This window comes from Blastopirellula sediminis (genome assembly GCF_020966755.1).
Classification (GTDB): Bacteria; Planctomycetota; Planctomycetia; order Pirellulales; family Pirellulaceae; genus Blastopirellula; species Blastopirellula sediminis.
Map to the genome: position 1 here is coordinate 2,304,219 of NZ_JAJKFT010000010.1, position 230,686 is coordinate 2,534,904.

At 59.1% G+C, this 230,686-nt stretch carries 181 protein-coding genes, 1 tRNA gene and 2 pseudogenes (2 of these 184 only partly in view); 95 read left to right on the top strand and 89 right to left on the bottom strand.

Annotated features, from left to right (window positions below; all coding sequences use genetic code 11):
* Nucleotides 1-671: the start of an RNA polymerase sigma factor RpoD/SigA gene (locus LOC68_RS20990; RefSeq protein WP_230222374.1), read on the bottom strand. 862 nt of this gene lie to the left of the window's left edge; 671 of the gene's 1,533 nt are visible here — the first part of the coding sequence; the start codon lies at nt 669-671; its stop codon lies off the left edge, out of view.
* Between the two features lie 542 nt (nt 672-1,213).
* Between LOC68_RS20990 and LOC68_RS20995 the strand changes: the two genes are divergently transcribed.
* Nucleotides 1,214-2,002 carry an enoyl-CoA hydratase/isomerase family protein gene (locus LOC68_RS20995; RefSeq protein WP_230222376.1) on the top strand — a complete coding sequence of 263 codons (789 nt, stop codon included), beginning with the start codon at nt 1,214-1,216 and terminating at the stop codon, nt 2,000-2,002.
* A 118-nt stretch (nt 2,003-2,120) separates the two neighbouring features.
* Here the strand turns inward: LOC68_RS20995 and LOC68_RS21000 are convergent, their stop codons facing one another.
* Nucleotides 2,121-2,390, bottom strand: coding sequence for a ribosomal protein L7/L12 (locus LOC68_RS21000; RefSeq protein WP_230222378.1), 270 nt, complete (start codon nt 2,388-2,390; stop codon nt 2,121-2,123).
* A 248-nt stretch (nt 2,391-2,638) separates the two neighbouring features.
* Between LOC68_RS21000 and LOC68_RS21005 the strand changes: the two genes are divergently transcribed.
* The 3 genes from LOC68_RS21005 (at nt 2,639) to glnD (ending at nt 8,508) form a co-directional block, all read left to right on the top strand.
* On the top strand, nt 2,639-3,988 hold the full coding sequence (locus tag LOC68_RS21005; protein ID WP_230222380.1) for an MFS transporter: 1,350 nt from the start codon (nt 2,639-2,641) through the stop codon (nt 3,986-3,988).
* Nucleotides 3,989-4,071: 83 nt separating this feature from the next.
* Entirely contained in the window at nt 4,072-5,751 is a 1,680-nt protein-coding gene (locus LOC68_RS21010) for an FAD-dependent oxidoreductase (RefSeq protein ID WP_230222381.1), read from the top strand.
* Nucleotides 5,752-5,859: 108 nt separating this feature from the next.
* On the top strand, nt 5,860-8,508 hold the full coding sequence (gene glnD, locus LOC68_RS21015; protein ID WP_230222383.1) for a [protein-PII] uridylyltransferase: 2,649 nt from the start codon (nt 5,860-5,862) through the stop codon (nt 8,506-8,508).
* A gap of 12 nt (nt 8,509-8,520) precedes the next feature.
* Here the strand turns inward: glnD and LOC68_RS21020 are convergent, their stop codons facing one another.
* The 3 genes from LOC68_RS21020 to LOC68_RS21030 form a co-directional block, all read right to left on the bottom strand.
* Entirely contained in the window at nt 8,521-9,879 is a 1,359-nt protein-coding gene (locus LOC68_RS21020) for a DUF1570 domain-containing protein (RefSeq protein WP_230222385.1), read from the bottom strand.
* 86 nt (nt 9,880-9,965) lie between these two features.
* Nucleotides 9,966-10,409: a hypothetical protein gene (locus LOC68_RS21025; RefSeq protein ID WP_230222387.1), complete on the bottom strand. Its 444-nt coding sequence runs from the start codon at nt 10,407-10,409 to the stop codon at nt 9,966-9,968.
* A gap of 167 nt (nt 10,410-10,576) precedes the next feature.
* Entirely contained in the window at nt 10,577-11,599 is a 1,023-nt protein-coding gene (locus LOC68_RS21030; RefSeq protein ID WP_230222389.1) for a DUF3500 domain-containing protein, read from the bottom strand.
* Between the two features lie 335 nt (nt 11,600-11,934).
* On the opposite strand from LOC68_RS21030, the gene LOC68_RS21035 reads away from it, so the two are divergent.
* From LOC68_RS21035 to LOC68_RS21045, 3 genes are all read left to right on the top strand, one after another.
* Nucleotides 11,935-12,336, top strand: a complete 402-nt coding sequence (locus tag LOC68_RS21035; protein ID WP_230222390.1) for a PTS sugar transporter subunit IIA — start codon at nt 11,935-11,937, stop codon at nt 12,334-12,336.
* A 47-nt stretch (nt 12,337-12,383) separates the two neighbouring features.
* Nucleotides 12,384-13,091 (top strand): class I SAM-dependent methyltransferase, encoded by a 708-nt coding sequence (locus LOC68_RS21040; protein WP_230222392.1) that lies wholly within the window; start codon nt 12,384-12,386, stop codon nt 13,089-13,091.
* Nucleotides 13,092-13,207: 116 nt separating this feature from the next.
* Complete coding sequence (locus LOC68_RS21045; RefSeq protein ID WP_230222394.1) at nt 13,208-15,391, top strand: sialate O-acetylesterase; 2,184 nt, start codon at nt 13,208-13,210, stop codon at nt 15,389-15,391.
* 21 nt (nt 15,392-15,412) lie between these two features.
* On the opposite strand, the gene LOC68_RS21050 is transcribed toward LOC68_RS21045, so the two are convergent.
* A complete protein-coding gene (locus LOC68_RS21050) occupies nt 15,413-16,030 on the bottom strand; it encodes a hypothetical protein (protein WP_230222396.1) in 618 nt (205 codons plus the stop codon).
* A gap of 215 nt (nt 16,031-16,245) precedes the next feature.
* On the opposite strand from LOC68_RS21050, the gene LOC68_RS21055 reads away from it, so the two are divergent.
* Entirely contained in the window at nt 16,246-16,971 is a 726-nt protein-coding gene (locus LOC68_RS21055; RefSeq protein WP_230222398.1) for an SGNH/GDSL hydrolase family protein, read from the top strand.
* 3 nt (nt 16,972-16,974) lie between these two features.
* Here LOC68_RS21055 and LOC68_RS21060 read toward each other — a convergent pair whose 3' ends face one another.
* Together LOC68_RS21060 and LOC68_RS21065 are read right to left on the bottom strand one after the other, a co-directional pair.
* Complete coding sequence (locus LOC68_RS21060) at nt 16,975-17,214, bottom strand: hypothetical protein (protein ID WP_230222400.1); 240 nt, start codon at nt 17,212-17,214, stop codon at nt 16,975-16,977.
* Between the two features lie 40 nt (nt 17,215-17,254).
* On the bottom strand, nt 17,255-17,482 hold the full coding sequence (locus LOC68_RS21065) for a hypothetical protein (RefSeq protein WP_230222402.1): 228 nt from the start codon (nt 17,480-17,482) through the stop codon (nt 17,255-17,257).
* A gap of 192 nt (nt 17,483-17,674) precedes the next feature.
* Between LOC68_RS21065 and LOC68_RS21070 the strand changes: the two genes are divergently transcribed.
* Nucleotides 17,675-18,862 (top strand): DUF6268 family outer membrane beta-barrel protein, encoded by a 1,188-nt coding sequence (locus tag LOC68_RS21070; protein WP_230222404.1) that lies wholly within the window; start codon nt 17,675-17,677, stop codon nt 18,860-18,862.
* A gap of 93 nt (nt 18,863-18,955) precedes the next feature.
* Here the strand turns inward: LOC68_RS21070 and LOC68_RS21075 are convergent, their stop codons facing one another.
* The 4 genes from LOC68_RS21075 to LOC68_RS21090 all read right to left on the bottom strand — a co-directional run bounded on the left by LOC68_RS21075 (nt 18,956) and on the right by LOC68_RS21090 (nt 21,774).
* Nucleotides 18,956-19,261: a type II toxin-antitoxin system RelE/ParE family toxin gene (locus tag LOC68_RS21075; RefSeq protein WP_230222406.1), complete on the bottom strand. Its 306-nt coding sequence runs from the start codon at nt 19,259-19,261 to the stop codon at nt 18,956-18,958.
* Nucleotides 19,254-19,481 carry an addiction module protein gene (locus LOC68_RS21080; protein WP_230222407.1) on the bottom strand — a complete coding sequence of 76 codons (228 nt, stop codon included), beginning with the start codon at nt 19,479-19,481 and terminating at the stop codon, nt 19,254-19,256. Before LOC68_RS21080 ends, LOC68_RS21075 begins: the two co-directional genes overlap by 8 nt.
* 97 nt (nt 19,482-19,578) lie before the next feature.
* On the bottom strand, nt 19,579-20,310 hold the full coding sequence (locus LOC68_RS21085) for an SUKH-4 family immunity protein (protein ID WP_230222409.1): 732 nt from the start codon (nt 20,308-20,310) through the stop codon (nt 19,579-19,581).
* Nucleotides 20,311-20,670: 360 nt separating this feature from the next.
* Nucleotides 20,671-21,774, bottom strand: coding sequence for a serine hydrolase domain-containing protein (locus LOC68_RS21090; RefSeq protein ID WP_230222411.1), 1,104 nt, complete (start codon nt 21,772-21,774; stop codon nt 20,671-20,673).
* Between the two features lie 712 nt (nt 21,775-22,486).
* Between LOC68_RS21090 and LOC68_RS21095 the strand changes: the two genes are divergently transcribed.
* The 3 genes from LOC68_RS21095 to LOC68_RS21105 all read left to right on the top strand — a co-directional run bounded on the left by LOC68_RS21095 (nt 22,487) and on the right by LOC68_RS21105 (nt 27,775).
* Complete coding sequence (locus tag LOC68_RS21095) at nt 22,487-23,617, top strand: SGNH/GDSL hydrolase family protein (protein WP_230222413.1); 1,131 nt, start codon at nt 22,487-22,489, stop codon at nt 23,615-23,617.
* A 638-nt stretch (nt 23,618-24,255) separates the two neighbouring features.
* Nucleotides 24,256-25,359 (top strand): Lpg1974 family pore-forming outer membrane protein, encoded by a 1,104-nt coding sequence (locus LOC68_RS21100; protein ID WP_230222415.1) that lies wholly within the window; start codon nt 24,256-24,258, stop codon nt 25,357-25,359.
* Between the two features lie 238 nt (nt 25,360-25,597).
* Nucleotides 25,598-27,775, top strand: a complete 2,178-nt coding sequence (locus tag LOC68_RS21105) for an HTTM domain-containing protein (RefSeq protein ID WP_230222416.1) — start codon at nt 25,598-25,600, stop codon at nt 27,773-27,775.
* A 109-nt stretch (nt 27,776-27,884) separates the two neighbouring features.
* Here the strand turns inward: LOC68_RS21105 and LOC68_RS21110 are convergent, their stop codons facing one another.
* Both LOC68_RS21110 and LOC68_RS21115 read right to left on the bottom strand, forming a co-directional pair.
* Nucleotides 27,885-29,099: an argininosuccinate synthase gene (locus LOC68_RS21110; RefSeq protein ID WP_230222418.1), complete on the bottom strand. Its 1,215-nt coding sequence runs from the start codon at nt 29,097-29,099 to the stop codon at nt 27,885-27,887.
* Between the two features lie 361 nt (nt 29,100-29,460).
* Nucleotides 29,461-30,342: an SDR family oxidoreductase gene (locus LOC68_RS21115; protein WP_230222420.1), complete on the bottom strand. Its 882-nt coding sequence runs from the start codon at nt 30,340-30,342 to the stop codon at nt 29,461-29,463.
* 241 nt (nt 30,343-30,583) lie between these two features.
* Between LOC68_RS21115 and LOC68_RS21120 the strand changes: the two genes are divergently transcribed.
* From LOC68_RS21120 to LOC68_RS21130, 3 genes are all read left to right on the top strand, one after another.
* On the top strand, nt 30,584-31,621 hold the full coding sequence (locus LOC68_RS21120; RefSeq protein ID WP_230222422.1) for a S1C family serine protease: 1,038 nt from the start codon (nt 30,584-30,586) through the stop codon (nt 31,619-31,621).
* 51 nt (nt 31,622-31,672) lie between these two features.
* The gene (locus LOC68_RS21125) at nt 31,673-32,773 is read left to right on the top strand and encodes a S1C family serine protease (RefSeq protein WP_230222424.1); all 1,101 of its coding nucleotides are present in this window, start codon (nt 31,673-31,675) and stop codon (nt 32,771-32,773) included.
* 207 nt (nt 32,774-32,980) lie between these two features.
* Complete coding sequence (locus LOC68_RS21130) at nt 32,981-33,253, top strand: DUF4404 family protein (RefSeq protein WP_230222426.1); 273 nt, start codon at nt 32,981-32,983, stop codon at nt 33,251-33,253.
* Between the two features lie 231 nt (nt 33,254-33,484).
* On the opposite strand, the gene LOC68_RS21135 is transcribed toward LOC68_RS21130, so the two are convergent.
* The 14 genes from LOC68_RS21135 to LOC68_RS21200 all read right to left on the bottom strand — a co-directional run bounded on the left by LOC68_RS21135 (nt 33,485) and on the right by LOC68_RS21200 (nt 51,961).
* Complete coding sequence (locus LOC68_RS21135; RefSeq protein WP_230222428.1) at nt 33,485-34,747, bottom strand: outer membrane protein assembly factor BamB family protein; 1,263 nt, start codon at nt 34,745-34,747, stop codon at nt 33,485-33,487.
* 129 nt (nt 34,748-34,876) lie between these two features.
* Entirely contained in the window at nt 34,877-35,641 is a 765-nt protein-coding gene (locus LOC68_RS21140) for a hypothetical protein (protein ID WP_230222430.1), read from the bottom strand.
* On the bottom strand, nt 35,622-36,188 hold the full coding sequence (locus tag LOC68_RS21145) for an RNA polymerase sigma factor (protein ID WP_255670779.1): 567 nt from the start codon (nt 36,186-36,188) through the stop codon (nt 35,622-35,624). The genes LOC68_RS21140 and LOC68_RS21145 overlap by 20 nt, the downstream gene beginning before the upstream one ends.
* Before the next feature lie 214 nt (nt 36,189-36,402).
* Nucleotides 36,403-37,080: an FHA domain-containing protein gene (locus LOC68_RS21150; protein WP_315859001.1), complete on the bottom strand. Its 678-nt coding sequence runs from the start codon at nt 37,078-37,080 to the stop codon at nt 36,403-36,405.
* Between the two features lie 399 nt (nt 37,081-37,479).
* Entirely contained in the window at nt 37,480-38,217 is a 738-nt protein-coding gene (locus LOC68_RS21155) for a lipoate--protein ligase family protein (RefSeq protein WP_230222432.1), read from the bottom strand.
* A gap of 9 nt (nt 38,218-38,226) precedes the next feature.
* The gene (gene gcvPB / locus LOC68_RS21160; protein WP_230222434.1) at nt 38,227-39,681 is read right to left on the bottom strand and encodes an aminomethyl-transferring glycine dehydrogenase subunit GcvPB; all 1,455 of its coding nucleotides are present in this window, start codon (nt 39,679-39,681) and stop codon (nt 38,227-38,229) included.
* Entirely contained in the window at nt 39,674-41,041 is a 1,368-nt protein-coding gene (gcvPA, locus tag LOC68_RS21165; protein ID WP_230222436.1) for an aminomethyl-transferring glycine dehydrogenase subunit GcvPA, read from the bottom strand. Before gcvPA ends, gcvPB begins: the two co-directional genes overlap by 8 nt.
* A 120-nt stretch (nt 41,042-41,161) precedes the next feature.
* Nucleotides 41,162-41,557 (bottom strand): glycine cleavage system protein GcvH, encoded by a 396-nt coding sequence (gcvH, locus tag LOC68_RS21170; protein ID WP_230222437.1) that lies wholly within the window; start codon nt 41,555-41,557, stop codon nt 41,162-41,164.
* Between the two features lie 27 nt (nt 41,558-41,584).
* Nucleotides 41,585-42,688, bottom strand: a complete 1,104-nt coding sequence (gene gcvT, locus LOC68_RS21175; protein ID WP_230222439.1) for a glycine cleavage system aminomethyltransferase GcvT — start codon at nt 42,686-42,688, stop codon at nt 41,585-41,587.
* Between the two features lie 358 nt (nt 42,689-43,046).
* Nucleotides 43,047-44,006: a bestrophin family protein gene (locus LOC68_RS21180; RefSeq protein ID WP_255670778.1), complete on the bottom strand. Its 960-nt coding sequence runs from the start codon at nt 44,004-44,006 to the stop codon at nt 43,047-43,049.
* A 173-nt stretch (nt 44,007-44,179) separates the two neighbouring features.
* Nucleotides 44,180-46,642 (bottom strand): protein kinase domain-containing protein, encoded by a 2,463-nt coding sequence (locus tag LOC68_RS21185; protein ID WP_230222442.1) that lies wholly within the window; start codon nt 46,640-46,642, stop codon nt 44,180-44,182.
* Between the two features lie 215 nt (nt 46,643-46,857).
* A complete protein-coding gene (locus LOC68_RS21190) occupies nt 46,858-48,672 on the bottom strand; it encodes a DUF1559 family PulG-like putative transporter (RefSeq protein WP_230222445.1) in 1,815 nt (604 codons plus the stop codon).
* Between the two features lie 118 nt (nt 48,673-48,790).
* A complete protein-coding gene (locus LOC68_RS21195) occupies nt 48,791-50,353 on the bottom strand; it encodes a DUF1559 family PulG-like putative transporter (RefSeq protein WP_230222446.1) in 1,563 nt (520 codons plus the stop codon).
* A gap of 147 nt (nt 50,354-50,500) precedes the next feature.
* Complete coding sequence (locus LOC68_RS21200) at nt 50,501-51,961, bottom strand: hypothetical protein (protein WP_230222448.1); 1,461 nt, start codon at nt 51,959-51,961, stop codon at nt 50,501-50,503.
* Between the two features lie 295 nt (nt 51,962-52,256).
* Between LOC68_RS21200 and LOC68_RS21205 the strand changes: the two genes are divergently transcribed.
* From LOC68_RS21205 to LOC68_RS21215, 3 genes are all read left to right on the top strand, one after another.
* The gene (locus tag LOC68_RS21205; protein ID WP_230222450.1) at nt 52,257-52,865 is read left to right on the top strand and encodes a superoxide dismutase; all 609 of its coding nucleotides are present in this window, start codon (nt 52,257-52,259) and stop codon (nt 52,863-52,865) included.
* Between the two features lie 342 nt (nt 52,866-53,207).
* Nucleotides 53,208-54,266 carry a hypothetical protein gene (locus LOC68_RS21210; protein ID WP_230222452.1) on the top strand — a complete coding sequence of 353 codons (1,059 nt, stop codon included), beginning with the start codon at nt 53,208-53,210 and terminating at the stop codon, nt 54,264-54,266.
* Nucleotides 54,267-54,594: 328 nt separating this feature from the next.
* Nucleotides 54,595-55,272, top strand: a complete 678-nt coding sequence (locus tag LOC68_RS21215) for a carbonic anhydrase (protein ID WP_230222454.1) — start codon at nt 54,595-54,597, stop codon at nt 55,270-55,272.
* Between the two features lie 113 nt (nt 55,273-55,385).
* Here the strand turns inward: LOC68_RS21215 and LOC68_RS21220 are convergent, their stop codons facing one another.
* Nucleotides 55,386-55,604 (bottom strand): hypothetical protein, encoded by a 219-nt coding sequence (locus LOC68_RS21220; protein ID WP_230222455.1) that lies wholly within the window; start codon nt 55,602-55,604, stop codon nt 55,386-55,388.
* Between the two features lie 135 nt (nt 55,605-55,739).
* Complete coding sequence (locus LOC68_RS21225; protein ID WP_230222457.1) at nt 55,740-56,066, bottom strand: DUF6793 family protein; 327 nt, start codon at nt 56,064-56,066, stop codon at nt 55,740-55,742.
* A 347-nt stretch (nt 56,067-56,413) separates the two neighbouring features.
* On the opposite strand from LOC68_RS21225, the gene LOC68_RS21230 reads away from it, so the two are divergent.
* The gene (locus tag LOC68_RS21230; RefSeq protein ID WP_230222459.1) at nt 56,414-57,250 is read left to right on the top strand and encodes a tetratricopeptide repeat protein; all 837 of its coding nucleotides are present in this window, start codon (nt 56,414-56,416) and stop codon (nt 57,248-57,250) included.
* Between the two features lie 33 nt (nt 57,251-57,283).
* Here LOC68_RS21230 and LOC68_RS21235 read toward each other — a convergent pair whose 3' ends face one another.
* From LOC68_RS21235 to LOC68_RS21245, 3 genes are all read right to left on the bottom strand, one after another.
* Complete coding sequence (locus LOC68_RS21235) at nt 57,284-58,294, bottom strand: GGDEF domain-containing protein (RefSeq protein WP_230222461.1); 1,011 nt, start codon at nt 58,292-58,294, stop codon at nt 57,284-57,286.
* A 442-nt stretch (nt 58,295-58,736) separates the two neighbouring features.
* Nucleotides 58,737-60,578 (bottom strand): methyl-accepting chemotaxis protein, encoded by a 1,842-nt coding sequence (locus LOC68_RS21240; RefSeq protein WP_230222463.1) that lies wholly within the window; start codon nt 60,576-60,578, stop codon nt 58,737-58,739.
* 392 nt (nt 60,579-60,970) lie between these two features.
* Complete coding sequence (locus LOC68_RS21245; protein ID WP_230222465.1) at nt 60,971-61,408, bottom strand: EamA family transporter; 438 nt, start codon at nt 61,406-61,408, stop codon at nt 60,971-60,973.
* Nucleotides 61,409-61,510: 102 nt separating this feature from the next.
* Here LOC68_RS21245 and LOC68_RS21250 point away from each other — a divergent pair, with 102 nt between their 5' ends.
* The 5 genes from LOC68_RS21250 (at nt 61,511) to LOC68_RS21270 (ending at nt 66,285) form a co-directional block, all read left to right on the top strand.
* The gene (locus tag LOC68_RS21250) at nt 61,511-62,872 is read left to right on the top strand and encodes an alkaline phosphatase D family protein (RefSeq protein WP_230222467.1); all 1,362 of its coding nucleotides are present in this window, start codon (nt 61,511-61,513) and stop codon (nt 62,870-62,872) included.
* Between the two features lie 125 nt (nt 62,873-62,997).
* Complete coding sequence (locus LOC68_RS21255; RefSeq protein ID WP_315858783.1) at nt 62,998-64,266, top strand: MFS transporter; 1,269 nt, start codon at nt 62,998-63,000, stop codon at nt 64,264-64,266.
* A gap of 119 nt (nt 64,267-64,385) precedes the next feature.
* Nucleotides 64,386-64,889 (top strand): MarR family winged helix-turn-helix transcriptional regulator, encoded by a 504-nt coding sequence (locus LOC68_RS21260; RefSeq protein WP_230222468.1) that lies wholly within the window; start codon nt 64,386-64,388, stop codon nt 64,887-64,889.
* Between the two features lie 109 nt (nt 64,890-64,998).
* Complete coding sequence (locus LOC68_RS21265) at nt 64,999-65,628, top strand: FMN-dependent NADH-azoreductase (protein WP_230222470.1); 630 nt, start codon at nt 64,999-65,001, stop codon at nt 65,626-65,628.
* Nucleotides 65,629-65,793: 165 nt separating this feature from the next.
* Nucleotides 65,794-66,285 carry an LURP-one-related/scramblase family protein gene (locus LOC68_RS21270; RefSeq protein ID WP_230222472.1) on the top strand — a complete coding sequence of 164 codons (492 nt, stop codon included), beginning with the start codon at nt 65,794-65,796 and terminating at the stop codon, nt 66,283-66,285.
* On the opposite strand, the gene LOC68_RS21275 is transcribed toward LOC68_RS21270, so the two are convergent.
* Both LOC68_RS21275 and LOC68_RS21280 read right to left on the bottom strand, forming a co-directional pair.
* Complete coding sequence (locus LOC68_RS21275) at nt 66,282-66,707, bottom strand: VOC family protein (protein WP_230222474.1); 426 nt, start codon at nt 66,705-66,707, stop codon at nt 66,282-66,284. The two genes, LOC68_RS21270 and LOC68_RS21275, sit on opposite strands and share 4 nt — an antisense overlap.
* Nucleotides 66,708-66,816: 109 nt before the next feature.
* Nucleotides 66,817-70,224: a CHASE domain-containing protein gene (locus tag LOC68_RS21280; RefSeq protein WP_230222476.1), complete on the bottom strand. Its 3,408-nt coding sequence runs from the start codon at nt 70,222-70,224 to the stop codon at nt 66,817-66,819.
* 409 nt (nt 70,225-70,633) lie between these two features.
* Here LOC68_RS21280 and LOC68_RS21285 point away from each other — a divergent pair, with 409 nt between their 5' ends.
* Nucleotides 70,634-72,205, top strand: coding sequence for a tetratricopeptide repeat protein (locus LOC68_RS21285; RefSeq protein ID WP_230222478.1), 1,572 nt, complete (start codon nt 70,634-70,636; stop codon nt 72,203-72,205).
* An 81-nt stretch (nt 72,206-72,286) separates the two neighbouring features.
* On the opposite strand, the gene LOC68_RS21290 is transcribed toward LOC68_RS21285, so the two are convergent.
* From LOC68_RS21290 to LOC68_RS21300, 3 genes are all read right to left on the bottom strand, one after another.
* Nucleotides 72,287-73,150 (bottom strand): transporter, encoded by an 864-nt coding sequence (locus tag LOC68_RS21290; protein WP_230222480.1) that lies wholly within the window; start codon nt 73,148-73,150, stop codon nt 72,287-72,289.
* A gap of 1,432 nt (nt 73,151-74,582) precedes the next feature.
* Entirely contained in the window at nt 74,583-74,858 is a 276-nt protein-coding gene (locus LOC68_RS21295; RefSeq protein WP_230222482.1) for a hypothetical protein, read from the bottom strand.
* A 112-nt stretch (nt 74,859-74,970) separates the two neighbouring features.
* Entirely contained in the window at nt 74,971-75,570 is a 600-nt protein-coding gene (locus LOC68_RS21300; protein WP_230222484.1) for a hypothetical protein, read from the bottom strand.
* A 490-nt stretch (nt 75,571-76,060) separates the two neighbouring features.
* On the opposite strand from LOC68_RS21300, the gene LOC68_RS21305 reads away from it, so the two are divergent.
* The 3 genes from LOC68_RS21305 to LOC68_RS21315 all read left to right on the top strand — a co-directional run bounded on the left by LOC68_RS21305 (nt 76,061) and on the right by LOC68_RS21315 (nt 79,906).
* Nucleotides 76,061-76,489, top strand: coding sequence for a hypothetical protein (locus LOC68_RS21305; protein WP_230222486.1), 429 nt, complete (start codon nt 76,061-76,063; stop codon nt 76,487-76,489).
* Nucleotides 76,490-76,526: 37 nt separating this feature from the next.
* Complete coding sequence (locus LOC68_RS21310; RefSeq protein WP_230222488.1) at nt 76,527-77,183, top strand: hypothetical protein; 657 nt, start codon at nt 76,527-76,529, stop codon at nt 77,181-77,183.
* 218 nt (nt 77,184-77,401) lie between these two features.
* Nucleotides 77,402-79,906, top strand: a complete 2,505-nt coding sequence (locus LOC68_RS21315; RefSeq protein WP_230222490.1) for a hypothetical protein — start codon at nt 77,402-77,404, stop codon at nt 79,904-79,906.
* 3 nt (nt 79,907-79,909) lie between these two features.
* On the opposite strand, the gene LOC68_RS21320 is transcribed toward LOC68_RS21315, so the two are convergent.
* Nucleotides 79,910-80,212, bottom strand: a complete 303-nt coding sequence (locus LOC68_RS21320; protein WP_230222492.1) for a hypothetical protein — start codon at nt 80,210-80,212, stop codon at nt 79,910-79,912.
* Between the two features lie 339 nt (nt 80,213-80,551).
* Here LOC68_RS21320 and LOC68_RS21325 point away from each other — a divergent pair, with 339 nt between their 5' ends.
* From LOC68_RS21325 to LOC68_RS28815, 6 genes and pseudogenes are all read left to right on the top strand, one after another.
* Nucleotides 80,552-80,914: a hypothetical protein gene (locus LOC68_RS21325; RefSeq protein ID WP_230222494.1), complete on the top strand. Its 363-nt coding sequence runs from the start codon at nt 80,552-80,554 to the stop codon at nt 80,912-80,914.
* Nucleotides 80,915-81,010: 96 nt separating this feature from the next.
* Complete coding sequence (locus tag LOC68_RS21330) at nt 81,011-81,568, top strand: tetratricopeptide repeat protein (RefSeq protein ID WP_230222496.1); 558 nt, start codon at nt 81,011-81,013, stop codon at nt 81,566-81,568.
* Complete coding sequence (locus LOC68_RS21335) at nt 81,565-82,566, top strand: TerC family protein (RefSeq protein ID WP_230222497.1); 1,002 nt, start codon at nt 81,565-81,567, stop codon at nt 82,564-82,566. Before LOC68_RS21330 ends, LOC68_RS21335 begins: the two co-directional genes overlap by 4 nt.
* A 3-nt stretch (nt 82,567-82,569) precedes the next feature.
* Nucleotides 82,570-82,812, top strand: coding sequence for a hypothetical protein (locus LOC68_RS21340; protein WP_230222499.1), 243 nt, complete (start codon nt 82,570-82,572; stop codon nt 82,810-82,812).
* Nucleotides 82,813-83,381: 569 nt separating this feature from the next.
* Nucleotides 83,382-84,020: pseudogene (locus LOC68_RS28810) on the top strand (MMPL family transporter); the annotation flags it as partial.
* Between the two features lie 591 nt (nt 84,021-84,611).
* Nucleotides 84,612-85,208: pseudogene (locus LOC68_RS28815) on the top strand (MMPL family transporter); the annotation flags it as partial.
* A gap of 163 nt (nt 85,209-85,371) precedes the next feature.
* Here LOC68_RS28815 and LOC68_RS21350 read toward each other — a convergent pair.
* The 4 genes from LOC68_RS21350 to LOC68_RS21365 form a co-directional block, all read right to left on the bottom strand.
* A tRNA-Asp gene (locus LOC68_RS21350) sits at nt 85,372-85,445 on the bottom strand.
* Nucleotides 85,446-85,712: 267 nt separating this feature from the next.
* On the bottom strand, nt 85,713-86,555 hold the full coding sequence (gene pth2, locus LOC68_RS21355) for an aminoacyl-tRNA hydrolase (protein WP_230222503.1): 843 nt from the start codon (nt 86,553-86,555) through the stop codon (nt 85,713-85,715).
* 42 nt (nt 86,556-86,597) lie between these two features.
* Complete coding sequence (locus tag LOC68_RS21360) at nt 86,598-87,002, bottom strand: TM2 domain-containing protein (RefSeq protein WP_230222505.1); 405 nt, start codon at nt 87,000-87,002, stop codon at nt 86,598-86,600.
* Nucleotides 87,003-87,098: 96 nt separating this feature from the next.
* On the bottom strand, nt 87,099-87,311 hold the full coding sequence (locus LOC68_RS21365) for a putative signal transducing protein (RefSeq protein ID WP_230222507.1): 213 nt from the start codon (nt 87,309-87,311) through the stop codon (nt 87,099-87,101).
* 152 nt (nt 87,312-87,463) lie between these two features.
* Here LOC68_RS21365 and LOC68_RS21370 point away from each other — a divergent pair, with 152 nt between their 5' ends.
* Complete coding sequence (locus tag LOC68_RS21370; RefSeq protein ID WP_230222508.1) at nt 87,464-87,745, top strand: hypothetical protein; 282 nt, start codon at nt 87,464-87,466, stop codon at nt 87,743-87,745.
* A gap of 9 nt (nt 87,746-87,754) precedes the next feature.
* On the opposite strand, the gene LOC68_RS21375 is transcribed toward LOC68_RS21370, so the two are convergent.
* The 4 genes from LOC68_RS21375 to LOC68_RS21390 all read right to left on the bottom strand — a co-directional run bounded on the left by LOC68_RS21375 (nt 87,755) and on the right by LOC68_RS21390 (nt 90,366).
* Complete coding sequence (locus LOC68_RS21375) at nt 87,755-88,204, bottom strand: hypothetical protein (RefSeq protein WP_230222510.1); 450 nt, start codon at nt 88,202-88,204, stop codon at nt 87,755-87,757.
* A gap of 195 nt (nt 88,205-88,399) precedes the next feature.
* Entirely contained in the window at nt 88,400-89,002 is a 603-nt protein-coding gene (locus LOC68_RS21380; protein WP_230222512.1) for a DUF2500 domain-containing protein, read from the bottom strand.
* Between the two features lie 24 nt (nt 89,003-89,026).
* The gene (locus tag LOC68_RS21385) at nt 89,027-89,653 is read right to left on the bottom strand and encodes a hypothetical protein (protein ID WP_230222514.1); all 627 of its coding nucleotides are present in this window, start codon (nt 89,651-89,653) and stop codon (nt 89,027-89,029) included.
* A 20-nt stretch (nt 89,654-89,673) separates the two neighbouring features.
* Nucleotides 89,674-90,366, bottom strand: coding sequence for a DUF2500 family protein (locus tag LOC68_RS21390; RefSeq protein WP_230222516.1), 693 nt, complete (start codon nt 90,364-90,366; stop codon nt 89,674-89,676).
* Between the two features lie 179 nt (nt 90,367-90,545).
* Here LOC68_RS21390 and LOC68_RS21395 point away from each other — a divergent pair, with 179 nt between their 5' ends.
* The gene (locus LOC68_RS21395) at nt 90,546-91,787 is read left to right on the top strand and encodes a hypothetical protein (protein ID WP_230222518.1); all 1,242 of its coding nucleotides are present in this window, start codon (nt 90,546-90,548) and stop codon (nt 91,785-91,787) included.
* A gap of 200 nt (nt 91,788-91,987) precedes the next feature.
* On the opposite strand, the gene LOC68_RS21400 is transcribed toward LOC68_RS21395, so the two are convergent.
* From LOC68_RS21400 to LOC68_RS21410, 3 genes are all read right to left on the bottom strand, one after another.
* The gene (locus LOC68_RS21400) at nt 91,988-93,199 is read right to left on the bottom strand and encodes a class I SAM-dependent rRNA methyltransferase (RefSeq protein WP_230222520.1); all 1,212 of its coding nucleotides are present in this window, start codon (nt 93,197-93,199) and stop codon (nt 91,988-91,990) included.
* Between the two features lie 18 nt (nt 93,200-93,217).
* Nucleotides 93,218-94,795: a glutamate--tRNA ligase gene (gltX, locus tag LOC68_RS21405; protein WP_230222522.1), complete on the bottom strand. Its 1,578-nt coding sequence runs from the start codon at nt 94,793-94,795 to the stop codon at nt 93,218-93,220.
* Nucleotides 94,796-95,054: 259 nt separating this feature from the next.
* Nucleotides 95,055-96,653: an amidophosphoribosyltransferase gene (locus LOC68_RS21410; RefSeq protein ID WP_230222524.1), complete on the bottom strand. Its 1,599-nt coding sequence runs from the start codon at nt 96,651-96,653 to the stop codon at nt 95,055-95,057.
* A 344-nt stretch (nt 96,654-96,997) separates the two neighbouring features.
* Here LOC68_RS21410 and LOC68_RS21415 point away from each other — a divergent pair, with 344 nt between their 5' ends.
* Both LOC68_RS21415 and LOC68_RS21420 read left to right on the top strand, forming a co-directional pair.
* Nucleotides 96,998-98,071, top strand: a complete 1,074-nt coding sequence (locus LOC68_RS21415) for a DUF1559 domain-containing protein (protein WP_230222525.1) — start codon at nt 96,998-97,000, stop codon at nt 98,069-98,071.
* Between the two features lie 111 nt (nt 98,072-98,182).
* Complete coding sequence (locus tag LOC68_RS21420; protein WP_230222527.1) at nt 98,183-98,638, top strand: carboxypeptidase-like regulatory domain-containing protein; 456 nt, start codon at nt 98,183-98,185, stop codon at nt 98,636-98,638.
* A gap of 102 nt (nt 98,639-98,740) precedes the next feature.
* Here the strand turns inward: LOC68_RS21420 and LOC68_RS21425 are convergent, their stop codons facing one another.
* The gene (locus tag LOC68_RS21425) at nt 98,741-99,517 is read right to left on the bottom strand and encodes a response regulator (protein WP_230222529.1); all 777 of its coding nucleotides are present in this window, start codon (nt 99,515-99,517) and stop codon (nt 98,741-98,743) included.
* Between the two features lie 327 nt (nt 99,518-99,844).
* Between LOC68_RS21425 and LOC68_RS21430 the strand changes: the two genes are divergently transcribed.
* Nucleotides 99,845-101,350, top strand: a complete 1,506-nt coding sequence (locus LOC68_RS21430; protein WP_230222531.1) for an ATP-binding response regulator — start codon at nt 99,845-99,847, stop codon at nt 101,348-101,350.
* A gap of 92 nt (nt 101,351-101,442) precedes the next feature.
* On the top strand, nt 101,443-102,591 hold the full coding sequence (gene proB / locus LOC68_RS21435) for a glutamate 5-kinase (protein ID WP_230222532.1): 1,149 nt from the start codon (nt 101,443-101,445) through the stop codon (nt 102,589-102,591).
* Nucleotides 102,592-102,596: 5 nt separating this feature from the next.
* On the opposite strand, the gene LOC68_RS21440 is transcribed toward proB, so the two are convergent.
* From LOC68_RS21440 to LOC68_RS21460, 5 genes are all read right to left on the bottom strand, one after another.
* The gene (locus LOC68_RS21440; protein WP_230222533.1) at nt 102,597-103,007 is read right to left on the bottom strand and encodes a hypothetical protein; all 411 of its coding nucleotides are present in this window, start codon (nt 103,005-103,007) and stop codon (nt 102,597-102,599) included.
* A 360-nt stretch (nt 103,008-103,367) separates the two neighbouring features.
* The gene (gene hpnH, locus LOC68_RS21445) at nt 103,368-104,507 is read right to left on the bottom strand and encodes an adenosyl-hopene transferase HpnH (RefSeq protein ID WP_230222534.1); all 1,140 of its coding nucleotides are present in this window, start codon (nt 104,505-104,507) and stop codon (nt 103,368-103,370) included.
* Nucleotides 104,508-104,515: 8 nt separating this feature from the next.
* Complete coding sequence (locus LOC68_RS21450; RefSeq protein WP_230222535.1) at nt 104,516-106,591, bottom strand: terpene cyclase/mutase family protein; 2,076 nt, start codon at nt 106,589-106,591, stop codon at nt 104,516-104,518.
* A 114-nt stretch (nt 106,592-106,705) separates the two neighbouring features.
* Nucleotides 106,706-108,928, bottom strand: a complete 2,223-nt coding sequence (locus LOC68_RS21455; RefSeq protein WP_230222536.1) for an ArnT family glycosyltransferase — start codon at nt 108,926-108,928, stop codon at nt 106,706-106,708.
* Nucleotides 108,929-108,932: 4 nt separating this feature from the next.
* Complete coding sequence (locus tag LOC68_RS21460) at nt 108,933-109,529, bottom strand: hypothetical protein (protein WP_230222537.1); 597 nt, start codon at nt 109,527-109,529, stop codon at nt 108,933-108,935.
* A 122-nt stretch (nt 109,530-109,651) separates the two neighbouring features.
* Here LOC68_RS21460 and LOC68_RS21465 point away from each other — a divergent pair, with 122 nt between their 5' ends.
* Entirely contained in the window at nt 109,652-110,671 is a 1,020-nt protein-coding gene (locus LOC68_RS21465; protein ID WP_230222538.1) for a dihydrodipicolinate synthase family protein, read from the top strand.
* 75 nt (nt 110,672-110,746) lie between these two features.
* On the opposite strand, the gene LOC68_RS21470 is transcribed toward LOC68_RS21465, so the two are convergent.
* The 4 genes from LOC68_RS21470 to LOC68_RS21485 form a co-directional block, all read right to left on the bottom strand.
* Nucleotides 110,747-111,139, bottom strand: a complete 393-nt coding sequence (locus LOC68_RS21470; RefSeq protein WP_230222539.1) for a hypothetical protein — start codon at nt 111,137-111,139, stop codon at nt 110,747-110,749.
* The gene (locus LOC68_RS21475; protein ID WP_230222540.1) at nt 111,136-112,476 is read right to left on the bottom strand and encodes a PepSY-associated TM helix domain-containing protein; all 1,341 of its coding nucleotides are present in this window, start codon (nt 112,474-112,476) and stop codon (nt 111,136-111,138) included. Before LOC68_RS21475 ends, LOC68_RS21470 begins: the two co-directional genes overlap by 4 nt.
* Before the next feature lie 110 nt (nt 112,477-112,586).
* Nucleotides 112,587-113,663, bottom strand: a complete 1,077-nt coding sequence (locus LOC68_RS21480; protein WP_230222541.1) for a DUF1559 family PulG-like putative transporter — start codon at nt 113,661-113,663, stop codon at nt 112,587-112,589.
* 120 nt (nt 113,664-113,783) lie between these two features.
* On the bottom strand, nt 113,784-114,461 hold the full coding sequence (locus LOC68_RS21485) for a hypothetical protein (RefSeq protein WP_230222542.1): 678 nt from the start codon (nt 114,459-114,461) through the stop codon (nt 113,784-113,786).
* 376 nt (nt 114,462-114,837) lie between these two features.
* Between LOC68_RS21485 and LOC68_RS21490 the strand changes: the two genes are divergently transcribed.
* Nucleotides 114,838-117,255, top strand: coding sequence for a TolC family protein (locus LOC68_RS21490; RefSeq protein ID WP_230222543.1), 2,418 nt, complete (start codon nt 114,838-114,840; stop codon nt 117,253-117,255).
* A gap of 10 nt (nt 117,256-117,265) precedes the next feature.
* On the opposite strand, the gene LOC68_RS21495 is transcribed toward LOC68_RS21490, so the two are convergent.
* Both LOC68_RS21495 and tssH read right to left on the bottom strand, forming a co-directional pair.
* A complete protein-coding gene (locus LOC68_RS21495; RefSeq protein ID WP_230222544.1) occupies nt 117,266-117,664 on the bottom strand; it encodes a GNAT family N-acetyltransferase in 399 nt (132 codons plus the stop codon).
* Nucleotides 117,665-117,924: 260 nt separating this feature from the next.
* Nucleotides 117,925-120,606, bottom strand: coding sequence for a type VI secretion system ATPase TssH (gene tssH, locus LOC68_RS21500; protein WP_230222545.1), 2,682 nt, complete (start codon nt 120,604-120,606; stop codon nt 117,925-117,927).
* A gap of 384 nt (nt 120,607-120,990) precedes the next feature.
* Between tssH and LOC68_RS21505 the strand changes: the two genes are divergently transcribed.
* The 3 genes from LOC68_RS21505 to LOC68_RS28640 are packed head-to-tail and all read left to right on the top strand — an operon-like array spanning nt 120,991 to nt 126,131.
* Entirely contained in the window at nt 120,991-123,012 is a 2,022-nt protein-coding gene (locus tag LOC68_RS21505) for an efflux RND transporter periplasmic adaptor subunit (protein ID WP_230222547.1), read from the top strand.
* 8 nt (nt 123,013-123,020) lie between these two features.
* Nucleotides 123,021-123,941: an efflux RND transporter periplasmic adaptor subunit gene (locus LOC68_RS21510; RefSeq protein ID WP_230222549.1), complete on the top strand. Its 921-nt coding sequence runs from the start codon at nt 123,021-123,023 to the stop codon at nt 123,939-123,941.
* 3 nt (nt 123,942-123,944) lie between these two features.
* The gene (locus LOC68_RS28640; RefSeq protein ID WP_230222551.1) at nt 123,945-126,131 is read left to right on the top strand and encodes an HlyD family efflux transporter periplasmic adaptor subunit; all 2,187 of its coding nucleotides are present in this window, start codon (nt 123,945-123,947) and stop codon (nt 126,129-126,131) included.
* A 10-nt stretch (nt 126,132-126,141) separates the two neighbouring features.
* Here LOC68_RS28640 and LOC68_RS21520 read toward each other — a convergent pair whose 3' ends face one another.
* Nucleotides 126,142-126,927 (bottom strand): hypothetical protein, encoded by a 786-nt coding sequence (locus LOC68_RS21520; RefSeq protein WP_230222553.1) that lies wholly within the window; start codon nt 126,925-126,927, stop codon nt 126,142-126,144.
* A gap of 380 nt (nt 126,928-127,307) precedes the next feature.
* On the opposite strand from LOC68_RS21520, the gene LOC68_RS21525 reads away from it, so the two are divergent.
* The 6 genes from LOC68_RS21525 to LOC68_RS21550 all read left to right on the top strand — a co-directional run bounded on the left by LOC68_RS21525 (nt 127,308) and on the right by LOC68_RS21550 (nt 149,706).
* Nucleotides 127,308-140,774 carry a beta strand repeat-containing protein gene (locus LOC68_RS21525; RefSeq protein ID WP_230222555.1) on the top strand — a complete coding sequence of 4,489 codons (13,467 nt, stop codon included), beginning with the start codon at nt 127,308-127,310 and terminating at the stop codon, nt 140,772-140,774.
* A gap of 204 nt (nt 140,775-140,978) precedes the next feature.
* Complete coding sequence (locus tag LOC68_RS21530) at nt 140,979-146,264, top strand: WD40 repeat domain-containing serine/threonine protein kinase (protein ID WP_230222557.1); 5,286 nt, start codon at nt 140,979-140,981, stop codon at nt 146,262-146,264.
* Between the two features lie 176 nt (nt 146,265-146,440).
* Nucleotides 146,441-147,640 carry an FHA domain-containing protein gene (locus LOC68_RS21535; protein WP_230222559.1) on the top strand — a complete coding sequence of 400 codons (1,200 nt, stop codon included), beginning with the start codon at nt 146,441-146,443 and terminating at the stop codon, nt 147,638-147,640.
* Nucleotides 147,641-147,939: 299 nt separating this feature from the next.
* Nucleotides 147,940-148,434 carry a MarR family winged helix-turn-helix transcriptional regulator gene (locus LOC68_RS21540; protein WP_230222561.1) on the top strand — a complete coding sequence of 165 codons (495 nt, stop codon included), beginning with the start codon at nt 147,940-147,942 and terminating at the stop codon, nt 148,432-148,434.
* Nucleotides 148,435-148,508: 74 nt separating this feature from the next.
* Nucleotides 148,509-149,207 carry a pirin family protein gene (locus LOC68_RS21545; RefSeq protein WP_230222563.1) on the top strand — a complete coding sequence of 233 codons (699 nt, stop codon included), beginning with the start codon at nt 148,509-148,511 and terminating at the stop codon, nt 149,205-149,207.
* 55 nt (nt 149,208-149,262) lie between these two features.
* On the top strand, nt 149,263-149,706 hold the full coding sequence (locus LOC68_RS21550) for a DoxX family protein (RefSeq protein WP_230222565.1): 444 nt from the start codon (nt 149,263-149,265) through the stop codon (nt 149,704-149,706).
* A gap of 93 nt (nt 149,707-149,799) precedes the next feature.
* Here LOC68_RS21550 and LOC68_RS21555 read toward each other — a convergent pair whose 3' ends face one another.
* The 3 genes from LOC68_RS21555 to LOC68_RS21565 all read right to left on the bottom strand — a co-directional run bounded on the left by LOC68_RS21555 (nt 149,800) and on the right by LOC68_RS21565 (nt 151,976).
* Nucleotides 149,800-150,024 carry a BON domain-containing protein gene (locus LOC68_RS21555; protein ID WP_230222567.1) on the bottom strand — a complete coding sequence of 75 codons (225 nt, stop codon included), beginning with the start codon at nt 150,022-150,024 and terminating at the stop codon, nt 149,800-149,802.
* 210 nt (nt 150,025-150,234) lie between these two features.
* Nucleotides 150,235-150,897 carry an adenylyl-sulfate kinase gene (gene cysC, locus LOC68_RS21560; protein ID WP_230222569.1) on the bottom strand — a complete coding sequence of 221 codons (663 nt, stop codon included), beginning with the start codon at nt 150,895-150,897 and terminating at the stop codon, nt 150,235-150,237.
* A 23-nt stretch (nt 150,898-150,920) separates the two neighbouring features.
* Entirely contained in the window at nt 150,921-151,976 is a 1,056-nt protein-coding gene (locus tag LOC68_RS21565; RefSeq protein WP_230222571.1) for an acyl-CoA dehydrogenase family protein, read from the bottom strand.
* A gap of 369 nt (nt 151,977-152,345) precedes the next feature.
* Between LOC68_RS21565 and glgP the strand changes: the two genes are divergently transcribed.
* The 3 genes from glgP to LOC68_RS21580 all read left to right on the top strand — a co-directional run bounded on the left by glgP (nt 152,346) and on the right by LOC68_RS21580 (nt 157,257).
* Nucleotides 152,346-154,547 (top strand): alpha-glucan family phosphorylase, encoded by a 2,202-nt coding sequence (gene glgP / locus LOC68_RS21570; protein WP_230222573.1) that lies wholly within the window; start codon nt 152,346-152,348, stop codon nt 154,545-154,547.
* A gap of 276 nt (nt 154,548-154,823) precedes the next feature.
* On the top strand, nt 154,824-156,737 hold the full coding sequence (locus LOC68_RS21575; RefSeq protein WP_230222575.1) for a pyruvate kinase: 1,914 nt from the start codon (nt 154,824-154,826) through the stop codon (nt 156,735-156,737).
* A 121-nt stretch (nt 156,738-156,858) separates the two neighbouring features.
* Nucleotides 156,859-157,257: a zinc-ribbon domain-containing protein gene (locus tag LOC68_RS21580; RefSeq protein WP_230222577.1), complete on the top strand. Its 399-nt coding sequence runs from the start codon at nt 156,859-156,861 to the stop codon at nt 157,255-157,257.
* Here LOC68_RS21580 and LOC68_RS21585 read toward each other — a convergent pair.
* Nucleotides 157,235-159,760, bottom strand: coding sequence for an ATP-binding protein (locus tag LOC68_RS21585; RefSeq protein WP_230222579.1), 2,526 nt, complete (start codon nt 159,758-159,760; stop codon nt 157,235-157,237). The two genes, LOC68_RS21580 and LOC68_RS21585, sit on opposite strands and share 23 nt — an antisense overlap.
* Before the next feature lie 356 nt (nt 159,761-160,116).
* On the opposite strand from LOC68_RS21585, the gene LOC68_RS21590 reads away from it, so the two are divergent.
* The gene (locus tag LOC68_RS21590; RefSeq protein ID WP_230222581.1) at nt 160,117-161,079 is read left to right on the top strand and encodes a deoxyhypusine synthase family protein; all 963 of its coding nucleotides are present in this window, start codon (nt 160,117-160,119) and stop codon (nt 161,077-161,079) included.
* Nucleotides 161,080-161,115: 36 nt separating this feature from the next.
* Here LOC68_RS21590 and LOC68_RS21595 read toward each other — a convergent pair whose 3' ends face one another.
* The 9 genes from LOC68_RS21595 to LOC68_RS21635 all read right to left on the bottom strand — a co-directional run bounded on the left by LOC68_RS21595 (nt 161,116) and on the right by LOC68_RS21635 (nt 175,275).
* Nucleotides 161,116-162,729, bottom strand: a complete 1,614-nt coding sequence (locus tag LOC68_RS21595) for a methyltransferase regulatory domain-containing protein (RefSeq protein ID WP_230222583.1) — start codon at nt 162,727-162,729, stop codon at nt 161,116-161,118.
* 176 nt (nt 162,730-162,905) lie between these two features.
* Nucleotides 162,906-163,412 carry a TspO/MBR family protein gene (locus tag LOC68_RS21600; protein WP_230222585.1) on the bottom strand — a complete coding sequence of 169 codons (507 nt, stop codon included), beginning with the start codon at nt 163,410-163,412 and terminating at the stop codon, nt 162,906-162,908.
* 40 nt (nt 163,413-163,452) lie between these two features.
* Nucleotides 163,453-164,919 carry an AsmA-like C-terminal region-containing protein gene (locus LOC68_RS21605; protein ID WP_230222587.1) on the bottom strand — a complete coding sequence of 489 codons (1,467 nt, stop codon included), beginning with the start codon at nt 164,917-164,919 and terminating at the stop codon, nt 163,453-163,455.
* A 162-nt stretch (nt 164,920-165,081) separates the two neighbouring features.
* The gene (tpx, locus tag LOC68_RS21610; RefSeq protein ID WP_230222589.1) at nt 165,082-165,606 is read right to left on the bottom strand and encodes a thiol peroxidase; all 525 of its coding nucleotides are present in this window, start codon (nt 165,604-165,606) and stop codon (nt 165,082-165,084) included.
* A 189-nt stretch (nt 165,607-165,795) separates the two neighbouring features.
* Nucleotides 165,796-166,008 carry a BON domain-containing protein gene (locus tag LOC68_RS21615; RefSeq protein WP_230222591.1) on the bottom strand — a complete coding sequence of 71 codons (213 nt, stop codon included), beginning with the start codon at nt 166,006-166,008 and terminating at the stop codon, nt 165,796-165,798.
* 198 nt (nt 166,009-166,206) lie between these two features.
* Nucleotides 166,207-169,020 (bottom strand): alanine--tRNA ligase, encoded by a 2,814-nt coding sequence (alaS, locus tag LOC68_RS21620; RefSeq protein ID WP_230222593.1) that lies wholly within the window; start codon nt 169,018-169,020, stop codon nt 166,207-166,209.
* Nucleotides 169,021-169,338: 318 nt separating this feature from the next.
* Nucleotides 169,339-170,481, bottom strand: a complete 1,143-nt coding sequence (gene recA / locus LOC68_RS21625) for a recombinase RecA (RefSeq protein WP_390623431.1) — start codon at nt 170,479-170,481, stop codon at nt 169,339-169,341.
* A 696-nt stretch (nt 170,482-171,177) separates the two neighbouring features.
* On the bottom strand, nt 171,178-172,065 hold the full coding sequence (locus LOC68_RS21630) for a MotA/TolQ/ExbB proton channel family protein (RefSeq protein WP_230222594.1): 888 nt from the start codon (nt 172,063-172,065) through the stop codon (nt 171,178-171,180).
* Between the two features lie 12 nt (nt 172,066-172,077).
* Nucleotides 172,078-175,275, bottom strand: a complete 3,198-nt coding sequence (locus LOC68_RS21635) for a tetratricopeptide repeat protein (RefSeq protein ID WP_230222596.1) — start codon at nt 175,273-175,275, stop codon at nt 172,078-172,080.
* A gap of 226 nt (nt 175,276-175,501) precedes the next feature.
* On the opposite strand from LOC68_RS21635, the gene LOC68_RS21640 reads away from it, so the two are divergent.
* The 4 genes from LOC68_RS21640 (at nt 175,502) to LOC68_RS21655 (ending at nt 177,360) form a co-directional block, all read left to right on the top strand.
* Nucleotides 175,502-176,500 (top strand): NAD-dependent epimerase/dehydratase family protein, encoded by a 999-nt coding sequence (locus LOC68_RS21640; protein WP_230222598.1) that lies wholly within the window; start codon nt 175,502-175,504, stop codon nt 176,498-176,500.
* Between the two features lie 18 nt (nt 176,501-176,518).
* The gene (locus tag LOC68_RS21645) at nt 176,519-176,764 is read left to right on the top strand and encodes a hypothetical protein (protein WP_230222600.1); all 246 of its coding nucleotides are present in this window, start codon (nt 176,519-176,521) and stop codon (nt 176,762-176,764) included.
* Between the two features lie 214 nt (nt 176,765-176,978).
* Nucleotides 176,979-177,164, top strand: coding sequence for a YqaE/Pmp3 family membrane protein (locus tag LOC68_RS21650; protein WP_230222602.1), 186 nt, complete (start codon nt 176,979-176,981; stop codon nt 177,162-177,164).
* 10 nt (nt 177,165-177,174) lie between these two features.
* Nucleotides 177,175-177,360, top strand: coding sequence for a CsbD family protein (locus tag LOC68_RS21655; protein ID WP_230222604.1), 186 nt, complete (start codon nt 177,175-177,177; stop codon nt 177,358-177,360).
* 289 nt (nt 177,361-177,649) lie between these two features.
* On the opposite strand, the gene waaF is transcribed toward LOC68_RS21655, so the two are convergent.
* The 4 genes from waaF to mdh all read right to left on the bottom strand — a co-directional run bounded on the left by waaF (nt 177,650) and on the right by mdh (nt 182,520).
* On the bottom strand, nt 177,650-178,702 hold the full coding sequence (gene waaF, locus LOC68_RS21660) for a lipopolysaccharide heptosyltransferase II (RefSeq protein WP_230222606.1): 1,053 nt from the start codon (nt 178,700-178,702) through the stop codon (nt 177,650-177,652).
* A gap of 182 nt (nt 178,703-178,884) precedes the next feature.
* Nucleotides 178,885-180,387 (bottom strand): D-glycero-beta-D-manno-heptose 1-phosphate adenylyltransferase, encoded by a 1,503-nt coding sequence (gene rfaE2 / locus LOC68_RS21665; protein WP_230222608.1) that lies wholly within the window; start codon nt 180,385-180,387, stop codon nt 178,885-178,887.
* Nucleotides 180,388-180,611: 224 nt separating this feature from the next.
* Nucleotides 180,612-181,343, bottom strand: coding sequence for an alpha/beta hydrolase (locus tag LOC68_RS21670; protein ID WP_230222610.1), 732 nt, complete (start codon nt 181,341-181,343; stop codon nt 180,612-180,614).
* Between the two features lie 229 nt (nt 181,344-181,572).
* Entirely contained in the window at nt 181,573-182,520 is a 948-nt protein-coding gene (mdh, locus tag LOC68_RS21675) for a malate dehydrogenase (RefSeq protein ID WP_230222612.1), read from the bottom strand.
* Between the two features lie 212 nt (nt 182,521-182,732).
* Here mdh and LOC68_RS21680 point away from each other — a divergent pair, with 212 nt between their 5' ends.
* The 3 genes from LOC68_RS21680 to lpxK all read left to right on the top strand — a co-directional run bounded on the left by LOC68_RS21680 (nt 182,733) and on the right by lpxK (nt 186,401).
* Nucleotides 182,733-184,007 (top strand): outer membrane protein assembly factor BamB family protein, encoded by a 1,275-nt coding sequence (locus LOC68_RS21680; protein ID WP_230222614.1) that lies wholly within the window; start codon nt 182,733-182,735, stop codon nt 184,005-184,007.
* A gap of 106 nt (nt 184,008-184,113) precedes the next feature.
* Complete coding sequence (locus tag LOC68_RS21685; protein ID WP_230222616.1) at nt 184,114-185,214, top strand: isocitrate/isopropylmalate dehydrogenase family protein; 1,101 nt, start codon at nt 184,114-184,116, stop codon at nt 185,212-185,214.
* A gap of 116 nt (nt 185,215-185,330) precedes the next feature.
* On the top strand, nt 185,331-186,401 hold the full coding sequence (gene lpxK / locus LOC68_RS21690) for a tetraacyldisaccharide 4'-kinase (RefSeq protein WP_230222618.1): 1,071 nt from the start codon (nt 185,331-185,333) through the stop codon (nt 186,399-186,401).
* On the opposite strand, the gene LOC68_RS21695 is transcribed toward lpxK, so the two are convergent.
* The gene (locus tag LOC68_RS21695; protein WP_230222620.1) at nt 186,402-187,076 is read right to left on the bottom strand and encodes a histidine phosphatase family protein; all 675 of its coding nucleotides are present in this window, start codon (nt 187,074-187,076) and stop codon (nt 186,402-186,404) included. It lies immediately after the preceding gene.
* A gap of 294 nt (nt 187,077-187,370) precedes the next feature.
* Here LOC68_RS21695 and LOC68_RS21700 point away from each other — a divergent pair, with 294 nt between their 5' ends.
* The 29 genes from LOC68_RS21700 to LOC68_RS21840 all read left to right on the top strand — a co-directional run bounded on the left by LOC68_RS21700 (nt 187,371) and on the right by LOC68_RS21840 (nt 216,887).
* A complete protein-coding gene (locus LOC68_RS21700; RefSeq protein WP_230222622.1) occupies nt 187,371-189,866 on the top strand; it encodes a tetratricopeptide repeat protein in 2,496 nt (831 codons plus the stop codon).
* A 16-nt stretch (nt 189,867-189,882) separates the two neighbouring features.
* The gene (locus LOC68_RS21705) at nt 189,883-190,338 is read left to right on the top strand and encodes a flagellar protein FlgN (RefSeq protein ID WP_230222624.1); all 456 of its coding nucleotides are present in this window, start codon (nt 189,883-189,885) and stop codon (nt 190,336-190,338) included.
* An 8-nt stretch (nt 190,339-190,346) separates the two neighbouring features.
* Nucleotides 190,347-191,234, top strand: coding sequence for a sensor histidine kinase (locus tag LOC68_RS21710; protein WP_230222626.1), 888 nt, complete (start codon nt 190,347-190,349; stop codon nt 191,232-191,234).
* Entirely contained in the window at nt 191,231-192,631 is a 1,401-nt protein-coding gene (locus LOC68_RS21715) for a sigma-54-dependent transcriptional regulator (RefSeq protein WP_230222627.1), read from the top strand. Before LOC68_RS21710 ends, LOC68_RS21715 begins: the two co-directional genes overlap by 4 nt.
* A 184-nt stretch (nt 192,632-192,815) precedes the next feature.
* Entirely contained in the window at nt 192,816-193,229 is a 414-nt protein-coding gene (flgB, locus tag LOC68_RS21720; protein ID WP_230222630.1) for a flagellar basal body rod protein FlgB, read from the top strand.
* A 14-nt stretch (nt 193,230-193,243) separates the two neighbouring features.
* The gene (flgC, locus tag LOC68_RS21725; RefSeq protein WP_230222632.1) at nt 193,244-193,666 is read left to right on the top strand and encodes a flagellar basal body rod protein FlgC; all 423 of its coding nucleotides are present in this window, start codon (nt 193,244-193,246) and stop codon (nt 193,664-193,666) included.
* A 20-nt stretch (nt 193,667-193,686) separates the two neighbouring features.
* Nucleotides 193,687-193,986, top strand: a complete 300-nt coding sequence (gene fliE / locus LOC68_RS21730; RefSeq protein ID WP_230222634.1) for a flagellar hook-basal body complex protein FliE — start codon at nt 193,687-193,689, stop codon at nt 193,984-193,986.
* Between the two features lie 92 nt (nt 193,987-194,078).
* Nucleotides 194,079-195,668 carry a hypothetical protein gene (locus LOC68_RS21735; protein WP_230222636.1) on the top strand — a complete coding sequence of 530 codons (1,590 nt, stop codon included), beginning with the start codon at nt 194,079-194,081 and terminating at the stop codon, nt 195,666-195,668.
* Between the two features lie 14 nt (nt 195,669-195,682).
* Nucleotides 195,683-196,852, top strand: a complete 1,170-nt coding sequence (locus LOC68_RS21740; protein ID WP_230222638.1) for a FliG C-terminal domain-containing protein — start codon at nt 195,683-195,685, stop codon at nt 196,850-196,852.
* Between the two features lie 12 nt (nt 196,853-196,864).
* Nucleotides 196,865-197,524 carry a FliH/SctL family protein gene (locus tag LOC68_RS21745; RefSeq protein ID WP_230222640.1) on the top strand — a complete coding sequence of 220 codons (660 nt, stop codon included), beginning with the start codon at nt 196,865-196,867 and terminating at the stop codon, nt 197,522-197,524.
* Nucleotides 197,525-197,526: 2 nt separating this feature from the next.
* On the top strand, nt 197,527-198,897 hold the full coding sequence (locus LOC68_RS21750; protein ID WP_255670767.1) for a FliI/YscN family ATPase: 1,371 nt from the start codon (nt 197,527-197,529) through the stop codon (nt 198,895-198,897).
* A gap of 19 nt (nt 198,898-198,916) precedes the next feature.
* On the top strand, nt 198,917-199,366 hold the full coding sequence (fliJ, locus tag LOC68_RS21755; protein ID WP_230222642.1) for a flagellar export protein FliJ: 450 nt from the start codon (nt 198,917-198,919) through the stop codon (nt 199,364-199,366).
* 3 nt (nt 199,367-199,369) lie between these two features.
* Nucleotides 199,370-200,068: a hypothetical protein gene (locus LOC68_RS21760; protein ID WP_230222644.1), complete on the top strand. Its 699-nt coding sequence runs from the start codon at nt 199,370-199,372 to the stop codon at nt 200,066-200,068.
* Between the two features lie 17 nt (nt 200,069-200,085).
* Nucleotides 200,086-201,747, top strand: a complete 1,662-nt coding sequence (locus tag LOC68_RS21765; RefSeq protein WP_230222646.1) for a flagellar hook-length control protein FliK — start codon at nt 200,086-200,088, stop codon at nt 201,745-201,747.
* A gap of 105 nt (nt 201,748-201,852) precedes the next feature.
* Nucleotides 201,853-202,431 carry a flagellar hook assembly protein FlgD gene (locus tag LOC68_RS21770; RefSeq protein ID WP_255670766.1) on the top strand — a complete coding sequence of 193 codons (579 nt, stop codon included), beginning with the start codon at nt 201,853-201,855 and terminating at the stop codon, nt 202,429-202,431.
* A gap of 94 nt (nt 202,432-202,525) precedes the next feature.
* A complete protein-coding gene (locus LOC68_RS21775) occupies nt 202,526-205,354 on the top strand; it encodes a flagellar hook-basal body complex protein (protein ID WP_390623396.1) in 2,829 nt (942 codons plus the stop codon).
* A 98-nt stretch (nt 205,355-205,452) separates the two neighbouring features.
* Complete coding sequence (locus LOC68_RS21780) at nt 205,453-205,671, top strand: flagellar FlbD family protein (RefSeq protein WP_230222652.1); 219 nt, start codon at nt 205,453-205,455, stop codon at nt 205,669-205,671.
* Nucleotides 205,672-205,689: 18 nt separating this feature from the next.
* On the top strand, nt 205,690-206,466 hold the full coding sequence (locus tag LOC68_RS21785) for a motility protein A (RefSeq protein ID WP_230222654.1): 777 nt from the start codon (nt 205,690-205,692) through the stop codon (nt 206,464-206,466).
* Nucleotides 206,466-207,239 (top strand): OmpA/MotB family protein, encoded by a 774-nt coding sequence (locus LOC68_RS21790; RefSeq protein WP_230222656.1) that lies wholly within the window; start codon nt 206,466-206,468, stop codon nt 207,237-207,239. The genes LOC68_RS21785 and LOC68_RS21790 overlap by 1 nt, the downstream gene beginning before the upstream one ends.
* 71 nt (nt 207,240-207,310) lie before the next feature.
* On the top strand, nt 207,311-207,847 hold the full coding sequence (locus tag LOC68_RS21795) for a flagellar basal body-associated FliL family protein (RefSeq protein ID WP_230222658.1): 537 nt from the start codon (nt 207,311-207,313) through the stop codon (nt 207,845-207,847).
* Between the two features lie 30 nt (nt 207,848-207,877).
* Nucleotides 207,878-208,516, top strand: coding sequence for a flagellar motor switch protein FliN (gene fliN, locus LOC68_RS21800; RefSeq protein WP_230222660.1), 639 nt, complete (start codon nt 207,878-207,880; stop codon nt 208,514-208,516).
* Between the two features lie 267 nt (nt 208,517-208,783).
* On the top strand, nt 208,784-209,419 hold the full coding sequence (locus LOC68_RS21805) for a flagellar biosynthetic protein FliO (RefSeq protein ID WP_230222662.1): 636 nt from the start codon (nt 208,784-208,786) through the stop codon (nt 209,417-209,419).
* Between the two features lie 2 nt (nt 209,420-209,421).
* Nucleotides 209,422-210,375 carry a flagellar type III secretion system pore protein FliP gene (locus LOC68_RS21810; RefSeq protein ID WP_230222664.1) on the top strand — a complete coding sequence of 318 codons (954 nt, stop codon included), beginning with the start codon at nt 209,422-209,424 and terminating at the stop codon, nt 210,373-210,375.
* Nucleotides 210,376-210,397: 22 nt separating this feature from the next.
* Entirely contained in the window at nt 210,398-210,673 is a 276-nt protein-coding gene (locus LOC68_RS21815) for a flagellar biosynthetic protein FliQ (protein ID WP_230222665.1), read from the top strand.
* A 126-nt stretch (nt 210,674-210,799) separates the two neighbouring features.
* Entirely contained in the window at nt 210,800-211,603 is an 804-nt protein-coding gene (locus LOC68_RS21820; RefSeq protein WP_230222667.1) for a flagellar biosynthetic protein FliR, read from the top strand.
* 9 nt (nt 211,604-211,612) lie between these two features.
* Entirely contained in the window at nt 211,613-212,722 is a 1,110-nt protein-coding gene (flhB, locus tag LOC68_RS21825) for a flagellar biosynthesis protein FlhB (RefSeq protein WP_230222669.1), read from the top strand.
* 95 nt (nt 212,723-212,817) lie between these two features.
* Nucleotides 212,818-213,462, top strand: a complete 645-nt coding sequence (locus LOC68_RS21830; RefSeq protein WP_230222671.1) for an RNA ligase family protein — start codon at nt 212,818-212,820, stop codon at nt 213,460-213,462.
* A gap of 319 nt (nt 213,463-213,781) precedes the next feature.
* Entirely contained in the window at nt 213,782-216,526 is a 2,745-nt protein-coding gene (locus LOC68_RS21835; RefSeq protein ID WP_230222673.1) for an MGH1-like glycoside hydrolase domain-containing protein, read from the top strand.
* A gap of 1 nt (nt 216,527) precedes the next feature.
* Nucleotides 216,528-216,887: a hypothetical protein gene (locus LOC68_RS21840; RefSeq protein ID WP_230222675.1), complete on the top strand. Its 360-nt coding sequence runs from the start codon at nt 216,528-216,530 to the stop codon at nt 216,885-216,887.
* Between the two features lie 3 nt (nt 216,888-216,890).
* Here LOC68_RS21840 and LOC68_RS21845 read toward each other — a convergent pair whose 3' ends face one another.
* From LOC68_RS21845 to LOC68_RS21860, 4 genes are all read right to left on the bottom strand, one after another.
* The gene (locus LOC68_RS21845; RefSeq protein ID WP_230222676.1) at nt 216,891-217,346 is read right to left on the bottom strand and encodes an SRPBCC family protein; all 456 of its coding nucleotides are present in this window, start codon (nt 217,344-217,346) and stop codon (nt 216,891-216,893) included.
* 72 nt (nt 217,347-217,418) lie between these two features.
* Nucleotides 217,419-217,826 (bottom strand): YciI family protein, encoded by a 408-nt coding sequence (locus LOC68_RS21850; protein ID WP_230222678.1) that lies wholly within the window; start codon nt 217,824-217,826, stop codon nt 217,419-217,421.
* 124 nt (nt 217,827-217,950) lie between these two features.
* Complete coding sequence (locus LOC68_RS21855) at nt 217,951-219,204, bottom strand: RNA polymerase sigma factor (protein ID WP_230222680.1); 1,254 nt, start codon at nt 219,202-219,204, stop codon at nt 217,951-217,953.
* Nucleotides 219,205-219,483: 279 nt separating this feature from the next.
* On the bottom strand, nt 219,484-221,013 hold the full coding sequence (locus tag LOC68_RS21860) for an arylsulfatase (RefSeq protein ID WP_230222682.1): 1,530 nt from the start codon (nt 221,011-221,013) through the stop codon (nt 219,484-219,486).
* A 142-nt stretch (nt 221,014-221,155) separates the two neighbouring features.
* On the opposite strand from LOC68_RS21860, the gene LOC68_RS21865 reads away from it, so the two are divergent.
* The gene (locus tag LOC68_RS21865; RefSeq protein WP_230222684.1) at nt 221,156-221,374 is read left to right on the top strand and encodes a hypothetical protein; all 219 of its coding nucleotides are present in this window, start codon (nt 221,156-221,158) and stop codon (nt 221,372-221,374) included.
* A gap of 455 nt (nt 221,375-221,829) precedes the next feature.
* Nucleotides 221,830-223,263 (top strand): sulfatase family protein, encoded by a 1,434-nt coding sequence (locus LOC68_RS21870; protein WP_230222685.1) that lies wholly within the window; start codon nt 221,830-221,832, stop codon nt 223,261-223,263.
* Nucleotides 223,264-223,456: 193 nt separating this feature from the next.
* On the opposite strand, the gene LOC68_RS21875 is transcribed toward LOC68_RS21870, so the two are convergent.
* The 3 genes from LOC68_RS21875 to LOC68_RS21885 form a co-directional block, all read right to left on the bottom strand.
* Nucleotides 223,457-225,799, bottom strand: coding sequence for a carboxylesterase family protein (locus LOC68_RS21875; protein WP_230222687.1), 2,343 nt, complete (start codon nt 225,797-225,799; stop codon nt 223,457-223,459).
* Nucleotides 225,800-226,028: 229 nt separating this feature from the next.
* Nucleotides 226,029-226,343: a hypothetical protein gene (locus LOC68_RS21880; RefSeq protein ID WP_230222689.1), complete on the bottom strand. Its 315-nt coding sequence runs from the start codon at nt 226,341-226,343 to the stop codon at nt 226,029-226,031.
* Between the two features lie 214 nt (nt 226,344-226,557).
* Nucleotides 226,558-226,836, bottom strand: a complete 279-nt coding sequence (locus tag LOC68_RS21885) for a ferredoxin family protein (RefSeq protein WP_105360202.1) — start codon at nt 226,834-226,836, stop codon at nt 226,558-226,560.
* 292 nt (nt 226,837-227,128) lie between these two features.
* Here LOC68_RS21885 and LOC68_RS21890 point away from each other — a divergent pair, with 292 nt between their 5' ends.
* Nucleotides 227,129-227,710 carry an RNA polymerase sigma factor gene (locus LOC68_RS21890; RefSeq protein WP_230222691.1) on the top strand — a complete coding sequence of 194 codons (582 nt, stop codon included), beginning with the start codon at nt 227,129-227,131 and terminating at the stop codon, nt 227,708-227,710.
* An 86-nt stretch (nt 227,711-227,796) separates the two neighbouring features.
* On the opposite strand, the gene LOC68_RS21895 is transcribed toward LOC68_RS21890, so the two are convergent.
* A complete protein-coding gene (locus tag LOC68_RS21895) occupies nt 227,797-229,245 on the bottom strand; it encodes a DUF1254 domain-containing protein (protein WP_230222693.1) in 1,449 nt (482 codons plus the stop codon).
* Between the two features lie 246 nt (nt 229,246-229,491).
* Here LOC68_RS21895 and ilvD point away from each other — a divergent pair, with 246 nt between their 5' ends.
* On the top strand, nt 229,492-230,686 hold the 5' portion of the coding sequence (gene ilvD, locus LOC68_RS21900) for a dihydroxy-acid dehydratase (protein WP_230222695.1). Its footprint extends 488 nt past the window's final position; 1,195 of the gene's 1,683 nt are visible here — the first part of the coding sequence; its start codon is at nt 229,492-229,494; the stop codon falls past the right edge of the window.

The following is a 230,686-nucleotide window of genomic DNA, read 5'->3' on the forward strand; positions in this document are numbered from 1 at the left end:
TCGCCGACGGTCTGGCCGCCGCGAGAAACGCCGGCTTTGGTCGCTTCGTCGATCTGCACCAACAGGGCGTCCATCCGGTGCGAGATTTCCCGCAGCTTCGAGAGGAGCTGAGCGATCTTGTTGGTACGCAGGTTCAACTCTTCGATCAGGCGAACCGCTTTGGCGCGGCGGCGGATCATGTTTTTGACGGCGGCACAACGCTTGGCGAGCGGGGCCGACTTGCTGATCACCACTTTGAAGTCGGCGACGTTGCCGCTGAGCAGCTTACGGAGCGTGACCAGGTTCGGTCCGATCCGCCGCATGATGTTCTTCTTTTCTTTGGCGTTGGTGACCGAGACTTCGACGGTCCGATCGAGACGGAGCTTGCCGTCGCGAACTTGTTCGAGCAGTTGAACCGATTGCTCGAGGATGAAGTCGTTCGAGATGAACGCATGGCGAAAACGAGTTCGCCAGAATTCGATTTGACGAGCCGCGTTCACTTCTTCCTGACGCGAGAGCATCGGGATTTCGCCCATCTGCATCAGGTACATGCGGACCGGGTCGTCAATCTGGCTGTCGTCACTGGGATCTTCAAACAGCTCATCTTGTTCGTCAGCGGCTTCTGCCGAATAGCGACGGGCTTCGTCTTGGTCGAAGTCATCGTTATCGAAAGCGTCATGCGCGTGAACCATTAGGTGCGTTCTCCACAAGAGTTCTGACTGGGCGACCGCGAGTCAGCGATCAGGCGACGATCCACATAGAAGCAGCGTCCGTGCCGAACCCATACCGAACGGTCGCAAATCGACCTAAACGCAGTCCCTCACACGCTTTAAAATTTTGTAGCGACGCCTCCTGGGCGATTTTCATGTTGCCGGAGAGCATCATCCGGCATGGTTTGGTGATAACGAACAACGACAGCAAGCCTCGGATTAGCTGTTTGGAAGGTGGGGACCCTGGCCGGAAGATTGATAGAACTCCTTTAAGCGTTACTAATTAGGTCTGTTTCAACCGCGCCAAAGTTCCACAAAACTGCGGGAATAAGCGACGTTGATCAGACGCAACATGTTCGATTCTTCACTTATGCCCCCGACGGGGATAATCCCTGTAATGGCGATATTTATCGTAAGTCTTTACTGCTAGATGACTTGTCGCGATTCTGCGGTTTTCGCTATTATGAAAACAGCGGAATTATTCCAACTGTCCGTCGCAACCGGTCGAGGCTGGCGTGATCAAAATGAGCGAACCGATCGTTGTCGTAAAAAAGCATGTCCCGCTCGGGACGATCATTTTGAACCGTCCAGAGAAGCGCAACGCACTCTCACGGGCGATGGTCGAGGACCTGGAGCAGGCGTTTCGCGACCTGCATGCCGAGAAGAGCGTGCGAGCGGTTTTGCTGACCGGAGCCGGCAGTGCGTTCTGCTCTGGCTTGGACTTGGCCGAAATGCATGCCGCGGCCGGCGAAGAAGACTCGTTCGATCGCTGGCGCGACGACGTGGTGCGGCTCCGCGACTTGTACGAAGTGATGCTCCGCTTCCCCAAGCCGATCATCGCCGCGGTCAATGGACCAGCCGTCGCGGGAGGAGCGGGACTCGTGCTCGCGGCCGACTTTGCGATCGCTTGTTCCGCAGCGACGTTCGGCTTTCCGGAGCCGCGACGCGGCGTGATCTCCGGGATCTGCGCTCCGCTGCTGACCTTCCGCGTTGGCGGATCGCATGCGGCCCGGCTGCTGCTGATGGCCGAGACGATCACCGCCCAGCGAGCCGAAGCGATCGGCGTCTTTCAAGAGTTGGTTCCCCACGAAAAGCTGTGGGCCCGGGGGATGGAAATCGCCAATGAGATCGCCCTCTCAGCGGACGAAGCGATTCAGTTGACTAAGCGAATGCTGAACGAAACGATCGGCGAAACGCTGGAAACTTTCCTCTCCGCCGGCGCCGCCGCCAGCGCGACCAGCCGCACTACCGAAGCGGCCGCCGAAGGAATGAAGGCGTTCCTGGAGAAACGCGAGCCGAAATGGCCGACGTAGGAACTCGTGGTGCCATGCTCTTGCCGCGTCTTCGCGGGATGAGCATGTCTTCATTGCGTAATACCAGGGCAAAGACATGCTCACTCGGCTATCGCCGTGAGAGCATGGCACCATGAATCTACGCGAACAGCCAGGCGGCTGTTCCGGCGCCAAGCACCGCGGCGCCTAGCAGGATCATCCCGCTGCAACCGACCGAACTGGCTTTGTCGAGTTCGCCGTCGGCGACCATTTTCGCTTCGATTTGCTCGACCAGATCTTTCGCTTCTTTGAGCCCGCGTCCGGTCTGTTCGCGAAGGAGCTTGATCGCGGCGATCTTCTGGCGTTCTTTGATCAGCCGTTTGATTTCGTCGAGTTGACCATCGGTCGAATCTTCGTTTTCTACGTCCATGAAACAACTTTCTTTTGGCGACCTAAAAGTGGGGCGGCGGTTCCGAAGTGTAGCCCATATCACGCTGTTGCCAACGGTAGGGGCGAAACCGACGTCGATTGGGGTCCCGGATGGAACAATCTTGGCGATTTTACGGCGAAGTCGTCTTGTGCGGCGGGCGATGGCTCTTGAAAATTCGACGTGACAGGTCGCATGCGGTCTAAGCCGCGTCCTTGCCTTCCGTTTCCCACCTAGGACATCGCCACTCCATGTCTGACTCTCCTCGACTAACTTTCGTCCAGTGGACGGTCTGCGTGATCGCCGCGATCGGGTTCGCCTTTGATATCTACGAACTGCTGATGCTGCCGCTGATCGTGCGGCCGGCGCTGCAAGAGTTGATCGGAGCGGCGCCGGGATCGCCGCAGTTCAATCTCTGGGTGGGGCTCCTCTTCTTCGTGCCGGCGATGGTCGGCGGCGTCTTCGGTTTGGTCGGGGGGTACCTGACCGACTTGCTCGGTCGACGACGCGTGTTGGTCGCGAGCATTTTGCTCTACGCGATTTCCGCCTTTGCGTCGGGGTTCAGCCCGAATGTATACGTGCTGCTTGTGCTCCGCTGTTTCACCTTCATCGGCGTCTGCGTCGAATTCGTCGCGGCGGTCGCGTGGTTGGCCGAATTGTTCCCCGATCCCAAACGTCGCGAAGCGGTCCTCGGTTTCACCCAGGCCTTTTCGTCGATCGGCGGGATGCTGGTGACCGGCGCCAACATGCTGGCGATCCACTACGGCTCGCACTTGCCGGAGATCATGGGGGGACATGAAGCGTGGCGCTACACGCTCATCTCCGGCGTGATCCCGGCGATTCCGCTTCTCGTGATTCGACCGTTCCTGCCGGAGTCGCCCGCTTGGGCCGAAAAGAAAGCGGCCGGTACGCTCAAACGGCCGAGCATCGCACAGCTCTTCTCGCCCGAACTGCGGCGAACGACGATCGTCACCACGATCATGTTCGCCTGCTCGTACGGCATCGCATTCGGCGCTTTGCAGCAAACGCCGCGTATCGTGCCGGGCTTGCCGCAGGTGAAGGAAATGACCGCTGACAAGCCGGTGCCTGAGCAAAAGAAGATCGAACAAGCGGTCGCCGCCGAAGTAAACGGCGTGCAGGAAATCGGCGGTTTAGTGGGACGTTTCATCTTGGCGGTCCTGGCGCTGGTCGTCGTCAGCCGCGTGGCGCTGATTCGGCTCTTCTTGGTGCCGGCCCTCTTCTTCGTTCCGTTTCTCTATTACTACCCGGCTCGCTACAACTTAGACATGCTCCATTACGGGATCTTTCTCGCGGGCGTGCTGACCGTCGGGCAGTTCAGCTTTTGGGGGAATTACCTACCACGGGTTTACCCGCTCCACTTGCGAGGGACCGGCGAAAGCTTCGCGGCCAACATTGGCGGCCGGATGTTCGGCACTTCGTTCGCCATGGTGACGTCGCTGTTGGCGAGCGTGATGCCGGATAAGTCGACCGCATTGGCGGCCGCCGCGGTCGCGTTCTTCGTCTGCGCCGTGGGGGTGATCGCTTCGTTCTTCTTGCCGGAACCGCCGGCCGAGGACATTGACGAGCAATTTGGGGAGTGAAATCGCCGGCACTCGGCTAGAGCCGCTGCGGTGAATTGGCATAGAATCTAGGCGTTACGTCACGCGCTTAGGAATCGCTAGCTATGCCCCAGAAAATCACGATCGTCATTGTCGGCGGAGTCGCCGGCGGCGCTTCGGCCGCCACTCGCGCTCGTCGGATGAACGAGTCGGCCGAGATCATCCTGCTGGAAAAGGACGAGCATGTCTCGTTCGCCAATTGCGGACTCCCTTACTACATTGGGGGCGAAATCGCGGAGCGGCAGAAGCTGTTGGTCGCAACGGCCGAACTGCTCCGCACGCGGTTTCGCATCGACGTCCGCGCCAATCAAGAGTGCACCAAGATCGATCGCGGCGCCAAGCAGCTGGCGGTTTGGGATCGCTTGAAGCAGGAAGACTACGAGCTGGCGTACGACAAGCTGATTCTTTCGCCGGGCGCCTCGCCGCTGGTTCCGCCGATGGAAAACGCCGACGCTCCCGGCGTGTTCACCTTGCGCAATCTGGCTGACGCCGACAAGATTCGCGAACATGCGGTCAAGACTTCGGCCCGCAAAGCGGTGGTCGTCGGCGCCGGATTCATCGGCTTGGAGATGGTCGAGCAGTTCCACCGCTTGGAGCTGAAAGTCGCGTTGGCCGAACTGCAAACGCAAGTCTTGCCGCCGCTTGATCCGGAGATGTCGTACCCGCTGGAGAAGGCGCTCCGCGATCGAGACATTCAGCTTTACCTGGGGGACGGCATCGCCGGCATCATGACCGACGAGCGAGGAAACGCGTCTGGCGTCAAACTGCAAAGCGGCGAAGCGGCTACCGGCGACCTGGTGGTGCTGGGACTGGGCGTTCGCGCCAATGTGCAACTCGCGAAAGATGCGGGCCTGGAGATTGGCGCCACCGGCGGCATTGCGGTCAATCGCTTCTCGCAAACGTCCGATCCCGATATCTACGCCGTCGGGGATGCGGCCGAATATCCGTATGGCCCGACCGGCAAGCAGCAGCGGGTTCCGCTCGCGGGACCGGCGAATCGCGCTGGTCGCTTGGCTGGCGAACATGCGGCGACCGGCAGCTCGGCCGAGATGCCCGACGTGCAAGGAACCGCGATCGTCCGCGCGTTTGATCAAGCGGCAGGGATCACCGGGCTGAGCATGAAGATGGCTCGACGACTCGGCTTTGATCCGCTGAGCGTCACGATCGCCGCCAACCATCACGCCGGCTACTATCCTGGCGCCAAGCAGCTGGCGCTGAAATTGATCTTCGCCAAAGAGAGTGGGAAGATCCTGGGGGCGCAGTGCGCCGGCATCGAAGGGGTCGACAAACGGATTGACGTGATCGCCACCGCAATGCAAATGGGGGCGACTGTTCGTCAGCTGGCCGGCGTCGATCTTTGCTACGCTCCGCCGTTTGGCTCGGCGAAGGATCCGGTTCATATGGCGGCGTTTTCGGCCTGCAACTATCTGGACGGTGTCGACACCTTCCTGGAAAGCGACGCTGATCTGGAAGGTCGCCAGGTGATTGACGTTCGAACCCCGAAGGAAGTGAGCGCCAAACCGCTGGCGGGGGCCGACCATGCCGTCCCGATTCCGGTCGACGAACTGCGGCAACGACTAGGGGAACTCGATCCGGCGAAACCGACCGTCGTATCGTGCGGCGTTGGCATTCGTGCCCATGCGGCGGCCCGTATCTTGCGGCAAAACGGATTTTCCGACGTGCAGAACTTGTCCGGCGGCGCCTTGGTGCGGGAGTGGGCCGTCGCGAAACGAACTACCGAGTAAGTTTTTATCCCGCAACCCGGCGGCGCCGATTAACCTAGTAGGGGTCGGCAAATCCGGACGACTCGGCTCCCCTTACGTTACTCGCCTCCGCCAAGCCCCAGACAATCGATGAATTCAGCGATCCGCCTGCGACCCAGCGTTCTGAAAGCCAAAGAAACGCTGGCCAAAGGCCGCGAGAAACTTCGCCTGCAACATGATCAAGGTTCGCCCGGCGTGCAGGTCTGCACCCGGCTGACCGATCTGTTCGACCAGGTCGTTCTCGATTTGTTCGAAGCGGCGCTGGTCGATTTGGGGGAAGATGGTCCGGACGGTTTGGCGTCGAAGATCACGCTCGTCCCGCACGGCGGATATGGGCGGCGCGATGTGGCGCCTTATTCCGACGTCGACCTGATGATCCTGCATCATCCGAAAGCCTTTCCGCGTGCGGCCGAGCTGGCGAAGCGGATGGTGCAAGACATGTCGGACGTCGGGCTCGTACTGGGGCATAGTTTGCGAACGCCGAGCCAGGCGATCGGTCTTGGCTTGTCAGACGCGACGATTTTTACCTCGCTGGCCGAGAACCGTTATCTGACCGGGAGCGTATCGCTCTTCCGCACGTTCGCCGATCAGCTGCGCAATCGCGCTTGTCGCCGCTTCCGTTCGTTGTTCTATGGAATCCTGCAGGCTCGGCATGCCGAACGAGTGCAGTACGGCGACGCCGTTTACTTGCTGGAACCGAACCTGAAACGCTCTCGCGGCGGCCTGCGTGGAATTCAGCTGGTGCGTTGGCTGGGGTTCGCACGCTGCGGCGAAGTCGAAATCGATTCGCTCAGTTTGCTCGGCTTGCTCTCGGATCGCGATCGCCAGATTCTGCGCAACGCGCGAAACTTCTTTCTGCAGATTCGCAACGAGATGCACTTTCACGCCGGCAAATCGAACGATCAGCTCGACCGAGGCGAACAGCTTCGTCTGGCCGATCGATACGGCTACGTCGGGACGAAGGGGATGTTGCCGGTCGAACAGTTCATGCAACAGTACTTCCTGCATTCGAGCGGCGTCCGGAGCGTCGTCAGCAACTTTATCGAAACGATTCGTCCCCGTTCGATCTTCTACCACACGCTCGCGCCGCTGATGACGCACCGCGTCGATCGCGACATTTATGTCGGTCCGTCGGTGATCAGCACCTCGAAGCGTTGGAAAACGGAGAAGAGCGGTCAGATCTCTGAGATCTTGCGGTTGATGGACTTGGCCAACTTGTACGATCGTTGGATTGATCATCCGACGTGGGAATCGGTCCGGTTACGGATGCAGACGATCGGCGAGATTCAGCTCGACGACGAGGGACGCAAGCGGTTTCTCTCGATCATGTCGCAGCCGCCTCGTTTGGGCGAGTTGCTCAGCCGCTTGAATGAGCTCGGCGTACTTGAGAAGATTATCCCCGGCATGTCGCACGCGAAAGGGCTGCTCCAGTTCAATCAATATCACAAGTACACCGTCGACGTTCACTGCATCGAGACGGTTCGCTGTGCGACGAAGTTCCAGGATCGTGATGACGCGCTCGGCGAAGCGTATCGCTCGCTCCGCTCCAAGCGGATCCTGCATTTGGCGCTCCTGATTCATGACCTGGGAAAAGGTTTTGAAGAAGACCACAGCGACGTCGGCGCTCGTTACGCGCTGGAGACCGCCGCCAAACTGCAACTGACGCCGCGCGAAGCGGAGTCGCTCCGTTACCTGGTGCAAAACCATCTTGTCATGTCTCACTTGGCGTTTCGTCGTGATACGACTGACAAGGAATTGGTCGTCCGGTTTGCGGTCGACGTCGGTTCGCCGGAACTGCTGAAGATGCTCTTCGTGATGACCTGCGCCGACTTCGACGGCGTTGGGCCGGGCGTCTTGAACGACTGGAAGGTCCGCGTATTGGCGGAACTCTATCGCGCGGCGATGGGGCACTTGGGAGTGGAGCTGGCAGGGGAGTCGTCGACCCGTTCACGCAACAAGCGCCAACGGCTCGAACAACTCGCGCAGAAGCAGGAGAATCAGGCTTGGTTTCAGCGACAGCTTGAGGCGCTGCCGGCAAGTTACTTGAAAGAGACCCCAGCCGAGCAGATCATCGCGGAGTTGTCGCAACTGCAAAAGCTGCCGGCCGACGACGCCTTCGTCAGCACGACGTATCTCGCGGATCGCGATGTGGTGGAGATCACCGTCGGCACCCATGAACAAACCGTTCCCGGCGTCTTTCATCGGATCGCCGGCGCCGTTAGCAGTTTGCGGATGAGCATTCTTTCGGCCGAGATTAACACGCTCGACGGCGGCCTGGTGCTTGATCGCTTCTTCGTCGTGGATCAAGAGTCGAGCGGCGCTCCGGCCGCCGAGCGGATGGGCGACCTGGCGACGAAGATCAAAAACATGGTGCTCGATAAAAACGACGCGCCTCCCAACTTCCGCGCTCGCTGGACCAGCAAAGCGACCCGAACCGCCGCTCACGTGCAAGTCTTGCCGACCCAGGTCAAAATCGACAACGATACGTCCGAGATCTATACGATTATCGAAATCTTTGCTCACAACCGGGTCGGTCTCCTCTACGCAATTGCGAGGGAGATTTTCCAGCTAGGGCTCAGTGTGGCGATCGCCAAAATCGCCACCCACTTGGATCAAGTGGTCGACGTCTTCTACGTCGCTGACGAGAAGGGACGCAAGATCGAGGACGAAGGGCGATTGCAAGAGATCAGTCGCCGCCTGGGAGAAGCGGTCGACGAGTTCCGCGCTCAGAACGACTAGGCGAGCCGCTGGCTACCGATCAGGCAAATTCTCAACGTACTCGCGCCACTGGGGCTCAAACTGATCGAGCGACTTACCCAGCAGATTCTCTAGCCGCTGTCGTCGGCTAGTGCCGCCGGTGACCATCTGCTCCAATCGGTTGCCTTCGAACAGCCGCTCTTCGAACACCAGCCGCCAAGCCAGCCCCCAGGCCAATGCGTAGTCGAGCTGCTCGCGGTGCGGCGACATCGTCAGCACGAAGGCTGCGCTATCTCGTTCCAGCAGTTCGGCCAACAGCGGACGATCGGTCGACGCCAAGCGTTGCTTTAGTTCAGCGACCAGATCGGACGGAGGAGCGTCGATGCGAAACGAGTCTTCTTCCAACTGGCCATGTTCAAACAGCTGCGCGAGTCCTTCGTTCAGCCAGATCGGCACGTCGTAGTCGGCCACCGGAAAGACGAAGCACTCGAGGTAGGCGTGAAACGCTTCGTGATAAATCTGCCGCGTCGTATCTTCAATCGCTTTTTCCAACGCATCGGCGTTCGTCCGTTCGACGGCGCGAATGCGGGTCAGCGCTTCCTGGCGTTGGCGCTGGAACGCTTCGCGGCGGACCGAGACTTCCTGTTCGATCTCTTCCGGCTTGATCTTCGCGGCAGCCAATTCTTTGCGATAGGCGTCAAGCCGCGCCGGCAATTCGCGTCGGAGCGTTTCCCACCAGGCCGTCTGTCGCTGATGCTCTTGCGCGGCTTGCTTCGCCTGGCTTTGGAGCCTGCGAAAGTCGGTTCCAACCAGGATGAGTCGTTCCTGCGGAAGGAAGATCGCCGGATTGCGGACCGTCGCGCCAAAGGTGGCCGTGTAGTCGGCGTACTCGCGCATGTCGTCGAAGACGATGATCCGCAGTCGCACATCGCTGTCCCGGCGGGGAGGAATCATGTGCTGAAACGCCTGCGACGCTTGATCCATGCGAACCGCCAGGCGGCGCGTCAGCGATTCGTCGAGTCGGCTGTAAAAGTCGTAGCCTTCCGCCGAAACGATTCGATAGTCGACGCCATCCTGCTTGACCGGCTTTATCTGAATCGTCTCGCGATTCTCCGCTTCGATTTGCAGACGATTGCGGAGCCGTTCGACGCGTTGGATCAATTGAGGGCGAGCCGCTTCGTCCGCTTTGGCGATCGCGCGAATCTCGTTCTTCGGATAGTTGCGGACGACGCCGAACGTCGGTTTGCCGGCCGGTTGCACGATCTCCAGAAAGTCGACGCCGTCATCCTGTTGCGCCAGGATGATTCCTTGCAGCGTTCGGCCGTCGCTCAGCGTTAGCGTATCGCTCTCGGCCGCGGCGAGGATGGTCCCCCAGCCGAGGAGCAGCAAGAGCGATAGAGTTCGGATCAGCACGCCGGGCCTGCGGGGAAGGAGGAAGCGGAACGAAGGGGGCGTCCTTCATTCTTTGCGTAAATCGCCCGCGTGGCAACCGCGTCCGACTAGGCCGGTTTGTTGGGAGTGATCCGCCGCACCAATCGGCAACCCAATTGGTAGCAGACGGTTCCATCGCACTGCATCTCGCGGACATGGACCAGTTCGGCTTCAAAAAAGCGGAACGGGGCGATGCCGATCGCCAAAATGAAGCGGGCATGCGTCGGTTTGCTTGGCAGCATGAACGAGATGCCGGTCGATGAGATGTCATAGAACTTCGCATGCCGGAACCGAGCGGTCGGCGGCAAGTTCTCGCCGTCATATTCGGCGTACATCTGCGTCGTTTGGAAGGGGTGTCGCGGACTCCGTCGGCGTTCACGCATCACTTCGACGTCGTCGAAGTCGTCCCCCAGTAAAGCGTCCAGCGACGCTTCTACATCGAGAGTTTGCGACGCCTCATCGGCAAACTCCTCGAGTAGTTGGAAGCATTCAAGCTGGTTCGGCTTATTCATAGGTTTTGCGCAAACAGATTCGGGTCTGGCGGAAACACCACATCCGAAACCTACGCCTGAAACGTCCCGTTGCCAAATCATCTAGTCCTATCAGGTTGCGGCGAATCGCATTCAGCGGGACATGTGAGCTGGTCGTGACGATTGTAGGGGCGTCAAAGCCCTACAAGCTAACCCGTATTTGTCGCAACTTCGGGGGTATCGGCCACATTCACCCAGACGTGGACGTGCGGGCTACCTCGATAGTGCCAAACGAACGACGGTCCCTCGAGCCGCCAGATGTCCCAGACCTGGTCGTTTCCAAGGTCGTCTTCCTTGAAGAAGGCGAGACGGCACTCGTCCAGGCCGCCGTTCTTATCCAAGCAAGCGACGACCTCGTCTCGATCCGATTGGCGATAGGGGGCGAGCAGCGTCTGCAGAACCTTCTGCACCCCTTCCTTTTGATCGCTCGAAAGGTCGGCGACCTTGATCCCTTTGAAGTTTCCTTCCGGCCCCTGGAACTTGACGTCTTCCTCAAACGGCGCGGTCTTCAAGAGCGCTTGCTCTTGCTGCTTGCCGTCGAGCATCTTGTAAACGTTGTTTGCGGCGACCGCTTGATGCCAGAAGACGTTGCCGGGGTGATCGGGCTTTTCGTTGAAGCCTTTCGCGGCGTGACCGTAGAAGATCGGCCCGCCGAAGGCGACGTGCGGCGTCGAGTTGCCGTCGCATCGCATCGTCATGTGACGGCCGGTCATCACCATCTCGAACTTGTCTTCCCCCGGAGCGCCGAAGATCGCGATGTTTTGATCGTTGCCGAAACCGCCAGCGTCATCTTTCAATTGGCGATCGAACTTTTCAACCCAGTCCTCGGCCACAATCCCCTCAAAGATCTGGCGGATCAAATGCTTTTGATCGCTGGTGAAGTAATTGCTGTTGATGACCGGCTTGGTGATGTGCCAGTTGTTCTGGACGCGGGTTCGCAGCAGACCGCGCGAGTCGGTATGGTCCCACGGCAAGCAGAGTTCTTTCTTCTGCTTTTCGTTCATCGAGTCGTACAGGACCTTGACCAACGTTTCCGGCGTTTTCGCGTCGGCCGCCGGCTTCGTTTCTTCCCCCAAAAGCAGACCTGGCGCAGTCGCAGCCAATGCGGCGCCGGCTCCGGCCGTTTTCAAGAACTGACGACGATCGACGGAAGAAGAGCGATCCAAGGTCATATCGGGACTCCGAAAAAGAAGGCAGAGTAGGGGGGAGTGATTTATTAGAATGTGGTTAAGGAACCTTAGCAAACGTTTTTGCGTAGATTCTTCGCTCGCTAGCGGGACGTCAGGCTGACGCGACCGCCCGAGTGTGATAAGACTCACAAAAGTCGAACTCCAAATTCGCAGCAGCGGCACTTTCAAAGGCGGAACACATGGCGCCGGCGTCGCGTACTCCTGAGGGGGAGCCAAATCGTTGTCCTCTATGTGGGAACTCGATTGTGATTTTTCCGTCTCATCCGCCCGGAGACGCACCCTGTCCGAATTGTGGGAGTTTACTTTGGTGGCCGGCCTTGGATCCCGACGGGGGCTTTCAGTTTCTCGTTGGCGACGGGGCGATTTACGAGTTGACCGCCACGACGAAGATCGAGGCGCTGGCGACGCTTGTCGAATTGCTTGTAGAAAATGGGGGACTCGCGTCGAGCATCGCGCCAGTCGCATTGGAGGCCTTATATCGTCGCGAAGAATTAGGATCGACGGCGATCGGCGGGGGAATCGCAATTCCACACGCTCGGATCGATGAGATGGAGCGCGTGGTCGGCGTCATTGGTCATGCGCCTCAGGGGATCGACTTCGAGAGTCCAGACGGAGCCCCGGTGACAAAGCTGTTTCTCCTGCTGACGTCCAAAGGTGAAGTGGGACGTTATCTAGAAGCGTTGGAAAAAATCGCCCGCGCGCTTCGTGCGACGAATTGAAAATCGAACTGACATCGGGGATGGACCATAGCGAGAGGAAGAAGATCATGGACAAAGATGCGATCGATTCGGTCAAAGCCCTCTTCGAGCAGTGGGAACTGTACGACGCCGTCATCCAGCATGACTACATGCAGCATCAGACGTTGGCGGCGGCGATCCAGCAGTACGCCGCCGCGAAACAGCTGGCGGGGCGAGCGCTTGATCTCGGTTGCGGCGACAGTTACCTGGCGGCCCGTGCGCTCGGCGAACTGCCGCTGACCGAATATGCCGGCGTGGATCTGTCGGAGTCGGCGCTGCAGCGCGCGAAGGAGCGCTGGGCCGAAAGTCCGATTCCCGCCACCTTCTCCCAAAGCGACTTCGCCACCTACTTGCCTGATCAGGCGGCCGCTTCCTTTGACCTGGTGCTAGGGAGCTATTCGATCCATCACTTCTCGCCCGAGCGGAAAGAGTGGTTGCTTGGCGAGATTCGTCGCGTCTTGAAACCGACCGGCTCTTTCATCTGGTCCGACATCGTCTGCTGCGAAGGTCAGACGTATACCGCGTGCATTGATCAATTGGCGATCGCCATGCGCAGCGAGTGGAATCAACTGACGTCGCGACAACTCGACATCGCCATCGAGCACATCCGCGCCTCCGACTTCCCCGAGACCGAAGCCTGGATGATCGAGAAATCAGCGGCGGCCGGGCTCCGCTTCGACGCCAAGTTGATGGAAAAGCCCCATTTTTCGGCGTATGCTTTTGTGCCCAGCACTTAGACTGCTGGGGACGGCGGCACGGTTTCTTCCCCTTGCGCCGGCGATTATCTTAGTACGAAGCGGCTGACAGGCCGCTTTTCCCATCCCTGCATCCCTATCACCCCCCGCACAACATCATGACTCGACTTCGATTCGTCCCTGCGCTGTTGTTGTTGGCGCTGGTCGCATTTTCCGCGACGCCTGCCGCCGCCGAAATTCGCCTGCCTGGCTTCTTTGGCGATCATATGGTCTTGCAACAAGAGATGCCGCTGCCGGTTTGGGGCTGGGCCGATCCGGGCCAACAGGTCACGGTGACTCTCGGCGGTAACAAAGCGACCGCCACGGCCGACGCCAAGGGAAACTGGAAAGTCGAACTTCCGGCGATGAAGGCCGGTGGCGGCCCGCAGAAGTTGACCGCGACCTCCGGCGATCAGACCGTGACGCTTAGCGATATTCTGCTCGGTGAAGTCTGGCTCTGCTCTGGTCAGTCGAATATGGAATGGACGGTTCAGTCGTCAACCAACGCCGGGGCAGAAATCGCCGCGGCCAACTATCCCGAAATCCGCCAGATCAAATTCAATCATCTCACTTCGGCTGCTCCGCAGAATGACGTGAGCGGAACCTGGCAGATCTGCTCGCCGCAAACGGCCGGCGGCTTCACCGCGTGCGGCTACTTCATGGCTCGCACCTTGTACAAAGAACTGAATGTGCCGGTCGGCCTGATCAACTCGTCGTGGGGCGGTACTCGCATCGAACCGTGGACCCCGCCGGTTGGTTTCGCCGGCGTTGACGAACTGAAGGACTTGTCGAGCATGGTCCAGCGCCGCACGCCGGGCACGCCCGAAAACACCGCGCTGACCAAAGGACACATGGCGGCGGTCGAAAAGTGGCTTGCCGACGCGAAAGCGAAAGAAGCGGCTGGCCAACCGATCCCGGCTAGCCCTGCTGCTCCGGACGATCTGCAGCCGCATGTCGGCGCCGGCGATCCGACGGCGATCTACAACTCGATGATTCATCCGCTGATCGGTTTGCCCTTCCGTGGCGCCATCTGGTACCAGGGAGAATCGAATCACGGCGAAGGGATGCTCTACAAGCACAAGATGGACGCGCTGATCACCGGCTGGCGCAAGATTTGGAACATGGGAGATTTCCCGTTCTTCTACGTCCAGATCGCGCCATACATGTATGGGGACGAAAAGCCGGAAGTGTTGCCGATCTTCTGGGAAGCGCAAGCGGCCGCTCTCGACATTCCGAACACCGGCATGGTCGTGATCAATGACGTCGCCACGCTGAACGACATTCACCCGCCGAAGAAGCAGGAAGTTGGCCTGCGTCTGGCGAACCTCGCCTTGCGTGACGTCTACGACAAGCAGGATGTCGTCGCCGATGGGCCGACCTTCAAAGAGCTGAAGCAAGAGAAGGGCGCCTTGCGAGTCGTCTTCGACAACGTCGCCGGCGGCCTCAAGTCGCGCGACGATCAGCCGCTGACCGATTTCGAGGTGATCGGCGTCGACAGCGGTTGGGTGAAGGCCGACGCCAGGATTGACGGAGACTCGGTCATCCTCACCTCGAAGGAAATCGACCAGCCTGTCGCGATGCGATTCGCCTGGAATAAGGCGGCCGAACCGAACCTGGTCAACAGCGCCGGTCTGCCGACCTCGGCGTTCCGCGCCGGCGAAGTGCCGAAGCCTGACGCGTTGCCGAAAGTGGGCGCCGCGAAAGGGTTCAAGCTGATCTATGACCTTGACCTGGCGACCCTGCCGCAAGGGATCAAGTACGACGTCGACAACAGCAAGCAGCCGATTCAATTCGATCGAATCGGCTATCTGCTGGAACTGCAAACCTCGGGCGGCGAACGGAAAGCGGCGTTCGTCTCGATGGATGCGTTCACCGACGACCTGACGAAGATCGGCGTGCCGACCTTCGCCAGCGGCGCGTCGTTTCAACAGCCGGTAAAGTCGCTGACCATTTGGGTCAGCGGCGCCGACCTGGCGACCGGAACCGATCTGGACGGGGGCAACATTGAGTTCTGGCCGAACAACTACGCCACGCAGAATTCCGCGAAGGTCCCTGGCGCTTCGGATCAGCTCTATGACTTCGGCGACGCGAAGTTTGACCCGGTCGACGGCTACGGCAGCATGCAAGTGCACAACGGCGCCGGCCAGCAGACGGTCTTCGCAATCAATCACTGGCGCGCCGGCAACGGCGCCGACATCGGCATCGGCAACAGCACCGGCGAAACCCGCGATTGGACCTTCAACGGCAACGCTTCGCAGTACACGCACAAGCGACTGCGGGTGCTGGTTCGCCCCGTGAACTAACAAAGTTCACCTTCTCGGCGACTAATCGTCGAAAGGACTCTCCATCGCATCCGCTTCCGGATTGGCTTCTCTTTCCGGAAGCTCTTCTGTGCCGCGCCGGCTCCGTATTGCGGAATAGACCACCAAGCCCAGCCCGACAATCGTCAGCCCGACGAGTCCCAGGGCGATCGTCATCAGCAGCGCGCGGCCATGCCCGCTTTGGAGAAAGAGTCTGGCGATCGCGGAGCAAACCGCGAATGCGGTGACGGAGATCATGAGCGTGCGCAGCGTGATTTGGCGGCTCGCTTGCGGATTGAGTTCCAGCATCAGACGCAACTGCACCAGCATCGTTGGCAGCGCGATAGCTTGATTGATCAGAAAGATGATCGTGAAGGGGAGAGCGGCTCTTTGGGGGCCGAGGTGGAAGGAGGAGTTCTCCAGGATCACCAGGGAGGCCGCGATCGCCGGCGCCATGAAGCCGACGGCGGCGAGCGTCCAGCGACCGCAGACGAGCGCACTGATCCCAGAGATGATTCCGGTAGCCGTACAAATCACGCCGGTCACGAGGATCGACTCGATTTCGTACGCGGCGATCAGCGTCGAAATCCCCATCGCCAACAGATGGACCGAGCAGAGCACGATGCAGATGATCTTCGTCATAGGGCTTAGGAAGGGGAGAAAAGGGGCTTGGACGTGGCAATCCGACGCTTCGGCTTTGCGGACGCGTCGCGGTAAGTCCTATTGGTAAAACGACGTAAGCCGGCATGCAAGCCAGGAGCGTTCGATTCGGCGATTCCAGGGTCGCATCTCCCCTGGCGGTCGATCACAATAGAAGCTTTGATTCCCGCCTGAAACTTCTCACCGAGGAGCGCCCCATGCCGAAGCTCGCTTTCCGTTTGTTCGCCCTGTTGTTGTCCGTCGCTCTTGTCGCTCCTGCGTTTGCGCAGAAGAAAGAAGCGGCGAAGAAGCGAACCGCCTTCGACAAGGTCGAAGATGTCGCTGGTCTGCCGCGCGTGCTGCTGATCGGCGATTCGATTTCGATCGGCTACACGATGCAGGTGCAAGACAACCTGAAAGGGATCGCCAACGTTCATCGCCCAGGGACCAACTGTGCCTCGACCAGGCAAGGAGTGCAGAGCATCGACAAGTGGCTCGGCGACGGCAAGTGGGATGTCATCCATTTCAACTGGGGCCTGCATGACCTGAAGTATGTCTTGGGGGATAGCCAGACGATCACCGCCGTCGACACGCCTGACGCGCATCCGCAAGTTTCGGTTGACGAGTACAAGGCGAACCTGGAGAAGCTCGTCTCGCGAATGGAAAAGACTGGCGCGAAGTTGGTCTGGCGCAATACGACGCCGGTGCCGGTCGAAGGTTCCAATGGCCGCATCCCCGGCGACGCAGCCAAGTACAACGAAGCGGCGCTCGAGGTATTGAAGAGCCATCCCGACGTCGTCGTCGAAGATATGTGGAGCTTCGTGAAGCCGAACCAGGACAAGTGGAAGACAAGCAAAGGCAACGTCCACTTTAACGGCACGGCCAACAAGGAACTGGGCAAGCATGTCTCGGATACGATCCAGGCGGCGCTGCCGAAGAAGTAATGGCTAGTCCGACTTCGGCCGCGGCAACGGCCGTTTGAGAAAGGTGAGCACCAGTCCGCAGCCGCAACATGCGCGGTGCGTTACTTCGTGGACCCGTGCGTAGCCGCCAAGGATCTTCCAAAACGAGGCGTCTTTCGGAACGAACGTATTGCTGCGGTACGGCTGAATCGTTCCTGATACGAATTCGCTGCCGCCGCAACATGGGCAGGCGGCAGCGACGTTTGATTCTCGAGCGTCAGGCATCTTGTCGATCTCCAGCTACATGGTTGGAACGATCCTGGGTTTAGACCAGAAAAGTTTGAATGGCGCCGCAGTCTCGACAGGCGCGATGCGCGGTATCAACTCCTCGCAGTTGTTTCCAGATCGAGTCCTGTTCGGAGACGAACACAAGCTTGACGCTTGGCACGTTGATTGGGGGACGCCCAATGAGCGTTCCCCAGGCGAAGTCGCTCCCTCCGCAAATGCCGCAGGGAGCATGCCGATTGATCCGGGGGTTCGTCTTGTTGGTCATCGCATTTTCTCCTAACCGCCTGCTTGCCGTTTACTAGCAAGCAATTCGTACGCAGATCGTCGCGCTTAGCGAAAATCGCCCCGGATTCGGTCCGATTTTGGACGTCTAATGGTCTGAAACCCTTTGACGCCAACTGTAGTATTTTGTACTGTTCGCGCTGCGCGTCGTATCGAGAAGGGATGCTCGACCAGAATGAATCGCCGGGTCTTCGTTTTGCTGCTGCTAGCGGTCTGCGCCTTGGGGCGCCAGCAGTTCGCCGCTGCGCAGTCGTTTGACCCCTTCGCCGAGCCCGCACCGGCTGAGCAAGCTGGCTATTTCGACCAGAACCCGCAGGTGATGCCGCCGGCCGAGTATGTCCCTTGGTCACAGTCGTATCAAACTCCTTCGCCTTATCAGGAAGTGGTCTATCCCCATCCGGAAGATCCGCAGACCGAGCTCTTTCAGGAAGAGATGTACTTCCTGGAAGACGAAGTGAAGAAGCCGGTGAAGAAGGGGTTGGACATCAAGAAGCGAGACCCGCTCAAGACGTACGTCTTTTGGGCGCCGGAGCAAAACCTGCGCGGCCAGAACGGCGACTTTGCGATGAGCGGGTTCAACATCGCGCTGACGCTGCCGATCTCGATGGAAGAAGGGCGGATCTGGGCGGCCAACATTTCGTACGATCAGCTCGACATCGTCTCCGACGCCTTCTTGCCCGATACCGGAATTGAAATACCGGATCACTTCTACCAGGTCAACTTCGGCGTCACGCACATGCGTTTATTGGCTAATGGTTGGCAAGCCGGCGGCAACTTGACCGTCGGCACGGCAACCAACAAGCCGTTCGACGCCATCGACGATATGACGTTGTCGGCGCTCGCCTTTGTGAACGTTCCCGTGGGGGACGGACGTGACTCGTGGAACTTCAGCCTCTTCTATTCGCCGACCAGCCAGTTGCCATATCCGCTCCCCGGCATCGCTTATCTCTGGCGTCCCAGCGAACAGTTCGAGATGAACATCGGTCTGCCGTTCGCGCTGAAGTATCGCCCGACCGAGCAACGCACCTTCTCGCTCACCTACACGCCGCTGACCAACATCAACATCCTCTTGGAGCAAGAGCTAGGCGCCAAAGTCGTCGTCTACGGGGGCTACTCGGTCAACAACAAGATCTACCTTTTGTCGGAGCGACTCGACAACAACGATCGCTTCTACTTCTTCGATCAACGTTTGACGATCGGGCTGAAGCGCGATCTCTTCTGGGGATTCTCCGCCGATCTCTCGGCCGCTTACCTGTTTGACCGAAAAGTCTTCCAGGCCCAAGGTTTCTCCAGCGACCGCATCGATCAATTCGGGATCGATCCCGGGGGACTCATCTCGCTGTCGGTCAGTTGGAGCCGCTAGGCGAGATACTGCGCCCTGTTTAACCGGGCGAAGTCTTGCCCATCGTCGCCGATTGCTTCGCCAAAACGGAGCGGATTGCTCGCTTTTGGCTCCTTATTGTCGGGCGACGATTTCCTCGGGGGGAATATCGCGCGACGTGTGGAGAATCGCCAGGACGACGGCAATTTGGTTCTCGTCTCGTAGTTGATAGTAGATCGCGTACGGAAATCGTCTCACAAGCGCTTGGCGAATCTCATTCAGAACGAGTTCGCACGAAAGCGGATATTGCTCAATTCGTTGGATGACCTGACCAATCGCCAATTCGAATTGGTATCCGACGCCAAGTCGTTTACTTTCGTACCAAGCGACGATCTCCTCCAGGTCACGATAGGCGAGCGGCGTGAACCGCACCTTAGCCATTGCGACGAGCTTCTAACGCCTGTTGGACTTCCTGCCAGCTCAGCGTGTTCTCCGGATCGGCGAGATACGCATCCTGGCGGCGTCGCAATTCTTCTTTTTGAGCCGTCGAAAGTGGAACGGTGGCGTGCTGACTGGGGATCGAATCCCAGATAGCCTGCGCCATCCGAATACGCTCATCGACGGGGATCGCGGAGAGATTGGTTAGGTCAATGTCGGCCATCGATGGTTCCGATTACGGTCAGGCTGGGACGGTAAGTACCGGCTACCTTCTAGTTTAACCGAACCTTGCTTTGCCGCCAGCAAGTTCGCGGAAGCGACTACTCTCCGCCCCCCAACACGCGCCACATCCCTTGGCGGTGATCGATCGTCCGGATCACGCTCGGCCAGTAGTTGTCGGCGCTGGCGAATGCGTTGCGGTCGATCGATCGCAGGCGGTCTTCCAACTGTGCGATGAAGTCGGCCGGGATCGTGCGGTATTCTTCCCGCTGCCGTGACCACTCGACCGCGGTTTGCAGCGATTGCGCGAATTGGAGGATGCTGGAGTTGGCCAGCGTTTGCGGCGGAATCGCGGCGATGTTGACCAGGTTGACGGCGCCGGTGGTCTTTTCGACGCAGAACGACGCGACGCCGGCCTCCGAATTGACATGGCCGATCACCAACTGCTGACTCATCCGCGCGTCGAGCTCGGAATCGAAGAAGATCCCCCAGCCGATCAGCGAGTTGTAGCCGACGATCGGATCGGCCAGCGGCGCGAACGAAATCGACTGCTCGTGGTTCCCTTCAAACAGCATTGATTTGGGGAGCCCGCACGTTTGCAGGAAGCGATGCGCTTCGTACGGCAGTTGATCGTCGACGTGATGCAGATAGAGGAGCGCCTCTTTGCCAAAGAAGGCGGCCCAGCTTGCAGCGTCGATTTCCCCCGCGTTCCACGACCGCGCAGCAGTCCGCTCCGCCGCAGGTTCAGGAATGGTATTCCAGATCGCTTGGGCCAACTTGATTCGTTCTTCTACGGGGAGAGCTGAAATGCTCGAGAGATCGATTTCCGCCATGTTGGACTCCGATTTCACGAATGAATAGTGTTGCGATCGAGAATGTCGTCATCGTACCTCACATGAGGCGAATATTCACCCCAGAAAAGTAGTGGGGCGAATTTGAGACGTTTTGCGAACCTCTCGGAGCGAATAGCCAAACTCGCTCCGAGGTAACGGAAATTCTGGGAAGCGTTTTTCAATGCGGGCGCGGGCGCCATGGCCACGGCTTTGCGTGGCCATGTATGCGTTTGAGCTATGCCGAGGAACCCTGAAGGACAAAATAGCTGCCGATTAATACAACGCCTTTGGGCTGACTTCAACTTGATTGCCAGCCCGATTCATGGCCACGCAAGGCCGTGGCCATGGCACCCGTAATAATTAACGCTTCGCCTTCAGATTCGCGATCGTCGCTTTCAATTCGGCGAGCGACTTCTCATCGGCCGGCAGCGCTTCTTCATGCAGCGCCGGTAGCAGATGGTCCCAGACGACATTTAACTCGGCTTGCATGTTGCCGGTGTGGGCGGTAATCGCAACGACCGCATCTTGATCGGGCATCACAATGCAGAACTGACCATCCTTGCCGTCACCGCGGAATGCATTGTGGCGGCAACGCCAGAACTGGAAGCCGTAACCTTGGTTCCAGTCGCTTTCCGGATTGTCGCCGTTAGAGACTTGCTTGGAAGTCGCTTTGGCGATCCACTCGGCCGGCAGGATCTGCTTGCCGTTCCAATTTCCTTTTTGCAGATAAAGCTGACCGAACTTGGCGATATCTTCGGTCTTCAGATAGAGACCGTAACCGCCGATCGATTCTCCCTGCGGGCTCTTCTCCCAAACCGGCGTCGCAATCCCGAGCGGCTGGAAGAGTCGCGGCGTCAGATATTCCAGCACCGTTTCGCCAGTCACTTTTTGCACGATCACCGACAGCATGTAGGTCGCCGGGGTGTTGTAGCGGAAGTGGGAGCCTGGCTGGTGCGGAACCGGATGCTTCAAAAAGGCGGCGGCCCAGTGGGGCTGTTCGCGCCAGTTGAGTTCGTCGTGATGGCCGGCGCTCATCGTCAGCAGATCGCGAATGGTCATCGCCTGCAAATTTTCCGATGCGTCTTCCGGCGTCAGGTCCGGGAAGAACTTCACCACTTTATCGTCCAGGCTCAACTTCCCATCAGCGATCGCCAGTCCGACGGCGGTCGACGTGAAGCTCTTGCTCAGCGACCACAGCACATGCGGCTTCTCCGCCGCTTCGGGCACCCACCACGCTTCGGCGACTACTTTGCCATGTCGCACCAGCATAAAGCTGTGCATTGAGTTAACGTCTTTGTCGGCCGCTTCGATGAACGCTTGAATCCCCTTGGACGAAACCCCTTCCGCCTCCGGAGTGCTCCGCGGCAACGCGGACGTCGAGAGGTTCTTCTCCTGGGCCAACGCGAAGCCGGCCGAGACAAACGCAACCAGGGCAAAGGCGACTAACGGTGAAATTCTTTTCATAAGGGGCTCAACTAAGTTCAGGGAAGAATTGAGGTTGGGGTGACGACCATTATCACCTCACAAAACCCCCGGTGCCATGCTCTTATCGCGTCTTCGCGAGCTAGAAGCATGTCTTCCGCCCCGGAGTGGACTGGACCGCGAGAAAAAATGACAAATGTCGAAGTTCGAATGACGAAGGAAGCACGAATGCTCCAAGGAAAAACGGTCGGTCCCATCGGCAACAGCCGATTGATAGGAGTGGACCGCAGCGCGTATTTTTTCGTTCCCGGGGTGGAGTGGACCGCGGTGCGTTTTTTTCGCCCTCGGGGTGGACTGGACCGCGGCGCGTTTTTTCTGGAACGGATCGTTCCATTTCCCATCTCCTAACCACCAATCGAATAGCGCGCAGCAGTCCCCATCACGGATCAGACGCCGCAATTTTCCTCGCCACAAAATGCCTGGCCCAAAGAAGGCTCGTCCGAGAGCCAAAGACGCGAACGCAAGATCGCCCGCAGTCACCCCGAAATCGACCACAACTCCGTGCGCTTTGTCAACAGACAAAGTTTGCCTGTCTGGGGCTTGGTGCGTCTGGACGCACCAAGCCCGGACGATAGTTTGACAACCGCGCATTCTCTGGCGATGCTTTAGTTCCCGCCAGAACCTTACGCTCCGCTCACGTTATCCATTCCTGTTTCGCTGATCCCACCTTTCGTACCTAGATAAAGGTCTCTTCGTGACTAGATTGCCCAAAACATGGTTCGTTGCGGCATTGCTGCTGTCCGCTTCCGTTTGCGCCGCGGCCGAACCAAACGCTGAGTCGCTGCAGTTGACGTTGCCCCCAGTCGGATACGCAACCGTCGGGGCGGAAATGAACGTCTACTTTGACAATCTTGTCTTGGCCGACGACTCGCAGGAGCTGAAGTTCGTCGTGACCAGCGATTTGGGAACGACCGAGTCACGTCGCTGGACGGCGACTCCGACTGAGGACCAAATTGGCGACCACAACTGGCAAGTCGAAGTTCTGAAGGGAGACCAGTCGCTGGCGAAGGGAACGATGCGTTGGCATGTTAGCCCCGCTCAGGTTAAGACTCCGCGGGAAGTTTCGCTGCTGCTGATCGGCGATAGCCTGACGCATGCGACGCTCTATCCCAACGAGATTGCCCAGCGGCTCGACTATTCGGGGCTGTCGAAGTGGACAATGTTCGGGACGCACCGACCTACGAACGCCGGCCCAGGCGTAGCGCATGAGGGATACGGCGGCTGGACCTGGGAAAGTTTTCTCAAACGCTATGTCGCCAAACCGGACCTGGCGAAACGTCAGCACAGCAGCCCTTTCGTCTTTCTGGACGAGAAGGAGCCGAAGTTAAACATTTCGAAGTATCTCGAGGAGGCCTGCCAAGGGAAGACGCCCGACTATGTCGTCATCTTCCTGGGCATTAACGATTGCTTCCGTGCCGATTCGCAGGACCCTGTCAAGTTGGACCAGCATATTGATCGTGTGCTGCAGAATGCAGACGCGTTTTTGCAGGCTTTTCACCAAGCTGCTCCCGAAACCGAGTTCGGGCTCTGTCTCTGTACGCCTGGCAACTCGCGGGACGAAGCGTTCACGGCGAATTACCAGGACAAATATACCCGCGACGGTTGGAAACGAATCCAGCACCGCTTGGTTCAGCGGCAACTAAAACATTTCGGTGGGGACCATCCGCTGCATGATCAGCTGGAGATCATCCCGCTGGAGCTCAATCTCGACACGATCGACGGCTATCCCAGCAACAATGCCGTCCATCCGAACGCGGCTGGTTACAAGCAGATCGGCGCATCGATTCACGCGTGGCTAATGGCGCAGTTGACGAAGGCCGATTAGCTCGGCGCCACAATCACTGCAAAAATCGCCGTAGGCTGGGTCGAGACCCAGCTCTTTAAAATCGGGATGTCGAAAATGCTGGGTCTCGACCCAGCCTACGGTACTACAACAATCGCGTGGGTGCCATGGCCACGGCCTTGCGTGGCCATGATTGTGCATGGATTCCGTAAGTGCGTCGGCGAATCGCAAGTGGACTGATCAATTGCGTTAAAGTCAATCAAGCTGCAATCGATTGGCAGTCGAATTCATGGCCACGCAAAGCCGTGGCCATGGCACCCGGGCTCGGCCATTGCAAACAGGTATTCCAAATCGCAGAATCTTGACGAATCTAAATGGAGACAAACGAGCACCCGCTTTGGCCGGTGGAGCCCGCGGCGAAGATGCTAGCATCCTCGAGTTTGATCTGATTTTCCCCAGCCATCACAAATTAGCACACTTCGCGCCTAAGCAACGAAATTAGTTGAAAACTGCATTTCGGGAGTGGAAATTCAATTGGCGGTAAACCGATAGACCTAACTATGTGATGGTGCTTCTTGCGAGGGATGCTGCAGTGCAAGCAGGCGCAAGGACCCAACGCGGCGATATAAGAGAGGGACGTGAAGCATTCCTCTATCCCCAAACAATTGAAGTGACCGCGAATGAAACATGCCTTTTTCGTTGGATTGACGCTGGCTTTGGTCGTCTCGATGGCTGTTGCCGCCTCGGCGGAAGAAGACGTAAAGCTTATGTCTTACGACGATCTGCTTGTACGTATGGAGAATCTCGAACGTCAGGTTCAGTCGCAGTCGCAGTCTCAGCCGGTCTCGCTTTACTCGGAACAGACTTCAGATTTTGCAGCGCAAGGATATTCACCCTGTGCTTGTGCCCAGCAGCCTAAATGCGGCAAGTGGTACGTAGGTTATGAATCGGTCTTCGTCACACCTTTTCAATCGAACAACACTGGCATTATCGCTCAAAACGATCCAGTTATCGAACACATTGGTTTCGATTGGGATATGGAGCAGAGCAACCGAATTGAACTCGGCTATTTGGCTCCAACCTGCGGCATGGGCTGGCGTGCCCGGTACTGGCAGTTTAGCCACAGCAGCACGTTTGACGTCGATAGCAACAATGGTTTAACTCAGGACGAAGGAGCGATCATCTGGGCTTCTACCGACGATGGCGGTACCGTCTTGGGTTTGGTTGACGTCGACACGGCCGTCATTACCCAGTCCATGGATGTGTACGTACTGGACCTGGAATTGCAGAAACAAGCTACCAAGAGCTTCCTTGTAAGTGGTGGTTTTCGCTATGCGGAACTCGACCAGCGTTATCGGGCGGTTACTGATGAAGGCATTGCCGCTAGCGAAATGCAATTTCAAGGCTATGGGCCCACCATTGCGGTAGAGTACCAGAAGCCTGTATACGGACGCTTGGGATGGTACGGCAACGGGCGAACTTCGCTGCTGTTTGGCAAGCAGTCATTTGCCCTCGCCACTGATGGTAGCGACAAGCAGCTTCTGATTGATAATTCGGCCGCTTTAGCCGGAGCGGTGGAGATGCAGCTTGGTTTGAAGTGGACTTCGCGCAACGGCCACTTCTTCCTCAAGTCGGGTCTGGAGACGCAATACTGGGCCAATGTAGGAAGTCCGAATCCCTCGGCCATCTACACCGATGACTCCGACGAAGCGAATGTCGACGACGTGATGAACGAAAGCCTTGGGTTTGTCGGTTTCACGTTCGGGGGCGGTTTCCAGTACTAACGCACTCTTCCGCGCAGCTCTGATCGATCAACCATAAAACGCCCTGGCGGTGACAATCGCCAGGGCGTTTTTTTGCGTCTTCTCTTGACGTCGCCTAAGCGATTTGTCTACAAACTTCGGCCCTCCCTCTGGGCAGAGATTGTCCGTTCTGTCCTTTATCTCCCATAGGATCCCCATGAAAGCCGCTTCCCACCGGAGCAATTCATCGGCGAGCCTCATCGATTCCTTTCGAGCGCGAATGGCCAACCAGATCGATGGATCTTCTTTGGCGATGTTTCGGATTGGCTTTGGGCTGGTAATCGTTTGGCATATTCTTAAGTACTTTAAGAGCCCAACCGGAGTAACGGAAATTGAGCGAGTATTCGCGAGTCCCTTGCTCCATTTCACTTATCCGGGATTTAGTTGGGTTCAGCCATGGAGTGAACCTTGGCTGACGGTTCATTTCGCCGTGGTTGGAGTCGCAGCAGCTTTGGTGGCGTTAGGGCTGTTTTACCGCGTCGCCATAGTGACGCTGTTTTTTGGCTATACCTACATCTTTTTGCTGGAAGCGACGCTTTATAACAATCACTACTATTTGATCTGTCTGCTAGCCTTTCTACTCTGCTTTATGCCGGCCAATCGCTGCTGGTCGCTAGATAATCTAATCGCCAAGCGGTTTCGAAAAATCGCCTTCGAACCTGCCGAGCAAACGGTTGCCGGCAAGGAGATTCCATTTTGGCCTGTCTTTACGCTTCGCTTTCAAATGTTCATCGTCTACTTTTTTGGGGGCGTCGCGAAGTTCAACAACGACTGGTTAACCGGAGAGCCGCTGTTTGGACCAGGGAATATTCTGCATGACTTTATCAATAGCACGATTGGACTTCCTGACGCCATACGGCCGATTCATTTGTGCTTGTTTCTGGCTTGGGGCGGTCTCGTTTTCGATTTGAGCGTCAGCTTTCTGTTGCTTTGGCGAAAGACGCGTTTGCTGGGCTTATTCGCGACAATTATTTTTCATGTACATAATCATTTTATCTTTCCGATCGGTATCTTTCCGGCGATGGCGCTGTCGTCCACGATGATCTTCTTTGATCCCGGTTGGCTACGTCAGTTGGCGGACTGGGTGCGAAGACCGCGCTGGAATCTTCGCCAAAAGACAAGCGAACAACATGTTTCGCCCAGCCAAAATCGTCCCCAAATCGCCTGGGGGCTAGCGATCGCCCTGGCGGGATTCATCGCCTGGCAAACGTCTTGGCCGCTACGACACCTGTTTGTGGAAGGAGACGCCAACTGGACCGAAGAAGGTCAGGATTTCAGCTGGCGGATGATGTTGCGAGCGAAAGCGGCAGGCCATTTAACATGCCATGTGCTTGATCCCGAACTTCATACTGTGAACGAACAAGGACGACCTGCGATTAAATGGGAAGCTTGTCCTGAGGGAACGCCGCGCGCGATTCATATCGCGATCGACTCTCACTTATTCAATTGGAATCATCATCCGGGGCTAACGATCACGCACGAGCCAATCTACGGACGCAGGCTGATCTACAACCCAGGAGCTTTTCATAAAGACCAAGCGGAAGCGGTTCAAGTTGGCCGTGAAAAGATCGAACAGCAATGGCGAAAAACTTTCGGCAGAGTTCCTTCGATTGAGCAAGCGATCACGCTGGAGCAAGCGACCAAATTGATTCGCGAGCGTTTTCAAGCGGAAGTCGCTCGAATGAACTTGGACCAGAAAACAGAAGCCGAGTTTCTAAATCATCTCGTTGAACTGGAGAAAATGGCCAAGTCGGAAGCAGAGCCTGTTGCCGGACAAGAGTCTCGGCGGGTTCAGCTTGTGAATGCGTTGGAGCATCTGGATCAATCTCCTTTGGTCAAGATCGTTCGACCTGTTTTAGGACGTTTGGAGCCCTTTTTACTTCAGGGGGCTCCGTCTTCAGGCGAACCGCTGCTGGTGATTAGCGATCCAGAGCTGACCCAGTCATCCGCCGCCGACGCCGAATTGGATCTGTTGAAACTCTCAAGCGGCGATCCCTATATTGTTTGGACCGACTTCTCTCGGCTTCGACCTTACGATTGGCGTCGCTTGCCGCAAAGTTTCGTCACTTTCGAGGATCGAAATCTAAAAGTGGTTTGGAATCATTTCCGCGAGATCGAACCTTATCAGCTAGAAAAAGTAGCCGTACGCCCTTGGATGATTCATCAGTATGCACAGCGAGTAGGCGGTCTCTGGCGAGCAAAAACAGGTCGCCAGGCCGGCGTATCTGTCGAAAGCTACGTAATGATGAATTATACGGTTCCGCAAATGCTGCTTGATCCAACCGTAGACCTGACCTCGGTCAAATTGAATCACTTCAGCCACAACAGCTGGATTCTTCCGCGAAATCACTCTCGAATCGGCGTTGCCGACCAGCCAGTGGAATCGTTGCGGCGTTAAGCGGAGAAGTTTCTTTGCGAATCACAACGTTCCGTCGGGTGGCGCCCCAAGAAACGCAACAAGGCGCCCACTTGGGCGCCTTGTTGGTTTATCGTGTTGGCTTCGCAGCTTAGTACGATCGCGGCGTCACCCGGCCTTGGACTCGGCTGGGCAAACCTTGGATTCGGAGGAAGCCTTCGGCGTCGGTTTGGTCGTAGCTGCCGCCACCTTCCATCGTGGCGATTCCTTCGTCGTACAAGCTGTTCGGGCTCGTGCGACCGTCGACCATGATGTTCCCCTTGTAGAGGTTCAGGCTCACTTCGCCGGTGACGTGCTTCATCGTTTCGCGGCCGAACGCGAGGAGCGCGTCCATCTTCGGGGCGTACCAGAAGCCGTAGTAAACCATTTCGGCGACGACCGGGGCGAGTTGATCGCGGAGGTGGATCAGGTCGCGGTCGACCGTCAGTTGTTCCAGCACCAGCAGCGCGTCGTACAGGATCGTCATGCCGGGCGATTCGTACACGCCGCGGCTCTTCATGCCGACGAAGCGGTTTTCGACCATGTCGATCCGACCGATGCCGTTGCGGCCGCCGATTTCGTTCAGCTTCAAGACGACCTGCAGCGGCGAGCACTTCTCGCCGTTGATCGCGACCGGCACCCCTTTCTCAAACGTGATCTTCACGTTTTCGATCTTGTCGGGAGCTTGCTGCGGCGAGACGGTCATGCCGAACTCAACCGTGTCGACGCCGTTGACCATCAGGTCTTCCAGGTCGCCGGCTTCGTAGCTGATGTGCAGGCAGTTTTCGTCCGAGCTGTACGGCTTGGCGATCGACGCTTTGACCGGGATGTTCTTTTCTTCGCAGTACTTGATCATCGCGCTGCGGCCCGGGAAGAGCTTGCGGAACTTTTCCATCCGCCAAGGGGCGATGATCTTGACGCTGGGGTCGAGCGCTTCGGCGGCCAACTGGAAACGGCACTGGTCGTTCCCTTTGCCGGTCGCGCCATGGACGTAGGCGTCGGCGCCAACTTCGCGAGCGACCTGCAGACAGATCTTGGAGATCAGCGGACGGGCGATCGACGTGCCGAGCAGGTAGATCGATTCGTACTTCGCTTGCCACTGGGCGATCGGGAAGGCGAAGTCGCGGCACATTTCTTCCTGGCCGTCGACGATACGAGCGCTCTTGGCGCCGCAGGTCTTCGCCTTTTCCAGAATGGCCTGGCGGTCTTCGCAGGGTTGCCCCAGATCGACGTACACCGCGTGCACTTCATAACCTTCGTCTTGCAGCCAACCGAGGATGACCGACGTGTCCAAACCGCCCGAGTAGGCGAGTACGCAGCTAGGCATTGGCGAAAACCGTAAGCAGTAAAAAGGATAGTGGCGTCCCCAGCCGGGTAGACATGCCCGCAGGGAAGGGGTTCATTGTGGTCCGATTTTCCCCGTGCGGCAAGGTAGCGAAGGGGGGAGGGGAGAAAAGCGGAGAGCGGAAAGCCGAAAGGGGAGGGGAGATTACTAGCCCGAGGCGCGAGCCGAGGGAATGTGGCCGAATTGCAGAATGACGAATGTCTAATAACTAATGTCTAAGGAAGGACGAAATCAGAGGCGTTAGAGGCTCGTTGTTGCTACCCGTGGGTGGCCCGACTAGTTCTAGGGAACTGCCGGATCAGCTCGGAACTTGCGACCGCATTTCCCTCGCTCGCGCTTCGGGCTACGAGGCCGATCCCAGAATCGCGGCCAGTCCGGCTCGGTAGTCGGGGTAGTGCGGACGGAGGCCAAGGTGCTCTACCGCCAGGCGGTTTGACATGCGGCGGTTGGATGCGGCCCTCAGTGCGGCGGGCGATGCGGGATCGGCAGCTTCGTAGACCGGGGGCGGCGCGTTCAAGCTACGGGCGATCTGCGCGTAGTACTCGGTCCGCTCGACTGGGTGACCGTCGCTGATCACGTACAGAGATTTGGGGGAGGGATGGGACGCGGTGAGCATAACTGTCTCGACTGCGTCGTCTACATGAATGAGATTTAATGCGCCTTCGCCGGGCGTCGGAATGGGAATTTGAGCCGCAATTTCTTTGGCGCGTGGGATGCGACCCGGCCCGTAGATCCCCGCGAGCCGCAGCGAGACATGCTTCTGTTGCCAGCGTGGATCGGCTCGTAACAATTCTTCCGCAGCCCAACATGCTTTCCCACCGGAACGTTGCGGATCGCATGGGGTTTGTTCATCGACGACTTGTCCGCCGGCGTCGCCGTAAACGCCGGTCGAGCTGACGTAAATCAGCCGGCCGCAGCTAGTGGGCAAATGGTCGAGAACTTTGGCGAGACCCGCGACGTAAACATCTTCGATCGGCTTGCCGGCTGAGCGATCGTATCCGACCGCAAACAGCACGGTATCGACCGAGGGGAGATCGACGAGCGAGTTTTCGTCGGTCACGTCGGCAATGATCGGCCGCAAGCCCCCCTCGGCTAACAGCGCCGCTCGATCAGCGCTTCGCGTTACGGCAAAGACTTCGTCTCCTTGCGCATGCCAACGATTGGCGGCCCGCAATCCGACGTAGCCGCAACCGAAAATCAGCCGACGAGATTGTCCCGTGCTCATGGAAGATCTTTCTGGGACCTGTGGGTAGTTTGCTGCAACCTGAACGATCTTAACGGTTCGGCTGGATGTAACAAGCGTCTACAAAAACACTTACGTTCCGGCTATTCTGACGGTACGGCCTACTTGAGCGATTTTCCGCAAGGTTGGGTCGTACGAATTGTTTCGAAATTGCCGGATTTGTCGCCTATAATAAAAGTCCCCAACTAGAGCCCTAATCTCTCGATCGCGGAAACTTAGGATTATGACGCATCAGACGAGACTCCCTCTCCCCATTCTCCTCCTCCTGTTTGCTGCTATTGGGGTTTCGCTCGTTAAGGCCGAAGAACTGCCGAAGTCGACGGAACCGACCGTCGTTCAAACGGCTCACTTCGCCGAAGTCTTAGCCGGCGACGCTCCCAACAGTTTGGGCGAACTGCGAGCGCTCGAAAAACGGGTCCAGGAAGTCGCCAAGAAAGTGATTCCTTGCACGGTCGGCGTTTCGGTCGGCGGAGCGCAAGGATCGGGCGTGATCGTGACCGAAGACGGTTATGTGATGACCGCTGGCCATGTGATCGGCGAACCGAATCGGGAAGCGGTGATCACGCTCCCCAGCGGCAAGAAGGTGAAAGCGATCACGCTGGGAACCGATCGGAGCATCGACTCCGGCTTGCTGAAAATCACCACGCCGGGCAAGTACGAACATCTGAAGATCGACCACTCGGACGAACTGCGCGACGGACAATGGGTGTTGGTCACCGGGCATCCCGGCGGCTACGTCCAAGACCGTCTGCCGGTGCTGCGGTTGGGACGCGTGTTGGCTTCTTACGAAGACGTGGTTGCGACCGACTGCGTGTTGGTGGGCGGAGACAGCGGCGGTCCGCTGTTGGACATGGACGGGGACGTGGTCGGCATCAACAGCCGCATCGGCAACCGAATTACCGCCAACATGCATGTGCCGTCAGACGCTTACTCCGAAAATTGGAATCGGCTGACGAGCGGCGAAGTCTGGGGGAAACTGCCGGGGACGCGTCCGGTGCTCGGCGTTCGCTGCGACAAGGAAAAGAAAGCGCCGATCGTAATCGAAGTGACGCCGAATTCGCCTGCGGAACGATCCGGGGTGCAGGTCGGCGATCGGATCGTTCGCTTTAACGGACGCGAAACGAAATCCTTTGATGAATTGAAACTGCTAGTCGATCAGACAAGCCCCGGCGACCAGGTTGAAATGGTCGTCGAGCGCGGGGAGCGAACTCTGACGCTGAACGACGTCGTGATCAAAGACGCTCGCGAAATCGACGGTTAGAAGCCAGCGGCTTTTCCCTGCTATTCTCTTGTCCAAGTTGAGGGATAAACGATGATTGCCAAACTCGTGCGCCAGCGAACGCTCTGGAGCGTCACCGCACTCTTTGCGACGGTCTCGATCATGGCGGTCGCCTACGGCCAGGATCGTCACGAAGGGATGATGGCTCGTTTCCTGCAAAAGGTAAACGAACGGAGCAACGTCCGCGTGATGGCGGCGTTTCGCGAAGTGGTCGCCGAGCCGCATGATTCGACGGTCGAACTGCTGATTAAAGACGAACGGGTCGCCCTCGGCGGCATCGTCGACTCGCAAGGTTGGGTCATCACCAAGGCGAGCCAGATCATGGCCCAGCCGAACGTCGACAAGCTGGTCTGCCGGCTTTCCAGCGGCGACACCTTCGCCGCGACGATCGCCGCCCATGATCGCAAGTTTGACGTCGCCCTGCTGAAGATCGACGCGTCCGGCTTGCACGTGATCGAGATGGCCGACGGCGAACCGGAAGTCGGCAGCTTGCTGGCGACGACCTGCCCGAAATCGGAACCGCTGGCGATCGGCGTGATGAGCTCCGCTGCGCGCGCGATTCAAGGCGAGTTTGGCGTGCTGGGGATTCGTCTTCCCGGCGTCGGCGAAGACGTGACCGAAGCCCGCGTGATGCAGGTCTTTGATAAGAGCGCGGCCGACAAGTCGGGACTGCTCGCTGGCGACCTGATCCGTTCGGTCAACGACATCGCGATTCAGACGGCCAGCCAACTGCAAAAGGCGATCCGCGGCTACCAGCCGGGGGACGTCGTGCGACTGACGATCTCGCGCGGCGACAGCGACGTCGACCTGTTGTGCACGCTGGGGGATCGCTTTACCGGGCTCGAAGGGCCGGAAGGGATGGCTCGGCACGAATTCCAGAATCATCTGGGCGGGCCGCTCAGCTCGCGACGCAGCGGCTTTCCGACCGCCTTCCAGCACGACACCTTCCTCCGTCCGGAAGATTGCGGCGGCCCAGTCGTCAATCTCGACGGCAAGGTGGTTGGGCTGAATATCGCCCGAGCGGGACGGGTCGCCAGCTATGCGATTCCGGCCAGCATTTTGTCGGAAGTGGTTCAGAGGTTAAAATCAGAGGCAGCCCCGCAAACGGTTTCGACCGGTCCGGCGGCGCTTTAGCAGCCTGTTGATTTCCTCGGATCGGCTACGTTGCTGAGACTGGGGCGATTGCCGCGTTGTGAATTCCTCGACATATCTAGTGGATATGCCTGCGGACTCACGCCTTGCACTCGCCCCAGTCTCAACAACTCGCTATCGAAGCAGAAAATCAACAGACTGCTCGATTTTGCTCTGACACCTCATTATGCCCTAGGAAAATTGAACGTCATGACGGATGCGGAACAACTGCGCCTGAAGCTACAGGAGTTACAGGCCGAGTTGCGTGAGATCGACGAGCTGGATGGAGAGACCCGTCGACTGTTGGAAGGCGCCATGGAAGAGATTCATGACGCGCTCAGTCACAACAATCCAGACGCGCTGCAGCACCCGTCCCTGGTCGACAATCTGAACCGGGCGACGCAAGACTTTGAATCGTCTCACCCCGGCCTGACCCGCATCATCGGCAGCATGGTCGATATTCTGGGCAACACCGGGATCTAATCTGAGCCACGCGGATACAAGAACAAAAAAGCGACGCCAAACGGCGTCGCTTTTTTTGTGATCACTTCAAACACTAACCCGAGGCGCAAGCCGAGGGAAAGTGCCTGGATTGTATCGAGCGGATATTGAGCAAATCGGACAGTGCACTTCATGGCCGATTCGCATTCGTTGAATGCATTCCCTCGGCTTGCGCCTCGGGTTAGTGTTCGTAAGCGACGTCGCCGACGTTTGCTACTTCTCACCCAAGCAATATAAATGCGACGCGGTGCGGACGAAGAGCTTTCCGCCGGCGGCTGCGGCGGTGGCGTTGCTTCCTTCGCCGAGCGAGAAGCGAGCGAGTTCGCGGAACTCCTCGCCGGTCGCCAGGATGAGGACTTCTCCGTCTTCGCTGACGTTGATCAGTTTGTCGCCGGCGATGATCGGCGAACCGGAATAGTTGCCGCCGATCCGCTGTTGCCAGACCTTTTCGCCGTCGGCGGTGCGAATCGCGGTGACGATCCCTTTGTCGTACCAGAGATAGGTGAGGCCATCTTTGCCGACCGCGCCAGGAACATAGGGCGCCGAGCGATCGAAGCGATAGATCGTTTCGCCGCTTTCCGGATCAACGGCGACCACGTAATTGCCGCCGCCGCCGGAACCGCACGAACCGTAGACGACGCCGTCGATCACGACCGGCGACGAAACGCTCCGCTTGTTGAAGACGGGGTTCGCCCAGATCTGATCGCCGTTCATCGGGTTGTGAGCGGCGACCCCATGGGCCGAGCTGCAGCAGATCAACAGGTCGCGACCATCCTTCGCGTGGTAGATGCAAGGAACCGAGTAGGCGGCGACGTCGCTGTCGCGAGCCGCTTCCCAAACGATGCGACCGGTGGCACGGTTCATCGCCACCAGGCGACTTTGCCCCGCCTTACGGCCGTTCAACGTTTTTTCGTCCCCGAGCTGCATCAGCGACAGGATGACGTACTCGTCGTACACGATCGGCGAGACGCCGAATCCATGTTGGCTGACCCACGGGCCAAGTTCGGTCGTCCATTCGACATTTCCGTCATGGGTTAGGGAGGCCAACGTCGTCTGTTCGCCGTCGCTCCAACCGATGTAAACCGAGTGGGCGTCGACCGCCGGAGTGCTCGACGCGAAGGTGTTCTTCGTGTGGAGGTGATAGCCGGCCGAGGCGAGCCGCTTCTTCCAGATCACTTCGCCGTTGTTGGCGTCCAAGCAGAGGGCGTAAACGAACGAACCATCTTTTTCGCCGCTGAGCAGAAAAATGCGATCCCCCCAGATCACCGGCGACGAGTTGCCGACGCCCGGCAAGTCGGCCTTCCAGCAAACGTCATCCGCTGTGTCGAACGGCAGCTTTAAGTCGATCGGACCGGCCAGGCCGCTCCCGTTGGGACCGCGAAAACGAGCCCAGCCTTCTTCGGCCAAAGTGGGAGTCGAACAGACGACCAGCAGCGTCGCGGAAAGCGCAAGCCAGCGGAGGTAATGCGAGTTCATCGAAAGAGCTCAGGAGGGATAGGAGAATCAGGCGGGAAACCAAGGTGGTCGCTTGGCAATGTAACCCGCAGAGTCCCTTCTGGCTAGCAAATCGACCCCAGAATCTGACCGGAACAAGTAGTTCGCTTGTTAAGTAATTCGGCGTCCGATCGACAGCGGCAGCTTCCAGCCGCGAGCCTGGGGCTTCGCTTCCGGATCGGCGTTGCGATCGGCGGCGGACGGGATCGTCACCTCTTTGATCACCATCAAAGCGGTTCCCATCGACTGCGTGAGGGGGCGAAGCGGGTTTTGGACGGTGTCGATCCACGGGCTGGCGTCGAGCGACGAGACGGCCAAAGCGGACGAATCGAGCGGCAAGCGAGGAGCGGTCGTGACGCCGACCAGGTCGTTGGTCAGGTCCCACGGCAGATCGAACGGCGAGCGGACGGTCGAGACGTACTGCGCGTCTTCCCAGTCGAGTTGTTCCAGCGGCTGGTCGTCCAGGTCGAGATTGTCGGGATCGTTGGTCGCGACGTAAGCGCCGACGCGATCGTCTCCCCGTTGGCTGAGGGAGAAGGGAATGAAGGCCAGGATCAACAGCGACGCGGCCATCGCCATGGCGGCGATTGGCAGCCACGGAGTCGCGGCCGCGTAGTCGTCGGGACGTTCCGCGGCGATGGGCAGGGCAGGGGAAGCGGTTTGCAACTCGGCCAGAATTCGATCGGTCAGGGCGCCGCTGGAGGTCGGCTGGTTCCACGATTCGAGACCGTCGAACAGCATGCCGTAATCAGCCGCGAGTCGCTCGCAGCGCGGACGGTCTTCCGCGTCGACCTGCGCCAGCAGGCGATCGACTTCATGGAAACGCCGCTCGTCGAGAAGCTCTTGCAGCTCGATTTCAAACTCGACGTATTTCATCTTCACGCCCTTCCAATACCCCTCGTTGGGTTAAGCGAGCGATCATCTCCCTCCGCGCTCGGTGAACCCAGGTTTTGATCGTCCCTAGCGGTTTTCCTAACTGCTCGCTGATCTCGATATAGCTCAGCTCATGTTCATGAAACAATAAAAAAGCTTGTCGGTATTCCGACCGGACTTGCTGCAGGGCCAAATGGACTTCTTCGGTCAAAATCTGGGCCGGCTGCAAGTCAGGTCGGTGATCGGCGACATGCTCTTCGATCGGGTGGGCCTGAGGTCGCCTTTTTCGCTTGGCCAACAAAGTTCGGCAGCGGTTGCCGGCGATCGTCAGAATCCACGGCTCAATCGGGCGGTCGGGATCCCAATGATCCAAGCTGCGGATCACGCGCACGAAAGTCTCTTGGGCCATGTCCTCCGCCTCGTGGTGCTCACCGACCATGCGGAAACAGAGCGCATACACTTTGTTTCGAAACAGGTCGATGAACTGCCGTATGGCGGAACTATCCCCCTCACGGCATTGATCGACTAACAGGCGAATGTCAGAGGTCAACGGCCAAACCTTTCCGCGGCGCTTTCCGTTCAGAAGTACTTACTTGGGGAGGTCGACCAGGGTTTCATCAAAGCGGATTGATTTTTGCCGATCGACGGGCTTTCCGCAGTTCGCCGTCAGAAGGCGAATCTTGGGGCTATTATGACAGAAGAGACGCAAAAAAAGCCGGCGTAAGGCCGGCTTTCTTTGAATCTTGTTGTGTTGAAGCAGTCGATTAACGCCGATCGAACATCTTCTTCAGCGTCTCTTGAGCCGCGTCGCGGCTGTTTTGGGCTTCTTCCTTCGCCATTTGCGGAAGTTTGCCGTATTCCTTCTTCTTGCGGCCCCCAAAGAGACCCATGAAGCCAGACTTGGTACCGTTGGTCGTTTCGTCTTCGGTGGTCGGCTTTTCTTCGTCTTCGGCGAAATCTTCGACCGAGACGGTTTCGCCGATCCGGAATTGGCGACCTTCCGGATTGTGGAGTCGGTCCATCCGGTCTTCTTCGTCCGCTTCGGCCAGCCAGCTGGCGACGTCGGAGTCATTCAGACCGGCTTCCGCAACTCGCGTAGCCGCTTCTTTCACGCTGTTCACGCGGGGCCGTTTGGCGGCGCCGAGCGAATGATCAATCAGCACGAGGAATTCGAGAGGACCAACGCGAAGCTCGTCCCCCATCTTCAGTTCAACCGTGCCGCTTATTGGTTCGTTGTTGACGAAGGTGCCATTCTTGCTGCCGAAATCTTCAATCACTAGCTTCGAGTCGGCGACGCGCAGCTCGCAATGTCGGCGACTAATCATGTCGCTTTTCGGTTTCAGGTGACATCCATCGCCGCGTCCAATGACAAAGCTATCGACAGGAATCTTGAATTCCTTGCCGGCGCTTGGCCCTCGAACAACCCTTAACATTACTTGCATCGACAATCCTTCCTTCGCTTTAGTCCCGCCCCCGAGATTCTCTGAACGAAATAATTACGGTTCGCAATATTTGGGAACAAAACCGCGAATAGGATTAAGGAGACGTATCGACTGCAGTCGCTTCGTACGCGGTCGAACATCAAGTGGAAAAGGAATCTTCGCTTGCCGGATGATAAGTACGTATTGGCAAGCAATTAGCTACTTAGCGTAATATTGGCGAATGCCAGAAAAAATGACCTATCTGAGGGGGTACGTTCCAAATTTGGAAACTTCACATTCCCTTAAATCGTCTTCTTTCATTTCTGTTATCGGCAAAACCGTGGCAGTCACACCAGGACCATAATACTCCGCCGTTAAGTGGCGGTCAAAGGATTGGTTTCTTCCTGTCGCCCCGATTTTCTACTTTTTCTCTGTCCAATCCGGGGAAGCGAATCGCGACTTTTCCGTCTCTGCAGCCAGGAGGGTCTCCGACTCGGTCAGACCCCCAATCTCGAAATTCACACCCAGTACGCTGCTAAGATTCGGCAGCCAAACATTTTGCAGCTCATTGGGATCGATTACCGTGCTAGCAAGGTCGGCGATTCCCGGCAGTTGCGGGGCCTTTGCTGAGCGGGCGAGCAGAATACTGCCATGCTGCAGTACCGCCCCCTTGCCACGCCGCTGTGCGCTGCCGCAAATCTTATAGCCGTCGACTATTACGTCGACGCTGCTCCGGCGCTGGAAGCAGAGAAACGGGTCGCCGCTTGCGTGCTTCTGTGGGTTGCCGCAAATGGAAGCGGTCACGCCGAGATCGGCCAGCGTATCGATCAGCGACTGGTGGAAGAGGTCAAACAGGCTGGTCACCGATGTGCTGCGCGGGTCAGCAGTCGGAACGCAGTAGCTGTAGGTCAGCTCAAGATCATGCATGATGGCGCCGCCGCCGGAAGCGCGACGGACGCAGGCCGACTCGCGGCTCTCCTCGTGGGTCCAGCGGTCAGCGTACTTCTGAAAGTAGCCGAGCGACAGCGTCGGCTCGCTCCACTGATAGAAGCGGAGCGTCGCCGTCTGGCTGTCGGCGGTCGACTCCAGCAAGGATTCGTCGACCGCCATGTTCCAGCTTCCCGTGTGGGAAGCGTTTTCAATCAGGCGAACCGCCATGGCACTCGCCTAGTTGCAGACGGCCCGCAGGCAGGGCTGACGCGCCGCGAGAACTTCGTTCGGGCGGCTGATCGGCGTCGTGTGCGGCGCTTCGTGCAGCAGGTCGGCCGGCTCTTCGGTGATGCGGAAGAGGGTCTCGACGAAGGCGTCGAGCATCTCTTTGCTTTCCGTTTCGGTCGGCTCGATCATCATCGCTTCCGGCACCGTCAGCGGGAAGTAAACGGTCGGAGCATGATAGCCGTAGTCGAGGAGCCGCTTGGCGATGTCCATCGCGGTGACTCCCTTTTCCTGCTTCAGCTTCGACGCCGACGCGACGAACTCGTGCATGCAGCGTTGTCCGTGCGGAACCGGCAGGAAGTGCTTCACCTTGCTGAGCAGGTAGTTGGCGTTGAGCACGGCGTTTTCCGACACCGCCTTCAGGCCGTCCGGGCCGTACGACAGGATGTAGCAGTAAGCGCGAACCAGCACGCCGACGTTGCCGAAGAAGGTGCGGACGCGACCGATCGAATCGGGACGGTCATAGTCGAGACGGTACTTGTCCCCTTCCTTCACCACGATCGGCGAGGGGAGGAACGGGCCCAGTTTCTCATGCACGCAAATCGGACCAGCGCCAGGACCGCCGCCGCCGTGAGGGCCGCTGAAGGTCTTATGCGGGTTGTAGTGCATCATGTCGGCGCCGATGTCGCCGGGACGCGAAATGCCGAGCACGGCGTTCATGTTGGCGCCGTCCAGGTAGATCAAACCGCCGACGGCATGGACCGCTTCGGCGATCTCGGCCATCTGCGTTTCAAACAAGCCGAGCGTGCTCGGGTTGGTGATCATGAAGACGGCGACCTGATCGTTCAGCTTGCTGCGGAGGTCTTCCATGCAAACCGCGCCGTCGACCGTTTTGACGGTGACTGCGGTGAAGCCTGCCATCTGAGCGCTGGCCGGGTTCGTACCGTGCGAGCTATCGGGCGACAGGACCAGCTTGCGGTGGCCTTGGCCGATCGAGCGGAAGTAGGCGGCGGCCGCCATCAGTGCGGTCCATTCGCCGTGAGCGCCAGCGGCCGGTTGCAGCGAAATCGCCGGCAGGCCGGAGATTTCGGTCAGGAACTGCTGCAGTTCGTACAGCAGCTGCAGCATCCCTTGGATCGAATCTTCCGGCTGGTAGGGGTGCAAGTCGACGATGCCCGGCAGCGAAGCGAGACGTTCGTTTCGCTTCGGGTTGTACTTCATCGTGCACGAGCCGAGCGGATAGTAGTGCGTATCGACCGACATGTTGAGGGTCGACAAGTTGGTGTAGTGGCGCACGACTTCCGGTTCGGCCAGTTCCGGCAGAGCCGGCGGATTGTCGGCCAGCACGTCAGCCGGCAGCAATTCGCTGAGCGGAGTTTCGGGGACGTCGCACTTCGGCAGAACCACGGCGCGACGACCAGGTTGCGAGAGCTCGGTCAAAAGCTGAGTGGAACGGGTATTACGCATGGATCGTCGTCCGATTGGTAGTCAGGGCCAAAGTTTTCACAAGACCGTCGATCTCGACGCGAGTTCGCTTTTCGGTCACGGTAACCAGGAAGCAGTCGGCCAGTTCCGGGAACCAGGTTCCCAGGGCGACGCCGGCGAAGAAGCCTGCTTCGGACGCTTCGGCCAAAACGGTCGCGACGTCATTTTGCAAATCGCGGACGACGAACTCCTTGAAGAACGGAGTCGCGAAAGCGAGTTCAAATCTCTCGCCGGCGGCGATCTGCTGGGCGGCGTAGTGCGACTTACGAGCACACAACTCGCCCACTTCCTGCATCCCGTGCGGACCCATCAGCGACAGGTAGATCGAGGCGCGAAGTGCGAACAATCCTTGGTTGGTGCAGATGTTGCTGGTCGCTTTTTCGCGACGGATGTGCTGTTCGCGCGTTTGCAGCGTCAGCACCCAGCAGCGTTTGCCGCGACGATCGGTCGTTTCGCCGCAGATACGTCCCGGCATGCGGCGGACGAACTGCTCGCGGCAGGTCATGATCCCCAGGTAAGGACCGCCGTACTGCATCGGCGAACCGAGAGCTTGCCCTTCGGCGACGGCGATGTCGGCGCCCAGGTCGCCCGGTCGCTTCAGCACGCCCAGGCTGAGCGGATCGAACGATTGGACCAGCAAAGCTCCCTTGGCGTGAGCGATGTCGGATAGCGTTTGGACCTGCTCCGGCGAACCGAAGAAGTTGGGCGATTGCACGACGACGCACGCAGTTTGATCATCGACCAAAGCTTCAACTTCAGCCGGGTCTGCCGTTCCGGACGTGACCGGAGCGACGACGATCTGCAGACCGAGCGGACCGAAGTAGGTCTCCAGGATCTGGCGATACTCGGGATGAACGCTGCCGAGCACGACGACCTTCGCATGGCGATTGGTGGTGTTCATGCTCATGATCACCGCTTCGGCCAGAGCGCTGCCGCCGTCGTAGAGGCTCGCGTTCGAGACGTCCATGCCGGTCAGTTCGCAGATCAACGTCTGGTACTCGAACATCGCCTGCAAGTTCCCCTGCGACACTTCCGGCTGATAGGGAGTGTAGGAGGTGTAGAACTCGCCGCGCGACGCGATCGCGTCGACCGCCGCGGGAATGAAGTGATCGTAGCTTCCGCCCCCTAAGAAGCAGACCTTGTCATTGGGACCCTGGTTTTTGCCTGCGAGCGCCGAAAGGTGCTGCGTCAGTTCCAGTTCGCCCATCGCTGGCGGCAGGTCGAGAGGACGACCGAGACGCAGTGACGCCGGGATTTGCTCGAACAACTCTTCGATCGAAGACGCGCCGATCGAGGCGAGCATTTCTTGCTGTTCTTGGGGAGTGTTAAATAGGTAAGCCATAATTTTTCGCGTTGGTCCATATTTGACGTTGCGTGATCGCTGACAGGAAAAAAGACGCCGGGTGGCGCTGGCCGCTTCGTCATCCAACTAGGCGGCGCTGGCGATCGCGACAGGGAAGGACTAGCCTTCTTCCTGGCACTGCTTTTCGTAGGCGGACTGATCCAGCAAGTTGGCCAGGCCGCTTTCATCCGTGATCTTGATTTTGGCGATCCATCCGCCGATGTAGGGATCGTCGTTGAGCGATTCCAGCTTGTTCGGCAATTCTTCGTTCACGGCGATCACTTCGCCGCTGACCGGAGCGTAAACGTCGCTCACCGCTTTGACCGATTCGATTTCGCCGAACGGCTGGCCGGCGGTGACCTGAGCGCCCACTTTCGGCAGTTCCAGGTAAACCAGGTCGGTCAGCGCTTCGATCGCGAAGGCGCTAATGCCGACGGTCGCCACTTTGCCGCCGTCTTGTTCTTCGACGAAGGCCCATTCGTGCGTTTTCGCATAGAGCAATTGAGAGGGGTCCACGTTGAGCGTCTCCTGAAAATTCTTTTTTTAGGTGCGAGGACGTGAGTAAAAGGGAAGCGGCGCGACTTCGGCCGTAATTCTTTTACCGCGAATATCGATTTCTACCGATGTGCCGGTGACCGCAATGCTCGGATCAACGTAACCCATTGCGATCGGCTGATTGAGGGTGGGCGAGAAAGTGCCGCTGGTCACATCGCCGACTTGTTTGTCGCCGATGTGAATCGTGCAGTGTTCGCGCGGAACGCGGCGATCGCAGCAGGTCAGTCCGACCCGGACCATCTTCGGCGCCATATCGCGGGCCGCTTCGATCCGGTCTTTGCCGATGAAGTCATGGTCGAACGAAACGCCGAAGGCCAAGCCGGCCGTGATCGGGTCGATCGATTCCAACAGTTCATGTCCGTACAAGGGCATCGCCGCTTCCAGGCGGAGCGTGTCGCGTGCGCCCAAGCCGCAAGGCAAGCCGCCAACCGGCTTGGCCGCTTCCAGGATTTTGTCCCAGATCGCGGTCGCCGCGGCGGCCGGCACGGTCACTTCGACGCCGTCTTCGCCGGTGTAGCCGGTGCGGCTGATCAAAGCGGGCTCGCCGCAGAGGGTTCCCAGGGCGCCCGAGTAGTATTTCAGTTCGCCGATCGCGACGTCGCACAGCGGCTGGACCGCGGCGATCGCCTTTGGGCCTTGCACCGCGATCATCGCCGTTTCAAGCGTATGGTCGGTGAAGACGACCCCTTCGGCGGGGAGATGCTTTTCGATCCAAGCGGCGATTTTCTCGCGATTTCCGGCGTTTACGACCAACCAGAAGTATTGCTGGTCCCCTGCGCCAAGGTTGTAAATCAAGACGTCGTCAAGGATTCCGCCTTCTTCGTTACAGACCAGGCTGTAGCGGATCTTCCCCATCGGGACGACCGAAGCTTTACGCGTGAGCAGCTTGTCGAGAAACTCGCCGGCGCCGGGCCCATCAAAGCGAAAGCGGGCCATGTGGGAGACGTCAAACAGGCCAACCGCGTTACGGGTAGCGTTGTGTTCGTCAATGATCGAAGAATATTGGACCGGCATTTCCCAGCCGCCGAAGTCGACCAGTCGGCCGCCTGCGGCGTGGTGCCAATCATTTAGAGGCGTTTTGGCGAGCGTCATCTTGCTCCAGGGTGGTTTGAGACCAATGGTTTTCCGCAGGAAACAAGGCAGCTGGGCCCCGGCGAAGAGCGCAAGTTCCGATTGCGCACGGCCAGATCGCTCGCCGATCGCAGGTTTTGCGACCGAAGAGGGAAGGCGCCAGGCGTCGTGCTCTGGGATGAGAGCGACGCTCGACAATGCTCAGATGCCAATTAGCGAAAGATCAACAGTACTGGCAAATTGTAACCCACTGCGCGGCCAGTGCTAGGGGCGAAGTGGTGTGTGGTTTGCCGTTCTTTTTTGGGAGCGAAACGCCCAATAGGCGAAAAACCGCACGCTCTGCGCAAGGAAACGCCCAGGGCGCGACGCGATTATTGATTTATATCAACAAATGATCCACCGGTTGAATCGGTGCGGGGATTTCTTCTTGGGGATCGGCCGAAAGTTGGCGGATGTTGATTTCGATCATCGTCGTCAGTTGCAATAGCGGCAGGTCGTTGTCGTCCGTGCTGAACGGCTGTTCGATTTCGTCGCCCACGGCGTCGAGGCCAAGAAACGCATAGGCGGTCAGCGCGACTACGAGCGGAGTGAACCATTGAGCGGTGTCATGCAGTCCGCAAGGCAAGGCCAAGCAGTAGAGCAAAACGGTCCGGTGAGTCAGGACGCTATAGGTGAACGGAATCGGCGTGCTCTTGATTCGCTCGCACCCCCCTTGGATCGCAAGCATCTCGGTCAGGTTCTGATGGATCAGCGGGACATGAAAGACGTTGAGACGTCCGCTGCGCCATGCGTGATTGATGCACCTGGCGATGCGATCGGCGATGGCGGCTGGGACGTTGTCCTGCGCCAGGTAAGCGTCCGCTTCGGCGTCGTTCTGTAAACGTTTGCGCAATTCGTCGCTTGGATCGGTTTCGCGGAGTCGATGACGGAACGCGTGGATGTAGGCGATGATCAGCGACTCAAGCCGGCGCTGATCCGGCGCGGGCTTCCAGGGGCCGTCTGGATCGCTAGGCGCATTCTCATCGCCGATCAATGTATTGATCTGCATCGTGAAACTGCGGCAGACATTGACCATTCGCCCCCACAGCTTGCGACCTTCCCAATAGCGATCGTAGGCGGCGTTGTTGCGGAAGCCGAGAAAAATCGCGAGCGCCAAACCGACCACCGTAAATGGCGCCATCCCCAGCGTGAGCTTGTGCTCTGGGAACATCATCGCGATCGTGGTTGTGAAAACTGAAAATCCGACCACGACGAACAACCGAGGCCACGTTCGATTCATGGTCGTTCCATGAATCGCAAAGATCATACGGATCCAGCTATCTTTTTCGGTGATGATCATCGGCGGTAGAAACCTTTAGGGAAGCGGACTCAGGCGTCGGCGCGACTTTGGACATTAAGGTAACCGACGACCTTGTCCGGCAACAAGCAAGCTGGGCCGTTTCGAACGCCGGAGCTTGCTCGAGATCGCCGATTTTCGACGAGAATCGGCGGGAAGGCGCCCGGAATCGGGACTTACTGCGTCGGTTTCGGCTCACGCACGAAGACGTTGCGAACCGCCAGGTTCGAGAGAATCGGACAGCCCAATCCGAAACCGCCGGTTTGGGCCGGGGGATCGTCGGCCACGTAGTCGACCGTTACCGCGCCGTTCACGCGAATCTGAATTCGGTTGTCGACGGCGATAATTTCGAGCGTGTACCATTGCCCAGGATCGATTCGCGGCCCCGGCACGGCGGCCTTGGCTACACGTTGATCGCCGACCTGAAACACGTCTTCGTAGAGACTGCCGATTCCCCAGCCGTCTGGATTGTCGAGCGCATCAGGATCGGGATTGGGGACGCCGTATCCACGGCGAGCGCCATGCTCCCAAGTCTTGTTGTGACGGAAATAGACCCAAGTTCTGCCGCGCTGTCCGGCCAGGACCTCGCAGCGAAAATGAAAATCGCCGTAGTCGGTCCGCTCGGTGAAGATCGCGCCTCCTTGGCTCGGGCGATAGCCGCTGTTCGCGCCTCGCATCGAAAGCTTATCAATCGTCCACTTGATCGAATTGGGGTTGCGCTTTTCCCACCCGCTGAAGTCCTTGTCATTGAACATCGGCGTCCACGGACCAAGGTTGAGTCCGGCGAGCAGATCAACCGGCTGCTCAACTTGTGCGGCGGTTGCTGGCGCTGGTTCCGGAATCGTCGGAGTAGGCGCACTCTCCCAAGAGACGCGGACGCGCGACTCGGTTCCGCTGGTAATCGTTAACTCGCTGACGCTGGTCTTAATGCCGCTGCTCGTCTCCAAGGCGAAATTGTATTGGCCCGGCGCGATCGGCCGCTTCGCCTCTTCGCTATCGAGCGTGATCGTCGTTTTCTCTAGCGTATTTTCGTTGACGAGGACGAGCTGTTTATCGCGCAGGTGGGCGACGAAATCCTCCCCTTCCATTTCGACGATCAACGTGCCGTTGGGAGTCGAAATGCGAAACAAGAGGCCGGACCCGTAGGCGATCAGACCGCAGAGCAATAGTCCGACCAAGATCGCGCCGCCGTAAAAGAAACTGCCGCGGCCGACGCGGGCTCGCCGGGAAGGTTTCTTCAGCGGATCGATCGAGATGATCTTGACTCCTTCAATCAGCCCCGGCGAGTTGAGCGTTTCCAGGAAGTTGCTCGGCGACGTGTCGGAGTCCGCTTCTTCGCCGACCGGTAACGGGGGAGGCGCGGCGTCGCTGACTTGCGGCGAGAGGGCTTGCAAGTCGGCGGCCAACTCGGCGGCGCTGGCGTAACGCTGTTCGGGAAGTTTCGCCAGGCACTTCTGGTAGATCGCTTCGAGCTGGGGCGGCACGTCGTCGCGGAGATCGGTTAGCTTTGGGGGCGACTTCTCGCGATGTCCGAGCAGTTTCTGCATCAGCGTCTCGCCGGCGAAGGGAGGTTTGCCGGTCAAGAGAAAGTAGAGCGTACAGCCCAAGCTATAGAGGTCGGCTTGCGAGGTGACCGACTTGGTGTCGACCGCTTGTTCCGGCGCCATAAAGTCGACCGTTCCCATGATCGAGCCGTGACGCGTCAGTCCGTCCTCCTCTTTTTCGTCTTCGGCATTTCCTCCTTCGAGCGCCGCAACCGAATCAAGCCGCGCGATTCCCATGTCGAGGATTTTGACGACCCCTTGATCGTCGAGCAGTAAGTTCGCCGGTTTGATGTCGCGATGAACCAGGCCGACGCCGTGTGCGTATTGCAGACCTTGCGCCGCTTGCATTATATAGTCGACCGCTTTGGCGACGGAGAGAGGGCCAGACTTCCGCACGACCGAGTTGAGATCGCGACCGGCGACATACTCCATCACAAAGAAGTAGAGCCCTTCGGCTTCGTCGGCGTCGTAAGCGGTGACGATGTTCGGGTGTCGCAGTTGGGCGGCGACTTGCATCTCTTGCAGGAAGCGATCGAGCGCGTTTCCTTTTTCGGTCGATGCGCGAGGAAGAATCTTGAGGGCGACGTCGCGTCCCATCATGCTGTGCCGCGCTTTGTAAACTTGCCCCATCCCGCCTTCACCGATCTTGTCAAGGATCACGTAGCGATCGAGCTTCAAGCCGCGCGTTTTGCCATGCGAGATCGAGCGAACTTGAAACCGGGTCAGCAGATCCTTTTCCAGCAAGATCGCTGCAAGTTGATGGGCAGATTTGATTCCATGCGCGCGGAGCAACTCTTCGATCTTATCGGCCGGGACGATGTCGGCGGTCGTCAGCCGGGTCTGAAACTTCTGCAGGCTCAGGTCGGCTGGCGTGAGGAGCGCAGAGCGTAAGACCGGCAGCGGCGGCAGATGCAGTTCTTCGGCCGGCGTCGTTCCGCTATCAAGCCGAGCGATCTTCTGCAGCGAAGCGATATGTTTTCGCAGTTGCATCGCGAGCGACGCGTCTCCCCCAGCGAGCGCAGTCAGGTCGGTCGGCTTCCCCGCAGAGGTCGCCTCTTCCCATTGAGCCAGCAAATCGAGGAGTTGGTCATCCATTTAGGACAGATCTCGCCTGGGGCGATCGGGGGCCGGGTAACTGGCCAGCGGTCATTGTAGTCGAGCGATGTCAGCGTCGCATGTTAGGGATAGCGAGCGGCGGGGCGAGAACTGGACACCGATTTTATCCGTTGCCGTCCACCCTTCGGCATTCCGTAAAAAAAGCCGCAGTCCAACAGGAGTGCGGCTTGGAGTGGTTCTAGAAAGAGGGGCGTCTATTCGACGTCATCCCAATTAATCGGATTTCCATCGTTCCGTTCAATCAGATGTCGCATCGTTTCCGGCTTCATCTTTTTGGCGGAAAACTGATGAACGCTGCCATCGACCAGGGCCGCTTCAAACGTTCCTTCCGGATTGAGGTTGTCGAGCCCGCGGAACGGGTTCTGGGGATCGTAGTCCCATTCGTCCGGCTTGGTCCAAATGACGGCGTTCTCTGGCGACACGTTCAAGATCATGATCGTGTTGGAGGTGCCGTCGGTGAAGTCTTGGAAACCAAACGCCTCACCACGATGAAAGAACGCCTTTTCGCCGGACGGCACGACGTAGGTCGTTTTGGTCGGATCGTCCGAGCGATTGTTTGGATCAACAAAGATCTCCGGCATCATCTCGACCAGTTTGATGTTGTGCTCGCTATCCCACGGTTCGTCCAAGTGGAACTGTTCGTAGAGGTTGTTGTATTCGAGATAGGGAAGCAGGTGAACGCGCCATGACAGACCCGTCTCTTTGGTGAACGTCCCGTCCGGAAGTTTCCGCGTCGGGGGAGGGAACTTCAGATACGTATCCGCGAAGTTGTGAAATCCCAGAGCGAACTGCTTCAGGTTGTTACGGGATCGCGCCTTCTCTGCGGCGGCCCGAGCGGACGCCGCGGCGGCGGCAATCGCCGGTTCGAGCGTCGTGCGGAGCTGGGTGATCTGCTCATTGTTCAGCGAAACGCTCAGTTGATTCTCGTTCATCTTAGGCATGATGGCGCTACGGACCATTTCGAGAATCGGCGCAGGAAGTTTGATCGGCAGGGTCTCGGGCCTGGTCATCAGATCGACCCAGTCATGCAATTCCTTCGCGTCTTCCGCGGTCTTCGTATCGACGATGAGATTGAACTTGGCGCTGTCGGCGTAGGCGAAGCCGAGGCCGCCGAAGTTCACTTTGTCGAGATAATATTTGGCGATTTGACCGCCGGGGACGGCTCCTTCTTCGAGCAACGCCTCGCGGTTTTTGTCATTAAGTAGAGCGATAAACTGCACCGGCGCCGGGCCGATCGCCGCGACCGCCGCTTCCAACTTCGACGTATCGGCAGGCTCTTGAGTGGCGATGCGAATTGCGTTTTCTTCCTGCATCGCCATCGCAACCCATTCGCCGCGCCGCGGCAGGGCCTGCTTCAAAACTTCCGGCGGCAGCTGGGCGGCGAAATCGCCCATGATCACCTTGACCAGCTCGACGTCGGAGATGGCGTCGGTCGTATGGAAGACCGGGGTGGTCGCCTTTTCGGTATAGACGTCGCCGTCTTCGGTTTTGACTTCGAGCAGATGGAAGATAAACGCCATCTCCGAAACCCCTTTGGCGAACTCGGGGCTATTGAGCACGTTGACGACCGTTTCCTCTTCCATAAAGCCTTCGTCGACGCCGGCCTTTTTCACCTCTTCGACGATCGCCAGAAGGTCGGGATTCGGCCAATTGATCCGAATGACGGCGACCGTCGTGTCGTCCAGAAACGGGGCGAGGTCCTTCGCCCAAGTCGGCGAAGTGGCGGCGGCCGGCACGTTCGGTTGAGCGGCCGGGACGCTGGGCTGCGGCGCCGGCTTCTTGGGATCTTCCGTCGGAATCGCCGGCACGTTCGCCATTTCATTCCCGTCGGTGGTCGGCGGGGTGGTGAACGGAGAATCAAGCGGCGCTGTCGTGTCGGGCGCCGGCTTGGCGAGCGGCGTCAGTTTCGTTTCGACCGGCTCGGGGGGAGCTTGAGCGACCGGTTTGGATTCGGAGCAGCCGACAACTAGGAGCAGCGCCCCGAGTAGCGGCAGAAAGGTGCGTGGCATCTTTCAGATCCTTGAAGGAATGATGATAGGGGTGGTAGAGGAGCCCCCATCCTACCGGATCGAAATTGCACCGACAAATTGAAAGGGAGCGAATCGTTAACGACGAAGCGGGCCGCGTTTAGAAGGGAGGTTCCATCTCTTCGATGTAATTGCCATCATTCCGCTCGATGTAATTTTTCATGTCCTCCGCTCCAATCGCCGTGGTGAGCCACCGGACGCTGCCATCGGCGAACAAGGCCATGAACGCCCCTTTGTCGTCGACGGCGAGGCCTTGGAACGGCTTCTGCGGATCGAACTGCCAATCGTCCGGCTTGGTCCAGACGACGGCCGCTTCAGGCGTAGTGCGAACAGCCATAATGGTGTTGGAGGTTCCGTCCGTGAAATCTTGAAAGCCGAGACTCTTGCCGTCGCCGGTAGAAAATGCGTTCTTCCCTTGCGGAACGACGTAGGTGGTCAACGTCGGATCCTTCAAGTTCACTCCGGGCGCCTGATAAACCTCGGGCATGAACTTGGCCAGCTTCAGGTTGTGCTCGCTATCCCACGGTTCGTCGAGATGGAACTGATCGAAGAGCGCGTTTTGTTCGAGATAGGGGAGCAGGTAGACGCGCCACGATAGGAGCGGCTTGCCATCTTGGTCTTTCGGGAACTGAGCTGGCGGAAATCGCTTGTAGGTATCGGCGAAGTTGTGAAACGCCAGACCGATCTGCTTCATGTTGACGATCGAATGGGCCTGCTGCGCGGCCTGCTGCGTTTGCGCGATCGCGGGGGCGAGCAACTGCCCGATCTGTTGCAGATCGTTTTGCTCCAGCATCAGGGCCAAGCGGTCGCCTGACTGTTTCGGCACGTACGACTTGAACGCCGCCGCAATCAGGCTGGCGAGCGGATTGCTCAAATTGCCCGGCGTCGTCAACGCTTCCAGCCAATCGTGCGCTTCGGCGGCGTCTTCCTCGTTGCGGAACTGCAGCGCCAAGCGAAGTTGCGGCTCAGGCGCCCATTGAACGCCGGCGATGGCGAATTGCATTTTCGACGAGTAATAGAGCAAGACCGAATTGCTCGGCAACTCCTCGCTCATCGAATAGATGGTGTCGCCGGTCATCATCCCGATCAGTTGAATCGGATCGTCGGCCAACAGATCGGCCGCCTTGGCGAGCTTGGCCGGAGCGAACGGAAGTTGTTCGTTCAGCCGTTCGGTCAGTTCCTCGGAAGCAGTCACCGCGAGCCAATTTCCCTTTTGAATGGAGAAGAGTTCCATGAGCTCTTCATCCGCTTCATCTTCTCCCAGAACGCTGGCGACAAGCTTGTCGGCGGAAATTTTTCCGTTCATCCGGAGCAATGCGAACGTCTCCGGCGCTGCGTCATATTCGTTGGAGGCTTGGATAAGGAACGTCATTTCCGAGACGCCGTCGACGATGGGGCGTTCGGCCAATAGATCCCCGAGCGGAAAGTCGCCAAAGTTCAGTTTCTCGGCGCCCCACTGCTGAACTTCGCTAAGTCGATTTTCGGCCGTCAGCTTGTCGATCTGGACGCGTGCGACCAGCATTACTTCCGGGGAGAGAAACGGCGCGATCTCTTTAACGAACGTCTTGCCGGCCGATTCTGCCGGAGAAGTTTGTTGGGCCACAAGAGCGGACGAGATCAACAAGAGCGATAGAAGGCCAAGTGCGGCGCTGCGGCGAAGCATGCGATTTTCCTCGACGAGATGCGAACAGAGAGAGGGAGAGGAACTATCCCCTCTATCGTAGAGCATACGGCGCGCGAGTCTCAAGAAACCGCCGAAAGATTGGGACGAAAATTAAAAGGTTCGCCCCTTTTTCTTATCGAAATTCGCTTATGCGGCGGCGCGGCGCTGCACGGTCGTCGCTTCGGCCGGCGTGTCGCGAAGAATGCGGTCGAGCAGTTCGGCGCCACTCCAGTCGCCGGTCATTTCGCGGAAGTAGCGAGTCCACTCGAGCAATTGACGATGATAGGCGGCCGCTTGCATCAAGTAACGCCGATCTCCACGCTCGAGCGCCATGTGGATCGTCAGCAGATTGAGTACGTCGGGATCGTTGAAGTAGCTGGTATGGACGAGCTCTTCGCCGGATAGTTCTGAGTTGAAAGCGGCGAGGCCGGCCATCAATGTCTTTTGACCCAGCAGCGCTCGCAGCTTCGGCGCGATGTCTTTCGACTTAGCGTTGGCCCGCTCAGTGATGCGCTGCGCGATGAAGTAGGGGAGGGCAGGGATGCTGTTGACTTCGGAGTCGCCGATTGGCGCGGTCGAGACGTTGCAGAGTTCGGCCGAAGGGCGATTGTTCCCTTGGACCGCTTTGCTGACGTACTGCCGGACGAAGTGATTGAGGATCGGCCGGACGATGTAATTGAAGGTCGGCGCCACGGTCCAGTAATACGGGATCCAGAGGAAGCCGAGATAGTCGGAGACGAAGATTCGGTCGGCGGCGCTTACCTTGCCGACGAAGGTGATGTCCAAGTGAAGCGTTGTGCGGAGGCCATTGATCGCTTCGTCGTCGGGAGACCAGACGCCGAGCCAGCAGCGACCATATTCCTGGATCACGCGTTGCTCGGCATGCAACTCTTGGCGGATGCGTCGCGATTCGATGACAGGGCCGATGAAAAAGCTTGCGAGCTGCGCGAAGACGAAGAACATCACGATGACGCCGGCGATCGCCAACCAGCCAAGATGGTCGTACATCAAGTAGTCCAACAAGTTGACGTCGCGGCCGAGGATCTCGACTTGGGTCTTGGCGTAATGATCTGGATGGAAGATGGCGCAGTGAAGGACGCTGAAGATCTGATGGAGCGATTGTCGCGCGTGGCTGAGGAAAAAGAGCCCGGCGATAATGTTGATCGCATTGGCGATGCTGATTGGATTGACGGTCCGGTGACGCAAAAAAGGGGTACCAACCGTTGACCATGTGCGCAAATTGTCGAGCGGGATGTCGTCGACGGTCGCTTGCCGCAGCGCCATCCAGATGATCGAGCCGCCATGGCTGTGCCCGACCAGGTGGTAGCCTTGCCCCGCGTTTTCAAACTGCTGCAAGTAGTCGAGCAGCGCTTTGGCGCCTTTCAGCCGTTCGCGTTCATTATTTTCGCCGGACCAGTGAAATAAACGCCCTTCTTCCTGGAGCGTAACTCCGTCAGGAAGACGGTTTTCCAGCTCGTCCCAGACTTCGCTGCCCCGTTGCCAGAATGCGTCCCCCTCTTCATGCTCGCGCCCAGCGAAGGTGCCGTGCACCAGGATGACGACATCCTGGGGAGTCGTAGGAGGGGTATGGACCTTAAGCTCGGACATGCAAGTACGCCTGGATGAACGCGACAGTCGGCACGCGAAAAAACGCCGCGAGAGGGTAGGGAAAGCTTCCCGGAGAATCAAGACGAATCCCTGCCTCTGAGCCAAAAGCTAATCGGCCCGGCGGCGCTGCATTTGATTTGGCGTCGTGGGCTTCTAGGATTCCTGCGGGCGATTGTGCCGACCCACGGTATGGGGTAGGCTACGCGTTGAAACGCTGGCGCCGGCAACGCAAGCAGGCGCCTTATCCATGAAGACTTAACGTATCCCGTTCAAAAGAAATAACGGAGAAGCAACCATGGCTTACACTCTGCCGGAATTGCCGTACGCGTACGACGCGCTTGAACCGTCGATCGACGCCAAGACGATGGAAATCCATCACACCAAGCATCATCAGGCCTACATCACCAAGGTCAATGACGCGATCAAAGGTACCGAGCTGGAAAGCAAGACGATCGAAGACCTGGTCTCGGATCTGTCGGCTGTGCCGGAAAACATCCGCGGCGCCGTCCGCAACAATGGCGGCGGTCACGCCAACCACTCGTTGTTCTGGACGATCATGAAGCCGGGCGGCGGCGGTACTCCGACCGGCGCGCTGGCTGCGGCGATCGACGCCGAACTAGGCGGTTTCGAGAAGTTCAAGGAAGCGTTCTCGAACGCCGCAGCGACTCGCTTTGGTTCGGGGTGGGCTTGGCTCGCCGTCGATGGCGGCAAGTTGGTGGTCGAAAGCACCGCGAACCAGGACACGCCGCTGATGGAAGGTCGTACGCCGATCCTCGGTCTCGACGTCTGGGAACACGCCTACTACCTGAACTATCAGAACCGTCGTCCCGACTACATTACGGCGTTCTTTAACGTCATCAACTGGGACGAAGTGGCCAAGCGTTACGCCGCCGCGACCGCCTAAGCTGCGGAAAGCTTCCAGAGACAAATCGAAGAGCCGTTCGCTATGCGAGCGGCTCTTTTTTGCTAGCAGCTTGCCGGTGATTTTTCTGACCTTGACCTTGTCCCGGCGTCTCCCTACTCTCCGTCCCCAGTCGGCGCAAAATGCGCGGTAAACTTTTCCGATAAAACGGGTCGAAATGGTTAATGAACCGCTCACAAGTAGGTCGACTCTAAAGTTTACACGGAGGTCGCCGTACATTTTCGGCTGACATATACCAAATCACTCAGGGACGAGGCCGCAGACGAGCACAGGGAAGTGCTTTCTGGTGCGATGCCGCCTCACAGAGCCAAAGGCGCGTGAGCAATGCGAGTGCGAATCGAAAAATGGACGCTTGGAGCGGCGCTGCTGGCCGCTGCTGTTCTTCCCTCTGTTGGCTGCAAGAGCGGCATGGGCTGGTGGGCGAGCAAGAAGGCTCCCGACGTTTCCAACGTCGCTACGTCGCAAGCTCCTCCCTATAACGCGACCGCCGCGGCCCCGTCGAGCACTTCGACGCCGGTTCCGAGCTCTGCGACGCTGGCCCGTAATTCCAACGGCAGCGTGACCCCGAACTACGCCGCCACGGCGGGCGCTTCGAGCGCTCCGAGCTACAGCGGCGTCTATCCCGGCATGACTTCGCCGACCGCTCCGCAGCAAGGGTTCTACGCTGCGTCGCAAGGCAGTCAGCCTGGTTCGACCTATCCGGCCGGCATGACGCAGCCGGTCAGCAATCCGTACGCTTCGCAAGGCGCCGCGGCCTACACCGCTTCGGCGGCCGGCACGTCGGGTTACCCGTCCAGCAGCTATCCGTCGAGCGGCTATTCGCAGCCGAGCACGACTTCGCCGAGCGGCTACGCTCAGCCGTCGACCGGTTATCCGACCAGCGGCGCCGTTCCGGCCAGCTACGCTCCGGCGACCGGTTCGCAATATCCGGCGACCGGCGGTTACCCGAGCACCGGCGGTTCGACCTACCCGTCGACCGGCGGCAGCAGCTATCCGAGCACCGGCGGTTCGACCTATCCGTCGACCGGCGGCAGCAGCTACCCGAGCACCGGCGGTTCGACTTACCCGTCGACCGGCAGCACCTATCAAGGCGCCAGCAGCGGCAGCTACAACAGCCCGGCCAGCTACTCGACTCCGACTCCGTCGACTGGTTCGACCCCGCACTATCGTCCGGGCGGCACCAGCGATTACGCTACGGCCGGTACGACCTCGACCGGATCGTATCCGTCGACCGGCAGCACCTACTCATCGGCGAGCAACTATCCGTCGACCAGCACCTCAAACTACCCGAGCACCAGCGGCTCGACCTACCCGTCGACGACCTATCCTTCGACCGGTACGACGGACGCCTCGAGCGGCTCGCGCTACTCGAGCGGCTACTAAGCCTCGCGTCGCTACGCAGATCAAAAGAAAGACCTCGCCAAGTGCGAGGTCTTTTTTTGCGCGCATGGGTAAGTTTCTCAGGGGGCGACATTGGATTGGTAACGCAAGAGATGATCCAATGACGCTTGCGGCCAGGCGATCGTCGATTCGTGAGCCGGCGAAGGGCCGATTGCAACGATTATACGTACGGGAAACCTCGCTCCCCCCGTCAAGCGTGAGCTAGGTTTGCTATGGTCTTACGCCCCTCGCGAACGAGACATCCATACACGACCTTATTGGAAAGCGATAATCCATGTGCGACCATCAATCGACGTCCCGTAGATCCTTTGTGAAATCGGTAGGCATGGCGGTCGGCGCCGCCAGCTTGAGCTCGTTCCGCTCCGCCTACGCCGCTGAAGAAGCGGCTCCGCAGACCCCGGACCAGATCTTGGCGGAGCTGAAGGCCGGGAACAAACGGTTCTCCAGCGGCAAAACGAATCTGTCGCCCCGTACGCCGGAGGACTTCGCGCGGGACGCCAAAGGCCAGGCTCCGCCGGCGATCGTCCTGGGATGCGCCGACTCGCGCGTTCCGCCCGAGATTGTGTTCGATCAACCGGTCGGCGATCTGTTTGTGCTCCGCGTCGCGGGTAACATCGTTGGTTCCGGTCCGATCCTGCTCGGCAGCATTGAGTTCGCGGTGGCCGAGTTGGGCGCTCGTTTGATCGTCGTTATGGGACACAGCTCGTGCGGAGCTTGCGCCGCGGCGATCGAACATATCGAGAACAATGACGCGTTGCCGGGAGCGATCGAAGGCATGGTCGATTACATTCGCCCGGTCGTTCGCCAGGTTCAAGGAAAGCCGGGTGACAAGCTGGTGAACGTCACCAAGGCGAACGCGATTTACAACGCCCAGAAGCTGGCGAAGCTGGGACCGATCTTGCCGGAACGCGTGAAGAACGGCTCGGTGAAAATGGTCGGCGCCTATTACGAATTGTCGACCGGTCAGGTCGAGTTCCTCGACGCGTAAATCGAGCTCATGTGGGGTCAACGAGTCCCCAAGAAACAACCGTGGCGCCAGGGGACAAAGCTGGCGCCTGTTGAAGCTCTAGATGTCGCTTTACGGTTTGCCGTCGTCGCCCCTTAGCGGGCGGCGGCGCATGAACCGAATTCGAGAATACGACACTTCAGGCCTTTGCTAGCAAGCTGCTGCAAAGCTTCTTCCGCGTCGTTGCGGGTGTTGTAGACGTCATGGCGATGCCAGAACATCTCTTTCGTATCGAAATACTGCACGCGAAAATGTCGAGGATCTCCGCCAGGGACGCTGACGGCGATTGTCGATTCTTGCCAATCGAGGCTCATAATAATCTCGCTCCGAAGTCCCCAAACTTACTCCGATGATATTTTCATCGAGTCCGGATGTAGTATCCGTTAAGTCAAAATGGGACAAGAGCGGTATTTCGTAGGTTCGCCCATTTACCAGCTGAGGCTTTGGGTTTACCAGCCGAGGACCATATTCGACTCGATCGCCTTGCGCGCCTTGTCGAGATCGGCCCCGGTTTCGTTCATGTACAAACGAATCGCGTGGACTTTGTCCCCTTCCGCTTTCGACAAGCAATCGCGCGCGACGAGACAAGGATCAACTCGCTGATCGGTCAGGCCGAGGGCCGCTTTAGAGATCACCCAGCTGTTGCGGGGACGTTTGGTGAGTCGAATTACGTCGTCGTTCGGATAGTTGTCATGCACGACGACCTTGGCCTGCGCTTCATCTTCGGCCCAGGTAATCAGAATGTGAGCGTTCGTCTCGATCTCGAACAGCGGCATGGCTGTCTCCTTTCCTCGAAAGAGCAAGTGGCCCAGACGGAACTACTGGAAAAAGATGGCGCGCCGCGAGAAGAAGGGCAAGCCGAGCACTCGCAAGCGTGCACCTGAACCGTAGAGCTGATCTTAAGCTCTGGCCGTCTTTGCAGCAACGGATTTCGGACCTGCGGCGACGTCGGAGCCCCAATTTCGCCGCAAAAAGAGAGAATGCGACCCTGGGAAGCGGCCGAAAGGGAGAGGTCCCATGGCCAGCGACCAGGGGGAATGTTACGGTTGATCAAGCGGCGGAATTGGCAAAGATTGTCGATCGACTCCTCGCGCGCCGCTTTCGCCGGCAGGATAAACACGTTGTGAAATCTCGACTTCCTCTCGTCCGCCTGTTGATCGTCAGCGCCATCGTCTTGGCGATCGTCTCGCAGTTTCTTCGCCCATCGCTGGTCGTCGGGTGGTATTGGGCTTCGGCGCTGGAAAAGCTGGAGGCCGGAGAGAATGATCAGGCGATCGAGCTCGGGCAGAAGGCGCTCGAATGGAGCGGCGATTCTCCGGAGATGCATCTCCGCATGGCGGAGCTTCTGTATCGCGCCGGACGCAACGAAGAAGCCCGCGAACTGCTAGAAAAATCAGACCAGGGCGCGTCCGAAGATTTATCTTATCTCGAAATGAAGAGCTTTCTCTTGTCGCGACTTGGCGATCATCAAGGATCGATCGCCGTGGCCGACAAGCTGATCGAGCAGGCGCAGGAAGGCAAGTTCCATCTTCATCGGGCGCTCAACATTCGCGCCTATTCGACGGCGCTTGCCTGGTCGGATGGCGCCGACTTGCCGAAAGAGTCGCTCGATCAAGCGCTGGAGGATATCGATCAAGCGATCAAGATCTACGGCGCCGAAGCTTCGTACCTCGACACGCGTGGATATGTGAAGCATTTCGCCGGCGACAATGAAGGAGGGCTGAATGATCTCAACATCGCAATTGAGATGTACGAAGCGTCGCTCGCCAAGGTCGAAGAGGAAGAAGAGGTTTGGGGAACGATGAAGGAAATGCGGATCAGGCAAATTCGGAGCGTGATCGGCGTCCTCTATCATCACCGGGGCGAAACGCTGCAGGCTCTTGGTCGTAATGACGAAGCCGAAAGCGATCTTAAGAAAGCCGACCAGATGGGATATAGCCGCCTGAAGGGACATTGGTAGTCCCTATCGGCGGCCTGGTTGTCGCCGCTTCGCTTAGGCTCGGCTCGGCGAACCGCTCGGTTCCGAGATCGGAGCGCCGGCGCCATGCAGTTGTTCGAGTTCGCGAACTTCCAACAGCAGCGACTCGGCTTCGTCAATCGACTCCGCTTCGGCGTCCGGATCAATATCCAGGCAGGGAAGAATGCGGGTGCCGTCGTGATAGAAGTTGCAATTGCGACCGTTCGCTTTCGCTCGGTAGAGCGCGGCGTCGGCGCGAGCCAACAGCGTACGGGCTTCGTCTTCGCTGCGAACTTGCGAAAGTCCGCCGCTGATCGTGACTCCCAGTTGCGCCTCGGCGCTGGTCCGCAGCCGCTCGGCGAAGATGCAGGCGCCGTAGATGTCGGTCGACGGCATCAAAACGACGAACTCTTCGCCGCCGTAGCGAGTGACGATATCGGTTTCGCGGACGCAGTTGTCGATCAGGTTCGAGACCTCCACCAGCACGCGGTCGCCATGGAGGTGACCATGCTGATCGTTGACCCGTTTGAAGTGGTCGACGTCGAAGATGCAGAGCGAGAAGGTGAAGTCGTAACGCCCCTTCATCGCAATCAGGTTTTCGAGCGAGTCGTCCAGCGCCCGGCGATTGCTCAAACCGGTCAGCGGATCGGTGCGCGATTCGGTAAAGGTCATCAGCAGGTTGGCCTGCTGGCGAATTTCGTCATAGGCGTTGGCGATCTGCGACGAGAGACGCATGGTGGGGCTCAGCATTTGCTCCGCTTCTTCGCAGAGGTTTTGCCAGGCTTGCGTGTCTTGCGAGTCGCCCAGTTCGTTAATGCGTTCTTTAAAGTGCAGAATGCTGCTTTGGTGCGTCGCCAGATTGCGGCGGATGTCGCGGGAAATGTCTTCCAGCTGACGGATGACGGCTTGAGCTCGTTTCACCTCACGGCGCGCGCGGCTTTGTTCGGCGACAGCGGCGCTGGCGTTGCGTTTCCCTAGGAAATAGCCGATCAAAGCGACAAGCGCCAAGGCTACCGGGACCGGGATTCCGAGCATCCAGTTTTCCATTTCTCGAATTTCCTATCGAGCTGCACTTCAGGCGGTGGGGAGTTTGCCGTGAGGAAACGTCTAAGCGTTCGTGCGATTGCCGACTCCGCGCATGCACAACACGCCGAAAATCACTGCGAAGATAAAAACGTACGTCCAGTCGTTCGAGTCCATACGCTCGATGAACTGCTCAAGGTTTCGGAACGATGTGTGGAGGTATTCGCGCATTTTCGGAATTGCCGGCAGGAATTGCGGAGCCGTCGTCTCTTACAGGGAACTTTACGTCACAAATTCGCCAACGGGTAAAATGCAGCCTCTTGTTGGGGAATTCTCACCGGGAGAATCCGATCGCAGCGATCGCGCCGGTTATACGGCCCCTCCCTGGTCGCGAGGGGTGCGTAAAAAAAGACCGCTTCCCAAAGAAAGCGGTCTTCACAGGTTTTCCGTCATCGGTCGCCGCAGACTAGCAGCGGAACTGGCCGACCATCTTCTGGATCTTGTCGGCCACCCGGGTCAGTTCCAGGCTGACGTCGCGGGTCTTCGCCGAGTCTTCGGCGGCGTCGTCCGCCGACTTCTTGACTCCGACGATGTTGCGGCTGACTTCGGTGCTGGCCTGAGTCGACTGTTCCAGGCTGACCGTCACGCCGCGAACGTTGGTCGAAGCGGACGACAGGTTCCGCGAGATCTCCTTGGTCGCGATGCTCTGTTGCTCGACCGCGGCGGCGATCGAACGGGAGACCGAGTCGACGTTGTGGATCACGGTCAGAACCTTGCCGATCGATTCGACGGCGTTTTGCGACGACTCTTGAATTCGCGAGATCCGTTGGCGAATGTCTTCGGTCGCCGTCGCGGTCTGGCGGGCCAGGTCTTTGACTTCGGTCGCGACCACGGCGAACCCTTTACCGGCGTCGCCGGCGCGGGCCGCTTCAATCGTCGCGTTAAGAGCCAGCAAGTTGGTTTGCTCGGCGATTTCCTGAATCACTTCGGTCACCTTGCCGATTTCGATCGCGGCCTGGCCGAGAGCCGAAACGGTGGTGTTGCTCGCTTCGACCAACTGCGACGCTTCTCGCGACGTATTGGTGGCGTTTTCGGCGTTGCGAGCGATTTCGACCACGCTGGAGGTCATCTCTTCGACCGCCGCGGCGACCGATTCGATGGTGCGATTCATCTCGCGAGTGCTGGTCGAGATCGATTCCATATTGACCGACATTTCTTCGGCGGCGGCGGCGACGCTGGTCGATTGATCCTGCGTGCTGCGGGCGCCTTCGGTCATGCGGCCCGAGGTCGCATTCAACTGATTCGACGAGTTCGACAGCGTCTGGGTGTCCCCCATCAGTTCGCGGACGATTTCGTGAATCTTGCTGACGAACAGGTTGAACGAACCGGCCAGGCGGCCCAATTCGTCGTGCTTGTTTTCCGGCAAACGCTGGGTCAAGTCGCCGTCGCCCTGGGCGATTTCGTCCAGCAGTTTGGTGGTCGCATCGAGCGGAAGGAGGATCGAGCGAGCGATCAGCCAGCCGCAGACCAGCATCGCAACGATCGCCAGGCCGCCGATTGAGCAGAGGATCCAGATGTTTTGGGCCGCTTCGGCGCGGATTTGCACGGCGGTGGCCAGCACTTCGTCGCGAGCTGCGTTGGCTTCGGCCCGCTTCTGGGCGATTCGTTCTTGTTTCGCTTCCAGCTTGGTGCGGGTGCGAGCCAGCGAGGCTTCTTGGGCTTCGGTTACGGCGTCCAATCGGCCGCGGAAGTCGCTGAAGGATTCAAGTCCGTAGCCGTAGTCGCTGGCGTCGCGAACTTCGTCCTTTTTGCTCGGGTCCTGCGCGTCGGCGAAGATCTTACGCGACGCTTCGGCCCAGGCGTTGAACTTCTCCATCAGGCCGTCGTAGACGACTTGGACTTCAGGATCGTTCATTCCTTCGGCCGCCAGGCGAAGCCGTTTGTCGGCTTGTCCGATGTTTTCTTCCTGGGTCGCTTTGGCGACTTCAAATTTTTCTTTGTCGGTCGCAGCGAGAGCCAGCTTCTCGGCGATGATCGCCTGGTGAACGTCGCGATCGGCTTGCAGCATCAGTTCGATGCTTTCCTGCATCTGACGCAGTTCCGGCAGGTCTTTGTTAATGACCGGCAACATTTCGTCTTCGATCAACGGCGCGATTTCGTGGTCGATCAAGTGAACGAATTTTTCGTCGATGACTTGATCGAGCTGCCCCAGCAGAAAGCTGGAAGTTCGCCAGCCAAGACCAGCGATGAAGGCGAGTGCCAAGCAACTGAGCGTTACCTGAACGATGATCTTTCGTTTGATGCTCATGAAACTAATCCCGGACCTTTCGTTTGCTTTCCGTACACGCATCCTCGAATGCGATGTGGAAACATAGGTTTGCATAAACGAAGGCTGGGGTAGTCTCTTTGATAATGCGGAAGCCCGTTATACGAGGGGCAGCAGCTGTATCGGTTGTTCAGTCGCAATCCCCCGATAGCTCTAGCTTCCCGGGCATGCGGAAGAGCGCAGTTTGTGCTTATTCGGCGGCCGAACTTGCCCATTCGTATGCAAATCGTCTTTCCCGGTTCCGGACAACCGCAAGTGCAAAACGAGGAGCCCCCCCAAGAATCAAGCGGATTCTTGCGCTATTCGAGCATGCGAGCGGCGAGAAGGTGGTCTCTTGCGAAACCAGTACGTGCGTTGCCTGAGCCGAAGTCGGCTTAGCGCTTCCAGGCCAACAGCACGACGCCGGCGCCAACGAGCGCGATCGCCAACCATTCGCGCGCTGCAGGGCGTTCTCCTAAGAAAGCAAACGCGAAAATTGCGACTAGCACCACGCTGAACTTATCGACCGGCGCCACTTGCGAAGCTTCGCCCACTTTCAGCGCGCGAAAGTAGCAGACCCAGGAAGCTCCGGTCGCGAGTCCCGAAGCAACCAAGAAGCCAATCGTCTTCGTCGAGAGTTGCCGGGGATCGCTCAGCGCGCCGGTCGCCCAGACGAACCCCGCCAAGACGACCAGGATGACTACCGTGCGGATCAGCGTAGCGTAGTCGGAGTTCACCCCTTCCAGCCCGATCTTGGCGAAGATCGCGGTCAACGCCGCGAACCCGGCCGAGAGAATCGCCCACAGGAACCAGTTGTGCGAGACGTCCATCATTTCCCTCTTGCGGCAAGTCGAAAGAATTTCGTGGTTCGGTCGTTCCACTTATACTAGCGATGTCGACTTCAAACTCCTATCGAAGGCAAACCGGAGAGTCTGATGCACCGTCGTTCCTCGCTCAAGCTCTTGGCGGCTGGGATCCCTCTTTCGCTGGCGGCCAAAACTTTCGGCGCTGATGCGGCTGGTCCCTTTTTCGGCAGCGGCGTCAAAGTGGGGGAAGCGACGTCCGACTCGGCCATCATCTGGACTCGGACCTCCGCTATCGACGAGTGCGACAAAAAGTTCGCCCTGCCTGGCGTCGCGGCGAAGGTGCGAGTTCGCTATCGCATCGACGGAATGCCCGACTCGGAGCGGACGACCGATTGGCAAGCGACCCAGCCGGAACATGACTTCGCAGTGCAGTTTGCGCTCCAGGATCTTACGCCGGGCGTTCGCTATCGTTATGTGGTTGAAGCGGAAAGTGATGCGGGGAAGAATCAAACGGACGGGACGTTCGAGACTGCGCCGACCGAAACGACCGTCGTGCCAATTCGGTTCATCGTCACCTCCTGTCACAAGTATGCGACGATGGACGCTCCAGGCTTGGGGCAAAAGATCTATCGGCCGATGCTCGATCTAGCGCCGCAGTTCTTTGTTCACACCGGCGACATCGTTTACTACGACAACGATACCAAGCCGCTGGCGACCAACGTCGAACTGGCCCGACTTCATTGGCATCGGATGGACAACTTGCCGTATCACCGGCAGTTCTATCCGAACGTCGCCAGCTATTTCATGAAGGACGATCACGACATTTTGAAGGATGACGCGTGGCCAGGGCAGAAGTATGGAGATCTCACCTTCGCCGAAGGATTGGAGATCTTCGACGAGCAGAACCCGCTGGGAGAATCTCCCTATCGGACGATTCGCTGGGGAAAGGATCTGCAAGTCTGGATCGTCGAAGGACGCGACTTCCGTAGTCCCAATCGGATGGCGGATGGACCTGACAAATCGATCTGGGGCGAAGCGCAATGGAAGTGGCTGCAAGAGACGGTCGCCGCTTCCGACGCCACCTTCAAGATCTTGATCAGCCCCACGCCAATCGTTGGTCCCGATCGCCCGAAAGGAAAGAACGACAATCATTCCAACGCGGTCTGGAAATCAGAAGGAGATCGCGCGCGGCGGTTTCTCGTGGAGAACAAAATGATCTCCATCTGCGGCGATCGTCACTGGCAGTACTACTCGGTCGACGAAGAGACCGGACTTAACGAGTTCTGCAGCGGACCAAGCACCAACCAACATGCCGGCGGCTGGAGCCAGGACAACGTTCTGCCGGAGCATCGCTTTTTGCGAGTTGCTGGCGGTTTCCTAAGCGTCGACGTCGAGCGGTCCAACGATCAGTCAGAGTTGATCTTTCGGCATCGGGACGTCGCCGGCGACGTCGTTCATGAGCAGCGATTCGCCGCTGACGGTGAGTCGTAGTACCAAACGCGTCCACCTTTGTTGGGGATCTGAACCAAATTCGTTAGCGAACTGTCTCTTTGACCGACGCCCGGCATCGAACCGGCATAGGCCCTCTCTCCAGTACGCTAGCCCCAACAGAATTCATGGCGACCGATAGCAGCGGCACGACGCTCGCGAGCGACGAAGTCTCACCCGAAATAGCTTCACCCGTCGAAGTCATCGATGCGAAACCGCATCGCACGGAGTTGGTCATCGCGATTCTCGGGGCGCTCAGCATTTCGCACTTGCTGAACGACGTGATGCAATCGCTGCTGCCGGCCGTTTATCCGCTGCTGAAAGAAAACTACTCCCTTTCGTTCTTTCAGGTGGGGCTGATTACCTTCACCTTTCAAGTGACCGCGTCGTTGCTGCAGCCGCTGGTCGGCATGACCACCGATCGCCGTCCATGGCCCTATTCGTTGGTCGTCGGGATGGGCTTTACGCTGCTTGGTTTGAACTTGCTGGCGATGGCCGGCAGTTTTGGCTCGATCTTGATCGCCGCTGCGATGGTGGGGATCGGTTCGTCTGTTTTTCATCCCGAAGCTTCTCGCGTTGCGCGAATCGCCTCCGGCGGACGTTACGGCTTCGCTCAGTCGTTGTTTCAGGTCGGCGGCAACGCTGGCTCCGCGATCGGGCCGTTGTTGGCGGCGTTCGTCGTGGCGCCATGGGGGCAGTTGAGCATCGCGTGGTTTTCGATCGGTGCGATCGCGGCGCTGCTGATCTTGGGATACGTCGGCCGCTGGTATGAGCGGCATCTGAACGACTTGAAAACGAACCCCCGCCGTACGGCCGTCGAGCAGACGTCGACGTTGACTCCGGCCCGCGTTTACGCCGCAGTCGGCGTGCTGCTGTTGTTGGTTTTCTCGAAGTACATCTACCTGGTCAGTCTGAGCAGCTACTACACGTTCTACTTGATGGACAAGTTCGACGTGCCGGTGCAGTCGGCGCAGTTGTACCTGTTCATCTTCTTGGGAGCGGTCGCCGTCGGAACATTGGGTGGGGGACCAGTCGGCGATCGAGTCGGCTTTAAGACCGTCATTTGGTTTTCGATTCTCGGCGTGTTGCCCTTCACGCTGATCCTGCCGTACGCCAATCTCTTTTGGACCGCCGTGTTGACGGTGCCGATCGGTTTGATTTTGGCGTCAGCCTTTTCGGCGATCATCGTTTACGCCCAAGAGTTGATGCCGAGCAAGGTTGGCATGATCGCCGGGATGTTTTTCGGTTTCGCCTTCGGCATCGCCGGGATCGGCGCCGCCGCCCTTGGTTGGTTGGCCGATCAAACCAGCATCGAGTACGTCTATCACGTCTGCTCGTACTTGCCGCTGGTCGGGCTGCTGACCGCCTTTTTGCCGAATCTGGAAGCCCGCGGCTAAGGCCGAAGAAGCTCTTTTTTCATGGAAATCCCCTGGAAATCAGGGATTGGGACCCAATTTCAAGAATCCGGTCAAAAAAAGGTGTTGCAACAGATAGTGGGATGACGTATAAATAGGGCATGGCAAAAACATCGCACAATCAGGGGAACGGACTCGCCGCGGATATCGGCAAACGAACGCCGTTTACGAGCTTGAGACAAGAAGCCTACTTGAATCTCGTTCGCACGCATGAGCACCTCTCCTGTGAGTTCACTCGCTTGCTCAAGAAGCATGGCCTCTCCGATTCGCAGTACAACGCACTCCGTATCTTGCGAGGGGAAGGGAAGCCGATGCAGACGTATCAGATCGCCGAGCGAATGATCACATCGCAGACTGACATCTCGCGTCTGGTCGATCGACTGGAAGCGAGCGAGCTGGTCGAACGCGAGCGAAGTGCTGAAGATCGCCGCGTCGTCTGGGTTTCGCTCACCGACAAAGGGCGGGCCATTTTGAAAAAACTCGACAAGCCGGTCAGCGACCTGCATGAGAAGCAGTTTGAGGGCTTTAGCGACGAGCAATTGAAGTCGCTCGTGAAGCTGCTCTATAGTGCTCGTTCCGACGGGAGCGGAAAGCAAGAGGCGTAACCTCGCCCCTTTTTTTAGTCAATTGTGCGTTGCAACATAGATTGCGGTGTAAGGGAAGTTCAAGGCTTGCACGCAAACTTGAAAACGACAACCAACGGGAAATAGAACCATGGCCAAATTGCTCCATATCGAATCGTCTCCCCGCAAAGCTCGTTCGGCTTCGATCGCCGTGGCGAAGGAGTTTTTGACGAAGTACCAAGAGGCGAATCCGGCGGACGAAGTCGACAACTGGGACTTGTGGTCGACTTCGTTGCCGGAGTTCGATGGGGCGACGATCGACGCCAAGTATCAGATCCTGCATGGACAGGATCATACGCCCGAACAAGCGGCGGCGTGGAAGGGAGTGACCGACGTCTTCGATCGATTCAACTCGGCCGACAAGTACGTGCTGAGCTTGCCGATGTGGAACTTTGCGATTCCTTACAAACTGAAGCATCTGATTGACGTGATCACTCAGCCGGGACTCGCCTTCAGCTTTTCGCCGGAGACCGGCTATACGGGGCTAGTGACCGGCAAGCCGATCACGGTGATTTACGCTCGCGGCGGCGAATACACGTCGAGCGAGCAGATGAAGGCGCTCGACTTTCAAAAGTCGTACGTCGAGTTCCTGCTCGGCTTCATCGGCTTTACCGACATTCAAACCATCCTGGTCGAGCCGATGCTGGCGCCGCCGGAAGTCGCCGGAGCGGCCAAAGATTCCGCCAAACAAAAGGCCGCCGAAATCGCCGCCAGCTTCTAACGAAGTCAACGAAGAGGACGGATCGCTGCACGATTCGGAGAAGAAACCGTCAGACGCTTTGGCGTCTGGCGGTTTTTTGCGTTCAGTCGCCAAGATTTGTGGACGCCAGACGAATCGCCATGTACCTTGAGCGAGCGGTTAGAACATCTTGGCAAAGGAACGTCGGTGAGATACGCGATTCGTGAAAAGTTTTGGACGTGGGGAGACGAATTCTTCGTCTTTGACGAGCATCAGCAGCCGGTCTTCCAAGTCAAAGGAGAAGTGTGGTCGTGGGGACATCGGCTCTCGTTTCAGGATATGCGCGGAAAGGAGCTCGCCTTCATCAATCAAAAGCTGATGACCTGGATGCCGCAGTATGAGATCTTCCGCGACGGCCATCTATTCGCCAATTTGGTGAAAGAGCTGACCTGGTTCAATCCCGAATATCTGTTAGACGTCCCAGGTCCCAACGACTATCAGATCAAGGGGGACTTCTGGCACTACAATTACCAGTTCCAGCGTCACGGCCGCGTCGTCGCGATGGTCGATAAAGCGTATTGGACGTGGACCGACACCTACGGAATCGACGTGGAGGATGGGGAAGATGACGTCGCCATCCTCTGTTCTGCGATCGTGATCGACAAGGTGCTCGACGACGAGGAGCGTCGACGGAATTAGTCGCTACCTTCCATTACCGGCTTGCCGCAGTTGATCATCCAGGGGGCGCCGAAGCGATCGGTCACCATGCCGAATCGATACGCCCAAAACGTTTCTTGCAGCGGCATTTGAACGTCGCCCCGTACCGATAGCCCGGCGAAGACGCGTTCCGCTTCCTCCGGGTCGGCGATCGCCAGCGAAACCTTCATCCCCTGCGGCTTCTCAAATTGTTCCGGCGGACAGTCGGACGCCATCAATTGCGTGTCGCCGATCGTCATGCACGCATGCATGATTTTGTCTTGAAAGTCGGCCGAGACTTGGTCTGCCGAGGGTGAGCCGGCGTGCGGAAAGATCGCTTCGATCTTGGCGCCAAACAGCTCGGCGTAAAACTCAAAAGCTTCTCGACAATCGCCGTTGAAAAAGAGATAGGGGCTAACGTGCATCCGGGGGACTCCTGCGAAGTTATACGGAGAGGGGGAGTCCCGCTATTGGATAACAAGATTGGGGCCGAGAAAAGCGGCGCCGGACAATTATCTTCGGCGTCAGGCCGGATTATGACTTCACCGCTTGCGTTTGCATGGCGGTCATTTGAATGCGTGAGGCGATTTCGATCAGGAACGATTTTCGTTCGATCGGCTTCGTCAAATAGGCGTCGCAGCCCGCGTCCAAGCACTTATTGATGTCGCCGCGCATCGCGTGAGCGGTCAAGGCGATGATTTGTCCAACATAGCCGGCGTTTCGCAGACGCCCCGCCGCCGTATAGCCGTCCATGACCGGCATTTGCATGTCCATCAAGATGACGTCGTACGGAGAGCCTGCCTGCCACGCTTCGAGGGCCGCGTCGAGGCCAAGCTTGCCGTTCTCGGCGATCGTCACGTCGGCGCCAGCCTTGTTGAGGATGAAGCTGATCAGTTTACGATTGTCGGGCCCGTCTTCCACCAACAGGATGCGTCCGCTGAGTTTGATCGAAGCGGCGGCCGTTACCTGCGGTTTCGACGCGTCTTGCGTTTCGAGGGGCGCGCTTACCGAAACCTGGGAGATGTCGCCGGTCGCAACGCCAAGGGTAAACGTGCTGCCGCGTCCCAGTTCGCTCTCGACCGTGATGTCCCCGCCGAGCAACTCGGCGATTCGCTTGGTAATCGTCAAGCCAAGACCGGTTCCGCCAAACTTGCGGGTCGTTGAAGTATCGGCCTGGCGAAACGGCTGGAAGACATGTTGCAGCTGCTCCGGCGACATGCCGATGCCGCTGTCGATCACTTTGAAGATCAACTGTTCGCGTTCAAAGTCGCATTGGGCGGTGACTTTGACGACTCCCTTCTTGGTGAATTTGATGGCGTTTCCGACCAGGTTGAGCAGCGCTTGTTTCAAACGGGTGGAATCGCAGCGGATCGTTTGTGGAAGCTTGCCCAGGCGTTCGAACACCAACTCATTCTCTTGCGAGCGAGCGCGATCGCTCATCAGCTCTTGGATGTCGCGGAGCGTTTCGGCCGGATCCATCGCACGCAGTTCGATATCGAACTTGCCGGCCTCTACCTTGGAGAGATCGAGAATGTCGTTGATCAACTCCAGCAGATGATTGCCGTTTCGCTGGATCGTGCTGACCGCTTTCCGTTTTTCCGCGTCCGGAACGTCCTCTTCCAACAGCATGTCGCTAAAGCCGATAATCGCCGTCATCGGCGTGCGGATTTCGTGGCTCATGTTGGCCAGGAACTCGCTCTTGATCTTGCTGGCGCGTTCCGCTTCCTGATGGGCCATGGTCAGTTCGGAGTTGAGCGATTTCAGACGCGTTTCCGCAGCGCATTTTTCGGTGATGTCGCTCTCGATCAGCATGAAGCCGGTTAGCGTGCCGCTGCTGTCGGTAAGCGGTGCGATTTCAGTGGCGACCACGTACTCTCGACCGTCTTTGGCGTAGTTGACGATTTCGGCGTTGGTGGAGGCTCGCAGGCGAAGTGCGTCGCTAAGACGTTCGATCGCTTCGGGGTTGCTATTCGGGCCGTACAGCAGTTCGCTCGGCCGCTTGCCGAACGACTCTTGCAGGCTATAGCCGCTGAGCCGCGTGAAGCCGTCGTTGACCCATTCAATCTTGCCGGAGACGTCGGTAATGATCACCGCATTGTTGGTGCGACGTACGATTTTCGCCAGGCGTTCCGCTTCTTCGGCGGCGTGCGTCGCCATTTGCTCGCTGACGCGCAATTCGTGCGTCATATCTTCGGCCAACGTTAACGCTCGCGATTGACTCAAACCCATCGCCCAGACGATGCCGGCCAGCAGCAAGCTGAGCGCCGCGCCGCCGATGCCGAAGAACGCCGGCGTTACGCGATCGATTTCCGCTTCGAACGGCGGTAACGTGCTAGTCGTAATGGTCCACTTGCGGCCACCGACCATAATCGACGTGCTGTGGGAGAACAATCGGCCGGCGTAAGCCTCTTCGTCGAAATCCAACTCCGTAGAATTGGTCAGGTGGTCATCATGATCGTAAAGGTGGGTCCGCTGACTTTGCTCATCGCCGTCGAAGATTTCGAAGTCGAGTCCAGCGTCGACCAGATCTCCCATATGATCCAGACTTCGTTCCAGAATGATCGGTGCGTACAACACGCCGGCCAGATCCGTTTCTCGCTGCTCGGGCGTTTGGGGGTTCGTCCCGTTCTTGTAGACCGGAACGTAATAGAGGAAGCCCGCGCGAATCACGTCGTCCTGCAGCAGATGAATCATGCCGGTAATGGTCGGCTCTCCGGAGCGAATCGCCTTTTCGATCGCCGTGCGGCGAACGTTTTCGGAACCGACGTCGAAGCCCCACGCGCGGCGATTGGCGTCGAGCGGGTAGATGTGTTGGATAATGTACGCAACCGGTTCATCTCCCAGCGAATGAACGGCGAAGTCAGGCGCGTTGTCGGCTCGTTCCAACGCGACGAACTGGTCGATCTCGATACGAGGAACTCGCTTGATCATCCCGAAGCCGATGGCGCCGGGAAACTCGGCCGGCAAATCGCGAGACTGGACGTAGGCCTTGAATTCGTTCCGCTCGACGCGTTCGCTTCCGGTGTACATGCCGCGGGCTCCTTTGAGCCCATAGATGCAAAGGTTGGAGCGGCGTTGGATTTCGTCGCTCAGCAACTCGCTGCGGCGCAGAAACGAGGTGTAATTGGCATAGTGAATATGTCGTTGCGAATCGCGAACCAGGAAGATTGTCACCAGCAGACCAACGGCCAGCGTGATGCAGACAAGTCCCGCCAGGGGGCGTGCGCGGCGAAGCTCCTTCTTTAAGAGCATGGGATCCTCGACGGTCAACGCGAGGTTCAAGCCGCGCCGAGTCAACAAGACGCCTACCGAGATCGCTGCGAGCAGCATCGCGGTATGGATCGCCGTTGTCGAATAGAGATGGAGATCTCGCAGCACCGTCGCTCGGCTGAGGAAGAGGGCGATTCCAACGACGCCAATGACGCCGCCGCCGATCGTACCGGCCATTCCCAAACGTTTGACGGGACCACGCCAGAAAACGAGGCCGAATCCCAGCAGGATGATGCCGAGCGCCGATCCCGGCGACATCAGCCCCGGCGTTTTCCCCGCAGCGACCGACGCCGGATCGTCGCACAGTAGCGTAGCGATTCCAAGATCGATCGCTGTGACGTCTTGCACCAGGCTGGCGATTCCCAGAACGATCGCCAGCAATGCGACGAACTTCGGGAAATAGTGGAGCTTGCTTTGGGAGCTGATCGCCTGCGTCCGCAGCAATCCGGCGAAGGCGAGCAGCGCTAAGCCGATGGCGGTGTTGACCTTCATCGTCGGCAGCCCGTCGATGATCGAGCGGAGCGACTCCCAGCCGGCCGGCCAGGCGGCCAGCACCATCAGAGAAACGCCAAGAGAGAGGCAGAGCAAAACCCGCGCGGCGATGATCAACCACGCCGCGTCGATCGTCGACGATGCGCGGCGCTCGCTCGGTTGGCTTGGTTCGTTTGGCATCTCTACAACTGCCCCTGATCGTCGACGCTATGCCCGACGACTGGAAACGGGGGGCCCGCCGTGATCTCGCGATCAAGGAAAAACGGAGTGCGCCCCGGAAAATTTAGGTTGTCGGTCTGCGATTGCGGGCTCTCGCAGATGCGAACTACCGCAAGATTCGTCGCCAAACGGGGCGATGGTGCGGTAGAAGATGCAAAATCGCCACACATCCACCCACAGGATTTAAGGGGTTTCGCCCCAAAGGTTTGGTGCGGTTTTCAGGGAAACAAAGCTAGTTGCAATCAGCGCAAGTGCCTTCGAGTAATAAGGTTGCGCGATTACTGATTCGCCTGTAAATTTTAGTTTGGTTATGGCATTTCACGTGATATCGTAGAGGGGCCCCATCTCCCTCTGAATCGTGGAGCCAATCATGAAACTCTCTGTTCACGACCACGCGCGTCGGCTGTTGGTCCTGTCTCTGGTGGGGCTTACTCTCCTTCCCACACCGCTATTCGCTTGTCTTGATGAGGCGCCGGTGCAGCAGGAACCGCTTGAACTGGCGTTTCTGCCCGATCGCCGGATGCCGGCGGAATTGCCAAAGCTCGATCGAGCGGAACTCCGCCGCGCTCGCCTGCGCGGCGACGTTATCGACCTCACCAACCTGATGGAGAAGGAAGGGAAGACTGCTCCCCGCTTTGCGAAACGGGCCGAGATGTACGCCGAGCTGGGGCAAACGGCCGACGCGGTCAATGACTACGACGCGGCGATTGAGTTGGAGCCGAAGAGCCTGGCGTATCTCGATCGGCGAGTCGAGCTGAATTACGACTTGGGGAAGTACGAAGAGGTCGAAGCCGACCTGACGAAACTGATCGAGTTGGATGCGACCGCCAAGCGTTATCTTGATCGCGGCAACTTCTACCATGATCGTTGGAAGTTCGACCCGGCGATTGAAGACTACTCCGCCGCGATTAAGTTGGATCCCAATCTTGGCGAAGCGTACGCGAAACGCGCCCACATGCGGATTCAAAGGGTCGGCGGCAAGTATCGAAACGCTCCAGGCTCTGTCGAGGATCTGGAAAAAGGGCTTGAGCTCGATCCCGATCAGATTCAGCCGCGCCGTGATCTTGTCTTGATCTACATTTCGCAATTCAAATTGGAGGACGCCGTCAAGCAAGCGACGGCGATTCTCGACAAGCTCCCCGATGATCCTTGCGCTCGCCACTATCGATCGAAGGCGTACCGACTGCAAAAGAAGTTTGACTTGGCGCTGGAGGACGCCAACAAGTTGTTGCAGAAGAAGCCTGACGCTTCGAAGTTCCTGGTGGAGCGGGCCAAGATCTACGAAGAGATGGGAGAGAAGGAAAAGGCGCTCGCCGACTATGAAAAGTCGATTGGCGCCGATTCCAAGAACTTCGCAACCTACGCTCAATACGCTCGGCACCTGCTGAACAACAAAAAGTATGAATCAGCCGTAGCGGCTTACAAAAAGGCGATCTCGCTGAACGCATTCAGTCAAGGCGTTCAATCGGAACTCTACGCCGAGATGGCCAACGCGAATTATTGGCTCGGCGAACTCGATGAATCGGAAAGGAACTTCGCCAAAGCGAGCGAACTCGATCCGACCAACCTCTTCGTCCGCTACCAGTTGGCCGACGTCATGTTCCAGCGGAAGAAGTATGACGAGATGATCGAAGTCTTTACTGATGCGCTCGAGTCGCATCCGCAAATGCCCGATACCTATCTCCGCCGAGCTCAGATCTACGCGCTCCAAGGGAATTTCGAAGCCGGCTTGGCCGACGCCGACACGTTCATTTCCAAGTTCAAGTCTTCCTCAAAAGGCTATGCGATTCGAGCGAAGATCCTCCGGAAAAAAGGGGATGCGGAAGCTGCCAAAGCGGACGAAGAAAAGGTGGCCCAGCTGAAGGTGAAAGAGGATGCGAAACGACTAGAGCAGAAAAAAATCGAAGCCGAGCTCCGCAAGAAGTACAACATTCCCGAATAACGCTCAGCTCCTGCAAATTGATCGTCAAGCAGGTCGGTCGTCGCAGTCGCGGCGGCCGACTTTTTTCTTGGGTACGCGGTCTTAGAACCGCACGCCGCCGCCGAAGTTGCTGAAGAAGTTCGGCGACTGGTCGTTCAGGCCCCAGCCGACGCGGACGCCCAGCTCAAAGTTGGGCGTGATCAGGCAATGGATTCCCGGGCTGAAGTAGTGCTGCGTGCTTTCCATTTCGCGTCCTTCAGTGAAGACGCCGAAGTATTCGGCATGCGCCTTCCAACGCTCGCCGACCGGAACCTTTAACACCGTGGAAGGCGCCCACGTGTTGAAGTGATCTTCTTCCAGGCTGCTGGTCCCGTACCGCAAAGCGGAATCCCATTCCCATCCTTCGCAAAACTGCCAGCCGGCGACGTAGGCGGCGGAAAAGTTACTGTCGTTCGCTTCGCCGCTGGTCGGCGTGAAGCCTTGCAGGATCATCGCACTCCGCGGACGCCAGCCGCACTGCTGCGTCAATTGGAACTTGCCGCCGTACAGCAAGCGGCTTTCCCGTTCCAGCTCCGAAGCTCCCTCGTCTTCAAAATCATCCGGCACATTGCCCGATACCGGGTTGCCCGCGCCTCCAACTTCATAGTTCCAACCGATCCGCAGCTCGATGTTGTCGGTCAGGCCGATACGGCCAACCAGTTCCGGAAAGCTATGCGTTTCTTTGACCCCGCGGTTATCAATGAACGTGTAGGCCGATTCGATCACCGTGTGGCCATAACCAACCACGCTGGTCGCCGGCGTGAACGAGTCGCGGTCGGTCTCGATCTCGTCCTCTCCCTCGCCTTCCCCTTCTTCCGTGCGCGCAAAGGCCCGCTCCGCGATGCTCTGCAGCGGATACTGAGCGTAGACGTTAACGGTCGTTCCCAGGATGCTGAGAACCAATAAGCCGATGTAGGTTCGTTTCATCACAAGGCCAGGCGAAAGAGATGGGGCGAAACAATAGGGCCGCATCTCCTTCGTTCGACGCCCCCGGCCAACCAACTTCACCACCGACAGCGGGGACGACAAACTTCCCACGATCGGGGTAACTGGTCTGCTAGCATGTGCCCCTGGACTGGACCGGGCCGCCACAAAAACTAGCCCGCAGCGCAAGCAAGGGAATGCGTTCGCCCAGGAAATGACGAATGTCGAAGCTCGAATGACGAATCAAGCACGAAGCGTCGTATTAAGAACGTCCAGGGTGGACTCGACCGCGCACTTTTTTCACACGAACCGCAAACCTGACTCGCACAATTCGTTCGTACTCGAAGGAACAGTGGACTGGATCGCGCACTTTTTTTCCAAGCACCAAAACCCATCAACCAAATCCGATGGAGTGGACCGGACCACACGTTTTTTTTTTCGGGCGCCACGGCTCTGTGAGCCGTGTCTTCTCCCCGGGAGTGGACTGGACCGCGTACATTTTTTTTCGCCTCAGACGCCAATCGGACAACAGCGCGCCGAGCGCCAATGCTCACGCAACCGCGCAGCGCATTCCAACACCCGACCGAGCGAATCAAAAACCAGCAGGCGCGAAGAAGCGTCCCCGCCGCCCAAAACCCTCGTCCCTAACCGAGGCCGCAAGGAAAATCCGATGCCCCAGCGATTGATCAGACGCCGAGCATCTCCAGTCGCCAATTTTCCCAAAAGTCGAGCAATCGAGCAAGCGACAAAGTAGCGGCGGAGATTGTGCCGCAGGCGTCGCGAATCGCAAATTGTTTTTTAGGATGTAGGATCACCGATTATTCCGTACCAACTCATCCACCAACCCCAACCGCCCATGCCCATCCCAACCTTCGACGACCTCCGCAGTCCCTGTTTAAACGGTGGGGCGATTCCGCTTGATTTGCTGCAGGACTACATCGAGGCCGGCGAGGATTTGAACTATCGGGATGAGCGGCCGGAGAGTCGGCGTTTGCGGTGGGCGGTTGGGCGCATAAAAAAAGCGCTCTGAGTAGTGACTCAGAGCGTTCTAACTGCGTTGCATGCGACTTGTCGCAGCAAGCGAGGCCGACGGGGCTCGAACCCGCAACCACCGGATCGACAGTCGGACGAGCCGGGTTCACAAATGCCGGAAAACATGGAGGTTATGAACCCCGATTCCGCCGCTTGCACCACAGCTTGCACCAGCGAGGCCGAAAACCAGCAAAATGTCTCCCTCGAAGCTCTCGCCAAGATGTTACTAACGGGCCGGCTGACGGACTCATAGGAGCAAGCCTCTGCTGGCCGCAGGCCGGCAGAGGCCATTCCCTGTTCCCCCTCTATCCGCCAGACCTGCCAAGGACTTCAGGCCGCTTGTAGTAGTCATGTTGGCATGTTTTGGAGTGGCCGGCCTGATCCGTGTTTGTGGCGGAAGCCATCAATCGAAAATCTCCGTCAGCTTCGTCGTCACTGACGAAATCTCCACGTCGGGAGTCCTCATCAGAAGGTTCATCAGTTTTCGATGTAGTTTTTTGGCGGCTTCCGAATCTGGAAACTCGACCTGAATGTGGCAGTTGCAGCCACCATTCGACGCTCGGCCATCCACCTTCAATACGCCTTTGACACCCAAGATCGTCTCTTTCAGCTTCTCCAATTGCCCTTCCCGGTCTGCTTCACCAAGACGAAGATCGAATTGGAAGTCGGTGGTTTTCATCGGCTGTTGCAAAATTGAAAACTCAGAAACTAATTCCAAAAGCTGCCGGAAGACTGCTTGGCTTGGCTCGACTCGTCATCAGCCTTGGCCGCACCTTTTTTCATTCGTTTTTCTAGTCTTCACCCTCGTAGAAGATGCGAAAGTCATCTTGCTGCGAGATGTAATTTCCGAACGTGTAGTCTCCGCCATCGTCCTTGGCGTACGGAATGAAGACTTCAATGGAGTGCCCCTCGGCGTGCTCGACGCAGACCTGAATGGCGTCAACCTTTTCCGTTTTACCGGGAAGGACAACTCGAACGTCCATACAATAGCCGCCTGACCGGATCTCTCCGGCCATAGCCTGCTTGCGCAGTCCACGAAATACGAAATCGAGAATCACGTTAGGGTCGCCGCCGTCTTCATCGACGTAGCCAGCCCCAAGAGCGAGCGAGCCATTCGACTTGATGGAAGCGCCAAAGGGAAGGAAGCCATCGTGCTTTTCAAGTTGTTGTTGGGCGAAATCGGCCAGCGTCCTGAGGATCACAGTCACCTCCTTCTGCGCTTCCGTTTGTTCATTCTTTTCGGGCATTGGGCCTGACTCTCTTATTTCCTTCGTCGACCCAGCCGAATTGATGACGGCTGACTGTTGCATCGAATCATCGGCAGTCTTACCGCAGCCGGCGAGACCGCCGATTGCCAATAGAAGCCCGATTAACAGTTTCAATTTTGTCATGGTTTTGTTCTCGAACGAGGACGCTCCGATTATCGGCGCCTCCTGCGTGAACCGCTAGATAACCCCCGGAAGCCGAGAATATTTGCATAATATATGCAATGGCGAGAAAGACTCTAGATGCGGGAATTGAAATGAAGGGACGAAATGCGATAACTGGTCCCAACAAGTCCTGACGTTTTATCTGCGAAAGGCAAAGTCGCCGCACGCGGAAAGAAACAAAGTCCCATTTTGTATGGATGCGACCCTGATTAGGCGATAGTCGAGGGCCTGCGAGAAGAATACGCCGACTCGCAAGAGTCGCGTGAGAGGCAAGAGGTGTCGCAACATGGCAAGTGCCCGAAGATGTCGCAGGGGCAAGTCCGCTGGCGGATGTTCTTGCGCTTTATTACCGGCTTAGAACTTCGGCGTGAGCGGAGGCTGGGCGAGCGTCGCGGCGGTTGTTGCGACATCGAGTCTCCCCACTAAATCTCAGCAGCAGAAGGAATTTTTCATGACGAACCACGATGACGAGATTGCCAAAGCGGCTGCGCGTTGCGTCGAAATGAGCGAACAGCGTGGCGGGGGCGTGCTCGACTATTCCGAAGCGAGTCTGGCGATCGTTGAGGAAATTCTACAGGAGGTCGTTCCGTTTTGGGGAGGGATGTCTTTCCAGGAACGGGAAATGGTTGGGCGGGACTTGGGTTGCTATTTGCTGGAAGTCGCGCGACGGGAGTTTGGCGGCGAATATCAATGGTCCGAGGAGAACGATCAGCCGGTCTTGGTCGTGGAGCGGACCGATTGTCGAGTCGCTTTGATGACCTTGAACAAAGTCTGCGACCGGGCCGCTGGAGACGAGGCCGACAACATTCCATTCTTTTTCGATGGCTTTGCGTCGCGCGTCCGGGAGGCGAAGCCCGGAACCAACGCACTCTATGTGTGAAACTGCGGACAATCGCTCTTCGCCGAAGGAATCCTCAATGCCCACCATCCAAGAAATCCACGACATCCTCCAGGCGATCCACGGCGATGCGCTCCGTATGACGCCAGAGCCGCAAGAATCGCTGCAAGCGGCGGAGGCTCGGCTGGGGATCGCTTTGCCGGCGGTGTTGCTTGATTACTATCAGCTGACCGCGCACTCGGACCATTGGAATCAGGTTCACAATCGTTTGCTGCGGCCTGATCGGCTGGAGATGCGGGATGGGGCGTTTGTGTTTTATGTCGAGAACCAAGGGGTGACGGTTTGGGGCGTGTTGGAAGAGCATCTCGATTCGCCCGATCCGCCGGTGCATGCGGCGTTCCAGGAAGACGAGCTGGAGTGGGAAGCGGATGACGAAAGTTTGAGCCGCTTTCTGATCAAGATGGCCTACTGGCAAACGGTCAACGGCGGGCTGCCGAACATCGGGCTCGGCACGGCGAGCGAAGGGACCTACCAGCTGGTCGAAGCGCGGTGGCCGCAGTTGTTTCGCGACGAAGGTTATCGGCTCAGCTTCTTTGGGGGCGATGGAGTCGTCGTTTGCCTGTTTGATCAAGAGGATGGGAGCGGCGAAATCCAGGTCGCGACGCGGACGCCGGAGCAACTGCGGGATTTAGAGCATACGCTTGGCGTCGAGTGGGATCTGTTGGAAACGGTCTAGTCGGTCCCGCTTGGCAAGCTGCGCAACTTGGAAGCGGATTGATCTCCTCTGTGCGCAAAGCAGGCACTGGGTGCGCTGGCGGCGAATCGCATTTGTTCTCGCCGATCATTTCTTACCGCGGTCGTCCAAATCGGGGGGAGAATTGGTTGCCCCGTGGCGAATATGTGCCGACAATGCGGCCATAAACTCGATTCGCTGATGGAGAAGGATATTCGCTCATGTCTCATCGCGCTGTTTGGCTGTTCGCCTTGTTAATGTTCGTCGGCTGTTTCGGAAAAAGCGAAACCCAAACGATTCAGATCGAAGACGGAGGAGACGCGCAAACGACGGCGGCGCCGATCGACATCCCGGCGGACAATCCGGCGATTAAGTGGTCGCAGATGGAGTTCGACCAGTTGCCGAAGGTCGTCATTTCCGACGCGCCGGAAACGCTCAAGCCGTTTGCCGGCCAAGAGGATCCAGAGGGGACGCCGGTACCGGAAGAGGTGCAGCAGCTGCTCGCCGCTTATAAGGTGAAAGACTTGGACAAGCTGACCGAGTTGGCGCTCACTTTTCCGCAGAAGAAGATCCGCGAGAGGGCGCTCGAAAAGGTCTACTATCTCCTCTCGGAACGGCCGACCGAAGTCGCCAACGTGCTGCAGGCCGGATTGTTGGATTCCGACCCGGACGTCAGTTTCGAGGTTTTGGCTCGGTATAGTAACAACGCCGAATATTGGGACAAAGAGGCGTTCAAGTCGTCAGTCCCAACGTTGGCGGCGATGTTGGGACCTGGTCAGAAGCATCCCGACGTTGCCGGCAGAATTCTGGGGGAATTTGGCCCCGTCGCGGCGCCGGCGCTGCCGCAACTCTGCTGGGCTGCGGCGCATGACAACTCGGACGCGCTCAAAGCGATCGGCGCGATTGGTCCCGGCGCGAAAGAGACGATTCCGCTGCTGCAGAAACTGACCTGGGAAGAGGATAGCTTCGCCGGCGCCGAAGCGCTCGGGCAATTGCAGGCGAGCGACCTGGTGCTCAAGTTGCTCCAGAGCCAAGACGAGCGGAAGTTGTGGATGGGGATCATCGGGGCGAACCATCTCGAAAAGTTGTCGCCGGAGATGATTACGATTTTGCTGGGGACGGTGGTCCGTGATCATACGTCGATCAGCGCGGAATCGGCCAAGGCGCTTGGCAAGGTGCGTCCGAGTACGCCGGAAATCGCCGCCGCTATTTTGCAGGCTCCGCGGCATGACGTCGCTTGGGCGGACGCTGCGATTTGCCGGACGGTCGCCCAGCTTGATCCTCCGGCTCCGGGGGCGCTGGACTTTTTGAATCGGCGACTCGGCATGGCGACCAGCGACAGCGAACGCGAGTCGGTCCAAGAGGCGATTACCGAATGGAAGTCGATCAACAAGCAGCCGATCGAATCGCTGCTGCAAGACGTCATCGTCGCCCAAGGAGACGTGAGCGATTCGATCAGCGATCAATATGAAGAGTTGTATGAGCCGCTGATCAAAGTGGCGGCTGACAAGGAGCAGCCAAACGAGATCCGGGCGGCGGCGCTGTTGGCGCTGGACTCCGTACAGGAGCGGTTTGACGAAGGACGTTCGGCGAAGATTCAAGAAATCGTCAAGCTCTGCCGCGATTGCCTGGCCGAAAAGCCAGGGCAGCCGCTGTTGGGCGCCGCGGCACATGTGTCTTACAGCCATGGCGCGACCGAAGAAGCCGAACGAGCGATGATTGAAGGGGTGGCGACGCCTGGCTTTTTGAAGCCGCGGCAGGACAACATCCGGGCGATCGGCTACCTGAAGATCGAAGCGGGGCTGCCGACGCTGATCGACCTGATTAACAAGCAGGAGATGGCGGTGATGGAGGACCTGTTGGAAGAGATCGGCGACTTTGGCGAGACGGCGGCCGACGCCGTGCCGGGGATTGTGAAATTGCCGATCGATCCGAGCGATGAAAAGCAGACCGAGTTGTTCAAGAATCAACTCAAGGCGCTGGGCGAAATCGGCGCTCATCCGGAGATTAGCATTCCGTTCTTCAAACAGCGGATGGAAAAGACCGACGAGCGGCTGTGGGAACGGGGCGAAGTATTGGAAGCGTGGGCGGAGGTCGTGGGGAAAAACGACGAGGACCCTACCGAAGTTCTGCAGATGGCCGACGCGATGTTGAAGCAGATGCTGGTCAATCATATGCGGGTGCTACTGGCGCTGAAGGAACTGGGGCCGAAAGCGGCGCCGATGGTCGACACGATCATTTCGTACCTCGATGATAAGACAGTTAATTGGTATGCGTGCGAAGCGATCGAAGCGATCGGTCCCGCCGCCAAAGCGGCCGAGCCAAAGCTGATCCAAGCGGCGAACGAATGGGAATACAAAGGACGCCCGATCCTCGCCTTGGCGGCGATCGGCGCATCGAGTCCGGAATTCGGCCAGTTGGTCGAAGAGAGATTGGCCGACGTCAACAGCCGCACGGCGATGCTGGAAGGGTTATCGAAAATGGGGCCTGCCGCGGCGCCGTATGTTGCGGCAATCGCCAAGACGCTCGACAGCAAGAACGAATACGAGCGAGAAAAAGCGATCAAAACGCTGGGCGCCATCGGCCCCGCCGCAAAATCGGAAGTCGACCGCTTGAAGAAAATGGCCGAGGAAGACGAGAGCTACTCGGTCAAATACGCGGCGAAGGGTGCGGTTGCGGATATTGAAGGAAGAGCGGAGCCGAAGGAAGCGGAAGATGAAGAGTGAACGCTAAGGTTCGACCCGCACGCACTTCCCAAAGATCGACCCGGCCGAGATCCAGCCGTTGATTCGGCCCTTGTTGTTGCCGATCTGGAAACGGGCGCCGTCGATCGCTTTGATCAGGTGGATGTATTGCGTGCCGTTGACTTTGCAGAGGACGATGTCGCCGACCTTCAGCGTGCTCGGATCGACGGGGGCGACGGTGCAGAGTTGGCCGTTTTCGATCTTGCCCGACATTGAATTGCCGCGGGGGCGGAAGGAGACCGTTTCGCCCTGTTTTAGTTTTTCGATGTAGGGGGTCGCCCAGGCCATGGCGGTTCCTCGTGGGATGGGGATGGGGAGCGTATTCCCTTGCTTGCGCTGCGGGCTAGTGAAGAGGGAGCGGGATGGCGCGTGCGAGGTTCGCTGGTTGCCGGTGAGGGCGTCGGTCGCGGAGTGGCGTTTCCTGTCGACTTCGTCGACCCCGAAAGCTGGAGCTTTCGCGGCTAACCTTCTTTCTGACCGCGCTGTTCGAGTTCAGTGCTATCTTCAATTTGCCAAATACCGCTGATTTTTGGGGCGACTTGACGTCGATAAAGAGCGAACGTATTCTTCAAGGAATCAGGGAAACGGTTCGTTTCCTACCATTTTCCGCGTCCGGATCACCCCCCGATGAATCGTCGTCGGCGATTTGTCTTGTTGGCCTTGGTTTTCTCCGCCGTTCTAACGGCGCTGGGGGCTTTTTCGACGCTACGTGCGGAAAAGGTTCCCACGGCAGCTCCGGTTTCAGGCGACGTTTCCTCCTCCTCGGATCAAGCGACCGTCTTACCAGCGGAACTTCCCGGTCAAGGCGCCGCCACCCGGGCGGAGTTTGAGTTTCGACTTGTTTCGCTCATCGAGTTGTCGGTCGCTTTCGCTTCTTCCCTGGAAGTGCCGATCATCGACGGTTGGAGCGTTGCTTCTCCTGCTGCGATCGTCCCAACTGGCGACGCCGCTTCTAGTTTGCAGGTCCTGAAGGTTCGCTGGCAGCTCTAAACCACGCTGCTGCCTGGCGTTCCTTTCATTTCTTTCCTGACCTGTACCCTAATTGCGTCCGGAGCGTTTTCGTGCGCCGGCGCTGGAGATGTTCTTATGAATCGCAAAACCGTTGTGCGCCCGCCCGCTTTCGTGGAAAAGCAAACCGAAGATACGCTGCTTGGAAGAGCCAAGCGATACGTCCGCCAGAAAGACTATGTCGCCGCTCTTCAAATGCTGGGCAACGGCGGGCATGACCCGGAGGTAAAAAACGCCCGCGGCGTTTGCTTGCTGCGTATGGGGCGGTATACCGAAGCGCTGCAGTTCTATCGAGGCATGTTGCTGCGCTCGGGATGCATCGTGATGCGGCCTGAACTGCCGACGTATCTGAAGGCGAATTACGCGACGGCGTTGCTGCTGATCGGCCAGACCGAAGGTTGCGTCCAGACGTTGACCGAGGCGAACGACGACAAGTCCCCGATCGTCATGCGATTGAATCAAAACTTGAAGAGGTGGGAAAAGGGGCTGACGCTGGGACAATGGCTGCTTTTTAAGTTTGGCGCACTCCATTCGCCGCATGCGCTCGTTCCGATCGACTTTCTCCCCGGCGTCTTTGAAGACGGCCTGATCGAAGAGCTTCCGGCCGGCGCCGCGTCGCCAGGAGGCGTCCAATGAGTCCGCTGATCTGGTCCGGGTTTATCTTGCTGGTCGTCGTGCTGGTCTTCTTGGATCTGGGAGTATTCCACCGCGAAGCGCATCGGCCGAGCGTCGGCGAAGCGCTCCTCTGGAGCGGCTTTTGGATTGCGCTGGCGATCGCGTTCGACGGCTTCATCTTTGCGCTGTATGGGGGCCGGCTGGAACCGCTGCTGGCCGATCCCGCTACGGCGATCTCGGGAGGGGACGCCGCGGTGCAGTTTTTGACGGCGTACGTGCTGGAGAAGTCGCTGTCGATCGACAATATCTTTGTGATCGCGCTGATCTTCGCCTACTTTGCGATTCCGCATGAGCGGCAACACCGTTTGCTGTTCTGGGGGATCTTGGGCGCCGTCGTCTTGCGGGGCGTGATGATTGGCCTGGGCGCCGTGCTGTTGGCGCAGTTCGCTTGGATCATCTACGTCTTTGGAGTCCTGTTGCTCGCTTCGGCCGTCAAGTTGCTGGTCGCTCGAGAAGACAAAGTCGCAATCGACGAAAATATTTTCATTTGCTTGCTGCGGCGGTTTTTCCCGATTAGCGAATCGACGTCGAGCGGCGACTTCTGGGTGAAAACTTCGGCCGGGTGGGCGGCGACGCCGATGCTGCTCGCGTTGGTCCTGATTGAGACGAGCGACGTGATGTTTGCGGTCGACTCGATTCCGGCGGTGTTCGCGGTGACGAAGGATCCGTTTCTCGTCTTCACGTCGAACATCTTCGCGATCCTCGGCTTGCGGTCGTTGTATTTCGTGCTGGCAGGGTGCCTGGTCGAGTTTCGTTACCTGAAGTCGAGCCTGGTCTTCGTGCTGGCGTACGTTGGGGTCAAGATGCTGCTGGCGCATCATTTTCCGATTCCGAATCTCGTTTCATTGGCGGTGATCGGCGGAATTCTGGCGGTCGGGATCGTCGCTTCGTTGGTCGATGCGCGGCGCGAAGCGCAATTGGCCGCCGCCGAAGATCGTCGCCGACCGGAGGAGGCGTAGCGGATGTCAAATTCAAGTTCGCTGCGACGACGACTGTCGCACATCCGCCATCTCGTTGCGTTCATGTCGCTTTACTACGCCGACGCATCGCCGGAGTACCGCCGCTTACTGACGCTGTTGCGGCGCGTTAGTCGCATGCGATCGCGAATGCGCATGCGGTCGTTAGCGGCGTCGACCAAGGTCTTCCTGTTCGCCTCGGCCCGCTGCTCGGCGGTTCATCACGTTGCGCTATGGAGAGTCGAATGAAACGGACCATCGCCCAGGCCTTCGCTCGCAGCGCGAAATGGATTGTGCTGCTGTTCGCCGTGGCGGCGCCGCTGGTTTTCTGGGGCGCCGCTCGGACGATTCGGAGCAACTCGAACAAGGTGGCCGACTGGCTGCCTCCGACCTACGCCGAGACCGGCGATCTGCGCTGGTTTCGCGAGCACTTCGTCGCCGACCAGTTTGTGATCATCAGTTGGGAAGGGTGCCGGTTGGGAGACGATCCGGCGCTGCCGGACTCGCAAGGCGACGATCCGCGGATTGAACGGCTTGCCGTTCGTCTCGAGGCGAATGCGGCCGGCGAGGCTAGTTACGTCAAATCCGTAACCACGGGGCGGCGATTGTTGAATCGTCTGACCTCGCCGCCGATGAGCGTGTCGTACGAGACCGCTGTCGCTCGCCTGCAGGGAGGAGTAATTGGCGAAGACGGTCGGCAAACTTGCGTCATCGTTACGCTGGCCGACGACGCGATTCAGAACCTGCGCGAAGTGCTGGGACGAAAAGCGGAGGGAAGGCTGCGACTGCAACGGACGGAAGGGACGCTGTTGGTCGCGATGCGCGAATGCGGCATTGATCCTGGCGCGGCTCATTTCGGCGGCCCGCCGATCGATAACATCGCGATCGACGAAGAAGGGGAACGGACGATGATCCGGTTGGCCGGGCTGGCGGCGTTGTTCGGCCTTGGCCTGGCTTGGTTTTCGCTGCGGAGCGTGCGGCTGACGGCCATTGTCTTCGCCTGCGGCATCTTGAGCGCCGCCGGCAGTTTGGCCGCGGTCAGTTGGACCGGCTCAACCAGCGATGCGATTTTGCTTTCGATGCCGTCGCTCGTCTATGTGCTGGCAATTTCTGGCGCGGTGCATCTGATCAACTACTATCATGCGGCGATCGACGAAGAAGGAATCGCGACTGCGGCGCTGGGAGCGATCGCCCGCGGTTGGAAGCCGGCGCTCCTTTGTTCAGTGACGACGGCGCTTGGTTTGTTATCGCTATATGCGAGCGATCTGACGCCGATTCGCAAGTTTGGGGTCTATTCGGCAGTCGGCGTAATGCAAATGCTGATTGTGCTGTTCCTGTTTTTGCCGGCGGCGCTGCATGTTTGGCCGAGCCGCAATCGGCGGAAGCGGGACGCCGCGTCGCTCGATCATCACGAACCGGTCGGGCTGAATCGCTTCTGGCACGCTTTCGGCAGCTTCATGATTCGCCGGCATGGTTGGGTGACGGCCGGCAGCGTGGCGCTGATTTTGTTTCTTTGCCTGGGACTGTCTCGAACGCAAACGAACGTCGATTTGATGAAATTGTTCGGCAGTCGGGCCCGTATTCTGCAAGATTATCGCTGGCTGGAAACGCATATCGGGCGCCTGGTGCCGATGGAAATCGTCGTCCGCTTCGATCATAGCGCACTGGCGGAAGAAGGTGTGCAGTTCTTCGGTTGCCCCCAGATTTCGCTCTTGGATCGCATGCGGATCATCCAGCAGGTGCAGCAAACGATTGAGCGTAGGTTTGGCGAGTCTGGCGCCGATATCGTCGGTCCCTCGATCGCCGCCACCACTTTTGTGCCGCCGCTGCCAAGCGAGCGGAAAGGAACTTTTGCGCTCGTGCGTCGTACTGCGACCAATTCGCAATTCGAGCAAAGCTATCCGCAATTGTTGGAAAGCGGCTATCTGGCGACGGATCGCAGCACCGGAGACGAATTGTGGCGGATCAGCGTGCGCGTCGCAGCGTTTGAAGACGTCGACTATGGACGGTTCGCCGGCGAGCTGCGCGACGTGGTTGATCCGGTGATCATGGAGCACAGCAATAAGATCGCCTACAGTGCGCAGGTCGAGCCGCAGATCGATTCGGTCTATACCGGCGTGATTCCGATCGTCTACAAGACGCAGCGAGCGTTGCTCCAGAGTTTGGTCGAGAGCACCTGCTGGTCGTTTCTCACAATCACGCCGCTCTTGATGTTCGTGTCGCGCGGCGTGCGGGCCGGCATCGTTACGATGCTGCCAAACGTTCTGCCGATCTTGATCGTCTTTGGCGGAATGGGCTGGCTGAGTCTGCCGATCGATATCGGCTCGATGATGTCGGCTAGCATCGCACTGGGAGTCGCAGTCGACGATACGATTCACTACCTTACCTGGTTCCGTGAGAGTCTCGACCGGACCGGCGATCGTAATGTAGCGATCCTCGCCGCCTATGAGCACTGCGCCACGCCGACGCTGCAAGCGGCGCTGATCAACGGCCTGGGACTTTCAGTCTTCGCCTTCAGCACGTTCACGCCGACGCGGCAATTCGGGACGTTGATGCTGACGATCTTGCTCGCCGGCGTCGTCGCCGAGCTGATTTTGTTACCGGCGCTGCTGGCGGGACCGCTGGGAAGCGTGTTTCAACCGCGGCCGAAAGTGGAATCGCCTCGCAGGTCGAAACCGCACCGCAAACCGACCCGTCGCCGGCAGAATTCGGCGCGGTAGGGATCGGGGAGATCGGCGCATAAAAAAAACGCTCTGAGTGGAAACTCAGAGCGTTTCTATCTGCGTGCATGCGACTTGTCGCAGCAAGCGAGGCCGACGGGGCTCGAACCCGCAACCACCGGATCGACAGTCCGGTACTCTAACCAATTGAGCTACGGCCCCATTTCTGGGATTCCCGGGGAGGCTGGCGATTCGTCAGTTCTCCTGACGGCATCTGGCCCTCGCTGGGAAGTTTTCAAATATAGCTCCAATCCGCTGAGGGACAAGGGGGTCCGATCAGCTTTTCTGAAGCTCTCCAGGCAGGGCGATTGCCCCTACTGGAGTCCCCTATTTTCTCATTTTGCGGCGGAGAATCAAGGGGATGCAGAGGAAGACGCTCCGATAGCCCCAATGGTTCGCCTGTCGGGCCAGAACGCGGTGGATCAGCCGCTACAACAGTTGCAGATGCCCAGTAATCGGGTCGATTTTCTCGGCCGAGTCGGGGCCGATCGCCAGGCAGGTGTGGGTCGGCTGGCCATGAAATTCGGTCCGGCCGCTGTCGGTAATCAGGTGAACTTCAAGCCCCGCCGCTTTGGCGGCGGCGTAAATGTCGAGCAATTCCTGCTCGCTGTTGACCCGGCAGCAGACTTTCGCGAAATGTCCCGAGAGCCATGACTGCTGGGCGGGGCCGAAATCCCGGATCGAGACCGGGCCCTCAAACAGGCGATAGCACAAGAATGCCATCGCAGCGTGGGCGCCTTGGGCGATCTGCTTGCCGCGACGCATCCCCAGGTCGTGCCGCATGACGATCACCTGTTTGACGCGGGTCGTCTCGCCGGTGGCGCTGACCGACGAGTCGAGCGGATGGACGTCGGCCGCAACGAACTCGCGGCGAGCCTCGCGCGATTTCAGCAGCTCGGCCGAATAGTGGTGGAGCAGGGCGCCTTTTTTCAGCAGGTCGGGATTGCGCTGGCAGAAATCTTCGCTACTGACGAAGCTGTCGACGGCCAGCCGCTGGCGGATCAGCTGGGTGTAGGCGACGGTGATCGTCTCGTGATAGCCGGCGTCCGGCGTATCGTCGACGCCGTTCGCTCGGTTGAGGGCCTGGATGCCGCGGCGGATCTTTTCGAGCGCTTCGTCGTAGGGACGTTGCGTCAGATAAAGGTAGGCGATTTGAAAATGGCGGCGGTGAGTCCACTCTTCGCGGGAGATCGCCTGGGCTTCGAAGCGCGCCAGCAAAGCGGCGTCATCTTCGTGACTTCCGCTGGGGGCTGTTTCGTCGCGATCGGTCATGATTCCAAGGCTCCAGGCGTTCCGTTTACGCCTGAAGAGGGATCAAACAGGCGTGCGGTTCACTTCGTCGATTTGGCTGTTCAGCGTCCAGAGGTCATACAACCAGCCGACCAAGAACAATCCGCCGGTCAGAAACCAGATGATCGCGGTAACCCATTTGCCCATGTACAAGCGATGAGCGCCGAGGGTTCCGACCACCGGAATCGCCAACAGGATCCAAGCTACATTGTAGTTCACGCGGCCTGGGGTATAGCGCAGATCGCACGCCCGGTCCATCGACGGTATTAGAAACAAGTCGACGATCCAGCCGATGAAGAAGAGCCCCAGGGTGAAAAACCAGATCGTGCCGGTTATGGGGCGTCCATAGTAAAACCGATGTGCGCCGAAGAATCCGAACAGCCAGCAGATGTAGCCGATCGTCATCGAGTGCGTATTGCCTTGATTCATCCAAAGTCCTTGTTCGAAAACGGGAAAGGCCCTTGGCGAGTCATTCGCTCTGGCGAGAGAAATCTTGTAGGCGAAGAGACGTAAAGTCTTTTCGGACTAGATTTGTTTGTGCGCTTCCAGCAGCTTTTCGGCGGCGTGAGCGAAGCTTTCCGGGACCAGGACGCGGGCCTGGAAGACGCCGGTAAAACCCCCTTGATGGGCGTTTTCGATCGTGCAGGGGATTCCTTCCTCGGCCAGCGCGATTCGGATCACTTCGGCCTGACTTTCGTCGTACGAAGTCATGACTTCGGTCCAGTTGAGGTCGTTCATCGCATCTCTCGCATTTGGGGTGAAGTCCATTCAAGTCCTAATTAAATTATTGTATCCGATTGGCCCCCCTGAGAAGTCGGAACCGGCCGAGAGGCCAAAATCTGGTAAGAAATATCGGTGAGCCCCGATCTTAACAATCGCTGGAGGACCAAATGACGTTAATCGTGACGCTCATTGTGCTGAACATTCCGGTCTATTGGGTCTTTGGTTGGGCGTTGTTCCTAAAGAGCGAAGACGAGCCCGCTTCGTTTTGGGAAATAACCTGGAAGATCTTGTGCGGCATGTCGGGACCGGTTCGAAAGGAGATCATGACCGAGATTGCGCCGGAGTCTGGGGGCGAATTCATGACGCGAGTTTTGTTTTACGCGGCAAGCATCGCGGCGGTCGGCGGCGAGTACTATCTGCTGACGAAGTACGTCTGGCCGGTGGAGTAGCGAAGCGGGCTAAATCGTCACACGGAGAAAGCCGACGACGACTGGGCCGCGGAAAACCAACACGCCCATGTCGTTGACGTTCATCTGTCGGAATAGTTCGTATTCCCAGACGTCCACTTCTTCCTGCTTGCCATCTTCGTGTTCGAAGGTGACGTGATAGTACTGGGATCGCCTACCGGAGGTGCGCTTCGAGAGGATGATCGCGGGCATCTTGATCGCAGAGGAGTTGCGGTACGTCCGAATCGTTTGGACGCTCTTCGCCAACGCATAGGCGAACAGAATTAGGAAACCGCCGAAGAGCGGAAGGCCGATCGCCCAAAACGGCCAGGCCTGAGCCTCCTTCAGCCCAAAATAAATCATTACGCCGATGAAGGCGACGCAGAGCGCGGCCTGGGCGACGGCAAGCAGGTAAAGCCCGAACGGCGAGTAGAGAGCCACCTTCTCCTTGCCGCTCATCACGTTCCGATATCCGCGTGTATTTTTAATGCGGTTAAAGATCTTCGTCCGTGGCTGACCTGGCGCCGGGGTCGTGGCGGACGCCGGCAAGTTCGCGCCGCAACTTTGGCAACGGTCAGCATCGGCCGAGACGTCAGCGCTGCACTTGTCGCACTTCATCGCCATGTTGCCGTAGAGGACGTTGTGATTGAGGAATCGTTACATCGCGACGCGACGAAAGCCGACGGCGACTGGACCGCGGCGAATCAAAACGCCGGCGTCCTCTTCGGCCAGCTTACCGAACAGGCTTTGTTCCCAGATCGGGAATTCGTCCCGCTCCCCACTTTCGTACTCGAACGTCGCGAAGTAGTGAGCAAGGGTTCCCCGTTTGCCGCGCATTTCGACCCGCTTGGAAGTGATGATCGCCGGGACCGGAGTCGCTTCGGCGGAAGCGTACGAGTAGGTCGTCGTACCTGATTTCATCAGCCCAAAGATGCCGATCGCCAGCATGAACAGAGGAAAGACGCACATCGGCCCTGCGACTAGGGCGAAGATGAACGTCATGAAGCCTGCAGCGCAGCAAAAGAAAGCCAAGAAGCCTGTTTGGAAGAAGAGGGCCGTCGGCACGGCAGGCGTATCAAGCCCTTGACCAATCGCCGCCGCTTGGTACTCGGCTGAAGATTTGATCCGCTGGAAGATTTCGCTGCGAGAGGGAACTGGCGCAGACGCCGGAACCAGCGGCGCACGGGGAACGTGCGAACCGCAGAACTCGCAACGTTCTGATTCGGGAGGAATGTCGGCGCTACAGCTTTCGCATTTCATGACGGCTTAGGATAATTGAATTTGTCAGGAGAGAGAACGATAAAGCGTGACGCAACGGAAGTCTGTGGCGACCCGACCGTGGCGAAATAGCACGCCTGCCTCTTGGTTGGCGAGTTGTCGGAATAAACCGGGATCCCAGACCGATAGCTCTTGGCGGCGGCCATCTTCAAATTCAAAGGTCACGAACTGGCAGGTCACCTGCTTTTGTCTCCCTCGTACTTCTTGTCGTTTGTTCACGACGATCGCCGGCGACATCTGTGCTAACGACTTTGGAGCGGTTGGAATTGGCGGAAGCTTGGCGGTCATCGCCAGGCCCAGGATCACCACAATCGCCAGGATCGCAATCGGGATCACGAAGTAAGGTCCGATCGCGAACGCCAAATAGATGAGGAAGGCGACGAAATAATAGCAGTACGTCACTGGAGACAACACGCGGCGCCATTCTTCCTGCCGATTCGGCGGACGTTTGCGGCGACGATTCTGCGCGAGATCGCTGAACTGGGGTGAGTTTTTGATGCAGGCGAAAATCTGCTCGCGAAGACCAACATTCCGCTGTCCGATCGATGGCGACTCCTGTTCGACGTACGAACCGCAGTACTCGCATTGAAGCGAGTGGGGAGCGACGTCGGCGCTGCAACTTGCACATTTCATGAGAATCGACCTCCGCCGATTCAAACAGTTACCAGGTCAAAGTCGGCCGCGTAGTCGGCGCGGGAAAAGAGGACCCCGGCGTCTTGCTCGGCGATGCGTCCGTACATGGTGTCGTACCAGAGAGCGTACTCTTTCCGCTGGCCATCTTCCAATTCAAACGTGACGAAGTATTGCGTTCGCGCCGATTCGCCCCAGACATGCGTCCGCTTGGCGATCGCGATCGCCGGTTGGACTTCGACCGGGGCTTTTTCGAGCTCTTCCTGTTTCTTGAAGATGGCGGAGAAAACGTGGTTGCCAAAACTTCGGACGACGATTCCCAGCGTCATGCTGACGAACAGCATGAACAAGATCAGCCCGCCGACGAGGAGCAAGCCGATTGGCAGTGCTGACGACGGACTGAGCGACGATCCGGCGAACATGATAAAGCCGAACAAGAGAACGAAGCCAATCGGCACGACGATCGCCATCGCGATTTTGCCGACCAAGAGGTAGGAGAAAACGTTGAACAGCGTTTTCGAGGCGGTGCTTGGCTTCGGCACCTTGGCGATTCGCTCGGGAGTTTGTCCCTCCAAGAACTGCGGCGAAGCTTTGATGCGCGCAAAGATCTCGGCGCGGCTTTGCCGTTGCGGCATGGGGAGTTCAAACTGGCCCCCGCAGTAATGGCAAAACCGGGCTTCGGCCGGCGAATCGGCGCCACAGCTCGTGCACTTCAAGGAAACTCTTCTCCGTCGTCCCCAGGTGATATTCTTCGTGAATTCGTCATCGTATTCGCTGGCGGCGGAGAAATCTTGGCCCCTGGGGCGGAATTTGCCAGCTCCAAAGCGGACATTTCGCCCTCTCGATTTCGCTATAATGGCGGATCAAAACCTACGGAAAGCGGTCAGGAATCCCTTTGAACAAGCCCACCACCTTCGCCGACGTCGTCTGTTGCGGTTGCAGCTGTCTGTGCGACGACCTGCAAGTTGTCGTTGACGCCAATCGCGTCACGCAGCTGACGCCTGTTTGTCCGCATGCGAGCAGCTACTTTGCCGTGACCGGCGCTGCGGCCGATTGCCGAATCGACGGGAAGGAAGTGTCGCTGGAGCAGGGGATCTCCGCCGCGGGCAAGATGTTGGACGCCGCCAAGGCGCCGCTGTTGTTGGGGTTGGGAGAGATGACGATCGATGGGCAACGAGCGGCGCTCGACTGGGCCGATCGATTGGGCGCCTATGTCGATGCCGGCAATCCGGCCGAGCCCGACCCGAGCGGTGTGGTCCTGCAGTCGACCGGGATGATCACCGCGACGCTGGGGGAAATCCGCGATCGGGCCGACGTGATCTTGTTCTGGAACGCCGATCCCCAGACGACGCAGCCGCGCTATATGGAGCGATTCGCTCTGGATGCGGCCGGACGATTTATAGGCGGTTCACGCACGGCCATGGCGATTGATGAGGCGGCGACGGCGACTTCTGCGCGAGCGGAACTCTTTTGCGAGTCGCCAGTCTCGGCGAACCTGGAATTCGCCCACGCGCTGCTGGCGCTCGCCCGTGGCAAAACCATCGACCGTGAGCGTCTCGCTGCGTTTCCGCAGATCGAACAGATTCATGCGCAGCTGGCGGCCGCCAACTACGCCGCGATTATCTGCGGGCCGAAGTTTTACGGCGGCGCCGATGGGGCGGCGATTCTGGAAACGTTGGCCGATTACGTGCGGGAACTGAACCGGGCCAACCGGGCGATCATCTCGCTGCTGAAGAGCGGGCCCAACTGGATCGGCGCGGCGGAGTCGATCGCCTGGCGAACCGGCTATCCGAGCCCTGTCCGTTTCGCTGCCGATGGCCCGGCGTTTGATCCGACCGGATTTCGCGCCGCGAAGCTTTTGGCGCGCGGTGAAGTCGACACGATCGTTCGCTTTGACGGAGATTGGTTGAAGGCCACGCCGCCGGAGATGTTGGCGGCGCTGGAGAAGTTGCCGACTATATCGTTTGGCTGGAGCGATTTTGACGTGCCGGCGAAGGTGGCGTTCCGCGTCGCCAAGCCAGGCGTCGAGTGCGGGGGAAGCATGCACCGGATGGACGACGTCCCGCTGCCGCTGACGCCGGTGTTGTCGACGAAAAGAAAGACGACGGAAGCGATCATTCGGCAGTTGATCGGTTAGCCGCGATAGCTGACGCTATCGGGGCGGCGCAGCCGCTGGAAGCATTAGGTCTCGGTTGGCGCCGAAGGGAGAATGGCTACTTCTTGCGGATTTGAAGTGGCGAACGCCGGAGTGGGCCAATCTCGGATTGATGCTTCCTGCCGACTTTGTCGGCCCAGATAGCGGGAGCTATCTGGGCTAACCTAATTGCGCGAGAGCTCTTACTCCACGCGGCAGATAAAGCACTTCAGGTACTGCGTTTCGGGGCAGGTGATCAGCGTCGGGTGATCGATCGCGGCGCTGCGCTGTTCCAGGATTTGGATGTCGCGGCCGCTCTTTTGCGCGACGCCGAGCAGCGTCATCTGGAAATCATCGCGCGAGACGTTGCCGGAGCAGCTGCACGTGACCAGGATGCCGCCGGGGTTGAGCAGGGCGACCCCTTGGCGATTGACGTGGTAGTACGCCTTCAGCGCTTCGTTGATGTTGCGGCGGGTCTTGGTGAACTTCGGCGGGTCGAGGATCACCGCGTCGAACTTTTCGCCGGCGTCGACGAGCGTCTTCAGATGGTCAAACGCATCGACCGATTCGAAGCGGGCGTTGGTGATGCCGTTTCGTTCGGCATTGCGGCGGGCCAGTTCGATCGCGCGGTCGCTGCCGTCGATCCCGATCACTTCGCTCGCTCCACCCAGCTTTGCCGCGGCGAGGCTAAAGCCGCCGCTGTAGCAGAACATGTCGAGAACGCGACGTCCCGAAAAGTAGCGAGCCGCAGCGACGCGGTTTTCGCGCTGATCGAGATAGAAGCCAGTCTTCTGTCCGCCGGAGAGATCGAGTTCGAACTCAATCCCGTTTTCCGAGATGAAGATCGGTTCGCTCGGAACTTCTCCTTGCAGAACCTGCGGTTCGATGGTGATCCCTTCCGCCTTTTGCACGCCTGCTTCGCCGCGCATCGAGATGCTCTTTGGTGCGATCAACTCGTTCAGTGCGGCAACGATCACGTCGAGACGCTTCTCCATCGCCAGCGCGTTGACTTGCAGCACGACATGTCCGGCGAAGTAATCGACGATCAGCCCACTCAGGCCGTCCGCTTCGCTATAGACCAAGCGGCAGCCGGCGTTTTCGTGGAACAAACCGAGTTGGCGACGCCCGTCGATCGCAGCGGCGAGCTTCCGTTTCCAGAAGTCGTCGGTCAGCGGCTCGTCGACGTTCCAGCTGTAAAGTCGCGCATTGATACGGCTCTTGCGATTGACCACGCCATAGGCGACGAAGCGACCATGATCGCCGACCAACTGCACGACGTCGCCGTCGGCGGCCGACGAATCGATCTTGTCGAACGCCGAGTGGAGAGCCCACGGATGGCGCCCGTACAGGGGCTGCGCCTTGCGCGGGAGCAGGACAGCCTTCGGAATGCCTTCGACGGGAAGTTGTTGCGCCATTGCGGTTGCGTTGCGACGTTACGTCGCGTTCCTTTCTGCGGCCAGGGCCAGCGTGCGATCAATGCGGGCCAGGCACGAATCTTTCCCCAGAATGTCGAGACAGTCGAACAAACCGGGACCGACCCCTTGGCCGGTCGTAGCGATGCGGACAGCGTGAATGATATCTCCGATCTTGATTCCCTCGGCCGCGACGAAGTCTTGCATCGTCTTGTCGAGCGTCGGCACGTCCCAAGTTTCGACCGCGGCGAGCGTGTCGCGGAACTTGGTCAATACGTCGAGCGATTGTGCGTCGCCGAGTCGTTTGGCGAACGCCTTTTCGTCGTACTTCATGTCGGCGTCAGCGACGAAGAAGTAGTCGGCGTAGGCGATGATGTCGCCAAGCACCTTCAAGCGATCGCCGCACGCTTCGATGATGCGGGTCAGCTTCGGCCCAACTTCGCACGGCGCCGGATCAGCGACCAGGCCCGCCTTTTGCAGGAAGGGCAAACAAGCGGCGGTCTTCTGCTTCAGCGGCAGCTTCTGCATGTAGCGATCTTGGAACGCCCACAGCTTCTTGCAGTCGAAGCTGGCCGGCGCCTTGGTGACCCGTTCGAGCGAGAAGTTGGCGATCATCTCGTCGATCGACAGGTCTTCGGTCTTGTCGTCGAGCGACCAGCCGAGCAGAACCAGGTAATTCAAAATCGCTTCCGGCAGGTAACCGGTCAGCTCATAGAAGTCGACGATCACCGGATTGAACGTTTCGGCCGACGTGGTCAGGCCGATCTGCTGGGCGATCATTTCGCCATGCTCGTTCAATCGCTTGAAGTCGGCGTTCTTCAGATACTTGTCGAGCTTACGCTTGCTCAGCTTGTTCTTGCTCCCCGGTTCGGCGACGTAGGGCAAGTGAGCGTACTGCGGCAGTTCGTAGCCGAGCGATTGCCCGATGAAGATCTGACGCGGCGTGTTCGAGAGGTGCTCCTCCGCGCGAATCACGTGCGTGATCTTCAGATCGTGGTCGTCGACGACGCTCGCCAGGTGATACAAGCAGGTGCCGTCGGCCCGCTGGATGACGTGGTCGTTTTCTTTGTTCCATTGGAACTCGACCGGTCCGCGGACGCTGTCGGTGAAGGCGCAGACCCCTTCGCGCGGCATCTTCAGGCGGACGACGAAGCTGCGACCTTCCGCTTCCCATTTGGCGCGGTCCGCTTCGGTCTCGGCCATGAAGGCGCGGCTGTATTGGAACGGACGCTTTTCGGCTTCGGCCGCTTTGCGTTCGGCGTCCAGCTCTTCCGGCGTCGCGTAGTCATAGTAGGCGTGACCGCTGTCGAGTAGCTGCTGGGCGGCCGCCTGATAGCGTTCGAGGCGTTGCGATTGGTAGTACGGCTCGTAGGGGCCGCCGACTTCGGGGCCTTCGTCCCAATCCATGCCGAGCCAGCGGAAGCCGTGCAGAATCGGAGCGAGCGCTTCCTCGACGTTCCGCTGTTGGTCGGTATCGTCGATGCGCAAGATGAACTGTCCGCCGTGACGTTTGGCGAACAACCAGTTGAACAGCGCGGTGCGAACCCCGCCGATGTGGAGATATCCGGTCGGACTGGGAGCGAAGCGTGTGCGTACCATGGCGATCTGCTATTGCGAACGGGAAGTCAAATCGAACCAACCAGCTTAAAGCGCCGGGCGGTCGCTCGCAAAGGGGCTAGCAGTTTGTGGCGGTGATCCACCGGGTGGCACTGCTGGCTTGTCCAGCAGTGTCTAAAGCGGCCGGAATCTAGATGAAAACTTGGCTCAACTTGACTTGGACCGGACGCCTGCCACAAGGTTCGGCCTCAATCGACTCAGATGCTGAACACTGCTGGGCAAGCCAGCAGTGCCACCCGCACTAAGTCGTCGAAATCGCTGGGCCGCGTCGTTCGTAGGTGCGGCCTTCGCTTCCGGCCAGGCTGTTTTCGACCGCCAGTTGGTACAAGCGTTCGCCAGCAGCGGTCGGATAGGCGCCGCTGATGCAGGCCTGGCAAAGTTCGCCGCCGGGGAGATTGACCGCACGGGCGATCGCTTCTCGCGGCAGGAAGCGAACCGAATCGGCGCCCAGCGCGATCGCCATTTCGGCTTGGGCTTCTTCGGTCAGTTGGCCGTCCGGTAGGAATTTCGGAGCGAACAGCTCGCCGATCGTCGACATGTCGATCCCGTAGAAGCAGGGAGCGATGATCGGCGGGCAGGCGACTCGGACGTGAATTTCCTTCACGCCGCCGCGATCACGCAAGCGATCTAGCAGCACTCGCATCGTGGTGGAGCGAACGATCGAGTCTTCGACCAGGAAGACCCGCTTTCCTTCGAGCACTTCACGCAGCGGGGTGTATTTGACTTCGGCGGCGCGACGGCGCTGATTGCCGGTTTCGATGAAGGTACGGCCGGAGTAGCGATTGCGGATCAAACCTTCGCGTGAAGGAATGCCGAGCTCGAACGCCATCGCGTCGGCGGCCGCTTTGCTGGTATCGGGAACCGGCACGACCAGCGTGTTTTCGTCGATCGTCACGCGACCGTCGGCTCGTTCCATCTTCGCCAGTTCGACCCCCAGGTTGGTGCGGGTCACATAGACGCTTCGCTCATCCAGGGTGCTCGCGACGTTGGCGAAATAGATCCACTCGAAGAAGCAGTGAGCCTTGCGCGGCGACTCGGCAAACTTCTGAATCGCGAATTTGCCGCCAGAAATGGTGATCGCGTGGCCAGGCTCGAGCGATTTGATGCTTTCGGGCTCAAAGCCAAGGTTCAGCAGCGCGACGCTTTCGCTGGCGGCGGCGAACATCGGCCCTTCGATCGCGTAGCAGAGCGGCTTAATGCCGAGCGGATCGCGAGCGACCAGCATTTCCCCTTCGGCGTTGAGCATGACCAGGCTATAGGCCCCGTCAAATCGTTTGCTCGCATTGCGGAGCGCTTCGAAGAGGGACACCTTGCGTTCGCCGTTCATCTCACGGCTCAGCTCGTGCATGATGATTTCGGTGTCGGTCTCGCGGGCCAGGTGATGGTCGTTATCGGCCAGCAGGCGATCGCGGAGTTCATCGTAGTTGGCCAGCTGTCCATTGAAGGCGAAGCTGAACCATTTGTGTTTGATCAGGTGGTGCCGCTCGAACGGCTGAGCGTAGCTCCGATCGTCCTGGCCGCAGGTCGCGTAACGGACGTGGCCGATCGCGGCGCACCCGGCGTATTCACGCATCAGGGCTTCGCTCTTGCCGCGATGGGACAAGCGGAAGACTTCGCGGACGGTGCCGATGTCGCGGTGGGTGTCGATCAGCTGGTTGCGACCCGGCTGGAACGAGGTCATACCGGCGGCAAGTTGGCCGCGGTTCTGGATATCGAGCAGCATCCGCGGCAAGAGCCGGGAGACATGGTCCGGTCCTTGGTCCGGGCAGAGCGGGCTGACTTCGTCGCTCGGGAGGTGATAAACGGCGGCGATCCCGCACTCGTGATAAAGCTCGCTCATGAACGACTCGCGGTGAAAAACCCTTGCCGGACTTAGACTTGCGCCTGCGCATGCAACGCTGTCTACACAGAAAATCCTACTGAAAGAGGCGGGCTCTTTATTCTAGGATTCGCGCTCCAAAGACTCAACCGTCCTAAGAAGCGGATTTCCGCTTGTTAGCGAAGGAATTTCTCCCCCCAAATTGTGGCGGCGGCGAGTATGGAATCTCTATTTCACGGAATTAAAATGAATGCCATTGATTTTGCGCACTAACTCGCAATAATCGTGGCCTCCCTGCCTTAGCGAAGTGCTGCCCAGCACAAAATATTTATCCCTCCTATTTTATTGCCTCGAAAGCCCCACCTATGAAACGTTCCGCATTTACTCTCGTTGAGTTGCTGGTCGTGATCGCCATCATCGGCGTCTTGATCGCACTATTGCTGCCGGCGGTGCAGCAAGCTCGCGAAGCGGCTCGCCGGATGCAATGCACCAACAAGCTGAAGCAAGTTGGTCTGGCGCTCCACAACTACCATGACACCTTCGGCGCGATGCCGGCTCGCCAAGGGGGAACCAATGGTGCGTCGGGCGCTTATCTCGAACACAACGCCGAACGTCTGAGCGGCTGGGTCGGCATGTTGCCGTTCCTCGAATATGGGAACTTGTACGACCAGATCAAATCTTCGCAGACCTTCAACGGCATCAGCTTCAACCCGTATGGCGCGTCGCCGTGGAAGACCGAATACACCCTGTGGAAGACGAAGATCGAAGCGTTTCGTTGTCCTTCGGACGGCGCGGATAGCAACGAGAACACGGAGAATGGTTTTTCGAACTACGCCTTCTCGATCGGCGACACTCCGCGTCGCTCGCATCACACCGTTTCGAGCGGCATGTTCGGCGCCAAGAGCTGGTACAAGTTCAGCGCCGTGACCGACGGGCTCAGCAATACGCTGGCGATCGCCGAGCATACGGTCGGCATCGACAAAAACAAAATCCTGGGGGGCGGCATCGTCTTGGCGGCCGACGCTTGGCCCGGTTCGGTCTCGGACTCGAACGACAATCAAGTGACCCCGGCGGTTTGTGCGGCGAAGGCTGGCTCGAATAAGACCTACCTGTCGGGGTTGTCGACCTACAACTGGCCGGGTCGTCGCTGGTCTGACGGCGCCAGCCCGTATGGCGCGATCACCACGATTCTGGCGCCGAACTCCCCGTCGTGCACCTCGGACGGATCGTGGGACGGTTCGGCCGCGATCATGACCGCCAACAGTTTCCATCCCGGCGGCGCGAACGGCCTGCTTGGCGACGGTTCGGTTCACTTCTACACCGAAACGATCGACACCGGAAATCTCTCGAGCATCCCGTCTGGCAATGGTCCCTCCCCGTACGGCGTGTGGGGCGCGATCGGCACCAAGAGCGGCGGCGAAGCGAGCACCTCGCTGTAGTTCGTTGCGAGCAAGTTTCCTGCCTGTTCAAACTGCGGCGACCGCTACGTCGCCGCAGTCCTGCCTGCGGTCGGCCAAGCGACTGCAATACGTTTCCAAGGAACATTCTTCATGCGATACGCGATTTACGCTGCGGCGATGGCCGCGCTGGTGATATCTGGGTGCGGTAGTAAGATGATGCCCGGCGGCGTCGAAGCCAAAGGGGTCGTTCTGCTGGATGGAACTCCGCTGGAAGGAGCGACCGTCATTTTCTCGCCGATCGGCGATGGACGTTCGGCGAATGGGATGACCGACGCCGAAGGAGCTTTTTCGCTCGGAACCATCGAACCGTCCGACGGCATTCTGCCGGGCGAGTATCAAGTCGCCATCATCAAGTCGATCGTCGATGAGTCGCGGTCGACAGTCGATCCGATGGCGGTCCAAGAAAAGACCGGCCAGTTTCCTCCCTCGCCGCCGAACATCAACATCGTTCCCCGCAAGTTCGCCAATCCGCAGAAGTCGGGCTTGAAGGCGAACGTCTCGGAAGAAGGGGCGACCGATTTGAAGTTTGAGATTGCGACGAAGTAGCGCCGCGACGCAACGTTTGCGTAGGAAAACAAAAAAAAGCCCCGGCAATCGCCGCGGGCTTTTTTCATGGTCGATGAAATAGGTGGGGAGGGAGTCGCTGTTCTAGCGGGCGGCGATCGCCGGGCGAGCCTTTTGGCTGACCGCTTCGACGATTTCGGCCGGATCGAGCGGCTTGCGGAACCAGGCGTCAAAGCGATCTTCGGTATCGTCGCCGTCGTCGGCGAACTGTTTCGGGTCGCTGCCGGTTACGGCGAAGACCTTCAGCTTGCTCATGCGCGGATCGTTGCGGAGCACGCGGAGGGTGGCGGGGCCATCGAACCTGGGCATGCTGAGGTCGAGCAGCACGTAGTCGGGCAAGTCGTTGAGGGCCAGGTGCTCGAGGGCGGCCTGGCCATCTTTGGCGACCGAAACGTTGAAGCCGTACATCCGCAGCAAACCGGCCAGCAACTCACGTTCGTTGTCGTCGTCTTCCACCACCAACAGGCTACGCCCGTTTTCGCCTGATTTTTCGCGGCGGAGCGTTTCGCGGTCTTGGCCGACGGCGACGTCCAGTTCTTTTAGTTCGGCGAGCAAACGCTTGAGCGTGGTGACCGCTTCTTCGGTCATGCCGGCGTCGACCTGTTTGCTGCAAAGGTGCAGGCCAAGGTTGAGCGTATTGAGGCGATTGCGGAATTGGTGGCTACCGATCAGGGGCGGCGCCTTCCGTTTCATTTCTTCGAGTTCCCCTTCGCTGCAGGCGTCTGGGCGAATGATCGACACTTCTTTGGGAGCGTCGATGCCGATCTTCACCATCTTGCCCCGCACTTGGAGGAGCTCGACGGTGATGGCGAGATTGGGGAAGACAATCTTTTCTTTAGCGCGACGAGAAAGCACTAACATAACAGGTCTCCATACCAGGGTCGCAACTGCGACAACCACTATCCTTGAAGGGCCCGCTCAACCTAGAGAGCGATCGCCCCGCGACAATCCGGCTCATTCCTTAAGCCTGACTGCGGATCAATCCTGGCGTGGATATCCATTTCGCACGCTTCATTTGAGAATGTTCAATGTAGGACTTGCTGCGGTTTTCCGGCAATAGGAAAAAGTCCTCATTTCTTTCCATGTTGACGCTTGGCGAAACGACCGCCGCGGGTTTATAACTTGCGATGCCGTTTATGCGTTCGCATCGGCGGCCTTCTCCGCAGAAAAGCCAAAGGGAGTGCTAGCATGCGAAACGGCTGGATGGAGCAATTTCGCGGTTACATCTTCGCTATTGCCGCTACGGCGGTCGCCTTGTGGGTGAGGACGATGCTTCACCCCATTTTGCAGGAACGACTGCCGTTCGGCGTCTTCTATCTCTCGGTCATCATGAGCGCCTGGCTCGGCGGTACTCCTTCCGCGGTCTTGGCGATGGCGCTGGGAATGTTGGCGGCGGCTCACTTCGTCATTCCGCCGGAATCGAGCCTGCTGATCACCGAGCCGGCCGACTGGGTCTCGCTGTTGATCTATGCGATCGTCGGCGCGGTGACGATCGTGACGTTCGAGAAGACGCGGTGCGATCAGCGCAAAGCGGAGCAGCGGTCGCTCGAAAATCAGAAACTGACCGAAACGCTAAAGCGTTCCGATTTGCAGAAGGACGAATACCTGGCGCTGCTCGCGCACGAGCTGCGTAATCCGCTCGCGCCGATTGCGACCAGCGTCGACCTGATGGCGCGCTGCCGCGACGACGCTCGGCGGTTCGATACGCTGCGCCGCGCGGTGCTGCGTCAGCTGTCGCAATTGGTTCGGATCGTCGACGACTTGCTCGACGTCTCGCGCTATCTGCAAGGGAAGATGCGCCTGCTGCGCGATCCGTTTGATTTCCGCGAAGCGGTCGGCGCCGCGGTCGAGATGGTGCAGCCGCAAATTGACGAACAGGGGCATGACGTCCGATTGCTGATCCCCGACGTGCCGTTCGGCGTGAACGGAGATCGAGTTCGTTTGGTGCAGGTCGTCTCGAACCTGTTGAGCAATTCCGCCAAGTACACGCCGCGCGGCGGACGCATTTGCATCGACTTGCGTGCCGAGAACGGCGTCGCCGTGCTGGCCGTTTCCGACAACGGCATCGGCATTGCCGAAGATGATCGGAAGCGGATTTTTGAAGCGTTCGCTCAGGTCGACTCTTCTCATACCCGCGATCATGGCGGGCTCGGTCTGGGGCTGGCGCTGGTCAAACAGTTGTGCGAACTGCATGACGGGACGGTCGACGTCGTCAGCCGTGGCCCAGGGAAGGGGAGCCGTTTTGAGGTTCGTCTACCGATGGTCGAACTGCCGACGCCGACAGTGCGCGTGGTCGAAAGGCAGGAGCCGATCGATCTCGAGTCGATGTCGGTGATGATCGTCGACGACAATCGGGACGCCGCCGAGACCCTTTCGATGCTGCTGACCTTTGAAGGGATGAGCACTACCGTCGCCTATGACGGGCCGATGGCGATCGATTTGCTGCGCAAGCAAAAGCCGGCGTTTATCTTGCTCGATATCGGGCTGCCGGGGATGGATGGGTACGAAGTGGCGCGGCGGATTCGGGCCGATCATGGTCAAGATGGCGTGAAAATTATTGCGCTAACCGGTTGGGGCGGTCCCGAGGATCGCCGCCGCACAAAAGAGGCTGGCTTCGACGATCACGTCGTCAAGCCGGTCGATCCAGCCAATCTGGTAGCGCTCTTGCGCGGCGCCCAGCCGCAATCGGCGTAATTCGTATATCAGCGTCCCCTTGTGGCAAATGCGGCGGGAATCGATAACTACGGTTTGTCGTTTCCCGCTACTTTGAGCCTCTCTTTCTTCCTATGACCGATCTTCTGCGCCAGGAAATCGCCGCGACTGCCGATCTGATCGTCGTGAAAGTGGGAACGCGCGTTCTCACTTCGCCGGACGGCACGCTTAATCGCGAGCGAATCGCCCAATTCGCCGAAGAAATGAGCCGGCTTCTCGACTCCGGCCGGAAGATGGTGATGGTCTCCAGCGGAGCGGTCGGCGCCGGGATGGACCGGTTGAAGCTGAAGCAGCGGCCGACCGATTTGGCGCAATTGCAAGCGGTCGCCGCCGTTGGTCAGGCTCGCCTGATCGAAGCGTACGATCAAACGTTGGCGGTTCACGGACGGCATGGCGCCCAGGTTTTGCTGACGGCCGAAGATCTCGATCATCGCGTCCGGTACCTGAACATCCGCAACACGCTGGTGTCGCTGCTTGGGTTCGGCGTGCTGCCGATCATCAACGAAAACGACACCGTCGCCGTCGACGAATTGATGACCACCTTTGGCGATAACGATCGCCTGGCCGCTCGGGTCACCAATTTGCTGCGAGCGCCGCTGTTGGTGATCTTGTCGGACGTCGCCGGTTTGTACGATCGTTCGCCCGACGATCCGGACGCGAAAGTGATTCCGGTCGTGCAGAAGTTCGACGATCAACTGATGTCGTTCGTCCGCGACAAGAAGACGGGGCTCTCGAAAGGGGGCATGGCCAGCAAGCTGGAAGCGGCCCGGCTGGTGACGACCGCCGGTGAGAACGTGATCATCGCCTCGGGACGCGATCCGCAGGCGATTACCAAGATCGTCAACGGCGAAACGATCGGTACGCTGTTCTTGCCGCAAGGGAAGACGGTCTCGCCGCGGAAGCGGTGGATCGGATTCTCGGTCGAACCGCGAGGACGGATCACCGTCGATGATGGCGCCAAGCGAGCGCTGGAAGAGTCAGGGCGAAGTCTGCTGGCGATCGGCGTGATCGGCGTCGAGGGAGACTTTGAAAAAGGGGACGTCGTCCGAATCTGCGGTTCGGACGGGGGCGAAATTGCCCGCGGTCTGACCAACTATTCGGCGTCCGAAGTGGCCCGCATTCGCGGCACGCAAAGCGACAAGATCAGCGAAGTCTTGGGACATCGCCCCTACGTCGAATTGATCCACCGCGACAATCTCACGCTGAGCCGAGCCGCGAAGTAGTTCGCTTACGGCTTCATCTCGAGATCGAACGAGTTGACCCCTTCGCGCACGTCGATGGTCAAGCCGCTCTTGTTCGGATCGCGGTACTTGGCCGGGATCGCTTTGGCGACGACGCGCACAACCAACTGCGAAGGATCTTCCGGCGGCAGAATCGTGACGACGTAGGCGCCGGTACGCAGCGGCGTTTGCGTGACGAACTTTCCTTCCGCATCGAGCGATTCGGAAATACCGCCTTCCAGTTCGCCGCTGTAGAAAGTGATGTCGCCGCCGGTGACCGGCTGGCCGCCATAGGTGACTTGCCCGTGGATCGTACCGGTCGACGGTTTGAAGTCGGTCCAGCCGACTGCCGATGCGCAGAGGATGAACCCACCAGGGCGAGAGTATTTCGGGGAAGTGATGGTGCAGTCGATTGTCATCGTTGCAGGCTGGATCTAACGGTTGGAATCGGGAGGGCTCTTTTCCGTGGGGTTGGATTCGGCCAGGCGAATCGTCTGCCAGAAGGAGTAGCAACCTCCGTACCAGGAGGGGGAGAATGAGCCGCCGGCTTCGGGTTTCCGCAGTGAGATGGTGCGCGGGACAGGGGAAGGAGAGAAATTGCCACCTAAATGGTGGAAATAGTGCGCCATGCCGTCCAAATGCGGGCGCATGGGAATTTCCGGTCAGACGCGACTGCGTCGAAATAGGGAGCAGATGTTTAAAATTGCTGCACGATAGTTATGCAGAGGGGGATTGTGGGGCGGCGGGCGACGTCGACTTCACCGTGAGCTGCGCGCCCCTTACTGATCCTGGATCAGCGGCAGCGGAATGTCGTTGGGACGCAAGGTCGGCGACGGTTTGGCGCTGCGAGCGTCATGCCGTGAGTTAGAATCAGCGGCCGGCGAAGCGAGCGGCAGCGTGCTTTTCTTCGGCGGACCCATCAGCGTCAATTTGACGGTGTTCCAGAAGCCGCTCATCGAGCCAAAGGTGGCGTCGACGGCGCTTGGTTCGTAGCCGCTATGGACCATGCAGTCGGCGCACTTGGGATTGCCGCTGGCGCAGCCGTAGTTTTCCCACTTGGTTGACGACATCAACTCGGCGAACGATTCGCAGTACCCTTCATCCATCAGATAGCAAGGTTTCTGCCAGCCGAACAAGTTGTAGGTCGGATTCCCCCACGGCGTGCACTCGAGCTGGTAGTTCCCTTTCAGGAACTCGAGGAAGAGCGGGCTTTGATTGAATCGCCAATTGCGAGCGTTGTCGAGCAGCTTGCGGAAGAGGGACTTCGTTTCGTTCCGCGCCAGGAAGTGATCCTGGTCCGGCGCTTTCTCATAACGATAGCCCGGCGAGATCATCATCCCTTCGACGCCGAGCTCCATCATGTCGTCGAAGAAGTCCCGAATCCGCTCGGGATGAACGCCATCGTAGATGGTGGTGTTGGTCGTGACGCGAAAGCCGCGCGCGACCGCCGCTTGAATCGCTTTGGCGGCGATGTCGTACGTTCCTTCGCGGCAGACGGCGGCGTCATGTTCTTCGCGGGGACCGTCCATGTGAACCGAGAAGGAGAGATACTTGCTCGGCGTAAAGCTGGGGAGAGCCGCTTCCAGCTTCAGCGCGTTGGTGCAGAGGTAGATGTACTTTTTCCGCGCGACCAGGCCGTCGACGATCTCATTGATCTGCGGATGGAGCAGCGGTTCGCCGCCGGGGATCGAAACGATCGGCGCGCCGCATTCGTCGACCGCACGGAAGCATTGTTCCGGAGTCAGATGCCGACGGAGCGTTTCGACCGGATGTTGGATCTTGCCGCAGCCGGCGCAAGCCAGATTGCAGCGAAACAGCGGTTCCAACATCAAGACCAGCGGATAGCGCTTCTGCCCCGAAAGGCGTTTCTTCAGCACATAGCTGGCGACAGTCCACATTTGCGAGACAGGTACGCCCATGTCAGTTCCTAACTTCGCGCCGTCGCGCGGTTCCACTCGGCCAAAGCCAAGAGGGGAAAGTAAATCGGGTAATAGTGATACTTCAGATAGAAGACGCGGGGGAAACCGGTTCCGGTGAACTCGACTTCATCCCAGGCTCCATCCTCGCGCTGCGTGTCCATCAGGTAACGGACGCCGTTGGCGACTTCCGGCAGATGCGCTCCGCCGGCGGCGATCAAACCAAGCAGCGCCCAAGCCGTTTGCGAAGCGGTCGGGCTTCCCTTGCCGCGGAGCGTCGGATCTTCGTACGTTTCACACGATTCTCCCCAACCGCCGCACGCTTGTTGATGAGCGAGCAGCCAGAGTTTGCCTTGTTCGATCATCGGATCGTTGGCCGGCACGCCGACCGCCCGCAGTCCGACCAGGCATTGCCAGGTTCCATAGATATAGTTGACGCCCCAGCGGCCGAACCACGAGCCGTCGGAGAGTTGGTTCGCCCGGATATAGGCGACCGCTTTGCGGACGACGTCGCCGACTTTGCCCGGCGAGTCGATCGTGACTCCCAAGCGGCCGAACGATTCGATCACGCGGGCCGAAAGGTCGGGCGTGCTCGGATCGATCATCGCGTTGTGATCGGCGAACGGCACATGGCAGAGGAATTCGGCGTCGTTGTTCTTGTCGAAGGCGCCCCAGCCGCCGTCATGGTTTTGCATGGCGGTCATCCACGCGACGGCGCGACGCGTCGCCGCAGCCGCTCGTTCCATCATCGCGGCGGACGAGCCTGCAAGTTGTTCGGTGATGCCGCGTCCGCCGACAACGACGGTGGTGTTGGCCATCGTATCGCCGGGGTGGAGTTCGAGCGTGATGTTGGCGGCCGCCAATTGATCGACCAGCGCCATGATCCCCATCGACGTGTCGTCGTTGTCAGGATAGAAGGCGTTCTCGTATTCGAAGAACCAGCCGCCCGGTTCGCATGCGACGTTGTTGCTCCAGTCGCCGGGGACGCGAACTTCTTTCGAGAGGAGCCACTCGACGCCGCGGCAAGTCGGCTCTTGGGAGATGCCCATGCCGGCGGCAGCCATCGCGCGGAGCGAAATCGACGTATCCCAGACCGGCGACTTGCAAGGTTGCAGGCGAGTCTCGGCGCCTTCATCAATCGCCAGACGCTCGAGGTGATCGAGGAAGTACTGGACCTCTTTGCTCTCTTTCGAGTAGCCGAGCGTGAGGAGCGCGATCACGCCCCAAAGAATCGGCGGGAAGATCGCGCCGGGACCGTCGCTTTGCTCGCAGCGATCGAGCAGCCACTTTTCGGCCAGGCGAAGAGCACGCTTGCGCAGGGGACGAACTTTGTACTTTTCGAGCAGCTTCAACCCGCTGTCGGCGGTGCGGAAGAAGCGGTCCCAGCTGAAGAGGCCGCGCGGCTTGTCGAGTCCGGGGCAGCGGAGCTCGGGCCAATCTTCCGGTTTGTCGACGAACAGCTCGTGGATCGAAACGTCTTGGGCGATGTCGCGAGTCGGGCGATGGGCCCAGACGATCGCCAGCGGAATGAAAATCGTGCGCGACCAGGAACTCATCCGATAGATGTTGATCGGCGACCAGTTGGGGAGCAGGACCATCTCAGGCGGAACGGCCGGGCAAAGCTCGAACGGGATCTGGCCGAGCAGCGCCAGATAGAAGCGGGTGAAGCTGTTGACCTTGTCGGCGCCGCCGGCTTCGAGGATCGCGTTGCGAGCGCGGATCATGTACTCGGCGGCCGGATCATGACCGGTCAGCTTGAGGGCGAAGTAAGCTTTGACGCTCGAGCCGACGTCGATCGGCGCGCCGGGGAACTGCGTCCAGGCGCCGTTGGGCTCTTGTTGTTTCAGTAGCTGAGCGGCGCATCGCTTGGCGATGTCGGTTCGTTCCTGGCCGAGCCACGCGAGAAGGAGAATGTATTCGCTTTGAAGGATCGAGTCACCTTCCAACTCGGCGCACCAATGACCGTCGGCATGTTGGTGAGCGAGGAGCCAGTCGCGCGTCGCGGCCGCAGCAGAGCGGGCCTGAGCGCGCAGGTCGACAACGTGTTGCGAGATGCGATTACTCGCAGTGGGGGAGGCGCCTTCCATGCAGTCCTTCCTTACGTCGACGGAAACCGGTCAGAAGCGATCCTACGCGTTCTAACGAATCATCAAGGTAGGCGAGCCAGACCGATCTGGCAAGAGCGACGGATTAGGAGAACGTTAAGGAATGACCTCATAGAACTCGCCCCACGGGGCGATCGGCGGACTTCCGTCCTGGCTGGCCGGTAACTTGGCGGGGCGAAGGACTCCTTGAGCGACCAGTTCGGCGAAGAAGTCGGGCGTGACGAACTCGGCGAAACCATAGTTGCCAGGGCTGCGAAAACGGGCGATTTCGTTCCAATTTACGTAGACATGGCTGACTTTGCGGGCCTTCAGGATCTCCTTGCGCTCGGCCGCGGACTTATCGAGCAGCCCAACCAGGGGAGAGGCGTCGAAGCAGGTGTGATAATGAATCGGAGTCTGCATATAGAAGACGTCCGCTTTCCCTTCGACGATCGCGCTTTTGCCGGCTGGAACCAGTTGAGCGAGGATCCCCGGATCAGGCCCGGCGTTCGCTTCTTTCAACAGCTGATAGTCGGTGAAGTAGAAGGTGGGCGCCAGGAACGACGTCTGCCAGTTGATCCAGAAGAAGCAAAGGAAGAGTCCAGCGCCGGCCAGCGAGTTGCAGACGATACGCCAACCAGCGGCCGAGGTCCGTGCGGCGGCGTAACCGGCCAGCAGCGCGACGACCGGCGCGAGCGGGATCAAAAAGCGATCATACCGATGCGTGAAGAGCCACCAGACGACGAAGTAGTAGACCGCGTAGAGAGCCAGTCGCCAGGCGACGGCGTCAGCAGGATTGCAATCGTCTTCGCTCGAAAGGAACTGCGGTTTCCAAACCGCGAGGCCGAATAGCACGATCCCCGCGATCGTCAGCGGCGTGAGAGCCACGTTGGTCCAGTCGCTGGCGTAGGCGACCTTCTTCATCGCGCTGATCAACATAGCCGGCGTCACGCTATTGCCACTGGCGTCGGTCGGAACGCGATGGGCCGCTTTCCACTGAGCGACTTGCTCCGGCGTCCGGATCGAATCGGGGAAGACTGAACCAGCCAGCGGATAAACCGGGTTGCCGGTGTAGACGACGTTCTTGATTAGCCAGGGTGCGAAGAGGAGCGTCACGCCGATGGTGAACGTGATCGCCGATTTGAAGTTCGGCCGCCAACCTTCGAGCAGAATCCAAGCTGCCAGCGGAAAGACGAGCAGCGGCAGCGCCGGATATTTACAAGCCGTCGCCATCCCGGCCATCAGTCCGGATAGCAGAGCCAGTCGCGGCAGCAGTTCCGGCTGATCGCTGTACTTCGTCTGAAACCACAAGATCGCTGCGAAGATCGCCGCCACCGTGTAAAAGGCCCAGACGCCGTCGACCAGTCCGTAAACGGCGACGAAGACGATCCAGGGAGTTCCGACCACCACGATCGCCGCGATCTGCCCGGCGTAGGAGCCGGTGAAACGTCGCGCCGCGCAGTAAGCGGCGAGTGCGGTTAGCGGAGCGTAGAAGCAGATCAGCGTCTTGCCGACCAGCGCGCCATAGAACCAGGCCTGATCGCTGGGCCACAAGGTCATCGGCAATAGGGCCAACATCTCGGCCCCCATCGGCAGACCGCTGTAGGCGTTGTACGACTCGACGGCGATGCGCCCGGTGGCGAGCCATTCGGTCGGCAGCCGCAGATGGTACTCCAGTACGTCATATTCATAGGGAGGCATCATCCCACCGAGCAGCGTGCAAATCACAATCGGCGCCGTAGCGGCGATCCAGATCCAAGGGAAAGGCTCACTCGCTGAAGGGGCTTTATCACGTGAGGCGCACTCACGATACCAATCGAAGCCGCCCCAACCGGCAAGTCCCGACAGCGGGAGAACGATCACCACCGGATAATGAAGCAGTCCGGCGAAGCCGATCGCAAACGTCCAGAGCGAAACGGCGGCCAGGCCGAGCGCGCTGGCGAAGACGAAGTTCTCTAGCCGCGACAACATTGAAGTCAGGCCGATCCGGCTCAAGAGACAACGACCGACGAGCGTAGCGATCAGCAGAATCAACCCCGCCAGCAGGAAGACCGGGGTCCGCTGCGTGAGGAAGGGAAGGGGATCGATTAGCAGATCGGCCCACGTTCCGAGCACCGCGGTGAAGTTGCCGAAGATCGTGAAGAGGACGGTCAGTCGATCGGCCGGCTCGCCCCGATAGACCGGCAGCGGCGACTGAAAGTAAATCAGCAGATAGCCGAAGCTGAGCAGGGCTAACAGCGCCGCAGGGGCGTACTTTTTCAGATCGCTTCCCTCAGAGGGCGAATCGTTGGTTGCTGCGGCTGGCGCCCCGGTTCGCTCGCGGCGAGATTTCTTCGACATGCGATTACGCTTCCTGCTCTTGTCGCTTCAGGTGGTCGAGCAGCGCGGCGCCGCGGGGAGAAATCTGATAGCCGGGGGAAAGGCTTTCGGTTAGCCCGAGCTGCTTCAGCTTGCGAATGTTCGTCTTGAGCCATTCCTTTTCGACGCGGAGCTGCTCGGCCAGGTCGCCGGCTTTCGTATTGGGATTTTGGTCGATCATCTCCAGAACGCGCTCGGTCCAGGCGCCATGCTTCGATGCGGCGTCGTACCGCTCCAGCTTTTTCAGGAGGAGAGTGAGATCGTCGGCTGAGAGGTCGTCTTCGCGGCGGAGTGCGATGCGGGGATCCTCGCCGGCCAAGCGGAAGCGGATCCGGTAGAGCGGGGCGTCTCGCTGCGTCGCCAGATTCGCTTTCAGCTGGGCGAGCGAATCGAACCCGGCCGCGACGGCGTGTCGACCGCTGATTTGCTCCGGCTCAACCGGCTTAACCTCTTCAATCGCCAGCACGCCGATCGAGGTCGTGAGCGTGCCCCCTGCTTTGACGGTAGGGCGTTTCCAGCGGCGAAAAGCGTAGGTGACCCGGCCGTCAGCGATCATTTCGAGGATGGATTGTTTAAAAAGCACGAAAAATCCGGGGAAAAGCCGCCGCTGACTTCGAGCGGATCATGAACTAAGATATCCAAATCGTATAAAGTTTTGATTCTAGCTCCGCTGGCCCGCCGCCGTTAGACCAAGCCTCTCCAAACATGTCAAATCAAGCACGTCTCGCTGGTATCTTTACGCCCAACATCGTTCCCCTCGACTCGCGGGGGGATATTAACGAGCCGGAACTGCGACGTTACGTCGATTGGCTGATCGAACGGGGCGTCCATGGACTTTACCCGAACGGCTCGACCGGCGAGTTTCTCCGCTTCACCGCGGAAGAGCGTCGCCGCATCATCGAGATTATGGCCGATCAGACCGCTGGCCGCGTCCCGATCTTGGCCGGCGCCGCCGAAGCGAACGTCCGTGAGACGATCAAGGCCTGCGAGAACTACTACGAATACGGTTGCCGCGCCGTGGCGATCGTCTCGCCGTTTTACTACAAGCTGACCCCGGCCGGCGTGTACGCCTACTTCAAAGAGATCGCCGACAACACGCCGATCGACGTCACGCTCTACAACATTCCGATGTTCGCCTCGCCGATCGACGTGCCGACGGTGCAGCGTCTGGCGGAAGAGTGCCCGAAGATCGTGGCGATTAAAGACTCGTCCGGCGACTTGCCTCACATGATGCGGATGATCGCGGCGGTCCGTCCGCTTCGTCCCGACTTCTCCTTCATGACCGGTTGGGACGCGGCGCTGATGCCGATGATGCTGATCGGTTGCGACGGCGGTACGAACGCGACCAGCGGGGTGGTTCCGGAGATTACCCGCAAGCTGTACGACCTGACCAAAGCGGGGCGGATCGACGAAGCTCGCGATCTGCAATACCGTCTGCTCACGCTGTTTGACGCGATGCTCTACAACAGCGAATTTCCGGAAGGGTTCCGCGCGGCGCTGGCGCTGCGCGGCTTCCAGCCGGGCAAAGGACGTCAGCCGCAATCGGAAAGCCAATTGCACGCGATCGATCAGCTCAAACGCGAACTGCAATGTTTGCTGGCGGCCGAAGGATTCGTCAACGAGCCGATCGGCGGTTGTGCGATCAAAGAAGAGATCGACTCGGACGAAGTCGCCCGGATCGTGCAGAACGTCGTCGGCGAGTTGAAGCGTCGCGGCCTGGCGTAAACGACTTGCTCGTCAAGAAACAAAAAGAAGCGTGCGGGAGCGTTCTCTCCGGCACGCTTTTTCCATTTCGAAACGTTACTTCGGCAGCTTGAGCCCCGGGATATCGAGCGCGAGCGGCTGATCCGATCGCCACTCAACTTCCAACGGCGAAGTGGTTGCGCTTCCATACTTCTTCGGCAGCAGGACCGGCGAACCGATCGACTCGACCGAAAAGCGGTACTTGCCTGGCGTCAGTACGAGCGGTCCAGCCGCGGCGGGCTGAACCAGCTCAAACGAACCATCCGCGGCGGTCGTGCCGAAGCCGATCGGCATATCCAGCCCATCGGCGCGAAAGACGTTGACCTGCATTTCGCCAAGCGGATTTCCGCTGGTGGTCAAAACGCCGGTCGTACCGCCGGTCACCGGGGTCGGGCCGCAGCCGACGAGCGTAACAAGCGCGAAGCTGGCCAGAATCAGCGAACGAATCATACGGCGGCGACCTCCGGCGATTGGGGATTGGAGAGGCCAAGCCAACTGCGAACGCCCGGCGAGCGACGCAGGACGAATCGTTCCGCCAGATAAACGGCGAGCAGGGAGGCCCCGAACAACGGAAGATAAACGGCTAGGCCGGCCACGATGACGATCAAGCCGAGCGAGAATCGGGGCGCGGCGCCAACAGCCGGCGCGCCAAGAACGCCTCGGTCGCGGCGGCGCCACCAGAGGATGACGCCGCTGGCGCTCAGCAGAATTAGACCGCTGGTCGTTACGACGCCGAGCAATTGATTCGGCCAGCCGAACAATTGCCCTTCGTGCAGTGCGATCCCGACCCCAACGACTTGATCGATCACGTGGCGATCGACGAAGTCTTGGCGGCTGGTCAATTCGCCGCTGGCGCCGTCGATCGTCAGGTCGGCCCGATAGGGACGGTTTTGCGTCATCGATTGCACTTTCCACTCGGTGGAGTTTCCACGCGGCGGCGAGATGATCACCGGCGGCGGCAAGTCAAGCGGCGTCGCCGCAGCGAAGACGCAATCCGCCGCGGTCAGATCGAGCTGCGCCGATTTGCCCGGCTCCTTTTCGGTGCGCGAGCGGCTGATCTGCCAATCCTGTCGCGCGACCGCCGTGCCGGTCCAATGGCGAACGTTACGGAAGTAGTTCCCCCAGAAGGTCGACCAGGGGAGACCGGAAAGGATCAGCACGATCGCAAAACCGGAGATCCAGATTCCGGACACGCTATGAATGTCGCGCCAGAAGATCTTCTGGCCGCCGGTCAGGCGAGGAAACAGCACGCCGCCAAGCCCGGTCCATTTGCGGGGCCACCACAAATAGAGCCCGGTAAAAATCAGGACCAGCGTCCAGCAGGCGGTCAGCTCGACCAGGTACGAACCTCGATTGCCGAGAAACAACTCGCCATGCAGGCGGCGGATGATCGCGATGAAGCGGTCCTCTTCCACCTTCTGGTCGAGCAGCTTGCCATCGGCGGGATCGACGTAGCAACGGATTCGTTCTCCTTGCCGGATGACGATGACCCTCGTCGCGGCGGTCGACGAAGCCGGCAACTCGAACGAGTGGAATCTGGCGCCCGGAATGGCGGCGAGGGTCGCTTCGATCTGCTTTGAAATCGGGAGAGACGCTGCGCCACTTGGCAATTGGTCGTAGGGCTTGTCGAGCCAAGACTCGATCTGCGGTTTGAACAAGTAGATCGTGCCGCTGATCGACAGCACGACCAAGATTGGTATTGAAAACAGGCCGGCGTAAAAATGCCACCGCCATACCGCGCGGTAGTCGGGCCAGGGCCGCTTGCGCGGCGCGTCTGGATTGTTCATGGGAGGTATATCAGGGAAGGGGAATGTTCGAGGGATGCGCAAGAGCGGAGCGGCGCGCTTCGTTTCCGAAACGCGCCGACCGCTGATAGCGAGACGATCGTCAGATCGGTCTAGAATTCACCCAGCACTTCGCCGCCGTTGACGCTATGCAAGGCGCGATGCGTCGTCAGGTCGATTGTGTTGGGGAGCAAACGAACCGAGCCGTCGCCGAAGGTGACGTTGGCGCCGCCGGGATGGTAACTACGCGGTGCGAAGTAACCGGTCCAATGCGTGACCACATCCGGAATGCGACTGTTGGGGGTGTGATAACCGTTGGTCATCGAATTGATGGCCCCGGTAAACGCCCACGACATTCCTCGTCCGCGGATCGCCGAGCTCTCGCCGCCGCGCCACGAGGTGAAGTCGGTCCAGAAGGTGGAGATGTCGGGATTGAAGATCAATCCGTCGCCGTTGGTGTAGCCGCTCCAACCTCCGCCGCTTCCCGGCAATCCCTGTTTGTTCGGATCCGGATTGCTGGAACTGACGCCGGACGATCCGTTCAGCGTGAACTGATACGGAAACGAGGGGGTCTGTCCGGCCGGCAAGGTCATGTCAGCGCCGACGCTGCGAACTGTTTCGCTCATCACGACGCTGTTGCTGGTCCCGTCGGTCATGTCGCGGAAGCCGGCCTTCGAGTACTGGTAGAAGATCCCGTCGGTCTTCTGCTTGAAATCGTAATTGAGTCCGGTCCCGCTGCCGAAGCTGACCATGTAGTTGATCGACCCATAGGTGTAGCCGGCCGACGTCGTTTGCGACGGCGCGGGATCACTGGGGCAGAGGAACAGTTCGAGCGGCGTGGCGAACGCGGTGGCGAAGGCCGGGTTCGGCGCCTTGCCGCTCCAGCCGCCGGTGAACGCCGCTTGAGCATAGTCGAGTTGGTCGTTCAAGTTTCCTTGCTCGACGAAGGGAAGCAGACGGGCCTGAACCGAAAAGTCGGTGTCGACCGTTCCGGCCATCGGGAAGACCTTGAAGGTCGACTCGTAGTTATGCAGGGCGAGTCCCATCTGCTTCAGGTTGTTGGTGCACGACATTCGCCGTGCCGCTTCGCGGGCCTGTTGAACGGCCGGCAACAGCAATGCGATCAAAACGCCGATGATGGCGATCACCACCAGCAGTTCGACCAAAGTAAAAGCGTGACGTTGTTTCATGTGTATGAAAATCGTGTGCGTGGATTGCGAATGGTAAGAACGCGCACGCGCAACAGTTAGCGCAAGCGCATACGGCGATAGCTTGAGAGCGCAGCTTCGTTGTGGGTAACGAAACGCGTGCTAGACCGTGATCGCATCCGGAGGGGGGCTGGCCGGCGGCAAAGCGAGCGTTGCCGACGTCGTATCGCAAAGGGTGAGATAGCCGCAGAACTCGAGTCGGGGGCTCCAGATGGGAGCGACCGGTTCGACGACTGAGCTAGAGAAGATCGCAAACAGTTCCGGCAAGCCGCCGCACTTGGCGATCGTGAAAAACGGGCCTTTATAAGGCGCCGACTCGGCCGGCGTCGTTTTCTCTTCTTTTGCGTCGCAGCAACTGCTCGACTTGGCCGCACAGCAGCTTTTTGTTTTACCCGCACAGCACGACGCGACTTGTTTGGTCGCGCAGCAGCTCGATTTTTTCGACGCTTTCACGATCGCCGCTTCCTGCATCAGCCGGGCGACGATGTTCTGGGGAGGGGTGACGTCGTTCGCTTCGGCCCAGGCCAGCCGCTCTGCGGGCGTGTTGCAGCAGCAGTTGTTCCAGCAGGTATAGGCGTCGCGGCAACCGCAACTTCCTCCCTGGCAGGGGAACGGAATCGAAACGTCTTGCGGGACGAATCCGTGGAAGCGGACCCCGAACGAGAGAAAGACGATGTTGGCGATCAAGAGGGCCGAAATCAGGCTTCGCCGGCGCAGCACGAAACGACTGCCGGCCAATTGCCGCAGACCGCTTCCCCAGCTGGCGAGACGCCCTAACACCTCTAACCCCTCCGATCGGATTAATTGACTGAGCGTAACTGCTGCCTGCGGTGCTGGCAACTGCGGCGAATTGTCGCAGGGGGGGCGCCAAAAGCGGAGGCGTTAAAGTCCCCGCAGCTTCTCGCATCATCAAATCAGCGTCCGGATATGCCAATGGCGCCGGTCGCTAGCAAAGGGAGGATTCGTCTAAAGATGCCGAAATTGCGGGATTGATGGAGCAGGTATGCCACGTTTGCCGAAAAGACTTCGAGGACAACCGGTTCTGCGGGATGGGTTGTGATTGACAACGACGGGTTCACCCGTGGTCTCGTCATCACGACGCTCCCTGGGGATCGTTGACGACCAATAAGTTTGACGACCCGAGGAAAGGACGGCGATGCTGCATCGCTGGACGAAACAGATCGTAGTGACGCTAAGCTGCGTCGCGCTTGCGCTCAACGGCTGTTCGTTGCGGTGCTGGCGGCTCTATGACTGTCCTGATCCTCCTGCGTACGACGAAGATCTGATCGCGAAGTACGCCGGTCGCGGGTTGACGATCGAAGACCCGGTTCCGAACGCTTGCGAAGACGACTTTCTGCCGAGCGTTCCGGTCTCGCCCGATGCGGCGGTCAGCGGCGAAGTGAAATACGCCAACATCTCTTTGCAAGAAGCGGTGGAGACGGCGCTGGCCAACTCGCAGGTCATGAAAGACCTTGGCGGCGTCCTTCGCAGTCCTGAAGCGCTGGAAACGATCTACGATCCGGGCCGCGTTTACACCGACGGTCGCTTCGGCGAAGAGGCGGCTCTGAGCGCGTTTGACGCCAGCTTCGGCGCTTCGGCCTACTTTGAACAAAACGACTACGGCGTGAACAACGTCACGGTCGGTCAGAACGGTCTGTTCAAACAAGACTACAACAACTACGAGATCTCGCTGCAGAAGAAGAGCGTCACCGGCGCCACCTTTACGTTGCGCAACGTCACGCAGTACGACAATAACAACCAGGAAGCGTCGTTCATCACCAACCCGTTCGTCTTCGGGCAATCATGGACGAACTACGCCGAAGCTCAGTGGCGCCAACCGTTGATGCAAGGCGCCGGCGTCATGTACAACCGCATCGCCGGTCCGAACGGCGAGCCGGGCTTCGCCAACGGCGTGTTGGTCGCTCGCACGCGAACCGACATCAGCCTGGCCGAGTTTGAAATCGCGGTGCGTAACCTGGTCAGCGACGTCGAAAACGCCTACTGGGACCTCTACTACGCCTATCGCGACCTTGACGCCAAGGTCGAGGCTCGCGACAACGCCCTCCGCGTCTGGCAGAACGTTCAGGCCAACGCCGGTCAAGGACGCCGCACCGCCGACCAGGAAGGTCAGGCCCGCGAACAGTACTATCGCTTTGAGTCGGAAGTGATCAACTCGCTGCATGGCCGTTTGACGCCGCGCACGCAAACCAACTACGGCAGCTCGGGCGGTACGTTCGTGCAGACCGGCGGCGTTCGCGTGTCGGAACGTCGCTTGCGCGTGATCATGGCGGTCGACATTAACGGTCCGCAACTGCTGCGTCCGTCGGAGGATCCGCCGGTGGCGAAGGTGAAGTTCGACTGGGATGCGATCGCGCTGGAAGCGGTGGCTCGTCGCCCGGAACTGCGTCGTCAGAAATGGGTCATCAAGCAGAAAGAGCTGGAACTGCTGGCGAACAAGAACTTCCTGAAGCCGAATTTGGACCTGGTCGCTCGCTATCGTCTCCGCGGCTTCGGCAAAGACCTGTGGGGCTACGATCAGCCGCAGTACGACAATGCGATTCAAAGCATGATGGACGGCGACTTCCAAGAGTATCAAATGGGGGTCGAGTTCGACATGCCGATCGGCTTCCGCCGCGGTCATGCCGCCGTCCGAAGTTCGGAACTCGCCTTGGCTCGCGAAAAAGCGATCCTCCGCGAGCAAGAAAACTTCATCATGTACGGCTTGAGCAACACGTACGGCGAAATCGAACGTGCTCACCAGGTGATGGAAGCGCAGTTCAATCGTCGCGAAGCGGCCTACGCCCAGCAGCGTGCGGTCGAAGCTTCGCACGAAGCCGGTTTCGCACCGCTCGACCTGCTGCTCGAAGCGCAACGCCGCGTGATCGACGCCAACATCCTGTTCTATCAGGCTCGCGTCGACTACGCCCAAGCGATCAAGAACGTCCACTACGAAAAAGGGTCGTTGCTTGAGCACAACAACATCTTCATGACCGAAGGGCCGTGGCCGCAAAAGGCGTACTACGACGCGCTGCAGCGTGATATGAACAAGCGGCACGCGTTGACCAACTTCGTGATCAACGACGCTTTGATCGGCACGAAGGACCGCCCGTCGTTCCCGCTGGAACCGGCCAAAGAGCCGTACAAAGGAACGCCGATCTTTGAAGGTCCGGCTTTCCCCGAAACGTCAGACGCGGAACCGGCGATGCCCGAGAACCCGCTCCGCAAAGAGCAGAGCGAAGCGTCTGCGGTCCAGCCGGCGTCGATGAACGCTCCGATTGGGCAGGACGTCTCGGCCCGCGTGATTGAAGCGTTTGGCGACGAGAATATTGACTTTGGCGGCGACGAAGAGGTCCACTCTCCCGTTTGGATCCATCGCGAACCAGCTTCCGGTCGTGCGGCGGTTGATCGTCCCGCCGTCGGCCCTGCTATCGCCGCTCAACCGAAAGCGAATCAGGCGATGATCGCTCCCCCTTCCGTCAAACGCCCGGCGCCGGCGCAGGAAACTGCTCCCGAACAGGAAGTGAACTTCAGCGGCGAATCGGCGACCGATTCGGCCTTCTGGATCAATCGCTAACCGCGGCTTTCTATGCTCCGCGCTGTATCCAGCACGAGGGATGCTGCGTCATCCCGATGTGCGGATAGTACTCCACCGCCTTTGGCGCCGAAAGCAGGATCAGGGTCGTCTTTAGGCCGCCGGCTTCGTGAGTTCTCCGAATCAACTGCTTACCAATTCCTTGCCGCTGGTAGGCGACGTCGACCGCCAGGTCCGACAGGTAAGTGCAGTAGTTGTAGTCGGTCACCGCCCGGGAGATGCCGACCAGCAGTTCGCCATCGCGGGCCGTGACAATCAAATCGGCGTGGCGGAGCATCCCTTCGATCCGGTCCGGATCATCGACGGGGCGGCGTTCGGCCAAGGTCGAACGATGGAGCAGGTCCAAGAATTCGGCGGCGGTGAGATCGGGTTCGAGTTGGTAGGAAAGCATGATGCGAGACGTCCGGGGAAGGTGGTGAAGCCTCATAGTAGCCCGAAGCGCCAGCGAGGGAAATGCGGTCGCAAGAAGATGTCCAGCGGGGAACTGATCGAAACCCAAGCTTCTCAATTCAACGCGAATGGCCGGCCGCATTTCCCTCGCTGGCGCTTCGGGCTACTATGAGAAATACGGCGTGCGGTCGCAAGAAACGAAAAGAGGGCGGCCCTGCTGATGACCGCCCTCGACGTGCGCTAGTTGGAATGATCGGCGACTTACAAGATCTCGTAAGCGAAGTCTCCCGTTTCGCCGACCGTGACGTTGACGCCGCCGATCTCGCCCCCTTCGGCCATCCGGGCGAGGAACTCCGACGAGAGTTCCGGCAGCAGCGTGCGGGTCAGGATCTTGTCGACGTTGCGAGCGCCGGTGTCGACTTCGGTGCAGCGAGCGGCGATCGCGTCGACCAGTAGATCGGTGTAGTCGAACGAAGCGTTGTAGTTTTCTTTCACCCGCTTGCCGACCTTCTTCAGCTTCAAGCGAACGATCTGCTTCATCACGTCGTCGGCCAGCGGGAAGTAAGGGATCACGCTGACGCGGCCGAGGAACGCCGGTTTGAACGTCTTCAGCAGCTCGTCATGCAGCGCTTCGCCCAACTGTTCGGGGCTCGGCTGACGCTGAGGATCGCGGCAGAGCTGCATGATCAGGTCGGTGCCTGCGTTCGACGTCATGATGATGACGGTGTTCTTGAAGTCGATGTCACGTCCTTCGCCATCCTTCATGTGACCTTTGTCGAAGACCTGATAGAAGATGTCCTGGACGCCGGGGTGAGCCTTTTCCATTTCGTCGAGCAAGATCACGCTGTACGGCTTGCGACGGACCGCTTCGGTCAGGACGCCACCTTCGCCGTAACCGACGTAGCCGGGAGGGGAGCCCATCAGCAGCGAAACTTTGTGCTCTTCCTTGAACTCCGACATGTTGATCGTGGTCAGGTTTTGCTCGCCGCCGTAAAGCAAGTTGGCCAGCGTCAGGGCCGTTTCGGTCTTACCGACGCCGCTTGTTCCGGCCAGCAAAAAGATGCCGATCGGACGGCTCGGATCGTCGAGGTGAGCCCGAGAGGTGCGGATGCTTTCGGCGATCTGGTTCATCGCGTGCGACTGACCGACGACCGCTTCTTCCATCAGGTTTTGCAAGTTCATCACCGTCTTGATCTCGTTGGAGACCATGCGGCCGACCGGGATGCCGGTCCAAGCGGCGACCGTTTCGGCCACCGCGGCGGCGTCGCAGCAAACGTGGACCAGCGGGTCTTCCCCTTGGGCTTCTTCCAGTTCGCTGTGGGTCGCTTGGATTTGCGAGCGGATGTCGGCCCGCTCTTCATCGGTCAACAAGACCGGCGGCTCTTCTCCTTCTTTGACCGGAACGCCGCGGAGAGCGTCGTCGTCGATCAGCTGTTTTTGCAGGTCGCGAATCTTGAAGACCAACTCTTTTTCGTTCGCCCAGCGTTCGTTCAGTTTTTCAAGCCGTTCGGTTTCGGTCGCGCGAGTCGCTTCCAGGTCGGCGATCGCGGCGGTGTGATCTTCGGCGCCGGCCGCCATTTCTCGTTCCAGAATCGCAATCTCGGTCGTCAGCTGTTCGATGTGACGATGGGCGTCTTCGATTTCGGGCGGAGTCGAGTTCTGGCTCAGACCAATGCGGGCACACGTGGTATCGAGCAGGCTGACCGCCTTGTCCGGCAGCTGGCGGCCGCTGATGTAGCGGTTCGAAAGTTTGACCGCCGCTTCGACCCCTTCATTCAGAATGCGAACGGCATGATGCTTTTCGAGGGTCGCGACCAGACCGCGCATCATGTCCATGCACTTCGGCTCGCTCGGCTCTTCGACTTTGACCACTTGGAAGCGGCGAGCCAGAGCGGCGTCACGTTCAAAGTACTTCTTGTATTCAGCCCAGGTCGTCGCGGCGATGGTGCGGAGTTCGCCGCGAGCGAGCGCCGGCTTCAGCAAGTTGGCGGCGTCCCCTTGTCCGGCTTGTCCGCCGGCGCCGATCATGGTGTGAGCTTCGTCAATGAACAGGATGATCGGTTTCGGCGAGCTTTTGACTTCTTCGATGACCGACTTCAACCGGTTTTCAAATTCCCCTTTGACCCCGGCGCCCGCTTGCAACAGCGCTAGGTCCAGCGAGCGGATCGAAACGTTGGCCAGCACTTCCGGCACGTCGCCGGCGGCGATGCGGAGAGCGAAGCCTTCGACGACGGCGGTTTTGCCGACGCCCGCTTCACCGGTGAGGATCGGGTTGTTCTGGCGACGGCGGCAGAGGATGTCGACGATCTGGCGGATTTCGTCATCGCGGCCGAGGACCGGATCGATGGCGCCACTCTTGGCGCGTTCGGTCAGGTCGACCGTAAATTGGTCGAGCGACGGTGTCTTCGACGGCTTCTTCGGTTTGCCGTCGGTCGCGGCGTCGGCCTTTTCGGACTTGGTGGTCGATTCGTCGGTATCGGCGGTGATGCTGAGAAGTTCTCGTTTTAGCGATTCGACCGAGATCTTGCCGAGAGCCGACGAGCTGCCGACGATCGCACGATTGGAGTTTTCGTCGCTGAGCAGGGCCAGCATGATGTGCCCGGTGCGGACCGCCGGTTCCCCATATTCGATCGAAGCCAACAGCCAGGCGTCGCGAGCCAGGTCGACGACGGCCGGAGCGATGCTCGGCGGACGGCCGTTGCCGGTCTTGAAGCGGTCGATGGCGCGGGTCAGCTCGGTGGTGAACTGAGTCCGGTCAATTTCGTAATGCTTCAGGATCGCTTCCAGGTCGGTAAACGGGGCTTCCAGCATCTTGGTAAGCCAGTGTTCGACCTCAATGTTGTAGTTGGTCCGCGACAGGCAAAGCCCGGCAGCTGATTCAAGAGCGCCACGGCAGACCGGGTTCAGTTTGCCGACGAGTGATTTCAGATTGAGTCCGGACATCAGGCGGCTTTCGCGTCTGGGAGGGAGGTTGGCGTGTCGTCGCGGGGGGCGCAAGATGCGCCTTCGGGAGTGTAGGATCACATCGACGTACGGGGCGAAATTGCATCCCCGGGCGATTCGCTTCCTACCAGAATGGGCGCCGACTAGGCGGGTTGGGAGGGTTGTGCCGACCAAATGTCGACTGCAGGCAACAGGTTTTCAGAAAGCGGCGTTTGGCCGAGCGACATGTGAATATATTGGAACCTGTCAGGCGACGTGATTTCCCCTCGTCAGGACTGACCATTATCATGCATGCTCACGGATGCGCGGCGAGGAACGCCGCCGCACAAAGAGGCTCCGGTCTGGGTAGGACGTCCAGCCGCTACGCCACTTTTTAGTCCGCTTATGTCTTCCGAGTCCCCAATTTCGGTCCGCACGGCTGAGGACGCTCGCCGGCAACTTGATTCGCTGTTGGACGAACTGGCTGATCTGGCCGAAGGTGCGTCCTCACCGGAAGAGTTTTGGCCAGAGCTGCTATCGCGGCTGATCTTCGCCGCTTCGGCCCAGGGCGCCGCCATCTGGCAACTGGGCGCTTCACGTCGTCTCCAACCCTTATATGAACAAGGGTTCGACAAGGTCTATTCCGCCCCCCAGCGCGACGTCGCGATTGATATCGACGCCTGTTCGCTGGAAGCGGCGCTTCGCAAGCCGAAAGCCTCGGCGATCGTCAGCGGCGGAGAGTCAGGGGGCCAGACTCGTTTGATGCTGGCCGTGCCACTTGAGACGGTCGCTCGTACGAGCGCCCTCTTGGTGCTGTATCAACCGGCCGATTTGCCGGCAGTGACTCAAAACGGACAGCTGCGGCTACTCGACGCGTTTGGCGAGATTGCCGTTCATTTTCAAGAGCGGCGGCTATTGGCCGATTTCGCCGGCGCCGAACAGAACTGGAAGAATCAACTTTACTTTGCTCGCGACGTCCATCGTGAACTCGACGTCCAGCGGACTTGCTACCGCATCGCCAACGACGGCCGCTTGGCGCTCGACGCCGATCGGGTCAGCGTCGCCGAGTGGGATGGCCCCGCCGCCTACATCCAAGCGATCAGCGGCATCGACGTGATCAATCGTCGCGCCGCCGTGGTACGCAAACTAGAACGACTGGCGACCGCCGTCGCCAAGCAGAAACAACCGATCATCTTCCGCGGCGATCGCGAAAACCTGCCGCCGCAAATCGAAGACGCGCTGGTCGACTATCTGGAAGAGTCGCCGGCTCGACTGCTGATCGCGGTACCGTTGGTCCGTGAGGAAGAGCACGAGGAAGAAGAGGAAGCGACGGCGGAAGGGACGCTGGTCGGCGTGATGATCGTCGAACAGCTGGAAGCGACCGAGGTCGAACGACTGTTGTCGCGAACCCGTAGTCTGGCCGAAACGGCGAGTATTGCGCTCGATAACGCCCAACGTTACGAAAAGCTGCCGCTGCGAGGCGTGATGCAGTTCGTCGGGATGGTGCTTGCCCAATTTGGTTGGCGGAAGCTATCGCGCACGATGCGTTACGTACTGCCGGTCTTGCTCGTCTTGTTGGCGACCTGGCTGATTCCGGCGCGATTTGAAATCGATGTTCGTGGGCAATTGCAGCCAGAAGTCGAACGCCAGTTGTTCGCGCCGCTCGACGGTTATGTCGATGAGATCTTGGTGAAGCATGGGCAAATGGTTGACGCCGGCGAGGTGGTCGCCAAGCTTCGTTCGCCCGACTTGGAACTGAAACAAACCGAAACGGCAGGTCTACTCGCCGCCGCACAGTCGGAGCTCGACGCGGTCCGTGTCGAACGGACGCAGAACACCCGCCGTGACGATGATCGCCGCGACAATCGGAGCGCCGATCGCGATCAGCTGTCAGCCGACGAGATTCGCCTGACGCGGCGGATCGCCAACTTGCAGGAGCAACTGCTGCTGCTCGACAAGCAACAGCAAAGTCTGACGCTGACCGCGCCGGTCGCCGGGCAGATTCTGAGCTGGGACATTGATGAAACGCTTCAGGCCCGCCCGGTATCGCGGGGCGATTCGCTGCTGAAAGTCGCGGAAGTGGATGGCCCGTGGGTTCTGAAGCTGGAAGCGGCCGACCGCCGAACCAAGCATATTCTCGACGCCCAAGCGGCGACGAAACAAGAACTGCCGATCACCTTTCACCTGGTCAGCGAACCAGGCGTCAAACATCAAGCGAAGCTGACCGAGGTTTCGCAGGTGATTGACGTTGGGAGCGAGACCGACGAACCGGCGGCGCTGCTGACCGCCAGCTTTGACAAGACGGAGATCGATTTCCTGCGACCCGGCGTTTCGGTTTCGGGCCGCGTCGATTGCGGAACGCGCAGCTTGGCATACGTCTGGACGCACGAACTTTGGGAAGCGGTACGCCGCCGCCTTTTCTGGTAACTGACGACATGAAACGAATCCTGACTTGGACCTTGGCGATCGCCGCTCAGATCTCTTCGCCGGTTGCGGCCGCGGATATTTCGGTCAACTCGACGCTGCTCAAAATCATTGAGACGGTCGAAGTGCCGGCGCAACAGGCCGGAGCCCTCGATAAGGTCAACGTCCGCGAAGGAACGATCGTCGATCGGGGCGAGTTGCTCGCGCATATCGCCGACAAAGAGATGGAGTTGGAACTGGTCGCGAAGAAGGCGGAGCACGCGATCGCCCAGCGGGAAGCGGAGAACGACGTCAATATCCGCTTCTCGAAGAAGTCGCTCGAAGTCTCGCAGGCCGAATTGCAACGAGCCTTGGACGCGATCGCCAACTTTCCGAACGCCGTGACGCAGACCGAGCTCGATCGTCTCCGTCTATTGGCGGAGAAGAACCGGCTGGAAATTGAACAATCGAGCGAACAGCAAGAGATCGCCAAGCTGACCGCCAATCTGAAAGAAGCGGAAGCGGCGATCACCGGCGAACGTCTCGCCAAGCACAAGATCGTCGCGCCGATCGAAGGGATGGTCGTCCATGTCTTTCGTCGCGAGGGGGAATGGGTCGACATCGCCGATCCGGTGGTGAAGATCGTCCGGATTGATCGCCTGCGAGCGGAAGGGTTCGTGCGGAGCGACGAAGCGGCGATCGGATTGCAAGATCGCGCGGCGACGGTGCGCGTTTCGCTGCCTGGAAGCGATCCGTTGGTAGTGCCGGGAAAGGTGATCTTCGTCGATCCGGAAGTCGACCCGGTTAACGGCGACGTTCGCGTCTGGGTTGAAATTGATAACGCGGATTTGAAACTCCGCCCTGGTTTGCGGGTCGAAATGTCGATCTCGACCGATGAGATGGCTGACGACGCCAAAACCCCGGCGGCCGCAGAAGTCTCGGTGGAAAAGTAAACGGTGGGCGCTTCGCTGAACGTACGCATTCGTCCCGATCTGAAGATCGTTCGCCAGCAGGGAACGCTTGAGCCCCGCTTTGTGGTGAAGGATCCGGTGACGCTGCGCTACTTCTATTTCGGCGAGCATGAGATGTTCATCTTGCGGCGGCTCGACGGGCAAATGTCGGTCGCCGAAATTCAAGACGCGTACCAAGAAGAATACGCTCCGCTGAAGATTCGCCCGGTCGAGATTACGTCGTTCTGTCATTCGCTGCATGCCCGCGGTCTGGCGATCGCCGGAGTGACGGGACAATCCAAGCAACTGCTGGAACGAGCCGAGCAACAGCGACTGTGGCGATGGTCGACGGCGCCGTTGTCGGTCCTTTCGATCCGCTTGCCCGGCGTCGATCCTGATCGAGCGCTCGACGCGATCGCTCCCTACTTCGCGTGGCTCTTTCACCGGACGACGGTCATGACCGTGCTGGTGATCGCCAGCGCCCTGATGCTGATGGGGCTGCTGCATGTCGAAGAGATCTTGCAGCGGATGCCGACGGTGCAGTCGCTATTTCAAGGCGAGAATCTCCTTTGGATGGCGCTCGCGCTGGCGATGGTCAAGATTCTGCATGAGCTGGGACACGCGCTGGCCTGTAAACATTTCGGGGGCGAGTGTCATCAGATCGGCGTGATGCTGTTGGCGTTTGTTCCCTGTATGTACTGCGACGTGTCGGACGCGTGGCTGTTGCCTGACCGGAAGCGGCGGATGTTCGTCTCGGCGGCCGGGATGTACGTCGAACTGATCGTCGCGTCGTTCTGTGCGGTGCTGTGGTATTTCAGCGAACCGGGGATCGTGCAGTCGATTTGCTTTAGCGTGATGCTGGTTGCGAGCGTCAGTACGCTGTTGGTAAACGGCAACCCTTTGATGCGGTACGACGGGTATTACATCTTCGCCGACTGGGTCGACGTGCCGAACTTGTCGCAGCAAGCGAGCGAAGCGATTCAGCGTCCGCTGGTTCGATTCTTCACACGTCAGGAGCTGAATGAGGCGCCGCTCGACGCGAATCCTCGCTTCTTACGCACGTATGGGATCGCCGCCCTGGTGTACCGGACGATGGTGATCGGGTTTCTCGTCTGGTTCGTCTATAAAATGTTGAAGGCCAACGATCTGGCGCCGCTGGGCGATACGGTCGTGGTCTTGGTGGTCGCCGGCTTGCTGTTTCAGCCGGCGATCGGACTTTTCCGCTGGTGGAACCGACCAATGGCGATGCGTGAGATTCGAGGAAAACGCCTGGCGATTGCGGCGGTCGTGATCAGCGCTTTGCTTCTAGGTGCATCGCAGATCCGTTGGGCCGCACGCGTACAATCGCCGGTCCTGGCGCAGTTGGCCGACTCGCAGCGGATCTATGTGCCGGTCGAAGGTCGGATCGAATCGACCGTGGCCGCCGGCGATCATGTCATTGCCGGCGAAACGCTCGCTCAACTGGTCAACGACGATATCCAACTGCGTCGGGTCGAACTGACCGGCGATTTGAACGAACAGCGACAGCATGTCGAAAACCTTCATCGCCAGGTGAATAACGATCGCACCGTCGCCGCCCAGATCCCGGCCGCCGAAGCGGTGCTCGCCGACTTGCAGCGGCAACTCGACGTAGTGAGCCGCGACGCGGAGCGACTGACGATTAAGGCGCCGAGCGACGGCGTCGTCCTCCCACCGCCGCTTCGCGTAGAAGCGGGGCAATCGCAGCGTCAACTGCCGACCTGGAAAGGGACGCCGCTGGAGGAGAAGAATCGCGGCGCGTTGATGCAGCGGGGAGACTTGCTCGCGATCGTCGCCGAGTCGGACCGGATCGAAGCGCAGCTGCTGATTCATCAGCGCGACGTCGACCTGGTGAACGTGGGAGACAACGTCGAGCTCCTCTTCGACGGTTTGACCGGTGCGGCGGTTCGAGGACGGATCGTCGAGATCTCACGCGACGAGATTGTCGACGCTCCCCGTAACTTGGCGCAAGGAGCGGAACTGCCGGTCGAAGAGGGGGAAGCGGGAGAAATGTCGCTGGTCGAACGATCGTATCAAGCGACGGTCGAACTCGAGTCGGTACCGACGAAGCTGCTGCCCGGCACACGCGGCAAAGCGGTTGTGCTCGGCCGGTCTCTTTCTTTAGGCCAGCGAATCTCGCGCTGGATCAGCGGCAACTTCCGTTTCGAGTTGTAGCCAGCGTTCGCTACGGCAGGACGAAAGCGGCGCCAGTATAGAACGTTCCCATGTAAACGGCGCCGCGCCAGCTCCAGGGGAGCCCGTGACGATCATGCGGGTTGTTGTCGCCGGGGCGATAGTGACCCAAGGTGTAGATCCGTTCGCAGGGCGGATTCACGCCAACCTTGTACGGCAGCATGATCGTGTTGGCGAAGAAGTGAGCCGCCGAGACCGCCGGCTGAATCACGCGATGACGGTTTCCGTAGCGCTCGAGATTGACTTCTTCAAAGTAGAGCGGCTGGTGATAGAAGGCCGGAGCTTCCCACATCGCGACCGACGGCGCCCACGGACGCTGGACGCCGTAGATGGTGTCGACTTCGGGGTATTCGGCGAACAGTTCCGCGGCGACGTTGGCCGGCAGTTTCACCTGATGGTTGGGACCGGTTTGGATTTCGGGATCGCGGTAGCCGGTGTTGATCGTGTAGGAGTCGGCCGGGCGACGTTCGAGCAACGTCTGGAGCTGTTCCGGGGTCATATGTTTGAATGGATCTTTGCCGTCAGCGACCGAGCGGTAGAGTTCGCCGTAACGTTCGCCAGGGGGAAGAATATCATCTTCGGTGATCATGGCCCCTTTCGGGATGATCTCATCCGGCGGCGGATCGACCGGTCCCAGCTCTGGCGGAGCGGTCTGAGTAAACGCAGCGGGACGAATGCGAAACGGAGAGGCCGGAGACTCAGCACGGACTTCCCAAGCGGCGAAGATGGCTCCGCAGAGGGGGAGGAAGATCAGGCAGATAGTGTTGAAATGACGCATCCTTCGTCTTCACCATGCTAGTGCGATAGGGGGTCCATGCGACTCCGTCTTCTCTCGATCGGCGTTTCGCTCCTTCCTAGTTCAGAGAAGTGGCTCCAGCCGGTCCAGCTTCCGCATATTTGGCAAATTCGGCCTGATCGGCGTCAAAAGGAGGGGGGATCGCGTCAACTTGCGCGATTGTGACGACCTGATGCGGTCCGAATGAGGGAAATGGAGACGGCTTTCGTTGACATTGCCAAAAATCGTAATTTGAATGGGAAAATACGTATCTTTTGACGGCTAGGGGGGTTAAGTGCGTTTTTCGCATACCTCGCTAGCGATTTTTTCTGCCACGCGCCGCTCACTCCCCTGAAGAGCGATCGACCGAGGGACGCTACCGAATGAACCGCAAGCGAATCTTCTCGCGCAAGCAGAAACGAAAATCGCGCGGTAGCGATAGCGGCGCAGCCAATCGCTTTCTTGATCAGTTCGACACCAAGCTTCGCTTTCGCGAACTCGAACCTCGCGTCGTGCTGACTGCGACGGCCATCGTAGATGGCGACGGCGTTTTGCAGATCACGACCGATGCGCCGACGGACGATGTTGAGGTCCGCTTCTACGACAAGGGAGGCGTGGCGACTTACGAGGTGACGAACGACGGAAAGTTCGTCGATGAGTTCGCCGCTGCGACGGTCAAAGGGATCGAAGCGAATGACGTCTCAGGATCGCAGGTCGATTCGCAACAGTTGACTCTTCTCGACGACCACGCCACGCTCGATCCGAACCTTAGCTTGGGGTTGGAAACCAAGGGGATCGAAGAGGTCGTATTCAAGGGCTCCGCCCTGGGGGATTCCTGGACGTTCGACAAAATGGTCACGATCGAAGCCGTCAAGTATGACGCCGAAGTGAGCCAGAACGGCGCCGATTTGCTGACTCCGATCGGAACGCCGGTGACGTTCTTTGCGATCGACGGCGCCAAGATCGACGTGAATCTCCAATCGACGACCAACGAGATTTCCCAACTCGCCGTCGGCCATGGCGGAGAAGTCAAGATCGCGACGTCGCAAGACCTCGCCGTTAACAGTTCCAACGCCGATCTCCTGCAGTTGACGGCGCCGAACGTCGAGTTGGGGGCCGATACGTTCTCCTCGCAATTTGGCGCTCTTAAGATCGATCTCACGGGAAGCGGCGACATCACGCAGAAAGGGGACGTTACTGTCACCGGGGCGACCGATCTGGACGTGATCGGCGGCAAGGTCCTGCTCAACAATAGTGGGAATGACTTCCAGGGACCTGTTTCGGTCAACGCGCTGAACGTCGTCGACGCCGATACGGCGACGATCGCCGATACGAACGACTTGCAACTGGGGGACATCCGGTCGGCCAAATTAACCGCGATTACCGGCGGCAATTTGACGCAAGCTTCCGGGACGACGGTCGAAGTGACCGACCTGGTCGACTTTCAATTCACTAGCGCCGGGAAGACGCTCGATTTGCAGAACGCCGGCAACTTGCTGCCGTCGGACGACGCGAAGTTTCTGCTTAGCGGCCCGGAGAGTCCGACCAATTTTTACCTGCGAAACGACGCGACCGACGCGGCGATTCCATTGGCGATCGCGACGCTCGCCGGTACGGGCAGCTTGAACGATCTGACGCTGATCTACACGCAGAACACCACCGCGATCGCACTGCCGAATATCGATATCACCGGCGACCTGGTTTATCAGGCGAAGGGGGTGATCGCGCAGACGGCGTTAACGTCGATCAAGGTCGACGGCAACGCCAGCTTCAAGACGCTCGACGATCAGAGCATCTTCGTCGACATGGCCGACAATGAGTTCACCGTCGTCTCGGCGACCGGCGCCACCCAGGCCGATGTGGTCGCGATCAACGACAACGACGGCGGCTTGGACTTGGACCAAATTGCGGCGACGACGCTGACCGTTCACACGGTTGGAGCGCTGGGGAACGTCGACAACGCGTCGGTCGTCGTCAGCGGCAACGCCAAGTTGACCGGCGACAGCGGCATCGCACTCGGGAGCGAAACGAGCGACCTGGTGACGTTTGGCACGTTGACGTTCATTTCTCCCGCTGGGGTCGCGATCGAAGAAGACGATTCGACGCTGCTGACCGGAAAGAATAGCGCCAGTACGCTCGATCTCGATTCGACCGGCAAGATTGAAAACGTCGCTGGTACCGAACTGAAGGTTGCCGGCAATGCGTCGCTGACGGCCGACGACGGCGACGACCTGAACGCCAACAACCAGATCACGCTCGGTCAGGACGTTACCGACGATTTTGAATTTCTCTCGCTGACGTTCAACTCGGTCGACGCCGTAAAGATCGCCGAGACCGGTGATACCGATCTGGTCGGCAAAAGCACGGCTGGTTCGCTGGAATTGAAGTCGAGCGGCTCGATCACCAATCAGGACAATGCGGAGCTGAATGTCGTCGACAACGCCAGCTTCATCGCTTCGACGGCGATCACGCTCGGCAACAAAACGGACGACAGCTTCAAGTTCGGCACGCTCACCTTCGACGCCAGCGGCGCGGTCTCGATCGCCGAAGACGATTCGACCAAATTGAGCGGCAAGAGCAAGTCCGATTCGCTCGTGCTCGATTCGACCGGCGCGATTCAGAACGCCGCCAACGCGGAAGTGGTCGTCACCAACAACGCCAAGTTCATTGCCGGGACGAGCATTACGCTGGGGAACGAAACCTCGGACGTTCTCCAGTTCGGCTCGTTGACGTTCGATTCCGACTTCGGCGTCTCGATCAAAGAAGACGACAGTACGGTTCTCAGCGGGACCAGCCAGGCGGCGACGCTGCTGTTGCAATCGACCGGTTCGATCACCAACGAGATGAACGCCAAGCTGTACGTCGATGTTTCGGCTCAGTTTATTGCGACCGACGGCCTCAATAACGGCAACAACAAGATCACGCTCGGAGACCAGACCGGCGACGTTTTCCAATTCGGGACGCTACGGTTTGATACGGTCGACGCCGTTTCGATTGCGGAAGACAACGACACGCTGCTGGAAGGGGCGAGCAAAGCAGGTTCGCTCTATCTCGCTTCGACCGGCAAGATCGAGAACAAAGCCAACGCCAGTTTGACCGTCGGCGGAAACGCGGAATTCTCCGCCGGTACTGACGTCAAGTTGGGGAATCAGTCCGGCGACAGCATTTACTTCGGTACGTTGACCTTTGCGGGGAATGTCGTCGCTATCGCGGAAGACGATGCGACGGTCCTGACCGGCACGAATACCGCGACGTCGCTTGATCTTAAGTCGACCGATACGATCACCGATGAGATGGCGACCTCGGTCATGGGCACCGGCCCGGCGACGTTTACCGCCGCCAACGAAATTACGCTGGCCGACGATGCCGACACGCTGCATGTGACCGGCCTGGCGACCTTTGAGTCGACCGCGGATAAAGCGATTTCGATCGGCGACGCAACCAGCAGCACCCAGTTCGGCTCGCTCAACTTCAACGGGGGCGCCGTCGATATTCAGGAATCGGACGCGACGATCTTGAGCGGCGCCAATACGGCGACGTCCGTCATTCTGACCTCGGGCGGTTCGATCACCGACGCGTCCAAGACGACGGTCGAGGTGACCGGCGCGGCCACCTTCGCCGCCAAAGATGAAATCACGTTGGCCAACGAGAATGACGACAAGCTCGATATCGGCGGCCTGGCGAAATTCACGTCGTCCGATAACGATGCGATCGCCGTTGGGGACGCGGGTAGCACGACCTATTTCGGCTCGCTGACGTTCAGCGGCGGAATGGTGGTGATTCAGGAAGACGACTCGACTCTGCTGGCCGGTACCAACGCGGCTTCGTCGCTCAACTTGGAGTCCGGCGGCGCGATTACCGACGATTCGATGACCAAGGTCACCGTGACCGGCGCGGCGACGTTTACGGCGAAAGATGAAATTACGCTGGCGAACGAGACCGACGACAAACTCGACGTCGGGGGCTTGGCGACCTTCAAATCGCTCGATGGAGACGGAATCGCTATCGGGGCGAGCGACAGTCTGACCTACTTCGGCTCGCTCAACTTCAACGGCGGCGTGGTCGTCATTCAGGAAGACGACTCGACGTTGCTGACGGGGAACAATAGCGCCAGTTCGCTTGAGCTAAGCTCGCTCGGCAAGATCGAAAATGACCCCGGCACGAAACTGATCGTTAGCGGGAACGCCAAGTTCACGGCTGACGACGGCAATAATCTGAACGGCAACAACCAGATCACGCTTGGTCAGGATGGGGCGGATGATTTCGAGTTCGGCTCGCTGACGTTCAATTCGGTCGATACCGTCACGATCGCCGAGACCGGCGGGATGCTGCTGACCGGCAGCAACAGTTCCGGCACGCTCTTCCTCAGCGCGACGGGGAAGATCGAAAACCTCGCAGGGACGAAGCTGATCGCGGATGGCGTCGCGTCGCTGACGGCGGACGACGGCGATAATCTGAACGCCAACAACCAGATCACGCTCGGCCAGAACGGGACCGACGATTTTGAATTTCTCGCGTTGACGTTCAATTCGGCGGATGCGGTGAAGATCGCCGAGACCGGCAACACGCAATTGACCGGCTCCAGCAGCGCCGGTTCGCTGGCACTTACCTCGACCGGCAAGATTGAAAACGCCGCCGGCACGAAGCTGATCGTCGCAGGTAACGCTTCGCTGACTGCCGACGATGGAGATGATCTAAACGCCAACAATCAAATCTCGCTCGGTCAGAACGGTACCGATGATTTTGAGTTCGGCTCGCTGACCTTCAATTCGGCGGACACGGTGGTCATTGCCGAGATCGGCGACACGCACCTTACCGGCGAGAGCGCCGCCAAGACGTTGAACCTCAGTTCGACCGGCAAGATCGACAACGAGGTCGGCGCCAAGCTGATCGTCACTAGCGGGGCTACGTTTACCGCCGACGACGCCAATGCGGTGAACGCCAACAACCAGATCCTGCTCGGACAAGACGGCGCCGACGATTTTGAGTTCGGCTCGCTGACGTTTAATACGGTCGACGCTGTCAAGATCGCCGAAACCGGCAGTACGTTCTTAGAAAACAAGAGCACGGCCGGTTCGCTGGAACTGAAGTCGACCGGGTCGATCACTAATCAGTCGAGCGCCAAACTGGATGTGACCGGCAACGCCTACTTCATGGCGTCGGTCGACATTACGCTCGGGGATCAAGTCGACGACAAATTCACCTTCGGCTCGCTGACGTTCGACGGCGGCGCAGTGGTGATACAGGAAGACGACTCGACCGAATTGAGCGGCTCGAGCTCGGCCAGTTCGCTCGAGTTGACGTCCGGGGGCGCGATCACCGATGCGTCGACGACGGAAGTCGAAGTTGTCGGCTCAGCGACCTTCACGGCGAAGGACGAAATCGTCCTCGCGAACGAAACCGACGACAAGCTGGAAGTCGGCGGCCTGGCGACCTTCAAGTCGCTCGATGGCGACGCGATCACCCTGGGAGCGAGCGACAGTACGACCAAGTTCGGCTCGCTCAACTTCAATGGCGGCGTGGTCGTCATTCAGGAAGACGACTCGACCTTGCTGACCGGGAGTAACACCGCCAGTTCGCTCGAACTGAGCTCGCTCGGCAAGATTGAAAATGTCGCCGGGACGAAGTTGATCGTCAGTGGAAACGCCAAGTTCACGGCCGACGACGGCAACGCGGGTAACGCCAACAACCAGATCACGCTCGGTCAGGACATGACGGACGACTTTGAGTTCGTCTCGCTGACCTTCAATACGGTCGACGCCGTGAAAATCGCTGAGACCGGCAGTACCGATCTGGCCGGCATGAGCACGGCCGGTTCGCTCGAATTGAAGTCGACCGGTTCGATCACCAATCAAATGAACGCCAAGTTGGATGTGGCCGGCAACGTCAGCTTCATGGCGACCGTCGACATCACGCTGGGAGACCAGGCTGGCGACAGCTTCACCTTCCAGTCGCTGACGTTTGACGGACAAACGGTGGCAATCGAGGAAGACGACTCGACGAAGTTGAGCGGGATGAACTCGGCAGCATCGCTTGAACTCAAGTCCGGCGGTTCGATCACCGACGATACGGCGACTTCGATCGATATCGGCGGAGCGGCCACGTTCCAGGCACAGGACGCGATCACGCTGGCGGACAACGCGACCGACGTCATCGATATCGGCGGCTTGGCGACGTTCGTCTCGCTGGGCGCCAGCGCGATCGACGTCGGCGTCGATGTAATGATGGCCGATGGCAGCGACAGCGGGGCGAAGGTCAACTTCGGGCAGCTCACCTTCGTCAGTGACGACGGGATGATGGGCCGCGGGGCGGTGACGATTCGCGAAGATTCGAGCACCGAAATCACCGGAGACAACAAAGCGTCCGATCTCTTCCTGGCCTCGGCCGGGGCGATCACCGACGATGCGATGACGACGGTCGACGCGACCGGCGCTGCGGTCTTCACCGCGAAAGACGCGATTACGCTCGCTGACATGATGGGCGACGAATTGACGATCGACGGCATGGCGACCTTCATTTCGCTTGATTCGGCGGCGATCGAGATCGGCGGCGATGGCCTGACGCTGTTGGGGATGCTCAACTTCAATGGCGGCGCGGTCGTGATTCAGGAAGACGATTCAACGCAATTGAGCGGCGACAATGTCGCCGACTCGCTCGAACTGACGTCGGACGGTTCGATTGAGGACAAACCGGCTACGTCGATTGACGTGGAGAACGACGCGACCTTCACCGCTGCGACGTTCATCACGCTGGCCGATAATTCGACCGACGTGATCGATATCGGCGGTCTGGCGACGTTCGTCTCGCTGGGGGCTGGAGCGATTGACGTCGGCGTCGATGTGTTGATGGCGGACGGGACCGACAGCGGCGCGAAGGTCAACTTCGGTCAGCTCACGTTCGTCAGCGATGACGGGATGCTGGGACGCGGCGCGGTGACGATCCGCGAAGATTCCAGCACGGAAATCGCTGGCGAGAACAAGGCGTCCGATCTCTTCCTCGCTTCGGCCGGCTCGCTTACCGACGATGCGATGACCAAGATTGATGCGACCGGCGCCGCGGTCTTCACCGCCCAAGATGCGATCACGCTCGCCGATGTGATGGGCGACGAGTTGACGATCGACGGCATGGCGACCTTTATTTCGCTCAATTCGGGAGCGATCACGATCGGCGGCGATGGCCTGACCGAGTTGGGGATGCTCAACTTCGACGGCGGCGCGGTCGTCATTCAGGAAGATGATGCGACGCAATTGAGCGGCGACAACTTCGCCGATTCGCTCGAACTCACCTCCGCCGTTTCGATCGAGGACAAGCCCGATACGTCAATTGACGTAGAAAACGACGCGACCTTTACCGCTGGCACGTTCATTACCCTCTCCGACACGTCAGGCGATCAGCTCGACGTCGGCGGTTTGGCGACGTTCGTTTCGCTGGGCGCCAATGCGATTGACGTCGGCGTCGACGTGCTGCTGGCCGACGGCAGCGATAGCGGCGCGATGGTCAACTTCGGGCAGCTCACCTTCGTCAGTGACGACGGGATGCTGGGCCGCGGCGCGGTGACGATCCGCGAAGATTCCAGCACCGAAGTGACCGGCGACAACGCCGCGTCCGATCTCTTCCTGGCCTCGGCCGGGGCGATCACCGACGACGCGATGACGACGATCGACGCCACCGGCGCCGCGAAGTTCATCGCCCAAGACGAGATTACGCTCGCCGATGTGATGGGCGATGAATTGACGGTCGGCGGTCTGGCGACCTTCATCTCGCTCGATTCGGGGGCGATCTCGATTGGCGGCGACGGCCTGACGCTGTTGGGAATGCTGAACTTCAACACCGGCGGCGCGTTTTTCCTCCAAGAAGACGACTCCACCGAATTGACCGGCGACAATGTCGCGGACTCCGTTAATCTGAATTCCGACGGCGCGATCACCGACGCCGAAGGAACGTCGATCGACGTCGAAAACGCTGCGACCTTCACCGCCGCGACGTTCATCACGCTGGCCGACAAAGCGACCGACGTGATCGACATCGGTAGTCTGGCGACGTTCGTCTCGCTGGGCGCCAGCGCGATTGACGTTGGCGTCGATGTGGTGATGGCCGACGGCAGCGACAGCGGCGCGAAGGTCAACTTCGTTCAACTCACCTTCGTCAGCGATGACGGGATGCTGGGCCGCGGCGCCGTGACGATCCGTGAAGATTCGAGCACCGAAATCGCCGGAGACAATAAGGCGTCCGATCTCTTCCTGGCCTCGGCCGGAGCGATCACCGACGCCGATTCGACGCAGATCGACGCGACCGGCGCCGCCACCTTCACGGCGCAGGACGAAATCTTGCTCGCCGACGCGTCTGGCGACGTTCTCCATGTCGGCGGCCTGGCGACCTTCACGTCGCTCGGCGGCGACTCGATTACGGTCGGCGGCGACCTGAGCGATACGCGGTTCGGCTCGCTGACCTTCAACGGCGGCGACGTCTTCATCCAGGAAGACGATTCGACCGAACTGACCGGCGTCAACATCGCGGCGTCCCTCAACTTGTTGTCAGATGGCGCCATTACGGACGCGACCGGCACGTCGGTCATGGTCAACGGCGATGCGACGTTTACCGCCGGCGACAAAATCACCTTGGCCGACGAAGCGACCGACGAGTTGCAGATCGTTGGTCTGGCCAAGTTCGTTTCGGTTGGCGGCGCGACGATTGACGTTGGAGTCGACGTTCTGGCAGGAGACGGCAGCGATAGCGGCGCGAAGGTCGACTTCGGCCAGCTGACGTTCGTCAGCGACGACGGCGCCAATGGCCGCGGAGCGGTGACGATTCGCGAAGATTCGAGCATGGAAGTGACCGGAGTCAACCTGGCGGCGAGCCTGTTCCTGGCGGCCGACGGTTCGATCATTCAGGTCGAAGATGGCGACGGGATGACTGCCGATCGGATCGATCTGGACGTCAATGGCGACGGCACGGTCGTTGGCGACGCCGTGTTTGAAGCGGCGGCCGGCGGCGTGATCAACCTGTTCGGCGACACCACGGCCAACCCGCTGGGAGAGCCGGTTTCGACCTTCCTCGCCGACAACAAGATTAAGAACGCCGAGTTCCGCGCCGCCGGCGGCGGTAGTCTCTCGGACGTCTACTATCGCAACATCAGCACCGCCGCTCTCTTCCCGACGTTGCCCGACACGATCACCGGCGACTTGCGGATTCAATTCACCGACGCGGATATGATCGTCAATGATAACGTCAATGTTGGCGATCAGTTGATCCTCGAAGCGCTCGGCTCGATGAATTCGATCTCTGACGTCGACGGCGTCTCGATCGCGGCGAATGACGCGATCATCGTCGCCGACGGCACGATCTCATTGGCCGACGAGTCGCTCAACAGCCTGAAGGTTGTCGAGAACGCCTTCTTCTACTCACGCGGCGGCAACGATATCACGGTCGGCGCCAGCGATACGGATGGAACGGCGAGCGGCGCGACGGTCGAGTTCGGCTCGCTTACCTTTTATAGCGGCGACGGCGGTTCGACCCGCGGCGATGTGGTCATTCACGAGACCAACGCCACCGAATTGGCGTCGCGACGGTTTGAAGTCGACGGGACGCCGGTTATTTTCATCAACCAGGCCGATTCGTTGGTCTTGATCAGCGACGGCGCTTTGACCGACGCCGACTCGGACGGTTCGATGGGCGAAACGATCCTGCGGGCCAGCGTTGATGTCGCCAACAGCTCGATGATGATCGCCGGCGGTCAGATTCTGTTGGCCGATCAAGCGCTGGTGACGGTCGACGGCGTTGACCTGGGCGTTTACTCGCTGGGGCTTAGCGACAACGCCGAAGACAATGACATCGCCCTGTTCGCCACCACCGGCGGCGACGACATTCACGTCGGGGTAGCGGACGCCGTGGCGACCGACAGCGGCGCGACGGTAGAAGTCGACGGTTTGACCTTCTACACCGACGGCGGAACCGGTAACGTCTATCTGCAAACCGACAGCGATACCTTGCTGGCGAACCGCGACTTCGCCGGCATGACCTACGAAAACCTGGCCAACGACGTCGTGCTGCGAACGACCGGCATGATCGGTTCAGCCGGCGGTGAGACGACCCAGATCGTCGGCGACGCTCGATTCATCGCCACCGGCGACATCTCGCTGGTCAATTCCGATCCGGCAGCGTTGCTCGTGGTCGGCGGCAACGCCTTTTTCCAATCGGGCGGAGCGGTCTCGGTCGGTACGGGAACCAGTGGCGCCAACTTCGGCACGCTCTCGTTCGACGCGATGGGTGACGTCAAGATTACGGAGTCGAATGCGGCCGGCAGTCTGGTGATGCCGGCGGCCGGCATGGCGATCACCAACACGAAGTTCAACGGCGGCAGCACGAATCACGCCGGTTCGCTGACGCTGATTTCGGACAGCTTCATCGAAGATGACGCTTCGACGACGGTCGAAGTCGACGGGAAAGCGACGCTGACGGCCAAGACGACGATCACGCTTGGCGACAACGCCGGCGACACGTTTGTCGTTGGCGGAGACGCCGCGTTTACCTCGACCGACGGCAAGACGATCGACCTCGGCGTGACGCCGACGACGCAACTGGCGACCGATCGCGGTACCGATAGCGGCGCGACGGTCGAGTTCGGTTCGCTGCAAGTGACCAGCGTCGGCGGCGACGTGACGGTCCACGAAGATCTTGGCACGCTCTTGGCCGGCGACAATCAGGCCGGCACGCTCGTGTTGGTCGCCAATCAAGGAGACATTCGCGATCGTACCGGCACGTCCGTTACCGTTTCTGACTTCGCCGAGTTCCACGCTGAAAACAGCGTCGTGCTGGCGGACGAAGCGACCGACGTGCTGACCGTTAGCGGAAACGCTCTCTTCACCTCGGGCAATAGCACCTACTTTGCGACCCCCGGCGTCGTTCGCGAGATCAGCGTCGGCGTGGTCGATGTCGATGCGGCCAACAATCCGGACGACTCGTCGCGCGGAACCGACAGCGGTGCGACCGTTTCGCTCGGCAGCGTTACGTTCAACGGCTTCGCCAACATGGACGCCGGCGCCCATGTGACGATTCGCGAAGATGAATCGATCGTGATCACGCATGCCGAACGTCGCGAAGGTGGCGGCTCGACCGAGATCACCAACTTCGCCCAAACGGCGATGCTGATCGCCGACAACGTCGCGAATGACGCGACGATTACCGACACGCAAATTGACGGCGTCGGCGGCACGTCGATCGAAACGACCAGCTATGCGGTCTTCCAGGCCGACTCGCACATCGTCTTGGCGAACGAAGCGGCCGACTCGCTGAAGATCGGCGACAACGCCTACTTCGCTTCGCAGTTGGGCGATATCGATCTCGGCGTAACTGCGAAAGCGATCAACGCCCTTGATCGTGGCGCCGACAGCGGAGCGAGCGTACAGTTCGGCACGCTCACCTTCGTCGCCGACATTGGCGACGTAACGATCCACGAAGACGACGACACGACCCTGAACAATGGCAACCCGCTTCGCGGAACCGGCAGCTCGGCGAACTCGCTGGTGCTGGAAAGCAGCGGCGCCATTGAAGACACGGCGGGTACCAGCCTGATCGTCGCTCAGCTGACGACCGCGCCAACTGCCGGTTCGGCCGAGGATCAAGTCGACGGACTCGCGGTACTGCGAGCCGGAACTGACGTTCACCTGGGCGATTCGTCCGGCGACTCCATCGATTTCCGTCGGCTGTCGCTGAGCGTCGGCGGAGACGTCTCGATTACCGAGACCTCCGCGACTGACGGCGGACTGCTCTTGCTCGATGGCTCGCAGACCGCCGGGACGATGGCGCTGAAGACGGACGGCCACCTGGTGCAGATCAATGACGAACGAACCGGCGCCGTAGCGACCACAATCTTCGCCGATCAGACGCTCTTGGTCGCCGGCGGCGGCATCGTGATGACCAACGTCGACTTCAACACCGCCACGCTGCAGGCTCACGGCACGCTGCAAGTAACGCCCGGCGCCACGCTGAACGCCGACGACGCTGCGAACGGTGGGCTGCTCGGACGGCGGACGACCGACGCGATTTCGAGCTACTTGCCGGACTCGAACGACGACACGTTCGCGCCGAAGGGACCGAGCACGACGCCGGAAACGGAAACCAACATGGACGGCGCCTACTCGATCGTGCTGTCGGACGTGAACAGTTTGACGATTGGCCTGGTGACCGACGCCAAGGGGACGATCGCGGCGGATCCGGTCACGCTCGCCTTTGACGTAGCGAACAGCGACAGCATGGCGACCGCCGATTTCAAACCAGCTTTGTCGGCCGTCGGCGTATCGGCGGGGCACATGTTCGTACAAACCGGCGGCGATTTGAATTTCTCGGAGAACGCCGCCGATCCGCTCGACAACGTCGTCGTCTTCGGCGAAGTGCGGATGACCGGCGGGACCGTGACCAACAACGCGTTCACGGCGTTGGCCGGCGGCAACCTCAACATCAACGGCGACTCGATGCTGGTGATGCGATCGGCCGCCGACTTCTACATGTTTAACCCCGACAACAACACGCTGACGCCGTACGTCGGCGGCGGTTTGTCCGACTCGGTCGGTTCGCTTGGCGCCGTTCACTCGTTCGCCACGTTCGTCGACGTCGACACGCAGCCGGGCTTCATCCAAGTCGGCGAGTTTGGTCCGATCTATCAGCGGACCGCGCAGAGCCCCGATCCAGACGCTTCGACCTCACAAATCGCCAAGGGCCTCGGTAACGGGCAGTTCCAGGTTAACGCAACGATCACTCAACTGGGCGATTCGTCGACGATGGACGTCAACGGCCAACCGGTCTACGTCGAACAGAACCAACGGGTCCTGGTCGACTGGGGCGATGGCTCGCAATCGGTTTACTTGTTCAAAGACCCGATCGACGGCGCGCAAACGCTGCAGCACACTTACAACTCCGGCTTCGCGCTGACCGAACAACGTGCGACGGTAACGATCACCGTTTACAACGATCCGCAGATCAATCTGTACGACAACGTCGTCGACGAAACGAACTTCCGCGATTTGAACTCGGTGACCGACACCTTTGAGGTGATCATCCCGGTCGGCGTTCAATTTGCTCCAGAGCCGCCGCCGTTTGCACAGCCGAGCGCACCCGTTGTGGCGCCGGTCGTCTTCCTGCCGGACGTCGTCTTTGCGGTCACGACCAACAGCAGCTTTGAGTCGGACGGCGGTTCGCTCAACCAGGTGCAGGAAGTTGTGGTGGTGATCGTCAACGCCCTGGACGAAGAAGTGGGCGAGCGGATCGTGCTGCAAGGCTTCAGCACGATCGAAGAGGTCAAGCAATACATCCAAGAGAACACGCGGTTCCTGCCGGGACGCTACAAGGTCTCTATCTTGCTCGCTGGTCAGCAAGAGCCGGACGTTTACTACTTTGAGAAAGTCGCCGCCGATTCGCCGGAAGGCGCCAGCGGCGCCGCCAATAGCGGCGGGAAGTTTGAAGGCTTTGTGCGAGTCGACGGTCCGCATGCGGCGACTGAAGCTTCGGCCGAACAGGTCTGGACGGCGCAGTACGAAAAATGGTTCGAGGCGGACGAAGAAGGCGCCGCCGAACAAACTTCGCCGGTTGGCGAAGAGTGGACGCCCGATCTCTCGGCGGTCTTGCTGCGAGAAGAACGAGCCGAAGCGGAGGAAGAGCAAACTTCGCTGCGAAAGCGCTGGATGCTGCCGGGGGGTATCGGCGGAGCGCTCATGATGGCCGCCTACGCGCTTCGTCCGCAAGAGGATCGCGAGCGTTCGGCGGCGGTTGACGAAGCGCTTGAGAAGTCGCCAGAGGAGTCGACCGACGCGAAGTTCAGCGTATCGCGTCGTCGCTGGCGCCGACGGGTCCGATAGTTCGGGCGCAAAATTGCCGAATTCTTGCCTCTGACTCGGGGAATTCCGGGTTTTGTTGGTGAATCGGACCCCTTTGATTTATGATCGAATAGTACCTTACCGCCATCCAGTGGAGGCCGTAGGTACGATTTGCGCCGTCATTTTCCGGCTCCCATAAGCACCGCTCCCCCCCTCGCTTTTTCCTGATCGCTGGAAAGTTCGTTCATGTTCGCGTGTCCGCAATGTAAAGCCCAGCTGACTGAAGTTCAGCAATCGGAAGGACGCTGTCCTGAATGCGGCGCCGCTTTGGATGAGCAGCAAGCGATCGACCGCACCATTGATCTGCCTAGCGGCGGAGAAGTGGGGCAGACGTACGAATTTGAACTCGTTCACGAAGAGCCGACGTCCGGTGAACCTGTTGCGCCGCCGGAAGGAGGCGAAACCCCGGGTAACTTTGGCGCGACGATCGAACTCGATACGCCGCCGGCCGAGGATGCTGGCGACGTAATGCAGACGATTGATCTGCCCGCAATGGAGGAGCCGCCGATTCCTCCGCGCAGCATTCTCTCTCCGCCGCCAGCGGCCGAAGAAGCGACTCCCGCTGCGAAGGGACCGAGCGACGCAGAATTTGAATTCACCTTGTCAGGCGAAGAGCCGGAAGAGCCGGCCACGCCGCGCGAAGTCAATCGGACGATCGACATCGCCTATCCGGATCCTGGACCAGGCGGCACGATCGATCTGCCGGACGGCGCGTTCAGCGCCGATCAAACGATCGAGCTTCCTGAGGGGGGCGTCGCGCCAGTTTATGGACAAACAATGGACTTGCCCGGCGGCGAAGGTCCTGGTCGGACGATTGATCTGCCCGCCGCGTATGGAACCGAACAAACGGTCGATAGCGTCGGAGGAGAAGAATCCGAATTCGACCTGCCGATGGGATCGAAGCCTCTCTCGGCCGATGGCGTGCGTCGCTATTGGGAAGGCGCCGAACAACCCGGCGACTCGCCGCTGACCTCGTTGAAGACGGCGACGATTGCCCGCGGACGCGAATTGGGCGTCGAGATCCGCGAGCGAATTCTGGTCAAAGATTCGCAGCAAGGAATTTCGTCCGACTACGAACTGATCAACATCCTCGGCGAAGGGGGGATGGGAACGGTTTACGCCGCCGACCAAAAGTCGGTTCGGCGTCGCGTTGCGCTCAAAACGCTTAAGAGCCGTGGCGGAAAGAAAAGGGACGACCGCGCGAAGTTTCTCAGCGAAGCGGTCCTGACCGGCTATCTCGATCACCCGAACATCGTACCGATTCACGAACTGGGGCAGACCAACGACGGCACCCTTTTCTATTCGATGAAGTTGGTCAGCGGCACGCCGTGGCACGAAGCGATCCGCAGTAAGACCGAATTGGAAAACCTGGAATACCTCGATCGCGTTTGCGACGCGGTGGCGTTCGCCCACTCGCGCGGCGTGATTCACCGCGACCTCAAGCCCGAAAACGTCATGCTCGGCGAGTATGGCGAAGTGCTGGTGATGGACTGGGGCCTGGCGGTCGATTTGAATCGCGGCGACCATTTCAGCATGGGGGGAACTCCCGCATACATGGCGCCGGAAATGGTCCGCGGCCCGATCGAAGCGATCGGCATCGGCAGCGACATCTATTTGCTGGGCGCGATTCTGTACGAGATCGTCACCGGCGCTCCGCCGCATGCCGCCAAGACGGTGACGGAGTGTTTGGTCGCCGCAGCGGAAAATAAGATTACGCCGGTCGAGTCGAGCAGCACGCTCCTCAAGATCGCTCTCAAGGCGATGTCGAGCGATATGAGCAAGCGCTACGTTTCGGTAGCGGAGTTCCAGTCGGCGATTCAGGAATACCAGTTCCACTCGCAAAGCTTGGGGATGTCGACCCGAGCGCAAGAAGATCTGGAAGAAGCGAAAACGTCGCAAAACTACGAACAGTTTTCTCGTGCTCTGTTCGGGTTCCAAGACGCGATCGAACTCTGGCCGAAGAACGAAGCGGCGATCACTGGTTTTCGCAACGCCCACAAAGCGTATGCCGAGTGCGCGCTGGCCAAGGCCGACTTTGACCTCGGCTTACAGCAGTTGGAAGAGAACGACCCAGAGACCCGTTCGTTGTACGACGCTTTGGTGCGCGGGCGAGACGATCGGCGTCTGGCTCAGTCGCGCAAACGGTTCGCCCAGATGTCGGCGATCGCGGCGATGGTGTTGCTGATGATCGGCGCCGTCGCCTTCGGCGTGGTCGTGTATGGCAAGAATGCCGTGATCGCGCAAGAACGGGACAACGCCGAAAAACAGCGTGAGCGGGCCGAAGAGAATGAGAAGGTCGCCAAAGACAACGAAGCGTTAGCAATTGTCGCCAAGAACGAAGCGGTCAAAGCCAAGGAAACGGCGGAAACTGCCGAAGCGGCGGCGCTGGTGGCCAAGGATCAGGCGGTCCAAGCGCAGATGAAAGAGCAAGAGCAGCGCAATCTGGCCGAAGCGAACGCCGAAAAGGCCCGGCAGAGCGCGATTGTCGCGGAGATGGCTCGCGAAGAGGCGAATGAACGTCGCGCTGAGGCGGAATTCGCCGCGGTCTTCTCACGCATCGGTCTAGCCCAGGCCAAGATCGAAGCGAACGACATCGGCCGCGCGTTGGAACTGCTCGATCAGATTCCGGTTCGTTTCCGCAACTGGGAATGGGGCCATCTCTACGATCGCTGCCATGCCGACGTTCCGCAAATCGACGCGAAGCGTCCGATCCGGGCGATCGCCCTCTCTCCCCAGGGAGACTTAACGGCAGTCGGCGGCGCTGCTGGAGTCGTGTCCCTGTATTCTCATGCGGATGGGGACGTCGCGAAAAAAACGTTGGATCTCGAGGGAGCGCCGATCACGTCGCTCGCTTTCGCTCCGAGCGGCGATTATCTCTTGATCGGCTGCGATGATCCCAAACGCCAGTTGGTCGCCTGGTTCCCGGAAACGGACGAGCAGCAGGAGATCAAGGTGCGCAATCCGTTCGTCTTGCCCGAGGACGACATTCGCTATCACATTGATCGCATCGTCTTCGACCCGCAAACCGGCGTTGCGTTTATCGCCGCCAATGGATACATGTTCTCGGTCGCTTCGCCGGAAGCGTCGCCCAAGCCGCTGCGTTACTTCAGTGACGGCCTCTACGGAGTCAGCCCGTCGTTTGACGGAACGAAACTGCTGCTGGCCGGCGGAAACGTCCGTCGCGGGCGAATCGAAACGGTCGACCTGGAGACGAACGAGACCGCAGCCGAAGTCACGCTGAGCGACATTCCGATCGCCGCTTGTTGGATCGCGCCGAACGTCGCCGCCGTCGCGACCAGCGACGGAGCGATGGCGACCTGGACCGCAGGCGAGGCGAACACGACCGAATTTGATCGGCTGAACTCACGCGTCAATACGCTCGACTTCAACCGGCAGTCCGGCATGCTGGCCGCCGCGATGGAAGACGGGTCGATCTGCGTTTGGGCCGTATCGGAGAACTCAACGCTGCCGATTCGCGGCAAGACTCTTCGCGGTCACTTGGACGTCGTCACCTCGGCCCGGTGGAGCAAGGATGGCAAGACGCTGATTTCGGGGAGCGTCGACGAGCGTCTGCGCTTCTGGGATTACAAGGCGTATCGCGATCAACTGACCATTCAACACGATACCGGCGTTTTGTCGGCGGCTTATTCCAGCGACGGTCAATTGGCCGCCACCGGCGATAGCGGCGGCGTAGTTCGCATCTTCCAGCCAAGCTTGCTCAACGGCGGCGACGTGTTGGAACTGCGGGAAGGGGATTGGCTGGCCGAAAGTCGTGCGACGGAATTTGGCGCTCAGTTCGTTGGACCGAACCACTTGGTGACCCAGATCGGCGGCATCTCAGCGGCCGTCTGGCGACTCGACTCGACGCAACAAGTCAACTCATTCCCGGTCGGCGGCAATTCGGTGGCGATCGCCGCTTCGCCGGATGGTCAACGCTTTGCACTGCAGGATGGCGCCGACTCGCTCCTCCGCATTCGCGACTTTGCTGGCAATGAAGTTACTATCCCGCAGCCGGCGAAAGCGTGGGGACTCGATTTCTCGCCGAGCGGAGACAAGCTCGCCGTCGCCAAGCTGGTGATGGGGTCGGTCTATTCGACCAAACCGAACGATGACCCGCTGCTATGGAAGCGGGCGATGAACGGCGTCAAGCAAATGGGATTCCTGGATGAGAACGTCGTCGCCATCGGCGGAGCCCGGGGAAGCGAAGGGGGCGTGATCGTCCTCGAAACGACCAGCGGTCGCCAGCTTGCCGAATTCCGAGCCAACGAAGGGGAATCGTATCAAGCGTTTGCGCTCGCTCCCGATCGGACGAAAGTGGCGGCCCTCTTCCGACAAGGAGACGGGCATGAGCATGTCGTGAAGATCTGGCGTCCCAACTCCGAGACGCTCGCGACGACGACGGTTCCGTACGAAGTTCGTTCGATGGCGTTTACCGCCGACGGAGAGTTGTTGTTGGCCAGCGATCGCGAAATCTCCCTTTGGAATTTGAAGGAAGCGCCGCAACCGGTTCCCGGCGTCGCGGAGGCGGCGGCTCGCAGCGGACGAAAGATCAGCAGCGCAATTGCGTCTCCCACGAACAACGACGAGCTGGCGATCGCGTTTACTAATCGCGATGTCGAAATCTGGAACGTTACCGCTGGCCGGATGCAGCGGCTGAATTCGGCTCGCCCGGTGGTTTACGTCGGCTTCTCCAGCGACGACAAGGAAGTGGTCGCCGTTCATAGCGACGGGGTAATTCGTCGATGGAGCGTCGTGGACGGAACCAAGTTGGGGCAGTGGACGACTTCGTCTCACGACGTCACTTCCGCTGCACTGCAGGGAGACAAGTTGGCGATCGCGTCTCGCGACGCGAGTCTGAAGGTTCTCGATTGGAAGACCGGCAAGACGGTCGCCGAAGGGAAATTGGCTTCGCCGGCCCTCGACATGACTTGGTCGATTCAACCCGAAGGTCGCCTGATCGCCGGTTGCGTCGACGGCCAATTGCGGATCGTCAACGGCGACGACGCCCAGCAATTGGGAGAGCCGTTCGGCCAGCACGACGGTAGCTATTTAGGGGTTGCGATCGACGCTGACGGGAAGCGTTTGGCGGCGGTTAGCACTGACCGCAAAGTCCGCGTTTGGCTAGAAGTCGACCTTGCCGCAGAAAAATTTGGCGAGCCGCTGACGCACGAAGGGCACTCGGCCGAAGTGAGCAGCGTCGCTTTCTCGCCCGACGGAAGACGACTGGTGACCGGCAGTTCGGACAGTATGGTGATCGTCTGGTACGTCGATCGCTCGGATACGGATCAATCGTTGTTGATGCGAGAAATCATGCCTCTGCGGGGACATCAGAAGGGAATTAAGGCGATTAATTTTTCACCGCAAAAGAACGAATTGCTGACCGCCGGGGATGATGGACGAGCCACTGTTTGGTTCGCCGTTGATTGGCATGAAGATCAGGAGGCTCCTCAGCCGATGGCTGAGAAAGAGTAATCATGGTTCGCTTCGGTAAACCGTGGGTTAATTAGGTAAAAGTTGCCGTGGTTTCCCTGCAATTCGCCACGCTGCTTTGGTAGAAATTGGGAATAATGAAGAACGAGAACAAGGTCGGAAGGATGTCGGCCGTTGCGTTTCGCCTTCCATGACTTGCGAACTGAGAGAACAGTACCGTGCGATGCGCGCTTAACATCTACGCCGGCCCGAGCGCCGGTCAGCGAATCTGGATTGGCGACGGCCAGACCATCAAAGTCGGTCGTACGCATGCTTCGGAATTTCTGATCCCGAATGACCCGCATGTTTCCGGGCTCCATTTCGCCGTCGAATTGGTCGACGACAAGCTGATGTTGACCGACTTGAAGAGTCGCAACGGCACCTATGTTAACGGTGAGCGGATCGCGCAGCCGGTTGCGTTGCATGACGGCGACGTCGTCACCGTTGGCAAGACCCACCTGCAAGCGGCGATTCCGGGCGAGTCGTCCGGTTCGCGATCGGGTTTCGGCTCGCGCTGGTTCGATGAACAAACCGCCGCCGCCAATGCGGACGAAACGGGTATCGGCCAAAAGCCGCCGGCGCCGCGCTATGATTCCGATCTAACGGAGTTTTTGCCGAAACTTGCCGCCGAAGCGCCTGCCGCCCAGGCCGAGGAAGAAGAGCACCACGAAGTAGGCGATCACTATTCGCGACTCTCAAGCGGCGACTTCCAGAAGGCGCGGCAAAAGGCGGGCTACGGCAGCCAGGCGAACGTCGAAGCGCCAGCCAAACGGGCCGAACAGCCGGTCGTCCATGGGGCTCATCCGGCCGCTTCCGGCGCTGCGTCGCCGGGACCGCTCGATTACGAAGCGGGGGTCGCTCCTTCGGGACTGAACTACTTTACGCAGCGCGTCGTGGTCGATCCGATCGCGGTCGCTCGCTACATCGGCCAAGGGAGAAATCTCTACGCCATCGTCAACTTGAATCGCTTGCCGGGAGACGATCGGAGCGCGTTCTACCGCGATGCGACGTCGCACGGCGCCGTCCCGATCTCGGACAACCAAGTCGTGCTGGACGACCGGAGCGTCGCTCAGTTTGAAACGACGATTCGTTCGATCTGGGGCCGCGATGCGGTAATCTGCCTGGCGAGCCGCGCCACGAAGTTCGCCTTCGTCGCACATGCATTGCGGGTCGCCCATAAGCTGACCTATCCGAGCGAACTGCTAGAGTCGCTCTATACGAAGTCGTCGCAAGATACGGCCGATCTGTTCCAGGACGTTTCCGCCATCATGCTGGAAGTCGACCGGGGCGCCGGGTGGGCGATCTTCAAGAACGACGCCGAGATTCGCACCTGGCGGACTTTGGGAATGCCGTGCCCGCCGGCTTCCGCCGAACAGTAACGTTCCGAGGGAGCTCGGCTCGATTGATGCCGGGCTCAGTTTTGGGGGGGCGTTCTATCTCGATCGCGGGCGGACGATTCTTTTCGGCTCGCATTTGGCGATCGAAGTGGCTGAACTTTATCCCAATAAATCCCCCCAAATCTGTCTAGGCAGCCGCCATTTAGGTGTGTTGGAGCTCGCAAATTCTTAATTTCCTGTACAATCATTGCAAGTTCTCTTGGATGCAAAAAAAACGACTCTGATCTGTTGACATTCATTTAAATGACACGTAAACTAATTGAGTCGAAGGGAGTTCCGTAATGTCGGCGAGTCGATTGCAAGAAGAAATCAAAAAGCGGGAGCCGTTCGCCTCGGCGGAACAGGAGGCGACGCTCAATCTCTTGCGGACTAGCGACCAATTGCAGAACCGATTTGGACGCCTGTTTCGCAAGTACGGCCTGACGTCGTCGCAATACAACGTGCTGCGAATCCTGCGGGGCGAGGGACAACCGTTGCCCAGCTTGGAAATCGCCGAGCGGATGATTCAAGTCGTGCCGGCGATCACCGGTTTGATTGATCGTTTGGAGAAGCAGGAACTGGTCGAGCGTCGCCGCTGCAATGACGATCGTCGCGTCGTCTATGTCGAGATTACGGAGAAGGGATCCAAGCTCCTCACCGAAATGGATCAGCCGGTCAACGAGATGCACATTCAACTGATGGGGCATCTGTCGCAAGCCGAGTTGAAAGAGCTGAGCCGGTTGCTGGAAAAGGCGCGGATGAGCCTGGTAGACAACGAAAAAAAATCGGATGCGTAACCAACGCTCCTTTTTTTTAATCAGATAATTGATATATCAACTAATGTTGTGAATTCTAAATCAAGGGGTAAACGATGATCCGAGTTCGCAAAGCCAGAGATCGCGGCCACTTTGACCATGGGTGGCTCAGCACCTACCACACTTTTTCGTTCGCCGGATATCAGGACCCATACAACATGGGCTTCCGCACGTTGCGAGTGATGAACGAAGACTGGGTCGCGCCGGGACAAGGTTTCGGCAAGCACCCACATCGCGATATGGAGATCGTCACCTACGTGCTCGCCGGAGCGCTGGAGCACAAAGACTCGATGGGGAACGGCGAAACGCTGCGCTCCGGCGAATTCCAACGGATGTCGGCCGGATCGGGAATCTTGCATAGCGAGTTCAACCCGTCGTCGAACGAGCCGGTCCATCTCTATCAGATTTGGCTCTACCCGGAAGAGAAGGGGATTGAGCCGAGCTACGAACAGAAGAACTTTCCGAGCGAAGACCGCCAGAACCGACTGCAACTGGTCGCTTCGCCGGACGCCGCCGAAGGCTCGCTGCGGATTCATCAGGACGCACGAATTTACCTGGCGGAACTCGTATCGGGCGCGACGGTCGAACATTCGATTCCGACCGAGCGGCACGTTTGGCTGCAAGTGCTGCGAGGCTCGGTCGACCTGAACGGCAAGCCGCTCGAAACGAGCGACGGCGCCGCGATCAGCTTCGAGAAGTCGCTCAAGATCACCGCCGCCGGCAACGCGGAAGTGATGCTGTTCGAGATGAACTAACGATTGTTACTCACCCATTTTCATCCACGCTACTTTGCAAGAGAGAGAGATTCCCATGCACAATCCGATTACTCCCATCGTTTCGATCGGCGGCCGCGTGATGTTGGCGACCATTTTCGTGATGAGCGCCGTTGGCAACAAAATCCCGAACTTCGAAGGGGTCGCCGGGTACATGGCCTCGGCCGGCGTTCCGGCGCCCCATTTCCTACTGGCGGGAGCGATCGTCTTTTTGATCGTCGGCGGCGCGACGGTTGCGGCCGGTTACTACGCTCGCGTCGGCGCAAGTTTGCTGCTAGTCTTTCTGGCGCTGGCGACTTACTACTTCCATGACTTCTGGAACCTGGAAGGTCAGGAGGCGCAGATGCAGACGATTCAGTTCATGAAGAACCTGTCGATGGCGGGCGCAATGGTCTTCATCATCGCCAACGGATCGGGAGCGGGAAGTCTCGATGGATCTGGCGCTGCGAAACAGGAGACAAGCGAAAAAGAGAGCTTCTAAAGGGAGGCAACGCCCGCGTGGCGAGGATGGGGCGGAGCGTCGGTCGATCGATCGGCGCTCCGTTTTTTCACGGCGCCAATCGAAAGATGCGGCTTAGCCGCGGCTGACTTCGACGGTATTAATCAGCTCGATGTCCGCCGAGATCGATCGAGCGAGCTCCTGCGCCATCTGCTTTTGATAGAAGTTGTCGACTCGACCGGCTAACACGATTCGGTTGTCGTGATATTCGACCTGAAGTTGGCGGAGGGGAAAGAGTGGACTAGCGCTGAGAGCGGTCCGAATGCGGGAGCGAACATCTTTTACGTTCGAGCTAATCATCCGTGGATCTTCCTTGGCGACAAGTCGTTGCAGGGGGAGCTGCCTGACTGGCGGGAGTTTCCGGCGAACTCATTCGTAGCGAGCGTCAATTGCGATTTCTTCCATGGTGCTTTACGCCGGATATGTTGTTGTATGATTTTGCCGGTGACGGAGTCAACCATTTTTTTATAAATGTTAGCCCTATCGCGAACTCTTCTCGCTAGCGTCACATTAGCTGACGATTCCTCGTTCTATCAACTGTGCAATGACGGTTGCCGCAAGTTGATCCGGCGGCGCTGAACCGCCCGCCAAGGTAATCTCTGGTTGGAGCGGCGCTTCGTAGGGATCATCAATCCCTGTCATGCCTTTTAGCTCTCCTGCGCGGGCCTTCTTGTAGAGTCCCTTGGGGTCACGGCTTTCGCAAACTTCCAACGGCGTGTCGACGAAGACCTCGATAAAGTCCCCCGGCGAACCGCTCGCCTCCAAGCGTTTGCGAACGAGATCGCGATCTTTGCGATAGGGACTGACGAATGCGGCGAGAGTGATCAATCCCGCTTGGCAGAAGAGCTCGGTTACCGCTCCGATCCGGCGGATGTTTTCTTCACGATCGGCGGCGCCAAAGCCCAAGCCGAAACGTTTTGCGAAGTCGGCGTCGTGCGACTCGGCCAACATCGCCGTCGACGGATTGAGCCCGTGTCGCACGTTGTCGCCGTCGAGGAGAAACGTATGGACGCCGCGCTCATGCAGTTGACGGTCGACGAGATTGGCGATTGTGCTTTTGCCGCAACCGCTGAGCCCCGTGAACCAAATGACGCATCCACGATGGCCATTCAAACGTTCCCGATCGGCACGGCTGACCGCATGGTCGTGCCAGGTGACTTCGACTTTTTCCATCGCTATGACTTCTTCCGCTTCGCTTAATCGACGATGCCGGCCAATTCGCACAAGTTGGCTTGTTGTACGGGTTGGGGGCAACTCCAAACCAAAAAGAACAACGCTTCGCGGCACCAGCGGCCGACGGGATGGCCTGTAACGTAGCCTGCTCCCTTAGCGGCCGACAAGGCGGCTTGCGTACTGCGGAGTGCAATGCTGTTGGCGCGGCTCCGAAGTTGCTCGGTGCTGCAGAGGGGCTGGCCTGCTGCCGCCGAGAGCAGATCAGCCTCAAGGTCGCTCAATTCCTGAGCAAATGACTCTGCAGGGGCAGAGAGCTCTGTCCGCTTCACCGCTTCCTCGCGGATATACGCAGCGGCGGCGTTGGCCAAGCCGATCGCAAGCGTTGACGTTTCTAAGCCCCCTGTCTTGGCGCCGACGCCGGCTTTCATGACATTCTCCATCGGCCCAGCGAGCAAATCGTCAGGGCCGATCCGAACCTGCGAGAATTTCACCATTCCGGTCGCGCTGCCGCTCAAGCCAACGAGATCGGCTGGCTTTTCGGCAGTGACGCCGGGTGCGTTGCCGGGAACGGCAGCCAAAAGTTCGCGGCCATCTTCCAGCGTCGCGCCGACGACCAGCGTGTCGGCGTAAACGCCGCCGGTGACCCAGGGACTGTAACCATCGAGCAAAAAGCTGTCCCCGTCAACCTTTGCGCCGAGTACCGGCTTGCTTAAGTGGCGTCGGCTCGTCGTCAGGTGAGAGATTCCGACCGTCGCGAAGGTCGCCCCGCTGGCGAGACCGGGAAGCAGCCGCTCACGGGCGACTTCATTGGAGGATCCGGCGATTCGTCGGCAGGCGCCCGTTCGCTGCGTAATGATAAACGTGGTCGTCAGACAGGCAGCGCTCAGCTTTAAATAGCCGCGCACCACATCGGCGTCGCTCCATCCCAGTCCCCCATCTTCTTCGGAGAGAAACCAACGATAGACGCCGGCGTCGCCGCAGGCCTGCAAAGAAGTTGCGGGCCACGTCTCTTCGGATGCGAGTTGATGAAGTTGCTCGCAAAGGAGATCGAGTTCGGGATCACTTGGATGTTGGATCACGACAATTCTTTCGGACGATTTTCAAGAAGAAAATAAAACTTGGCGAAGATAGGCATTCGATTTGCTATCAGCTGTCATCGTACGCATTTCGGTGCGTCGTCGCTAGCGAAGAGCGTTCGCTCGTTTCGCAGGGGAAGGCGAACCACCTGTTGCCGGCGATAGCAAATCCAAATTAGTTAGTTGCTATCGCCAACTTACTGCGATATGTCTAAAGGAGACAGCGACTGCAAGAAGATAGCTTCAAGCATTCGGTTTCAGCTTCCGATTCGTAGGAGTGATTGGGGTCGCATCCCCAATAGCGAACAGGTACATTTGCCTTAAGTCTCCAGTTCCAAAGCGTTTCAGGCATTGCCTGCCGAAGGATGGATTATGAGTCAAGCAGAATTGACGCAGACCGAGTCAGACGCCGTGACTGGCGTCGTCGCTGAATTGTCGGCCGAAAAACTCTATGACAAGTGCATCGAGTTGGCCAACAATCTATGGTGGACTTGGCAACCTGATGTATTCAACCTCTTCCGCGACCTCGATCCAATTCGTTGGCGCCAGCTCGATCATAACCCGATCGCATTGCTGAAAGAGTTTACGCCGGAGCGACTTGAGCTTCGTGCCGCAGAAATGGTCCTCTACAGCCGCATTAACCACGCTTACCGCCGGCTGAAAGAATATTTGACGACGAAGGATACTTGGTCGGCCACTCACGCCGGCGTGCTTGGTTCTCGTCCTGTCGCTTACTTCTCCGCCGAATTCGGCATCCATGAATCGCTACCGATCTATTCGGGCGGTCTGGGGGTTCTTTCCGGCGACCACGTCAAAAGTGCTAGCGGATTAGGCGTTCCGCTGATCGCGATCGGGCTGTTTTACGACCAGGGCTACTTCAAGCAGCACTTGGACGTCGACGGCTACCAGCATGAAGAATATATGGACACGAAGGTCGAGAATCTGCCGATGAAGCCGGCGATCTCGCCCGACGGAACGCCGATCACCGTAACGCTCGAAACCCGCAGCGGTACGTTGAAGGCCAAAGTCTGGAAGATGAACGTCGGTCGCGTGAAGCTCTTTTTGCTCGACTGCGACGTCGACGGCAACAAGCCGGAAGATCGCGAGTTGACCAGCCGTTTGTACGGCGGCGACGAGCGGACCCGTATTCGCCAGGAACTGGTGCTCGGCGTCGGCGGTATGCGAGCGCTGAAAGCGCTCGGAATCACCCCCGGCGTTTACCACCTGAACGAAGGGCACAGCGCCTTCGCTCCGCTGGAAGGGATGCGGGAACGGATCGTGGAAGACGGACTGTCGTACGACGACGCCCTCCGCGACGTCGCGCGTCAGACCATCTTTACGACCCACACGCCGGTTCCGGCCGGTCACGACCGGTTTGACGCAGGGTTGATTGAAGAGCACCTTGGCCCGCTCCGCGACGCCATGGGGATCTCACACGATCAATTGATGGGTCTGGGACGGGTCGAACCGCAGAACCCGAACGAAACCTTCTGCATGACCGTCTTGGGGTTGAAGCTTTCCCGCCGCGCCAACGCGGTGAGCCAGCTGCATGGTCACGTCTCGCGACGCATGTGGGCTCATCTCTGGCCGTGGCGCGTGGAAGAAGAGATTCCGATCGGGCACATCACCAACGGCGTTCACGTCCCGAGCTGGGTCGCGTGGCAGATGTTGCAGTTGTACGATCGCCACTTCCCCAGCGGTTGGTATGGCCGGATGGGCGAAGCGGACGCTTGGCAGTTCATCCACAACGTCGATCCGGGCGAACTATGGGAAACCCACGCGACGCTGAAGAACCTGCTTTTGCAGTTCGTCCGTCGCCGCGTTTCGCGCCAATGTCGCCGTCGTGGCGAAAGTGATGACGCCGTCGAACGAGCTCGCACGCTGCTCGATCCGAACATCCTGACGATCGGATTCGCGCGGCGTTTCGCAACTTACAAACGAGCCGACTTGCTGCTGGACGATATGGATCGCTTGGACGAAATCGTCAACTCGACGACCCGTCCGGTGCAGTTCATCTTCTCCGGCAAGGCCCATCCAAAGGATGAGCCGGGCAAGGCGAAGATTCGCGACATCTTCAATCTTCGCAACGATGAACGTTTCCGTCACCGGATCGTCTTCGTCGAAGATTATGACATCAACGTCGCTCGCCACTTGATCCAAGGGGTCGACGTCTGGTTGAACAACCCGCGTCGTCCGTTGGAAGCCTCTGGAACCAGCGGTCAGAAGGTCGTCCTCAACGGCGGTCTGAACTGCTCGATTCTCGACGGCTGGTGGGCGGAAGCTCACGACGGCGCCAACGGTTTTGCGATCGGCAATGGACGAACGCACAGCTCGGTCGAACATCAGGACGCTCGAGACGGCAGCGAACTGTACCGCGTGCTGGAAGACGAAGTCGTGCCTCTCTTCTATGACCGCGACGTCGATGGACTGCCGCGCGAATGGATCAAACGCATGATGAACTCGATCAGCACGCTGGCCTGGCGATTCAGCGCTCACCGCATGGTGATGGACTACACGCGCCACGCGTATGTCCCGGCCGCCGGCGGCTTGAGCTGCGATATGAACCAGTTCTAACGTTGGACGTAACTATCCAAGGCGCCTTGCCGGTTTCGGCAAGGCGCCTTTTTTTTTGCGAATAGCCGAAACAAGCCGCGATTGCCCACGTTTCACAAACTCTTGTACAAGCGGATCTTACGAATCTCACGCAGTCCGTCGGCAGGCTCGTGGCGAGAACGTGGAATGTTAAGATTGTCCGTCGGTATCTGAACCTGCGGCTCCCAATAGGCGAAGATGAATTGAATCGGCGAGATCAGGTTTCTTACGTACGCCGCACGCTGAAGGAGAGCCGCGATGGCGGAGATCACTGGTAGCGATAGCCAGCGTCATTTTCGAGACGAAGCGCGAGTGCTCATCGCCGAAGTCGATACTTTGCGAACGGCGACGCAGCAGATGGTCGATCGTCATCAACTGCAATTGGATCGGCTGGCGGCCGATATGCGCGAAAGTGGTGAGAACCTGGTTCGCTACGTCGCCGCACGCCAATTTGACTTGCGGCCGCTGCAGTTGCGATTGCACGAACTCGGCGTAAGTTCTTTAGGTCGGATGGAAGCGTACGTTGAAGCGTCGCTCATCGCCGTGTTGCGGGTGCTGCAAGCCGTCGCCCAGCAAACGCCTATGGAGGAGGAAGGCGATACCGCGTTGAGCTTTCGCCAGGGAAGGGCCCTGTTGGTAAAACATGCCGCCGACCTGTTTGGGCATTTGCCGCCGCCGCGTCAGGTGAGCGTGATGACGACCATGCCGAGCGAAGCGGCTCAGCGGCCGCAGTTGATTCATGATCTCTTGGCTGCAGGCATGAACGTCATGCGGATCAATTGCTCGCAAGACTCCGCTGAGCAGTGGCGACAGATGATCGATCATCTCCGTGCCGCGGAAAAGGAACTTGGCTTATCGTGCAAAGTGTTCATGGATCTGGCTGGTCCCAATCCAAGAACGGGGCCGCTCACCGCGCAAGACAGGAAGATCGAGAAAACTGGGGCTCCTGATAATCAGGAGATCGTTGTTCGTGCCGGAGGCGTTTCGATTTCACCATCCGGATTTCCGCTACGGGATGGAGACTCCGTTCTAACGCTCAAAGAGAAGTTTGTTCGCAAGATTGAAGTCGGGGATCGTATCCTCGTTCGATCCGATGAGGAGCAACTCGTCGTGGAGGTGCGCCATTGCGACGCGTCAGGCGCGTGGGGAGTGGCGGAGCAGTCGGGACGCTTCGCCGTCAAAACGAGAATTGAGCTTTATCGGCAGGACGAAAGGGTCGCCAAGACCCGGTTGCGCCCCATTCCGACTTCGCCAGGCGAAGCGAGTTTCCGGCTTCACCCCGGCGAAACCCTGGTGCTGACGGCGTCTGACGAGTTGGGACGCGACGCCATTCGAAATGAAGCGGGCGAGATTGTGCAGCCGGCCGTTGTCGGCTGCACGCTTCCGGTCATTCTGCCGTTCGTTCAGGTCGGGCAGCGAGTCCTGTACGACGATGGCGACATGGAGGCGATCGTGCGGTCGCGAACCGACCAAGAGGTCACGCTGGAGATAACGCGTGCTCGGAAGGGGGCGGTCAAGATTCGGAGCGGGAAGGGGTTGAACTTTCCCGATACCGATGCAACTTGTCTCAATTCGCTGACCGAGAAAGATCACCGCGACTTGGAGTTCATCGTTCAACATGCCGACGCCGTCGGCTTCAGCTTCGTTCGCAATCCCGTGGACGTTCAGCGATTGCTTGATCGTCTCGACCAGCTTGAGTCGCAGCGTCTGGGAGTCGTCCTCAAGATCGAAACGCAAGACGCGTTTCGGAATCTTCCGATGTTGCTCCTCACCGCGATGCAGCGCTCGCCGGTCGGGGTGATGGTAGCGCGGGGAGACATGGGAGCCGAACTTGGCTTCCGGCGCATGAGCGAAGTCCAGGAAGAGATACTCTGGATTTGCGAAGCGGCTCACGTGCCGGTGATCTGGGCGACCGAAGTGCTCGATAGTTTCGCCAAAAGCGGAGTTCCGACGCGCGGCGACGTCACCGATGCGGCGATGGCAGGTCGCGCCGAGTGCGTGATGTTGAACAAAGGGGAGTATATCGTCGAGACGCTCGAGTTTCTCATCGACGTCTTAGGGAGAATGGGTGAGCATCAGCGCAAGAAATTCGCCCGCTTGCTAAAGCTGAATATGCGTCAGCTTCCCGAGAAAGAAGCTGCGGGGGACGAATCGTCGGAATCGAACGGGTAGCCTGTCGGCTTCGTTCCGCTCGCTGGACGGACGGTTTTCTCGCGAAAACTGTTTGCTTCGCCAGTTTGCAGCGATTAGAACACAGAAGCTTTTTCTCCTCTCCCTCGACAGGAACCGTCCCATGATCATTTGGGGATCTACCGGCCGTGAATCGACTTGCGCGTCCGGCGATTTCTTCTGTCCCACTTGTCGCCGCGACACCGAATACGGCCATCAGCGCGTCCAGCGATATTTCACCCTCTATTTCATTCCGCTGTTTCCGATGAACACGGTCGGCGAGTACGTCAAATGTTATTCGTGCGGCGGTCAGTACAGCACCGAGATTCTCGACATCCCCCGCGAACAGATTCGCGCGTTGATCGAACCCTGGATCTGCGGTCGCTGCGGCAATAACAACGCCGCCGAGTACGGCGAGTGCCTGGGTTGCAGGAGTCCCCGCCGCCTGGCGGCTCGTCCTCAACAGAGCAGAATCGCACCCCCGTCCGACGATGACGACATCATCGAGGCCGAATCGGTCTAACGCTATCGGCGGCGGCGTCGGCGTCTGAGTCGGAGGAGGGGCCCGTAAAACGCCCTGACTGCGTGCTGCCGTTAGTCGACGTCGCAACGGCGCTCTCCTGATCTGCCTGATGGCTGCGTAGCGCCATGTGGATCTTCTTCAAGAGCGTCTTGCGGTGGATCGGCTTCGACGAATAGTCGGAGCAGCCGACGTCGATGCAGCGTTGTCGATCTTCTTCCATCGCCTGAGCGGTCAGCGCGATGATCGGCAACTTGTAGCCTTGTTTTCGCAGCTTCTCGGTCGCCGTATATCCGTCCATGATCGGCATCTGCATGTCCATCAGGATCAGATCGAATTGCTGCGAGGTTTGGTCGGCGTGCTCCATCTTTTCTAACGCTTCGGCGCCGTTGGTGGCGAGCGTAATCTTTGCGCCGGCTCGTTCCAGGATGGTGCGGATCAGCAGCTGCGCGTCGCGACTGTCTTCGACGAGCAGCACGTTGGCGTCGAGATGCGTTGGAAATTCATGCGACGGTTTCGTCATGCTCGTCATGCACTCGTCGATCGATTCGACGAAGGGGATTCCTTCGATGTCGCCGACGGGGACCGAGAGGGTGAAGGAGGAGCCTTTCCCCATGGCGCTTTCGACGATCAGCGTACCTCCCATCAACTCGGCGAGACGGCGACTGATCGGGAGTCCCAAACCGGCGCCGCCGTAGGACCGAGAAACCGTATCGTCAGCTTGCACGAACGGTTCGAAGATCGACTCCAGCTTTTCGCTTGGGATGCCGGGCCCTGTATCGGTCACGCGGAACCGCAACATCCGCCGCCCGACGTCGCCGAAGGTCGACGAGAGTTCGAGGGTGACTCCCCCTTTCTCGGTGAATTTCAGTGCGTTGCCGACCAGGTTGATCAAGATCTGACGCAACCGCAGGGCGTCGGTTTCGATTTCGGCTGGGATCGGGGTCTTGCAGCGGACCGCGAGCGAAAGTCGCCGCGACGCAGCCCGTTTTTTCAGGATGCTCGCCACTTCGTTGGCGATCCGACCGGGCGAGCAGAGTTCCGTGTGAATTTCGGTTCGCCCCGCTTCGATCTTCGAGAGGTCCAGGACGTCGTCGATCAGCCCCAGCAAGTGTTCGCCGTTGCGAAGAATCGTGCTAAGCGTTTCGTTGCGTTCCTCCCCGGAACCGTAGTCAGGCGACTCCATCAGATTTTCGGTAAAGCCGAGAATCGCGGTCATTGGGGTGCGCAGCTCGTGACTCATCGTCGCCAGGAAGCGGCTCTTCGCCTCGTTGGCCGCTTCGGCGCGATGCTGTGCGGCGAGCAGCTCGTCATGCGCATGGACGATCTTCCAGGACATTGCGTTGAACTGACGGATGACGGAGTTCAGCTCGTCATGGTATTCGTCATCAACCTGCAAACCGAACTCCCCGTCCCCAATTCGCTTCGCGGCATGCGACAAACGCGAGATGCGCGTCCGCAAACGATTGCCGACGACCCAGCTGATCGCCAGAACGGCGGTCGCCAGCAGCATCGCGATCGCGAAGATGTTCCACCGCAATCGGGTCAGCGGCGCCATCAGGGTGCTTTCCGACTGATCGATGATCGTTTGCCAGCCAAGCCCGGCGAATTTTCCCGAACCTCGGCTCTCGGCGACGACGGACAGAATGCGTTTGCCGGTCGGATCGGCATGTTCATAGATTCGCTGCGTCGGCCCGTACGCGGTGAATTCCAAGCCTTCCAGCGGCGAGGTTTGGTCGAGCGGCGTGCGGGTGCTTTCGGCGGAGTGGTAGATGTACTTCTGATTGGAGTCGATCAGAGCAACGTTTAGCACGGAATCTTGCGAGGCGCGTTGATCGATCACGTCGATGATTTCATTCAGCGAGACGACGGTTTTCAGCACGCCCAGGAAATCGCCGTTGGCGTCATCGACGCGCAGGCAAAGGCTGATCGCATACTCGCCGGCGCTTTCGTCGTACGCGACGTTGTCGACGTAGACCGCTTCCTTCGCCGCCGCCTTCCACCACACTTCATCGTCTTGGCGATAGTCGGAAGTGCGGTTCGTTTCGGCGACGTTGGCGCCATAGCGGTTGGTAAGAAAAACTTCGCCATATTCGGCGGCGCCATATTCGTCATTGAGCAACGCGACTTGGCGAGCGAGTTCTTTCGACAGCGGCGACGCGTCGATTTCGCTCGACAGTATTTCGCTTTCCGGATCATGGGCTCGCCATTGTCGATCGCGCTCGTCGATCGTGCCTTGGATGTCGCTAAGCTCGGCGAACTCGGCGTTAGACTCGATCAGGGCCTGACGGATCTGGGGCGATTCGGAATAGGCCCTCCATTGGGCCGTTTTCGCGTGCACCATGCGATCGATCTCGTCGATCACCGACTGCGCCTGGCCGGCCGAACGGCTGACGATGACGTTGCGGAGAACGTCCGACGCCTGTCGGCTTGCGAGGTAGCCGAGCAGCAACATACTAACCACCAAAATGATTAGTAACGAATAGAACTTCGTCGTAAGCTTCATGTGCGTTGCCCCTACGCAAGAAACAAGCTTTCAACGCAAAGGATAGGACAGTCGTCGAAAAGGCGCATCGATTAGGGCCGACAAAATGCGGGTGTCGGCTTACTACGTAATTCTTACATGCGACTAACCGAAGTCTTGTGCGTCGACTCGGTCGGCGTCCGGTTTTATCAGTATGCCCCGATGTTTCGGGGCGAACCGAATCGGCGAACATTTAGCCTAGCAGGTCGAATGCGGTATGGACAGTTTGGACTTATTTCCCGCAGCTACCCGTTCTCGTCTGGGGGGCCAAGCGGTGATATACTGTCGAGCTTTCCCAAAGTACCTTTCGGCAATCTTCCCACTGAGGCTTGTGCGCGATGTCGATTACGCAGTTCATGGAACGCCATTACCGCCATTTTAATGCTCGAGAAATGCTCGATGCGGCGAAGTCCTACAAATCTTTCGTCGAAAACGGCGGCAAGATGATGGTTACCTTGGCTGGGGCAATGAGCACCGCCGAACTGGGCGTTTCGCTTGCCGAGATGATCCGCCAGGGGAAGGTCCACGCGATCAGCTGCACCGCCGCTAATCTGGAAGAAGACGTCTTCAATTTGGTGGCGCACAACGAATACAAGCTGGCCACCAACTACCGCGACCTGTCGCCGGAAGCGGAACGGGACCTGCGCGACGAAGGATTCAATCGCGTTACTGACACCTGCATTCCGGAAACGGTCGTCCGCCACTTGGAACGCCTGTTGACCGAACGCTGGGTCGAAGCGGGCGAAAAGGGAGAGCAGCATTCGCCGGTCGATTACTTCCGGATGCTTTTCGAAGCCAACGCGCTGGAGCCGTACTACCAGGTTCCGGTCGAAGACTCGTGGCTGAAAGCGGCGTTCGACGCCAAGATTCCGGTTTACGTGCCAGGCTACGAAGACTCGACGATGGGTAACATCTTCGCCGCCCGCGTGATTGACGGCACCGTCAAATCGCACAACGTGCTAAAGCCGGGGACCGCTCAGATGCAAGAGTTGGTCGAGTGGTACCTGAAGTACCAGAAAGATCACCCGATCGGCTTCTATCAGATCGGCGGCGGCATCGCCGGCGACTTCGCCATCTGCGCCGTACCGCTCATCATCCAAGATCTGGAACTGGACGTCAGCTACTGGAGCTACTTCTGCCAGATTTCGGACTCGACGACGTCGTTCGGTTCCTACAGCGGCGCCGTGCCGAACGAAAAGATCACGTGGAACAAGTTGGACGTCCACACCGACAAGTTCATGATCAACTCCGACGCGTCGATCGTCGCGCCGCTCATGTTCGCTTACGTGCTGGGGCAATAACGCCCCAGCACTGTTTTTCTTTGACCGGCAGGACGGCTAGCCAATTAACATGGCCGCCTGCCGCAGGCGATCGAGCGCTTTCGCCACCGCTTCGGCGGCGATTTGCTCCAACACTTCGCCTTCGGGGGCTGGCAACGGTTCGCCATCTTTACGCATCGTCAGCGTCCCGTTTCGCAGCATCTCCTTGAGACCGTTGCGAATCTCGAAATGCGTCTTTTCGCCGTCCATCAGGCCTGCGATATGTCGCGTCAAGTCGTCCAGCTTGATCGTCTCGTGCCGCGCGTTGGTGAGGCGATCGGTGCTCAACGCTTGCAGACGCGTAACGCCGGAGATCTTCGGTTTAACGGAAACCTCTCTGGTGCAGAGACTGGGAGTGTAAGAGACGTCAATCAGACCGCCGACCATCATGTGGACCATGTTGTTCGCCATGCCGCGTCGAATTGCGACCGGATCGGCAGTTCCCATTTCGCTCGCTTTCGCTTCGATATGAGCGACCAGGTCGTCAAACGAAACGGCCATGGGGAAGTTCGCCCCGATGAAGTCGATCGCCGCGGCCATCAATGGATCAGTCGTGTTCAGACCTTGGTTGGTTTGCATGTTGCGGAACGAAATGGTGTTTTCCGGCAACTGCTTTTCCGGCGGATTCTCGACCCGTCGCATCGGCGAGCTGAGCCAGGCTCCGTTCATCGCATTTTCATTGAGCGCCCGGTCGACCTTGGTTCCTTTCGCACAAAGCAGCGTCTGGCGGAACATGCGATTGCGGACGAAGTCGGCGTATTGCTCGCGCTGAATGATATCGGGGGCGACCCGTTCGAGCGTTTGCGCCACTTCCTTCGGGAAGTTGCCGGTCCACATGGTGGCCAGATGCGCTTCGGCCAGGTATTGCAGGTCGTGCTTGTTCGCCTCTTCAATGAACTCATGGAAGTAGAACTGGTAGTTGTTCGCTTCCAAGTGGTCGTGGTAGAGGTAGTTGTCGGACTGCTTCTTGAGCATGTTCAATTCGGAGTGAATCATGCTGCCGTAGGCGCCGTTTTCGGCGCCGACGCTGCTGGCGAGAAACTCCAGTAGAGCCCGCGCCTGCTGCACCTTCTTCTTCGGATCGGTCAGCGCGCGGGTGTGGTAGTTCATCATGTTGCGAATGGCGCCGCGGAGATGCCAGCCGGGAAGCGTGTTGTAGCTGACGAACGCAATCCCCTGCGGGTTCAAGTGCGAGCGGCAGATCTCGAGAATCTTGTCGCGAACTTCCGGCGGAACCCACGAGTAAACGCCGTGGCAAATGATGTAGTCGAATTTTCCGAGCGACTCATCGACATCCATGATGTCGAGATGTTTCGCTTCGATATTGGTCAGCCCAATCTTCTCGATGCTCGCCTTGGCAGATTCAATCTGGCGCTGCGACAAGTCGATGCCGATGAACTGGCTTTCCGGCAGCAGTTCGGCCATCGGAATGATATTGCCGCCGCCGGCACAGCCAATTTCCAACACGCGGCAATGGCGAATGTCGGCCGGGGTCATTCCGAACAAGCGACCCAAGGCGTGCAGGCGTTCCGGGTGCGTTTGGCGGAAGGGATGGCTCGGATAGGGAACGATATCGTAGCTGTTGTGCGCCGCTTCGAGGCTTTCGTTCATCTGCATAGTTTCAGCCGTCATCAGAACGCTGGACTCCACATCAGGGGGCGAGTAAGGAAGAGGGGGTGACTAGTCCCTTCATTTTCGTAACGCTCCCGCGATTTGTCTGCGGAAAACCCGACAAATCGGCGAGGTTCGCCCGCCTTACGTCACGGGATAGGCGAAATGCGCCGATTGTGACGTTTGGCGCCGTGGACTTACCCGTTTAATCGCCAAATCGCGAAGTTCAGACAGCTCGCGTAGCTGACCCACAGAAAATAGGGGACGAGCAGCAGTGCGGCCAGCGTCGCTCGACGTGCGAATCCGTAGATCGTCACCCCAATCATCAGCCAGAGGAGAACGATCACGATCAGCCCGACGAGCGGGCTTTCGAGGCCGAAGAAAAGGGGCGACCAGATTGCGTTCAGCGTTAACTGAACCGCAAACGCTGTGAGTGCTGCACGCGTGGCGGTCCAACTTCCGCCGCGCCATACCAACCAGGCGGCGATCCCCATCAAGATGTAGAGCGTCGTCCAGACCGGGCCGAAGAGGTAATTCGGCGGCGTCCAACTTGGTTTTTCCAGGCCCGCGTACCACGTTGGAATCTTAGGAGTGGTGAAGACCGCGCCGACGACGCCGACCGCAACGCAGAAGCCGACTGCCAAGATCAACGCTACGATCTGCGTTGATACGGCGTAGGAAGGGGACTCGTCTTTCGCATCCATCGCAATCTCGTCCAATTCCCGGTGAATCGATTCTCTATTGTTAGAGATCGATTCCGCTGCTGGGAGACTCCGGGCGGGGTGGCGGTGGCGCTCCGGAGGATGGTTTTTTCTCTGGTTCCGGCGGCGGTGGGGGAGGCTCTTCTTCCAACGGCGGACCATTTTCGATCGCGCCGCTAATCCCTTGCCGCAGTCGATCGAACAAGCCTCCCAGTGGTCGCGGAATGGGAGGAGTCTCTGGCACATCGGCTTGCGGATCAGGATTGGTGCGCAGACGCTGGAGCGGATTGTTCGGCATCTCCTCACGCATCCGTCGCAGCATCCCAGTCGCTGCGCCCAACACCTCTTCGACCGGAATGTCTCCGTCCTGGATGTTGCCCAGGAGCGTCTCGGTCATATTCTCCGGCGAATCGGCAAGGCCGACGATCGGCTGTTGCAACGTCCCGGTAATCTTCAGCCGCAGGGTCTTGCCACGCAGCATGTTGAGAATCGGGGTCTCTTCGTTGATGGTTTTGTCGAGCGGAACGGGGATCACGCAGAGGATGTCGAGCGTATCATCGAGTCCAACCGAACCGCTCGTCTTCACGCGACAGTTGGGCAATCCGATCTCCAGACCGTCATGATAGATGCGACCATTTTCTAGCTTGAAGTCGACCTGGCAGTTGTCGGCGATTTGGACCGTCGGCGCCATTTGCAGCGCATCGGTCACGGAGCGAACGACCGGCCCGGCGATGAGCGACGCATGATGGATTTCCAGCGTACCGTGCCCGCTACCCGCTTTCGGATTGTCGAGCGGGAACTCCCACTCTTCAAAGCGGAGCGACGCTTCGCCATTGACGTTGGTCACGCCGTGCATGATCGGCACGGCGTACTTCAGCAGGTCGTCGCACATCTCTTCGGTCAGCTTGAAGTGATGCATCGCTTGGATGTGATCGAACTTCAACAGCGGTCCATGATCGTCCGTGGAGGGAGTCAAGTGACCGGAGAGATCGAAGTGTTCGATCTTCCACTCGGCGCCGCCGGGACGATTGGCCGAGAGGGTTGCGTCTTGGATTTCGACCGAGACCTGCCGATTGAGCGCCTCGCTCAGGTTCTTTTGGTCGATCGGCGCCGGTTCGCTGGCGACCGAATCGATCAGGCTGTCCTCTTTCTTCTGAATGATGAAGTGGAGGTTAGGCTTGATGATTTCGAGGTTGCCCAACTGCCGCGGATTGACGATCAATTGCCAGAAGTAAACGTCATTCCTCATCTTCGGCACGGAGACTTCAAACTTGTCTTCCCGCTGGTGAATCTTGAGCCCTTCGATCCGCGTCGGCGTCAGCCAACCAAGCGAAACGCGATCGACCATCACCTCGACTTCCGAGGCGGCGAGGACGGCGCTCAAACCGCCTTGCGTGAGCGGTCGATACGAGACCAGCGTCGGCAGCGCGGCGACGAAGAGGACAATCGCTCCGAACGCGCAAAAGATCCACCAGAACCAGCTTCGCTTTTTGGGCGTTTCGTCCGTCATCGGAATCACCTACGTCCGAGGGGGAAGGAGTCGTCAGCGTTTCATCTTAATACGCCGGAGGACGCTTGGGAAAACCTTCCGGTCGGCAAAATTGGGGCAAATGCAAAAAAAAGAGCGATCCCGGGGGATCGCTCTTTCCGTTATGCGCGTTTCGCTGGGCGACTACGCCAGGCACTTGTCGAGCGCCGCGATCGCCGCATCGTAGTTCGGTTCCTGCGTCACTTCCGAAACGACTTCGGCGTAAACGACGTTGCCGTCCGCATCGAGGACGAACGAGCCGCGAGCCAGCAGCATTAGTTCTTCCATCAGCATGCCCCAGTTGTTGCCGAAGCTGCGGGTCTGATAGTCGGAACCCTTCTGGATATTCTCGATCCCTTCGGCGCCGCAGAAGCGGTTCATCGCGAACGGCAGGTCGACGCTGACCGTCAGCGCGTTGATCTTGTCGCCGTAGCTGCCGAGCTTTTCATTGAACTTGCGCGTCTGGGTCGCGCAAACGCCGGTGTCGACCGACGGGACGACGCTCAGAATGGTCGGCTTGCCTTTGACGTCGGCCAAGGTGATCGCCTTCAGACCTTCCGGACCAAAGCTGTGCAGGGTGAATTCGGGAGCCGGCTTGCCGACTTCCACCGCTTCACCGGCCAAAGTCATCGGGTTGCCTTTGAACGTAACGGCGCCTTTTCGCGACATGGGAGGTTCTCCTGAGCTGAGTATGCGTGCGAGGGGGTAGATAACGTCCGCATTGTCTCGCGCTGTCGGCGACCTAGAAAGGGGGCGCACTTGTTTGGCGACGAATCTTCTTGGCCAAGAAATACAACAGCCCGCGGGCCGAAGACCGCGGGCTGTCGCAATTCATCGTAGGTATCGCGAGATTTGGTGTTAGGCCCACTTCACTTCGAGCTGGTTCTCGATCTGATCGACGCCAGCTTGACGAAGGGCCTCTTGAGCCATTTGCTTGTGGAAAAAGGAGGAGACGCTTCCTTTCAACACGATGCGGTCTTGTTGCTGTTCAAAGCGGAGCGAGCGTCCGGCGAAGTGGGGATTGTTGGCGAGTACGCGCTCCACATTGGCGGAATATTCAGCTTGGTCCATGGATCTGCTCTAACTGGGATAAGCGGGGGGGAGAACGTCGCGGTGAGGCTGTCCAGTTATTGCTATCGACAGTGCTAGCGGAGCGAATTGAGCCCAGAACCCGGAATCTATCGCTGAAATTAGCGAAGCGGCGCCGATCATAACGATGGCGCCGCTTGGACGGACAGATTCAAGCTGGGAAAAGATTTCGGCGTGCGACTAGCCGAGCATCTTCTTCCCGAACGCAATGGCTTCGACCAATGCGTCGGCGATTTTGCCGGGCTCTTTACCGCCGGCTTGGGCCATATCAGGACGACCGCCGCCGGAACCGCCGACGATGGTCGAGATCGCTTTGACCCATTCGCCCGCTTTGCCGCCTGACTTGACGACATCTTCGCTCAGACCGGCGACCATCATCACCTTGTCTTCACCCTGGGCGGCAATCAGCAGGACCGCACATGGGGCCGCCTTCTTACGTAACTGGTCGATCAGCCCGCGCATTTCGTTCGGACCGGCTCCGGGAGCTTCGGCGACGATCAGCTTCGTCGAGCCGACGGTTTCGGCCTTGGCGAGCAAATCGTCCGCGGTCAGCACGCCCATTTCGGCGCGAGCGGCGATATCTTTCTTCAGCGATTCGACGTCGGCCAGCAGCGCCGCGACGCGGGCTTCGGCGTCGAACATGCCGACGTTGACCATACGGGCCGATTCTTTCAGCGTCTCTTTTTGCTGCGTGTAGTCAGGCGCCGCCGCTTTCGCGTTGGTGCTGATCGCAGCGAGCGCTTCCGGCGCTTTGCCGCTGCCGCCGGCCGCTTTCTTCAGATCGCGGACGTATTGCAGCAGTTGCTTGATCGCTTCCGGAACGTCGAGCATGTGAACGCCGAGCGACTTGGCGATTCCGCCGAGGGCCGACTCGACTTGTTCACGATACTGCTTCGCTCGTTCGCCGGTCAGGGCGACGATGCGGCGAACGCCAGCCGACGGGCCTTCTTCGCTGATCACTTCAAACATGCCGACTTGCGACGTATTGGTCAGGTGAGTGCCGCCGCACAGTTCGCGGCTGAACGTTCCCATCGAGACGAGACGCACCGGGTCGGGATACTTTTCGCCGAACAGCATCATCGCGCCCAGTTCGCGAGCTTTCGCCAACGGGACCGTTTCCCATTTGACGGTTTCTCCCGCAGCGACCCGTTCGTTGACGTCTTCTTCGATCGCCGCGAGTTGTTCCGGCGTGACGGCGCTCATGTTGCTGAAGTCGAATCGCAGCCAATCTTCGTCGACCTTTGAGCCTTGCTGCTGCGCGTGTTCGCCAAGGTGCTTCTGCAACGCGTAGTGCAGAATGTGGGTCGCCGAGTGAGCCCGCTGAACGCCGCACCGGCGTTGGCTGACGACCGCTCTGGCGTCGGTGTTGCTGCTGATCTTGCCGTTGGCCAGATAACCGCGATGCAGGAACAGGTCGCTATCTTTCTGCGTGTCGGTGACGATGAAGAGGAAGTCTTCGCCCACGATCTCGCCGGTGTCGCCGACCTGACCGCCTGATTCGCCGTAGAACGGCGTGCAGTCGGTGACGACGATCAGTTCGTGTTCGGCGCCGAGTTGGTCGTAATCGTCAACCAGCTTGGTCGTACCGTCTTCGTCGTTCGCCACGATCCCTTTGATGGTGACGTCCGCATCGCTCTGGTCGTAGCCGACGAAGTCGGTTTTGCGGAGCGTGTTCTTCAGCGACTCGATCGGGCCGGAGCCGAACAGTTCGATGGTATCGCGTCCGGTCGCTTCGCCGAACTTCTCCATCTCTTCCTTGTAGCCGGGCCAGTCGAAGGTCAGCCCTTTCTCCGCGGCGACTTGTTCAAACAATTCCGGCGGGAAGCCATAGGTTTGATAGAGTTCCGCCGCTTCAACGCCGTTGACGACGGTCAGGTTCTCTTTGCGCATCGTCGCGAAGACCTTCTCGGTACGCGCGAGACCTTCGTCGAGACGATCAAGGAAGTTCGCCTCTTCCGTCTTGATGACGTTCGCGACGCGCTGCGTCGTCTCTTGCAGTTCCGGGTAGGGGACCTTCATCATCTCGGCGATCTTGTCGACCAGCTGATAGGCGAACGGTTCGCGGAGACCCATTTGGTGACCGTCGAGAACCGCGCGGCGGAGCAACCGGCGGATGACGTACTTCTCTTTGTTGGCGCCGGGATAGACGTTCTCGTGAATCGCGAAGGTGCAGGCGCGAATGTGATCGGTGATGCGGCGGAGTCGACGACCGTTGTCTTCTTCCGGCACGTACTTCACACCGCAGATTTCGGCCGCCGCTTCGACAATCGGACGAAGGATGTCGATGTGGTAGTTGGTCGTCACTCCTTGCAAGGTCGCCGCGGTACGTTCAAGACCCATGCCGGTATCGATGTTCTTGCTCGGCAGCGGCTCCAGGTTGTTCGGCGGATCGCCGACGCGGTTGAACTGCGTGAAGACGAGATTCCAGATCTCGACCGGCTTGCTCCCTTTCGGGTGAAAGTAGATTTCGCTGCACGGACCGCAGACGCCGTCGGGACCTTGGCTCGGCGCGCTGGCGGGCCAGAAGTTTTCGTCTTCTTCCAGACGTTGAATGCGGGCGGTCGGCAGACCGATCTTTTCGTGCCAATAGTCGGCCGCTTCGTCGTCGTCTTTGTAGACGGTGACAGAAAGTTGATCGGCCGGCAGACCGAGCCACTTCTTATCGGTTAGAAATTCCCACGCCCACGTGATCGCTTCCGCTTTGAAGTAGTCGCCGAAGCTGAAGTTGCCCAGCATCTCGAAGAAGGTGTGGTGATACGCGGTGCGACCGACGTTGTCGATGTCGCCGGTGCGCAAGCACTTCTGGCACGTGGTCGCGCGGGTGAAGTCGAGCTTCACGCGGCCGAGAAAATGGTCCTTAAACTGGTTCATCCCGGCCGGGGTGAAGAGGACCGAAGGATCCCAGGTCGGCACCAGCACGTCGCTCGCGCGGCGGGCATGCCCCTTGGTTTCGAAGAAGCTGAGGTACTTTTCGCGTAATTCGTCGGTCTTCATGGCGAAATCAGGCCGGGCCAGTAAGAGTCAAATAGTGCTGTTTAAAGGGGTTATGATAAGCCCTGAAGGGCAAATCGGCTAGGCGGCGCGGAGGCCGACTTCCCGCTATAGAGTAGGACCGGGTTAGGCGGGAAAGGTTTGCGGCTAGCAAAAAAAAGAGGCTTCCGGGTGATGCGAACCGGAAGCCTCTTTGGTCACGGACGTCGGATGGAGCCCGCCGACGTCCAAACGGAGGAAGTCTCGTTGCTCAACTCAAAACAAACTCCCGGTCCTGCATGTCGACTGCGGAGATTCAGCCGCACGCAGCGGAGGAGGGGCCTATAGCTCTTCTTGGTACTCTTCTTCGTCTTCCGCTTCCGGCTTCTCGACCGGAGCCTTTTCAAACAGCTTTTCGCCGCCGTGTCCGGCCGCGGCCAGCACCTTGGCCTTCAATTCCTCGGTGATCGAGGGGTTTTCGAGCAAAAAGGTGCGGGCTTTTTCTTTTCCTTGGCCCAATTGCGTGTCGCCGTAACGGAACCAGGCCCCGCTGCGAGCGACGATTTTTTGTTCCAGGGCGAGGTCGAGGATGTCCCCTTCGTAGCTGATGCCGTTGGTGTGCATCATGTCGAACTCAGCGACGCGGAACGGAGGCGCGACTTTGTTCTTCACCACCTTGCAGCGAACGCGTTGGCCGACCACGTCTTCGCCATCCTTCAGCTGGCCGATGCGACGGACGTCGACGCGGCACGAGCAGTAGAACTTCAAGGCGCGACCGCCCGGGGTCGTTTCGGGGCTGCCGAACATCACCCCCACTTTTTCGCGAATCTGGTTGATGAAGATCACGATCGTCTTCGACTTGGCGATGATGCCGGTCAGCTTACGCATCGACTGGCTCATCAAGCGGGCCTGCAAACCGACGTGGGAATCGCCGATTTCGCCGTTCAGTTCCGCACGGGGAACCAAGGCCGCGACCGAGTCGACCACGATCACGTCGACCGCGTTCGATTTGACCAGCATTTCGGTAATTTGCAGGCCTTCTTCACCGCTCGACGGTTGGCTGACCAGCAGCGTTTCGAGCTCGACGCCCAGTTTTTTCGCCCAACTCGGGTCCAACGCGTGTTCGGCGTCGACGAAGGCCGCGATGCCGCCCGCCTTTTGGGCTTGGGCGATCACATGGAGGGCGATCGTCGTTTTACCGCTCGATTCCGGGCCGAAGATCTCGATGATGCGTCCGCGGGGTAGTCCCTTCCCGCCGAGCGCCAAGTCGAGCGACAGCGAACCGGTTGGGATCCCTTGGATCTCCTGGTGGCTCGAGCCGAGGGGCATGATCGCCCCTTCGCCAAATGACTTTTCGATTTGTTGCAGCGTCGTTTTCAGAACGGCGTTACTCGCCAGCATGGCGGCGACGTCTTTGTGCTCTCCCTTGGGAGACTTGTCGGCAGCAGCTTTCTTGCTGGTTTTGCTGGTATCTTTTTTCGCCATTCGTCCGTTCTTGGAAGCAGTTGCAGTGACCATTTTCCGGGCTCCTTTATGGTAAATGTCCTGTCCGCTGGCAAGCATCCTTAGTCCGCATCGACTAAACGGATGGACAGTGTACGCCTGTATGGTGTACATGTCAACACTTACTTGCCGCTGACTAAAAAGAAGTATCGGGGCGCCCTGAGACACGGTTGGTCACCGCCCAGGGAGAATCCGAAATTTTTTTCTTGGGGCCAGGAAATGAGAAGACGGGTAGTTTGCGTCAAGATTGACGTGTAGTGCTTGGTGCCTGGTGCCATGCTCTTGCCGCGTCTTCGCGGGATGAGCATGTCTCCCGATCCGGACTGGACTGGACCGCAGCGCGCTTTTTTCGGTCGGGAGTGGACTGGACCGTAGCGCGTTTTTTTCGCCTGACTTTGGAAAGTTCCATTTCATCTTCGTTCTATGCCCGGGCTTTCTCCACCGACGCATGTTCCCTATCGCGCCGGTGATTCGGCAGCGCGCAGCATCGTCCGGCGCGGAACTGGGCCGCGAAATTCTCGTAGCGAAAACGAGAGGTCAGCCTGGCCGCAAGACGGCTCGTCCCAGAGCCAAGATCGGGAGCGCATAAGCTCGCGAGGGCTTTACGAAATCGACCACAACTCCGTGCGCTTTGTCAACAGACAAAGTTGGGAGCCAGGGCAGGGGTGTCCGCATCTCTTACGACGCGATCTGTTCCGGCGTCGATTCTTCCGCTTCTTCATCCAGATGGTGCTGGTGGATGCGGGTCTTGCCTTCAAACTCTTCGATCGCCGGCAGCAGGCTGAAGAGGCGTTCGTCGATCTGGTGGAAGAGATTGATGATGCGGCTCTCGAAGTACTGGGCCAAGATCGCCGCCGGGATCGCGACGACCAGACCGCCGAGCGTGGTGACCAGCGCGACGTAAATTCCTTCGGCCAGTTGATTGGCGCGGTTGCCGCCGATGTCGAGCTGCGTCGTCTTGTAGAACGCCCAGATGATCCCCCAGACCGTACCCAGAAGACCCATCAGCGGCGTCACGCCGGCGGCGAGCGTCAGCCAGCGGACGTTACCATATAGACGGTCCGCTTCCCGTTCGCTCGCTTCGTTCACCGCGTGGACCACTTCCGCTTGCGGACGCCCAATGCGCGAGAGCATCGACTCGACGATGCTGGCCATCGCCGACGGATACTTCTTGCACAAGCGATACGCTTCTTTCGGTTGAAAGCCTTGCGGCGAGTCTTGCAGCTCTTCCAAGCCTTCGACCAGATTGGGCGGAATGATCCGTCCGCGGCGAAGCGCGATCGCGCGTTCAAAGGCGAGGGTGACGACCAAGACCGACATCAAGCCGATCGGGATCATCATTTGGCCGCCCTTCAGGATCAGCGCGACCAGGTGAAGCTGATTGTCGTCTCCCAGCTTTTCTTCGAGCAAAGCTCCCGACTCGTTCGCGGTCGGCGCAGGCTCTTCCTCGGTCGCGGCGGCGTCATTCTCTTGCGCCCAAGCGGCGACGACGCCGACGCCTGCGGTGAGCAGGAAGGTGAAGAGGAGGAGCGCGACGTATCGCTGAGTTAACGAAAATCGTGTCATGGGAACCTGCGTTTACAGTTTGTTGATCGCGTCCAGTCGACCGGCGGCCAGTTTCGCTTCGGGCGTTTGTGGATAGTCCGAAACGACCATGCCGTAATACTTCTTCGCTTCCGAGATGTAGCGGACTCGCGGGGCGCCGACCGCGTCGCGGATGCGAACTTCGTTGCAACGTCCCAGTTCGTAGGCCGCCTTGGCTTGCCACGGCTTCACTTCGTCCACCGATTTGGCGCCGCCGAAGCCGAGGACGACCCGTTTGAATTGTCCTTCGGCCGCTTCGTAGTCTTTCTTCTCGAAGTACAGTTCTCCCAGCATGAACCGAGCGCGAGCGCCGGTTCGGCCCGGGGAGAGATCGGCTGCGGTCGTAAATCGTTTGATCGCGTCGTCGACCTTCTTCTGATTGTAATTGGCCCAGCCGATTTCGTATTCGGCCTCGGCGGCGACCGGAGAATCAGGCGATTTGGCCAGCAGGTCGTTCATCCAGCGGATCGACTCGTCCCATTTTTTCAGCTGAGCGGCCGATTGTCCGGCATGCAGTCGCCACAGGTCGCGCATGTCGTTGCTCGACAGTTTCTCAGCTTGGACCTGGCCGTAGGCCGACAGTGCGTCGGCGAACTTGTCCTGTTTATAAAGGCATTCGCCTCGCATGAAGCTGGCGTCAGCCGCGAGCGGACCGCCGGCATACTTGCTGGTCTGTACGGCGAACGCATCGGACGCAGCGGCATAGTCCCCCAACTGATAGTTGGACCAGCCAAGTTTGTAGGCCGACTTCTCGCCGACATCTTCCGCTTTCGCGGCGGCCAGCGCTGCGGAGTAGGCCTTGTTTGCGGCGGCGTAATCTTGGCGATCGTAGGCCGCTTCGCCGACGTGGTAGTTCGCTTCGGCCGCCAACGGGCTTTGCGGATGGGTCGCCGCCAATTCGGCGAACGTCTCGGTCCCTTTCGCCCCATTGCCGGAAGCCTTCAGCGACCAGGCGAGTTCATACAGCACCTTGTCGTCGTTCTCGTACTTGGGGAACTCTTTCTTGAGGGCGGCGAACTGGGCGGCGGCGCCGGCCTGATCGTTGGCGCCAACCAGGCAGAGTCCCTTCAAATACAACGCATCGGCTTTGTCGGCCGCTTGCGGCGCCTTTTGCAGATAAGCGTCGACGTCTCCGGCGGCTCCGGCGAAGTCGCCGGCCAGGCGGCGCGAGACCGCCCGGGCATGCAGCGTCTGCGGGGCCAGTTCATGATTGCCGTGCTTGGTCAGCAGTTGCGTGAAAGCGTCGGTCGCTTCTTTGCCTTGTTGCTGCTGAATGTGGGACCAGCCAAGACCGTACAAGGCGTGCGGCGCCAGCGGCGAACTGCCGAACTTGTCAGCGACCAGCTTGTACTGCTTCGCCGCATTGGGGTAATCGGCGGCGGCGTAGTAGTACTCGCCCAGTCGGTAGGCGGCATGGTCTCCCAGCGATGAACTGGGAAACTGCTGTTGCATCTTCTGCACGGTCGCGATCGCCGAGGCGTTATCCCCTTGCTTGTGCATCGTGCGCGAAAGGAGGATCAACGTTTCGTCCGCCTGGCGCCAGTCGGCCTTCGCGGCGAGCGAAGCGGCCAGGCTTTGCTGCGCGGCCGGAAACTGATCGAGCGCGAATTGGCTCGAACCTAGCAAGAAGAAGGCTTCCGCTTTCAGGGCCGGATCGGTCAGCTTGCCGGCGGTCGGCGAGAGAAACGCGATGATGTCGTTGTGCTTTTCTTGCAGCAGCAGCGCCAGCGCCAGACGCATCTGCCACTTTCCCTTTTCAGGGCGTTTGTCGCCGGCGGCGATCAGCTCGCGGAACATCTTGTCAGCGTCGGCGTACTTCTTTTCCTGCAGCGCCGCTTCGGCCGCGACATACTTGGCGTCGAGCAGCAGGTCATGCTTCGGAAACTGGTCGACGAACGTTTTCGCCAGACGAGACGCGGTGGCGTAGTCTTGCGTTTCGAGGGCCGCGAACGCCCCGTTGTAAAGAGCCTGGGGCGCTTGAGGATCTTTCGGGTGTTGCGTGACGATCTGCTGATAGAGCTTGACCGATTCGCCGCGGCGGTTCGGCTGATCGTAGAGAGCGTCGGCCTGGTCGATCAGCAGCGGCACCAACTGCGGGCTCTCTTTGGCGGCGGCGATCTTCGACGCGGCCAGCTTTTCGGCGTCTTGCGGCTTCCCATTCTTCAGGTAGACGCGGCAGAGCCAATGGGCCGCTTCAAGGCCGGAGTCGCCGGGCAGTTTTGACGCGTCGCCCAGCAGCTTGGCCGCTTCGCTCCAATTGCCGGCGCGATAGTAGCAACGTCCGGCGAGCATCAGCGATTCGTCGTGGTACTTCGACTGCGGATAGTCGTTGGCCAGTTTCGCGTAGACGGCGCCCGCTTCGGCGACCTTGTCTTGCTTCAAGCGCGCGAAGGCCAGGCGATAGAGGGCGTGGTCGATCAGCGGGAACTTTGGATCGGCGGTCACCGCGGTCAGCGTTTGTTCGGCCTTGGCGAAGTCGTTCTGCGTCAGCATCGTTTCGGCCTGACGCATGCGGACTTCGGCCGCCAGGTCATGCTGCGGAAAGGCGGCGAGGAACTTGCCGTAAACGTCAGCCGCTTCGCCCGGCTTGTTCAGCTCTTCCAGCGTCACTCCCCAAGCGTAGGCGCCATCGGCGCGATAGGGGCTTTGGGTGAACTGTTCCACCAGCGCTTTGTAGGGACCGAGCGAACGTTCTTTCTGTCCGCTGAGGTAGAACGATTCGCCGGCGAAGTAGAGGGCCTGATCGGCGTTCTTGCCTTTGGGGTACTCTTTATAAAGCTGCTCGAACGTTTTGGCGGCGCTGTCGAATTGTTTCGGATCGCTCGTCTTGGCCCAGCTGTAGTAGGTCGAGCCGAGATTGAGCAGCGCGTCTTCGCGGAGGTCGGTCTTCGGGTTGTTTTTCAGGATGGCGAAAAAGTTGCTCGCCGCGTCGGAGTACTTTTCGAGCTTCAGCTGACAGACCGCCAGGTTGTTGCGGGCCTTCTCGGCGAGCACGTCGTTCGGATAGCGCGTGAGGAACTTGCTCCACTCTTCGGAGGCGAGCTTGTATTCTTCCGCTTTTTGAAAGGCGACGGCGTCCGAATAGACGATCGCAGCTTCGGGGGGCGTTACTTGCCCCCAGACGATGCAGGCGAACATCAGCACAATTACGAGCGAACCGGCGAGCGGCAGAGTCAGATGGCGAATCGGCATTATCTGGCGCGGGTGGGGGTGGAAAGCTGGTTGGTTTAATTGTCCGCCGGAAGGGGGCGATTGGCTATTTACGTACCATTATTCCCGAAGGTGCGGATTATGCCAGCAGAAAACAGCGGCAACCCGACTGCGGCGACTGGGTTAGGTTGTGGCTCGCTAGCGGCCGATCTAGTATGAACCGTTCGGGCGGAAGGTTACGCTCTCTCAATACTTCGGTGATTCGAAAATGACGCACGCGCTTGTGACCGGCGGGGCCGGGTTTATCGGTTCTCATCTTTGCGAAGCGCTGCTTGCGCGGGGGCGGACCGTGACCGCCATCGATGACGAATCGACCGGCAGTCGCCAAAACCTGGCGCATCTGATCGATCACGAGCATTTTCGCTTCGTTTCCGGCACGGTCGCCGATCGCGAATTGGTCAAAAGCTTATTGGTTCAGGCCAATGAAGTCTATCACCTTGCCGCCGCGGTCGGCGTCGCCCTAATTCAGGAAGAGCCGATCCAGACGATCGAACGGAATATTTACCCGACCGAACTGCTGTTGGCCGAAATCGCCGCTCTGCGCGATTCGGGGCATGACCTGAAGATGTTTTTGGCCAGCACCAGCGAAGTCTACGGCAAAAACCCGAAAGCGACCTGGACCGAAGAAGACGACCTGGTCTTCGGCTCGACGACCCGGCCCCGTTGGTCGTACGGCGCCTCGAAGGCGATCGACGAGTTTTTGGCGCTCGCCTATTGGCAACAACGGAAGACGCCGACCGTAATCGGCCGCTTCTTCAACGTGGTTGGTCCGCGACAAACCGGCGCCTATGGAATGGTGTTGCCCCGATTCGTCGAAGCGACCCTCTCTGGCAAAGGGCCGACGGTTCACTCCGACGGCGGCCAGATCCGCTGCTTTGCGCATGTAAAGGATGTCGTCAGCGCCGTCATTCAATTGGTCGAAACGCCGTCGGCCGCCGGTCAGGTCTTCAACATCGGCAGCGATCGACCGGTGACGATTCTGGAACTGGCGCAGATGGTGATCGGCGCGATCGATCCAAGTTTGTCTCCTTCGTTCCAAGCCTACGAAGAAGCGTTCGGCAGCACGTTTGAAGATGTGATCCGCCGCGTGCCGGACTTGACCAAGCTCCGCTCGACGATCGACTATCAGCCGAAGTATGATCTGGAAGCGATTATCCAGGACGTCATCGTCTCGAAGAAAGCGGAACTGGCCGCTCGCGAGTCGTAATCACAAGGGATTGAAGCGATGTGGGAAAAACAGCCGAACGACGATCGCTTTGACCTGAAGTTCGCCAAAGGGACGCCGCTCTATGACGCGGTCGCCGAAATCGCGGCGCGGGTTGAGCGTTCGCTCGATTCGATGGAAGAGCTGACGATGGGAGAGATCTACCATCTAGCGAAAGGGGAGTACGGCGAGCAGTTGCCGGAATTCTGGGTGCGCTGGGCCGAATGGAACGAACCGGGCCAAATGGACGCGATGGGCGATCTGTAACCGTCGTTTTCCGCCGATTTGACCTGATCGACGAGCGGTCAGGTCGATCGCCGAGTGGACGAAACCGGTCCAATTCTCTCCGAAACTACTCGACTTACGTCGATTCTCCGTTTCGGCATGCCGCTTGCGATTGTGGTTTCCGCGAGAACGTCGCCTTGGGCCGTTCTCAAGATGTTGATCTCACCACACTCGATATAGACAAGGGAGTTCGATCATGGCTGTCGCTAGTGGAGTTGAAGGAACTGACGTCTTTAAGATCCTGTTGGCCATCCTGCTGCCGCCGCTGGGGGTCTTTTTTGAAGTGGGACTCGGTCTGCACTTCTGGCTTAACATCGTGCTGACGATGTTCGGGTTCATCCCTGGTATCGTCCACGCGTTGTTTGTGATTCTCTCGCGCTAAGGCCAGTACGATGAATCGTCGACGCCTCCACGGAAAGTGGAAACAGTGGAAAGGAACGCTCCGCGAAGCGATCGGTCGGTTGACCGGCAGCCGCAAGCGTCAATTTCAAGGAAAGGGGGAGCGCTGGTCCGGGAAAGCGGAAGAGACGCTCGGCCGCGCGGAGGAGAAGGTGCAACGCTGGCTGGGGCGCAAGTGATGGGAAAACGTCGCTGCGCCTAGGCCGCGACTTTAAAATATCGAACTTGGTGCCATGCTTCTGCCGCGTCTTCGCGGGATAAGCATGTCTTCAATGCGTATCGAACAGGACAAAGACATGCTCATCCGGCGAAGACGCCGCAAGAGCATGGCACCACAAAACTGACATGTCACAAAGCATTAGCCCGCAGCGCAAGCGAGGGAAAGTGGTTGGACGCTTCGATGCCTGTAAGAAGTTGCCAAACGCATTCCCTCGCTTGCGCTGCGGGCTAGTGTTTGCGCGGATGTCGCTACGCCGCCAGACGATTCGCCTTGTTCAGGTGAGCCTGAACCGCCTGATAAACGCGTGCGACCGAAAGTTTCTGCATACAGTCGTGATGCCCGAGCGGACAGACACGCTTAACGCACGGGCCGCACGCGACCGGATGGGTCAGCATCGTCTCGACTGGATTGTAGCTATTGCCCCAGCGCGGATCGGTCGGGCCGAACAGGGCGACCGTCGGCGTGGCGAACGCCGCGGCGAAGTGCTTCGGTCCGCTGTCGGTCGTAACCAACACGTCCGCGCGAGCGACCGCCGCTTTCGAGAGCCCAATGTTCAGCGTTTCGTCCGCCAGGCTGCAAGCGCTCGGGTGATCGATCGCTTGTTCGATCTTGGCGACCGTCTCCCGTTCCTGCGGGCCGCAGATCAGCAGCACGGCGACGCTGGGATCTTTCACGAGTTGTTCCGCGAGCGCGATGTAATGTTCCGGGGGCCAATGTTTGGCCGCTCCATAGGCGCCGCCGGTGTTGAAGACGACGACCCGCTTGCCGACGAAGTCGAACTTTCGCCAGATCTCGTCGACGCGGCGCTCGTCGGCTTTGGAAACGGCGAGCACCGGTTGTTGCCCTTGGCTCGGATAGCCGGCGAACTCAACCAGGTCGAGATAATAGTCGACTGCTGAGATCGGCGCGAATTTGCCATTGGGCGTTTTCGGTGGGGCCAACCGATCGGTCAGCAGCGGACTGCGCCAAGCGCGGGCGTAACCAACGCGACGTTTCGCGCCGCCAAAGTAGGCGAGAGCGGCGGTCCGCAGCGAGTTGGTGAAGAGGATCGCCTGATCGAAGTTCTCACCGCGCAGTTGCTGGACGACGCCCCAGAAACGGCGGCGCCGATCCGAGGTCTTCTTGCTCCAGTAAATGCTCCGGTCGAGCAGTTGACTGCCGCGCAGCACGTCTTTCACGTACGGCTGCATTACGCCGACGATCTCGTCGCCTGGCTTCGATTGGGCGCGGATCGCTCTTAAGGCGGGCGTCGCCATGACGACGTCGCCAATCCAGTTCGGTAGCACGACGACGGTTTTCATCGGCATTCTCGCGAAAGGAGGAACTTGCAGCCTATTGTTTTTCTCGGCAGGCTGCTGGATCGCAGGGATGCGATCTCAAAATAGCGACGTAAGTCGTCATTTTGCGAGCCGTAAAGAGCTCCGCTCTGAGCCTGGCGAGGTTGAAAAACGCCACGATGGCGTTTTTCAACAAGTTTATGACGTCACGCTGCTGCGCGGCGGGGCGGCTGGGCTTCGGCGACGCGACGAATGATGTCGGTCGTCGATTTCCCTTCAACCAGGTTGATCAACCGCACTTCGCCTCCGTAGGAGGTGACAAAGTCGTAGCCCACAATCGATTCCGCCTTGTAGTCGCCCCCCTTGGCTAACACATGGGGACGAATTGCCTGAATGAGTTCGAGCGGCGTATCTTGATCGAAGATCGCCACATAGTCGACGCACGACAATGCGGCGAGCATCGCCGCACGTTCGTTTTGACTGATGACCGGACGCTCCGGACCTTTCAGTCGCGAAACGCTCTCGTCGCTGTTGAGCCCCACGACCAGGATGTCTCCCATTCGCGAAGCTTCGTTCAGATTGGTGACGTGCCCGTAGTGCAGCAAGTCGAAGCAGCCGTTGGTGAAGACGATCCGTTGGCCGCGACGACGCAATTCGTCCGACTGACGAGCGATTTGTTCGAGCGAAAGAATCTTCCGCGAGCCGGGCTGATGGTGAGCGGTCAGTTCGGCTTCGATCTCGTCGAGCGGAATGACCGCGACGCCGATCTTTTCGACTTCCAAGCCGGCCGCGACGTTCGCCAGGCGTACCGCTTCCGCTCGCGACAAGCCAGATCCGATCGCAGCGCCAAGCATCGCCAGGACCATGTCGCCGGCGCCGGTGATGTCGTAAACGCTGCGGGCTTCGGTCGGAAAGAGAGTCGCCGCGCCACCTTTTTCGACCAGCGCCATGCCGTCACGATCGAGCGTAACGATGACCGATTCCAGTTGCAGCGCCGCACATAGCTCTTGGCCGGCGGCGGCCGCTTCGTCGGGCGTGCGAATCTTGCGGCCGGTGCATGTTTCGGTTTCGATCCGGTTCGCTTTGATCATGTCGGCGCCACGATAACGGCCGAAGTCGCGACCCTTCATCGGGTCGACCAAGACCGGCACGCCTCGTTCGTTCGCATGGCGAATCAGCGTTTGCAAAATCGGCGGGGTGCAAACCCCTTTGGCGTAGTCCGAGATCAACACGATGTCGCATTGTTCGAGCGCGTTGACGACGCCGTACAAAAGTTGCTCTTCGATCTCGCCGCTGACGGCGTCGGTCGTTTCGTGATCGACGCGGAGGATTTGACTTGGATGGCGTGCCCCTGCACGACCGACGAAGCGTTCTTTCAGCGTGGTCGGTCGGGACGAATCGGTCAGGCAAAGGGAGGCGTCGACGCCGGCTTGTTGGAGGAGATTCACCAGGTCCGCGCCCGCCGCATCGGGACCGACGACGCCGGCCGCGATAACTTCGCACTCCAGACCACGGAGCATATTGCAGACGTTCGCGGCGCCGCCGAGTCGAAGTTCATGACTGTCGGCGCGCAACACGATGACCGGCGACTCTTGGCTGACGCGTTCGGCGTCGCCATAGGTGTAGCGATCGAGAATCAGGTCCCCCAGGACCAGCACTTTGGGACTGCCAAGCCGCTGAAATGCGGCCAACAGAGACTCGTTGTTCATTGCGTCATCCTTGACGATGGTCTTTCACGCTGGAGTTTTACCAGAAGTGAGACAATCGACAAAGACGAAAGCGAGCGGGGAAATCGTAGCCCGCCAGTGTAGGGTCCGCTGTGCGGACCATGCGCTGCTAGCGTTCGAGCGATTCAAGAAATCACAACAAACAGACTGCTGGAAGTGATTAAATGGCCGACCGCATTTCGGTCCGCATAACGGACCCTACGGACTTAGCCGCCGCAAACCTTCTGCATCAACCAGCGATTCAGATCCTCGAACATATCGGTCGAGAGTTCATCGCCGCACAGATACTGGTGCAGGTCAATCTTCATCCCGGCGGTGTGCAGCAGACGAAGGTCTTCGCAGAGCTGCGATTCGGGATAGCGGTTGCTCTTTTGCAGATGGATCATCAGCATCGGCAGCGAGCGGGCTTCGCTCAATCGAGCCAGCGGCGAGCAACCTTGCGGGAAGCCTCCGCCGATCGACGCGGCGCCGGCGAATAGTTCCGGGTTACGCAAAGCGAGACGAATCGCCATCGCTCCGCCGCCAAGATAGCCGGCCAGGAAAATTCGCTGCGGATGAATGTTGTAGCGCTTTTGGGCGACGCGAACGGTCTGCAGCACGCGGGCCGCGGCGACGTCGATATCGCGTTGCTTTTGGTCCCAGCGGAACGTCATGCCGGCGGTCGAGCCGTCATGTCGCGGAGCGCGAGGCGCTGCGGCGACGTAGTTGCGAGTGCTGGTCAGCGGCATCACGCGGCGAAGTTGCCGTTCGTTATCGCCGGGGCCATGCAACCAGACGACGAGCGGATAGGCGTAGCCCGGCTCGTAGTGCTGAGGAGTAAAAAATTCGATCGCAGTGCGGCGGGACTGCAGGCGATCAATTTTGAACTCGAGGATTTGTTGCGCCGCTTGAGTGACAGCTCCGGGAAGCGGAGCCGGAAGTACGTCTTGGCGTTTCATGTGCATTTGGCGCCGGGCCGTGGGTCTTCGCGGGGGACTGGAGTGGGAGATTAATGACTCTCGGGAAATGACGCAATTGCAGCTACGCCATTTCCCTTTCGGCCCCGTGGGTGGTGCGGCGCGTCAATTGCGCCGTCGGGGTCGAATCGTTGTCCGTCCTCGCAACGGTCGATATTATTAGCAGCAAAGCGAGATTGAATCAATCTCGCTAGCGGCAAACAAATTTCCGTTAACCTTCTAGAAGTTTGGTCATTGCGGCGACCAATTCCTTTACGGCGTCAACGCTCTTCTGGAAGTCGGCCTTTTCCTGGTCGTCCAGTTCGAGCTCAACGATCTTCTGCACGCCCCCTTCGCCCAAGACGACCGGCACGCCGACGTAGAAGCCGCCCACGCCGTATTCCTTGTCGCAGTAAGCGGCACACGGAATCAGACGCTTCTTGTCCTTGACGATCGCTTCGACCATCTGCGCGGTGGCGGCGGCCGGAGCGTAGTAGGCGCTGCCGGTCTTCAGCAGGCCGACGATTTCGGCGCCACCCTTACGAGCGCGATCGACGATCGCGTCGAGCTTGTCTTGGCTCAGCAGACGACGAATCGGAATGCCGCCGACCGAGGTGCAAGTCGGCATCGGAACCATCGTGTCGCCGTGACCGCCCATCAGCAGAGCCGAGACGTCTTCGACGCTGACGCCCAGTTCCATCGCCAGGAACGTGCGGTAACGCGCGGTGTCGAGCACGCCGGCTTGACCCAAGACGCGAGCCGGCGGGAAACCGGTCACCTTCATCGCTTGTTGAACCATCGCGTCGAGCGGGTTGCTGACGACGATGATCACGCAGTTCGGGCTGTACTTGGCGACTTGCTCGGCGACCGACGAAACGATCTTGGCGTTGGTGGCCAACAGGTCGTCGCGGCTCATGCCCGGCTTACGGGGCAGACCAGCGGTGATGACGACGACGTCGCTATCCTTGGTGTCGGCGTAGTCGTTGGTACCGATGATCGTGCTGTCGAAGCCCATGATCGGCGACGATTGCATCAGGTCGAGAGCTTTGCCCTTCGGCATGTCTTCGGTCTGAGGAATGTCGAGCAATACGATGTCGCCGAGCTCAGCGGCCGCACACCAGTGGGCGGTAGTCGCCCCCACATTACCGGCGCCGATGATTGAGATTTTGGCTCGTCGCATGATCGTCTCTCCGTCTTGCATCTGGTGGGTCTTGGTCTTCCTGTCGCCAACGCGCTCAGGATTAACAGGTGAATATCGGCCTCTGACGTCAGAAGTCAAGTAGACTACGCTTTCGCCAGCCGTGCCGAAATCGGCTATAATCGCCCGATCAAGCCGAGCGGCGCTCGCCGCTTACCACCTTTGTCGCATACCTACTCGCCGGAGTCGACCACATGATTCGCACAGCGCTCGTTTTCTGCGGATTCTGGATCTTAACCGCGCTTCCCGCCTTCGCCGCCGCCCCGACCGACTGGCCGCAGTTCCGCGGCCCCCAGCAAGATGGCGACGCCCAAGGCGCCCAACTGCCGGTCGAGTGGAACGCCGAAAAGAACATCGTCTGGCGAAAAGCGATGCCCGGTTTTGGGGCCTCCAGCCCGATCGTTTACGGCGATCGACTCTACGTAACCTATTACGACGGTTACGGTCTGAGCGAAGAAGAGCCGGGCGAAAAGAAAAACCTTCGCCGTCATCTGATGTGCGTCAACAAAGACTCAGGCGAAGTGATCTGGGACGAAGCGAACGCCGAAAATATCGAGAAAGCGGCCGACTACAAAGGCTTCATCGCGCTCCATGGATTCACCTCCAGCACCCCGGTCGTCGACGATACCGGCATCTACGTTTACTACGGAACCGGCGGCGCCGCGTGCTACTCGCACGACGGAAAATTGATGTGGCAAAAAGTGCTGGGGGACAAGACCCACGCCTTTGGTACTGCCAACTCCCCGGTCTTGTATGAAGATTTAGTAATCATCAACGGTTTCGTCGAATGCGGCGCGATCGTCGCCCTGGACAAGAAGACCGGCCAAGAGGTCTGGCGGTTTGATCAAGTGAATCGTGCCTGGAACACGCCTTGCCTGGTGGCGGTCGATGGCAAGTATGAGCTTGTCTTCAGTTCCGAAGGAACGATTCGCGCCATTGATCCCGCGACCGGCAAGGAACTTTGGTTCTGCAAAGGGATCGACGACTACATCTGCCCGAGCGTGATCGCCCATGACGGGATCGTTTATGCCATCGGCGCCCGCAAAAGCACCGCTGTTGCAATCAAGGCCGGCGGAAGCGGCGACGTTTCCGAGACCCATCGACTGTGGGAACAAGGAAAGGGCTCTAACGTCTCGTCTCCGGTCTACTATGACGGAAACTTGTACTGGGCCAGCGAAGGGAAGGGGATCGTCTACTGCGCCGACGCGAAGACCGGCGAGATCAAATATGAGGAGCGACTCGAACCCCGCCCAGGTCGTATTTACGCTTCGCCGATCGTGGCCGACGGCAAGCTGTACTACGTCAGTCGTGACGCCGGAGCCTACGTGATTCCGGCCAAACCGGAGTTTTCGCTACTAGCACACAACGTGATCAGCGACGACGATGGTATTTTCAATGGCAGCCCCGCTGTGTCGGGCGGTAAGATGTACCTGCGAAGCGATAAGTACCTTTACTGCATCGCAAACTAACGACCTGTGGCCGGGGGCGGCCCAGTTTACGGGGGAGAGTCACTGTGGTACTCTTCACCGTTTAAACGTGGATTTTTCGGCATCTTTTAGCGCAATAGGGTGAATAATGGCATACGAAGTGACGCTCATCACCGGTGACGGTACCGGTCCCGAACTCGCCGAAGCCGCGCGTAAGTGCGTTGACGCGACCGGAGTCAAAATCAATTGGGACGAGCAAGAAGCCGGCGTCGACATCATGGAAAAGGTCGGCACTCCGCTTCCCGATTCGGTGATGGAGAGCGTGCGTCGCACTCGCTGTGCGCTGAAAGCGCCGATCACGACCCCGGTCGGTACCGGTTTCCGCAGCATCAACGTTCACCTGCGCCAAGAGCTCGGACTGTTCGCGTGCATTCGTCCGTGCAAACATTACCCGGGCGTTCGCAGTTACTTCAGCGAACTGGGCGTCGACATCGTCATCGTCCGTGAAAACACGGAAGACCTCTATGCCGGCGTCGAATTTGAAGCGGGTAAGCCGGAAACCTCGCAGTTGATCGAGTTCATCAACGGCCTGCCGTCGGACAAGAAGATCAAGACCGGCGGCGCCGAAACCGGCGTCTCGATCAAACCGATCAGCGTCAGCGGCACGCAGCGTATCGTTCGCTGTGCGTTTGAGTACGCTCGCAAGAATGGCCGCAAGAAGGTGACGGCCGTTCACAAAGCGAACATCATGAAGTACTCGGACGGTCTTTATCTGAAGACCGCGATGGAAGTTGCTCAAGAATTCCCGGATATCGAATTCGAAGAACGTATCGTCGACAACATGTGCATGCAGCTGGTTCAAAAGCCGGAACTGTATGACGTTCTCGTGCTGCCGAACTTGTACGGCGACATCATCAGCGACCTGGGCGCCGGCATCGTCGGCGGTCTCGGCATGGCGCCGGGCGAAAACCTCGGCCCCAACGGCGCGGTCTTCGAAGCGACCCACGGTTCGGCTCCGAAGTACAAAGGCCTGAACAAGGTCAACCCGACCGCGCTGATCCTCTCCGGCATGCTGATGCTTCGCCACCTGGGCGAAGTGGACGCCGCCAATCGTTTGGAGAAAGCGGTCGCCGACGTCATCGCCGAAGGCAAGGACGTCACGTACGACCTGAAGCCGCATCGCGACGATCCGACCGCCGTCGGCACGCAGGAAATGGCCGCCGCCATCTGCGCCAAGATGGGCGGCTAGTCGCGCAAGCGATCTAGGTTCATCATAAAGGGACCGTCTCGATCGAGACGGTCCCTTTTTTGTTTGAAAAGAAGCACGGCTCACAGAGCCGTGGTACCCGATACTCGAGGTTTGTTTTGCTTACCGCGGAAGATTTCAAAGAATACGCCAGTGGACGGCGGAAAGGTTTGGGCGGATTCGTCATGCGGGGCATGATGTTGGCTGCGTCCAAGCTGTACGGCGTCGGCGTTCGGATGCGCAATCGGCAATACGACCGCGGGTCGAAACCGATCGAAGAGGCTGGCGTGCCGGTCGTCAGCATCGGCAACATCACGCTGGGCGGAACCGGCAAAACGCCGACGGCCGCGTGGTTGGCCCGTTGGTTCCGTCGGCATGACGTGCGGGTGACGCTGATCAGCCGCGGCTATGGTGCGGAACGCGGGGAATTGAACGACGAAGCACGAGAGCTCGATGATCTACTGCCGGACGTCCCTCATTTGCAGAATCCAGATCGCGTCGCCGCGGCGAAGGTCGCCGTCGAAGAATTGGCCGCGCAGGTGCTGTTGCTTGACGACGCCTTCCAGCATCGCCGGATCGCCCGCAACCTCGACATTGTGCTGATCGACGCGACCGAGCCGTTTGGTTTCGGATATCTCTTTCCTCGCGGCATGCTGCGTGAACCGCTGGATGGTTTGGCTCGCGCCGACGTGTTGGCGCTGACCCGCGCTGACGCCGTTTCGGCCGAAGAGCGGCAACGGATTCATAACGAAGCGCGGCAGTACAACTCGAAAGCGATCTGGATCGAAATGATTCATCGCCCGGCGAGTCTGCGAAACGCGGATGGAGAAACCTCGTCGCTTGATCAGTTGCAAGGAAAACGGGTCGCCGCGTTTTGTGGAATCGGCAATCCGGCTGGCTTTCGTCATACGATCAGCAGTTGCGGCGCCGAGTTGGTCGACCTGAAGCCGTTCCCGGATCACCACATCTACAAGGCGGCCGATATCGCGACACTCGAAAAATGGGCGGCAGAGCAGCGAGTCGACTGCATCCTCTGCACCCACAAAGACCTGGTTAAAGTCGGGGTCACGCGGCTCGGCGAAACGCCGCTGGTTGCAATTGTGATCGAAGCGGAAGTGACCGTTGGTCTGCCGGAGCTGGAAGAACGGCTGACGAAGCTGATTGCCGAGATTCCGCCGGACGAGTACTAATTAATACGACTCGCCGGTATGCGTCCGGGGAGTTTCCGACGTCAGGTGGAAGATCGAGTTGGTCGAAATCAATCGGGTTTGGCCTGAGCGGCGACGGACGAGGGTGATGCCGCAGTTGTCGTGATGGATGTGACCGACGTTGTCGAGCGGCAATTCCAGCAGATAAGCGATCATCGAGCGGATCACCACGTTGTGGGCCACGACGGCGATATGCTGCCGATCATGCGTATCGAGGATCCGCATCAGTTCTGGAACGACGCGGGCTTGGACCTGTTTCAGGTTTTCCCCCTCGGGATAGCCATGCTCGGCGGCGCTGGTGTGGTGCAAGCGATACGCTTCGGGGTCGTTCGCTTCGATCCAGCCCCAGTCTTTTCCTTCCCAGCGGCCGACGTCGACTTCTTTCAACAGTTCCGACGTCTGAATCGTCAGCTCGCGGCCAGCGGCGATCTTTTCGGCCGTCTGCATCGCTCGCAACAGCGGACTGCTGTAAATGGCTGCTAGCGGCGTGCGCGTGAGAAACTTCGCCGTCTCTTCCGCTTGCCGTAGCCCAATCTCGACCAGCGGTCCGTTAATGCCGTTTCCTTGCAAAACCGGCGGCCGGCTGATGTTGTTGGCGGTGGCGCCATGACGGATCAGGTACATCCAGGTCGTGATCTTGGCGGAATCGGCGGACATGTGCGGCTGCTAGGCGTTAGCGGAACGAGGCGAAGTGCTGGCGCCGCTATCTTACTTTTTCGCCGCGTGGTCGAGAACCGCCGTCAAAAAGAGGTCGCCAGGGGAGGGGGGGCGACGAAACGTATTGACGGCAAGCGAGGAGTTGGGGTATTTATGCCTCCCGCGAAATGCGCGAGCCTGCGCATTTTGCTGCGCCAAGACGAAGAGAAGCGGATCTACCGACCCACTTCTAGCATCGGCACGGACGCCGAAGCCGCTTGAGCAAAAATCAGAAAAAGCAAATTTCCTCCACCGATGGCCGACGAAGTCAAGGAAGATATCGCGCCCAACGCCGAGGCTGCCCCGAAAAAGGGTTGGCTTGACGCGCGGCTGCGCCTGGTCATCGTCGGCCTCGTGCTGTCGTGCGTCTTAGGGAGCGTCGCCTTTATCCTCTCCTCCACGGTCGCCGATACGAGCCGCGAGACGATCTATACGTCGCTCGAAAAGCTCGAAGAGGGGGACTATGGCGCCGCTCGACGAATCGCCGAGTCGTTTGTCGGCAACTATCAATTGCCGGAACCGGAGCAAGCGATTCCTCCTTACGTGCTCGGCGCGATCGCCTATCACGATTCGGATCAATTCTGGAGCGAACAGGACAAGCAGCGGATCTTCATGATCGCCGCTCGCTATCTTCGCCAATCGGCCGACTTGGGTTATCCCGAAGGTTACGCGACTGAAGGGAACTACATGCTCGGCCGGAGCCTGGTGTTGAGCAAGCAATATGGCAAAAGCATTCCGGTCCTGCTGAAGACCTACGAAGCGGCCCCTCAATACCGCCGCGAAATCGAAGACATGCTGGCGAGCGCCTACCTGGCCGACGCCGCCTCGAGCGATCAACAGCTGACCGACGCGCTCACTTGGGCTGACAAGTATCTGGAAGTGAAGCTTCTTTCGCCGCAGCAGCGCGATACGGCGATGTTGCGTCGTGCGAAGATCTTGCTTCGTCTTGGTCGCTTGGATGATGCGGTCGCCGCGGTCGACGAGATCGCCAAGACCTCACCGGTTTACGTCGATTCGTTGATCGTCCGGGGAGAAGTCGAACTGGCCCGCGCGAAGCAGGAAAGTCCGGATCGGGAAAAGGAACTGAACGCCGCGATCGATCTGCTGCGACAAGCGGCCGACAACCAGTTGGTCGGAACCGACTCGACCCGAGCTTCCTCCTACTTGCTGGCGGTTTCTCTCGACGAAGCAGGCGAAACGCCGGCCGCACTCAGCCAGGCGACGCGAACTCGCAAAATCTACTTCCGAACGCCGGAAGGGATCGCTGCCGGCGTGCTCGAAGGACGCTTGCTTCGTGAAGCGGGACGCTACGGCGAAGCGGTCGACGTTTACCGTCGTACGTTGCAAGACGCGGCATTGGAGCCGGAGTTCCGGAATCCTTACCTGACGATTGAACAACTCCGCATCCAGGTCACCGCCGCGATCGAGCAATTCCTCGACAAGCAGGAATTTCAGAACGCGGTCGAAGTCGCCCAGGCGCTGACGCCCCTCTTTCCGCGTGATCAGTCGCTGCAGACCGAAGGAGATATTCTGGTCCGCTGGGGCGATACGATCATGAGCCATGCGCAAGTGGCGAAGCTGGCCGAGGCCGAAACGCTGCGTAAAGAAGCTCGCGAACGTTTCCGCAGCGCCGGTCGCATTTACGAAAAGCTGGCCGCCGAACGATTCTCGGCTCGCACCTATACCGAAGAGCTGTGGAAAAGCGCTACCGCCTACTTCGATGGCCAGGATTACACCAAGGCGATCGAAATGCTGGACATGTACAGCCAGTACGAAGATCGTTCGCGTCAGCCGCGGGCATTGGTCGCGAAGGCTCGCGCCTTGATCGCGCTCGATCGAGCTGACGAAGCGCTCGAACTGCTGCATGAATGTCTCGACTTCTATTCCCGTGATCCGGTCATCTACGACGCTCGTTTGCTCGCTTCCGAAGCCTATTTGGAAGTTGGTAATCTGACGCTGGCCGAGGAAATGCTGCAATCGAACCTGAACGATGGCCGGCTTGAGCCGCAGTCGATCGAATGGCAGAACTCGCTGTTCGCATTAGGACGCGTGTTGCACCTGGAAGGGGAAATGTTTGAAGCCCAGGCCCGCGTGAAAGGGATTCTGGAAGATCCGGAAGCGGTGCCGCGGGAAGCGTTTGAGCTGCTCGAAAAGAGCAACAGCTCCTATTTGCTGGCGATCAAGAACTTGAAGATGGCGGTTCGCCGTTATCCGAACGACCCGCAAGCGGTGATGGCTCGCTACCTGGCGGCCGAATGTCACCGTCGGTCGTCGATGCTCCCGCGCAAACGATTCCGTCTGGTCGACATCGAAACGCAACGAGTTCGCTTCGACAAGGAAGTGAAAGACAACCTGGAAGCGGCTTTGGAAATCTACGCGTCGCTAGTCGACGAGCTGACCGAAGAGTTTGAAACTCGCGGCGAGCTGCACCCAGTGCATGCAGACATCCTGCGAAACAGCTACTTCGCGCAAGGAGCGGCTTACTACGACTTGCAGCAGTTTCCGCAAGCGATCGAAGCCTATTCGACCGCATCGAACCGCTATCAAAACGATCCGATCGCCTTGGAGGCGTTTTCGCAAATCGCCAGCTGCTATCGCTTGATGGGGCAGCCGATCGAAGCGAAAGGAACGCTGGAACAGGCCAAGATCGTGTTGGACCGCTTGCCCGAAAACGCGGATTACTCCGAGACGTCGTATGGTTCCGCCGACGATTGGCGGAACTTCATCGACTGGCTCATTTCCACCCTTTAAAAGAAACGTCGCCGCTATGCACGCCTACGCCGAAACGGACGAACTCGTACAGCTGATCGCGCAGAAGCACGATCTGTTGTCGAAGTTGCAGCTGTTGTCGCGACGCCAGTTGCAGTTGTCGGGACACAGCGACCATATCACCGACTTGATGCGCGTCGTCGCCGCCAAGCAGACGTTGATCGAAATGCTGCTCAACGTCGATCGGCAGCTCGACCCGCATCGCCTGTGCGATCCCGAGTCGCGTCATTGGCGCTCGCCGCTGGATCGTCATCGCTGCAGCGAAGCGACCCGCGAGTGCCAGGCGATGCTCGACGAACTGAAACAATTGGAAAGCGAGGCGGAACAACGCGTTCGCACCAATCGAGATGAGATTTCCCGAAGTTTGCAAATGACCCAGGGATCTACTGTGGCGCTCGACGGTTATGCGTCGACGTCGGGGCCGACTCACCGCATTGACTTTACAGCAGGTTAACCATGGCAATGCCCGCACGCAAAAATCGATTGCAGGAAAAAGAAGCGGCCGATCAAGTGATCTCCGACGCGTTTGCGGCGGACGGCGCGATTGACGTCGACCGTTTGCTTTCGGCTTGGGATACCGCGACGACGCGACTGCAGGAGACGCACGAAGCGCTTCGCCGCGAAGTGGCTCGTCTGTCGGACGAACTCGAAATCAAGAACCGCGAACTGGCCCGCAAGAATCGCCTGGCCGATTTGGGCCAAATGGCGTCGCATGTGGCTCATGAAGTTCGCAACAGCCTGATGCCGCTCACCATGTACGTCAGCATGCTGAAGCGTCAGGCCGACTTCGGCCCCAACAGCGCCGCGATCGGCCAGAAGATCGAGAACGGCCTGACCGCCCTCGATTCGACCGTCAACGACTTGCTCCATTTCACTTCCGATCGTCAGCCGCAGTGGAGCCGCTTTCCGCTGTCGCCGCTGCTCGAGGAAGTCTGCGAAACGCTGGCCCCGCAATGCGAAGCGCAACGCGTGAAGGTGGCGATCGACGTCGATTCGCTCCTCACCGTACGTGCCGATCGCGGAATGGTTCGTCGGGCCGTGTTGAATCTGACGTTGAACGCGTTGGACGTGATGGGCGACGGAGGGCGTTTGCTGTTGACCGCGTGCGTCGGACGCTCGGGCGTTGAAATCGAATGTGCCGACTCGGGCCCTGGGTTCCGTCCGGAAGTTGCAATTCGCGCCTTCGACCCGTTCTTCACCACCAAAAACACCGGCACCGGACTCGGCCTGGCGATCGTCCAGCGAGTTGCGGAAGCCCACGGCGGTCAAGCGATCGCGATGAATTGTCCGGAAGGGGGCGCCGCGGTGACGCTGGTGCTTCCGCAACCCCGAGTGGAGGCTGCCGCATGAGCATCGTAGAAGCTCCTATCGCTACCGGTAACGTGCTGGTCGTCGATGACAACGCTCGCGCACGTCAGTCGATTGTCGACGTGCTGGAGATGTTGGGACATCGCGGCTCGGCTTGTTCCAGCGGCCATGAGGCGCTGCAGAAGTTGGACGCCGGCGAGTTTGACGCCGTTGTAACCGACCTGCAAATGCCCGGCATGGACGGCCTGGAACTGGTTCAGCAGATTCGTCGCCGCGATGCTCACATTCCGATCGTGATGGTCACCGCCCATGGCAGCGTTTCGACCGCCGTCGAAGCGATGCGATTTGGCGCCGCCGACTATCTGGAAAAGCCGCTCAACGCCGATCGCCTGGAAGCGGTCATTCACCGCGTGCTGGAAAGCGCCGCCAGCGGCGATCGCGCCACGGTGGCGACGCCTGGCGAAACCGGCAAAGTGGCGATGATCGGCGAGAGCCTCGCCATGCGACAAGTTCGTCAGCGGATCGCTCAGGTCGCTCCGACCGACGAAACGGTGTTGATCATCGGCGAAAGCGGCGTCGGCAAAGAGTTGGTCGCGCGTACGATTCACGAATGGAGCCGTCGCGCCGGTCGGGCTTTGATCAGCCTGAACTGCCCGGTCTTATCGGCTCACCTAATGGAAAGCGAACTGTTCGGGCACACCCGCGGCGCATTCACCAGCGCCGACTCGTCCCGCGTCGGACGGTTTGAACTGGCCGAACAAGGAACGATCCTGCTCGACGAAATCAGCGAGATCGATCTGCCGCTGCAGGCGAAGCTACTCCGCGTGTTGCAAGAGCGTTGCTACGAACGGGTCGGTTCGAGCGAAACGATTGAAGCGGACGTTCGCGTTTTGGCCACCTCCAACCGCGACTTGCCAGAAGAAGTGACCGCCGGACGTTTTCGCCGCGACTTGTACTATCGCCTGGCGGTGGTGCCGATCGAATTGCCGCCGCTTCGTCAGCGTTCGGACGACATTCCGCTGCTGGTTGACCACTTTCTGCAGCAGACGGCCGCTCGTCTGGAACGGCCGGTTTGCGGCGTCCAGCCTGCGGCGCTCGACTTGCTTGTCCGTCACGATTGGCCGGGGAACGTGCGGGAATTGGAAAACATCGTCACTCGCGCCTGCGTGTTGGCGACCGACGGTCAGATCACGGCCGACGATCTGGCCAACTGGCTCCACTGCGAATCGACCGAAGAGGCCTGCGATTCGCACGATTCGCCGGTCGGCGTGAAGCTGGACGAAATGGAACGCCGGTTGATTTCGGCGACCCTCGAACATTACGACGGTCATCGCGAGAAGACCGCCGCCGCGCTGGGGATCAGTCCCCGGACCTTGTCGAACAAGCTTCGCGGTTACGGCCTGGCGCCGCGAGCGAAGACCTTCGCGCGAGCGATTTAGGAAAACGGACCATGCGTAAGACGACCGGCAAAAACTTCCGAATGCATGCAGCACGATTTGCTGCGGCTTTCCGGAGCGATCTGTCGCCATCCGCGCGACATCGCATCCATTTTGCCGAGCTTACCGCGGTCAATGTAAGGTACGCCTTTTGCATGAAGTCCCTTCGCCTGGAAGGAGCCGAGCAATGAGCGGTTCGATTTTCAACGCGGGCACGATCCCGGTTCTCGAGCAAGTTTTGAACTTCGCTCAGTCCCGGCACAATCTGCTAGCGGGGAACATCGCGAACCTTGATACGCCTGGATATAAGGTGCGCGACCTGAACCTGGACCAGTTCCAGGCGAAGTTGCGAGAGGCGATCGAGGAGAAGAACAAACCGAACGAGCCGCTTTCTCCAGGTCTGGTTGCGACGCGCGACTCGGATCCCATGCGAAGAGTGAAAGAGTCGATCCCTGGCATTTTGTTTCACGACGAAAGCAACGTCGGCATCGAACAGCAAGTCATGGAAATGACCAAGAACCAAATCATGCACAACATGGCGATTACGATCATGGAACAGCAGATGCGGTTGTTACAGACGGCGATTAGCGAACGCGTATAACCAGGAGAGTAAACATGAACGGCGCTCTCGATATTAGTTCCAGTGCGATGATCGCACAGCGAATCCGGCTGAACGCGGTGACCAGCAACATCGCGAACATGTCGTCGCTCCGCGACGAAAACGGCGATATCGCTCCTTACCAGGCTCGGCACGTGATTTTTGAAACCGACAGCTCGATCAGCGCCCCCGGCGGAGCCTCCGGCGTCCGAGTTTCGTCGATCGAAGAAGATCAGGTCGAACCGGTTTATCGCTATCAGCCGACCCATCCGCTGGCGATCACCGAAGGCAAGCACAAAGGCTACGTGGCCTACCCCCGGGTCAACATGGTCGAACAGATGGTCGACGCTCTCGAAGCTTCCCGCGCTTACGAGGCGAACATCGGCGTCGTCGAGATCTCGAAGAATCTCGCCGCCCAATCCCTGCGGATTTTGGCGTAAGGCGAAGGAGTTAACGACCCATGAAAGCGATTCACAACATTTCGCCGCAAACGATTCTGCCCAGTCAATTGACTCGGCCGGCCGGAACGGCGACGACGAACGAATCGTTCGCCAACCTGTTTTTGGAAGGCTTTTCCCGCGTCAACGAGATGCAGCAACAAGCCGACCGCGCGGTCGAGCAATTGCAGACCGGCGGCGACGTCAACCCTTCCGAAGTCCTCATCGCCGTCCAGAAGGCGGACGTTGAGTTCAAGCTGATGATGCAGGTGCGCAACAAGATGTTGCAAGCCTACCAAGAGATCAAAGACATTCGAATCTAACGCCCAGACGTACTCCCACTAGAAGCCATTGAGGTCCACGGATGGACTTTTTAAACAAAGCTTTTGAGCAGATTAAGGACCTGTTCTTCTCGATGACTCCGGGGTCCCGGATCATCGCGGGTCTATTGATCGTCGTGATCGTGGCGAGCTTCGCCTTCCTGTTTCAGGGAAGCATGTTCGAGCACGACACCGCGCTGCTGTCTGGCGCTGCGATCGATCCGGCTGATCAAAAGGCGGTTCTGGCCGCGTTCGCCGCCGAAATGCTCGACGATTACAAGATTGAAGGGAGCCAGATCTACATCCCCCGCGGCAAACGGGCCGAGTACGTCGCCGCGATGGTGAAGCACAATGCGATCCCGCCGGAGTTTCATGAAAGCATGGAAGAGGCGGTCGAGAACGCCAACCCGTTTGAATCGGAACAGCATCGCTCGGACCGTCAGAAAGTGGCGAAGGAAAAAGACCTCGCCCTGGTGCTGCGCAAGATGCGAGGAATCGAGTTCGCCTCGGTTCACTACGACATCGAAGACAAGGGCGGTTTCCCCCGTCGCAAGGTCTACACCGCGTCGGTCGTCGTTCGTCCGCTGGGAAGCGAAGAAATCGATCAGTCGCTGGTTCGCAGCATTCGCAACTACGTCGCCTATTCGATCGCCGGACTTTCGCCGGAACATGTTTCGGTCACCGACCTGAACTCGCGTCGCACCTTTTCGGGCGATGTTGAGAGCCCGGCCGAAGACGCCTACGCCGCTCGCAAGCAGTTCTTTGAAGGAGCGTGGCAAGACAAGATCGCCGCCGCTCTTAATTACATCGACGGCGTCAACGTGACGGTCAATGTGGAACTCGACCGGAAGATGAACCAGCGGGAAGAACGCCTGGAACATGGCGCTCGCCCGATCGCGCTTCTCACCTCGGCCGAGAAGCGGACCGAAATGAACAAGACTCCGCGCGAAGGGGGACGTCCTGGTCTGGCCGCTCAGGCGCCGAATCAACAAGCCGAGCTGACTACCGCTCCCGCTCGCGAATCTTCGATGGAAGAAAGCCGCGAAGAGACCGCGTCGGTTACCGACAAGACGTTGCTGCTGAGCGAAACCGCTTCTCTCACCCCGCAGCAAGTTCGCGTGGTGGTGACCGTTCCGCAAGACTACTACGAAAACATCTGGCACAAGCAAAACCCGCCGGCCCTGGGCGCCCAAGCGACCAAGCCGGATGCCGGCGTGCTGAAGAAGATCGAAGAGGAAGTCAAAAAGTCGATCGAGTCGCAGGTCGTCACCTTGTTGCCGCCGCAACCGCCGGGAGACGATCCTTATCCGCAAGTTCACGTTACGTCGGTGACTCGTACCGACGTGCCGGCGACGCCGGAGCCGGCCTTGGCTGATACGGCGCTGCTTTGGCTCGGCGCCAATTGGCAAACGGTGGCGATGATCGGCGTCGGGTTGTTCGCTCTGCTCATGCTTCGCAGCATGGTCAACAGCCAGCCGGAAGAGCCGAAGCTCGATCAAGGCATTCGCCTTGCCGCTCCTCCGAGCATGGACGAAGAGGGAGACGAAGCGGACGTCTCGGGCATGCTCAAGAAGCGGTTCACCAAGAACAGCCCGAACCTGAAAGACGAACTGATCGAAATGGTCCGGGAAGATCCGGACACGGCCGCGGGGATTTTGAAAAACTGGATTAATGCGGCCAGCTAAGTGGGGGAAACGACATGACGAACAAAATTGATCAACAGATGATTCGCAAAGCGGCGATTGTCGTCGCCGAGCTTGATCCCGACGCCGCCGACGTGTTGCTCGACGCGTTTCCGGAAGAGATCGCCCAACAGGTTCGTTACGAATCGATGTTCGTCGACGACGTTTCGGCCGAAGAGAAGCAAGCGGTCCTGGCCGAATTCATGCAACGCCGGAGCGGTTCCCCGGCGCCGAAACAACAACCGACTGGGGACGAACTGGTTTTCAGCGCTACGCCGCATCCCGGATCGCCCCGGCTGCACGCGGCCGATCGCGTGCCGAAACCGACCGAACCGGTTCCGCCGCCGTTTCACTTTTTGAACGACGCGCCCCCCGAGATGCTGGCTCCGTTTTTTGAACAAGAGAGCCCGCAGGTGATCGCCGTGGTACTGTCGCATCTCGAACCGACGCGAGCCTCCGCAATCTTGCGTGAGCTGCCGGTTGACCTGCAAGCGACCGTAATTCAGCGACTGGTCGACTTGGGACATACTGACGCCGAAGTTCTCCGCGCCATCGAATCGCGACTGCAGGCGATCGTGCAGGATCAACTGCAAGCGATGTCGAGCCGCCGCATCGGGCTGTCGGCCGCCAAGGCGATTCTGGCCGCATCGGACGCCGCCAACAGCGCCGAAGTGCTGCGCACGCTCAAGACCCGCAGCGCCGCGATGGCGATGCGTCTCGGCGCCGATCTCGTCCAGGAAACGCCGCAGCCCGAGCCGGAAGAGTCGTCGCTGGAAACCGTTTACGCACCGATCGAGCCGCGACGCGTCGGTAATGAATTCACGGCGGACGAAACGCCGCGGAAGCCGGCGCCGCAGTCGGTCGCCAACGTCGAAGCACCGCCGGAGCCGTCCGTGCCATTGGCCGAGTTCGTCAAGTTTGACGACGCTTTGCTCGGGCGCGTTTTGGCCGAAACCGAACCGCAGACGGTGTTGCTCGCCTTGGCTGGCGCATCGAACGCCGTCACGCAGCGTTTTTATCGCGGACTCTCGAAACGCGAAATCCATGACCTGCAACGTCGGATTCGCGACTTGCAGCCGGTTTTGATTCGGGACATTGATGCGGCGCAAAAGAAGCTCGGCGTGACCGCCGCTCGCGTTATCGCGCAGGTCCAGCAAGGCGGTTCTCGTTTGTCGGCGTCGGCGTAGGAAACGAACACCATGAGCGTTATCAAAGCGGAACAACTGCAACGCGAAGACCGAGACTTCTCGGCGGTCGCCTTCAACTTTGAAGACGTGACCGGTCGCGCGCAAGGCGAACTCGCCAAAATCAAACAATACGCCGCCAAGCTGATCCAGGACGCCCAGCAGGAAGCGGCCAAGGTTCGCCAGCAAGCGGCCGCCGCCGGCGCTTCCGATGCGATGCAAAAGGCGCAGCAGACCCTCAAGACGCAGGTCGACCAACAAGCGGCTACCGTCATTCCGGCGCTGCAGCAGATCGTCAAAGAGCTGACCGAAGCGAAGCAAACCTTCCTGAAGGAATGGGAAAACGCGGCGCTGCATGTCGCTTGTTCGATCGCCGAGAAGATCATTCGCAAAGAGATCGCCCAGCGTCCGGAGATCAGCCTGGAGATGATTCGCGAAACGATCAAGCTGGCGAGCGGCTGCGGCGAAATCACCGTTCACATGAACCCGTCCGACATCGATGCGATGGATCAAGGCGCCGCCAACTCGGCCAACGTGCTGCGAAAGCTTTCGCCGTCGCAGGTCGTGCCGGACCCGCGGTTGTCGCGCGGCAGCTGCCGAGTCGAAACGCAGTTCGGCGAAGTCGATGGGCAGATTGAAACGCAATTGCGTCGGATTGAGGAGCAGTTGAAGTAACGATGCATCCGATTTGCGGACAACTCGATCAACTGATGGCGCACGACCTGGTCGGCAGCGTGGTGGAGACGATCGGCACGACCGTCGCCGTCGGCGGTTTTCCGGCGCCGGTCGGCAGCGTTGTGGAAATCCAACGCCAATCGGGCAAACCGTTGGCGGGCGAAGTGGTCGGCTTCCGCGGCGAGTTGACGCTCGTCTTTCCGCTCGAACAACTCAACGGCGTCCGACAGGGAAGCGCCGTTCGCCTGGTTCGCACCGTCCGGTCGATTCCGGTCGGTGAGATGTTGCTCGGCCGCATCGTCGACGCCCATGGCAACTGCATTGACGGTCTGCCGCAACCAGCGCTGACGTTACGTTCGCCGCTGGATCAAGATCCGCCGACCTCGACCAGTCGACCTCGCATCGACCAGATGTTTTCGACCGGCGTTCGCGCCATTGATGGGATGCTTACCTGTGGCGATGGTCAGCGTATCGGCATCTTCGCCGGTTCGGGCGTCGGCAAAAGCGTCACTCTTGGCATGATGGCGAAGTACGCTTCGTCCGACGTCAACGTGATCGCCCTGATCGGCGAACGTGGTCGCGAAGTGAACGACTTTATTGAACGCGATCTGGGGCCGGAAGGGATGGCTCGCAGCGTCGTCATCGTCGCGACCAGCGATCAGCCGGCGATCATGCGAGTGCAAGCGGCGATGGCCGCGACGAGTATCGCCGAATACTTCCGTGAGTCGGGACGCCGCGTGCTGTTCATGATGGACTCGGTCACCCGCTTTGCGATGGCGCAGCGTGAGATCGGACTCGCCGCCGGCGAACCGCCGACTACCAAAGGTTACACGCCGTCGGTCTTCGCCATGTTGCCGAAGCTGGTCGAGCGAACCGGTCGCAGCGCCAAGGGAAGCATCACCGCGTTCTATACCGTCCTGGTCGAAGGGGACGACTCGAACGAACCGGTCAGCGATACCGTCCGCGGTTTGCTCGACGGGCACGTCGTTCTCTCGCGGGCGATCGCCGCCAAGGGACACTATCCCGCTATCGACATTCTGGCGAGCATCAGCCGTTTGATGAACGACCTGGTGAACCCGGAGATCCGCGCCGCCGCGCAGGTAATCCGCGAGTTGATGTCGATTTATCGCGAAAACGAAGACCTGATCACGATCGGCGCCTATCGACAAGGGACCAGCCCCCAGATCGACCTGGCGATCCGGATGCGAACCGAGATCGACGCCTACCTGCGACAAGCGATCGAAGAAAAGTCGTCGGTCGAAGAAGCCCAGCAGCAGTTGTTGCAGTTGGTCGCCAAGTGCGGCGCGCGGCCGGTTCCGAACGCCGCAGCGTTGGCGAAGGTCAAACGTCAAACTCAACAGGCTGGCGCCTAGAAAGGACGAAGGTTAACCGATGGCCGACTTTCGCTTTCGACTGGCGACCTTCCTGAAATTGAAAATCGCCGCGCGCGATCAGCGCCAGGCCGAACTGATGGAAGTATTGTCGATCCAGGATCAGCTCACCCGCGAACAGGAAGAGACCGAGGAGATGCTCAAGCAGACGATCCTCGAAGCTCGCCAAGGCTGCTCGATCGGACGGATGAACGTCGACAGTTTGATCGTCGCTCAGCGCGAAATGAATCACCTGCGAGCCGTGATCGCCCACAAGCGAAGCCTGCAGAAGAAGCTGGCGCCCCACATCGAACAACGCCGCACGGCTCTGCTGGAAGCGGAAAAAGAAGTACGCTCGCTTGAGAAACTGCGAGAACGCCAGGAAAAGCGTTTTCATACCGAGCAGGAGCGACGAGAAAGCTTGCAGATGGATGAAATCGCGTTAATCGCCTTCGCACGGAAGGGACGGTAACCGATGGCCGCATTGAAACTAGCTGCGTCCGCGTTCGCCTATCTCTGCGTCGCCACCGTCTTGGCGACGGGGGTCGGCGCCGCGATTTTGATCGCCACCAATCGGGTCGACACCAGCAAAGCGTATTCGATCCTGGCGATCGTATACGGCATCGACGAAGACAAAATTCGGGAGCAGATGGACGAAGAGTCGCAGCCCGAAAAGGATAACGAAGAGCCTGACATGCAGGCCGTGATCGACGCGCGGGCTCGTCGCCACTTGGCGCTCGACTTCCGCATTCAGGCGCTCGACACCGGGATTGAAAACATTCGCGGCATGCAGGCGAACCTGGCGGAAGAACGTCGTCGCTACGACCAACTGAAGACGTCGTTCGACGAACGTTTGAAAAAGTTGGAAGAAGGGGTTCGCGACGACGCGATCGTCGAATTGCAGCGGACGATGGAAGCGATCGACGCGCGGCAAGCGAAAGAGCAGATGATGATCATGCTCGAGCGAGACGACAACTCGATGCAGGACGTCGTCACCATCCTTAAGGGGATGCCGAACGACAAACGGAAAAAGATCATTGCTGAATTCCGCACGGAAGAAGAAAAGCAGAAGTTGGCGGACATCTTGAATCAGATTCGTCTGGGCGTACCGGAGGCGACGTTGATCAAGGATGCACGCGACCAACTCGACAAGTTCCAACCGGAAGAGACGTAGGGTAGGGGAATAGGGCCATGGAAACGCGAGACTCTCAGAGCGTGCAGTCGGCGACGTTGTCGTTGCCGCCGCGTACGATCGGCGTCGCCGGCGCCGCGCCGCCCGATGCGCTCGCATTTATTACGCTCATCCAGCAGAACTCCGCCCTGACGCCCAAATCGCCCGGCGCCGAAGCGACTACCTCGAGCGGTTATGTCCAGGAGGATCGTCCGAGCGACGAAGATCGCCAATCGACCGCCGAAGAGGACTACGACTCGGCGACTGCCGCGTCGCCAAGCGACGACGCTCAGACCACCTACGAATCGGACGACGCCCACAACGACATTCCCGAAGTGTCGATTCCCGCCGCGTCGGAAGCTGCGCCGGTTGACGATGAGCCGGATGAAGAGGATGTCGTAGTCGGCGAGGTGAAGGTCGCCACGGCGGTCGAAGAAGCTCCGCCAGAACAGAGCGGCGAAGAAGCGGTCGACGATCCGGAAGCGGTCAAGCCCGCCGACAGCAATCCGCTCGATCAATTGGGAGATGACGCCGGCGAAGATCAGGCGACCGCTACGGAGTTGCAAACCGAACAGGACGAGGCGATCGGTCAATTCGACGCCCAGCAGTCGAACGCCGTCGCCGAAGAAAACTCGGCCGCCGCCGACTCGGAAACGCTCCACGTGGCCAAAGCCAGCGGCGACAAAGAAAAGAAGTCCGATACCGACGCGGAACTGTCCGTTGCCCAGGAGGGCGCCGAACCGGTTGTCGACGCGAACTTGCAGCAGCAGACTGCGGGCGAAAACCTTACCGACGGCGACGAAGACAACAACGAACAAATCGAAGCGGCTCAAGAGGCCGCTGCCGCCGCATTGGAACAAGAGCCGGTCGACGATGGTCCGACCGACGCCGAACAGTTCGCCGCCGATCGCCGCGAAGCGAGCGAAAAGATCAGCAAAACCAACGAGGCGCGTCAGGAAGCGCCGTCGGACGGAACGGTCGATCCGACGGCCGACGTTGAAGCGATCGTCCCCACGCAAGCGGCCGCCGAATCGACGCCGATTCCCGGGACGCATGCCGCGATCGCCGCAGTAGAAACAGGCGTGCCCCCGACTAACGGCGGTGGATCGCAAAGTGCAACTGCCGCCAGCGGCGAAACGTCGAGCGTCAACGAACCGGGGCTCGGAACCGCAATCCAGCGTGGTTTACAACGCGGCTTGCTGCAAAAGGCGAAAGCCGGCAGCGACGCTCCCAAGATCGACTCGGCGAAACAGATTCAATTGATTCAGCGCGTCTCCCAAGCGGTACGCACGGCGCAAGCGCAAGGGGGACCGATTCGCTTGCGATTGAGCCCTCCGGAGTTGGGATCGTTGCGCGTCGAATTGGAAGTGGAAGAGGGAGGGGTGAAAGCGAAGTTGGAGGCGGAAAACGAGACGGTGAAGAAAGTGCTGCTCGATAGCCTGCCGCAACTGCGCGATCGCCTGGCCGAATTGAACTTGCGCGTCGATTCGTTCGAAGTTTCGGTCGGACAAAACGGAAACCCGCAAGACGCCGGCGGAACGCTGGCCGATCAACAGCAGAATTCCTCGAATCAACAAACGACTAACGGCCAACAACGTTCAACCAACGGCGAAACGTCAAGCGTCGAAACGACTTCGACGCCGATCGTGGCCAGCGATGGAACATTGAACGTGATGGTCTAAACGTACGAAACAATTGGAAGATCGCCTGCGTCGTGGGACGCTGCGCGGAACCTATGGAAACGCGATGGCGCTCGGCGAAATCGAGTCATCTATTTGGAGCGTTCTATGTCAAGTGTAGGCGGAACCGGGTCGACAACTAGTAGTAGCTCTTCAGGCACAGCGGGAGGCGGTCTGCAAGATCTCGACATGGATCAGTTCCTGAAGCTGATGCTTGCCGAGTTGCAGAATCAGGATCCACTGGAGCCGATGAAGAACTCCGAGATGCTGGAACAGATCGGACAGATCCGCAGCATCACCGCGACCGAGCAACTGTCGACCACGCTCACGAACGTGTTGGATGGACAAAACATTTTGTCCGCCACCACGTTGATCGGCGGACAGGTTCAGGCGCTGACGAATGAAGGGGATGTGGTGTTCGGCGTCGTGACCGGCGCCCAGATCACGCCGAACGACGATGGCGTTCGCGAGGTGTTCCTTAAAGTCTTGACCGATGACGGCGTCGCCACGGTTCGACTTGACGACATCTTCACCGTGTTGCCGTCTTCGGCGGGACAAGCGTCCGACGAAACCGATACGACCACCGATGGCTCGGATACGACCACGAGCGGATCGAGCGGAACCGACGATACCAGCACGGACGATACGAGCGGCGATTCAACCGATGATTCAGCGGCTGCGGCGTAGTCGCGGGAAATAACGATACAAGCGAGATGGGCGACGAAGGCGCGGTCGCCGCAAAAACCTTTCAAGAGCAGTTCCCTTACGGAGAAGATGAACTATGGGTCTAGCATCGGCCATGACGACTGCGTTGACCGGCATGACGGCCGCCGAAACGCAGATTGACGTGCTGGGCAACAACCTGGCGAACTCGCAGACGGTCGGCTTCAAGGCCTCGGACGCGTTGTTCGCCAACCAGTTCTTGCAGACGCGCGGTCTCGGCTCGAAGCCGACGGAAACCGACGGCGGTACGAACCCGCGTCAGGTTGGTCTCGGCGTAATGGTGGCCGAAATCACCCCGAACTTCACGCAGGGGACGATCGAGGTGAGCTCGAATCCGTCCGACCTCGCGATTCAGGGGGACGGCTTCTTCATCGTGCAAGGGAACAACGGCGAACGCCTTTACACGCGAAACGGCATCTTCAAAACCAACTCGAACAACGAGCTGGTCACGATCACCGGCGAACGCGTGCTCGGCTTCGGCATCGACGATAACTTCAACATCCAAGAGACGCAGCTGGTGCCGCTGACGATTCCGCTCGGCGCCGCAGCGGTTGCGAAAGCGACGGAGAACGTCTACCTGGAAGGTACGTTGCCGGCCACTGGCGATATCGCGACGGTCGCTCAAGTGATCGAAAGCGCGATTCTTGGTAACGGCGCTATTCCGCGTCCTGACATCAGCTCGGCTACCGCAATCGTGGCGGAAACCCCCGACGACAGCTCCACCACTGCTGACGACGTTTCGACGCCGGGTATCGGTTCGCTCGTTCAAGGGCAGACCGAAGGCGCCGGTTCGGTACCGGACGGTACGTTCGACTATCGCTTCACCTTCTCGAATGCGGCTCTGGCGGGCGAAACGCAAGCTTCGGCGAATATCAACGTCAACGTCGCCGACCTGGGCGATACGATCGCCAACAACAATACGGTCACGTTCACCAATCCGCCGCAAAGTTCCAGCTACTCGCAGCTGAACATGTACCGCAGTAATGACGGCGGCGCCACGTACTTCCTGGTCAGCTCGTTTGCGATGGGCGCTGCGGTCACCGATACCGCCGCTTCGCCGACCGCAACGCAACTGGCGGCCGGCAACATCGGCGGTACCGGCTCGAACGGTCTGCTAAATGGCGGCGACGTCTACGAGTACAAGTTCACCTTCCTTGACGCCATCGGCAACGAAACGATCGCCTCCGACGGACAGCTGATCACCGTGGCGGGCACGCCGGGGGATGGCAACGGCTACTCGGTCATCCTTGACAACCTGCCGACTAGCCCCGACTACACCGACGTTCGCATTTATCGCACCGCCGCCGGCGGCAGCGATTTCTACGAGTTGGACACCATCAGCATGGCCGCTGCGGCCAGCCCGTACGTCGACGACGGCACGACGCCGCTGACGACCAACGAACTGGATCAGTCGACCATCAACGGCAACTATTCGTACCTGGTGACCTTCGGTCGCGCCGGTCAGGAAGAAAGCCGTCCGTCGCTGGTGCTTGGACCGGAAAACGTCATCAACGGCCGTATCAATCTGTCGAATTTGCCGCTGCCGACCGGCGGGACTCCGCCTTACGACACGGTCAACGTTTACCGTAACCTGTCGACCGACTCCGCGTCGTATTACCTGGTGGCCGAACTCAACCCGGGCGAAGACTTCGTCGACGATCGCTCGGACGCCGATATCTCGGATCTGACCAATACTTCGAATCGTCAGATCGACTTGGACGGTCCGAAAATCGACTCCAACACGTTTTTGGTCGACGTCGTCAAACGCGACGGTTTGAACTTCGAAAACATGTTCACCGAAGGGACCTTGACCTTCAAGGGCTCGAAGGGGGATCGCACGCTCAACGAAAAGACGTTCACCGTCACTAGTACGACGATCGTGCAGGATCTGCTCGAGTTCATGCAGGCGTCCCTCGGCATTCAGCCGTCGGTCAACGGCAACTCGAACCCGATTCCTGGTTCCGAAAACAACATCGCCAACGAAACGGGGGGCCTGTCGCAGGGGATCTCGATCACCGGCGACGGACGAATTCGCGTCGTGTCCAACAACGGCGTCGACAATGGCGTCGACATCGGACTCTCGTCGTTCCAATTGGATAACGGTAGCGGCGTCGTCCAGAACCCGAACCTCAACTTCGGCGTGATTCAAGAAGCGGTGGGCGAAAGCGCCGTGGCCGACGTGATCGTCTACGACTCGTTGGGGGTGCCGATCAACGTTCGCGTCACGACCGTGCTCGAAGCTCGCAACGGCACCAATACCATCTACCGCTGGTTCGCCGACTCGCCGGACAATGACGGCGACACGATCGGCGACGAGTCGGAAGCGGCTCGCATCGCGGTCGGCACCGGTTTGATCTACTTCGACGGCGACGGTAACTTCATCGGGTCCGACAATAACACGGTCACGATCAACCGCCGTAACATTCCGTCGGAATCGCCATTGGAATTCGATCTCGACTTCTCGCAGCTCTCTGGTTTGGCAGCCGACAAGGCGACCCTCAATGCGTCGCGACAAGACGGCTCCGGCACTGGTAAGCTGAACAGCTTCATTATCAGCGAAGACGGCATTATCCGCGGCGTCTTCTCCAGCGGCGTCGACCGCGATCTAGGGATGATCCAATTGGCTCGTTTCGCCAACCCGAGCGGTCTGGAGCAACGGGGCAACAACCTGTTCGCCGCCGGCGTGAACTCCGGCTTGCCGGTTCAAGGAGATCCGGGCGAAGAAGGGATCGGCAGTATCATTGCTGGCGCCGTCGAATTGTCGAATACCGACATCGGCGGTAACTTGATCGACCTGATTCTGGCTTCGACCCAGTACCGCAGTAGCTCACGGGTCATCACTTCGGCCCAGCAATTGTTCGACGAATTGCTGAATATCCGCCGATAGTCCGGATATTCCGATTGTGCCGATAGGCGACCTTCGATATTTTTAGGCCCCCGCTCGTACCTTTTGCGAGCGTGGGCCTATTTTTTTAGGTACCTCGCATGATCCAGCTAACCCGATTGGGCGGGCATCCCTTCGTGCTGAACGCAGAATTGATTCAGTACGTCGAAGCGAGCCCGGATACGTTTATCACGCTGACCACCGGCGATCGGATGGTTGTCGCGGAATCGATGGACGAGGTGCTAGCACGTGCGATCCGGTACCAACAAGCGAAATTTCTGGCTCCGGCAGGTCCGGTAGCGCCGGCCTCCAAAGCCTAACCTGGGCAATACGTAATTATGGACATCGCGTCAGTCATAGGTCTGATCGCCGCATTCGGGCTGATTCTGGTGTCGATCTTGATCGCACCAGGCTCTTCGCTGGGCGCGTTTATCGACGTTCCGTCGGTGCTCGTCGTCTGCGGCGGCGCGGTTGCGGCGTGCATGATGGCCTTTCCGCTGAAGACGATCCTCGGTTCGCCGATGGCCCTGAAGGTCTGCTTTCTGAACAAGCCGACCGACGTTACTTCGTTGATCAAAGAAATCGTCAGCCTGGCCGAAACCGCCCGACGCGACGGTCTGCTCGCCCTGGAAGGGCGCATCGCCGAAATCAGTAATCCGTTTATTGTCGTCGGCATACAGATGGCGGTCGACGGCGCACGCCCTGACGTGATTGAAGATTTGCTCCGCACCGAAATTGACGCAGTCGCCACAAGGCATCGCGACATTAAGGCGTTTTACGACCAAATGGGACGTTTCGCCCCGGCTTACGGGATGATCGGCACGCTGCTCGGTTTGATCATCATGCTCGGTAACATGAGCGATCCGTCCTCCATCGGCTCCGGTATGGCCGTGGCGCTGTTAACGACGCTTTATGGTGCGATCGTCTCGAACTGCGTCTTTCTGCCGTTCGCCGAGAAGCTCTCGTTTTTGAACAAGCAAGAGCTGCTCACCATGGAAATCATCGTCCGCGGCATCATGGCGATTCAGTCGGGCGAAAACCCTCGCGTGATCGAACAAAAGCTCCGAACGTTCCTCCCTCCTGCGGCCCGCAAGAAAGCGGAAGAGGCGAAATAATGGGTGGCGACGACGATGCGATGGGGATTCCCGAGTGGGTCGTTACCTTCGGCGACATGATGTCGTTGCTTCTGACGTTCTTCATCATGTTGGTCTCGATGAGCGAGATCAAAAAAGAAGAGCACTTTCAGGCGCTGGTCGAATCGTTTCGCCGTCAGTTCGGCCATGACGACTCGATGAACAGCGTGATCGCCGGCACCGCCCAGCCGCGTAACTCGCATCTCTCGAACCTCGCGACGATGGGACGCGCCAAGCGTTTCAGCACGCAGGAAGGGGGCGAAAAAGTCAAAGCCCCGGTCGGCGACAGCCCGCAGGTGCGGATCGTCCGTCCCGGCAGCAGCACCGCCGTCGGCACGGTGATCTACTTCCCCGATGAGTCGGCCAAGCTGACCGACGAGATGAAGCGGGACTTGCAGGCCCAAGCTCAGGAATTCGGCGGCAAGCCGCAGAAGATCGAGATCCGCGGGCACGCCGCTCCGAAGCCGCTCGCGCCTGGCGCCCCCTTCGTCGATCACTACGACCTGGGATACGAACGTTGCCGGGCCGTGATGGATTTTCTGGTGTCGCTGGGTATAGATCCGCGGCGTATACGGATTTCAACGGCTGGGAAGAATGAACCGATTCATATCGGGACAGATCCCCTAAAATTGAAACAAAACCCCCGCGTCGAGGTCTTTCTGCTCGACGAAGTGGTCGACGACCTGGTCGGATCCGGGGCGGAGCAGTCGCAGCGGATCACCAACGGCGGTCCGACCGGTGAGAAGAAGCCGTAGCGCAAAACGCATGCTAGGCTTGGGTTGGATAGTTTGTTTTTTCAACCCTTAACCGTAAGAGTTCGGCTGCGATGGCTGGTTCAACGCCCAATAACTCCGCAGGGCCCTCGCTGGTTACCAAGCTCAAGATTCTGGGCGCGGTGCTAGCTCTGGTCGGTTTGGAATGTCTGCTCGCTTATTTCGTCATTCCGTCGCCGGAAGACGTGATTGAAGCGGCGGAAATGCGTGCGCGCCAGCACTCGGCGACTGAGCCCGACTTGGAAGAGCTGACGACAGTTTCGGACAAGGCGACGGTCGAAATCGCTCTGAAGCCCTTTGGCATTACGGCGTATCAACCGCTGGCCAATACGACGCTTCGCATCGACTTTCAACTGTACATGATGGTGAACGCGGAGAATCAGAGCGAGTTTGAAGCCTTGCTCGCCCAGAACGAACATCGCTTGCGAGAGCAAGTGATCGTGACGCTGCGAAGCTCGGAAGTGAGCGACCTGACCGATCCGAGTTTGGGCTTGCTTAAACGCAAGATTTTAGAGAAAACCAACCGCATTCTGGGGAAACCCCTCGTAAAGTCAGTCATTTTCAGCGACTACTCGTTCATCGAGCAGTAGTGGTCTGAAAGCAGCTCGGAATGGATTCCGATGAGCGACGATCAAATTGGACAGGACGAAATCGAAGAGCTGCTGCGGCAAGCGCAAAGCGGCAAACTCGAAGCGTCCAGCGAAAAGAAACCGGAAGCGGCTGAAATCGAGTCGCTCGGACAAAACGAGATCGAGGCGTTGCTCGCCGGCACGGCGGGAGGCGGATCTTCCGCTCCCAAATCGGTCGCCCAGCCTGCTTATGCGGGGGCGACCGCTGCACCGGCGGCTCCGCGTGGCGGCGGTGACGGCGGCATGGATCCCAATGACATCGAATTCCTGCTGAATCAAGCGCAAGAGGCTCTCGCCTCGCTTGAGTCGCCGACCGAGATGGCGCCAGACGCCGCACTCTTTACACTCCGTGATTTCGGCGGCGCGCCGGCTAGCACCACCAAAACGACTATCGACCTGGTCCGCGACGTCGAGCTGGACGTCAAGATTGAGCTGGGCCGGACCAACATGTACCTGGAAGACGTCCTGAAGATGAGCAAAGGCTCGGTCGTCTCTCTCGACAAGCTGGCCGGCGACCCGGTCGACATCTACGTCAACGGCCGCATGATCGCTCGCGGCGAAGTGCTGGTTCTGAACGACAACTTCTGCGTCCGCATCGCGGAACTGATCGTCGGAGACGGCGTCGAGTAGGCGATATACTGTGTGCCACTGCTGGCTTGTCCAGCAGTGCGAAGCGGATGCCAAGTACCCACTGCTGGACAAGCCAGCAGTGGCGCCCGTTTGGAATCGGCGATTCTGCCGCTAGCAACGAAGTCCGCGCGGCGATTCGCCTTGTAACGCAGGCCCCCCGCTTCTATGATCTGCGGGCCGGTAGAGATGGGAACGGATTTCCCTACTTCAATGATCGGCGCCAGCACGCGAACCGCTTGAGTCTTTTTTCCAAAAGCGAGTGCAAGGATGCACGCGATTACCCTATGTCTGGTTTTGGCGACTGCCGCGGCGGATGGATCGTCGGGACAGATGGTCAACGGACACGCAGCCGTTACCGCGCTGCCGCCGATGGGACTGCCGCAAGTCGAACCGGCGCCCCGTGCGCACGCTCCGCAAGAAACTGCGCCGAAGCCCGCAACGGCCGATGCGACCGATGCGCCGCTGGCCCTGCCGAAGCGAAGCGAGAAACCCTCGACGCCGGTCGGTTCGATCTTGCCGAGCGCCGAATCAAAACAACGTACCGCCACGATCGTCGCCAGCTTGATGTTGGTGGTCGGTCTCTTTCTGATCTTCGCTTGGGCCGGCAAAAAGAAAATGCCGTCGGCCAACACTCGCTTACCGAAAGAAGTGGTGCAAGTCCTTGGGCGGACGCAGCTACAAGGTCGCCAACAGTTGCAATTGGTCCGCGTCGGTAGCCGGCTATTGCTGTTGTCGGTAACGCCGCATGGCGCCGAGACGCTGACCGAAATCTCTGACCCGCTCGAAGTCGAATCGCTCCTCGTTCACCTGCGACAGAACGGAAGCGGCAACATGTCCGCCACCTTCCAGGATGTGCTGCAGCAAATGGGCGAAAAGCCGACTCGCGGATTCCTGGAGGCGTAGTCATGCTCAAACAGAACAAGCTTCGCTCGATCTTCCTCGCGCTGGTCGCCCTGTTGATTTCAACGTCGACCACGTCGGCGCAGTTCTCGACCGCCCAATTGTCGACTCTGGCTGATCCATCGGCGGATGTTACGGCGGAGTCGTCGCTCGACGCCCCGGTCTCCGAAGAAGCGTCCGACCTGGCCGACTTCGTCAAAGGGGGACCGGAGCAATGGACTAGCCCCAGCGGCCTGGTCAGCACGATCCAGATCATGGTGCTGCTGACGGTCCTCAGTCTGGCGCCGGCGATCTTGCTGATGACGACCGGGTTCATTCGGATCATCGTTGTGCTTGGCCTGTTGCGTCAGGCGCTTGGCACGCAGCAATTGCCTCCCAGCCAGGTCGTCACCGCGATCGCCCTCTTTATGACGATCCTGCTAATGTACCCGACTTGGCAACAAGTTTATGAGGACAGCGTCGGCCCTTACACGCGACAAGAGATCAACCCGGAAACCGGCGAGCAGTACAAGTTGTTCGCCGTCGTCGATCCGGCGACCGGAGAACTGGGACCGGACGAGGCGTGGGAACGAGGGACCAAGCCGATCCGCCACTTCATGAGCAAGCAGATCGACATCGCCGGCAACAGCGACGACGTCTGGATGTTCTACGAGTTCCTGCCGCAATCGACCAAAGACGAAATCGGCGAGCCGGAGTCGTATGACGACGTGCCGCTGCAAGCGTTGATTCCCGCGTTCATTCTCAGCGAATTGAAGACCGCCTTTTTGATCGGTTTTCAGATCTACCTGCCGTTTCTGATTCTCGACATCGTGGTCGCCAGCGTGACGATCTCGATGGGGATGATGATGTTGCCGCCGGTGATGATCTCGCTGCCGTTCAAGTTGTTGCTGTTCGTGCTGGTCGACGGCTGGACGTTGGTCGTCGGCATGCTGCTGCAAAGTTTCGCCCCCACAATATGACGAAGAAAGCCGGAGTTCCCCTATGGACGTAACGACGACCGTCGACCTGACGCGCGAAGCGATGCTGGTCGCGCTGTGGATCTCGGCGCCGGCCTTGATCGTCGGCATGCTGGTCGGTTTGGCGATTGGTCTGCTGCAGGCGCTGACGCAAATTCAGGATCAAACCGTCTCCTTCGTGCCGAAATTGCTCGCCATGGCGGCGGCGATGCTGCTTGCTCTGCCGTGGGTGTTGGAACGGCTGATGATCTATACCGAAACCTTGGTGACGCACATTCCTGATCGGATCATGGGCGGTTAAGAACTCCTGGCGCCATGCTCTTGCGACGTCTTCGTCGGATGAGCATGTCTTTGTCCTGCTAGAAGGCTTTGAAGACATGCTCATCCCGCGAAGACGCGGCAAGAGCATGGCGCCACCGGCGCAAATATGGAAAGCTTGCCCCTTTTAGAACCGACGCTCCATCAGCTGTTCATCTTCGTCACCGTGTTGACGCGGGTGAGCGGCATGTTGGCGACTGCGCCGATGTTCGGGTCAAGTTACGCTCCGATGAAGGTCAAGGCCTTCCTGGCGGTCACCATTTCGATGATGATCACCGGGCTCTTTTGGGGCGAAAAGTTTCCGACGCCTGATCACTGGATGAGCTATCTGGTGGTGCTCGGCGGCGAACTTTTTATCGGCATCTCGTTCGGCCTCGGCGTGCGGATTCTCTTCGCCGGCGTCCAGATCACCGGTCAGATGCTGGGGCAGATCGGCGGTTTGTCGGTCGCCGACGTCTTCAATCCTGCGTTTGACGACAACGTCCCGATGCTGTCGGTCTTGTTCGACATGGTCGTGGTGGCGATGTTCTTCTGTCTCGGCGGGCACCGGTTCATGATCGGCGCTTTGCTTTCGACTTTTGCAGACGTACCGCCGGGCGTCGGACTCGCCTCGCCGGAAGTGGTCGACGTGCTGGTGATGACGTTGTCGAAAAGTTTTATGCTCGGCGTGCAAGCCGCGGCGCCAGGGACGGTCGCGCTGATGATCGGCATCCTGGTGATGGGGCTGATCAGCCGAACGCTGCCGCAATTGAACTTGATCGCCGTCGGTTTCAGCTTGAACTCGATGCTGCTGATGCTGTTCGTCTTTCTGACGGTCGGAGCGATGGGGTGGTTGTTTCAGGATCAACTGGAGCCGACCGTCACCTCGATTCGCGAAATGGTCGTCAATCGCCACGTCATGTTTCCAAAGTAGAAGTGAAGCATGGCCGAGCAGGATGATGACAAATCAGAAGATCCGACCCAGCACCGTCGCGACGAGGCGCGGAAGCAGGGGCAGGTCACCAAGAGCCAGGACCTGATCTCGGCCGGCATGCTGGTGATCGCGCTCGGCGTGATCATGTTCTTCTCGCAGTCGCTGTTCAATTACTTCGGCGACTTCACCCGCGACAAACTCAGCGCCGTGCCGCCGCTGCAAGTCAGCTTTCAGTGGGTAATGAACGAAAACGGAACTGCTCTCTATCGCCTGGCAGTCGTGCTCGTGCCGATCCTGCTCTTGATGATGGTCGCCGGCGTTGCGCTCAACCTGATGCAGACCGGCTTTTTGTTTCTGCCGGAGAAGCTGTCGTTCGACATCCAACGTATCAATCCAATTTCCGGGTTCCAGCGACTCTTTGCGCTGGCCAACTTCGTCCGGTTTGGGTTCGGCATCATCAAGGTGTTGATCGTCTCGGTGGTCGCCGCGGTTAGCATCTACTATGACATGCCGACGATCCTGGGACTTGCCGAGCTCTCGCCCGGTGAGATCGCCAGTTTTCTGCTGATGACCGCCTTTTGGACGTCGATGAAGATCGGCGCCGCTCTCTTGATCTTGGCGCTGATGGACTACGCTTTCCAATGGTGGAAGCATGAGCAAGATCTGAAGATGACGAAGCAGGAAGTCCGCGAAGAAATGAAGTCGTTGCAGGGGGATCCGCAGTTGATCGCTCGCCGTCGTCAGGTCGCGCGACAGTTGGCGATGAGCCGAATGGGGAGCGACATCCCGAAAGCCGACTTCGTGGTGACCAACCCGACCGAACTGGCGATCGCCCTGAAGTACGATCCGTACAAGATGGCGGCGCCGATCGTGCTGGCCAAAGGCGCCGGCCTGGTCGCCCAGCGAATTCGCCGCATCGCGCTGGAAAATGACGTGCCGATCGTCGAGCGCAAAGAACTGGCCCGCGCTCTCTACCGCGACGCCGAAGTGAACCAGGCGATCCCCGCCGAACAATACGCGGCGGTCGCCGAAGTGTTGAAGTACGTCTACGAACTGAAGGGCAAGACGCTGCCGACGCTGGACGAACTGAAGGAGCACGACCGGCGGAACGCGGCGTAGCGGCAGCGAACCGGTAAACGGCGGCGCGTGTCTCGCAGGCAATCGCGGCCGAGCGGCCGCTCTCTGCTCGTGTTGACTCAACGTTCGTTTCGGCGATGCTCCACTACCCCAAAATCCCCGGCAGCAAGAACGCGCCGCTCCAGCGCTGCATCGCCTTTGAAAAGTATGACGGCGCCAATCTCCACTGGGATTGGGATCGCGACTTCGGTTGGCATGCGTTTGGGACTCGCCGCGATGCGTTTAATCTGACCGACGAGGGGATCGCCCAGTTTTGCGAGCGGCATGCGCACTTGCACGAGTGCGTCAGCGTCTTTTGGCGCTCGCTGGCGGAACCGCTCGAAAAGATCTTCCGCGATCACGCTGACTATCGCAACGTGCAAAGCTTCCAGGCCTTCACCGAGTTCCTCGGGCCGAACTCGTTCGCCGGGCTTCATCAGGAAGCGGACCCGAAAGAGCTCCGGCTGTTTGACGTTTCGTTGGAGTCGACCGGCCTGATTGCGCCTGGTCGGTTTGTAACGGATTTTGCGGCGCTGCCGATCGCTCGCGTCGTCTATCAGGGACGACTGACCGGCAGATTTGCCGAAGATGTTCGTGAAGGAAAGTATGGCGTCGACGAAGGGGTGATCTGCAAAGGAGGGGGCGAGGGAACTGATCTTTGGATGGTCAAAATCAAGACCTATGCTTATCTGCAGAAATTGAAGCAAGCCTTCGCCGACCGCTGGGAAGAGTACTGGGAATGACCAGTTCCGCTGCGGTTTGCGGGATGAAACTCAAGGTGGCGGGCGGAAGAGCTAGGCGGAAATTGCACCCGCTCGCTTCCAATAACGTGGCGTTGAGTTTCCCTACCAGACGATCCTACCCAGCTTCCCCAGCACTAGCAGCGATAGCCGAAAATTGCCGTCATTTTCTCCGGTTCGGAATAATATTCGCATGTTAGGTTTTCGCGAATCGTTGTTGCGGCCGCATGTTGCAGGGGACACGTTGGTCCGCTCGATTTATGCGCATGTTTCGCGACATTTGTAGGCAGCAACGACGGTCAGGACTGAGGATTGAGGATCTATGCCGGAAGCGGAATGGGAACGGTTAGCCGCGGAGTCGGACCGAGAGGGAAGCTCGAACTGGAAACGTTGGGGACCTTATCTCTCGGAACGTCAGTGGGGAACGGTCCGTGAAAGTGCTGCGGAAGAAGATCCGTGGCTCAATTTCACCTATGAAGAGGCGATCTGGCGAACCTACCGCTGGGGGGAAGATGGCATTCTGGGGATCTGCGATCGCCAGTGTCGTCTTTGTTTCGGACTCGCCCTCTGGAACGAGAACGACCCGATCCTGAAGGAGCGGCTCTTTGGTCTAACCGGGCCGGAAGGGAATCATGGCGAGGACGTCAAAGAGGCGTACTACTACCTCGACTCGACCCCGACCCACTCCTACCTGAAGGGGCTCTACAAATATCCGCACGCCGAGTACCCCTACAAGCGGCTTCGCGAAGAGAACGCGGCCCGCAATCGAACCCAGCCGGAGTTTGAACTGACCGACACTGGGCTGTTCGACGAAGGACGCTATTTCGACGTCCAGGTCGAATACGCCAAAGCGTCGTCCGAAGACATCCTGATTCGGGTCACCATTTCCAATCGCGGCCCTGACGCCGCGCCGCTCCACTTTTTGCCGACCTGGTGGTTCCGCAATACGTGGGCCTGGGGACCGACCCTGGAGAAACCAAAACAAAAGCCGATCCTGACGCAGAGCGGCGACGATGAACTGCTCGCCAAGCATGAGACGCTGGGCGAAATGCAGATCTACGCCGACGCCGGTCCTGACGGCGAGTCGCCCGAGTGGATGTTCACCGAGAACGAAACGAACTCGTGGCGATTTGAAGATCCGAACAGCCGTCGTCCTTCGTGCAAAGACGCGTTTCACCTGGCGGTGGTCGACGGAATTGAAGGAGTCGTCAATCCGACTCCCAGCGGCACCAAAGCGACCGCTTACTACAAATGCGTGATTCCGGGCGGCGAGTCGGTCCAGTTCCGCATGCGGATGTCGGCGAAAGAGCAATCGCCGGTAACGCCGTTCGGCGCCAGTTTTGAAGACGCCTTCGAGCAGCGAACGGACGAAGCCGATCGTTTCGCCAAGTCGCTGGTCGGGCCCGGACTGTCGAGCGACGAAGAGATGATCCTGCGTCAAGCGAACGCCGGGCTACTCTGGACCAAGCAGTTCTATCACTACGTCATTCCGCGCTGGCTTGAAAACAACGGCAACGGCAAGAAACGCCGCAAGAGCGATCAGCAGCCGGGGGCGCCCAGCAAGCGAAACGCCGACTGGGGACACTTGTACAACAAGAACGTCATCTCGATGCCCGACAAGTGGGAATATCCCTGGTACGCGGCATGGGACTCGGCGTTTCACTTTATTCCGTTCGCCAAGATCGATCCCTACTTCGCGAAAGAGCAGGCGATCCTGTTCCTCCGCGAATGGTACATGCATCCGAACGGTCAGCTGCCCGCCTACGAATGGAACTTCAGCGACGTGAACCCGCCGGTTCATGCGTGGGCGTGTTGGCGCATTTATCAAATGACCGCCTCCAATGGCGATCGCGATCGGGTCTTCCTCGAACGCGTCTTCCAGAAGCTGCTCCTCAACTTCACCTGGTGGGTCAATCGCAAAGACATTCGCGGCAAGCATGTTTTCAGCGGTGGGTTCTTGGGGCTTGATAACGTCGGGATCTTCGATCGCTCGAAGCCGCTGCCGACCGGCGGGCACTTGGAGCAAGCGGACGGCACCGCGTGGATGGCCTACTTCTGCAGCAGCATGTTGTCGATCGCCTTCGAGTTGGCCGACGGCAATCCGGCCTACGAAGACATGGCGTCCAAGTTCTTCGAGCACTACGTCTCGATCGCCGAAGCGATGAACTCGCTGGACGGGACCGGGCTGTGGGACGAAGAGGATGGCTTCTACTACGATCACCTCCACATCGACGGCCGCAACATTCCGCTCAAGATCCGCTCGATCGTCGGCTTGATTCCGCTGCTGACGGTCGACGTTATTGATGATCGGACGATGGATAAGCTCCCCGCCTTCCGGAAGCGGATGGACTGGTTCCTCAACTTCCGTCCTGACCTCAGTAAGTCGATGACTTACATGGAAGGGAACACGCAAGAAGACGGTCAGGGACGCAAGCTGCTCGCGATTCCGACCAGGGAACGCTTGCTCCGCATGCTCCGTTATCTGCTCGACGAGGATGAATTCCTTTCGCCGTACGGCGTCCGTTCTCTCTCAAAGTATCACCTCGAGCATCCGTTCGAATACGAGCTGAACGGCGAACGGCTCTGCGTGCAGTACCAGCCGGCCGAGTCCGACAGCTGGCTCTTCGGCGGCAACTCGAACTGGCGCGGCCCGATCTGGTTCCCGCTCAACTACCTGATCATCGAAGCGCTGGAGCGCTACTACCAGTTCTACGGCAAGTCGTTGCGGGTCGAATGTCCGGCTCGCTCCGGCCGCTACATGGATCTGCAGGAAGTGGCGGACGAAATCCGCAAGCGACTTTCGCGGCTCTTCCTGGCCGACTCCGAAGGGGGACGTCCCAGCTATTGCCGCAGCGATCGCTTGCTCAACGATCCGCACTGGCGCGAGCTGGTGCTGTTCTACGAGTACTTCGACGCCGAAACCGGCAAGGGACTTGGCGCCAGTCATCAAACCGGCTGGACCGCCCTGATCGCGCCGATCTTGGGATCGTTGGCTCAGCATCGCAGCGCCGCTGAGACGAAAGAGCCGAAGAAGAAACGCGTGAAAGCGGCAGGCGAGCCGGTCTAGCATGAACGGTTGGCTGGACTATCGCTGGCCGAAAAGCAGCGTCGCCTTCATCGCGGGCATTTTCATGTTCGCCGGGGCGGTTCTCTTTTTCCTCGGCGACACGTGGTACACGAAGTACGTCTGCCCCTTCTTCTTTCCGATCGGAGTGGGGCTCTGGCTCAAGCACTCGTGGGCCCGCTGGACGGCATTCGTCTTGATTGCGCTCACCTCCGCGCTGGCGGTGGTGGTCTTGGTGATCGGCGACTTCTCGGCCAGTCGTGCGGTCCGTCTCCTCTCCGCGATCTGGATGCTCTACGCCCTCTGGGAATGGGACGTCTATGCGGAGCGACCGCAGCCGGACATCGCTGCGGTCGAAGAGTAAAGCTTAGCGAGCCGTTTCGTCTAGCGTCGCCGTCAGACGATCCAAATTCTGCTCCAGCCCGTCGCCAGCAAAACTGCGAACGTTCGCGCAGGTCTGCGCATCATCAAACGCCATCCGCCAGTGAAGGTGACAACCTTTTTCCGCCGGCGCGAACGTGAGCGTTGATTGAAAATGGGGAGCGCTCTGATGATCAAACACGATCCGCGTCGGCGCTACGATTTCCAGGAACCGGCTTTCGTTCAAATAGTCGGCGCCGTTGGGGCCATGCATGATGAATCGCCAATGGCCGCCGGGCTGAAAATCAAATTCGTGAAACGTGTTGGTGAAGCCGTTGGGGCCCCACCACCGCGCCAGGATCGCCGGATCGCGAAACGCGGCGAAGATTTGCGCGGGAGAGTAGGGGATTAGGCGGCTCGTTTCGATCCGGCAGTCGACCGGGACTTCGTTGGCGTCGTTCATCGCGCTCGTGCTCTTTCCTGGGATGCCGGTCACTGCGGGACGAGCCAACAATGACCGGCGCCGCATGCTGCTTTACTGTTGCTGCTGTAGTTGCTGTTTCACCTTCTCGTTTCGTGCGGTGATCAGCGCGTTGACCGTTTCATCGGCCGGACGGATTTCAAACGGACCCATTTTGACGCCGGGGTGTTTCGACATCAGGGCGATCGCGTGATTCATGTCGCGAGCTTCCAGCAGCAAGATGCCGCCGAGCGTTTCCTTCGTTTCCGAAAATGGACCGTCGGTTACTTCGACGTTTCCGTCTTTCGCCCTCAGCGTGACCGCGTCATGCGACCAGCCGAGCGCCTCGCCGCCGAGAAAGTGTCCGCCCCGACGCAGCTCATCGTCATACGCAAAGCACTCGTCCATCAACTTTTGACCTACGTCGGGCGGGATCTCGGCATACGCCTTTTGGTCGATATAGCCCAGGCAAACGTATTTCATGCGATCAAACTCCGTTGGTGGTTGTTGCGATTCGGATCAGCTTTTAGAGCCGAACTTTATCCAGTAGTCGAACGGCCGCCGGCGAAATCGACAGCCGCGAAAAGATTTTCGCCAAAAAGTTCGCTCACGTGCGTAGACGTTCGATCTTCGTGTTCAGAAGTCGTTTCTCCGCTTCCTGTTGCGTCAGTTCGGCCGCTCTCGTGAGCGCCGCGATCGCCGCTTCTTTTTCTCCGGCTCGGCACAACAGTTCCCCTCGGGCCGAATGGGCCAGGTGATAGTCGGCCAGATCGCCGCGGGCCAGGATCGCGTCGATAATTGCCAGGCCGGCTTCCGGTCCGTCCCGCATCGCGACGGCGACTGCTCGGTTCAGTTCGATTACCGGCGACGGCTCGATCTGCAGCAGCGCCGAATAGAGCACCACAATCTGATTCCAATCGGTTTGGTCGGCTGTCGGCGCTTCGGCATGAATCGCCGAGATCGCCCCTTGCAGCGTGTAGGCGCCGAAGCGCCGCGAACGAAGTGCGTCCTCTACGAGCACGATCCCTTCCGCAATTAGCCGCTGATCCCACCGCCTTCGATCCTGATCTTCCATCAAGATGATTTCGCCGTCGTCCGAAACCCGCGCCTCGCGCCGCGATTCGTGCAGCAGCATCAACGCGAGTAAACCTTTCACTTCCGGTTCCGGCAGCAACTGATGCAGCAGTCGGCCTAGCCGGATCGCTTCGGCCGTCAGGTTCGCTCGGATCGGCGCTTCTCCTTGCGACGCGCTGTACCCTTCGTTGAAGACCAGATAGATCGCGGAGAGTACGGCATCAAGCCGGGCGGGCAATTCGCTCAGTGACGGGACGACGAACGGAATGCCGGCTTCGCGAATCTTCGCTTTTCCGCGCACGATTCGCTGGGCCATCGAACCTTTGGTCGTCAAAAACGCCCGGGCGATCTCTTCGGTCGTCAGTCCGCACACTTCGCGCAAGGTAAGCGGTACGCGGATGCGGGGATCGATCTCCGGATGGCAGCAGGTAAAGATCAGCCGCAGCCGATCGTCTTCAATCTCGCCTTCCGCGCGGGAGGCGTTCTCGGTCGCAACTTCTGCCATTCGTGCGGCGATTTCTCCCTGAAGCTCCTTCAGTCGACCTTGCCGCCGGAGCGTATCGATCGCCTTGAACCGTCCGGTCGAAACGAGCCAGGCGGTTGGACTGGCCGGAACGCCATCGCGCTCCCAATCGACGACCGCCGCCGCAAACGCTTCATGCATCGCGTCGTCGGCGAGTTCAAAGTCTTTCAGAATTCGGACGAGCGACGCAAAGACCCTCCGCGAATCGGAGCGGTAGAGAGCGTCAAGCTGATCGCGGATCGAAGGCCGGGGAGGGGGATTCATGCCCTGTAGTATAAGCGGCCGCAGCGACCAAAGGATGATCCAGGAAAAACCTGGCCCAAACAAATACTAGCCCGAGGCGCGAGCCGAGGGAAAGCGGTTGGAATTATCGAGTAAGAACGCTTTCGCTTTCAAATCACAACCGAAAGGAGACTCTTCTGAGAAGTTCCGGCCGCACTCCCTCGGCTTGCGCCTCGGGCTAATATCGGGACCAAGAACGAGTGAAGCCCAGCCAGTCGATAGCCGACTGGCTGGGCCACCCAGGATTGCCTCAACCGCCGCTTAGTTACCGCCGGCGGAAGGTTGCGATAGTTTCTCCAGCGCCTCGCCCACGGTGAAGCTCGCCGGTTTTTGACGCGGCGGATAGGCGACGAAGGTTTCCATCAGGTTGCCGACGATCGCTTGCGAGGGGACAAGGACGAAGGCGCGGCGATACCACCAATCTTCGTAGCCCATCCCGTCTTGGCCCTTCTCAAACGGATCGACCTTCAAGTCGAAGATGATCGGCGCGCGGAGGGTGGTGAAGGGGTGCCGCCAAACTTCGATGCCGGTCGCTTCCTGGATCATGAAGTGAACTTTCCAGCGATCGTAACGCAAAGCGAGCAGGTCGCCGTCGTCCGAGAAGTAGAAGAATTCTTTGCGAGCCGATGGAGCTTTACCGGCCAGATAGTCGCTTTGGTTGTAACCGTCGAGATGGACCTTGTAGGTCATGTCGCCGGCCTTGTGACCTTTGAGCAACTTCTCTTTGATGTCGGCGTCGCCGGCAGCGGCGGCGAGCGTGGGGAACCAGTCTTCCGCCGAGAAGGTGTCGGTGAGCAGAGTGCCCGGCTCGACGACGCCTGGCCAGCGGATCAAAGCCGGCACGCGCCATCCGCCGTCCCAGTTGGTGTTCTTTTCGCTGCGGAAGGGAGTCATCCCGCCATCCGGCCACAAGCAGGTCATCGGGCCGTTGTCTGTCGTGTAGACGACGATCGTGTTCTCGGTCAGGCCGGCCTTGTCGACATAGTCGAGCAGCTTGCCGATGATCGCGTCATGGTAGACCATCCCGTCGGCGTAGAAGCCGAGACCGGTCTTGCCCATGTCTTCCGGTTTGACGTGGGTGAAGTTGTGCATGTGGGTCGTATTGAACCAGACGAAGAACGGCTTGTCGGCCTTCTTCGCGCGATCGATGAAATCGGTCGTCGCGGCGAGGACTTCTTCGTCAATCGTTTCCATCCGTTTCATGGTGAGCGGGCCGGTATCTTCGATCTTGCCGTCGGCCGACGACTTGATCACGCCGCGCGGACCGAACTTCTTTTTGAATTCAGGATTCTTGGGGTAGTCGGGGTTTTCCGGCTCTTCTTCGGCGTTCAGGTGATAGAGGTTGCCGAGGAACTCGTCGAAGCCATGGTTGGTCGGCAGGAATTCGTCCTTGTCTCCCAAGTGATTCTTCCCGAACTGGCCAGTGACGTAACCCATCGGCTTCAAGATTTCGGCAAGGGTCGGATCTTCTTTTTGCAGACCGAGATCGGCGCCCGGCAGACCTACTTTCGAGAGCCCAGTGCGGAACGGCATCTGGCCGGTAATAAAGGCCGACCGTCCCGCGGTGCAGCTTTGCTGGGCGTAGTAGGACATGAACTTGCCCCCTTCTTTCGCCAAGCGATCGATGTTCGGGGTCGAGTAGCCCATCATCCCTTGATGATAGGTGCTGATGTTCCACATGCCGATGTCATCCCCCATGATGAACAGGATGTTCGGCTTGTCTGCGGCCAGTGCGGTTGCCGACCAAAGCAACGCGACGCAGAGAGACAAAAAGCGAATACGCCGGGTCATGAATTTCTCCCCAGGTGAAGGCGGCCAGGTTGTGCGATGAGCGATACGGGGCTCGAGCGCTCGACGATATTTTACGATTAGGTAAACGGCGAAGGCGACGAGAAAACGGAGATTTTCATGGACATTTCAAGGAATGTTCTACGTGGATGAATTGCATGGTTACGAACGTTCATGCATGGCGGATTCAGACCGACAGTCTGTAGCGAAATGGAAACGCCTGGCCGAAAAAAAAACACGGGAAGTGCCGAAAATGCTGGGATTTTTCTATTCATCGCCGGTTGCTGATTCGTTGCTGTGCCAGGACGGGCCACTGCGATATCAGCGGTATGAGTTCTATATGAAGGGCGCCCGAATCTCGTAATGGATTGATGTCAGGTTAAATCATGGTATGGGTAGCGACGGAAATGCGTCTGCAAGGAACGTGTGCTTTCTGTTCCACCAGCGCACGTTGCACGCAATTCTGTTGACGCCCCGCTGATCCAAGCGAACCTAGTCCAGGTCGCAGGCATGAGATTGCGTTCACTGAAACCGTTCGACCATCCCGTTCACCACTGCTCGCTCGCTGGAAACAACCAACGATGACTCGCCGCAGCGTCGTTGGGGTGGATGCGTGATGTTTTTCTGGCTGGGTGACGTTTGGCGTGGTCGGCGGCCGCATTTCCCTCGCTTGCGCTTTCGGGCTACGAAGGAGAGGACATTGCTGTGGCCTGGCGTTCTATTCTTCCGCCAGAAAAGGGGTGAAATTTGACCGGTTCGGTTCCGTCAGGCACAATCGAAACTTCACCCACCCGCTTGCCCTCGCTTTGGACTTGCCTCATGTCGAATTCCCTTTCGCGCCTGCTGGCGTTTTTGCTGCTCGTCTCTTTTCTGGCCGCTCCCAGCTTCGCCCAAGAGCCGGCTCTGAAGCCGAACTTTGTGGTCATTAATATCGACGACCTGGGCTACGCCGATATCGAGCCGTTTGGATCGGAGATCAATCGGACGCCGAATTTGAACGCGATGGCGGACGAGGGGATGAAGCTGACCTGCTTTTATGCGGCGCCGGTTTGTTCGCCGTCGCGAGCGGCGCTGATGACCGGGTCCTATCCGAAACGAAGTCTGACGATTCCGCACGTCCTCTTTCCGGCGAACGCTGAAGGGCTGAACCCCAACGAAGTGACGATCGCTGAGCTGATGAAAGAGCAGGGGTACGCGACCGGGATCATCGGCAAATGGCACTTGGGGGATCAGCCCGAGTTTTTGCCGACCAAGCAAGGGTTTGACTACTACTACGGCTTGCCTTACTCGAACGACATGGGCCCGGCTGAAGATGGCGTGAAGAGCAACTACGGCGCGCCGCTGCCGAAGACGAAAGGGAAAGGTCAGCCGCCGCTGCCGCTGATGCGAAACGAAACGGTGCTGCAGCGCGTGTTGGCGAAAGATCAGACCGAGCTGGTTACCAACTACACGCACGAAGCGATCAAGTTTATCAACGCGCACCAGGAAGAGCCGTTCTTCTTGTACCTGCCCCACTCGGCGGTTCACTTTCCCCTTTATCCCGGCGATGCGTTCCGGGGGAAGAATGAACATGGTCTCTACAACGACTGGGTGGAAGAAGTCGACTGGAGCGTCGGTCAGGTTTTGAAGACGTTGAAGGACCTCGGTCTCGACGAACGGACGCTGGTGATCTTCACTTCGGACAACGGCGGACAGACGCGGTTCGGCGCGATCAACAAGCCGCTGCGAGCCGGCAAAGGGACGACCTATGAAGGTGGGATGCGCGTCCCGACGATCGTTCGCTGGCCCGGCAAGGTTCCGGCCGGATCAAGCAGCGACGAAGTGGTCGGCATGATCGACGTACTCCCGACGCTAGTTCGCTTGGCCGGCGGCAAAGCTCCTGCGGATCGCAAGATTGACGGCGGCGACATCGGCGCGATCCTGGCCGGGGACAAAGATGCGAAGAGCCCGCACGACGTCTTCTATTTCTACCGCGGCTTCGACCTGGAAGCGGTCCGGAGCGGTCCGTGGAAGCTGCGTCTGAAAGAGGGTGAGCTCTACAACCTGAAGGAAGATATCAGCGAAGCGAAGAACGTCGCCGCCGATCATGCCGACGTCGTCGAACGTTTGCAAAAAATCGCCGCCGAAATGGAGAGCGATCTCGGCGTGAAGAAAATTGGCCCCGGCTGCCGCCCGCTGGGGATGGCGAAGAATCCGGAACCGTTGATCGGGTATGACGGAACGGTTCGCGAGGGATTCGTGCCGCAGAAGTAGGGTCCGCTATGCGGACCAAAATAGGGCGACCAATATCGACCGCAACACTAACCCGAGGCGCGAGCCGAGGGAATACGGTTGGAAGTTGGCGGTCGGTGGGAACGACGGTTTACGATTCGAGGCGAACGCTCACATCGTTTAGTAGGGCACACGCATTCCCTCGGCTCGCGCCTCGGGCTAGTGTGCTATCGTCTCACCTCTCCGACGTATCGACCTTCGCCCAGAACGGGTGTTGGCGATCGGCGCGGGTGCGGACGTCTTCCAGCATCACTTCGGCCGTCGGCTTTAGCTCGCGGTCGAAGCTGCGGCGGTCGATGGTGACGGTGGCCCGTTTGCTGAAGTCGACCATCTCGGGCGTGAAGTAGACGGTGGCGCCGCCCGACTTCGATTGGACCGAGACGCCGTTGGTGGCGAGGATCTTCGCTTCGACGTCGGTCGTGGTCGCTTTTGGCTGCGGCCACTCGGCCGGCAAAACTTGGCCGCGTGCCGGCAGGTCGCGGATTTCGACCCAATAGAAGAAGTTGTCCCAGGGACGCATCGTCGAAAGCTCAAACTCTTTCGGCGTAAAGTTCCGAACGTGGAGATCCATCCAGTTGAACATCTCCTGGATCTCTTCCTGGAAGTGTTCATGGCCGCGACCGAGGTACTCGACCACGGTGACGTCCATGTTGTTCTTTTGTAGGTAGCGATCCCAGTCGCGGGCGTTCTTTTCCAATTTGTTGCCGTCGTACTGCCCATGGACGAAGTACATCGGCACATACCGGGCGTTTTCCCAGTATCGAGAAACGTACTTGTCGGCGGTCGCGACGATCGGCAAGACGCCAGCCCAGAGATCCGGATGGGCCAGGCCAATGTCCCAAGCGGCGTCGCCCCCCATCGAGTGACCGGTCAAATAGACTCGATCGGTATCGATCGAGAACTGACGCATCGCGCCGCGAAGCGCATAGAGGACGGCCGCGTGCTCTTGGGCCGAGTATTGATAGTTGAACTGATGTTCTTCGCGCCAGACCGGGGCGATCACGATGTAGCCATGACGAGTCGCCTGGCCCATGCGCATGCCGAACTCTTTGTTGTAAGAGCCGGCCCACCAGTCGATCTGCTGCTCCGGCGTAGAGCCGCCATTGAGAGTGACGATAGTCGGATAGCGGCGATACGGATCGTAGTCAGGCGGAAGCTGAACGTAGTACTGAATGTCTTTGTAGCCAGGAATGCCAGGGGTGGTCATCAGCGTGTAGCCAGGGATTTCCGACTTGCTGAACGCTTCGGCGTCGCTGAGCGGCGGCTTCATGTTGAGGATGATTTTGGCCAGGTATTCCGGCGTACCGGCTTCCTGCGATTCGAGTTGCTTGAGGATGCCGGCTTTGTCGACTTCGACTCGGTTGGAGACGTACTGCTGAACCAGGCTGCGAACTTCATAGGCGCTAATGGCGACCGCCAGATTTTGCGTGCCGTTATTGGCGCCCAGGATCCAACCGCTGATCGCCAGCGCCAGTTTTTCTTCGGCCAGCAGCGAGGCGTCATCCGATAGACGAATGAAGTCGGTCATCCGGTTGATGGTGTTGATCGACAAATCGCTTTTGATCTCGGCGACGGCGGCGTCAACTTTCGGCTTGAGGGCCGGATCGTTGAACTCGGCGTTGAACTTGTCGAGCAGGCCGACGACATTGGCGCGACGCTGCGAGATCGAGTCGTACTCGGTCAGCATCTGACGCACCTTGAGGAGCGTTTCGCCGGCGACTCCTTCGTCCGGAAACCGCGAGAGCATTTGATAGGCGAGGGTGTGTTGACCGGACGACTGACGAAGTTCGATTTCGCGAATCAGGTTTTGCGAGGCGAGTTGTCGCAGTCCGCTGATCTGCTTTTTCAGATCGGAGAGTTGAGGGAAATCGCGAATCACCTCGGCCAGCTCGAGCGCGGCGTCCTGATAACGTTCGGCTTGCAAGTAAAGGCGGACGATCTTCAGGCGTTGGTCGGCGTCTTTCGAGTCGAGTTGCTGGCGGAGGATCTTGCTGAGCGTTTCGCGGGGAATGCTGCTCGTCCGCATCCGCATATCCCAGATGTAGGTATGCTCGGCTTGCAGTCCTTCCACCTTCGTATAGCGCGGGGTGATTTCGGTGATCCCTTGGATGACGTCGATCTTGCCGCGCGCGGTATCCATCGTGTAGATGCGGCGTCCCCATTGATCGAACGGCGTGATCCGAATGCTGTTGCCGATGATCAGGACGCGACTTCCCGACTGCGGCAGCCGCTGCTCGATGTGGATATGCTCTTGGAGGGCCGGCGGAGAGGGTTGAACGTCTTTGACCAGGTAGCTGGGAACGTAGACGCGACGGAGGTCGTCGTCGGCGATGACGATCAGCTGCAGCGCGACTTCGCCGCCGCTGTTGTTGTTGAGGAGCCCTTCGCCGATCGAAGCGATCTTGCCGAGCTTCCCTTCAATCGTCATCCCGTTCTTCAGCGTCAGCACATCGGCGGAGGCCGACGAAACGAAGAGCGCGGAAAGGAGCAGAGCGGTGAGCGTAAGGCGGTTAGTCATGCGATCAATCGACGTCGAGAAAGGCGGAGAGAGGACGGAGAATTGTATCTCTCTGCGGCGCCGCAGGTAGGCGACCAGCTCTTTCCATTGTCAACGAGATGACAAGTCGGTCAACAAAATCGCTAGAAACGGCAAAAACGGAACGCCAAAAGGGAGGGAGAAGCCGATTGGGCTTTCTCCCTGTGAGCAATTAGGCGTTTGCGAGCCGCGGCGTTAGTTGGCCCGAGCGCTAGTTCGCGCTGAAGGTGATCGAAGCAGCGGCGCCTTCGCGCGAGATCGGATCGGCCATGAACCGCTGGTAGCAATCGCGGCAGAGTTGGAAGTTGCGTTCCAGGTGATTTTCGTGCAGCGTCGGATCATCCAGGCTATGAATTTTTTCGAGCGCGTCGGAGATGGTCGCCAAGTGATCGTGATCGGTGTCTTCCAGATCGTACTCGTCAAGTTGCGGTTCGATCTCGAGGAAGGCGGTCAAGCGAACGATGAAACAGGGATCGGTCGCTTTGTCAAAAACTTGCTGACAACAATGGCAAGCATATTGACTCATACAGCGTTCCCTTCATGAGGCGAGGAGGAGGGCGTTACAGCGACTTCATGTCTGCAGATAACTTTATCGTAACGTCGCCCGCGCGCGAGGAGCAATACGAGTTGAGCGAAAAATGGACGTGGAAATACGCGCACAAAAAAAGCCGCAACGCGATTGCGTTACGGCTCTACTTTGGCTTGATAGCTCTACCAGCGATCGACAATTCTAAGCGATCTTAGTTGTCGGCCAGCGGCTCTTTCTTTTCGGTGATCGACTCGCACTGCGGCGCCATTTCGGCGTTCAGTTCGATGAAGCCTTGCCATTCTTCCGGAACGTTGTCTTCGTGGAAGATGGCTTCGACCGGACATTCCGGCACGCAAGCTTCGCAGTCAATGCATTCTTCCGGGTGGATGTAGAGGATTTTGTCCCCTTCGTAGAAACATTCCACCGGGCAAACGACCACACAATCGGTGTACTTGCACCCAAAACAGGGTTGGCAAACTACGTGAGTCATCGCGTTTCCTATTCTCCTTGCGAATGCATCGCTAAATGTTGACGGCGGCCCCGCCCGCAATTTGGAGCCAAAATCTTCTCTATTGGGGTGAATCCGCGGGGGGTATTTTCGCCGAAAGTCTCAATACAGAACAGCTTTACCGTAAGTTATCCCTGCTATAATGGGCTGTCAAGATAGACTGCCGCTATCAAATATTCAGGGCAATCTTGCCTCAGGAGGGGGCTGCAAATAGAATCCGCCAGGGCGGAGTTTCTTCCGTCCGGCCGACTTTTCAAACCCTTGCGAGGCCAAAGTGGCCCTAACCGAAACGGATCGCAAATTGCTCGACAGCTGTCTGGCCGGTGAGCCGTGCGCTTGGGAAGCGCTCGTTGACCGGTTTGTGGGGCTCGTCGTTCACGTCGTTGATCACACGGCGCGGTGCAAAGGAGTCGAAATCACCAACGAAGATCGGGAGGATCTCGCCGCCGACGTCTTCGCTCGGCTGGTACGCAAGGACTTCCGAATCCTGCGAGATTTCCGGCGAAATTGTTCGTTGGCGACCTATCTGACGGTGATCGCTCGCCGCATTACGATTCGTCAATTGCATCGCCGCATTCGCGAGCGTTCGCTTCATTTCGCGCTCAACGGCGAGCCGACCTCGCCGGTCACTTGGACCGTCGAACAGCGGATCGAGGATCGCGACCAGATCGAAGCTTGGCTCGAATCGCTCTCGGGTCTCGAGGCCGAGGTGGTCCGCCGCTTCCACCTGGAGGGGCTCTCCTACGAAGAGATCAGTCGACAGTTGGGCATTCCGGTCAATTCGATCGGCCCGACCCTGTCGCGTGCTCGGCTGAAGATTCGCCGCAGCAATTCGGCCGACTCGGTCTTTAAATAGCGAATTTTCGAACAGAGCGATCTTCGGCAAATGCGCAAGCCCGCCGACTGCTAGCCTAATTGTCCCGCTGCCGCTGCTGGCGCCGACTATGGTTTTTCGGGGGGCGGAATCACCGTGATGGCCGGGGGCATCCAGGTCTGCTCCACGATTTCGGCGTCCGGGGTGTAGGTACGCAGCATCAGGTAGAAGTTCCCCTGCGGAGCCGGCAGCCAGTTTTTGGCCGCCGCGCCGGTGAGCGGCTCGTTCTGGATCGTAATCGTCAGCGGTTCATTCTTTTCCAACTTGCCGATCGAGCGGCTGGTGATCGAGTAACGTTCCAGCGAGTTTTCGACCAGGTTGGCGTCGGCGCTGTACATAGTGATCGACCAGTACGCTTTGGCCGGGGGCAATTTGCCGGCCGGGAATTGCAACTGGTACTTCTTGGTCCCGGTCAGTTGTTTGCCGTCGGCGTCGACGCTGGCGACCAAGAAGACGGCGTCAGCCGGATCGCTGGCCACAATACCGCCGAGCGACTGCTGCGCCGCGCGAACCAGGAATTCTCCTTTATCGCCTGCTCGTCCGAGCGAAGGCGGCGGGTATTTCCAACCGTTGGCGACGACGCAGTCAGGCGATTCAAGCAGCGTCTTTTCCAGGATCTTCTGGCCATCGACGGCGGCGCGAGCGAGTCCCGCCTGATAGGCAGGATCGAGCTTGGCGACGTTTTGGCCAGGACCGATTTTGAGCGTCGCGAACAGATCGACTAGACCTTGCTGCGATTTCGGCGGCGGATTCTCGGTCATCGCCCGATCGATCGTTTTCCAAACGGCGAGCGGATCGTTGGCTGCATCGGGCGGCTGCCAAACGTCGCGGGTCTCGGGGATTTGCACGTTGTTCTTTCCCCAGTACGACAGCGGCGTCAGCTTGTATTGCGATTGCAATTCGCGCACGTACATCACGTCTTGCGGGTTGTAGACCAGCGTCCGTCCCATCACGAGCACCCAGGGAGTGGGCGACTTTGGCAACGCGATGACCCCGCTCGGAAGTTCGTCAGCGAAGTCGGGGCCGACGATGGCGAAGTTGCCGGGCCCGCTGCCGTTGGTGCGCTGACCGACCGCAGCGAAGTTGTCGGAGTTGAACGCGGCGAAATCAAACGCGTAGTAGCGATCCGCCATGTCGGGGATCGACAAGATCACCGGCTCTTTGGAGACGTCGACCCACGCGATCGAGTAGAGCGTGTCGTTATTCGGGCTGCCGCCGTCGCGGTACTTGGCGGTCGTCAGCCGTTTGGCGTGAAAGAAATGATTGACGGCAGCGTACGAGCTTTTCCCTTTTTCATTCGTCTCGCCGACCCACTTCCAGCGAAGCTGGGCGTTGTAGTAGTACGGAAATGCGTATGTGTACGCAGCGATGCCGACGCTGCGGGCATACTCTTCTTTCCAGGCCGCCTTCGGTGCGGCGGCGGGCTTTTCCGCTTTGGGAGCCTCTTGGGCGCGAACCGGAACGCCGCTCGTGGTGACGAGCAAGACGAAGATCAGGGGTACAAGGTATCGCAACATCGGTCTAGGGCTAATCAAATGGTGGGGAATCCCGTTTATTATTCCCTCGTTACGAGAATGGGGAATTATAGGTCGCGGAAAATGGGGGTAATCGCAGAGAATTCGCTATAACCGGACGTCCGGCCCCCATTTCGCCGCCCGGAGAGGGGCTTTTCCGGCTTTCTAGTCAGCCGGACAAAAGCCAGCTAAAATGCGTAATTCTTTCTATCCCCCGTTACCCCCGCAAGTGAACTCAAGGAGCCTTTGATGTCCGGCCCGCTCAACAAGTACAGCAGCCGCGTTACCCAGCCGAAAAGCCAGGGCGCGTCGCAGGCCATGCTTTACGGAACCGGTATGACCGAGGCCGACATGGACAAAGCGCAGGTTGGCATCGCCAGCGTCTGGTACGAGGGGAACACCTGCAACATGCACCTCAACGCGCTGTCGGAAGAGGTGAAAAAAGGGGTGGTCGCGGCGGACATGGTCGGCATGCGATTCAACACCATCGGCGTGAGCGACGGCATCTCGATGGGGACCGAAGGGATGAGCTTCTCGCTCCAATCCCGCGACCTGATCGCCGACTCGATCGAAACGATCATGGGCGGTCAGTGGTACGACGGTCTGATCGCGTTGCCGGGTTGCGATAAGAACATGCCGGGCTGCTTGATCGCAATGGGACGTTTGAACCGTCCGTCGATCATGGTTTACGGCGGTACGATCAAACCGGGGCATAACGCCAAGGGAGAAAAGCTCGATATCGTTTCGGCGTTCCAGTGCTATGGTCAGTTCCTGTCGCACACGATCACCGAAGAAGAACGAAAAGAAATCGTGCGCAAGGCTTGTCCCGGCGCTGGCGCGTGCGGCGGCATGTACACCGCCAACACGATGGCGACGGCGATCGAAGCGCTTGGCATGACCCTGCCGTACAGCAGCAGCATTCCGGCCGAAGACCCGGCCAAGAAGGAAGAATGCGTCGCCGCCGGTAAGGCGATGCGTTACCTGCTTGAACAAGACATCAAGCCGCGCGACATCATGACCCGCGATGCGTTTGAAAACGCGATGGTGATGGTGATGGCGCTCGGCGGTTCGACCAACGCCGTGTTGCACTTGATCGCGATGGCTCGCGCCGTCGATGTGGAACTGACGATCGACGACTTCCAGAAGGTGAGCGATCGCGTTCCGTTCCTGGCTGACTTGAAGCCGAGCGGCAAGTACGTGCAGGAAGACCTTCACTCGATCGGCGGCACCCCAGCCGTGATGAAGTACCTGATGGCGGAAGGTTTCCTGAAGGGGGACTGCCTGACGGTGACCGGCAAGACGCTGGCCGAAAACATCGCCGATCTCCCCGGCTTGAAGGAAGGTCAGCAGATCGTCCATCCGCTGTCCGATCCGATCAAGCCGACCGGTCACATCCAGATCTTGAAAGGCACGCTGGCTCCCGAAGGCGCCGTTGCGAAGATCA

Coding starts and splice junctions, on each gene's coding strand:
- LOC68_RS21870 (WP_230222685.1), top strand. CDS start 221,830: ATGTCGAATTCCCTTTCGCGCCTGCTGGCGTTTTTGCTGCTCGTCTCT.
- LOC68_RS21775 (WP_390623396.1), top strand. CDS start 202,526: ATGGGTCTAGCATCGGCCATGACGACTGCGTTGACCGGCATGACGGCC.
- LOC68_RS21530 (WP_230222557.1), top strand. CDS start 140,979: ATGTTCGCGTGTCCGCAATGTAAAGCCCAGCTGACTGAAGTTCAGCAA.
- LOC68_RS21430 (WP_230222531.1), top strand. CDS start 99,845: ATGCGAAACGGCTGGATGGAGCAATTTCGCGGTTACATCTTCGCTATT.
- LOC68_RS21265 (WP_230222470.1), top strand. CDS start 64,999: ATGGCCAAATTGCTCCATATCGAATCGTCTCCCCGCAAAGCTCGTTCG.
- LOC68_RS21090 (WP_230222411.1), bottom strand. CDS start 21,774: ATGAAAAGAATTTCACCGTTAGTCGCCTTTGCCCTGGTTGCGTTTGTC.
- LOC68_RS21150 (WP_315859001.1), bottom strand. CDS start 37,080: ATGCAAGTAATGTTAAGGGTTGTTCGAGGGCCAAGCGCCGGCAAGGAA.
- LOC68_RS21125 (WP_230222424.1), top strand. CDS start 31,673: ATGATTGCCAAACTCGTGCGCCAGCGAACGCTCTGGAGCGTCACCGCA.
- LOC68_RS21235 (WP_230222461.1), bottom strand. CDS start 58,294: ATGGAAAACTGGATGCTCGGAATCCCGGTCCCGGTAGCCTTGGCGCTT.
- glnD (WP_230222383.1), top strand. CDS start 5,860: ATGAATTCAGCGATCCGCCTGCGACCCAGCGTTCTGAAAGCCAAAGAA.
- LOC68_RS21245 (WP_230222465.1), bottom strand. CDS start 61,408: ATGATGGACGTCTCGCACAACTGGTTCCTGTGGGCGATTCTCTCGGCC.
- rfaE2 (WP_230222608.1), bottom strand. CDS start 180,387: ATGAACAACGAGTCTCTGTTGGCCGCATTTCAGCGGCTTGGCAGTCCC.
- LOC68_RS21685 (WP_230222616.1), top strand. CDS start 184,114: ATGGCATACGAAGTGACGCTCATCACCGGTGACGGTACCGGTCCCGAA.
- LOC68_RS21715 (WP_230222627.1), top strand. CDS start 191,231: ATGAGCATCGTAGAAGCTCCTATCGCTACCGGTAACGTGCTGGTCGTC.
- LOC68_RS21695 (WP_230222620.1), bottom strand. CDS start 187,076: ATGTCCGCCGATTCCGCCAAGATCACGACCTGGATGTACCTGATCCGT.
- LOC68_RS21285 (WP_230222478.1), top strand. CDS start 70,634: ATGAAACTCTCTGTTCACGACCACGCGCGTCGGCTGTTGGTCCTGTCT.
- flgB (WP_230222630.1), top strand. CDS start 192,816: ATGAGCGGTTCGATTTTCAACGCGGGCACGATCCCGGTTCTCGAGCAA.
- LOC68_RS21525 (WP_230222555.1), top strand. CDS start 127,308: ATGAACCGCAAGCGAATCTTCTCGCGCAAGCAGAAACGAAAATCGCGC.
- LOC68_RS21760 (WP_230222644.1), top strand. CDS start 199,370: ATGGCCGCATTGAAACTAGCTGCGTCCGCGTTCGCCTATCTCTGCGTC.
- cysC (WP_230222569.1), bottom strand. CDS start 150,897: ATGGAAAAAGTCGAAGTCACCTGGCACGACCATGCGGTCAGCCGTGCC.
- LOC68_RS21000 (WP_230222378.1), bottom strand. CDS start 2,390: ATGGACGTAGAAAACGAAGATTCGACCGATGGTCAACTCGACGAAATC.
- LOC68_RS21670 (WP_230222610.1), bottom strand. CDS start 181,343: ATGAAACGCCAAGACGTACTTCCGGCTCCGCTTCCCGGAGCTGTCACT.
- LOC68_RS21370 (WP_230222508.1), top strand. CDS start 87,464: ATGACGTTAATCGTGACGCTCATTGTGCTGAACATTCCGGTCTATTGG.
- LOC68_RS21325 (WP_230222494.1), top strand. CDS start 80,552: ATGAATCGTCGTCGGCGATTTGTCTTGTTGGCCTTGGTTTTCTCCGCC.
- LOC68_RS21290 (WP_230222480.1), bottom strand. CDS start 73,150: ATGAAACGAACCTACATCGGCTTATTGGTTCTCAGCATCCTGGGAACG.
- LOC68_RS21260 (WP_230222468.1), top strand. CDS start 64,386: ATGGCAAAAACATCGCACAATCAGGGGAACGGACTCGCCGCGGATATC.
- LOC68_RS21705 (WP_230222624.1), top strand. CDS start 189,883: ATGCACGCCTACGCCGAAACGGACGAACTCGTACAGCTGATCGCGCAG.
- LOC68_RS21155 (WP_230222432.1), bottom strand. CDS start 38,217: ATGGCGGTTCGCCTGATTGAAAACGCTTCCCACACGGGAAGCTGGAAC.
- LOC68_RS21410 (WP_230222524.1), bottom strand. CDS start 96,653: ATGAGCGAGCTTTATCACGAGTGCGGGATCGCCGCCGTTTATCACCTC.
- LOC68_RS21330 (WP_230222496.1), top strand. CDS start 81,011: ATGAATCGCAAAACCGTTGTGCGCCCGCCCGCTTTCGTGGAAAAGCAA.
- LOC68_RS21315 (WP_230222490.1), top strand. CDS start 77,402: ATGTCTCATCGCGCTGTTTGGCTGTTCGCCTTGTTAATGTTCGTCGGC.
- LOC68_RS21385 (WP_230222514.1), bottom strand. CDS start 89,653: ATGAAATGTGCAAGTTGCAGCGCCGACGTCGCTCCCCACTCGCTTCAA.
- LOC68_RS21400 (WP_230222520.1), bottom strand. CDS start 93,199: ATGGCGCAACAACTTCCCGTCGAAGGCATTCCGAAGGCTGTCCTGCTC.
- waaF (WP_230222606.1), bottom strand. CDS start 178,702: ATGAAAACCGTCGTCGTGCTACCGAACTGGATTGGCGACGTCGTCATG.
- LOC68_RS21075 (WP_230222406.1), bottom strand. CDS start 19,261: ATGGCTAAGGTGCGGTTCACGCCGCTCGCCTATCGTGACCTGGAGGAG.
- LOC68_RS21415 (WP_230222525.1), top strand. CDS start 96,998: ATGAAACGTTCCGCATTTACTCTCGTTGAGTTGCTGGTCGTGATCGCC.
- LOC68_RS20995 (WP_230222376.1), top strand. CDS start 1,214: ATGAGCGAACCGATCGTTGTCGTAAAAAAGCATGTCCCGCTCGGGACG.
- LOC68_RS21340 (WP_230222499.1), top strand. CDS start 82,570: ATGTCAAATTCAAGTTCGCTGCGACGACGACTGTCGCACATCCGCCAT.
- fliJ (WP_230222642.1), top strand. CDS start 198,917: ATGGCCGACTTTCGCTTTCGACTGGCGACCTTCCTGAAATTGAAAATC.
- LOC68_RS21845 (WP_230222676.1), bottom strand. CDS start 217,346: ATGAACGACGCCAACGAAGTCCCGGTCGACTGCCGGATCGAAACGAGC.
- LOC68_RS21550 (WP_230222565.1), top strand. CDS start 149,263: ATGCACAATCCGATTACTCCCATCGTTTCGATCGGCGGCCGCGTGATG.
- LOC68_RS21830 (WP_230222671.1), top strand. CDS start 212,818: ATGCTCCACTACCCCAAAATCCCCGGCAGCAAGAACGCGCCGCTCCAG.
- LOC68_RS21595 (WP_230222583.1), bottom strand. CDS start 162,729: ATGACGGCTGAAACTATGCAGATGAACGAAAGCCTCGAAGCGGCGCAC.
- LOC68_RS21450 (WP_230222535.1), bottom strand. CDS start 106,591: ATGGAAGGCGCCTCCCCCACTGCGAGTAATCGCATCTCGCAACACGTT.
- LOC68_RS21305 (WP_230222486.1), top strand. CDS start 76,061: ATGACGAACCACGATGACGAGATTGCCAAAGCGGCTGCGCGTTGCGTC.
- LOC68_RS21630 (WP_230222594.1), bottom strand. CDS start 172,065: ATGACACGATTTTCGTTAACTCAGCGATACGTCGCGCTCCTCCTCTTC.
- LOC68_RS21425 (WP_230222529.1), bottom strand. CDS start 99,517: ATGTTAGTGCTTTCTCGTCGCGCTAAAGAAAAGATTGTCTTCCCCAAT.
- LOC68_RS21360 (WP_230222505.1), bottom strand. CDS start 87,002: ATGAATCAAGGCAATACGCACTCGATGACGATCGGCTACATCTGCTGG.
- LOC68_RS21815 (WP_230222665.1), top strand. CDS start 210,398: ATGGACGTAACGACGACCGTCGACCTGACGCGCGAAGCGATGCTGGTC.
- LOC68_RS21135 (WP_230222428.1), bottom strand. CDS start 34,747: ATGAACTCGCATTACCTCCGCTGGCTTGCGCTTTCCGCGACGCTGCTG.
- LOC68_RS21470 (WP_230222539.1), bottom strand. CDS start 111,139: ATGATTCGTTCGCTGATTCTGGCCAGCTTCGCGCTTGTTACGCTCGTC.
- LOC68_RS21055 (WP_230222398.1), top strand. CDS start 16,246: ATGCCGAAGCTCGCTTTCCGTTTGTTCGCCCTGTTGTTGTCCGTCGCT.
- LOC68_RS21010 (WP_230222381.1), top strand. CDS start 4,072: ATGCCCCAGAAAATCACGATCGTCATTGTCGGCGGAGTCGCCGGCGGC.
- LOC68_RS21490 (WP_230222543.1), top strand. CDS start 114,838: ATGCTGCATCGCTGGACGAAACAGATCGTAGTGACGCTAAGCTGCGTC.
- flgC (WP_230222632.1), top strand. CDS start 193,244: ATGAACGGCGCTCTCGATATTAGTTCCAGTGCGATGATCGCACAGCGA.
- LOC68_RS21895 (WP_230222693.1), bottom strand. CDS start 229,245: ATGTTGCGATACCTTGTACCCCTGATCTTCGTCTTGCTCGTCACCACG.
- LOC68_RS21820 (WP_230222667.1), top strand. CDS start 210,800: ATGGAAAGCTTGCCCCTTTTAGAACCGACGCTCCATCAGCTGTTCATC.
- LOC68_RS21505 (WP_230222547.1), top strand. CDS start 120,991: ATGTCTTCCGAGTCCCCAATTTCGGTCCGCACGGCTGAGGACGCTCGC.
- LOC68_RS21115 (WP_230222420.1), bottom strand. CDS start 30,342: ATGAGCACGGGACAATCTCGTCGGCTGATTTTCGGTTGCGGCTACGTC.
- LOC68_RS21770 (WP_255670766.1), top strand. CDS start 201,853: ATGTCAAGTGTAGGCGGAACCGGGTCGACAACTAGTAGTAGCTCTTCA.
- LOC68_RS21080 (WP_230222407.1), bottom strand. CDS start 19,481: ATGGCCGACATTGACCTAACCAATCTCTCCGCGATCCCCGTCGATGAG.
- LOC68_RS21310 (WP_230222488.1), top strand. CDS start 76,527: ATGCCCACCATCCAAGAAATCCACGACATCCTCCAGGCGATCCACGGC.
- proB (WP_230222532.1), top strand. CDS start 101,443: ATGACCGATCTTCTGCGCCAGGAAATCGCCGCGACTGCCGATCTGATC.
- tssH (WP_230222545.1), bottom strand. CDS start 120,606: ATGTCCGGACTCAATCTGAAATCACTCGTCGGCAAACTGAACCCGGTC.
- gcvPB (WP_230222434.1), bottom strand. CDS start 39,681: ATGCGTAATACCCGTTCCACTCAGCTTTTGACCGAGCTCTCGCAACCT.
- LOC68_RS21120 (WP_230222422.1), top strand. CDS start 30,584: ATGACGCATCAGACGAGACTCCCTCTCCCCATTCTCCTCCTCCTGTTT.
- LOC68_RS21590 (WP_230222581.1), top strand. CDS start 160,117: ATGTCGATTACGCAGTTCATGGAACGCCATTACCGCCATTTTAATGCT.
- LOC68_RS21365 (WP_230222507.1), bottom strand. CDS start 87,311: ATGAACGACCTCAACTGGACCGAAGTCATGACTTCGTACGACGAAAGT.
- LOC68_RS21540 (WP_230222561.1), top strand. CDS start 147,940: ATGTCGGCGAGTCGATTGCAAGAAGAAATCAAAAAGCGGGAGCCGTTC.
- LOC68_RS21105 (WP_230222416.1), top strand. CDS start 25,598: ATGGCCAACCAGATCGATGGATCTTCTTTGGCGATGTTTCGGATTGGC.
- LOC68_RS21030 (WP_230222389.1), bottom strand. CDS start 11,599: ATGACCTTGGATCGCTCTTCTTCCGTCGATCGTCGTCAGTTCTTGAAA.
- LOC68_RS21065 (WP_230222402.1), bottom strand. CDS start 17,482: ATGACCAACAAGACGAACCCCCGGATCAATCGGCATGCTCCCTGCGGC.
- LOC68_RS21205 (WP_230222450.1), top strand. CDS start 52,257: ATGGCTTACACTCTGCCGGAATTGCCGTACGCGTACGACGCGCTTGAA.
- LOC68_RS21110 (WP_230222418.1), bottom strand. CDS start 29,099: ATGCCTAGCTGCGTACTCGCCTACTCGGGCGGTTTGGACACGTCGGTC.
- LOC68_RS21735 (WP_230222636.1), top strand. CDS start 194,079: ATGACTCCGGGGTCCCGGATCATCGCGGGTCTATTGATCGTCGTGATC.
- LOC68_RS21600 (WP_230222585.1), bottom strand. CDS start 163,412: ATGGATGCGAAAGACGAGTCCCCTTCCTACGCCGTATCAACGCAGATC.
- LOC68_RS21295 (WP_230222482.1), bottom strand. CDS start 74,858: ATGAAAACCACCGACTTCCAATTCGATCTTCGTCTTGGTGAAGCAGAC.
- LOC68_RS21885 (WP_105360202.1), bottom strand. CDS start 226,836: ATGACTCACGTAGTTTGCCAACCCTGTTTTGGGTGCAAGTACACCGAT.
- LOC68_RS21465 (WP_230222538.1), top strand. CDS start 109,652: ATGTCAAATCAAGCACGTCTCGCTGGTATCTTTACGCCCAACATCGTT.
- LOC68_RS21210 (WP_230222452.1), top strand. CDS start 53,208: ATGCGAGTGCGAATCGAAAAATGGACGCTTGGAGCGGCGCTGCTGGCC.
- LOC68_RS21615 (WP_230222591.1), bottom strand. CDS start 166,008: ATGGACCAAGCTGAATATTCCGCCAATGTGGAGCGCGTACTCGCCAAC.
- LOC68_RS21875 (WP_230222687.1), bottom strand. CDS start 225,799: ATGACTAACCGCCTTACGCTCACCGCTCTGCTCCTTTCCGCGCTCTTC.
- LOC68_RS21190 (WP_230222445.1), bottom strand. CDS start 48,672: ATGCCACGCACCTTTCTGCCGCTACTCGGGGCGCTGCTCCTAGTTGTC.
- LOC68_RS21180 (WP_255670778.1), bottom strand. CDS start 44,006: ATGATCATCACCGAAAAAGATAGCTGGATCCGTATGATCTTTGCGATT.
- LOC68_RS21085 (WP_230222409.1), bottom strand. CDS start 20,310: ATGGCGGAAATCGATCTCTCGAGCATTTCAGCTCTCCCCGTAGAAGAA.
- gcvT (WP_230222439.1), bottom strand. CDS start 42,688: ATGACGCTCGCCAAAACGCCTCTAAATGATTGGCACCACGCCGCAGGC.
- fliE (WP_230222634.1), top strand. CDS start 193,687: ATGAAAGCGATTCACAACATTTCGCCGCAAACGATTCTGCCCAGTCAA.
- LOC68_RS21455 (WP_230222536.1), bottom strand. CDS start 108,928: ATGTCGAAGAAATCTCGCCGCGAGCGAACCGGGGCGCCAGCCGCAGCA.
- pth2 (WP_230222503.1), bottom strand. CDS start 86,555: ATGACCGATCGCGACGAAACAGCCCCCAGCGGAAGTCACGAAGATGAC.
- LOC68_RS21070 (WP_230222404.1), top strand. CDS start 17,675: ATGAATCGCCGGGTCTTCGTTTTGCTGCTGCTAGCGGTCTGCGCCTTG.
- LOC68_RS21580 (WP_230222577.1), top strand. CDS start 156,859: ATGATCATTTGGGGATCTACCGGCCGTGAATCGACTTGCGCGTCCGGC.
- LOC68_RS21555 (WP_230222567.1), bottom strand. CDS start 150,024: ATGATTAGCTCGAACGTAAAAGATGTTCGCTCCCGCATTCGGACCGCT.
- LOC68_RS21790 (WP_230222656.1), top strand. CDS start 206,466: ATGGGTGGCGACGACGATGCGATGGGGATTCCCGAGTGGGTCGTTACC.
- LOC68_RS21185 (WP_230222442.1), bottom strand. CDS start 46,642: ATGGATGACCAACTCCTCGATTTGCTGGCTCAATGGGAAGAGGCGACC.
- LOC68_RS21520 (WP_230222553.1), bottom strand. CDS start 126,927: ATGCGTCATTTCAACACTATCTGCCTGATCTTCCTCCCCCTCTGCGGA.
- gltX (WP_230222522.1), bottom strand. CDS start 94,795: ATGGTACGCACACGCTTCGCTCCCAGTCCGACCGGATATCTCCACATC.
- LOC68_RS21005 (WP_230222380.1), top strand. CDS start 2,639: ATGTCTGACTCTCCTCGACTAACTTTCGTCCAGTGGACGGTCTGCGTG.
- LOC68_RS21025 (WP_230222387.1), bottom strand. CDS start 10,409: ATGAATAAGCCGAACCAGCTTGAATGCTTCCAACTACTCGAGGAGTTT.
- LOC68_RS21380 (WP_230222512.1), bottom strand. CDS start 89,002: ATGAAATGCGAAAGCTGTAGCGCCGACATTCCTCCCGAATCAGAACGT.
- LOC68_RS21545 (WP_230222563.1), top strand. CDS start 148,509: ATGATCCGAGTTCGCAAAGCCAGAGATCGCGGCCACTTTGACCATGGG.
- LOC68_RS21680 (WP_230222614.1), top strand. CDS start 182,733: ATGATTCGCACAGCGCTCGTTTTCTGCGGATTCTGGATCTTAACCGCG.
- LOC68_RS21835 (WP_230222673.1), top strand. CDS start 213,782: ATGCCGGAAGCGGAATGGGAACGGTTAGCCGCGGAGTCGGACCGAGAG.
- LOC68_RS21850 (WP_230222678.1), bottom strand. CDS start 217,826: ATGAAATACGTTTGCCTGGGCTATATCGACCAAAAGGCGTATGCCGAG.
- LOC68_RS21745 (WP_230222640.1), top strand. CDS start 196,865: ATGAGCGTTATCAAAGCGGAACAACTGCAACGCGAAGACCGAGACTTC.
- LOC68_RS21225 (WP_230222457.1), bottom strand. CDS start 56,066: ATGCCGCTGTTCGAGATCGAGACGAACGCTCACATTCTGATTACCTGG.
- LOC68_RS21810 (WP_230222664.1), top strand. CDS start 209,422: ATGCTCAAACAGAACAAGCTTCGCTCGATCTTCCTCGCGCTGGTCGCC.
- LOC68_RS21585 (WP_230222579.1), bottom strand. CDS start 159,760: ATGAAGCTTACGACGAAGTTCTATTCGTTACTAATCATTTTGGTGGTT.
- tpx (WP_230222589.1), bottom strand. CDS start 165,606: ATGTCGCGAAAAGGCGCCGTTACGTTCAAAGGCAACCCGATGACTTTG.
- LOC68_RS21040 (WP_230222392.1), top strand. CDS start 12,384: ATGGACAAAGATGCGATCGATTCGGTCAAAGCCCTCTTCGAGCAGTGG.
- LOC68_RS21200 (WP_230222448.1), bottom strand. CDS start 51,961: ATGTCCGAGCTTAAGGTCCATACCCCTCCTACGACTCCCCAGGATGTC.
- LOC68_RS21635 (WP_230222596.1), bottom strand. CDS start 175,275: ATGCCGATTCGCCATCTGACTCTGCCGCTCGCCGGTTCGCTCGTAATT.
- LOC68_RS21640 (WP_230222598.1), top strand. CDS start 175,502: ATGACGCACGCGCTTGTGACCGGCGGGGCCGGGTTTATCGGTTCTCAT.
- glgP (WP_230222573.1), top strand. CDS start 152,346: ATGAGTCAAGCAGAATTGACGCAGACCGAGTCAGACGCCGTGACTGGC.
- mdh (WP_230222612.1), bottom strand. CDS start 182,520: ATGCGACGAGCCAAAATCTCAATCATCGGCGCCGGTAATGTGGGGGCG.
- LOC68_RS21780 (WP_230222652.1), top strand. CDS start 205,453: ATGATCCAGCTAACCCGATTGGGCGGGCATCCCTTCGTGCTGAACGCA.
- LOC68_RS21240 (WP_230222463.1), bottom strand. CDS start 60,578: ATGAGCATCAAACGAAAGATCATCGTTCAGGTAACGCTCAGTTGCTTG.
- LOC68_RS21855 (WP_230222680.1), bottom strand. CDS start 219,204: ATGAATCCCCCTCCCCGGCCTTCGATCCGCGATCAGCTTGACGCTCTC.
- gcvPA (WP_230222436.1), bottom strand. CDS start 41,041: ATGGCTTACCTATTTAACACTCCCCAAGAACAGCAAGAAATGCTCGCC.
- LOC68_RS21645 (WP_230222600.1), top strand. CDS start 176,519: ATGTGGGAAAAACAGCCGAACGACGATCGCTTTGACCTGAAGTTCGCC.
- LOC68_RS21050 (WP_230222396.1), bottom strand. CDS start 16,030: ATGACGAAGATCATCTGCATCGTGCTCTGCTCGGTCCATCTGTTGGCG.
- LOC68_RS21140 (WP_230222430.1), bottom strand. CDS start 35,641: ATGAAATACGTCGAGTTTGAAATCGAGCTGCAAGAGCTTCTCGACGAG.
- LOC68_RS21710 (WP_230222626.1), top strand. CDS start 190,347: ATGCCCGCACGCAAAAATCGATTGCAGGAAAAAGAAGCGGCCGATCAA.
- LOC68_RS21280 (WP_230222476.1), bottom strand. CDS start 70,224: ATGCCAAACGAACCAAGCCAACCGAGCGAGCGCCGCGCATCGTCGACG.
- LOC68_RS21320 (WP_230222492.1), bottom strand. CDS start 80,212: ATGGCCTGGGCGACCCCCTACATCGAAAAACTAAAACAGGGCGAAACG.
- LOC68_RS21335 (WP_230222497.1), top strand. CDS start 81,565: ATGAGTCCGCTGATCTGGTCCGGGTTTATCTTGCTGGTCGTCGTGCTG.
- LOC68_RS21220 (WP_230222455.1), bottom strand. CDS start 55,604: ATGAGCCTCGATTGGCAAGAATCGACAATCGCCGTCAGCGTCCCTGGC.
- LOC68_RS21765 (WP_230222646.1), top strand. CDS start 200,086: ATGGAAACGCGAGACTCTCAGAGCGTGCAGTCGGCGACGTTGTCGTTG.
- LOC68_RS21255 (WP_315858783.1), top strand. CDS start 62,998: ATGGCGACCGATAGCAGCGGCACGACGCTCGCGAGCGACGAAGTCTCA.
- LOC68_RS21475 (WP_230222540.1), bottom strand. CDS start 112,476: ATGAACAATCCAGACGCGCCGCGCAAGCGGCCCTGGCCCGACTACCGC.
- LOC68_RS21100 (WP_230222415.1), top strand. CDS start 24,256: ATGAAACATGCCTTTTTCGTTGGATTGACGCTGGCTTTGGTCGTCTCG.
- LOC68_RS21420 (WP_230222527.1), top strand. CDS start 98,183: ATGCGATACGCGATTTACGCTGCGGCGATGGCCGCGCTGGTGATATCT.
- LOC68_RS21655 (WP_230222604.1), top strand. CDS start 177,175: ATGAATCGTCGACGCCTCCACGGAAAGTGGAAACAGTGGAAAGGAACG.
- LOC68_RS21300 (WP_230222484.1), bottom strand. CDS start 75,570: ATGACAAAATTGAAACTGTTAATCGGGCTTCTATTGGCAATCGGCGGT.
- LOC68_RS21880 (WP_230222689.1), bottom strand. CDS start 226,343: ATGAGTCAATATGCTTGCCATTGTTGTCAGCAAGTTTTTGACAAAGCG.
- LOC68_RS21840 (WP_230222675.1), top strand. CDS start 216,528: ATGAACGGTTGGCTGGACTATCGCTGGCCGAAAAGCAGCGTCGCCTTC.
- LOC68_RS21740 (WP_230222638.1), top strand. CDS start 195,683: ATGACGAACAAAATTGATCAACAGATGATTCGCAAAGCGGCGATTGTC.
- LOC68_RS21650 (WP_230222602.1), top strand. CDS start 176,979: ATGGCTGTCGCTAGTGGAGTTGAAGGAACTGACGTCTTTAAGATCCTG.
- LOC68_RS21605 (WP_230222587.1), bottom strand. CDS start 164,919: ATGACGGACGAAACGCCCAAAAAGCGAAGCTGGTTCTGGTGGATCTTT.
- LOC68_RS21805 (WP_230222662.1), top strand. CDS start 208,784: ATGCACGCGATTACCCTATGTCTGGTTTTGGCGACTGCCGCGGCGGAT.
- LOC68_RS21795 (WP_230222658.1), top strand. CDS start 207,311: ATGGCTGGTTCAACGCCCAATAACTCCGCAGGGCCCTCGCTGGTTACC.
- LOC68_RS21575 (WP_230222575.1), top strand. CDS start 154,824: ATGGCGGAGATCACTGGTAGCGATAGCCAGCGTCATTTTCGAGACGAA.
- LOC68_RS21785 (WP_230222654.1), top strand. CDS start 205,690: ATGGACATCGCGTCAGTCATAGGTCTGATCGCCGCATTCGGGCTGATT.
- LOC68_RS21250 (WP_230222467.1), top strand. CDS start 61,511: ATGCACCGTCGTTCCTCGCTCAAGCTCTTGGCGGCTGGGATCCCTCTT.
- LOC68_RS21860 (WP_230222682.1), bottom strand. CDS start 221,013: ATGACCCGGCGTATTCGCTTTTTGTCTCTCTGCGTCGCGTTGCTTTGG.
- LOC68_RS21480 (WP_230222541.1), bottom strand. CDS start 113,663: ATGAAACAACGTCACGCTTTTACTTTGGTCGAACTGCTGGTGGTGATC.
- LOC68_RS21195 (WP_230222446.1), bottom strand. CDS start 50,353: ATGCTTCGCCGCAGCGCCGCACTTGGCCTTCTATCGCTCTTGTTGATC.
- fliN (WP_230222660.1), top strand. CDS start 207,878: ATGAGCGACGATCAAATTGGACAGGACGAAATCGAAGAGCTGCTGCGG.
- alaS (WP_230222593.1), bottom strand. CDS start 169,020: ATGAAGACCGACGAATTACGCGAAAAGTACCTCAGCTTCTTCGAAACC.
- LOC68_RS21045 (WP_230222394.1), top strand. CDS start 13,208: ATGACTCGACTTCGATTCGTCCCTGCGCTGTTGTTGTTGGCGCTGGTC.
- LOC68_RS21700 (WP_230222622.1), top strand. CDS start 187,371: ATGGCCGACGAAGTCAAGGAAGATATCGCGCCCAACGCCGAGGCTGCC.
- recA (WP_390623431.1), bottom strand. CDS start 170,481: ATGGCGAAAAAAGATACCAGCAAAACCAGCAAGAAAGCTGCTGCCGAC.
- LOC68_RS21130 (WP_230222426.1), top strand. CDS start 32,981: ATGACGGATGCGGAACAACTGCGCCTGAAGCTACAGGAGTTACAGGCC.
- LOC68_RS21440 (WP_230222533.1), bottom strand. CDS start 103,007: ATGACAATCGACTGCACCATCACTTCCCCGAAATACTCTCGCCCTGGT.
- flhB (WP_230222669.1), top strand. CDS start 211,613: ATGGCCGAGCAGGATGATGACAAATCAGAAGATCCGACCCAGCACCGT.
- LOC68_RS21060 (WP_230222400.1), bottom strand. CDS start 17,214: ATGCCTGACGCTCGAGAATCAAACGTCGCTGCCGCCTGCCCATGTTGC.
- hpnH (WP_230222534.1), bottom strand. CDS start 104,507: ATGGGCGTACCTGTCTCGCAAATGTGGACTGTCGCCAGCTATGTGCTG.
- LOC68_RS21495 (WP_230222544.1), bottom strand. CDS start 117,664: ATGCTTTCCTACCAACTCGAACCCGATCTCACCGCCGCCGAATTCTTG.
- LOC68_RS21750 (WP_255670767.1), top strand. CDS start 197,527: ATGCATCCGATTTGCGGACAACTCGATCAACTGATGGCGCACGACCTG.
- LOC68_RS21275 (WP_230222474.1), bottom strand. CDS start 66,707: ATGCACGTTAGCCCCTATCTCTTTTTCAACGGCGATTGTCGAGAAGCT.
- LOC68_RS21510 (WP_230222549.1), top strand. CDS start 123,021: ATGAAACGAATCCTGACTTGGACCTTGGCGATCGCCGCTCAGATCTCT.